This window comes from Solibacillus cecembensis, from assembly GCF_050272495.1.
GTDB classification, from domain to species: domain Bacteria; phylum Bacillota; class Bacilli; order Bacillales_A; family Planococcaceae; genus Solibacillus; species Solibacillus cecembensis.
Genome location: NZ_JBNNMF010000003.1, coordinates 115343 through 316747 on the forward strand (window position 1 = coordinate 115343; position 201405 = coordinate 316747).

Here is a 201405-nt window from a genome sequence, read left to right on the forward strand (position 1 = left end):
AAGTGCTAGTTCTATTTAACTGTTTTTTCTAATTTTAATTTTTTTAACCTAGTTTTAACCTTTATATGTGATATTTAGTTGCGATTGCTCTACATAGCGATCAAAAGAAAGAGGTGCATACTAGATAAGGAAATAATATAGCATAGTTCTAATATTGTTATTCATAAATTTATAAAGGGGAAATACCACAGCCTATGGTGTAGGAAATAGTGAAGGAGTTTTGAAACGGAAACAAATGCTACAGGCGTTACCATTACAAAGTACATTGGAATAACAAAAGATGTAATCATTCCAGCCACAATTAAAGGTAAAGAGGTGAAGAGTATAGAGTGGTGCTATTTTCCACGGATGGTTTAAGGACCAAGTATATACAATTGATTGGGATTTTGCTGTTTCAGCACTTATGACCATTTTAATTCAATAGATATAAAAAAAGGGGAGAGTTTAATATATTATATTTGGTAATTAACAAAAATAATATGTTGTAACAAGTTTTTATTCTAATGATCTTGAATAGGGTTTAGGTTATATTATAAAAAATAAGTAAATGGTTTAAAATGGTAATATATTGCGTGCAAAATGTTACTGAAGGGAATTATTTGACGAGCTTAGAAGTGAATATTCAAACTACTATATTCAGCGAAGAGAGGGAAAGTAATATGAAAAAATTGAAAGTATCATTTATTCTCGTATTTGTAATGATGGTGATAGGAGTTCCTATCACTCAAGCGGCATCAACTACTAATGCTTCTGGAATATCAATTTCCGTTAATGGAAATGAAATTCCTAGTGACATCTCACCTGTAATTTATGGAGGGACAACGTTAGTACCTTTACGAACTCTTCAAGATGCCTTTGATGTATCCTTTGAATGGAATAATTCTACGAAAACACTAACCTTTGTTAAAGGAGATAAATCAGGAACGCTGATTGTCGGTAACCAGACTGCTAGTATTAATGTTGGTGGAAAAAAGAATACGATGACACTTAATCAGCCACCCATGATTATTCAAAACCGGATAATGGCGCCAGTCCGATTTATTGGCGAATTATTAGATGAGAAAATTGTCTGGGATGCTACGAAACAAATGATAAGTGTTACTACCGATTCATCGCCTTCCGATGTGTCAGGTAATTCTAAAGGAGATAAGGGCGAAACAGGAGCAACAGGTTCGCAAGGAGATAAGGGCGAAACAGGAGCAACAGGTTCGCAAGGAGATAAGGGCGAAACAGGAGCAACAGGACCACATGGAGATAAGGGTGACACAGGAGCAACAGGACCAGCAGGCCCACAAGGAGATAAGGGCGAAACAGGAGTAACAGGCCCAGCAGGATCACAAGGAGATAAGGGTGATACAGGAGCAACAGGCCCAGCAGGACCACAAGGACCGCAAGGAGAAAGCGGAGATAATAAATTAGCTTATGGATACGCAGAAAATCCAATTTTTTCAGGTTCTGTGACTGAGGCAGGTGTACCTTTAATATGGGGTAATATGGGTGGTATTGCAGGTAATTTTGATTCTTCGCCGGATGGTATTATTGTATTGAAGGGTGGGACATACTATATAACCTATCATGTTAACTTAAAAGTAGCTAAATCTATAGGGGTGAGATTGTTGATAGATGGTTCACCTTTACTTAAATCTTCAATACCCAAGGGTGATGCAAAATCAAGCTATTCAGGTACTGTTATAGTAAATATACCTCCAGGATCTAAAATATCACTGCAACTTTACGATGCAATTGAATCAGTGGAGTTATTAGAAATGAATCAGGGGCAGGGAGCATCTATGACCATATTAAAAGTTAGCTAAGCATGTAATCAAGAATTGTTTGTGAAACAACCGATTGTCATTAATATTGTAACTTCATTATCATTAAAATTGATGTTTGGTAAACGGCGCACATATTTAGTGATGTTCCCTCAACACATTGGGCAATGGGAGAAATTGAGGCAGTTGCAACAGAATGATTATAAAAAAATATAATCAAAAACTACATCTGTACGGTTGGGAAGGACTCCGCCGTTACATGTGTAGTTTTTACTGTTAAAAATAAGGTTAAAAAACATTGAACAGATGGAAATTAACCGTATTATGAATGAAAATCTATTAGGTGCCATGGTGTTCAAAAATTAAAAGAGAGAATTGCGTTTGGTAACCATTCTTTCCTTAACGTTGTGAATCTGCATAAATTTAACTAGATCCCGTAATTCAACAAGCTGGACTATTTGTTTAATAGTACGGCTATCTTGATTTTTTTTATGTCATTTTACAGTATAAAAAAAGGAATTAATTTTTATTAATGTGTTTTAGGTCTTCTTGTAAATTCCTAATTTCTTCAGTTTGATCAAGAATATTATTATTTACTTTTCGAATGGCATCGTAAATCGCAAAAGTACTGAAAAAAACTAGCGCTCCCAATAGTATACTCATTATTTACCTCTTCCTCTTCAGTATACAAAATTAATGAATTCATTTATGTCGAATGAAATTTAATTTTCAAACCTCATATTTGTATTTGCATTTTGCTACTCACACTTTCCATCCCGAAATGTTCATAAAATTCGATTGCATTTGTATTGAATGCCCAAACATTTAATTCGACCGAGGCAGCGCCCATTTCCTTAGCCCAGTCAGTACAAGCTTCAAATAGTAATTTTCCAACACCTTGCTTTTGCGCATCCTTTTTTACACCAAAATCATGAATGTAGCCATATTTACGTTGTACTAATGATTGGAATGAAGGTGAGGATTCGATACTTATAACAGCAAAACCGATGACAGTTTCATTATTTTTAGCAATGAAAATGGTACTGTTTGTATCTTCGAGTAATTCTTGATAATAAGATTCCGGCATCACTGAATCAACATTTTTAAATATAGTTGGCATATGGAGCGCATGTTCTTCGTGGCCTTCTTTCACTAGAGCATTCACAGCTAAATAATCTTCTTTTGACGCTATACTAATGATTGGCATAGTTTTTCATCTCCTTTAAAAGGGTGTTTTTGAAATTGTACCATAGCTAAAATGTAATTGGAATATTAATGGTAAATGGATATTGGTAGTTCTTTTAACGACCAAAAAGACATTTTGGCAAAGGCGCAAAATGTCTCATTGTTACGAAATATCTTTTAAAATAGGATTAATTCATTCAGGTGTGCGAACGACTAATACATCGCATTTGGCATGGCGAACGATTGCTTCGGTAATGGAGCCGATAAAAAATCGATCGACTGCATTTAATCCAGTTGCTCCACAAATAATTAAATCAACGGGTACAAGATCTGTTAATTTTTTTGACAAAATACTTTTCGGAATACCATGTGTAATGACCGTGTTTACATTGGTAACGCCCGCTTCTGTTGCTAGTGTACGGTAATTTTCCAGTAAAACTTCGCCATGCTTTTTTACAAGTTTATTCATATTTTCAAATAACAAATCGACACTTGTTGAAACACTTGTATCGATGACATGAACAATATGTAAAGTTGAACCGACATTGCGTTTTGCTACGTCAATTGCTTTACGGAATGCGAGTTCTGCTTCTTTTGAGCCGTCTACTGCAACGACGATATTTTGATAATGGTTCGCCATAAGAAATTCCTCCTTTAGATTAGTTTTATTATATCAAATATTATGTGAATTAAAAATGTTGGACCGTTATTAGTTAAAATATTAGGAAATAAAAACAGGTGAGGGACTAATACGAGTCCATCACCTGTTTTTAGTGTGTATTATTTTGTTTAAGTGGAACCGAGTTTAATGTTACTTTTGTTTAATTGGAATGAGTTTCAACGTTTTTTGAATACGGAATGCGAAGAAACCTGCGAAAATCGCTAATATAATATCTTTTGGCATGGGAGGTAACATCCATAACCAAGCCATTTTATAAGTAAAACCTTCTGGAGCGGCTGCCCATAATTTATAAGCATAATACATCCAAGTAGTTCCTAAAACATAGTTGATTGCTGTTGCCGTAAGCGCTGCGGTAACATAGGCAATTCGTGTTTGATAACGCTCTACGATTAAGCCTGCCACATAGGCACTTAAAATAAATGTTACGATAAATCCAAATGTTGGTTTCAAAATATATGAAAAACCGCCCATAAATAGTGAAAACACCGGCGCGCCAGCAAGACCAATCAGCATATAAACAGTGCAAGCAATTGCTCCTTTTCGACTACCTAATACTAAGCCTGCTAAAATAGCAAAAAAGGTTTGAAGTGTAATCGGAACCCCGCCAATTGCTAAAAAGGGAACAATTGTAGTAATATTCGCTCCAATCATAATAAGTGTTGCAAACAATGCACTATAAACGAGGTCAATCGTTTTAAAGTTAGACGTTCTAGATACAGTTTCCATAGTAAGCTCCTTAATGTTAATGTATGAAGAGAATAGGTTAACGTAAATATAAATGGAAATAGAAGGATTGTCAACTGATTTTTTTATTTGGTTAACATAAGAGTTTTGAACGGATAAACGTTAGAATTGACGGATAAATTCTGAAATAGATGGATAAAAGTTAGATAACGACGGATAAATCCAAAATTGAGGCTATAATAAAAGACAAAGCTTGAAAGAAGAAAAGAGGATACGATGAAGAGTCAAACAAACGAAAATTTCGGATTTCATTTTGATAATAGTTACTTACAATTACCGCATGAATTTTATAGCAAAGTGATATTGGATCCAGTTGAAAATCCAGCAATCCTATTATTGAACCGAACTTTGGCTAAGCAGCTTGAATTGGATGTAGATGCGCTATTTAAAGAAGGTGCACCGATTCTTACAGGGAGTCAAATGCCGAAAGAAGCGGCACAAATTGCACAAGCATATGCAGGACATCAGTTTGGCCATTTTAATATGCTTGGAGATGGTCGTGCTTTATTGATTGGGGAGCATGTGACAAAAAATAATACGCGATTTGATATTCAGTTGAAGGGCGCGGGTCGCACACCTTATTCACGTGGTGGAGACGGTCGTGCTGCATTAGGACCGATGTTGCGTGAGTTTTTAATAAGCGAGGCAATGTTTGCATTACATGTCCCAACAACGCGCAGTTTAGCGGTCACGACAACAGGTGAGCCGATTTATCGTGAGCAAGTATATGAAGGGGCAGTGCTAACACGTGTTGCCTCAAGTCATTTACGCGTTGGAACATTTCAATATGCCGCGAGTTTTTGTGACCGTGATTCATTAACGGAATTAGCGGACTATGCGATTATGCGTCACTACCCCGAATTAATGCAGTCTGAAAATCGCTATTTAGCATTTCTTGAGGAAGTGTTAGACCGCCAAGCAGCTCTTATTGCGAATTGGCAACTCATTGGGTTTATTCACGGTGTAATGAATACCGATAATATGACGATTAGTGGGGAAACAATTGATTATGGACCATGTGCGTTTATGGATCAGTACAATCGAGGTACAGTGTTTAGCTCAATTGATACGCAATCGCGCTATGCATACGGCAATCAGCCTCAGATGGCAGGATGGAATATTGCCCGATTTGCAGAAAGTTTATTACCACTCATTCATGATGATGTAGACGAGGCGATACAGCTCGCTCAAAAGACAATTGAACAGTTTTCGTCTATATATGAAGCGTATTATTATAATGGGATGCGTGAAAAGCTGGGCATGTTAACTGTGGAGCCAGAGGACGAGGCGTTAGTGGATGAATTACTTGCTTTAATGGAAGAATTTGAAGCAGATTATACGAATACATTACGTGTCTTATCTGAAAATAAGCAAACGAATGAAGCGATTTTCCAGTCTCCAAAATTTATGGAGTGGGAGCAAAGGTGGCTGACGCGAATTTCGCAACAAGGGACGACCTTAGAAGAAGCGTTGCAAGTAATGCAATCGGTCAATCCGATTGTCATTCCACGAAATCATCAAGTAGAGCAAGCGATTCAAACATTTGTAGAAGGGGACACAGCACCTTTTATGGAGCTATTGCAAGTGCTAACAAATCCATTCCATTTGCAGCCAGAACATCAAAAATACACGCAGCTACCAAATGATGATGCACCGCCATTTGTAAGTTATTGTGGGACGTAAAATAAAAGTGGGAGATGTTGTTTAATCAACATCTCCCACTATTTTTAACTAATTATGACAATCGATTACGATAATCCTCATATTGGAACGAACGAATAACTTTGATCCCTTGCTCATCATTGTATGAGCAAATACTTGGTAAGTTAACCCCGTTGAACATATGCGTTTTGACCATCGTATAATGTGCCATGTCCGTAAAGACAAGCTTGTCACCAGGTTGTAATGGTTCATCGAATGAGTAATCACCGATAATATCCCCAGCAAGACAAGTCATCCCACCTAAGCGGTACGTATATTGCTTTTCATTTGGCATACCTGAACCAATAATCATCGCGCGGTAAGGCATTTCCAATGTATCTGGCATATGGCAAGTTGCAGAAGAATCAATGATTGCGAGTTCCATACCATTGTGGACAATATCAAGTACTGTCGCCACTAAATAGCCGGTATTTAATGCAACCGCTTCACCTGGTTCTAAAATAACTTTTACGCCATAAGTATCTTGAATGCGTTTAATTAAGCTTACTAAAAGCTCCACATCATAGCCTTCACGTGTAATATGATGACCTCCACCAAAGTTAATCCATTTCATTTGATGTAAGTACTTACCATACTTTTCTTCAAAGTGGACAAGAATACGCTCTAGTACGTCCGCGCCTTGCTCACACATCGCATGGAAATGAATGCCCTCTACACCGTCAAGCTCGTCCGGACGGAATGATTCTACCGGAATACCGAGACGTGAATTGATGTAGCAAGGGTCATATAGTGGTGTTTCAACCTCTGAATAACCAGGATTTACACGTAAACCAATTGAAATGTTTTTCTCATGATTTTGCACTTTTTGCTTGTACTTATTTAGCTGATCAAAAGAATTGAACACAATATGGTCTACATACGTTAAATATTCATCGATTTCATGTTCTGCATAAGCAGGGGCATATGCATGGACCTCTTTGCCGAATTCTTCATAGCCTAAACGAGCTTCGAATAGAGAAGATGAAGTAATTCCTACAAGGTAGTTTTTCGCTAACGGAAATGTCGACCACATGGAAAAGCCTTTTAAAGCTAATAAAATTTCGCAGCCTGTACGGTCTTGTACGGACTTTAACAGTTCTAAGTTTTTTGTTAATAAGCGCTCGTCCACGACAAATGCAGGTGAAGGTGCCGCTTGCCAATCAATTCCTGTTGTTTGATCGAGTGCTTCTTCCATAATGGATCGCTTGCGTTCATTTTTCACGCTGCTCATTATGCCTTAACCTTTACTTCAGAAGTGAAATCTAAATCAACTAAATCAGGATTTTCTGTTTCTTGCCATGGAAGACCCCATTTGTTTAATGCATCCATGAATGGATCTGGATTGAAATCTTCTACGTTCCAAACGCCTGGTTTTTGCCATTCGCCCTTCATCACAAGCATAGCACCGATCATTGCAGGTACACCTGTTGTATAAGAAATCGCTTGAGAACCTACTTCGCGGTAGCACTCTTGGTGATCGCAAATGTTATAAACGTAGTAAGTTTTTTCTTTTCCGTCTTTTAACCCTCTTACGATACAACCGATATTCGTTTTACCTTTAGTAAGTGGCCCTAATGTTGCTGGGTCAGGTAATACCGCTTTTAAAAATTGGATTGGCTGAATCATTTGACCTTGGAATTCAATTGGTTCAATTGATGTCATACCAACATTTTCAAGTACGTTTAAGTGTGTTATATATTTATCGCCAAACGTCATCCAGAAGCGGATTTGTTTTAAGCCTTTAATATTTTTTGCTAAAGATTCTAATTCTTCATGGTAAAGAAGGTAGCAATTTTTTTCGCCGATTTCTGGTAAATTGTAAACCATTTTATATTCTAAAGGCTCCGTTTCAACCCATTCGCCTTCTTTCCAAAAACGCCCGTTCGCTGTAATTTCGCGAATGTTGATTTCTGGGTTGAAGTTCGTAGCGAATGGAAGTCCGTGGTCTCCACCGTTTGCATCAACGATATCAATGTAATGAATTTCATCGAAGTGATGCTTTTGTGCATGCGCTGTGAATACGCCTGTTACACCTGGGTCGAAACCAGAACCTAGAAGTGCAGTAATGCCTGCTTCTTCAAAACGCTCCTTATATGCCCATTGCCATTTATATTCGAATTTCGCAGTATCAAGTGGCTCATAATTTGCCGTATCGATATAATGCGTCTTTGTTGCTAAACATGCATCCATAATTGTTAAGTCTTGATATGGTAAAGCTACGTTAATTACCACATCTGGTTTAAATCCATTGATTAGTTCAATTAGTTCGTCCGTATTGTCCGCATCCACCTGTGCAGTATGGATAATCGTTTTACCGCCGTCTAATTTTTCCTTCAAAGCATCGCATTTAGATTTTGTTCGACTTGCGATCATAATCTCCTCGAATACTTCAGAATTTTGTACACATTTGTGTACGACTACGCTAGCTACTCCGCCAGCACCAATAATCAATGCTTTACCCAATTCCTTGTCACGCTCCCAATCTTAATTTAATTTATTTTGTTTCAATTCGAAACAAGATTGATTATATAGAATAGTAGTGCAGTTAGCAATTATCTTTTTATTAAAATATTATTGAAGGGTTATTTTGTTTTTAAAAAAGAAAAAACATGCAAAAATGAGCATTTGCATGTTTAGATATAGTAAAATTTCGAAGGGTTTGTGTGTGTTAGTGATAACTTTTGTCGCTTTACTTCACGTGTGCCTTTTGCAGAAGTGCATCTTTAGTTGTTACGGCATCTACCGCATCATAAATCGTACTTTCAAAATGATTTACTTGTAGAGATGTGACGCCTTGAATTGTTGTACCACCTGGGGAACAAACTTGGTCAATAAGTGCCCACGGATGCGCTTCAGATTGCAATACCATTTGTGCGCTGCCTAAAACAGAGCTTGCGGCAATTTCAAGTGCCATTTGCTTTGGCATGCCTTCACGAACTGCGGCGCGTGCGAGAGAATCGATATATAAATACGTAAACGCGGGAGAAGAGCAACCGATTGATGTAAAAATCGAAAATAGATTTTCCGGTAATTCTACAATTGTTCCGACAGTCGAAAATAATTGTTCTACTAAGTTTTTTTGCTCTACATTAGTAGATTGTGTTGAGTAACAGCTTGTAGAGGCACCAATTGTTGCATTGATGTTCGGCATAACGCGGAAAACAGTCGTTGTTGGCAGGAAGCTTTGTTGTAAATACTCAAGTGATTTTCCTGCTGCTATGGAAATGACAAGATGATTGTCCATTAATTGTTGTTTAATTATTGGCAGTACGTCGGGAAACATTTGAGGTTTGACAGCAATTACGATGACATCTACGTTTTGCATCAGTTCTTCAATAGATGAAGCAGCTTGTATGCCATACATTTGAACAAGTGCATCTGTCTTTTTTTGTGAGCGGTTAATTCCGTAAATGGAAGAGGCTTCAAACTCACCACTTGCTACCATACCTTTAATAATTGCGGAGGCCATATTTCCAAGCCCAATAAAACCGTATTTCATTTCTTATTCCTTCTTTCATATTAAAAAAGCATCATGTATGCCTTTAAATTCGCATGAACACATAGCGACTAGTATACCTCACGTTAAAAGGAATGCAAATAAATAGCTATATGTTAGATACTGATAAGGATAGGAAATGCATAGCGCCAACAAAAGTTGAATGCAAAAAAATCATCGCACTGGACTATGTCAGCAGGATGATTTATATGTGTAGAAATCATAGTTTATTATAAGAAAAATGCGTTTTTAATGCCGATTGGCCAATCCACAACTTGACCATTTTCCGTTTTTACTTCTAACACTAAAATCTCATTTTCAATCGCCTCAAGTAGCCAATCACTATATAAAAGTAACGGTTTTTTTTCTTCTAATAATTCTTTGAGCTCATTATTTGTGATCGATAAAATTTCTGATTCACAAGTTAAATGAACATGCTGCGGAATAATTTGAAGATTTCCGATTTTGATCGTTCCTGGAATCGTGCCATCAATTTCAATTAGGTACGTCGTGATAACTTGCTTCTTATAATCCACAGTTGTTTCCGTAACGAAATCAAATTTCACAGGATATTCTGCATCATTTACAATAGCGGTGCTTCTACTAACAACGCTGATCGGTAAATTTTGTAATGATTTTTCGAAACGATTCTTAAATTTTAATAAAACATCTTCCGACAAGACAACCATTAAAATCACTCCTTTGATTAATAATGTAAAAATACGCATTAAAACAAAAAACTAAGGGAATAATAGAAAAAGATTCATTCTGTTCCTAACTTGCTTTTACAGAAGAATAATTGATAGGCTATTAATTAAGTATATTAGTATTTAGTATAGCCAATTTTAAGATGATGTGAATTGAAAGAAGAGTAAATTTTGTGAACATATTGTCGTTCTACCGATACACATGTAAAATATAAGTAATGGATAAGATATGAAAAATTACATTGACTTAGCATTGATGGAGTGAAGCGCATGAAAAATAAGAAGAATATTAAAAAGCATGGAAATGTCGTTCTTTTCCCAGGTACTACAGAACGTCTATTAGATGAAGCGCGTGAACTTGCTGAAAACAATCACTATGTACAGGCAAATGAATTATTTGACAAGGTATTTAAGTTAACACCGGGTGATGAAACCTCTTTAAGTGTTTATGCGTATTCTTTATATGAAACGAAAAATTTCAATAAGGCGAAAGAAATATGCGAAGAGATATTGACGCTTGGTCCGAGTATGTATTTTGAAGTAATGGAGCTGTATTTAACGATTTGCATGCAACTGAGACAATATAAACAAGTGGAAAAAATCATCGCTTCCTTATTTGAAGAGGATGTTATTCCATTAGATCAGGTCGAAAAATTCCAACGATTAAAAAAGCTGAATGCGGATATTGCAGGAAATCAAAATGCACAGCTAGAAGAATTTGCGGAAGGCACTTCATTTGAAGAAATGTTTGAGTTGGACGGGGCAGCGTTTATGCAAAAGTCCTTTCCGGCACAATTAGTCATCGTCCATGAGCTAGAAGGAAAAAATGTTCGACCAATGCTGGCTGAATTGAAATGGATTATCGAGCATGATGAGATACACCCATTTGTTCAAAGCTTACTATTAATTTTATTAGTGGAGCAAGATGTTAGCGAATCACTTACTATTTCTAAATTGAATCGGACAGAGACGGTTAATCCTTCTCAATTAGAACTGCCGATGGAGATGCCGCAATTTCAAGTAATCTACCAACATATTTTGAATCGTTTGGAGCAGGAGCCCTCTACACTGGATTTAGTGCAATCGCTACTTGCTAAACACGCTATTGTTACGTATCCATTTGAATGGCTCGATTACGATAGTGAAGATGTGGCCATTAGCTATATTGATTTTGTGAAGACCATGTTCGGGGAAATTCAAGAAATGGATTATGAACTGATCGACTTTATTCAAGGTCTAGAAGCATTAGTGAATTTAACTGACATGTGAAAAAAGTTGAAACATTGAGCATATATGTTATACTAAAATGGTTGTCAAATTATATAAATGACGAGTTTGTTAAACAAACAAAAGTTAACTTTGGAGGTAATATAAATGTCAGTACAATGGGAAAAACAAGAAGGTAACCAAGGATTATTAACAGTTACTGTAGCTGCTGTAGAAGTAGATAAAGCAATTGATGGAGCATTTAAAAAAGTAGTAAAACAAATTAACGTACCAGGTTTCCGTAAAGGGAAAATGCCTCGTCCGATGTTTGAAAAAATGTACGGTGTAGAAGCATTATACCAAGATGCATTAGAAATCGTGATTAACTCTTCATACCCAACAGCTCTAGATGAGTCTGGTGTTGAACCAGTTGATTTCCCTGAAATCGCGGGTACTGAAAACTTCGCTAAAGGGACTGACTTCACTTACACTGCAACAGTAACTGTGAAACCAGAACCAAAATTAGGCGAATATAAAGGCTTAGAAGTTACAAAACTTTCAGTTGAAGTAACAGACGAAGAAGTAGAAGCGCAAATCACAGCTCAATTAGCTAAAAAAGCAGAATTAGAAATTAAAGAAGATGAAGCAATCGTTGATGGCGATACAGCTGTAATCGACTTTGATGGTTTTGTAGGCGAAGAAGCTTTCGAAGGCGGTAAAGGTGAAGATTACGCACTTGAAATCGGTTCAGGTTCTTTCATTCCTGGATTTGAAGAGCAATTAGTAGGCGCTAAATCTGGCGAAACAAAAGACGTAATGGTTACTTTCCCAGCAGAATACCACGCTGAAGAGTTAGCTGGTAAAGAAGCGAAGTTTGTAGTAGCTATTAAAGAAGTAAAAACAAAAGTACTTCCTGAGTTAAACGACGCATTCGCTAAAGAAATCGACCCAGAAGTTGAAACGGTTGATGCTTTACGTGCAAAAATTAAAGAAACAACTGCTGCTCAAAAAGAAGCAGAATCAGAAGGTTCTTTACGTGACGAACTAGTAGAAAAAGCTGCTGAAAACGCAGAAGTTGACGTTCCAAAAGGAATGATCAATACAGAAGTAGACCGCATGATCCAAGAATTCGGTCAACGTCTACAATCACAAGGTATGAACCTTGAATTATACTACCAATTCTCAGGTCAAAACGAGCAAGCTTTACGTGAACAAATGGCTACTGATGCAGAAAGCCGCGTACGTGTTTCTTTAGTATTAGAAGCAATCGGTCAAGCTGAAAACATCGCAGTTACTGAAGAAGACATCAACGCTGAAGTTGAAAAAATGTCTGCTCAATTCGGTATGACAAACGAGCAAATTTTAACTGCTTTAGGTGGTACTTCAGTTTTAGAGAACGATATTCGTACTCAAAAAACAGTAGAACTTTTAGTTGAAAACGCTAAAATCTCTAACTAATCATTTTTTTAGTAGTTAGTAAAATAGAACTTTGACAAGGTACGGATTTCCCGTACCTTGTTTTATCAAATATTCACCTTTTGACAAAACATAATATAATTGAACATTATTTGTTGCAAGAGAAGTTTTTCTAATACATAATCAATTTTAATACAATAAAAGCAACAAGATGCAGTCAATTTATTTGATAAAAGTAAAAGAATCTTGTAAGATTGTTGCTTGAATAGGGGTGAGCCAAATTGTTTAAATTTAATGATGAAAAAGGCAATTTAAAATGCTCTTTTTGTGGTAAGCCACAAGAACAAGTTCGTAAATTAGTTGCAGGACCAGGTGTTTATATTTGTGACGAATGTATCGAATTATGTTCAGAGATTGTCGTAGAAGAGTTAGGTATTGAAGAGGAAATCGAATTTAAAGATATCCCGAAACCTAAAGAAATATTAAATATTTTGGGTGACTATGTAATTGGACAAGAGCGTGCGAAAAAAGCGTTAGCTGTTGCCGTATACAATCACTACAAACGAATTAATTCAAATTCTAAAATCGATGATGTTGAATTATCGAAATCAAATATTGTATTAATCGGTCCAACAGGTAGTGGTAAAACATTACTTGCACAAACATTAGCGCGTATTCTAAATGTACCATTTGCGATTGCAGATGCAACAAGCCTTACAGAAGCGGGTTATGTAGGTGAGGACGTTGAAAACATTTTATTAAAACTGATTCAAGCAGCTGATTATGATATCGAACGAGCTGAAAAAGGAATTATTTATATTGACGAGATTGATAAAGTCGCTCGTAAATCAGAAAATCCATCTATTACACGAGATGTATCTGGTGAAGGTGTTCAACAAGCATTATTAAAAATTCTAGAAGGTACTGTTGCGAGTGTTCCTCCACAAGGCGGACGTAAGCATCCACACCAAGAGTTTTTACAAATTGATACATCGAGCATTTTATTCATCGTAGGCGGAGCATTTGATGGCATTGAAACAATCATTAAACGTCGCCAAGGTGAAAAAGTGATTGGTTTTGGTTCAAATCCTAAGCTTGCGGAAGAAGAAGGGACATTAATGTCTCAACTTATTCCAGAAGATCTATTAAAATTTGGATTAATTCCAGAATTTATTGGCCGATTACCAGTACTTGCTACTTTAGAGCAATTAGATGTAGATGCACTTGTACAAATTTTAACAGAGCCAAAAAATGCATTAGCGAAGCAATATCAAAAAATGCTTGAACTAGATAATGTCGAGTTAGAGTTTGAAGATGATGCGCTTGTTGAAATTGCGAAGTTAGCGATTGAACGAAAAACGGGTGCGCGTGGATTACGTTCGATTATCGAAGTAACAATGTTAGATGCAATGTTTGAGTTACCATCACGCGAAGATATTAAAAAATGTATCATTACGGCTGAAACAATTCGCGATAAAGCAGAACCGAAACTTATTTTAGAAGATGGCTCTGTTTTAGTGAAAGATACAGATAACAAAAAAACGTCAGCTTAATTTTAGCGGACCCTTAAAATAAACATGCAGCTGACTTTGGACTTTTTTTAGAAGTCAAAGTCAGCTTTTTTAGCAAATACAACTTACCTATATGTATAAATGAGAACATGATAATTCGCAAAGCCTGTTGTTCGTATGCAAGCGTCTATACATAATTAATTGTATGTAAAATTTTTAAAAGTAACACATACTACTTTTAACTGCGGGTTGTTTTTATGATTTGGATGGAGGTGAATACCCGCGTGAATAAAATAATAAAAAATATGCCAATTTTACCTTTAAGAGGTTTACTCGTCTTCCCATCTATGGTTCTACATATCGATGTAGGAAGAGAACGTTCTGTTGCTGCTTTAGAACATGCGATGTTAAGTGACAGCACCATCTTTTTAACGACTCAAAAAGATTTACGCGTCGAATCACCGGTAAAAGCTGATTTATTTGATGTAGGAACGACTGCTCGTGTAAAACAAATGCTAAAATTACCAAATGGAACGCTGCGTATTTTGGTTGAAGGTGTGAACCGTGCGAAAATGCTCCGTTACAAGGATTCTGGAAATTTTACAGTTGCGGATATAGAAATGTATGAAGATGACTCCTACAAAGACTCTGAAACAGAAGCATTGATGCGTACACTTTTAACTTATTTTGAAAAATATGCAAAATCTTCGAATAAAATTACGACAGAAACAATCGAAATGGTATTGGATATTGAAGAACCAGGCCGATTAGCGGATGTTATCGCGTCACATTTACCGATTAAAGTTATAGAAAAACAAGAAATATTAGCGATTACAACGATAAAAAAACGATTAGATCATTTAATTATTCGTTTGCATGATGAGCAAGAAATATTAAATTTAGAGAAAAAAATCGGCACGAAAGTAAAGCAAGCAATGGAGCGCACGCAAAAAGAATACTATTTACGTGAGCAAATGAAGGCGATTCAAACAGAGCTTGGCGATCGTGACGGAAAAACGGGTGAAGTTTCAGAGCTACGTAAAAAGATTGATCAAGCTGGGATGCCAGCGTCAACATTAGAAATAGCTTTAAAGGAATTAGACCGTTATGAAAAATTACCAGCGGCAAGTGCAGAGAGCGGTGTTATTCGAAATTACTTGGAATGGCTTGTTGCGATTCCTTGGAATGAAAGAACAGAAGACCGCATTGATATTTCTTATGCAGAGGAAATATTAAATCGCGACCATGATGGATTAGAAAAAGTGAAAGAACGTGTGTTAGAGTATCTTTCAGTACGTCAGTTAATGAATTCATTACGCGGTCCGATTCTTTGTTTAGCAGGACCTCCAGGTGTGGGGAAAACAAGTTTAGCGCGTTCGATTGCAGAGAGTTTAGATCGTAAATTTGTTCGTGTATCACTTGGTGGCGTAAGAGACGAATCTGAAATTCGCGGACACCGTCGTACGTATGTCGGCGCAATGCCAGGTCGTATTATTCAAGGGATGAAAAAGGCGGGAACAGTCAATCCGGTATTTTTACTGGATGAAATTGATAAAATGTCAAATGACTTCCGTGGAGACCCTTCTGCTGCGATGCTAGAGGTGCTTGATCCTGAGCAAAACAATGCATTCAGCGATCATTATATTGAAGAACCATACAATCTGCAAGATGTCTTATTTATCGCAACTGCGAATGATTTAAGTACGATCCCGGCGCCATTATTAGATCGTATGGAAGTCATTACGATTGCAGGATATACAGAATTTGAAAAGAATGAAATTACCAAAAATCACTTAGTTCCGAAGCAAATGAAAGAACACGGGTTAAAAAAGGCACAGCTTTTAATTAAAGATGAAGCCATTTTAGATTTAATTCGTTATTATACACGTGAAGCGGGTGTGCGTGGTTTAGAACGACAAGTGGCAACAGTTTGTCGTAAAGCGGCAAAAGTCATTGTTTCTGGTGACAAGAAAAAAGTGACGGTCAGCTCGAAAGTATTAGTTGATATGCTTGGGAAACACCGTTACCGATATGGTCAAGCAGAAACAGAAAATCAAGTAGGTGTCGCGACTGGTCTTGCCTATACAACAGTCGGTGGCGATACGTTACAAATTGAAGTTTCATTAACACCAGGAAAAGGGAAACTTCAATTAACAGGGAAGCTTGGCGATGTGATGAAGGAATCAGCTCATATTGCATTAACTTTTGTACGAACATTGACGCATCAGCTTAATTTAGATGCGGACTATTTCGAGCAACATGATATTCACGTCCATGTTCCAGAAGGCGCTGTTCCAAAAGACGGTCCATCGGCAGGGATTACAATGGCCACTGCGATCGTGTCAGCGATTACTGGAAAAGCGATTAAACGTGAAGTCGGCATGACGGGCGAAATTACGCTACGTGGTCGTGTATTACCAATCGGAGGCTTAAAAGAAAAATCATTAAGTGCACACCGAGCAGGATTAACGACAGTTATTATACCAAAAGATAATGAACGTGATATTGATGATATTCCAGAAACAGTTCGTGAGCAGCTCACATTTAAACTAGTGTCACAGGCAGAAGAAGTTCTTGCTATTGCACTAGACGGAGGTTTTAAGTAGTAATGAAAGTCCATAATGTTGAAATGATCGGTAGTTTTGTCCGACCAGAACAATTTCCAGTAGACGGTTACCCAGAGTTTGCCTTAGCAGGGCGCTCAAATGTTGGGAAATCATCTTTCATTAACCGTATGATTGGTCGTAAAGCGTTGGCGCGAATTTCGTCAAAGCCAGGAAAAACACAGCAATTAAACTTCTATAAAATTGAAGACAAATTTTTCTTTGTTGATGTACCAGGATACGGTTATGCAAAAGTTTCAAAATCAGAGCGTGCAGCATGGGGTAAAATGATTGAACAATACTTCATGGGACGCCAGCAACTAAAAGCAGTCGTTTTAATTGTTGATTTACGCCACCCACCAACAAATGATGACTGCATGATGTATGATTTTTTAAAGCACTATAATATTCCAGTTATCGTTATTTCAACAAAAGCCGATAAAATACCAAAAGGTAAATGGGATAAGCATAAAAAAATTGTACGTGAAACGTTACAAATGGATAAACAGGATCCTTTATTCGTGTTCTCTTCAGAAAAAGGCCTTGGTTTCGACGAAGCATGGGCTGAAATTGAATCGCGCATGGATTGGGAACAGCAATAGTATCCACTAATTTGAAAATCATCCTTTTGGTATATCCAAGAGGGTGATTTTTTTCATAATTAATTTTGATGAAATGCTATTAATTCCTTGATGTCGCGCCTCATTAGCCGATAAACACTTTAGGAGGTGCTACATATGGATATTGCAGCTTTAGCAATGTCGATGAACCAAGCGCAATTAATGCAAAATGTTTCATTGGCTGTCACAAAACAAGCAATGGATTTTCAACAACAAAGTACAGAACAAGTTATTGAACTTCTAGATGCACCACACCCAACATCAGGTCACTCGATTGATGTCTCGGTTTAACTTGGATTCAGCAGAATTCTCCTACTTCTATAAGCGGGGGATGAATGCCAAGTATGCAATTCTATTCAGTGGGGGTTCAAACCCCGGCTGAATCAAGTTAAGCCCCGGCGGATATCACAGATTTTTAAGGGGAGCTTTTCGAGCGAGCTCGAAAAAATCTGGATGCAATTACGCTGAGGCGTAATTGATAAAAAGCGGCACATAAATTTTTATGTGCCACTTCAAACGAACCTTGGGTGATATATAGTGAATAAATGGGCGTACATAAAATGAGTGAAGTTTTGTAATATGGGATTGGGATGTTTAAGAGAAAAGCATCCGTACGATAATAGAAATCACATGAATCATGTTATTAAGTCAAATTATTACATATTAACATTTTTGTCTTATATTTTGATATAATTGCTAGGAGAAAGTAAGAAAAAGGAGGCGGAACAATTGCTAAAAAAAATGGCAACAATTTTAATGGCGATTATTTTTGCTTTAGCAGCACTTCCAATAGGACAACAAGCTGAAGCAGCTACGACATACACATTTGTCAACGTGAAATATGATGAAACAGTCAATAAGAACGGTACGGTTGATCGTACATTAAGTAAGGTGACATTAAAAAATAGCGCTGGAAAAACAGCTACTTTTAATATCGATAAATCAACAAATTTGTACATAAATAATACGTCAACAACGATTGATGGATTTAAAGCTGGCATGGTTGTTACGATAAAAGTAAATTTACGTAAAGTAACGGAAATGCGTGGTACAACAACGATAGAAGAGGGTGCCATTGTTCCGAATAGTAAGCAAGGTGCGGGTGTTGTGACAAAAATCGACCCGAACGGCTTATTTATTACAGTAAAAGTAGATAATGCTGGAACGAAAACGTACTACGTGAAAAATACAACAAAGATTATTAAAGGCAAGTCAACGGTCGATTTAAGTGCCCTTTATGAAGGGGATCGCGTGAAGCTAAAATTTGCTTCTGCGGATACGTCAACGGTATCAGAAATTGATATTATCACTTCTGGTATTATGGTAGAAAATTTATACAAAGCTAAATTAAATACAGTAAACACAAGTAAAAATTCATTTACTGTACAAAATGCACATCCATTTACAAACTGGTTATTCGGTGAAAATGAAAAAGAGGATAAAAATACATTTGATTTTTCAAATAGTACAACGATTTATGCGGGCAATGAAAGAATCTCGGAAAATCAATTGAAAGACTATAAAAATAGCGACATGTATTTTGTAACGACAAAGCAATTTAGTAAAGAGGTCGTTGAAAAAATTGTTGTATTAGCTAGTAATGAGCGCTCGTATTATCAATCATTATCAGAAGTAAATTCGAAATATGGTTACTTTGCGTTATCTAAAGTAGGTCGATTATTTTATCATGATGGCTCTATTTTAGTTCGAAATGGTCGCTTAGTGGAACCTGATACGCTTGCTGCGAATGGGACAGCCTATGTCATTACAGATGGCACGACGAGCGATAAATATGCCCATGTAGTAAATGTGACGAACGATAGCTTCACATCACCAAACTTATCGTCGCATCAACTTTATTTTGGGCGTTTAGACTTAGCTGATTTAGATGCTTACAAAGTTGAACTTTCGGGCATGGAATACTTTAAAAATAATTTCTGGACGAAATTCAATTCTGAATCGGCCTTCTCATTCAGTAATTCAACAGCGGTTACGGAATTAGATGGCAATACGCAATACAAAATTATTCCAGAAACTGAACTATTCTTATATGAAGGACAATATGGTTACTTCTATGTGAAGGATGGTCATATTCAAGCAATTCACTTCATTAAAAACGAGGCACGTACAGTTATTACGGCGACAGGCCGAGTGGACAGTATTGGCACAAATTCAATTGCAGTGAAAGATGTTAGTCAGTGGGTAAGTGGCGGAGAATGGTCTTACTTCGGAGAGACGAAAGTAGAGTTGAATAAAGTAGTCATTATTAAAAACGGTAAAGCGATTAAAGCAAGCGAATTAAAGCCTTCAGATCGCGTCGTATTATTAATGGACGAAAATTTTGTGACACATGTTGTAATGGTAAACGAATAAAAGAGAGGCATGTAGGAATCTTACTCCTACATGCCGTCTCATATTAAGAAATGAAACGGAAAGAGGGATAATCATTGTGGGAATGAAGAAAAATGTACTGTTGTTATTAGCATTTACTGTTTTCTTAAGTATGATCATTAGTTTACCAGCACACACTTCAGCGCAATCCATTGACTTAAATGGTGGTATAAAAAATGAATATACATATGAAGAATATGTGTTCATTACAGGGAAGCCGATTAAATTTATAGGTACAAATAAAAACGTGACAGTATCAGTCAAAGAAAGTAAAGGCAAGCTAACGGAAACGTATAAATTTACATTAGCGGGACCAAATGGCGAAAAACTAGCACGTAATTTTGTATATACATATGATGTGACAAACTATGATCAAATCGGTCAAAGTACAGCGGATGGGGAAGTTACAAAATTTACTGAAACAATAACGGTAGGCAAGGATAAATATACGCTAGTAGATTATCAATTATCGAAAAGTGCTGTGACGGATAAGCGACCAGCATCGGATTACTATACAGGTAATGCGATTGCGAGAAAAACGTACACATATAGCGGCGGTAGCGGACGCAATGAAACGGAAAAAGAAATTACTGTGAATGCAGATAGTCGTCATGTAGGGTATGAAAATTTCTGGGGAGCTACAGAAACTCAAATCACAGAGTTTGAAATGGTTTTCGATGATGGCTCGATTGGTACAGTGGAAAGTCGAGTATCTACAACAAAATCACGCGAGTTAGAATATGATGAAAGTTCAGCATCTTTATCAAGTTTTAATGGTACTTACAAAGCAATTAGTACGGCGGATACACTTTCAGAATATGTTTATGAACTGCCAAAAACAAAAGGTAAAGTCGCATTAGATATTGACTATATGCCAAAAGTTGAAATGTTAAAAATACCAAAATTCCGTGACCTTTCAGCACACTGGGCACGTGGCAGCATTGAAAAATTATATTCTTTAGGCATTTTAGATGATCAATCCAATTTCTTCTCACCAAACACACCGATGTTACGTTATGATTTTGCGATTGCAATCGGTAAAGCCGTTGATTTACGTGTATTAGAAGATACGTCGAAAAAGAAGAAAGCACCTGCTACGAGCACCTTTAAAGATGTAAAACGCACGGCAAAAGATTATAACTATTTATTAGCTTCTGTTAATAAAGGGGTTATTCAAGGGATGACAGCTACAACGTTTGATCCAGATGGCTATTTATCACGCCAACAAGCGGCAACTATTTTAGTGCGTGCATTAGGGCTTGAAGGAAAAGCGCCAGATCCAGGCTATACAACTTCATATGCGGATGATAACAAAATATCAGACTATGCACGAGATTCTGTTTATGTGGCGTCAGAGTTAGGATTGATGAAAGGCAGTGAGGGGAAATTCAACCCGAAAGGCAATTTAACACGTGCAGAAGCTTCATCAATTATTGAACGATATTTAAAATACTTAGAAAATGACTTAAAGCAAAATTATCGTGATGATATTTTGTTCTTTGAATAAGGAGTGAGTTCTTATGACCAATTTTAAGAAGCTAATAGCGGTATTTTTATCTTGTTTGATTGTATTTTCAGGTGTGTTACCTCTATATCCAAAAGATGTAGATGCGGCAACGAATAATGCTTCATTAACGGAAAAAGAAATGCTGAAAATGCTGGCGGAATTAGATGGAGACTACCCATTTGATGTCAATAAACAAGAGATGCTTTACGCGCATTATGGTGAGTTAAATATTCCACTATATGGAGTGGGTAATACTTCGAAACAAAATGCGAATATTTCGAGAGGTCACTTTGCAAAAGTTTTTGCAGCGATGAATGGCTTAGATTTATCGGAAATACAAGCAGTTCAATATTTATACATGAGTGAAATTACGACAGGGGTTACGGGGAAGCGTACGTTTGAAGATTTCAAGACAACAAGCAACCTTAGCCGTAATGATATGACAGCATTTATGTCTCGCTTGAAAAAACAAGGGAAGATCGCATTTGAAGGATTACCAAGTAAAGCATCAGGTAAGGACAATCATAAAATTACTTTACCAGCTAACTTCGTCGAAAACTCAGATGGTTCTGTTCCATTAGAGCCGAAGCCAGGGGAAAATACCGATGATAAAGTAAACCGTCCAAGCGTTTATAAAGCAGTGGAAAGCATTAATGTAGCGTCTGAAAAACTAATTGCAAATGGTGTTGATTCATCATTAATTACAATTCAATTAAAAGATAGCTACGGCAATCCAATCCCGTACGACGAATCATTAGCATTTAAAGTGACATCTGAAGCAGGTGCCACATTCTCAGAAACCAATTCAAGTACAAGTGGTAGTTCAAAAATTATTTATACAGATGGACCGGAGCTAAATGTATTTGTGACGGCACCAGCACTAACAAAATCAATTGTCGATAAAATCCGATTTGAATTAGTAAACAACGATGATCCAAGATTTTATACGTATAAAAATCAAGTAATTGAAGCATCTGTTCGCTATGTGCCAGAAGCAGAATTACGAATTTCATATGAAGTTTATGATCCGGAACAACCAGACTGGACGGGTGGAGATGTTGACCCAGGCGTTAAGCCATTACCTGCTTTACCAGAAGGTGTTATTGACGGTAAAACAGTACCATTTACGGTGAACGGTGTGATCACTGTTACGGATTATGATGAAGATTTAAAACTGTTGACAGGTTCTAAACATGAAACATACACGCACCCAACGACAGGTCAACCAACACAAGGTGAAATTAGTTCTAAAGAAATTCAGTATGGTAATGCAGAACTAAAATTAGAAGGTCAAATTATTTCAGTATGGTTGTTTGAACAAATTTTAGATTATATGATTTATGGCCCTGAAAAGAAACCAGTACCTGACAAGGATAAAAAACCAGGTGACAATGGCTGGGGTGGACTTGGTTCGGCGAAAGTGATGTATACACTTAATAAAGAAGGTCGAGCAACATACGATTTACAAGGCGTTATGAGTGAAGAACATACGGCTCAGTTTAAATCGACATTACATGCAGCGATTATTTATTTAATCAATTTTTTACCAAAAGCAGATGACATTACGTTAGCGCATGAAGAAAGCGTACTCGCGATTAAAGCGCTATATGACCAGCTTGGCCAAATTGATAAAAATATTTTACAAAAAGAATTTGCCCAGGCGATTGGTAAGCTTGAAGGGGCAATGTCGAAAATAGAAATTTTGAAAAAAGGGCAAGAGCTTGAGCAACGTCCTGAAGGAATGGACCGTTATACAAAGGTCATTGTAAACGTGGTGGCACCAAGTGGGGTAGTCATTACAGATTACAAAGGTACGGTTGAAGTAACATTTAATGGTACTTCAAGAAAAGTTTCATTCGATACGAATACAAAAGACTATAATGCAGGGACGGGTTATGCAGGTTCAGCGGTTGTATACTTTGATGATGTCGTTTACGGACAATCAAATGTAACCGCAAAACTTGTCGACAAAGACCCGCGCTATGCAAAAGCATTACAAGGATTGGATAATAAAACGACAACGAAAACAATTTTCGCCAATCCTAAGTTTGAAAAGAATACTTGTAAGGGTAAATCTGAAGTAGCATTTGTCGTGGATCACTCTGGTTCAGTTCGTAAAAATGATCCAAATAACGACACAGCTAAAAAAGTGAAGCAAGTAATTAATCAATTAGCACAAGATACAAACCATGTGTATCACTTTAACAATAAGCCTCATTTTGAAAAATCTGGTGCAGCAAGTGCAGTTGCAAATATTCCTAGCTTGCTAGAGTATAAAAATGATGGAAATTCAACAAATATCGCAGATGCGGTTAAAGTAGCGCTTGATAAATTCACACCTAATCAGCAAACGACAAAGGCACTCGTCCTTGTGACGGATGGTAAAACATCAAAATCCAATATTGCGACCATTACAAAATTAGCACAAGATAAAAATGTGAAAGTGTACACGGTTGCGATTGGAAAATATAATACTATTAATGAAGCCCTTTTAAGAACGCTATCAACAGATACAGGTGGCGCGTACTTTAATTCTGAAACGATTTATAATATCCATGGTTCATTCCAGGCGATTATAAATTCAATTTTATGTAATAAAGAAGTAGTGGATAATAGCTGTGCAGTAGGAGATACGTTATTTAATGAAGCGAGTGTTAACATTTCACGCACCAATGTAATTTTAAATGCCCGCATTAATCAAAACTGTAATAATGTAACGGCTGTTTCAGTAATCTTTACTGCCTCTGGAGGAAGTGTCACATACGATTTACAAGGTCGAGGTGCGTCGATTTATCGATTAACGCGATATGTAAATGAATTTAAGCCATTCAATTTGTATACGGATGTCGAATTCCAAGCGTTTGATCAAGCAGGTCAATTAATTGCTGCGAAAACAGTTAAAATTCAATAAATTATAGTGGAATTGGTTTTCACCGATGAAAAGCGGCGTGTTGGTATGAACCGACACACCGCTTTTTCATTTCTCGTATACAACTAAAAAACTAAGTGCATTGAAATAAAACGGGAACTTTGTTACACTTCCTTTAGAATTATTTTTAATAAATAATACTTTTCATAGCATGTTCACAAAATAAAAGTAATAATTAATATCTTTATGATAAAATAGAAATAATGAATGAAACGTGTGAGGTGTGTAGGTTCATGCATACATTAGTAGTAGGCTTGAATTATAGAACGGCGCCTGTCGAAATTCGCGAAAAGTTATCCTTCATCGAGCAGGATATCCCGAGTGCAATGGCAGCGCTACAACAGGAAAAAAGCGTATTGGAAAATGTAATTGTATCAACGTGTAACCGTACGGAAATTTATGCGGTCGTTGATCAACTGCATACAGGGCGCTATTATGTTAAAAACTTTTTAGCTAATTGGTTCAATATTTCACTGGAGCAATTTGAGGAACACTTATTTATTCGTGAGGAAGATGAGTCGTTCAATCATTTATTCCGAGTAACAGCAGGTATTGACTCAATGGTGTTAGGTGAAACGCAAATTTTAGGACAAGTGAAAAAGAGCTTCCTACAAGGGCAAGAAATGGGTACAACAGGAACAGTGTATAATCAGCTCTTTAAGCAAGCGGTTACATTTGCTAAACGTGCGCATCATGAAACAGCAATTGGAGAAAATGCGGTTTCGGTTTCTTATGCAGCTGTGGAATTAGCAAAGAAAATTTTTGGTTCCTTACAAAACAAGCATGTCGCGATTTTAGGTGCAGGTAAGATGGGGGAACTAGCGATTCAAAACTTGTATGGAAACGGTGTAGGGAAAGTAACGGTCATTAATCGGACATTTGAAAAAGCCCAACATTTAGCGTCGAAGTTTGAAGGTGATGCGAAGTCAATGAGCGAGTTACAGTGCACATTGCTTGAAGCGGATATTTTAATTAGCTCAACAGGTGCGACTAGTTATGTCATTAATCATGAATTGATGAAAGATGTCGCAAAGCTACGTAAAGCAGATCCATTATTTATGGTCGATATTGCGGTTCCTCGTGATTTAGATCCAAAAATTGGGGATATTCCGAACGTTTTCTTATATGATATTGATGATTTACAAGGGATTGTCCAAGCAAACCTAGTGGAGCGTGAACGCGCGGCTTCAGAAATTACAGCGTTGATTCAAGAAGAGCTTGTCCAATTTAAAGAGTGGTTTAATACGCTTGGTGTCGTTCCCGTTATTTCGGCATTGCGTAAAAAGGCTGCTTCTATTCAAGAAGAAACGATGTTAAGTATTGAAAATAAAATGCCTGATCTGACAGATCGTGAGCGCAAAATTTTAAGTAAACATACGAAATCGATTATTAATCAGCTTCTAAAAAATCCAATTTTACAAGTGAAGGAAATGGCGAATTCTACTCAAGCAAATGAGCAACTCGCATTATTCCAACAAATTTTTGGTATTGAAGAAGAAGTACAGCAAGAAGTGCGCGCTCAGCAACAAGAGCCAAGCCATGCACGCAAAAATACAAATGAAACAGTTGTGAATCCAGGCTTATCCTATTAGGCTAGAGACATAAGTGTTCAGAAGCGTTTTCGTATCTATATGGTAAAATTATAGATATAGGAGACGCTTTTTTTTATTATCCAACTATAGAGAAGTTTTTTTAGGAGAAGGTTGCGTATGACGGAAGTAGCGATGGCTAGATTATATGAGCTCATGATTATTCTTTATGCGCTTAGTATCGTGCTTTATTTTATTGATTATTTTTATAAAAATTTAAAAGCAAGAAGGGTGGCTTTTTGGTTTGTATCCATTGTTTGGATTATGCAAACCGTATTCCTTGTCTTGTATATAGTCGACACAAAACGATTCCCGGTATTGTCCTTATTTGAAGGTGTCTATTTTTATGCGTGGCTTCTAACAACATTATCAATCGTGCTGCATTGTATTGCCCGTGTCGATTTACCGGTATTTTTTGTTAATGTTTTAAGTTTCATTTTTGTGACAATCCATTTATTTGCGCCTAATACGGCAACTCAAATTGTCGGAGAATCGCTTGTTTCAGAGATGTTGCTTATACATATTAGCTTTGCCATTGTTTCTTATGCAGCTTTTTCATTATCCTTTGTTTTTTCGATTTTGTATTTAATTTTATATCGTATATTAAAACAGAAGAAGCTGAATCATTTATGGTCGAGGCTACCAAGTCTTCAACAGATGAGTAAGTGGATCAGTTATTCGAATTTAGTCGGTGTGCCCTTGCTCCTTATTAGCCTTATTTTAGGGTTAGAATGGGCTTATATGACATTGGAAGGGCTTTCTGTTTTCGATGTGAAAATTATTAGTTCATTTATTGTATCTGTTGTGTATTTAGTTATTTTATTATTACATCGCAATGGAAAATTGGTTGGTGTAACATTTGCATGGGTGCAAGTGTATTTATTTTTACTCGTTGTTGTTAATTTCTTTCTTGGCAGCAAATTATCGAATTTCCATTTATGGGTCTAATAGAGAGGTCGGAGTATTTTGAGAAAAATTATTGTCGGTTCACGAAAAAGTAAATTAGCTTTAACGCAAACGAAATGGTTTATTAATGAGTTAAAAGCTGCGGGCGTTCCATTTGAATTTGAAATACAAGAAATCGTGACAAAGGGTGACCGTATTTTAGATGTCCAATTGTCAAAAGTTGGCGGTAAAGGGCTTTTTGTTAAAGAAATTGAGCAAGCATTATATGATAAAGAAATCGATTTTGCTGTGCATTCTATGAAAGATATGCCAGCTGTATTGCCAGAAGGTCTTGTCATTGGCTGTATTCCACCACGTGAAGATGCGCGTGATGCTTTTATTTCAAAAGGTCATGTGAAGTTTGCAGATTTGCAACAAGGAGCAGTCGTTGGGACGAGCTCGTTACGCCGTAGTGCACAGCTTTTACAAGTGCGTCCTGACCTAGAAATTAAATGGATTCGTGGAAATGTTGATACGCGTTTAAATAAATTAGAAACAGAAGAATATGATGCGATTATTTTAGCGGCAGCTGGCTTAAAACGTCTTGGCTGGAGTGATGAAGTTGTCACAGAGTATTTAGATATCGATATTTGTCTACCTGCTGTTGCACAAGGTTCACTTGGCATTGAATGCCGCGGGGATGATGCGGAATTATTAGAGCAATTAGCGAAATTGACAGATGCACCGACTTGGCAAGCAGCTCATGCCGAACGTTCGTTTTTAGCAGCGATGGATGGCGGATGCCAAGTGCCGATTGCAGGCTTTGCGACATTGGACGAGGATTCAATTACATTAACAGGTTTAGTTGCAGCACCGGACGCCTCTATTTTCTTTAAGGAGACTGTAACTGGTACTAATGCCGATGCTGTTGGAAAAGAAGTTGCCAGGGTTTTGACGGAGCAAGGAGCATTTGACTTAATTCAAAAAGTAAAGGCTGAGTTGGATGCCGAGTAATTTGCCATTAGCAGGTAAAACGATTATTTTGACTGGTTCGCACAAAATACAAACGATTGCACCTTATATTGAAGCAAATGGTGGGCAAGTGAAAATGTTTCCGCTTATTGAAACGCAAGAAATCGTGTCAGATGAGGATGAAATGCGTCTTACACAATGCAATGACTATGACTGGCTTATTTTTACGAGTCAAAATGCGGTAAGTGCATTTGTTGCGAAATTAAAACGTTTTGGGTTATCGGCATCCACGATTCAGTGTAAAATTGCGGTCGTTGGTGAGCGAACTGCCGAAAGCTTACAACAACACGAATTGGCGTATCATTTTATGCCTACTGTGTATAGTGCCGATGTATTTGTACAACAATTCAAGTGTGAAGGCCGTGCGCTATTTTTACGTGGAAGTCTTGCGAAGTCGACAATTAAGGATGGTATAGGTGCAGATGAATGGACGGTTTATGAAACGGTACCATCTACTAAGCATGTTCAATCACTTCATGAAGCATTAATTGCAGAACCTGAACCGATTGTCATTTTTGCGAGTCCGTCTGCTGTTGAAATGTATGCACAGGAAATTGTCCCGATGATAGATTGGCGATTCATCAAATTTGCAACGATTGGTCATGTAACGACACAAGCTTTAGCGAAATATGACATTACACCAATTGTCCAGCCACAAACTTATACGATGAAGGCTGTTATTGAACAACTTATTTTGGAGGAAACAAAACTATGACTGAACTATTTTTCCAACGTCATCGCCGCCTACGTCAAAGTGCGGGTATGCGTGCATTAGTAAAAGAAACTTACTTACACAAAGAAGATTTAATTTATCCATTATTTATTATTGAAGGCGACAATATTAAAAATGAAGTAAGCTCTATGCCGGGTGTATTTCAGCTTTCTTTAGATAATTTAGCGACAGAAGTTGATGAAATCGTCGCATTAGGCATTCGCGCGGTATTATTATTCGGGATTCCAGCTGAAAAGGATGCTGTTGGTACGGGCGCATTCCATAATCATGGCATTGTACAAGAGGCAACTCGTCTTATTAAGGCGCGTCATCCGGAGCTATTAGTCATTGCGGATACATGCTTATGTGAATTTACTGATCACGGTCACTGTGGTGTCGTAGAAGGCGATCAGATTTTAAATGACCCTTCACTTGATGTGTTAGCACGAACAGCTGTTTCACAAGCACAGGCAGGCGCGGATATTATTGCACCCTCGAACATGATGGACGGTTTCGTGACAGCGATTCGTGCAGGTTTAGACGCAGCAGGCTTTGAGCATATTCCAATTATGTCTTACGCTGTGAAATACGCATCGAGCTATTATGGACCATTCCGTGAAGCTGCGGATGGTGCACCGAAATTTGGTGATCGTAAAACGTATCAAATGGACCCGTCTAATCGTATGGAAGCAATTCGTGAAGCGACTTCCGATATTGACGAGGGGGCTGATTTCTTAATCGTGAAGCCAGCGCTCGCTTATATGGACATTATCCGTGATGTGAAAAATAGCTTCCCAGTCCCAGTTGTTGCTTATAATGTGTCGGGTGAATATTCGATGGTGAAAGCTGCTGCAGGGAATGGTTGGATTAATGAAAAAGCGGTTGTTTTAGAAACATTGCTTGGCATGAAGCGTGCAGGATCCGATTTAATTATTACGTACCACGCAAAAGACGTGTGTCGTTGGTTGGAGGAAAATTAATTATGCGTACTTATGAAAATTCTAAAGCAGCATTTACAGAAGCAGTGGATTTAATGCCGGGTGGCGTAAATTCACCTGTACGAGCATTTAAATCGGTTAACTTAGAGCCAATTTTTATGGAATCTGGTTCAGGCGCTGTTATTAAAGATATTGATGGCAATGAATATATTGACTATGTTTTATCATGGGGACCACTTATTTTAGGACATGCACATCCGGAAGTTGTCGCTGCTATTCAACAGCAAGCGGCAAAAGGTGCTTCATTTGGTGCGCCTACTTTATCTGAAAATAAATTAGCGAAATTAGTATTGGACCGTTTACCATCTGTCGAAATGATTCGTTTTGTTTCATCTGGAACAGAAGCAACGATGTCAGCGCTGCGTTTAGCGCGCGGTTATACAGGACGCGACAAAATTTTAAAATTCGAAGGTTCTTATCATGGACACGGAGATTCATTACTAATTAAAGCAGGTTCAGGTGTTGCTACACTAGGCTTACCAGATTCTCCGGGTGTACCAGCGGATGTTGCCAAAAATACGTTAACGGTTGCGTACAATGATTTAGAATCAGCAAAATTAGTATTTGAAAAATATGGACAAGAATTAGCGGCTGTTATTTTAGAACCCGTTGCAGGAAATATGGGCGTTGTTCCCCCACAACCAGGCTTTTTAGAAGGCTTACGTAAGCTAACAGAAGAAAATGGTACGGTGTTAATTTTTGATGAAGTGATGACTGGTTTCCGTGTTGATTATGGTTGTGCACAAGAATACTTTGGTATTAAACCAGACCTTACTTGCCTTGGGAAAGTAATTGGTGGTGGTTTACCAGTTGGTGCATTTGGCGGGAAACGTGAAATCATGGAAAATATTGCGCCAGCAGGTCCGATTTATCAAGCGGGTACGTTATCAGGAAACCCACTTGCGATGACAGCGGGCTATGAAACATTATCACGTTTAAATGAAGAAACATACACATATTTTCGCAAGTTGGGTGACCAATTAGAAGCTGGTTTCCGTGAAGCGGCATCAAAATACAATATTCCACACACTGTAAATCGTGCAGGGTCGATGATTGGCTTTTTCTTCACGAACGAAGATGTTATTGATTTTGAAACGGCGAAAACTTCGGATTTAGCATTATTTGCGGAATACTTTAAATTAATGGCGGAAGAAGGTATTTTCTTACCACCATCTCAATTTGAAGGGTTATTTATTTCGACAGCACATACAGAAGCGCATATCGCAAAAACGGTACAAGCCTTCCATAAGGTGTTTGAGAAATTAGCACGATAATACGAATTAATAAAATGACATTTCACCTTAGGGGCGAGATGTCATTTTTTCATTTATTATGTACATACGGTTTGGGAAATTCTCTAGTAAAGCACGTAATATGTCGATAGCATAAAGTTCATCATAAATAGAATAGATTGCACATAGAGTTATTCGAGGGGGGATTAGATGAAGGATATTTCCTGGGAAATGGATGAGTACTTCTTTTTTCCAAACAATTTAGGATCTGTAGCAGAAGTACAGTCAGTAAAAATTTCGCCACAATGGGTACCGATTGAACTCGACAATTCGATGCGATTAAATGGTATTTATCATTTTGCTGTAGAAGTGGCTTTTAATGAGGGAGCGGAAGCAGCATCACAAAAAGGAACATATATTGAGGATTTGGATTTTAATAATAACGTGGGCTATTTTGAATATGCCTTACCTTTTAGCATTGATTTACCAGATACAGCGAAACAACTTGATGGTGTGAAAGTCTCAATTGAAGGAGAACAAAGTGCGGTATTTGATGGAGGGTGTCAAGTAAAGTGGAATGTTAGGTGTCAATTTGAAGATTATGTCGTGGAAAAAATCGACACACAAGAAATTGTCGTGAAAAATATTGAACAAAAAGTAGAACTGCCTGCAATTTCAGAAATTCATGAAGTGGCAGCAATTTCGGATACTCAAGAAGTGGTAGCAATTTCAGAAACCGATGAAGTGGCAGTAATCTCGGAAACTCAAGAAGTGGCAGCAATTTCAGAAAACAAAAAAGTAAATGTAATTTCAGAAACCCCTGTAGTGAGTGCAAAAGCGGAAACTCGTGAAGTGAGGGAAACGTTGGTATTGAATGAAATAAATGAAGTGGCGGAATCTCCAAAGCAACTGGAGGGAGAATTGATGTATACGGTACCATCAGATGATTTTTATCGAGACCTTTCTGAGGCGTATAAAGTACATCAAGTTATCACTCCAAAAGCTAGAGATAATCACAAGTGAATAAATAACTAAGCCCGATTAGAATAACGAGTATAATAATATCGAAGGTTGTCGGGAAAAAGATTGTTCGGACAGCTTGAAAAACCGTTATTGGGATGATGCAATTTTTAATAAAAAAACGAGTTTTCCGCAACCAAGGTGGAAGTAAATATGGATTATAACCTTTCCGCATTTTCATCATCTCCTTTTTATTAGTATATGCATGATAAGGCCATGAAGTGAAAAAGTGACGCATTGGATTTAGAAATGGTTTTGAAGGTGCAAGGAAAAAATGATAAAGGCATCAAACAAAATCTTATAGGAGAAAGGACATAGTGAAATAAGCTATGTCCTTTTTAATTCCCAAAGTTTTATACAAAATGCACTGGATTACATAAATGCAACCACAAGTTGACGAAATGCATCCCCAAGATGGTAGAATCGAAAGCAATATTTTTCTAAAGTGAGGGTAGCAATAAAATTTACTATTGGAGGAAAAAATCATGAATAAAATGAAAGTCGCAGTAATTATTTTTATGTTAGGATTATTAGTCTTTTTGAAAATTTACCTGAATTCAATACCAAGAATTAGCGAGCCGATATCAAATATAGTAGTTTTTTTAGGGTTCCTCATTGCTGCTATAATATTTGGTATGTCTAAATTAAAAGAAGATCGGGAGTAACAAATAGGGGGAAGTACGCTGGGGGAATTGCGTGAATTCAATTAACCACTTTAACGCTTAAGGTAACATGGAAGCAGAGGAATTTGGGGCGATTAAATACGTCCCCCCTAAATTATTTGAATATATAGCTTACTTACGTTGTTAATACGTAAAGGAAATTTGTTACAATATATATAAACTTACATTTAAAGGAGTTCGTACAAATGACATTTGGAGAGAAACTTTTTAAATTAAGAAAAGAAAAAGGACTTTCCCAAGAAGCCTTAGCAGAAAAACTAAATACAACAAGACAAGCAATTAGTAAATGGGAAAATGGCCAAGGTTACCCCGAGACAGAAAAGGTTCTTATGATTGGAAATATTTTTGAGGTTTCCATCGACTATTTGTTAAAGGATTCTGTTGAGCCAAGCAATGATAAAAACGCAGGATATTATGTTAACAAGGAAATGGCAGAAGGATATTTATTGTCTGCACATAAGGTTTCAAAATATTTAGCGTTAGGTTATTTCTTAATCGCGTTATCCATTATCCCCTATTTCCTATTTAATCAAGACCCAACAATCTATATTATCCCAACTATCCTATTAGCTACATTCGGTATTGGGATGTTTGTATCAACATCGTTTATTGAAGAAAATCAATATAAAGTATTAAAAACAGAGCCCTTGCTGTTTGATGAAAAATACCTAAAAGAATTGACTGCTAGATACGAAAATTTAAAGAAAAGATATTTCGTTATTAATCTAGTGGGTTCCGGTTTATTTGTTGCTGGAATATTAGCCATAGGAATCGAAAGAAGGTTTATTACTTCTGAATTTTTATTGCCTTATTATCCGATATGTATTGGAATAATTGCAATTGGTATCTACATTTCAATACGAACTTCAAACCAGCTTGACGCATATAAACTATTAGCGAAAAACGATATATATACCAATAGAATTTTCTTTAAATTTCAAAGGAAGATGAGAAAAAAGCTGGATGAATTTTAAAGAAACCGTCCCCTCCCACTGGAAGAGAAGTACCCTATGCAGGGCTCTTAGGAATCCCCAAACTACAAATAGGTGCCCTTGGAAGTGGTGAATTATTGAAGATGGATAGACGCATTGAAAGTTTGAAAGTTATTTGAAACAGCGCAGGAGAATGCTGATATGTGAAGTTATTGTAAAAATAATTATTTTTTTGTAAATATACTTTTGAAAAGGGAAACATTTAGTAAAGTTAAGACTAGTAGAGTTGGAATGTTACTTTTTTAGGAGGAAAAATTTGTACAATTTATGGAGTATTTTTTGGACATCATTAAAATTAGGACTCACTTCGTTTGGGGGGCCGGCTGCACATTTAGGCTATTTTCAGCAAATATATGTGAAACAGAAGAAGTGGCTGACAGATGAAGAGTATTTAGATCTAGTTGCATTAAGTCAGTTTTTACCCGGTCCTGCCTCGAGTCAGGTTGGTATGGGGATTGGGCTTCGAAAAGGTGGGGTAGCTGGTAGTATTGCCGCGTTTATCGGATTTACATTACCATCAGTCCTTATGCTCATCGCATTTGTCTACATAATGGAACGTTTTCAATTTAATATCGGTTGGTTACAAGGGTTGAAAATTGTAGCAGTGGCGATTGTTGCACAAGCTATTTTGGATATGGGGAAGAAAATATTGAAAACCCCTTTGCAGTATGTGCTGTTAATTGTCGCTACGATAATATTACTTTACACTACATCGATTTATTCACAAATTGGCGTTCTTATCGGTAGTGCAATGATTGGTTATTTATTTTTGAAACAGCCAGGTCAATCTATTCCAAGTATTGTTTTCTCCAAAAAATGGGGCGCTGTATTTTTATCCTCATTTTTTGTGCTATTAATCGGGTTACCTATTGCTGCGAAAATTTTAAAATGGGAATGGCTTGTGCTATTTGAAAAGTTTTATTTAGCAGGTTCACTCGTTTTTGGTGGAGGTCATGTTGTTTTACCTTTACTAGAATCGCAATTCGTTGGTACGTACGTGACTGCGGAATCCTTTTTAGCAGGCTATGGCTTAACGCAAGCAGTACCAGGTCCATTGTTTACGTTTGCTAGTTATTTAGGAATGGTCATTGGGGGTATTCCGATTGCTCTACTTGCGACAGTAGCGATCTTTTTACCGGCATTTTTATTAATTGTTGGGGCTTATCCATTTTGGTCAAGCATTAGCAGTCATCAAGCGTTGCGCGGGGCAGTGGCAGGTATGAATGTAGCGGTCATCGGTATTTTAATTGCCGCGTTTATGTCACCAATCCTCACGTCAACGGTTCGAGATGTAATGGATGGATTTTGGGCAATTGTTTTATTTGTTTTATTAGTAAAATTCAAACTAAAGCCGTGGATCATTGTGGTCATTGGTGTTTTAATAGGTTTTACGTTTTATCGTTAAACCTAAACTGTATTTTTTGCAAAGTAAACCAAAGCTCATACTTGAAATTTTGGTGAAAAGAGCGTAAAATTAATTCAATTATATAATTGAAACGTTGAGTAGGAAGAGTACGCTTGAGCGTGATGGTTAGAGAGGAAACGGTAGCTGAAAAGTTTCTACATTGCACGAGCAGAAGGTAGCCTAGGAGTTGACTTAGTGAATGAAGAGTAGCTAATGTCCGGTTAAACACCGTTATCGAATGAAGAGCCTATGGGTGTATTTTTTGCATCCATTGGAATTAAAGGTGGTACCGCGAACTAACTCCCTCGTCCTTTTTTTAGACGACGGGAGTTTTTTGTTTGTTCAAAATCTGGGCGTCATTACGTCGAGATGCAATCGATTATTAAATTGATAGAGGAGAGAGTACAATGACTGAAATTTCAATGCCAACAAAGTATGATCCGCAGTCCACAGAAGCAGGCCGCTATGAATGGTGGTTAAAAGGAAAATTTTTCGAAGCAGATCCAACAAGTGATAAGGAACCATACTCAATTGTCATTCCACCACCAAACGTAACGGGGAAATTACACCTTGGTCACGCATGGGATACAACGTTACAAGATATTTTAACGCGTATGAAGCGCATGCAAGGCTATGATGCACTTTGGTTACCAGGGATGGACCACGCAGGAATTGCCACTCAAGCGAAAGTAGAAGAAAAACTGCGCGGAGAAGGCATCACACGTTATGATCTTGGCCGTGAAAAGTTCCTAGAAAAAACATGGGAATGGAAAGAGGAATATGCCTCACATATCCGTGCCCAATGGTCTAAATTAGGTCTTGGCTTAGATTATTCAAAAGAGCGTTTTACGTTAGACGAGGGCTTAAACGTTGCGGTTAATGAAGTATTCGTAACATTATACGAAAAAGGCTTAATTTACCGCGGTGAGCGTATTATTAACTGGGATCCAGCTGCTAAAACAGCGTTATCTGACATCGAAGTAATTCACAAAGAAGTAGAAGGCGCATTTTACCATATGGAATACCCATTAGCTGATGGTTCTGGCGTATTACGTGTTGCGACGACTCGTCCGGAAACGATGCTTGGTGACTCAGGTATCGCGGTTCACCCGGAAGATGAGCGCTATGCACACTTAGTAGGGAAAACAGTCATCCTACCAATCGTTGGACGTGAAATTCCAATCGTTGCAGATGATTATGTAGATAAAGATTTCGGAACAGGCGTTGTTAAAATGACACCAGCCCATGATCCGAATGACTTTGAAGTAGGTAACCGTCATAACTTAGAGCGAATTTTAGTTATGCATGAAGATGGTACGATGAATGAGCTTGCGGGTAAATATAATGGCATGGATCGTTTTGAATGCCGTAAGCAAATCGTAGCGGATTTACAAGAAGCGGGCGTACTAGTAGAAATCGAAACGCATGTACACCAAGTAGGACACTCTGAGCGTACAAATGCGGTAGTAGAGCCATATTTATCGAAGCAATGGTTCGTGAAGATGGGTCCATTAGCAGAAGATGCGTTAGCGATGCAAGCAAATGAGGACGAAAAAGTAAACTTCGTGCCAAACCGTTTTGAAAATACGTATAACCGTTGGATGGAAAACATTCATGACTGGTGTATTTCTCGTCAATTATGGTGGGGACATCAAATTCCAGCTTGGTATCATAAAGAAACAGGTGAAGTATATGTTGGTAAAGAAGCGCCAGCAGATGCTGAAAATTGGACACAAGATGAAGATGTGCTTGATACATGGTTCTCATCTGCGTTATGGCCGTTTTCAACGATGGATTGGCCGAATGAGGACAGTGCAATGTTCCAACGTTATTATCCAACAAGCACGCTCGTGACAGGTTATGACATCATTTTCTTCTGGGTAAGCCGCATGATTTTCCAAGGGAAGGAATTTACAGGAGAACGTCCATTTAAAGATGTGTTAATTCACGGTTTAGTACGTGATGAAGAAGGACGCAAAATGAGTAAATCCCTTGGTAACGGGGTAGATCCAATGGAAGTAATCGAGCAGTATGGTGCTGACTCTTTACGTTATTTCTTAGCGACAGGTTCTTCTCCAGGGCAAGATTTACGTTATTCTACAGAAAAAGTAGAATCAACATGGAACTTTGTTAATAAAATTTGGAATGCTTCTCGTTTTGCATTAATGAACATGGAAGGCTTAACATTCGAGCAAATTGATTTAACAGGCAATCTTTCAACAGCTGATAAATGGATTTTAACGCGTTTAAATGAAACCATTGAACGTGTTACGGCATTATCGGATAAATATGAGTTCGGTGAAGTAGGTCGTGAGCTTTATAACTTCATTTGGGATGATTTCTGTTCTTGGTATATTGAAATGGCGAAATTACCATTATACGGTGAAGACGAAGCGGCGAAATTAACAACACGTTCAGTATTAGCGTATGTTTTAGACAATACGATGCGTTTATTACACCCATTAATGCCATTCGTAACAGAAGAAATTTGGCAGCACCTTCCACATGAAGGCGAGTCAATTACAGTAGCGGCTTGGCCAACTGTAAACCCTGCTTACAATTTCAAAGATGAAGCAGTGGAAATGCAATTATTAATGGATATTATTCGCGCAGTTCGTAACGTTCGTGCAGAAGTAAATACGCCAATGAGTAAAAAAGTAGCGATGACAATTTCAGCTAAAGATGCATCAATTGCAAGCATTTTAGAGGCGAACAAAGGTTATATCGAAAAATTCTGTAACCCAGATGGCTTAACAATTGGTGCAAGTTTAGAAGCACCTGCTCAAGCAATGTCAGCAGTTGTATCGGGCGCAGAAATTTTCATGCCACTTGCAGGCTTAATTAATATCGACGAAGAAATTGTGCGATTAGAAAAAGAGCTTGATAAATGGGCGAAGGAAGTAAAATTAGTTTCAGGCAAGTTATCAAATGAGCGTTTCGTTTCAAAAGCGCCAGAAGCGTTAGTAGCGGTAGAACGTGAAAAGTTAGCGGACTATGAAGCAAAATTTGCAACAGTTGAAAAACGTATTGCAGAATTAAAAAATATGTAAGTTCTATAAAGAGGTGCCGTTTTTCTTCGGCACCTCTTTACTTGTAGAAGAGAGGGATAAAATTGTTTCAAACAATAAAGCAATGCACGGATTTTATATTTACGCTCAAGGCGAGTCAGTATAAAGGGGAGCCGTTGCAATCTGCTAAAATCATTTTAGAGCAGTTAGAGAATCCAGAGCAAAAAACGAAATTTATTCATTTTGCAGGATCGAATGGCAAAGGTTCGACATTAAATGCAACACGAGAACTGTTAATGGAACATGGTTTAACGGTGGGTGCCTTTATTTCACCCCATTTTGAACGTGCGAATGAGCGTATTACGATTAATAAAAAGCAAATTTCGGATGAAGACTTTTTAAGAATTGCGAATCGTATAACGGCGATTATCGGCGAAAAGTTAAATAGTCAATTTCCAAGCTTTTTTGAATTTATGACATTGATTGCACTTCAATATTTTTCTGAACAGCAGATTGACGTCGCGTTACTAGAAGTTGGTATTGGTGGCAAACTAGACTCTACAAATGTCATTACCCCAGAAATTTCGGTTATTACAACGATTTCACTGGAGCATACGGACATGCTTGGGGATACATATGCACAAATCGCGTCGGAAAAGGCAGGGATTATTAAGTGTGGAAAGCCTGTTGTGATTGGTGTGAAAAATAGTGAAGCTCTAGCAACAATTAAGCAAGTTGCACATGAAAAAAATGCCCCAATATTTGTTTTAGGAGAGCAATTTACTGTTAAAAGTCGCGATTTTGGTCGATTTGATTATAAGGGATCTACTTTAATTGAAAATATAGAGCTTGCTATGGTTGGTGAACACCAGGTGAATAATGCGGCACTTGCGATAACCGCAGCTCAGCTTTTTGTGGACGCGCTAGATGCAGAAAAAATAAAAAAGGCGTTAAAGCAGGCGAAATGGGCAGGGCGATTTGAGCGTGTTGGTACAAATATCATTTTAGACGGTGCGCACAATTCAGAAGGAACGACTTCGCTTATTGAGACACTTACGCAAGTAGAACCGCATAAAAAATACAAATTTATATATGCGGCATTGCAAGATAAAGACCATGAAGTGAGCATTCGGTTAATGGACAATATTGCATCCGCTATGTATTTCACACAAATCGATTTACCGCGCGCAGCAAAAGCACAACAGCTAGCGAACCAAAGTGGGCATGCACAAAAGTTCGCGCATGAAAATTGGTTGCAATTAATCGAACAGCAAATGGATGAGATCAAACAAGATGAATTATTAATTATTACGGGGTCCCTTTATTTTATTGCAGAGGTTCGCGGTGAATTTGTAAAGAAAGGGTTGATTTAATTGATTCCACTTCTTGAGCATTATAAGGAACGGTGGCATGTACAAAGTGAGCGAGTAATAAAGCCGGGTTTAGCTGCGATTGTGCAGGCGCTCGAACGATTAAATAATCCTCAAAATGCCCTTTCAGTTGTCCATTTGGCAGGGACGAACGGAAAAGGTTCTACCCTTACTTTTGTGGAACAAATCGCAAGGCAGCACGGGTTAAAAGTTGGGAAGTTCATGTCGCCGTGTATAGTAGACATGCATGATCAACTTCAAATAAATGGACTTCCCATTGTGAGTGAGCAGTTGGACGAGCTTTTTCAACAATTAGCAAAGGCTGGATTAAGTGGAAAGCTAACCGATTTTGAACTATTAACCGTCATTGCATTTCTCTATTTTCAACAACAAAAGGTCGATGTAGTGTTGTTAGAAGCGGGTATGGGCGGTCGTGAAGATAGTACAAATGTTGTGGAGCCGATTGTTTCGATTATCCCGAGCATTGCACTGGAGCATACGAATTTTTTAGGGACAACATTGACGAGCATTGCCCATCATAAGGCGGGTATTATTAAAAAAAATAAGCCCGTAATTATTGGATTTTTACCAGAAGAAGCAGAGCAGGTGATTGAAGAGGAAGCGTTAAAACAGCAAGCGCCACTCTTAAAATTAGGTCGGGATTTTGAAGTGCATCAAACAGAACGAGGTGAGATGTATGAAAATGTTGCGAAACAAATAGTCATCCCTGCACTAAACCGTCAATTACTTGGTCACCATCAAGCGCAAAATATGGCTTTAGCGATTACTGCCTTTTTTGAAGTTGCAAAAGTTTTGAATGTTACACCTGTGCTAAGTAAGATACAAGCAGGTGTACAAACTACAACGGTTCCTGGACGCTTTGAGCAAGTTTCACCGAATCTTTATTTTGACGGTGCGCATAACCCAGCAAGTATTGGCATGCTGGTCAATACGATTAAACAGCATTTTCCAGGCAAGCGTATTGAATTTGTGCTCGGCATTTTGGCGGATAAAGATGTGGCGGCAATACTGCGCATGTTAGAGGAAGTTGGAGATGCCTTTTATTTTATGGACATTGATAATGAGCGTGCGATGAAAGCCACACAACTTTTGCAAATAAGTCGTGCAAAAGAGAAGGAAATTATAGAAGATGAACAATCGTTCTTAAAAGAGAAAATCCCATCACAAACAGTAAGAATTGTAACGGGTTCTCTTTATTTATTGAGTGATATTCGCCTGAAACTTAATCCGAATAACTAATAATGATGACAATAAAATAGTTATTTGATACTGTATTTATAAAATTACAGGAATTGTTTAGGTGATGAATCGTTAGAAGAGCCAGTTCAGGATGTAATCGCGTCGCTGTATTTCAGGGACAACTGGCAAATTATATCGAATAGTAGCGAAATATTTTTAGGACGAGACGACAATAGTCTTGTCCTTTTTTGTGCTTATTTTGTTAAGGTAAGCAATAAAAAGAGGTGAGCATATGCCGATTATTCGAACACTTAAAAAAAATTCTGTTGCACAAGCTGTATTTTATGGTGTTTTAACTGGGTTATTAGGCGTTATTGCATTTATCATTATATTAAAATTACCGCAAGAGCCAGTAGAACCAGGGGGACAAGGAGAGGTTATTAGTACTTCACAGCAAGAGACTGAAGGAAATGAAAAAGATTTGGTCAAGCAACCGTTTTTTGCGCTGCAGCATGGTGTATTTTCGAGTTTTGAAAGCGCAGATCAATTTGTAGCTTCCTATCCAACGTTAAATAAAGCTGCGATTGTCCGTGTCGGGGATCAATTTTTTGTCTGGTCAAAAATTGATAACGAAAAAGTTGAAGGTGCAACTCAAACAGAGCCAAGTTCATTTTATAAGCCGCTTGTTTTATCAAGCAGCTGTCCAAAACAGGCTGAAAAGCAGTTGCCGATAACGTTAAAGGATGCGAAGACGTTAACGCTCGATCGTGTGACAAGTGAGCAACAAGCTGATTTGCCAGAAGATTGGAGTGTCATATTACCTGAAATTCAAAAGTTATCTGAAAATACAAGTATCATTCGTTTACATGCATTAATAAATTATTATGAGCGCCTAGACTGCGTGAAAATTGATTTTTAACGGTAATATAACCGTCATATTTGATAAATCATAAAAAAGTTACCATTTTTCAAAATTCCATTTGTCATATACTATTGATGATAGGAGGAATGGTTATGAATTTTACTACGAATGAACAATTTGTATTAGCATCGGCATCACCAAGAAGGAAAGAATTATTAGGAATGCTTGGCGTTCCATTTGTTGTCCATACAAGCGATGTTGAAGAAACAAGTGTACAAGCAGATACACCCCAGCGATATGTGGAAGAAGTGGCGCTATTAAAAACGCGAGATGTTGCGGTCAATCATCCTGGGCATTTGATAATAGGTGCAGATACAATTGTTATTTACGAACAGCAAATTTTACACAAGCCGAAATCACATGAAGAAGCGGTCCAACATTTAACGAAATTAGCGGATAATCGACATCAAGTGATGACCGCAGTAGCAATCATCCAGCCTGATGGAACAGAAACGACCTTCGTTGAGGAGACAATCGTTGTATTTAAAAATGTTTCGAAGGCATTGATTGAAGCTTATGTTCAAACAGGTGATTCATTTGACAAAGCTGGTGGCTACGGCATTCAGACAAGCGGTGCGTTACTCGTTGATCGAATTGAAGGAGATTACAATAATGTTGTCGGTTTGCCAATCGCAACATTAGTTCAAACTTTGCTTACTTTACAACTACTAAAAATCTGATTTTTTAGGAGGATGTAAATGACAGTAACACCAATTGTTAATATGAAAATACGAGATGTTCATGAAGCCGATCGACCTCGAGAACGCCTCATTCGCCAAGGGGCAAAAAGTTTATCCAACCAAGAGCTCATTGCAATTTTACTTGGGACAGGTACGAAAAATGAATCGGTGTTAGCAGTAGCGAACCGTGTGTTATTAAATTTTGAAAAGCTGCATAATTTAAAGTATGCCACATTGGAAGAAATGAAAGACATTAAAGGGATTGGTGAGGCAAAAGCGGTGTTATTACTTGCGGCAATCGAGCTAGGGCGTCGTTTAGCTTCAAAAGATTTAGAAGAGCGCTATACTATCCGTTCCCCCGAAGATGCCGCGATGTATTTAATGCAGGATATGACCTCACTGCAACAAGAACATTTTGTCTGCTTATTCCTGAACGTCAAAAATCAAGTGCTACATAAGCAAACGATTTTTGTAGGAAGCCTCAATGCCAGCATCGTCCACCCCCGCGAAATTTTCCGTGAAGCAGTAAAGCGTTCAGCAGCAGCGATTATTTGTTCACATAACCATCCGAGCGGTGTGCCTACGCCAAGTCCTGAAGATATAGATGTGACGAATCGCTTGTATGAGGCGGGGCAAATTATTGGCGTGGATTTACTTGATCATGTCATCATCGGGGATCATCAATTTATTAGTATGAAAGAAAAAGGTTACTTTTAGAAAAAATCGCCATTTTGATAATCAATCAAAATGGTAATTTTTTTGGTGTATAAGCATAATAGATAGAGGCTATATCCTGTAGTTTGAAAGTTTGTGTACGGTTTCAAAAAAATATGCAACCAATACGAATACAATTCGTCAAAAGACATTATTGTTCTATCTGTATTGTTAAATCTTACATAGTAAATTTTATTTGTTTCGTGAGGAAAATAGAAATACAATAGAAAAGTAGAGTTCGACAAAAAACATTCGACAAAAGTCGAGATACAGTGCTTGGAACACTATAATTTTTTGATTCTATCCGTTATAATAAAGGGTATGATTTTAATAATGTCATCGAAGAGATAATTGCCTAAATAGAAAGGGAGTACTTAATTTGTTTGGATTAGGAAATAAGGATGTCGGGATCGATCTTGGCACAGCGAATACACTTGTATTTATTAAAGGAAAAGGGATTGTTTTACGTGAGCCTTCAGTGGTTGCGAAAAATACAAAAACTGGGGACATCGTTGCGGTAGGTAATGATGCGAAAAATATGATCGGACGTACACCAGGTTCGATTGTTGCGATTCGTCCAATGAAAGATGGCGTTATTGCAGATTTCGAGATTACAACAGCGATGATTCAATATTATTTAAAAGAAGCAATGAAAGCTTCTGGTTCAAATTGGAAAAAGCCGAATGTTATGGTTTGTGTACCTTATGGCATTACTTCGGTAGAACAACGTGCGGTAATTGATGCTTCACGTCAAGCGGGTGCAAAAGATGCATTTACAATTGAAGAGCCATTTGCAGCGGCAATTGGTGCGAACTTACCAGTTTGGGAGCCTACTGGTTCAATGGTTGTTGATATCGGTGGTGGTACGACAGAAGTAGCAGTTATTTCACTTGGTGGTATTGTAACGAGTGAATCTGTACGTGTTGGTGGTGACGCAATGGATCACGCGATTATTGCTTACATTCGTAAAACGTATAACTTAACGATTGGTGAACGTACAGCAGAATCAATAAAAGTAGAAATTGGTACAGCACGTTCAGAAGGACCGAACGAAACGATGGATATTCGTGGTCGTGACTTAGTGACAGGCTTACCAAAAACAATCGAAATTACTTCAGAAGAAATTTCAAAATCGTTACACGAAGCTATTGCCGCGATTTTAGACGGTGTGAAAAAGACATTAGAACAAACACCACCAGAATTATCTGCTGACGTAATGGAACGCGGAATTGTTTTAACAGGTGGTGGTGCATTGTTACGTAATTTAGATAAAGTAATTAGTGATGAGACGAACATGCCTGTATTTATCGCAGAAAACCCATTAGATTGTGTGGCAATCGGTACAGGTAAAGCATTAGATAATATCGCTATAATTCGTGCGCAACAACTGAGATAAGGAGGACTGGCAGTGCCACATTTAGCAAATAAAAAATTAATCGTTCTATTAATAAGCGTAATTTTCCTTGTGGCATTGATTGGTTTCTCTCTACGTGATCGTCATAACGCAACATTACCTGAGCAAATTATTAAAGATACAGTTGGCTTTGCGCAATCTATTATTGCAAAGCCAACAAACTACATAACAGGTATTTTTAGCAATATTGAATCGCTGTTAAATACGTATGAAGAAAATAAACGCTTAAAGGTACGTCTAGAGGACTTTGCTGTATTACAAGCAGAGGTAGGTTTATTAAATGCAGAAAATGCTTCATTACGTGAGCTAACAACGATCAAGGAAAGTTTGCGTGATTTCGACCCGATTCAGGCGACGGTCATTGCGAGAAACCCGGATCAATGGGAAGAAAAAATCATTTTAAACAAAGGGACAGCAGATGGCGTTGAAAAAAATATGGCTGTCATGACCGCGCGAGGACTCATTGGAAAAATCGTGATTGCGACACCGTTTACTTCTGAAGTTGAACTTCTTTATACAAATAATGAAAATTATCGTGTATCTGCAATTGTACTCGGAGAAAAAAATGAAGAAATTCATGGTTTAATAGAAGGTTATGATGTAGAACGCAACGAATTATTATTAAAGCGAATTGATTCGAATTTAAAATTAAAAGTGGGCGAAAAAGTACAGTCTTCTGGATTAGGTGGTATTTTCCCGAAAGGTATTTTAATCGGTGAAGTGACAGAAGTAACGACGGACGACTTTGGTTTGACAAAAATGGCGTACGTGGAACCTGCTGCAGATTTCTCTATGCTAGAAAATGTCATCATTGCTAAACGTAAAACCATTGCAATTGATGGCTCAGATGGCAATGCAACGAATGGTGATTTAACAAATGAACCTGTTGCAGAGGAAGCTGAGGAGGAGGAATAATGCTCGTTCGATTTCTAATCCCAACGGTCGCGGTACTGTTATTTTTACTTGAATCCCAATTTGCGATGTTTTCCCCTATTGAAATTAAAGGCGCAACCATTATTTTAGTTCCGCGCTTTTTAATTTTGTATTTGATCTTTTTAGCCATTTATTATAATCGCAAAAAAGCGATGGTTTATGGACTTATTTTTGGGCTATTGTTTGATGTGTTTTACATTAATATTATCGGGCTCTATACATTCTTATATCCCGCAATTTGTTTTCTTGCTGCATGGAGTGTGAAGAGAATCCACCCGCATCTTGCTGTTTCTAGTTTAATTGCCATTGCATTAATGAGTTTGTTAGAGTTTGCGATTTATGAATTTTTCTATGTTATTCAATTTACTTCGATGGCATTACAGCCTTTCCTGTACAATCGACTTGTCCCGACGATTTTGGCAAATTCATTGTTTTTAATGATGCTAGGTTGGGCATTTAAATATTTGATTAGCGCTCGTGTGCTTCAGCGTGCACAGGAGCATTCTTAATACAACGAAGCGTGAGGTGACATGTATAGTTATGAAAAAACAACTTGTCCATATCAAAGGGACAAAAGAAGGGTTAGCACTTCGACTAGACGATCAATGTTCCTACGCGGAGTTAATTGAAGAACTAGGAAATAAAGTTACAGACGGTCACCTTGATGGTAAAATAGATGTGCAATTACATTTGGGGAAACGCTATTGTACACCCGAACAAAAACAGCAATTAATTACAGCAGTAGAGCAACAGCAAAACCTACGTGTATCTAAAGTGCAAAGCGATGTTATGACAATCGAGGAGAGCGAACATTTACTTGAAGCAAATCGCTCCGAACAATATGTGGGCATTGTGCGCTCTGGTCAAATATTACGTACGCCTGGTGATATTATCGTATTAGGCGATGTGAATCCGAATGGACGTATTGAAGCGGGCGGCAGTATTTATGTGATGGGCAAGTTAAAAGGAATTGCACATGCAGGCACTGGGGGCAATGTAGAGGCAATTATTTCGGCAGCTCATTTCGAACCAACACATGTATTAATTGCCAATCAAGTTGAAGTGATGACAAATGAAAGACAGTTTATTTTAGAGCATACAGAACAATTATGCGCTTATATTGGTGCGAACGGTGAAATCTGTTACGATAGAATACAAGAAGTGAGAAATATCCGACCGAGTTTATCGACATATCGAGGAGGAAGCTAAATGAGTGAAGAAGCAATAGCTCAAACTGCAACCTTACATAAGAAAGGGGCCGCTAATGTGGGAGAGGCAATCGTTATAACTTCAGGAAAAGGTGGAGTAGGTAAAACGACTACGACTGCAAATTTAGGTACTGCATTAGCATTACAAGGGAAGAAAGTTTGTTTAGTAGATACAGATATCGGACTGCGTAATTTAGATGTTATTTTAGGGCTGGAAAACCGAATTATTTATGATTTAGTGGACGTCATTGAAGGGCGTTGTAAAACGCATCAAGCGCTTGTGAAAGACAAGCGCGTGGATGATAAATTATTTTTACTTCCAGCAGCACAAAATACCGATAAAAATGCTATAGTACCAGAACAAATGAAATTGTTAGTAGATGAATTGAAGCGTGAATTTGATTATGTATTAATTGATTGTCCTGCTGGGATTGAACAAGGTTATCGTAATGCCATAGCAGGCGCTGACCATGCGATTGTTGTGACAACACCTGAAATTTCAGCTGTTCGTGATGCAGATCGTATTATTGGCCTATTAGAACAAGAACAAATGACACCGCCTAAGCTTATCATTAACCGAATTCGTAAACATTTAATGGATAGTGGCGATGCAATGGATATCACAGACGTGACAACGCATTTATCGATTGATTTACTTGGAATTATTGTAGATAGCGAGGATGTCATTAGCTCTTCAAATAAGGGAGAGCCAATTGTCATGAATCCAAATAATAGGGCATCAGTTGGTTACCGCAACATTGCACGACGTATTTTAGGTGACTCTGTTCCACTCATGACACTGGATGATGAGCAACCAAAAGGGATGTTCGCAAAATTGAAATCCATTTTTAAATAATTATAGAAGCGAAAAAGTTGTCGATGTATTCGACAACTTTTTTTTATTGTATAAAATTTTGCTCGCTGTAGTTATGAGACATAAACCAATCAAACCGTGTGCCAAAGACGTGCTAGTACTTTACTCTTTATGAATCGGAATTTTAGATGAATCATATACTAGACAAAAAGGTGGGGTGAGTACTTGAAAAAGTGGCAATGGTTAATCGCGAGTGTCCTATTTTTTACGATACTGAGCTTTAACACATTCGGTGATATGACAGTGAAACGAACGATCAAGAGGGTCGTATATAGCTCGGAGGACTTATTAATTATGCGCGCGGTGCTGTCGGATATCGCTTTTCCAGAAAACAAACAAGTGACCGTAAATGCGACTCCCGATGAATCGATTGAGCAGCTAGTAGCTTTTGCGATGATTGAACGTTATAACAATGGTTTTTTACTGTCTTATGAAGAACCTCTCTTATTGAAAGCGTTGTATGATGGACTGATTGTTTTTACGGGGCATACAAAATATAATGGGAAAACGATTTCTATTTTATATGAAAATGGCACAACAGTTACATTTGGTTACGTTGATCAGTTTTCGGTATTACCGTACATGACTGTTTCCAAGGGAGAGTTGATTGCGGTCAAAGAAAAGGGGAAGCTTTATATACAAATTGAAAAAGATGGAGAAGTGTATAATATAGAACAAACAACGAAGTGGCTGAAAGAACAACATACATAATATGAAAATCACTATACATCCACTCTTTTTATTGCTACTTCTATTGTTTGTTTTATCGGGAAATATCGCACTTTATAGCATAATCTTAATTTCGTTATTATTTCATGAATTAGGTCACTTCGTCGCGGCTAAATGTGTTGGCGCGCAGATAGAACGTTGTGTCATCCTACCATATGGTGGAGAAATGACATTAAAAAATGAGCATCAACTTTCTTTTAAACAATTAACAATTATTGCGCTCGGAGGACCGATTGCCACTGTTTTCGGAATTGCAGTCGCCTATACATTGCCACCTGTTTTACAAGAAGGATTTATAAATGCTCAAATAATATTGCTTATAATCAATTTCCTGCCGATTTGGCCGTTAGACGGTGGGAGAATCATTTGTTATAGCTTATTGCAATTTTTACCTAAAACGGTCATTTTTGAAACGTATTTATCGCTATCAATTGGTTTACTTACAGTCATTATTTTAGTATCATTATTAATGCTACCAGAATCTATTTCCCTTACAATTGTAAGTCTCTTTTTATGGAGCAAAGTAATAGGTGAATGGCGAACAAGAAAATATCGTTCAGCATTTGAAAAACTTGTAATGAATCGGTTGACTTGAACGATTTGGTATGGTAGTATTTTAATGTTATTGTTTGTAGCACCCGCTACAACCGCGCTGACAGGGTTCCAAAAGTATCGCATGCGATCACCTTGAATGTAGTAACAGGCGAGTCTTAGAATATATGAGGAGGTGCATTGGAATGTACGCAATTATCGAAACTGGTGGTAAACAAATTAAAGTTGAAGCAGGTCAAGAAATCTATGTTGAAAAACTAGGTATGGATGCTGACGAAATCGTAACTTTTGACAAAGTTTTATTCGTAGGTGGAGAAACAGTTAAGGTTGGAGCTCCAACAGTTGCTGGTGCTACTGTAACAGCGAAAGTTGTTAAAGAAGGCAAGCAAAAGAAAATTACTGTTTTCAAAATGAAAGCGAAAAAGAACTACCGTCGTAAGCAAGGTCACCGTCAACCGTACACTAAATTAGTAGTTGAAACAATCAACGCTTAATTTAAGTAAGGTGGCTGGACTATGATTACAGTTACAATTAATAGCGATGAAAATCGTAAATCGTATGGATTTGAAATATCGGGTCATGCATTGTCAGATGTTTACGGACGTGACTTAGTTTGTGCTGGTGCTTCTGCTGTTTCATTCGGAGCAGTAAATGCAATTGCACATCTTACAGGCATTACACCAGACATTGAGCAAAACGCAGAAGGTGGTTACTTAAAGGTAACGTTACCAACAGACCTAGATACTGAAACAGACGACAAACTTCAGGTTATTCTGAACACAATGGTTACGCAGTTTTATACAATGACGGCGAGCTATTCAGAATACATCGAATTGAAATATAAAATAGTCTAGGAGGTGGAACATAATGTTATTATTAACTTTAGATCTACAATTCTTCGCATCAAAAAAGGGTGTAGGTTCTACTAGAAACGGACGTGACTCTGAGTCAAAACGTTTAGGCGCTAAGCGTGCTGACGGTCAATTCGTAACTGGTGGTTCAATTCTTTACCGTCAACGCGGTACAAAAATTTACCCAGGTACAAACGTAGGACGTGGTGGTGACGATACTCTATACGCAACAGTTGATGGCGTTGTAAAATTCGAACGCATGGGCCGCGATAAGAAAAAAGTATCTGTATACCCAACAGCTCAAGAAGCATAATTCCACAAAAAGGGCTGCATTTATTGCAGTCCTTTTTTTAAATGAATAACGTTTAGTATTTGTATAAAAACAAAAATCAATTCGCTCTCGATTTAGAGCGAATTGTGTTGTTTCTAATAAATGAATAATTGAAATTTTCCTAAAGTATTTTGCGTAGAACGAGGACAAAGACATTGTTATTGTTTTTAGGGAAAATGTCGATAATCTTGCTATACTAATAACGAAACTGTAAACGGAGTGAAAACAAGTGACCGTAAAATCTTTAACAGTAAATGAAGCATTGCGTTTTGCAAATCATGATTTTTTAAATCATCTTCATTTAATTCAAATGAATTTAGATTTACAGCGAGTAAATGAAGCGAAAGAAACTATTGCACAATTATCTGAACATTGTAAAATGCTTTCTAACATCAATCAACTCAAGTTACCGAAAACCGTAGAATGGCTTCAAACCGTTAGTTGGCGTTATCCTGCCATACAATTGTGCTTGTCTAGTCAGGTCGCAGCACAAGTTAATAGCAAGTATGATGAAGCAATCGTTCAATACTTGGAAAATACAATTATTCATGTATATGATAGTTTAGATCCGTATGAACAGCAGCAGTTACAACTGCGTATCGAATCAAATGAAAAACAATGTCAGATTACATTTCATTTGACAGGCAAGTGGCAGCAAATGCGATTCCATACAGAACAGAATATTTTAAATGTGAAAACATATGAACAAACGGATACATCGTGGAAATATGTTTTGAGCATATATGAGGAGTGAAATAAATGTTTGTCGATCACGTAAAGGTTTATGTTAGAGGTGGAGACGGCGGAGATGGAATGGTTGCATTCCGACGTGAAAAATATGTACCAAATGGTGGACCAGCTGGTGGAGATGGCGGTCACGGTGGTAACGTAGTATTTGAGGTAGAAGAAGGTTTACGTACATTAATGGACTTCCGATATAAGCGTCACTTTGCGGCAGAACGTGGAGAACACGGCATGAGTAAAGGGATGCATGGACGTAAAGCACAAGATACGATTATTAAAGTGCCACCTGGTACAGTCGTTATGAATGCAGAAACAAAAACGGTCATTGCAGACTTAGTCGAGCATGGTCAACAGGCAGTTATTGCAAAGGCTGGTCGTGGAGGCCGTGGGAATTGCCGTTTTGCGACACCTTCAAACCCTGCACCTGAATTAGCTGAAAAAGGTGAGCCAGGACAAGAGTTAGATGTTATATTAGAATTAAAAGTATTAGCAGACGTTGGTTTAGTTGGCTTCCCATCAGTTGGAAAATCAACATTATTATCTGTTGTTTCATCAGCTAAGCCGAAAATTGGTGCATATCACTTTACTACAATTGTACCGAACTTAGGAATGGTTGAAACAGATGATGGTCGTTCATTTGCAATGGCAGACTTACCAGGATTAATTGAAGGCGCACACCAAGGTATTGGTCTAGGTATGCAATTCCTTCGTCATATTGAACGTACACGTGTTATCGTCCATGTAATTGATATGTCTGGTATGGAAGGGCGCGAACCATATGATGACTATGTTACGATTAATAATGAATTAGAACAATACAACTTACGCTTATTAGAACGTCCACAAATTATTGTGGCAAATAAAATGGACATGCCAAATGCGGAAGAAAACTTAGAAGAGTTTAAGAAAAAAGTTGGGGATGATGTGAAAATCTTCCCAGTATCAGCAGTTTCTCGTCAAGGTTTAAAGCCATTATTATTTGAAGCAGCTGATTTAATTGATGTAACACCAGAATTCTTACTGCATGAAATGGAAGATGAAGAATCAGATGCAACAGTGCTTTATAAGCATGAAGGAGCAGGTGGAGACTTCGACATTACACGTGATGATGACGGAGCATTTGTCCTTTCTGGCTATACAATTGAACGACTATTTAAAATGACTGACTTTAGTCGTGAAGATGGGATTCGTCGATTTGCTCGTCAATTACGTGCGATGGGCGTTGATGACGAGTTACGTAAACGTGGGGCAGAAAACGGCAACACAGTTCGTTTAATGGAATTTGAATTTGACTTTGTCGATTAAGAATTAGGGGGAAAACTATGAAAAACGTTGCCAATCAACGATATTATTTAGTGCGTGAAGACGTATTAACTGACGCAATGCAAAAAACTTTAGAAGCGAAACAGCTGTTGCAAAATGGCTCGGTCGCTTCCATATGGGATGCTGTAAAAGAGGTCGATCTGTCTCGTAGCGCATTTTATAAGTATCGTGATGCCGTTTTTCCTTTTCACTCGATTGTTCAGGAACGAATTTTAACGATTTTTATTCAATTACAAGATCGCAAAGGCGCGCTTGCGAAATTACTTGAAACGGTATCAGAGGCACATTGTAATGTGTTGACGATTCATCAAACAATTCCGATTCAAGGCCGTGCCAATGTCACACTATCATTAGATGTAACGAGTATGTCCTATGATTTAGATGATCTAATGCGCGGGTTAAAGCAGCTTGAATTTATCGAATCTGCTGAAGTAATTAGCTCAGGTGCACTATAACTTGATTCAGTGGGGTTCAAACCCCAGCTGAATCAAGTTAAGCACCGGTGGATGTCACAGATTTTTTAAGGGAAAAGGAAGTCAGCCTAAAGACGTCACATCGTGTGACAACGGCTGACTGACCCACGTCCTGTGGCCCCAAGCTCGAAAAAAATCTGGACGCAATTACGCAGAGGCGTAATTGATTCAATAAGTAAAGGGCGTCATGTTACGCTCTTTCTTATTTAGATAAAATATACTGAAAATTAAATCATTGGAGGGTTCAACATGTCGGAACAAAATTGGGGAAAACGCATTGCTTATTTAGGTCCAGAAGCATCTTTTACCTATTTAGCAACGAAAGGTTTATTCCCAAATGAATGGCATATTCCGTATACATCGATTCCGGAATGTATTGAAGCTGTTAATGAAGGGAAAGTGGATTTAGCGGTTGTGCCAGTGGAAAATGCGCTGGAGGGCTCTGTTCCCTTAACAGTCGACTATTTATATCACGAGGCAAGCTTATATGTAACGGCAGAAGTGATGTCAAAAATCCAGCAGCATTTACTTGTCAATAAAAAATATGCAGATGATTGGGAAGCGCTAGAAGAAATTTATTCGCATCCACATGCACTTGCACAATGCCATAAGTATTTATATTATAATCATGCACGGGTGGATCAAACACCTTCTTCTTCAACAGCGGCAGCAGCGGCGCTTGTTTCGCAAACAGAGGATCATTGTATTGCAGCAATTGCCAATGAATCAGCAGCAGAAAAGTATGGATTACATATTGCACAAAAAAATATACATGATTTTCATTTCAACCATACACGATTTTTTGTTTTATCTAAGGAAAATACGCGACATGCCATTGTTCCATTGCAAGCGCAGCCAAAAACGACATTTATGTTAACATTGCCAACAGATATTTCCGGGGCATTGCATCAAGTATTATCCGTTTTTGCATGGCGCAAATTGAATTTAAGTAAAATTGAATCACGTCCGTTAAAGACAGGTCTCGGGAATTATTTCTTCATCATTGATATACTAGCAGATGAAGAGGAACCGATGATGAAAGGTGCAGTTGAGGAGCTTCAAGCACTCGGTTGCAAGTTGAAATCACTTGGTACATACTTTACTTATGCTACACCAGAATGAGGTGAGGAACGTTGAAAAGTATTGTGCTGTTTGACGGAGAATGCAATGTTTGTGATGCGAGCGTTCAATTTATTTTAAAGCATGACGGGCAAGGTTATTTTCAATTTGCTTCGTTACAAAGTGAAAGCGGGCAAACTTTATTAAAGCAATACGATATACCACCGGCGACTAATAGCTTAGTGCTCATTGATCGAGGCAAAGCGTATACCCAGTCCACTGCGGCTTTAAAAATCGCTAAAAACTTAGATAGCTTATGGAAATGGTGTTATAGTGCCATTTTGATACCACCACCGATTCGTAATTGCGCATATAAAATATTAGCTAATAATCGCTACAAATGGTTTGGGAAAAAAGAAATGTGCTTACTGCCAACGAATGAACAAAGGCAGCGGTTTTTATAAAGTGAAAAGGTTGCATCCCCATTGTTAGGGGGAGCAATCTTTTTTTGTGTGATATGAAAACTAATCCTAAATATGTCTCGTCTAATATGTAAGGAAGGAGGGTGACAATGGACAGCTACCTACTACAAACGACGACAACCCAAACGAATGAAGAAATGATCGATGAATTAATGAAAACATATGGGCAAGATGTTTTACAGCTTGTTGTGCAATACGTACATAATGTGACAATCGCCGAAGATTTAACACAGGAAATTTTTATAAAATGCTATAAAGCACTTCCGACATTTCAGCAGCAATCCTCGATGAAAACATGGTTATGGCGAATTGCAATTAATCATGCAAAAGATTATATGAAAAGCTGGTATTTCAAAAAAGTTGAATTAGTTGAACAAACTTATTTACAGGAACGGCCGAGCTATCAAACAGTGGAATCGATTGTCGTACAACGGGACGAGGATGATGCGCTCGTCCATGCTGTTATGCAATTACCAATCAAGTATCGAGAAGTCATCTATTTATGCTATTACGAGGAGCAAACGATGAAAGAAATTGCTGACGTACTGCAAATTAATGGAAATACCGTTAAAACGAGAATGCGTAAAGGCAAACAATTACTAAAGAAACAGTTGGAGGAGGAGTTCAATGGATGACCGATTAAAAAACTTAAAAAAAGCGATGAATGAATCTGTTTTTTCAAAGGTGGAATTTACTTCGACTCACCAAAAACGTGTTTATCAACAGTTAAATGAATCACAAGTAGTACAACATATTTTGTCGCTGCTCGTGGATAAAAAGACTGGAATAGAATTAGCCCAGCTTTTACATGCAAAAGGTGTACAGGATATTTTTAATAATGAGGGTGTTATTTATACAATTTTACATGAGCAAGAAAATAAGGGACATATCATTTCACAGTGGGATGACGCAGGAGTGAAATGCTATCAACTGACGAAAAGTGGCTTGAAATGGCTACGGTCTCAAAATCGAGAAAAGAAGACCCTCTTTGCAAGGAAGCAACAATTGTTGGAGGTGCGACTGAATGACCATTTCTGATTTTCTAAATGCTGTTACAAGTTTTATTCGTTCAACCGAAGTGAAAACACATGTGCGACAAGAATTAAAGCTGCATATTGAGCATGCTAAAAATGCTTGGCTAGAAAAAGGCTATACGGAGTCAGAAGCAGAACAAAAGGCGATTGCAGAAATGGGCAGTGCAAGCCAGCTTGGAAAAAAACTTAATAAAATCCATAAACCAAAATGGGATTGGCTAATAATTAGTTTAATGGCGCTTATTTTCCTTTTTAGCTTCCTACCGTTATTAGCTTCACCAGACGGACAATATACTAGTTCGATATTAATTGAAAAGAAAATATTTCATATTATAATCGGAATTGTGTTGATTTTTGGTTTTATGTGGATTGATTACAGAAAGCTACTACGCTTCGATCTTTATTTCTTTGCTGGGGGAATGGCTATTTCACTACTCTTTTTACTGTTTCCGAATCGTATCGTAAATGGTCAAGCGTTTTTCGCGATTGGTCCGATCGTTGTACAAGTATGGACGGCTATCCCGTTTCTATTAATCGCATGGGCAGGATTTTTTACGAGAAGGCAGTGGAAATTATGGCAGCTACTCGCGTTATTTTTCATTTCATGTTACCCGATACTAGCCAACCCTGCTTTGGAAGCGGCATTAATTTATAGTGTTGTGGTTGCTGTTTTATTTTTATGTAGCCATTATACGAAGAAGCAAAAAATTGTCCTATTTAGCAGTTTCCTCTTAATGGGAGGAAGTTTACTTGCGATTTTGATTTCTCAAGCAGAGCCGTATCAATTAAGTCGATTATATGGTTTTATCTCACCAGAAAAAGATGCAAGTGGAGCTGGTTACTTGTATTTGTTATTGGAGCAAGCTATAAGTGAAGCGGGATGGTTCGGAGCGAATGAAGTTTTATTAATCCCTGAAAGCCATACTGATTTTGCGTTTGTCCAAATTGTCCATGTTTACGGGCTTGTTGTAGGGCTTCTCGTTGCTAGTGTCTTACTGATAGTCGCAATCCGAAGTATATGGATTGCACGTCTCATACAAGATCCGTTTGGTAAAATGTTGATTATTGGTGGTGTGACATTGTATAGTAGTCAATTCATATATGCAATTTTAATCGTGCTTGGGCTCGTTCCAATCATCGCAATCCCAATTCCTTTTATTAGTTATGGGGGAACGTCCATTATCATAAACGCAATTGTTATCGGCATGATTTTGAGTGTATATAGAAGAAAAAGCTATCCAAAAAGTCAATTCTCCTGACTTTTCGGATAGCTTTTTAATTTTCGACTAATATGCCGAGCGCTCTTAGTTTTGCCTCCGCTAAATTTAAATTTTCCTCAGCGGTAGCGCTTATTACATGTAAGTGAGTACCATCTGTTAAAGCGGACAGGAATTGAGCATTTGTTTCTTGCACCCTCTTAATAAAATGCTCTACCTCTAAACGGTTGGACACGCGGATCGACGCCGTTAATTCTCCGTATACGGGATGTTCCACAACGACGCTTTCGACTGTTACACCGCAATCGACTAACACGAAAAGCTCTTCTTTTGCTTGTTCTGCGGAATGCATGCAAACAATTTTACGCTCAAATCGCGTTTGTTGCATATTGTGCATATAAATATAGCCTTGGCTCGTTGAAACAATTGGTTCATTTCGTGCTTTTAATAAGTTCATATCATTGACGATTACTTGACGTGACACATTAGTATGCTTTGCTAAATCCGTGCCCGTTAATGGTTGTGTAGCATTTTTTAATAAGGCAAGCAGCTCATGACGTCGCTCTTCACCTAACATTTTTTTCATTACATCCACCTCTTCTAAAGACAAACTACTTAATCATAGTGTAACATATAGCGCAAATTGTTGGGGCCTCACTAGGTTTTTGTAAGACAAAAAGGAACAAAGGCTAAAACCGTCACGTCCTGTGACAACGCCTTTGTGACCAACGTCGTGAGGGCCTAAATTTGTACGAATATGTCTTTCCCTTGGTCACGGTTAAAAACCATATTGTGAATGAAAAATTGTGGCAACTGAGCAATTAGCGCATATGCTATTACGAGAAAAGGGGGAAATACGTGCGAGTTCATATTGTTCAAAAAGGTGATACATTATGGAAAATTGCTAAGCAATACTCCATAGGATTTGAGGATTTAAAGCGATTAAATGCGCATTTAGCTAATCCTGATTATATTGTTCCAGGAATGGAAATTATCTTACCTGATGGGGGAACAAAAAGGGAAAAAGAAGTGATGCACCAGGCTGTTGTTAAGGAGCAGGATAAGAAACCGATTGTGAAGGAAAAACCAATTACTCCGACACCGGCTCCACCTCCAAAGCCAACGCCAATACCGACACCACCACCAATCCCAGTACCAGTACCTGTTCCACCAAGACCTATATGGCAAGGGGACTTTTATTACCAACCCCCAGCAATGCCTGTACAAATCCCAAATTGGCAGCAAACACATGTTCATTTCCAACCAACGATTGAAACCCCGATGATGCCGTTACCACAACCATTGCCGCAACCACAGCCAGTTCCACCGCCGCCAACACCAGCTCCACTACCACTACCGACGCCAACATTACCACCACCGACACCAATTATGCCACAACCACCGATTTATATTCAGCCACCAATGCATCATCATTGTATGCCGCAATGTATGCCTCCGATGCCGCATCATTGTATGCCACAATGGATGCCACCAATGCATCATAACTGCATGCCGCCGATGATGCAACCAATGCCAATGCCAATTTGTCCGAATTGTCATGGTATAAGAATGGAAGAGCCACATTCATTTATGCCGATGTATCATGAAGAATCTTCAATGGCCCCGATGGAACATTGTCATGACAGAGATCAGCAAGTTCGCCATTACTATGAAGAAATGCCGATGTCGAATTCATGTGGTTGCCAACAACAGCCGATGCCGATGCCAATGCCAATGCCGATGCCAAATTCATGTGGCTGCCAACATCAGCCGATGCCAATGCCGATGCCGAATTCATGCGGCTGCCAGCAACCACCAATGATGCCCTATCCAATGCCGTACCCAATGCCAATGATGCCACAAATGCATCCACAAATGAATCCAATGCCACAACCACCGAAGTCATGTCATTAGTCATTAAAGAAAATTGTTGGAAGTGGGAGTCAGCTAAGGGCGATTTTTTTATGAAGTATTATGAAGATGTGTATATCGCACAAAAAGTAAAAACGATTCATAAAAAGTTGAAAAGTATTCAATTTCCATACCATTTGAACGTTGAAAAAAATGGGGATACACATATTTTGAAGCAAAGTTGGTATGAAGGTAGAAGTGCAGATTTTAGTAAACTTTCAGATCAACAAAAAACATTGCAAGCGCTACAAGCTTTACATCAAACAAATGAACAAATCCGTTGGCAAGAAATCGACCTATTGCCATATTATGACCTGAGAGAAAAGTGGTATCGTCGCTTTGAACGGTTCATTGAGCATGAGTCAGAATTGAAAGTGTTATTGCGTGATGATTATAAAAAAATAGTGGCAATGGCTTCGGATGCATTAAATCGAATCGATGGAATTAGTACGGAATTAGAGGAACGCACACTCTTGCATGGGGATGTTGTTCATCATAATTTCATGTTTGGAAAAGATGATATAAAGCTTGTGGATTTCGATTTAGCGGCAATGGGCAAAAGGACGGATGAACTCATTTTATGGCTTCATCGTGTATTACCTAATGTCGGATATGATCTAAAAAGTGTCATGCAGGAACATCCCTATTTGCAACATGTCCGTCAAAAATCGCATTTTCTACTGTTTCCGAATGAAATCATGAGAGAGGCTTTATTTTATTTGAAATTATCACCACGTCAAAAACAAGGTACCTATCCATTTATCAAAAAATTTTCAGGCGACGTACTTCGTCATGAAAAAAAACTAACGCAAATGGTGTTGGAATTAGCGTAAATCCCATTGTTAAGAAATGATAAAAGTATATCAGTGTCACTTCATGAATTGATATGCTAAAATAGCGTAGACTGTCTTAATTTTAGGCAGTCTTTCTTCATGTGAAATGCAACGTACGTTCGGTTTTAGCAGGATGGTATGTTATAATAGTTGCATGAATGTGAGGGATAGAATATGTATGATTATTTAAAAGGACAAGTGACGAGAATTACACCAGAATATATTGTACTGGAGCAGCAAGGAATTGGTTGGCGTTTATTTACACCCAATCCTTTTGTATTTAGACAATCAGCGAGTGAGCAGCAAATCTTTGTTTCGATGCAAGTTCGTGAAGATGCCCAGCTATTATATGGTTTTCATAGTTTAGATCAACGTGAATTGTTTAAAAAGTTAATTCAAGTGTCGGGTATTGGTCCAAAGGGTGCGCTGGCGATTTTAGCGAGTGGCAATCCAACACAAGTGATTCAAGCGATTGAAATGGAAGATGAAGCGTTTTTAATTCGTTTCCCTGGTGTTGGAAAGAAAACAGCCCGCCAAATGATTTTGGACTTAAAAGGAAAATTAAGTTCGTTGCTTGATTCATTTGAGTTGCCAAGTACAGATGAGGAACTGCCGCTATTCGGTGTGAATCCAAATCAACACGAGCTGGAAGAAGCGATGCTCGCATTGACGGCTTTAGGCTACTCGGAAAAAGAGTTGGTAAAGATCAAACCGCTGCTTGAGGATGATGAAAACTTGTCTACAACAGATGGCTATATGAAACAAGCGTTGAAATTATTATTGAAAATGAAGTGATAAGGAGTGAGAACCATGTCAGACCGCGTACTTTCAAGTGAAGCATCTGAAGCAGAACAACAACTTGAGCTTTCTTTGCGTCCGCAGCGACTTGTACAATACATAGGGCAGCATAAAGTAAAAGAAAACTTAAAGATATTCATTGAAGCTGCAAAACTTCGTCAGGAAAGTCTTGACCACGTACTCCTTTATGGTCCACCTGGTTTAGGGAAAACAACATTAGCGATTGTGATAGCCAATGAAATGGAAGTTCAAGTAAAAATGACGAGTGGTCCAGCCATTGAACGTCCTGGCGATTTAGCGGCGATTTTAAGTTCGCTGGAGCCAGGAGATGTGCTATTCATTGATGAAATTCATCGTTTACCTCGAGCGATTGAGGAAGTGTTGTATTCTGCGATGGAAGACTTTTGCTTAGATATCGTTGTTGGAAAAGGTCCAGAAGCGCGCTCCATTAGGCTCGATTTACCACCATTTACGTTAATCGGTGCAACAACGCGTGCAGGTGCTTTATCTGCCCCACTGCGAGATCGCTTTGGCGTTCTTACACGTCTAGAGTACTATGATGAGGATGCTTTAGCTGAAATTGTTATTCGATCTGGTACATTATTTGATGTTGAGATTGGCGGGCATGCTGCTGCTGAAATTGCACGGCGTTCTCGAGGGACACCACGTATTGCCAACCGTCTGTTAAAACGAGTGCGTGATTATGCACAAGTATTAGCGGATGGAGTCATTTCCCCGGAGCTTGCGGCCCAGGCGTTAGAATTATTACAGGTGGATCCAAGAGGGCTTGATCATATCGACCATAAATTGATTCAGTCTATGATTGAGCGTTTTGGTGGAGGTCCGGTTGGCTTAGATGCGTTAGCTGCTTCGATTGGGGAGGAACGCATTACAATAGAAGACGTGTATGAACCGTATTTATTGCAAATAGGTTTTATCCAGAGGTCCCCAAGAGGGCGTATTGCAACAGACCTTTGCTATAATCATTTTGGCTATCCGCCAGCACAAAAAGAATAGAAGGAAGTTTTGAATTTGAAAGTAGAAGATTTTGATTTTCAATTACCCGAAGAATTAATTGCCCAAACTCCATTACTTGATCGCACAGCAAGTCGACTAATGGTGGTCAATCCAAACTCATTAGACTTGGAACATCATACATTTGCCAAAATTTTAGATGAATTCCAAGCTGGTGATTGCCTTGTTTTAAATGATACGCGTGTTTTACCAGCGCGTTTAATGGGCGTAAAACCGGATACTGGGGCTAATATTGAAGTATTATTATTAAAGCAAACGAATGATGACGAGTGGGAAACACTCGTGAAGCCTGCGAAACGTGTTAAAGTTGGAACTGTCGTTACGTTTGGAGAAGGTTTACTTACGGCAACATGCACAGGGGAGCTTGAGCATGGTGGTCGTCTATTTAAATTTGACTATGATGGCATCTTTTATGAGATTTTGGAGCAATTAGGTGAGATGCCATTGCCACCATACATTCGTGAAAAATTGGATGACCAAGACCGTTATCAAACCGTTTATGCAAAAGAGCGCGGTTCAGCAGCGGCGCCAACAGCAGGACTTCATTTTACAGAGCCATTGCTTGAAGCGATTCGTGCAAAAGGTGTGGAAGTCGTATTTGTTACACTGCATGTAGGTCTTGGCACATTCCGCCCAGTGAGTGTGGAGTCGATCGAAAATCATGATATGCACTCGGAGTTTTACAGCGTAACCGAGGAAGCAGCTGCTACGATTAATCGCGTAAAAGCAAATGGCGGCAATATTATATCTGTTGGTACGACATCGACGCGTACATTAGAAACAGTTGCTTCAAAAAATGATGGAAAAATCGTCGCGGAACAAGGCTGGACAAGCATCTTTATTTATCCAGGCTATGAATTCAAAGCGATTGATGGGTTAATTACTAACTTCCATCTACCGAAATCGACGCTTGTTATGCTCGTAAGCGCGTTAGCAAGCAAAGAAACGATTATAAATGCATATGAAAAAGCGGTAGAAGAACAATATCGTTTCTTTAGCTTTGGCGATGCGATGTTCATTCGTCCGAAGAAGTAGAATCAAGTCAGCCATATTTGCGCTGAAAAAAACAAAGTACTGTTTATACTTTAGTTAGAGAGAGGAATTAAATTTAAAATGACACAATCACAACCACCAATTCGTTATGAATTAATTAAAACATGTGCACAAACAGGGGCGCGTCTTGGAATCGTCCATACGCCACATGGTTCTTTTGAAACACCAACATTCATGCCAGTAGGAACGCAAGCAACAGTAAAAGCGATGAGCCCTGAGGAATTAAAAGAAATGAATGCAGGCATCATCCTATCAAACACGTATCATTTATGGCTACGTCCAGGAAATGATATTGTGAAAGAAGCAGGCGGATTGCATAAATTCATGAACTGGGATCGTCCAATTTTAACGGATTCAGGCGGCTTCCAAGTATTTTCACTGAGTAAATTCCGTAAAATTGAAGAAGAGGGCGTTCATTTCCGCAACCATTTAAATGGAGACAAGCTATTTTTATCTCCTGAAAAAGCAATGGAAATTCAAAATGACCTTGGTGCGGATATTATGATGGCATTTGATGAATGTCCACCATTCCCAGCGACATATGAATATATGTTAGCATCAGTAGACCGTACGACACGTTGGGCGCAGCGTTGTAAAGATGCTCATCAGCGCTCAGATGAGCAGGGTTTATTCGGGATTATCCAAGGGGGCGAATACGAAGATTTACGTAAACGTTCAGCAGAGGCACTTGTCGAGATGGATTTCCCAGGTTATGCGATTGGTGGTTTATCAGTAGGCGAGCCAAAAGATATTATGAATCGTGTGCTAGACCATACAGCACCACTGATGCCAGCGGACAAGCCACGTTATTTGATGGGCGTAGGTTCTCCAGATTCACTTATTGACGGTGCGATGCGCGGAATTGATATGTTTGACTGTGTATTACCAACACGTATTGCACGTAATGGTACATTAATGACTTCAGAAGGTCGTATGGTTATTAAAAATGCAAAATACGCAAAAGATTTCACACCAATCGATGAGAACTGTGATTGCTACACATGTAAAAACTATACACGTGCCTATGTGCGTCATTTAATGCGTACAGAAGAAACTTTTGGCCTACGTTTAACGTCATATCATAACTTACGCTTCCTCATTAAATTAATGGAAGATGTACGCCAAGCAATTCGTGAAGACCGTTTAGGGGATTTCAAAGAAGAATTTTTCGAAAAATACGGTTATAACAAACCGAATGCTAAAAACTTCTAAATAATTGCCGAAAAACTAAAAACTTCTACTTTTTTAATGAAAATATAGAGTTTTTTTGCGAAAATATAGCAGTTTTATACTATACTAGGTAAGTGAAATAGAGAAGGGGGGAAATGAGACATGGAAGGCATATTACAATTTGCACCAATTATTATTATGTTCGTAGCAATGTGGTTTATTTTAATTCGTCCAGCACAAAAGCGTCAAAAAGCGACGGTAGCAATGCAAAACGATTTGAAGCGCGGTGACCGCGTTGTAACAGTTGGTGGATTACACGGTGAAGTCGATGCAATTGAGGATGCAGTTGTCTATCTAAAAGTAGACGACGGTACACGTTTGAAATTTGAGCGCCAAGCAATTGGTCGCGTTGAAGCTATTTAATCGTATTTAAAAGCTTGCGGAAATTTATTTTCTGCAAGCTTTTTTGTATAGGAAAAGGCAAAATGGCAAACGCTTAACTGTAAAAAGAGGTGTTTTTGGATGAATGATTATGTGCTAATTATAATGAAAACCGTCTCGCTCTATTTTATTTTGCTCGTTGTTTTCCGTTTGATGGGTAAACGAGAAATAGGCGAATTAAGTATTGTGGATTTAGCGATTTTTGTATTAATTGCTGAAGTCGCTGCGCTCGCACTTGCGGATATACATAATCCATTTCTTAAAGACATTTTACCAGTTGGGATCCTATTCGTTATTCAATATGTGAATTCGCTGCTCCTTTTAAAAAATAAACGATTACGAGATTTTATAGAAGGTGACCCATCGATGATTATACGGGATGGCTGGATAATAGAAATCGAAATGAAAAAGCAACGTTATAATTTAGATGATTTACTCCAACAACTTCGAGAGCAAGGGGTTGGGTCGGTTCAAGATGTAGCGTATGCTTTTTTAGAACAATCAGGAAAATTATCAATTTACAAAAAAGACGAACCACCGTTAATTATGCCCTTAGTTCTAGATGGCTACATCGATAAAAGGCATTTGAGACTGATCAATAAGGACGAGGAATGGCTCGTGCATGAATTGATGGTGCTTGGCTATACAAATATGAAGGATATTTTTTATTGTAGCTACGAAAATGAAAAATTGTTTGTTCAATTACGATCGCGAAAAAACTGAGCGAATGTATTTTAAATCCTCTAAGCGAACTTGTCTTGTGAGTAGTAATAATCCGACGATAATCGCAATGGTCATTAAGCTAGATTCTATAAAAGGTAGCCCTTGTGCAAGGAATGGTTGGATGAAACAGGTCAAAATAAATAACACATAAGGCACTAAAAATATTTGAAAACCAATGGCAATTTTCTTATGTTGGCGAATAGAAGCAATGTGTAAAAAAGATGTAATGAGTACGCCAAAACCGATTGCAATAATAGCCCCGCGCTCTTGTATTGTTTGCTGGGAAGCTAAAATAAATAATAGAAAGAGTTTCCCAACTCCACCATAGATCGAGTTCATCATGGCAGCGCGGGCCTCATCTGCCGCTTGTAAAATCGCGTGAAGAGGGCTCTGAATGTAATAAAAATAAAAGATGGGCGCTAAAATTTTCATATATCCTCGGTTTTCTTCGAGGTGGAATAAGCGAACAGCCAATTCATCTCCGTGTAGAAAAAAATACGTCGCTGCAAGACAACCAACGAGTGATGAAAGCCGTAGTGACATCGCGATGCGCGTATTGAGCAACTTCCAATTTTGCTTTGCAAGGGCACCACTAACTGCTGGAATTAATACGATGGCAAGTGCACTTGGAATGAAGGCAGGAAACAACAGTAACGGGATGTGCACGCCTGAAATAATACCGTATAACGTCGTTGCTGCAGAGGCTGTTATACCTGAAACAGTTAATGCTTTCAAGAAAATAATCGGCTCTAAAAACCAAGTGAAAGTACCGAATAATTTACTACCGGCTGAAGGGAGGGCGATTCTGAAAATCGGATTTACCGGATATTTCCGCGTTGATTGTTTTTTCATTTGACGCTTAGACTTCCAATAATAAAAGGCTAAAAATAGGAAGGAAAATACTTCGCCAAGTCCAGTTATGGCCATTGCGACTGCCGCCGTTCTGGCAGGATCTTCAGGTGTCACAAATAATGGAAGTAATAATACGATGAGTGCAATTCGGACACCTTGTTCAAGAAGTTGTGCCCAAGCTGTTGGTGCAATCTTTGTAATGCCTTGTAAATAGGCTTTTATTAAACTTGAAAAAATGACAACAGGAATTGTACAAAGTCCGATATACAGTGTAAAAACAATATCTTCATTATGTAAGAGTGTTTTTGCGATAAAAGGTATGCTAAATGCGACGATTGGGAAGAAAATAAGGATAGAAATAAAAGAAATTTTAATTGCGGTTTTCATAACGGACAAAATATGCTCGTCTTTATTTTTTGCATAATACTCCGCAATGATTTTGGTAACGGCAATCGGAATACCTAATTGGATGAGCGATATAAAGAAGATGAAGGTAGGATAGGAAGTCATATATAAACCGACTGCTTCTTCACCCGCAATTTGCATAAATTGCATTCTGTAAACAAAGCCAAAAAGTTTCGAAATTAAAATAACGAACATTAAAAAGAATGTCCCTTTCATGAATGAGCCCAATTATCTTATCCCTTCTCATTTTAAATTGATTCAGATACAATATCTATATGCATGAACAACGATAGTTAAAACTTTGAAGAGGGAGTGACAATAATGGCGGTTCCGTACGAAAGTTTATTTAAAGAAGTTCAAATTGTTATAAATAATAAAATAGAGGAATTTCAATATTTCGGGTACGATGCCATTACAAAAGAAGATTTATGGACTTATTGTATTGAAAAGAAGTGGCGAAAAAAAGATATTAATGAATTAAGGTTGCATGAAGTAGTAGCCACTATTTTTACAGTTACTTCATCAGAATTAATTAATTATGCACAAGTAAAGGGCTTAAAAGCAAGTGCGTCTCAAATGGAAATTCCAATAGAAGAAATGAAACATTTATTCCATTTAAAACCGCCAAACGATACGGAACAATAAAGAGCATAATAAGAAGAATTATTTCGTGATAATTTGACAGGTAACACATCCTGTTTCATAATGATATTGTTATGCTTTTTGAAGTAATGGAATGACTCTTTTCAAAAAGCAAAGTTTGATACATAGTTTTTGGAAAGGTGCTTTTGCTTTTCCATCGTGCATGAACGTGTGCGAAAATGAGGAGGATTTTTAAATGAAATTAGTAAACCGTATCATTACGTTTGTTCTTGTTGTAGCGTTGCTATTTACTGGAATGGGCACAACGGTAGAAAAAGTTTTAAATGACGTAAAACTCGGCCTTGATTTACAAGGAGGATTCGAAGTCCTTTATGAAGTGGAATCACTTGTAGATGGACAAAAAATAACACAGGAAGTTTTAGCGGATACAACTTCTGCATTAGATCATCGAATCAATGAATTTGGTGTAAGTGAGCCAAGTATCAATGTTGAAGGAGAAGACCGCATTCGTGTGCAGCTTGCAGGTATGGACGATCAAGCTTCAGCACGTGAGCTACTATCGAGCACGGCAAATTTAACTTTCCGTGATGTAGATGACAATCTATTACTTGATGGGACAGAGTTAAAAGAAGGCGGCGCAAAAGGTTCGTTTGACCAACAAAACCAGCCAATCGTTACATTAACATTAAAAGATGCAGCGAAATTTGCTGAAGTGACTGAAAAAGTAAAAAATATGGGTCCAGGGCGCAATCTTTTAGTTGTTTGGTTAGACTTTGAAGAAGGTGTAGACTCGTACGCAGTAGAGTCACAAAAGCCAGCTGTTGATCAAAAATATCAATCAGCAGCATCAGTAACACAAGTATTAAATACAACAGATGTGATGATTTCTGGTAACTTCACAGTGGAAGAAACGAAAAATTTTGCATCGGTCTTAAATGCCGGTTCGTTACCAGTTAAACTAACAGAAATTTACTCAACATCAGTCGGCGCACAATTTGGTGAGGATGCGTTAAATGATACGGTATATGCAGGAATTATCGGTGTATTAATCATCTTTGCCTTTATGCTACTGTATTACCGCTTACCAGGTTTTGTTTCGATTATTACATTATCAGTATTCACATATTTAGTATTAATCGTCTTTAACGGGATTAATGCGGTGCTTACATTACCAGGTATCGCAGCGATCGTATTAGGTATTGGTATGGCCGTTGATGCGAATATTTTAACAGCAGAACGTATTCGTGAAGAACTACGCGTTGGCCATTCGGTGAAGGATGCCTTTAAAGTTGGTTCTAAACAATCATTATCTGCTATTGTTGACGCGCAATTAACAACATTACTAGCAGCTGCTGTATTATTTTTCTATGGTACAAGTTCAGTAAAAGGTTTCGCAACAACATTAATTATCTCAATTTTACTATCATTCGTAACGGCTGTTTGGGGTTCACGTATGTTACAAGGACTACTTGTAAATAGTGGATACTTCAACAATCCGGCATGGTTTGGTATTAAAAAATCACAGCAACATAATATTGAAGATGGCCTAACATCACTTGATTTAACGACGAAATTCGATAAATTAGACTTTGTAGGCAATCGTAAAAAATTCTATGTGCTTTCTACGATTATTTTAGCAGTAGGTATCGGAATTTTAGCTGTTTTCAAGTTAAATTTAGGAATCGATTTCTCAGGTGGTACGCGCGTTGAAATTTTAGCGGATAGTACATTAACACAACAAGAAGTGGTCGAATATTTAGATGAAATTGGTTACGCAAATAATGATGTTGTCATTTCAGGTGACAAGCAAAATATTGCCGTAACACGTTATAAAGAAGACTTCAGTCAAAAAGAAGTGCTTGATTTTAAAGCGCAAGTGATGGAAAAGTATGGTCACGAGCCAAGTTTAAGTACCGTTTCGCATACGGTAGGTACGGAGCTTGCTAAAAATGCAATGAAAGCATTAGCATTAGCGGCATTGGGAATTATTATTTATGTCGCAGTCCGCTTTGAGTGGCGTATGGGACTCGGTGCGATTGTTTCATTACTACATGATGTATTCTTCATCGTAGTCGCTTTTAGTGTGTTACGTTTAGAAGTGGATATTACATTTATCGCAGCGGTATTAACGATTGTCGGTTATTCTATCAATGATACGATTGTAACATTTGACCGTATCCGTGAAAATATCGATCGTCAAGAGAAAATTACTACAAAAGCAGAACTAGCGGATATTGTAAATAAATCGCTTCGTCAAACGATGGGACGTTCTGTAAATACGGTATTAACTGTAATTATCGTTGTTGTAGCGCTGATTTTCTTAGGTGCTCCTTCAATTCAAAACTTCTCGATTGCCTTATTAATCGGTTTAGTAACAGGTATGTACTCTTCAATCTGTATCGCAGCACAAGTGTGGTATACACTAAAAGCACGCGAGATGGATAAAAAAGGTACAGCTGTTGTGAAAAAAGAGAAAAAACAATGGGGTTCAGACGAGCCACAAGTATAATACATGATGAACTAGCAAGAAGTTTAAAACAACTTCTTGCTAGTTTTTTTGTGGGGAAATGATGAGATCTACCTGAGTTATAGGGAGTTTAGCTGCTAGACGGATAGAAATGCAAAACTGATGGATAGAATTCGAAATGTGATGGATAGAGAACTGCAAAAATCTGCAGTTAAACTAAAAAACGGCCATTCGATTTTAATTAAATGACCGTTTTTATCCGTCTGAATAAGTTTTTTTTACCCTGTATACACGAAAATTATTTAATCGATTCATTCATTTGATGATCTCCTGCTACTTCGTTTCCTAAACTTATTTCGGGTTGCTTATTTAAAATTTCTTTTAAACGCGCGATTTCGTTCTTTTTTTCATTGATGATTGTACATGCTTCTTCCAGTTCTTTTTGTACGCTTTTTACTTGATGACGGCTGCTAAAAATACGGAAAAGTGAAAAACAAAGGCTGATGACAACACCTGCGAATACAGAACCGAAAATGACTAAAACGAGCGGCCATCTTGCTTCACCGAAAACATAATTAATGGGTACTTCTGTGACATTGACCGTGGCAAAAATGGCGACAACGATGGCAAAAAGAAGCCCGATTACTAAAACCCACTGCATTTTCATAGCACTCATCCCCTCGAATCCAAATGATAAGCTGATCTATTTAGTTTATTTCCTTTATTGGGTGATTATTAAACCAATGAGGACATTTCTCTTTACAACACAATTCTTTTCAAAACCCCCTCACTTTTCGGTATAATGGACTGCATGAGGAAGTGAAAAAAATGATTCAATCAAAAAAAGTTTGGACAGTGAATGAGCCAGATGAGCAAGCTGTAAAAAAAATGAGTGAAGCATTAACTATTTCAACAATTGCTTCTAAAATTTTATTAGCAAAAGGCTGTGATTCTGTTGAACAAGCCCAGCAATTATTAACGGTAGATGACAGTCAATATCATGATCCATTTTTAATGGCGGGTATGGAAGAAGCTGTTGCACGTATTGAGCAAGCGCTTGATGAAGGTGAGAAAATCGTTATATACGGCGATTACGATGCGGATGGTGTTACAAGTACAACCGTTTTACTCAATGTGCTGCTCGATTTAGGAGCGGATGTTGATTTTATGATTCCAAATCGTTTTATTCATGGCTATGGACCACATGCAGAGCTATTTCGTGAAGCGTATGAAAAAGGCGTTAAGCTCATTATAACGGTCGATAATGGAATTAGTGGTAATGAACCGATTCGTCTCGCAAAAGAGCTTGGGATGGATGTCATTGTCACAGATCACCATGAGCCGGGAGATGAGTTGCCAATAGCTGATGTTATACTACATCCGCGCATTCCAGCAGGACATTATCCATTTGGTGAGCTTGCTGGTGTTGGTGTAGTATTTAAATTAGCGCATGCATTATATAGTGAGTTACCTGACCATTTATTTGAATATGTCGCGATTGGTACGATTGCCGACTTAGTACCACTAGTCGGGGAAAATCGTTATTTAGTTCAACGCGGCTTAAAGGCATTACGTCAATCGCCGAATGCTTGGGTGCCTGCACTTTGTGAAGTGAGTAGTGCTTCACAAAAAGAAATTAATGAAGAAACAGTCGGCTTTTATTTTGGTCCTCGTTTAAATGCAATTGGTCGTTTAGGCGATGCGTCACCAGGTGTTCGATTTTTAATGAGTGAAGCGCGCGAGGAAGCGAATCAAATGGCCAAGCAGTTGAATGATAAAAATACAGAGCGCAAGAAAATCGTGGAAGAGCTAACAGAGCAAGCGATTGCAATGATTGAAACGAATCCAGCGATGAAGGACAATCTTGTATTAGTCGTTGCGCAAGAAGGCTGGAATCCAGGTGTTGTCGGAATTGTAGCATCGCGCTTAGTTGAAAAGTATTACCGCCCTACAATCGTTTTATCAATTGACCACGAAAAAGGAATGGCAAAAGGCTCTGCCCGAAGTATCGAAGGTTTCCATTTATTTAATGAGTTAGCAAAAAATCGTGATATTTTACCGCATTTTGGTGGGCATCCAATGGCAGCGGGGATGACGCTTCCTATAGAGAAATTGGATGAACTAAGAACGCGTTTAAATGCACAAGCGAAAGCCGTATTAACGGATGAACAACTCATTCAAAATTTACACATCGATTTGCCAATTGAACTGAGTGAAATTACAGTAGAGGCAATTGAAGATATTCGCAAACTTGCTCCATTTGGAACAGAATTTACCAAACCACTCTTTGCCATCCGAGATGTGAAGGTAAAATCGATGCGTAAAATTGGCTCTGCTGAAAATCATTTGAAAATGGAATTAGAGGATGCCCATGGGACGCTTGATACAATTGGCTTCGGCAAAGGTCATTTACATGATGAACTATCGTATGGCGTGCCAATTTCATTAGTCGGTGATTTACAAATTAATGAGTGGCAAGGCAATAAAAAGCCGCAATTCATGATTCAAGATGTGAAAGTGAGCGAGTGGCAATTATTTGATATTCGCGGTAAAAGTCAAACTGCGAATTGGTTAGCGAAAATTCCACTTGAAACAACGGATTTTGTTGCCTTTTCCGAACAAACAAAAGCACATTTTGAGCCATTGATTCAGAATCAAATTGTATGGATTACGGATGAAAGCGCATTGCATGAACTGTCACCGAATATTGTTTTACTCGATTTACCGAGCCAGACAACTGTATTAGAAAAACTATTGAAAACCATTGCGATAGAACGAATTTATGTTCATTTATATACAGCAGACTCTCAATATTTTAATGGCATGCCGACGCGCGATCATTTTAAGTGGTATTATGCATTCCTTAAGAAAAGACCGTCATTCGATTTGAAAGCTCATATTCAGCCGTTATCACAGCATATTGGGCTAAATGTCGATGTAATAAAATTTATGACAAAAGTGTTTTTTGAACTAGGATTTGTTACAATAGAGAATGGTCTGACGACTGTGAATGAAAATGCACCGAAAACGGCATTATCTGAAGCGCCGTCCTATAAAATACGATCACAACAAATTGAATTAGAGCAAAAGCTATTATATGCCACGTATAAAGAGTTAAAACAATGGTTTGATGAGCGGCTGAATGCTTGAGGAGGACAATTAACAATGGATTTAAAACAATTTGTGACAACAGTGGAAAACTGGCCAAAAGAAGGTATTAGCTTCAAAGATATTACAACGATTATGGATAACGGTCCAGCATACAAATATGCAACAGATCAAATTGTTGAATATGCAAAAGAAGTAGGCGCTGAAATTATCGTAGGTCCAGAGGCGCGCGGTTTTATTATCGGCTGTCCAGTTGCCTATGCGCTTGAAATCGGATTTGCACCGGTTCGTAAGCCAGGAAAATTACCGCGTGAAGTGATTTCAGCGGAATACGGTTTAGAATATGGTACGGATACATTAACAATGCATCATGATGCTGTAAAGCCAGGTCAAAAAGTATTGATCTGTGATGATTTACTAGCAACGGGTGGTACGGTAGAAGCAACAATCCAACTGATTGAACAATTAGGCGGAGTTGTTGTTGGTTGTGCGTTTTTAATTGAGCTTGAAGAATTAAATGGCCGCGAAAAAATTGCAAAATACCCAATGAAAACATTAATTAAATACTAATATCCCGCCCCGTTTTTAGCAAAAGCTTGAAACGGGGTTTTTAGTATAGAATGCTATTATCCAATTTTAAGCAGTGATACCCCTTTATGTCATTTTATGTTGAATATTTCACATATTTCAAGTTTATCTAAAACTAAATGACCTACTCCCTTTACATAAGCTACCTATATTTAATACAATTGAATTTATATCAAATAAGAAGAAAACGTGAAAATAAATGGAATAAGGTGGACAAAAATGGCGAAAGAACAAATATTGGCGCCCGAAGATGTTTTCGAACTCGCCAAATCCTATATGAATGATGAACATGTTGCCTTTGTCGTAAAAGCGTACGAGGTGGCGAAAGAAGCACATAAAGAACAGTTTCGTAGCTCTGGGGAACCTTATATTATACATCCTGTTCAAGTAGCGGGTATTTTAGCTGAGCTTCAAATGGATCCGGAAACAGTAGCGGCAGGTTTTTTACATGATGTTGTAGAGGACACGGAAGTAACGCGCGCGGATTTAGTGAATGCATTTAGTGAAGAAGTGGCAAAACTTGTTGACGGTGTAACGAAGCTAGGGAAAATTAAGTATTTGTCGAAAGAAGAACAACAGGCAGAAAATCATCGGAAAATGTTTGTTGCAATGGCGCAGGACATCCGCGTAATTTTAATTAAATTAGCGGACCGTATGCACAATATGCGAACGTTAAAACATTTACCAGCTGAAAAACAACGCCGAATTTCGCAGGAAACAATCGAAATCTTCGCACCACTTGCCCATCGTTTAGGAATTTCAAAAGTGAAGTGGGAGCTGGAAGATACGGCATTACGTTATTTAAATCCGCAACAATATTACCGCATTGTCAGCTTAATGAAGAAGAAGCGTGATGAGCGTGAAGCTTATTTAGACAATGTAATGGATGAGATTAATTCACAGCTAAAAGAAGTTGAAATCGATGCGGATGTTTACGGCAGACCAAAGCATTTAAATAGTATTTACCGAAAAATGACGTTGCAAAAAAAGCAGTTCAATGAAATTTATGATTTATTTGCCGTGCGCATATTAGTTGATAGCATTAAAGATTGTTATGCGGTAATCGGCATTATTCATACGTTATGGAAGCCGATGCCTGGCCGATTTAAAGATTATATTGCGATGCCAAAGCAAAATTTATATCAATCATTGCATACGACTGTCATTGGACCATATGGGGATCCGCTTGAAGTGCAAATTCGTACGAAAGAAATGCATAATATTGCAGAATTTGGTATTGCAGCGCACTGGGCTTATAAAGAAGGGAAAACGGTTGATCAAAAAGCAGAAAATATTGATCAAAAGTTAACATGGTTCCGCGAAATTTTAGAATTCCAAAATGAATCGTCGAATGCGGCAGAATTTATGGAGTCGTTAAAATTCGATTTATTTTCAGATATGGTATATGTATTCTCACCAAAAGGGGATGTCATCGAACTACCAGCAGGCTCAGTGCCAATTGATTTTGCTTACCGTGTCCATTCAGAAGTAGGGAATAAAACGATTGGTGCAAAAGTAAATGGCAAGATGGTCCCACTTGATACACCATTGAATACAGGTGACATTATTGAAGTGCTCACATCGAAGCAATCATTCGGTCCGAGTAGAGACTGGATAAAAATTGCGCAAAGTTCTCAAGCGAAAAATAAAATTAAGCAATTCTTTAAAAAGCATGTGCGTGAAGAAAGCGTCGTTAAAGGTAAGGAAATGGTTGAAAGAGAAATTAAAGCACAGGAATTTGATATGAAGGAAGTATTGACGACTGAAAATATCAAACGTGTTATTGAAAAATTAAACTATACCCATGAGGATGACTTGTATGCAGCCGTTGGGGTAGGTGGCATTAGCGCACAGCAAATCGTCAACCGCTTAGCTGAAAAGATGCGTAAGGAACGCGAGCAGGAAGTTGCGCTTGAAAAAATTGTGAAGAGCATGAACAACCCAGCACCTAAAAAACGAACAGAATCGGGCGTTATCGTAAAGGGAATCGAAAACTTACTTATTCGTCTTTCACGTTGCTGTACACCAGTGCCAGGTGACGATATTGTTGGTTTCATTACAAAAGGGCGCGGTGTTTCAGTACACCGAGCAGACTGTCCAAACATTGAAGAAGATGGCATGGAAGAACGTCTCATTGAAGTGGAATGGGAAAATGAAGTGACGCACACACGAAAAGAGTATCCAGTTGATATCGAAATATCGGCATTTGACCGTCCGGGTGTTTTAAACGATGTCATGCAAGCAGTGAGTGAAGCAAAAACTAATATTTTAGCTGTAACTGGGCGAGCTGATCGAGATAAAATTGCTACAATTCACTTAACAATTGCGATTTCCAATATATCGGGGCTTCATAAAGTAGTAGAGAAAATTAAGCAATTACCGGATATTTATTCGGTACAACGCGTTATTAACTAAAAGATTGAGGTTTAATAAAAATGAGAGTCATATTACAACGTTCAAAAGAAGCATCGGTTACAGTTGATGGCACAGTAACAGGTACCATTCTTAAAGGATATGTGTTGCTTGTGGGAATTACGCATACCGATACAGAAGAAGATGTTGCCTACGTAGCAAAAAAAATTGCTGATTTGCGTATTTGGGAAGATGAAGAAGGGAAAATGAACCGTTCGATTTTAGAAGTTGGCGGAGAAATTTTATCTGTTTCTCAATTCACGTTATATGCAGACATCCGCAAAGGAAAGCGCCCGAGCTTTGTGGATGCAGCAAGACCAGAACCTGCTGAAGTGTTATGGCTTGCCTTTAATGAGCAATTAAAAACGTATGGATTACAAGTTGAAACAGGTGTTTTCGGAGCAATGATGGATGTTGCTCTCATTAATGATGGTCCCGTTACGATTATCGTTGAATCAAAATGATTGGCCGAACGAATCACTTCTTGAAAGCATATAGTACACTATGCAGGTCAGTTAGCCGAGGTTTAATTGATAAAGGAGTGATTTTTTGGTTCAACCTGGAAATTTTCCGAATTACTATTTGTTAGACGCGTTACAAAGTTATCTTGGAAAAATGGTCGCTGTTCAGCAAACAGGCAACCATGTTCAGCAGGGGATTTTAACTTCTATTTGTCCAGATTACATTACACTGGCTGTATATGGTGTCCCATTTTTTATCCGTATTGAGCAAGTCGTTTGGGTAAACCCATTAACGAGAACCTAGAACCTCCTATGAATATGCGCCTCTCAGCTGTCATATGCTACATATGACCATCTAGGAGGTGTATTTTTGTTTCATCGTGTAAATCAATTACCTATCGAACTGCCCCTTTTGGAGTATGGAGATGCTAATGCAGCGAGTGCTGTACAAGAATTACTTGGCGGGAAATTTGGCGAAATGTCGACATTAAATAACTATATGTTTCAATCTTTTAATTTTCGAGGGAAAAAGAAATTAAAGCCATTTTATGATTTAGTAGCAAGTATTACATCCGAAGAAATTGGGCATGTGGAACTTGTTGCAAATACGATTAATTTATTGAATAAAAATTCCTCTTTTAGCGCCCCTCCAAATATGACGCCATTACAAAATGGAAAAAATATGCGCAATACACAGAGCTTTATTGCATCCGCTCAAACTTCCTTACCATTTGATTCAATGGGAAAGCCTTGGACTGGGGAAAATGTTTTTTCTAGTGGCAATTTAGTGTTGGATTTATTGCATAATTTCTTTTTAGAATGTGGTGCGAGAACACATAAGATGCGTGTTTTTGAGATGACTGACCATCCTACCGCACGTGAAATGATTGGCTATTTATTAGTGCGAGGTGGGGCGCATGTTGTCGCTTATGCGAAGGCAATCGAAATGGCAACGGGGCTTGATGTGACAAGGATGCTACCGATACCAAGTTTAGATAATCGTATGTTCGATCAGGCAAACAAATATGAGGATCGCGGTTATGGCAATGTGCTGTTCACGTGGAATTACGTTGGTGATTATGAAGACATCAACAAAATTTGGAAAGGTACACACCCGATTACGAATGAGCCACTTATCGTCCAGCAAGGTGCGCCGAAGGGTTATAAAATTCCAGAGTTAGATGAATTACCAGAGGAATTTGCACCGGGTATTGGTCCAGAAGAGTTTCAAATGATTGCAAAGCGGTTAATGGCGAATATTTAAACGATATAAAAAAGAGCATGTTGATTTACAAACAACATGCTCTTTTAATTTGTCATACCTTCATCTTTGACAATACTTCACAACTTCATCATACACTAAATCGCCGCCGAAAATGGACAGTGCACTGCCAATTGTAATATGTAAATTGCCATTCGTTAGCTGTTCGAATTTTTGCAAATCCTCTAGTGAACGAACTCCACCAGCATATGTTGTCGGAATCGTTGTCCAATGCGCTAAATCAAGCACTAAACTTTCCTGCATGCCACTGCGCTTGCCTTCTACATCCACGGCATGGATTAATAACTCATCACAATAGTGTTCAATCTCTTTTATTGATTGCGCATTCACTTCAAAGTCGCTAAATTTCGTCCATTTATCTGTGACGACAAACCATTTCCCGTCACGTGCACGACAACTCAAATCAATGACAATGTGCTCTTTTCCAACGGCATCGATTAATTGCTGTAAGCGTCCCATATCGAGTAAACCATCATGAAAAATAAACGACGTCACGATGACATGGGATGCACCTGCGTCAATATACTTTTGTGCATTGTCTGCCGTGATACCACCGCCAATTTGTAAGCCATTCGGATAGGCAGCGAGCGCGCGGATGGCCGCTTGTTCATTGCCAGGTCCAAGCATAATAACATGACCACCTGTTAATTGGTCTTGCTGAAATAACGTCGCATAATACGTGGAGTCCTGCTGAGACGTAAAATTTTCAATGACCGCTTGATCGGTATGACCGAGCGTACTTCCTACGATTTGTTTCACTTTGCCTTCATGCAAATCAATACAAGGTCTAAATTCCATCTAGTTCACAAGCCTTTCTGTCTGATTCATTACTTCTTCTATCATACCATTGACTGATTAATAATTGTTATAAGAGTCTGACATTTTCGTCGCGTTTTAGAGCTAGAGTTGCTTCAATTACGCGCGTTTACATGAACGGGCATGGATTTGTGATTCAGTAAAGGACAGGGCTATTTCCGTATGGTAAAATAAGCGTACAAATGAGCAAGAAAGTGGGCGTTAAAGTGGCGGGAAATCTCGATTTATTTGAACTAAATAAGCTATTTATTCTTGGGCGTCCCATCGTCTCAATTTTTCATAATCCAACAAATATGTATTCGATTGTTCGCGTGAAAATTCAAGAAACAAATTTGCAATATGAAGAAAAAGAAATTATCGTCGTTGGGTATGTTCCGCAATTAGCAGAAGATGAACTATACCGCTTTACGGGTGTCCTGAAAAGCCATCCTAAATACGGCATGCAATTCCAAATTGAAACATTTGAAAAAGAGGTCCCATCAACCGAGCAGGGGATTGTTCATTATTTATCAAGTGATTTATTTACAGGAATCGGACGAAAAACAGCCGAATCCATTGTAAATAAACTTGGACTTGATGCGCTCACGAAAATTTTAGAAGATCCCAATGCGCTAGATGCAGTGCCGCGATTACCTGCTGAAAAAAAAATCTTGATTCGCCAAACAATTGAAGAAAATTTAGGGTTAGAGCGTGTCATGGTACGGCTAAATGAGTGGGGATTTGGTCCGCAATTAGGTATGAAAATCTATCAAAAATACCGCGAAGATACGATCAATTTATTAATGGCAAACCCGTATCGATTAATTGAGGATATTGAAGGGGTCGGGTTTATTCGCGCGGATGAGCTCGGATCGAAGCTTGGTATGACGGGCAATCACCCTGACCGAATTAAGGCGGCCATTTTTCATGTTTTAACACATGCGGCATTGTCAGAGGGGCATGTTTATCTCGATGCCGAAATGGTTCTTCCTGCTGTTAAAAATATGCTGGAGCAAAGTCAGCGTGTTGAAATTCCGTATGAGGCGATTTCGAAAGCATGTATTGAAATGCGTGAAGAATCGAAAATTTGCGGGGAAGAAACACGCCTTTATTTGCCATCCCTGTATTTTAGTGAAGTTGGAATTGCGAGTAAAATTATTGAATTAAAAAGTAAAAATGAGACGAGTGAACGTTTTTCGCGCGATGAAATTCGGAAAGCGATTGGCGATGTGGAGGAAAGTTATAATGTGACCTATGCACCGACACAAGTTCAAGCGATTGAAACGGCGATGAACTCGGCTGTCATGATATTAACAGGTGGGCCTGGTACGGGGAAAACGACGGTCGTGCGTGGACTTGTTGAAGCATATGCAGAGCTTCATGGTCTTTCCTTGAATCCAAAAACATATGCAGAAAAAGAAGAGTCATTTCCGATTGTGTTAGCGGCTCCAACTGGACGAGCTGCAAAACGCTTAGCTGAATCGACGGGTTTACCGGCGATGACAATTCACCGTTTACTCGGTTTTAACGGACATGAAAAAGACGAGGAAACAGAGCGGGAAGTGACAGGACGTTTAATCATCATTGATGAAATGTCGATGGTCGATACTTGGTTGGCGCATCAATTATTAAAGGCGCTGCACGAAGATGTCCAAGTGATATTCGTAGGGGATCAGGATCAATTACCACCTGTTGGTCCGGGACAAGTATTAAAGGATTTACTCGGATCGAAGCAAGTACCAGTTGTGGAATTAACGGATGTATATCGCCAAGCAGAAGGGTCGACGATTATTGAACTTGCGCATCAAATTAAAAAAGGAATTGTGCCGGATACATTAACGGCGAAAACATCGGATCGTTCGTTTATTCAAGCGGCGGCTCCTCAAGTAACCGGTGTTGTTACGCAAGTTGTAAAAGGTGCGCTTGCAAAAGGACAGGCAATTCGCGACATTCAAGTGTTGGCACCGATGTATAAAGGTCCTGCTGGCATTGATGCATTGAATAAAGAAATTCAACAGCTCGTTAATCCGAATGATGGAACGAGGAAAGAACTCGTGTTTGGCGATACGATTTACCGAATTGGCGATAAAGTGCTCCAACTTGTCAATCAACCCGAAAGCAATGTGTTTAATGGCGATATGGGGGAAGTTATTTCGATTATTCGTGCAAAGGAAACGATTGAAAAGCAAGATTTATTAATTGTTTCTTATGACGGGATTGAAGTGACGTATCAGCGATCAGATTTGAATCAACTGACACTCGCCTATTGTTGCTCTATCCATAAATCACAAGGCTCTGAGTTTCAAACGGTCATTATGCCAGTAGTGCGCGGCTATTCGAAAATGCTGCGTCGAAACTTACTATATACAGGCATTACACGAGCGAAAAACTTTTTAATTTTATGTGGTGAACCGGATGTTTTAGCAAATGGGTTAGCCAAAACAGATGATTTAACACGTTTTACGAGTTTAAAAATGCGTTTAAATCCGTCAGTAGTGGATGAAGCCCAGCAAGTTGAAGATCAAGAGAAAGTGGAAGTCCAGCCAACGCCGCATTCAACTGTAGAAAAAAAACAACGAGAGCCATCTCACGAGCAGTTGGGTTTATTAAATGTATCAGAGTCGCATAAAATTGGGGAAACCTTGTTGAATCATTTAACGACCGAAACAGCACCATACATTCATCCACTCATAGGGATGGACAATGTTTCGCCGTATGATTTTGTGGAAGAATAATTGGAAAGCCATTTTGCTACTTGCGAAATGGCTTTTTTTTAAATGGGGAAACTTTATAGTATTTCTTCACTTAAGGTGAGGAGCTTGTCTTTATTTTGAATAAAATAGCCACGATTGTGTTTAACGAGAATACCGGCTTCACAAAACGCCGCAAATGTATACAATAAATGCCGATAGGAAACGCCTAAAAACTCACAAATTTCGGTATGCTTTTCTTTATAAAAGCCCTGATCCGAACTAAGCAATATAAAGGCAGCTAGCCGGTTTTCTAATGGATACACTTGATTTTGTGTATATTTCGCTGTCACTTTCATTTCCTTATCACTTAAAAGCATACAAAGTTCGCGCAAAAAAATGACGTCGTTTAATAATCGTTTTCTAAATTGTAGAATGGGAATCGCAAGGCATATTGTTTTTGTAACAGCTTGAATTCCTTTTGATACTCTTACACTATCTAATAGCTCCATTTCCCCCATGAAACAAGGCGATGTAATGAAATCAATTAAAGATACTTTGCCATTTTTATGCGTTACATACAGCTTAGCTTTCCCCTCGACCATATAATACAAATATTCTGGATGAGAGCGTTCCTTAAAAATAAATTCCCCCTTTTCAAATTGATGAACGGTCAAATAAGTGATGATATCGAATGAAAAGAACTGGTTAATCGGATATTGTTCAATATAAGAATTACGCAATATATTCGTTAAAACCTTCAAATTACTCACTACCTTTATAAAATATGAGATATCTCACATTATTGTATAAAATAACATGATATCATTCAACGTAATGTATTGGAGGGAATGAATTTTCATGAACAATCAGCGTTGGTTATCGCAAAATTTCTTTACGTTTTTTATTACATGGGGCATCTTTTTACCGTATTGGACAGGTTGGTTAGTAAATGATAAAGGATTAACTGTGTCAGACGCGGGTATCATTATGAGTTTCGGTTTAGTGGCACGCGCCGTGTCAACGATGTTTATCTTTCCTTATGTATCAAAAATTTTAAGCAATAAACAAGTATTATTATTTTTTACTATGATGTCATTAGTCGTAGCGATTTTGTACATACCGATGGACTCATTCGAAGGCTTGTTTATTGTGACGACGCTATTTAGTGCGATGTACCCGGCGTTATTGCCAGCAGTTGAAAGTGGTGCCTCGACCTTGATGCAGCAAGGGGATGTCCATTATGGGAAAGCACGTTCACTTGGTTCGTTTGGCTACGTTTTGTCGGTATTAGTTATCAGTATGTTTACCGGTACATACGGGGAACAAATTATATTATGGTTTATGATCTTAGGGTTAATCGCGTTATTAGCCATTCAGTTATTGCCGGCTCCGAATGTTTTACTTATGCGACCAGAGCATGGAAAAAATGCGAAGTCTTTGTCTATGAAAGGTTTACTCGAAGTGAAAAGCTTTGCAGTCGTGCTACTTGTCGTCATTTTACTGCAAGGGGCACATGCTTCTTATTACAGCTATGGATACATTTACATACAAGATTTGAATGTCAACCCATTTTATATTGGGGTCATTTTGAATGTTGCGGTTGTGTTTGAAATTATTTATTTCTTAAAGGCAGATACGTTTTTATCTAGCTGGCGTCCGTCATCGTTATTAATTTTAGCTGCGGTTGGTTCAAGTGTGCGCTGGATTGCGATTTATTTATTCCCGAGCATACCCGTATTTGTTGTGACGCAAGCGCTTCATGCTTTGTCATTTGGGGTGGCGCACTATGCATTTATTCGCTACATTACGCAAAATTTACCGAAAGAGCAAATTCCAAATGCACAAGGGATTTATTCAGCATTTGCGATGAGTTTAAGTGCCGCTTTATTGACATTGATCGGTGGTGCGCTTTATGAAATCGAACCAGGTCTTGCATTTTTAGGGATGGCCATTTTTACCGTACCAGCGATTTTCCTACTTCTATTGACGCGCAATCGATTTCAATATTGACAGTTAGCATACAATTTTTTATAATGAAAAGTAGAATACATTGAACACGATGATGGAAAAAAAGTATGTTTTACAAACGTGTATAGAAAGAGATTTCAAGGCTGAAAAAATCTCCACAGGCGTAATTCAGAAAGCTACTCCAGAGTGCAGCTAATCCCTGCCGTATGCTCACGTTAAGAGCACTTGAGATATAATGTTTTACGCATTATAAATTAGGGTGGTACCGCGAGATTACAGTCTTCGTCCCTTTACTAGGGATGAGGGCTTTTTTGTGTTTACACTTGATACAGCAGGGGTCAAACCCCGGCTGTATCAGAAGAACAAAGGCTAAACCCGTCACGTCCTGTGACAACGCCTTTGTGATCAACATTGTGTTGACCCAAGCTCCAGCGGATGTCACAGATTTTTTAGGGGAGTTTTTCGAGCGAGCTCGAAAAAAATCTGGACGCAATTACGCTGAGGCGTAATTGATTCATCAATTTTCGTTCACTATTATTAGGAGGAATACAGCATGACATCAAAAACAATGACAGCAACAGAAATTCGTCGTCTATATTTAGAGTTTTTTAAAGAAAAAGGACATCACCATGAACCATCTGCACCACTTGTGCCAATTAATGATCCATCATTATTATGGATTAACTCAGGTGTTGCGACGTTAAAGCCTTATTTTGACGGTCGTATCATTCCAGACAATCCACGTATTACAAATGCGCAAAAATCAATTCGTACAAACGATATTGAAAACGTAGGTAAAACAGCGCGTCACCATACGTTCTTTGAAATGTTAGGAAACTTCTCGATCGGTGATTATTTCAAAAAAGAAGCCATTCATTATGCATGGGAATTCTTAACAGATGCAAAGTGGATGGGCTTTGAAGCGGATAAATTATCGATTACAATCCACCCAGAAGACCAAGAAGCGTACGATGTTTGGCACGATGAAATTGGGATTCCAAAAGAGCGCTTAATTCGTTTAGAAGGTAACTTCTGGGATATTGGGGAAGGTCCATCTGGTCCAAACTCTGAAATATTCTATGACCGTGGGGAAGAATACGGCTTTGGTGCACCTGAAGAGGAAATGTATGCAGGTGGCGAAAATGAGCGTTACTTAGAAATTTGGAACCTTGTTTTCTCACAATTCAACCACAATCCAGATGGCACATATACGCCACTACCAAAGCAAAACATTGATACAGGTATGGGACTGGAGCGTATCGTTTCGGTAATTCAAAATGTGCCAACGAACTTTGATACAGATCTTTTCATGCCAATCATTGAAAACGTAGAAAAATTTGCGAACCGCAACTATATGCGTCCAAATGAAGTAGATTTAAAAGAAATCTTCGGTTCGGCAGAAGATATTAATACACCATTCAAAGTAATTGCAGACCATATTCGTACAGTTGCATTTGCCATTGGTGATGGTGCATTACCATCAAATGAAGGACGCGGATACGTATTACGTCGCTTATTACGTCGTGCAGTGCGCTATGCAAAACAAATCGGTATCGAAAAACCGTTCATGTTTGAATTAGTTCCAACTGTTGGCGCGATTATGGAAGATTTCTATCCACAAGTGAAAGAAAAAGAAGCGTTCATTCAACGTGTTATTAAAAATGAAGAAGTTCGTTTCCATGAAACATTAGATGGCGGTTTAGCGATTTTCAATGATGTTGCGGAAAGCCAAAAAGCAAAAGGTGAAACAATCATTCCAGGCGCGGATGCGTTCCGTTTATATGATACATTCGGTTTCCCAATCGAATTAACAGAAGAATATGCGGAAGAAGTAGGCATGACAGTTGATCATGAAGGCTTCGAAACGGCGATGGAAGAACAACGTAACCGTGCTCGTAATGCGCGTGCAGATGTGGATTCAATGCAAGTGCAAAATGAAGTGTTAGCTAACTTAAAGCAAGAATCAACGTATGTATATAATGTGCTTGAAACTCAAGGGACAGTTGCTGCAATCGTTGTTGACGGTCAAGAAGCGCAAGTGGCGACAGAAGGACAAGAAGCGTTAGTAATCCTTTCTGAAACACCATTCTATACTGAAATGGGTGGACAAATTGCGGATACAGGTGTGATTCAATCGGATAGCTTTAAAGCACTTGTAAAAGATGTTCAAAAAGCGCCAAATGGTCAACCGTTGCATACAGTGTTCATCGAATCAGGTGAAATGAACGTTGGGGATACGATGACAGCAAATGTAGACCGTGAAAAACGTACACTTATTTTGAAAAACCATACAGCAACACACTTAATGCACCGTGCATTAAAAGATGTTTTGGGAGATCACGTTGCACAAGCGGGTTCTTATGTTGGACCAGATCGTCTACGTTTCGACTTCTCACATTTCGGTCAAGCTACGAAAGAAGAATTGGCACAAGTCGAGCGTGCGGTAAACGAAAAGATTTGGGATGATATCGAAGTAGTCGTGCAAGAAATGGCGATTGACGAAGCAAAAGCAATGGGTGCAATGGCGTTATTCGGTGAGAAATACGGTGATGTTGTACGTGTTGTAGCGGTATCGGATTATTCAATTGAACTTTGTGGTGGTCTACACGTTCAACGTTCATCTGAAATTGGTTTCTTCAAAATCGTTTCTGAAGGCGGTATCGGAGCGGGTACACGTCGTATTGAAGCGGTAACAGGGAAAGCAGCTTACTTTGCAGTGAAAGAAGAAGAAGCGATTTTAAATGAAGCAGCAGCATTATTAAAAGCAAACCCAAAAGATGTCGCAACACGTGTCGCATCATTACAAGCGGATTATAAAGAATTACAACGTGAAAATGAATCATTATCTCAAAAAATGGCCAATGCGCAAGCGGGTGCAGTCATTGATGCAGCACAAAAAATTGGTGATGTTACAGTATTAGCAACACGCGTTGATGCAAAAGATAACAATCAATTGCGCCAAATGATGGATGATTTAAAAGAAAAAATGGATGCAGCAATTATTGTCCTAGGTGCAGTATCAGACGATAAAGTAATGCTTTGCGCAGGTGTGACGAAAGATATCGTAGGCGGTCAACACCATGCAGGTAATATCGTGAAAATGGTTGCGGAAGCATGTGACGGTAAAGGTGGCGGTCGTCCTGATATGGCGATGGCTGGTGCGAAAGATGCAACGAAATTAGACGATGCATTAACAGCTGTTTATGACCTTGTAAAAACATTCTAACTTGCGAAAAAAAGGTTATCAAAATATAGTTTATGGGGAAAGTAAATAAGCATATTTGAAGTGCATGGATGAATAGGATATAATAGAGAAAATGGAGATGGTTCTATATTCCATCTCTCTATTGCTGAAAGCGAGGTGCTGGTCTTGAGTTCATTCGATCAAACGATGAAATTTAGTTTTCCTGAAGAGTCAATGGAACAAGAAGTGAAGCAAGTGATGTTGAAGGTGTATTCGTCATTAGAGGAAAAAGGCTATAACCCAACGAACCAAATTGTAGGTTATTTATTATCTGGTGACCCGGCATACATCCCTCGCCACCAGGACGCACGCAATGTAATTCGTAAGCTTGAGCGAGATGAAATTTTAGAAGAACTCGTCAAATTTTATATTAGAAAGAATACCGAGGCGGACAAATGAGAATTATGGGTTTAGACGTCGGCTCTAAAACAGTCGGCGTTGCAATTAGTGATGCGTTTGGCTGGACTGCGCAAGGCATTGAAACGATTAAAATTAATGAAGCAGTCGGCGAATTTGGCATCCCTCGTATTCATGAGCTTGTCAAAGAGCACAGCGTAACGGAATTTGTTGTAGGTTTTCCAAAGAACATGAATAATACAGTGGGACCTCGCGGGGAAGCATCTGAAGCCTATAAAAGGTTATTAGAAGAGACTTTCGGGTTCCCTGTAAAGCTTTGGGATGAACGCTTAACAACAATGGCGGCAGAACGTATGTTAATTGAAGCAGACGTGAGCCGTAAAAAACGCAAACAAGTCATTGATAAAATGGCAGCTGTCATGATTCTACAAGGATATCTCGACAGCAAAAACTAAGTTTGCTTGAAATACAGCAAACGGAACAAGGCTTGGCCTTAATATTATGAAGAGGTGACTTTTAATGTCAGAACAACAAAATCAAATTACAGTAGTAGACGAAAATGGTAACGAGCAACTTTGTGAAATTTTACACACATTCGATTCAGAAGAATTCGGTAAATCGTATGTATTATATTCATTAGTAGGTGCTGAAGAAGACGGTGAAGGTGCTGTAGAAATTTTCGCATCATCATTTGTTCCAGCTGAAAACGGTGAAGATGGCGAGTTAGAGCCAATCGAAACTGAAGCAGAGTGGGATTTAATCGAGAGCGTTTTAAATGCGATTGAAGACGAGCTAGGCGAAGAATAATTTTGGCATAAGTGGATTTTTAAGCGAGTTCACATAATGAAGGACAGGGCCTCATATTAGTGTAGAGGTATCGTCCTGCTAAAACAGAGGAGGCGTTTGCCGACTCTGTTTTGCTATTTAGGAGGAATGTAACGATGGAAGAACAAATTTTTGTATTACAAACAGAAGAGGGCCAAGAGCAGCAATGTCGCGTTGTCTTTACATTTGATTCAGATGACCATTCATACGTGTTATTTTCATTAGTAGGCGATGAAGATGCAGGTGTTTCGGCGTTGCGTTTTGAATTAGATGACAATGGTGAAATGGCGGGCTTTGCAGACCTTGAAACCGATGAAGAATGGGCAATGGTTGAAGAAGTAATGAACACGTTAATTAGTGAGTTCGGTGCAGATCAAACGAATTTCTTTACCATTACAAATGATCAAGATGAAGAAGTTATGTGCCAAATCTTACACCGTTTCGAACGCAACAATAAAGATTATTTATTTTATGCGATTGTAGAAGATGAAGTGCCAAATTTAGATGAAGTGTTCGCTTCGGCTTATATTTCTGGTGAAAATGGTGAAGTAGCAGACTTACTACAAATTGAAACCGATGAAGAATGGGCAATGGTAGAAGAAGTATTAGCATCATTAGCACAGCAATAATTTTGTGAACGTGCAATTTAATTAAAAGAAGAGGTCCTGAACAATCCATTGTTTAGGACCTTTTCGATGTGATAATAATATATATAATTAATTTAAGAACCTATCAATAATAGCCCTCTTTAAAAAGATGGGAGTTGATTTCCATTCCGGTCCGGACGCTTTCCACGGGCACGGCTCCAACTAACTTGTTTCAGGATACATCCCAAAACAAGTGGATTTTCCGCACGTGCTGTTCCCGTAGGAAGCTTTGCTCTGTAGCGAAAGGCGCCAGCCGTCAGCCGTCAGCTACACTCGCCTCCCCTACATTCCAATCAACTCCTTTCTAATCAAGTTTTTACCATTAAAAATCCTAATCTTTTTTAGAATATGAAGTTAGTTTTCGCTACTCAATATTTTTATTAAAGTACGCACTCTATAATAAAATTTGCCCCTACCATGCTATTGAGCCCGCAAAAAGTGTCGTTTGATATCATTTTTGCAACATAGTTTTGTCACTTCAAAGGTTAAACTTTGTACAAGGGTTATATATTTTTTGTTCCTTAGCGGCAAAAGAATTAGGATAGCCCTTGCACAATGGGGAAAATGCATAAAGTTTTAGAAAGGCAAAACTTTATATAGGCTGGCCTTGCACAAAGCACACAGATGAGTCGTACAGATTTGTGCTAACATTGTCAGTGCGCCTCATGTGCTTAGCCAGCCTAAACTAGCAGGTACTTTATGAGAACACTTATATCATTAGAATAGATTCTTTGGTTAAACTTATATATTTTGAACCAAATAAATTAAATTACGTCTGAAATTATGTCGCGAAAACTAGAAAATTGTATTAGTTTCGCCTGTTTGATTGTATCAAGTAGAAATTTTTTGTATCATATGTAAGAGAATAAGGGGGGACACCCGTGATAAATGATGAACAAAAACAAGAAATGTTTAAAAAAATGAAAGATAGAAAGGGAGAAATTAAAATCGTGCGAAAAATTGTATTCGTTGTCGCGCTTATTGCTCTCATTCTACTTGCAATTGGCGGCTATTCAGCCTATAGCTATATATCTTCAGCACTAAAGCCGGTAAATACAGAATCGGATAAAAAAATTGAAATTGAAATTCCGATGGGATCTGGAATTACATTAATCTCAAAAATTTTAGAAGAGCATAAAATCGTACAAGATGCGCGCGTTTTTAAATATTATACAAAATTTAAAAATGAGTCCGAATTTCAGGCTGGTAATTATTCATTAACACAGTCCATGACGCTTGACGAAATTATTGAAAGTCTAAAAACAGGACGAGTATATCGTGAGCCTGTATTTACAGTGACTATCCCAGAAGGCTTAACATTAGAGCAAGTTTCGAAAGTCATCGAAAAAAATACGAAACATAAAGCCGCTGATTTTATGAAGAAAGTGACAGATGAAACTTATATTAAGCAACTAATGGTCGACTATCCAAAGTTGTTAACGGACGCGATATTGGGCGATAATATCCGTTTTGCACTGGAAGGATATTTATATCCAGCGACGTATTCTTTCTTTGAAGAAGATCCAAGCTTGGACGAAATTATTAAAAAGATGTTAAGTACAACAGATTCAATCGTTTCTGAATTTGAAACAATACTAATCGAAAAAGAGATGTCTGTTCATGAAATGCTCACATTTGCTTCTTTATTAGAAGAAGAAGCTACAGCGAAAACGGACCGTGAAACAATCGCAAGTGTTTTCTACAACCGTATGGACATTGATATGATGTTGCAAACGGACCCAACAGTACTTTACGCACTTGGCTCACATAAAGATCGTGTATTATATGAAGATTTAGAAGTAGAGAACGCCTATAATACGTATAAAAACGTAGGCTTGCCGCCAGGACCGATTGCAGGTGCCGGGAAGTCTTCAATCGAGGCAACGTTAAATCCATCACAAACCGACTATTTATTCTTCTTAGCGGATAAAGAAGGCACGAACCATTTTGCCAAAACATATGAAGAACATTTGGTCAATATTGAGAAGTATTTACGTTAAATTGACATCGGTCGGGGGCTAGGGTCAACACGATGTTGTTAAAGGAATCGAGTACTTTACTAATTCCGTCTAAAGTCGGAATTAGTAAAGATAATTCGCATTCCTTTTCTTTTCATGCTATTATAAGTTGTGATTTTTGTCCTAATATATAATTTATTGTAGGCGCAAACAACTAAGTTTCGTCTTTTTTCATGAGATTTCATGCATTGACAAAAGGCAGCACCTACAAACAGCTAAAAGGGGTTTAACAAATGGAGTTATCAGATGCGTATATCGCTTCTTTCATATCGAATCGTGATGAATTGCTGCTTGAAATGGAACGATTTGCACAGGAAAATCATGTGCCTATTATGCAATTAGCTGGTATTGAATCATTAAATCAATTACTGCGCATTCAAAAACCGACAAGCATATTAGAAATCGGTACAGCAATTGGTTATTCCGCAATACGTATGGCACAAGCATTGCCAGAATGTCAGATTGTGACGATTGAGCGAGATGCGGCGCGTGTGCAACATGCAAAAGCGTTTATTGCCAGATCAGCAGAAGCAAATCGCATACAGGTAATTGAAGGTGATGCGTTAGAGGTAGAACTTGAAGAAATTCCATCTACTTTTGATGCCGTTTTTATTGATGCGGCGAAAGGCCAATACTTAAAGTTTTTCGAAAAATATTCACCGCTCGTACCATCGGGTGGCGTATTATATATCGATAATATGTATATGCACGGGCTTTCAGACTTAGATATTAAAGAAGTACCGAGAAGAAAAAGAACAATGATCCGCAACTTAAAAACGTTTTCAGACTGGATTATGGCGCATCCAGATTATACGAGCGCATTTTTCCCAGTTGGCGATGGATTGTTAATTTGTTTGAAGAGGTGACGAAAGGTGAAGAAACCAGAATTATTAGTAACACCACAATCGGTGGAACATGTACAAGCATTACTACAAGCAGGTGCGGATGCATTTGTCATTGGTGAACAAAAATTCGGCCTACGTTTAGCGGGAGAATTTACAGTCGCCCAAGTAGAAGAAGCAACAGCAATTATTCACGCTGCAGGTAAAAAAGTGTATGTCGCAGTGAACGCGATTTTCCATAATGATCGAATTGACGCATTAGATGCCTATGTAGTAGAAATGCAACGTATTGGTGTAGACGCACTATTATTCGGTGATCCAGCGGTTGTTATGTCGGCTCGTGAGCAAGACATTACAATTCCTCTACACTGGAGTCCTGAAACGATTGCGACAAACTGGTTCCAAGTAAACTATTGGGGCGAGCGTGGCAGTAAGCGTGCCGTATTAGCGCGCGAGCTTTCAGTGGATGAAGTGATTGAAATTAAAGAAAATACAACACATGAAATTGAAGTGCAAGTACACGGTATGACATGTATGTTCCAATCAAAACGTTCATTGCTAGGTAACTATTTCTTATATCGCGACGAAGCAATGGAAATTGAAAACCGTAAAGACCAAAAAAATATGTTCTTACATGATAAAGAGCGTAAAAATAAATACCCAATTTATGAGGATTTGAATGGTACACACATCTTCTCTCCGAATGATATGTGCATTATCGAAGAATTAAACGAATTATTCGAAGCGGGTATTGATTCGTTGAAAATCGACGGCGTTCTTCACACATTTGACTATGTCGTAACGGTTACGAATTTATATCGTCAAGCTATTGATGCTTACTTTGATCAAGGTGAAGATGCATACGAAAACATTAAATCTGAGTTATTTGAGCAAATTGAAGCCATTCAGCCAGCTTTACGCCCACTGGACACAGGATTCATCTACAAAGAGACAGTATACTAGGAAGGGGAGCGTAACAGATGCTTGAATTAATTCAAAACGAAAAAATCCGTTCAACAGTAGACGGTAAAATAGTTATCACGAAAAAACCAGAGCTTTTAGCACCTGCGGGAAGCTTAGAAAAATTAAAAGTGGCTGTGCATTACGGAGCAGATGCTGTATTTATCGGTGGACAAGAATTTGGTTTACGATCAAATGCAGGTAACTTCACGATTGAAGAAATGAAAGAAGGCGTTGAATTCGCCGAAAAATATGGTGCGGTTATTTATGTAACGACGAATATTTTTGCGCACAATGAAAACATGGATGGTCTTGAAGAGTACTTACAAGGGATTGAAGGTGCTGGTGTAAAGGGCATCATCGTAGCGGACCCATTGATTATCGAAACATGTAAAAAAGTCGCACCAAAACTAGAAATCCACCTGTCAACACAGCAATCATTGTCAAACTGGAAAGCTGTGAAGTATTGGAAGGATGAAGGTTTGGAGCGTGTCGTACTTGCCCGTGAAGTGGGCGGGGAAGAAATGCTTAAAATGAAAGAAAAAGTAGATGTTGAAATCGAGGCATTCGTACATGGTGCGATGTGTATTGCATACTCAGGCCGCTGTACATTATCGAACCATATGACAGCGCGTGACTCTAACCGTGGCGGTTGTTGCCAATCTTGTCGTTGGGATTATGATTTATATGAAAACAATGACGGGGAAGAAGTGGCATTGTTTAATGAAGGTGAAGCACCATTCGCCATGAGCCCGAAAGATTTAAAATTAATCGAATCCATTCCACATATGATCGAGCTAGGTATTGATTCGTTAAAAGTAGAAGGTCGTATGAAATCGATTCACTACGTAGCAACGGTTATTTCTGTGTATCGTAAAGTCATTGATGCGTACTGTGCGGACCCTGTAAACTTCCAGATTAAAAAGGAATGGTTGGTAGAATTAGCGCGCTGTGCAAACCGTGCTGCTGCTTCATCATTCTTTGAAGGTGAACCGAGCTACAAGCAACAAATGTTTGGTTTCCATTCACATAAAATGAAATGGGACTTTGCTGGTCTTGTGTTAGATTACGATGTGGATACACAAATGGTCACATTAGAGCAACGTAACCACTTCAAAATGGGTGATACGATTGAATTTTTCGGTCCAAATATGGAAACATTTGAACAAACAGTTGGACAACTTTGGGATGAGGACGGCGAAGAGTTAGATGTTGCACGTCACCCATTACAAATTGTGAAATTTAAAGTAGAGTACCCTGTTTCAAAACTTGATATGATGCGAAAGGAGAATAAATAAATGTCAAAGCGCCCAGTTGTTATCGGGATTGCAGGTGGTTCATGCTCGGGGAAAACGAGTGTAACAAAAGCCATTTATGATGTCTACCGTGAGCATTCAGTTGTTGTCATTGAACAAGATTATTATTATAAGGATCAAAGTCATATGACATTTGAGCAGCGTCTTGATACAAATTATGACCATCCTTTAGCCTTTGATACAGATTTATTAATCGAGCATATCCATGCATTACTTGATTACAAAGCGATTGAAAAGCCGGTCTATGATTACGTTAACCATACGCGTTCAGATGAAGTTATTACAATTGAACCACAGGATGTCATCATTATTGAAGGTATTCTCGTATTAGAAGATGAACGCTTACGTAATTTAATGGATATCAAACTTTTCGTTGACACGGATTCAGATTTACGTATTATTCGTCGTATTCAACGTGACATTAAGGAACGCGGACGTACAGCAGATTCTGTCATCGACCAATATTTATCAGCGGTTCGTCCAATGCATAATATGTTCATTGAACCGACAAAACGCTATGCAGATGTCATCATTCCAGAAGGTGGCGGAAACAACGTGGCAATTGATTTAATGGTCACGAAAATAAAAACAATTCTTGAATCTAATCCAATTGTGTAATATGATGGGTTAGTATTTACAATATTTTTCATTTAACTTGACAATATTAAATGTCAATTATATAAGTATTAGCGAAATTCGGGTGCTAGTAATTACTGTGTAAAATGCCTTCTATATTCGGCCATTTGCACATAGTATGAACTAGTAGTCGGGTTTTCTATTATTTATGAATCAAAATTAATACGTGTGTTGACAAGTCGTTTGTGCATTATTTGAAGCACGTGCGCGATTTTATTATTACTATAAAAGAAAACGATTGCAAAAAGATAGAATGCAACGGAAGTTTTCGAGCATTTACTAAGGAGTGGGAATTATGTCAAACGAAAAACAGTACCCTATGACGAACGAGGGGAAACAAAAACTAGAAGCAGAATTAGAAACTTTAAAAACAGTAAAACGTCCAGAAGTAGTGGATCGTATTAAAGTAGCACGTAGCTTTGGAGATTTATCGGAAAACTCTGAGTATGATTCGGCGAAAGAAGAGCAAGGGTTTGTTGAAGGTCGTATCTCTGCAATTGAACATATGTTACGTAATGCGGTTATCATAACAGAAGATGGTACAAGCAATGCGGTTGCATTAGGAAAAACGGTTACTTTTGATGAATTAATTAAAGGCAAGCGCGCAAACTTTGAGGAAAGCTATATTATCGTTGGTTCAGCGGAAGCAGACCCAGTGGAAGGTAAAATTTCAAATGACTCACCAATTGCGAAAGCACTAATGGGTCACCAAGTGGACGATGTTGTAAAACTAGTAACACCAGGTGGCGAAATGGAAGTTGTTATTTTAGAAATTAAATAATTAAAAGGTAGTTAGCAAACTTGGCTAACTACCTTTAATTTTGTTAAAATAGTGAAACAAATATTGGGGGTGATTGGGTGGAACGAAAAAAACGATTTCAAACACGAGCACAATATACAGAAGAAAAAGCGAAATCATCTAAGTTTTACAAAATGGATAAAATGTTGAATTACTTAATTGCCGTTGTAGCGATTTTAATTGTTGTGACGCTCGGCTGGCTTATTTCTGGGGATGATGAGTCCTCTGACCAAGCGGAAGAACAACAGCAGGTAGACAAGCCATCACAAGACGCAGTGGGACAAGGGGAAGACAGCGAAGACCAGTCTACGCCAACTGAAGGACAATCGAACGAAGAGGATGAAGAGCCAGTAGCAGACACTGAGCAAGATGTTGACCAGTCAAACACAGTGGTGACACATTCCGCCGAACCTAATGTCAAAGAAGTGCACACAAATGCAGATTGGCCAGCGTATCCAACTGCGCAAACAGGTGAGCATGTTTCTACCTTTGAAAAAGGGCATATTGATTACGAAGAAAAATTGAAGGCGATTTTTAGCGTTCTTGATATTGAGCAAGAAAATAGTATCGTCTGGAGAGTGGGAAATAACGGCAATGCACAATCAGCAATCGCAGTCGTCCATTCAAAAGATAAAGGAAAAATATACCGTGTCAGCATCGAATGGGGTGACAATGAAGGCTGGAAACCAATCCAGTATGAAGTGTTAAATTCATTAGAAGGAATTTAGTACGAACAGTGAGTGGAAGTTATTTTTGAAAATTAGTTAAAGAAAATGTTCAATATATATAAGTTAAACAAAAGATTCTATCCTTTTGATGTAAGTTTTCTAATATAGCTTCTAATAAAGTATGTGCTAGCTAAGCACATGAGCCGCACATCTTTGTTGTACAAATCTGTACGACTCATCTGTGTGCTTTGTGCAAGGCCAGCCTCAATAAAGTTTTGCCTTCTAAAGCTTTCTGCATTTATTGCGCCGCTACCGTGGGATGCGGCGTTATCCTCAATAAAGTTTGTCCCATTGGAAAAGGTCTAACCTATTTTTTTCCAGTCAGGAGAAAATATTATATAACCTTTGTGTAAAATTAAACCTTTTTAACGGTGGAAACAGGCTGTAAAAGTGGGAATAAACGGCATGTTTGCAGTCTCGACTGATTTTATTGTTGGACTCATTTTTCAATAAAGAGATTGAGTAGCTGAAATTAACTTCATATTAAAAAAATGATTAGAGACTGTAATGGGACAAACTTGAATAGAAGGAGTGGATTGGAATGCAGGGGAGGCGAGTGTAGCTGACGGCTGGCGCCTTTCGCTACAGAGCAAAGCTTCCTGCGGGAACAGTACGTGCGGAAAATCCACTTGTTTCGAGGTGTACCGAGAAGCAAGTTAGTTGGAGCCGTGCCCGCGGAAAGCGTCCGACCCGGAATGGAAATCAACTCCCCCTTTTTAGATAGGATTTTTAATTAATTATTTATAAGCTAGTATTATAGCTTTACCTTGACGAAATATAGAGGATTGCTTATTTTAAGAAGAGTGTTTTATTTAAATTTAGCAGAAAACTCCTACTGAATTTAGATAAACCTTCGGAGAAATTCAAAAATTATCCGAGGTGTGATTGATATAACTGGAGGAATGAAAATTATGAAAATTGCTGTAATCGGTGCTATGGAACAAGAAGTAGAATTATTACGTGGAGCATTGCAAAATGTCGAAACAATCTCTATTGCCAATAGTGAGTATACGACGGGTACTTACGACGGGAAGGACGTTGTATTATTAAAAAGTGGGATTGGTAAAGTAAATGCCGCTATGTCTACAACGATTTTATTACAACAATTCAAACCCGATGTCGTGATTAATACAGGCTCTGCTGGTGGTTTTGATACAGCTTTAGAAGTTGGTGCAATCGTTATTTCAGATGAAGTTCGCCATCATGACGTAGACGTTACTGTATTCGGCTATGAAATTGGCCAAATGGCGGGTATGCCAGCTGCTTATAAATCAGATGCAAAACTAATGGAAGTTGCTAAGCAAGCTGTTACGGAGGTAGGAGAGCATCAATACGGAATAGGCTTAATTTGCTCTGGAGACGTATTTATGAGCAATCCACAACGTGTAGAAGCTGTACGTAAAGATTTCCCGACAATGAAGGCAGTCGAAATGGAAGCAGCTGCAGTTGCACAAGTATGTCATCAGTTTGATACACCATTTGTCGTTATTCGTGCATTATCAGATATCGCTGGTCAAGAATCAAACATTAGTTTTGATGAGTTTTTACCTGTTGCAGCAAAACATTCGACTGAAATTGTATTAAAAGCGATTTCCATTCTATAATTCAAAATTCTTTCATAAATTATAGAGATAACTGTTAAAAAATTCACAGTCAGTTTTTTTATTAAATGTTAGGGTACAAGGAGAGTATACTATCGTTTTTTAAGGAGGCAAATCAGATGGTTTTTTTAATGACAATCGCGGTAGGTATTACAACAGTTGCAGGTTTAATTATGTTCGCTGAAACAAGTGAAGATACAAATTAGTCCGAACATATTGTTTTGACGTATAGCATAAACGAGCGAAAAAAGGTTGCCATTTTATTGGCAACCTTTTTACATGCTCTAATTTGCTAATGCTCCATACGCTCATTATGCTTAAATTGTTGGTACAACTTGATGAGTGCTCTTTTTTCAATGCGTGAAACATAGCTTCTCGAAATATTTAAATGTTTGGCAATTTCCTTTTGCGTGAGCGGTTCAAAATTTTGAAGGCCGTAACGATAGGAAATAATTTCTAACTCACGTGGATCTAGTGTATCTAAATATTGGTAAAGCTGTGCAAAATGTTCTTTTTGTTCGATATGATCAATGGCGGAAGGTTCTTCAAGCTGAAGTAAATCCCGAATTTGGAGCGATTGCCCTTCATTATCGGTGCCGATTGGTTCAAAGAGAGAAACATCTTTTTGTACCTTTTTTTGCGAACGTAAATGCATTAATATTTCATTTTCAATACAGCGTGCTGCATACGTAGCTAGGCGTGTTTTTTTATCCGGTGTATAACTGCTTACTGCTTTCATTAAACCGATTGTACCAATTGAAATATAATCATCAAGGAGCTCGTGGGATGGATGGAATTTTTTCACGACATGGGCAACTAATCGCATGTTCCGTTCAATTAATTCAATTCGTGCTTGGTCATCGCCTTCCATAAACCGGGCAATTGTTATAGCCTCTTCTTCACGTGAAAGGGGCTTATAAAATGCCTGCCCTTTTAAATAACCAAGCAGTGCGGGGATCTCAAGCCAAAGCTGAAGGAAAGAAGTAACTATAGCGCTCAAGCGATACATCCTTTCGTCTTTTCGACAGTATATGACGTAATTCGCGGAGAAATGAAAAAAAGTGTAAGAAGCAATTTGCTCTTACACTTTTTTTAACGTAAATGTACTGACCATTAATAAAGCTAAAACCGGGAATAAAATCATGTAAAACATTGCTGAGAACACATCTGTAAAAAAGAATGAAAATGTCAACAATGTACCTGCTGCTGTAATTGGTAGTCCTATAAAATAGCCTGTTGAATCCATGACGTTAAAGCGTGCTAAGCGCAATGCTCCTGCTGCGATATACATAACAGCCATCATCATACCCGTAACACCGTAATCCGTTAATGCCATCTCATACATTAATAATGCAGGTGCCACACCAAATGAAATAATATCCGCCATGGAATCCAGCTGCTTACCGAGTTCAGATTCTTGATTGAACTTACGCGCGACCTTGCCATCATAACGATCTAAAAATGCAGCGATAAATATTAATAATACACTATAACTATAAGATTCATTTAGTGTAGACATGATCGCAGCGCCACCAAATGACATATTTGTAATCGTAATAATATTGGCAGCATTTGCCTTTAATTTTTTTACTGTTGAATCGACTTTTTGAAGTAGAAACATCGGAACACTCCTTTGCTCAATAACTATTTTTCTATTATACTTGGAAATTTCGAAAAAGGTAAGAGCTTAATAATAATAGGCACTTTTCATTAACGCCTATACATTATATAATTTATCTTTATACCGCAGAGTAGAACATTGGAGGTCTATGGATGAAAGAAAAATTATATCAAAGCTTAATAGAACTTTCTAATGGTAAAACATCTTCGAAAATTTTACAATTAGCAGTTCAGTCTGTTGTAAGTAAAAAGCTTATTCGAAACTATAGTAACTTATACGATATTAACCTAGAAGAAGTTTCAAAATCTACCGAACAATTTTCAAGCTTGCATGATTTTTTTACGCGTCAATTAAAAGAAGATGCGCGACCAATTGATCAGCAACCAAATATTTTTTCGAGTCCGGTCGATGCAAAAATTGAAGCATTCGGTGAAATTGTTGATGGCATGACGTTTACTGTAAAAAATAAACCGTATTCATTAATGGATTTGTTAGGAAATGAAACACAGGCAAAGCGTTATGAAAACGGTCAATATATTGTTTTTTATTTGAGTCCAGCTGATTATCATAGGATTCATAGCCCGATTGATGGGCAAGTAAAGCGACAATACGTACTTGGACGAAAATCATATCCAGTCAATCAAATGGGTTTAACATTCGGAAAAAAACCACTTAGCCATAATTATCGTATGATTAGTGAAATCGAATATAACGGCGAGCAGACGACTGCTTTTATAAAAGTAGGTGCAACATTTGTCAATTCGATTGAATTAACGAATGTGACAAAGACTTGGCAAAAAGGCGAAGAAGTAGGCTATTTTACATTTGGTTCAACGGTTGTCATGCTATTTGAAGAAAATGCTGTGCAATTTAACGAACGAGTTGTACAAGGAACAATGATTAAAATGGGAGAAGCCTTCGCAACTATGCTATAATCAATTACGCATAAAAGTAACTGCGTCCAGATTTCGAATATTTTTTATATAGGCCAACAAAGCACCGAACAGGCCGCTCTTCAAAATCTGTGACATCCGCCGGGGCTAGCTTTTCCTTCGTTCAGTGCATGTTGGAACACTCACTGAACGAAGGAAAAGGAATAAATTTTAGTAAGGGGTCACGACTTTGTATAATTTTTTACTACCAGATGAATATGTCAATAGTGTGTTAGATATTACACCAGAAAAATTACAGCAACAAGGTATTCGTGGGATTATTACGGATTTAGATAATACGTTAGTGGAATGGGACCGTGCCGATGCAACTGATGAATTAGTCAAGTGGTTTGAATCAATGCGTGAGGCAGGGATTCGCATTATTATTGCGTCAAATAATAACGAAGAGCGCGTAAAACACTTTGCAGAGCCACATGGGATTCCATTTATCCACCGTGCAAAAAAACCACTAGGCGGGGCATATTATGCGGCGCTTGTCCAGTTACGTCTTCGTCGACATGAAGTGGTCATGCTTGGAGACCAGCTTTTAACGGATGTAATGGGTGCAAAACGACAAAAATTATATACGATTTTAGTGCGCCCAGTAGCACAATCAGATGGTCTTGTTACGAAATTTAATCGTTTTGTAGAACGACGCGTCTTTAATGATTTAAAGCGAAAAGGAATGAAAACTTGGTAATTCCGTCTGGAAAACCAAGGTGTGCATAAGCTTTGAAAGTTTGAGCAATGCATTATTTTAAGGAGGAACAAGTGAATGAATGAAATGCCACAATGTATTGGCTGTGGAGTAGCTATTCAAACAGAGGACACAAATGCGATCGGTTATGCGCCAGCCTCTTCATTAGAAAAGGAAATGGTCATCTGTCAGCGCTGTTTCCGTTTGAAAAATTACAATGAAATCCAACCAGTTAGTTTAACAGACGATGATTTTTTGCGAATTTTAAATGGTCTTGGAACACAGGAAGGCCTAATTGTAAAAATCGTTGACATTTTTGACTTTAATGGCAGCTGGTTACCTGGGTTACACCGTTTCGTCGGCAATAATCCAGTTTTATTAGTAGCAAATAAGGCAGATTTATTGCCGAAATCTGTAAAAGAAAAGAAAGTAATTAATTGGTTAAAGCGTGAAGCCAAAGCATTAGGCTTACAACCAATTGATGTGAAACTTGTTTCTGCTCATAAAGGACAGGGTATGGCAGAAGTCGTTGAAGCGGTTGAAGAATATCGCCGTGGCAAAGATGTGTATGTTGTAGGTTGTACGAATGTTGGGAAATCGACGTTTATTAACCGCATTATTAAGCAAGCAACAGGTGAAGGAGAAATTATTACAACGTCTCACTTCCCAGGTACGACGCTTGATATGATTGGAATTCCTTTAGACGATGGTGCTTCACTTTTTGATACACCAGGAATTATTAATCATCACCAAATGGCCCATCATATTGACGCAAGTGAATTAAAATACATTATGCCGAAAAAAGAATTAAAGCCAAAAGTGTATCAGCAAAACCCTGGTCAAACATTATTTATCGGTGCATTAGCACGCTTTGATTTTATTCAAGGCGAGCGCGCGGCATTCACAGTGCACGTTGCCAATGATTTACCGATTCACCGAACGAAGCTAGACCGTGCAGATTCGTTATATGTGGAACATAAAGGTGATTTACTAGCACCACCAACCGCGGCACATATTGACAAGTTACCGGAGCTTGTACGCCATGAGTTTTCGATTAAAGAAGCGAAGACAGATGTCGTGTTCTCTGGTTTAGGTTGGATTACTGTACAGCATGCAAATGTTGTTGTGGCAGCCTATGCACCTAGAGGGGTAGAAGTATTTATTCGACCTTCATTAATCTAGTTCTGTAATGTTATGTTATGTGAAAAGGATGCGTTGTTATGAAAAAATGGTTTGCAGTTATAGGGGATCCGATTGCTCAATCCAAGTCTCCAGAAATGCACTTAGCATGGTATGAAGAAGCGAATGTAGATGCCACGTATATTCCTGTCTATGTCAAGCCTGAAAATTTAGCACAAGCCGTAGCATCGCTAAAATTATTAGGTGCGAGTGGTTGGAATGTAACAATTCCACATAAGCAAACAATTATTCCGTTTTTAGATGAATTAGATGAGCTTGCAGAGAAGATGGGGGCAGTCAATACGGTTGTCCGCACAGCAGAAGGTAAGCTTAAAGGTTATAATACAGATGGACCTGGTTTTGTTCGTTCATTGGAAGAAGTGATTGGTGAACAGCAGCGGGAAGAGCCGATATTGTTAATCGGTGCAGGGGGTGCAGCACGCGGTATCGCCTTTGCTTTACAAATGGCTGGCTACCGTCATATTACGATTGCCAATCGTACCGTTGAAAAAGCACAACTCATTATTGACGAACTTGGCTGTGGTCAAGCGTTGACACTGCAAGAAGCAGAAGCGCAACTGAATACGTATAAAATATTTATCCAAACGACACCAGCTGGTATGTCAACAGGTGATTTTGATTTGCCTTTTTCACTAGAAAAATTCCCAAAAGGCGCAATTGCAGCAGATATTGTGTATAATCCATTAATGACGCCATTTTTGCACGCGGCACAAGCAAAAGAGGCGACGATTGTTAATGGCTTAGGAATGTTCGTTCATCAAGGTGCGATTGCCTATCAACATTGGTTGCAATCTTATCCAAATACAAATGTTATGATTGCTCGTTTAACGAAGCAATTAGGAGGAAATTAAATTTTATGTTAACTGGTAAACAAAAACGTTTTTTACGTGCTGAGGCACATCATTTAGCTCCGATTTTCCAAGTTGGGAAAGGCGGCGTAAACGATGCAATGATTAAGCAAATACGCGAAGTTTTAGAAGCACGTGAATTAATTAAAGTACGTATTTTAGATAACTGTGAAGAGGACAAACATGATGTAGCACAGGCACTTGCTACAGGTACTCGTGCAGAATTAGTACAACTAATCGGCTTAACAGTTATTTTATATAAGGAATCTCGTAATAACAAAAAAATCGTATTACCAAAAGTTGTAACGAAGTAAGGTGAATGGGATGAAGAAAGTTGGTATTTTTGGTGGTACATTTAATCCGCCACATATCGGTCATTTAATTATGGCAAATGAAGTGTATGCGGCACTTAAGCTCGATGAAATTCGTTTTATGCCGAATGCGACAGCCCCACATAAAGAAGTTTCTAGCTCAGCTTCCAATGCGCAGCGACTAGAAATGGTGGAACTTGCCATTCAAGGAATTCCGCATTTTTCTGTGGAACGCTTTGAAATGGAGCGCGGCGGTGTTTCGTATACGTATGAAACGATGAAAGCGATGCGTGAACGTGAGCCGGATGCAGAGTTTCATTTTATTATTGGTGGCGATATGATTGATTCATTGGACAGTTGGTACCGCATTGATGACTTATTGGAACTTGTACACTTTGTCGGTGTCAAACGTCCAGGATCGAATGCGCTAACCGACTATAAGGTCCATATGGTAGAAGCGCCAGAAATTAATCTTTCTTCAACATTTATTCGAAATCGATTACAGCACAAAGGTCCTTTACATTTTTTATTGCAACCTAATGTAGAAGCTTTTATTCGAAAGGAAGGTCTTTATGGAGCGACAACAATTGTTAGCGGTCATTAAAGGGCGCATGACGGAAAAGCGTTATATTCATACGATAGGTGTAATGGAAACGGCCATTCAACTAGCACAGCATTATGGCGAAGATCCAAAAATGGCGGAAACTGCAGCCATTTTACATGATATTGCGAAATTTGCGGATGTTAATTGGATGAAGGATGTTGTAAAGGAACAAAAACTGGATGCGCGTTTGCTTGATTGGGATGCGGAAATTTTACATGGTCCAGTTGGCGCTTGGATAGCGGAGACAGAGTTTGGTATCGTGCAAGAGGAAATATTAAATGCTATTCGTTATCACACGACGGGGCGTGTCCATATGACCCCATTTGAAAAAATTATTTATGTAGCAGATATGATTGAACCGAATCGCAAATTTGCTGGCGTCGAACGTTTGCGCCAACTTGCAAAAGTGGATTTACAGGAAGCGTTTATCGCATGTGTAACGCATACTTTAAGTTTTTTAGTAGAGACACACCAGGCAATCTATCCGTTATCAATTGAATGCTTTAATAGCATAGTGAGAGAGGAACAACAAAAATGAATGAAACATTATTAAGTATTACTTACAAGGCAATAGATGATAAACGCGGGGAAGATATCGTCGCTTTAAATATGCATGGAATTTCTTTATTAGCAGATTACTTTGTTATTGCAGAAGGTAGCTCAGAGCGCCAAGTACAAGCAATCGCTCGTGAAGTAAAAGGCCAAGCTGAAGAACAAGGCTACACAGTGAATAAAATGGAAGGTTTCGACGGCGGCCGTTGGGTTTTAGTAGATATGGGCGATGTTGTTGCACATATTTTCCATAAAGATGAGCGCGCATATTACAACTTAGAACGTTTATGGGGAGACGCACCTCAACTGGATGCACCAAATTTAGAAAATGACTAATCATTATGGACGTTTTGCACAAGTATACGATGAGTTGATGACAGATATCGCATATAGTGAATATGTGAATTGGATTTTACAGTATGCCCCTGTGGAAAAATTCCAGCAAGTTTTAGATATCGGTTGCGGAACAGGTGCGATGGCATTATTGCTTAAAGAAGCTGGCTATCAAGTGTCAGGGATTGACCTGTCAGAGGAAATGCTAGCAATTGCTGCTGCTCGTATTGAAACGGCCGGCGCATCCATCCCACTTTTTGCGATGTCGATGGACGAGCTTGAAGGGTTTGAAAATTTAGATGTTGCCACCATTCCGATTGATTCGATTAATTATGTGACGGACGAAGAAAAAGTTGTTGAAACGCTTCAACGAGTTTTTGACAGTCTTCGAGAAGGTGGTCAATTATTTTTTGATGTCCACTCTTTGTTTAAAATGGATGAAATCTTTTTAGATGGACCCTTCACATACGATGATGGAGAAATTACGTATGTTTGGCACACAGAACCAGGTGAATTTGCGCATTCTGTTTATCATCAGATGACGTTTTTTGTACGGTTTGAAAACGACTGTTTCGAACGTTTTGATGAAGAGCATTTCCAGCGTACCTTTGCAATGGAAACCTATAAAAATTGGCTAGAGAAAATTGGTTTTTCACAAGTTGAAATGACCGCAGATTGGAAATCAGAAGCACCGACAGCACAATCTGAAAGAATTTTCTTCCGCGCCGTAAAATAAAAAAGATATCCCTTTGCAAAAATTTGCGAGGGGATATTTTTTTTATAGCCAAAAAAGAACTTTGAGCAGTTTGAGGAAATTTCTCTTTTCAATGGGAATAGAGCTTTGTATAGTGGAAGTAAGCTCCATATTAAAACCTATTAGAAAGGGTGTTTTCTTAATGCAGCCATTTCTAGAAAAGTATGCGAAACAATGGCTCATTCCAGGCGTGCTCCTCGTCGGATGTCTTGTGTATTTTTTATTTTATCAACCTTCTAAATCTGCCTCAATCGAACAAATTTCTCCATTGCCAAACGAAACACAGCAATCTCCATTAACACAACCTGAAGTAAGCCCAACTGACAATAGTACCCCCATTTTACAGTCATTCATCATTGATGTGAAAGGGGCAGTTGCCTATCCGGGTGTCTACACCTTAACAGAAGATAAGCGTATTATTGATGCAATTAAAATGGCAGGTGGTTATACAGAACAGGCAAATCCAACACTTATTAACCATGCGCAAAAGTTGCAAGATGAAATGGTTATTTACATTCCAAAAGTGGGCGAGGAGATGAATGAATCGATTGGACAGCTTATACAGATCACCCAAGCGAGCCCTAATGGCGTATCGGCTTCTCCGAATAGTTCAGGGAATTCAGGGAAGATAAATATTAATCAAGCTACTGAAAGCGAACTGACGACTTTACCAGGGATAGGACCATCGAAAGCAGCCGCCATACTTCAACATCGTACAGAAGTGGGTACATTTCAGAAAATAGAGGATTTAAAAAATGTTTCTGGAATTGGTGAAAAAACATATGATCAGCTGAAAGACTTAATAGAAATTTAACTTGCTTCAGCAAATTCTTTTTGTACCGTAAGCAAAGCGACAGGTACAGAAGTTCTCTACTGGAGGGATGAATGTTAAATATGTAATATAATAACCCAAAGTATCTGCCATTGCGTCGCGACGGTTCAACGTTTAAACTTGAGGAGAAGTGAAAAATTTTGGAGGTTATTATTATGGAGCGTATTACATGGGATCAGTTTTTTATGGCGCAAAGTCATTTGCTAGCTATGAGAAGTACTTGTACAAGATTAGCTGTCGGTTCGACGATTGTGCGAGAAAAACGTATCATTGCAGGGGGCTATAATGGGTCGATTTCAGGGGACGAGCACTGTAGTGAAGAAGGGTGTTATGTTGTGGACAGTCACTGTGTGCGTACAGTACATGCCGAAACGAATGCATTATTACAATGTGCAAAGTACGGAACACCTGCTAACGGAGCAGACCTTTATGTAACACATTTTCCATGTTTACCTTGTACGAAAACGATTATACAAGCTGGGATAAAAAATGTGTATTATGCAAAGGATTACAAAAATAACCCTTATGCAATGGAGCTTTTCAAAAAAGCAAATGTTCAAGTTGCCCATATTCCATTTGATGAAGCAAAAATAGATTTTCTTCAAGATGAGAAATATGCGTTAACATTTGAACTGCTAAAAAAGCTACGTGAACTTGGTGCTAATCAAGAGGAATTGATCCCTCTTGAGGAGAAGATGCATGAATTATTTGGTCAGCTTATACAAACATAATTTGATCTTTTACGCCTTATCGATTTGTATTAGTGCGCTTGCTGCATTGGAATCGGTAAGGCTTTTATTATTACTCGCTTTATTACTTGCATTTGCGCTTTATAAAAAACTGCTAAAGATGCATCTCGTATTGCTTGTGGTCGTTGGATTCGTCTCATTTAGTTATTTTAGCTATACAACGCAAAAATTAGAAAATCCTGTTACGCTACCGGCGGTTATGACATGGACGGATGAATACAAAATCAATGGGACGATGCTGCGCGGATTTATGAAGGACGAGCAACGTGAAAAAATTTATGTCACTTATAAAATAAAAAGTCAACTTGAAAAAGAAAATCTCGCCGAACAACCACTAGCAGGCATGCAATTTTTCGTTGTAGGTGAGCAAGTGGAGCCTTCTTTACCCGCGCATAAATATGGCTTTTCAATGACGCGCTATTTGCACAGTAAAAATGCGCGTGGCATTGTTGAAATTTCCTCATTAACTTATGTAGGAAAAGCGCGTCACGTCCTTCAGCCTATCTATGAGCAACGTTTTCGATTAAAGGAACATATAAGTCGGCAGTTTCCTGAATCACTTGTAGCAGAAGCACAGGCATTATTAATCGGCTTACAAGAAAATGTCGATGAGGAATTAACCCGCGCTTATCAAAAATTAGGAATCACCCATTTGTTTGCGATTTCCGGCTTACATGTAGGACTCGTATCATGGCTGTTTTTTCAGATGATGTTGCGTTTTGGCGTGCGTAGAGAAATGGCGAGTATTATTTTGCTCCTCATCCTTCCTATCTATGCGCTGCTGGCGGGAGGAGCCCCTTCTGTATGGCGTGCGGTGAGCGTTGTCGAGTTCGTCATGCTAGCCCAATATGCACGTTTGAAAATTCCAATCGATGATGCATTATCCTTGAGTTTAATCGTATTTTTATGTATCGAGCCAGGGGCCATCTTCCAAGTAGGATTTCAATTATCTTATTTGGCAACATATAGCCTCGTTTATTCCAGTCGTGTTTTATCCCGTTACTCGAACTGGTGGGTCCAATCATTCTTAATTACGTTTGTTTGCCAATTACTCGTTTATCCCCTGTTATTATTTCACTTTTTTGAAATAAGTTTATCCTCATTCATTGTTAATATTGTTTTTGTCCCACTATTTTCTTTTATCATATTACCCATCAATTTGTTGTTACTTGTGTTAACTTTCTTGCCGGTCCCCATTGCAACATTCATTTTTATGCTGTACGAACCATTGCGAAATGGATTGAACGAACTCATTTTCATTATGCAACAGCCCATTATGCAAATGTGGAATCCTGGAAAACCGTCGTTATTTTGGCTCATTTTATTGTATGCAAGCGTCTTTTTTGCCTTTTATTTGCTTGATTGTCGTGCGAGTTTTATAAAAATCGTAAGCGTAATACTGATACCAGCGAGCCTTTTTCATGTCCAATCATATTTGCACGATGATTTGAAAATCGCATATGTAAATGTCGGGCAAGGGGATAGTATCGTCATTGAATTACCTTATCGAAAAAAGGTGATTGTGATTGATTCAGGAGGGTTGTTACGTTTTGATCAAGAGGCGTGGCAGTCGCGTCAGCAACAATATGAGGTAGGGCGCCAAGTGGTCGTACCTTATTTAAAAGCACGCGGAATTCAAAAAATCGATACGTTTATTTTAACGCATGCTGATGCCGATCATGTCGAAGGGGCGGAGGAAATATTAAAAGAGATTATTGTGAAGGAAGTTCATGTGACACCTAACTCGATTACTAAGCCTGTCATGAATGATTTTATGGAAGAAATGATGCCAAAAAATATGATTTTAAAAGAACAAATGGCTGGGCACTTTTGGGAAGAAGCGGGTGTTCGTTTTCACTATTTATGGCCACAGGAAACGGATTATGAAGGCAATAATGATTCACTTGTATTGCTTGTGCAAAAAGGTGATTTTCGCGCGTTATTTACAGGAGATTTAGAAAAAGAAGGGGAGCAAGCACTAGTCAAACAATATCCGCAAATACTTCAAAATATAACGGTATTAAAGGCGGGACATCACGGTAGTAAAACGTCGAGTATAGAGGAGTTTGTCCAGCTAACAAATCCGCAACTAACTATTTTTATGGCCGGAGAAAATAATCGTTATCGTCATCCGCATCCAGAAGTAGTAGAGCGTTTTGAGGCACGAAAAATACCATATTTGATAACAGGCTATGATGGTACAGTGGAACTCGTCGTTAAACAGGCTGAGATTACCGTAGAAACGTCGAACGCATTGTTTAGGTAAGATTGCACATAAAAAACGGAACGACTCCTGTCCACTTTACTGGTGGTTTTAGGAATGGTTCCGTTTTTTGTGGAAATGCATGTAAAAGTTATGCACGAAATCCACAGAAGAATGACAGCATTTCGCACGTTATAGTACGAGATGTGTCCTTGTTAAAAATTAGCGAGTTGCAAATTCAACAATCATCGCAATAACGAATAATACGATGAAGAAACCGCCGCCGATTGCGAAACCATAACCCGCATCTGGGAAGTCGTTACCTTGCATTGCGCGGCCACGGCCCTCGAACGGGTTTTCAGATACGTAATTTGGATCTTGATGTCCTGCCATAAGTAATCCCTCCTAATCACCCATAATTATAAGACAATCCCTTTTAAAAAGCTATATGAAATCCTAATAATTCCATTCTTGACATCCAACTAAATGACTTAAAGTATTCACATTCGCACTGTTCGAAAAAATGTGTATACTAGAGTTTACATAAAGTAAAGGAGGTTCCCAAAATGTTTACAAAGATTTGGCAAGGTTTTGAAAAGGGGAATTTCGCTCCTGTCTATTTACTTGTTGGAGAAGAATCTTATTTCGTTGACGAAACGATTAAACGATTAAAGGCGGCGCTCAGTAAAGAAGAGGAAACAGAAGTGATGACATTCGACTTAAACGAACAGCCGATTGATTTTGTCATAGATGAAGCTGATACGATTCCTTTTTTCACGGAACGTAAGCTGATTATTGCCAAAAATGCATCCTTTTTAAAAGCGACTGAAAAAGGGAAAGAAAAAATAGAGCATGATATAAAGCGTCTTGAAAATTGGTTAGCGAACCCAACAGACACGGCAATCACCATTTTTATTGCCCCGTATGAAAAGCTGGATGAGCGTAAGAAAGTAACGAAGCTCATGAAAGAAAAAAGTGTTTTATTGTTAGCAGAAACACCGCAAAATAACGATTTAAATGCTTGGATTCGTAGTGAAGTTGCAAAACATGGCAAGGCGATTACCGAAACGGCGATTCAAAAGTTAATTGAAATGGTCGGCCCTAATATGTTACAGCATCAAATGGAAATCGAAAAAATGTCTTTATATTTAGGTGGAGAACCTGAAATTTCGATGGAACTTGTTGAGGATTTAGTAGCAAAAACATTAGAGCAAGATGCATTTAAAATGTTAAATGCCTACTTAAATAATAAGCAAGAGGAAGCGTTAATTATATATCATGATTTACTGCGTCAAAAAGAAGAGCCCATTAAATTAGTCGGGCTGCTGGCAAACAATATTCGGACGATGATTCATGTTTATTATTTGCAGAAAAAAGGATATCATCAGCAACAAATTGCAAAACAGTTAAAAGTGCATCCGTACCGCGTCCAAATGGTATCAAGTCAGCGCAATCGTCCTACAGATCAACGGTTGTTACAAGCGTTATACACACTAGCAAACGTTGATTTACAATTAAAGACAACAGGTGGGAATCGCGAGCGTCACTTAGAATTATTTTTAATGAAACAGCTTTAAAAAGAAAGAAGCATGGAAATCCTTTTAAATACAAAGAGGGTTTTCATGTTTTTTTTTGGGTGTGAAAACATCGAATGGCACGAAGATTGTCGAATAACGCCTATTTGAAAAACGAAAAAAGCCAACTGTCCATAAAGAACAGTTGACTTTAGCTAATTAAAATTAAGCTTTTTTCGCTAAACGTGACTTCTTACGAGAAGCCGCGTTTTTGTGAATAAGACCTTTAGAAGCAGCTTTATCTAATGCTTTAGAAGCAGCTAAAACTAATTCTTGTGCGTTATCAGCACCAGTAGCGATTGCTACCTCAGCTTTTTTCACTGTAGAACGCATTACTGATTTAGCGTGCGTGTTTGCAAGGTTTGCTTTTTCGTTAACTAGTACACGTTTAATAGCAGACTTAATGTTTGGCATATCTTTCACCTCCTAAATTGTAGGTATAAGATTGAGTATCTTCTCACGTTTTATGTGTCAATACAACAAAAATCATTCTACCAAAGGATTGAAGGAATTGCAATACATAAACGCAAAGAATATTTACTTGACAGTTTGAACACACTTCAATTGGAGGTGCTTTAATGAAAAATATCGAATGGAATCGCACGGATTTAATTGATGAGTCAGAAGAAGTCGTTTTACATCAAACCGCACAACAAAAAGAAACGCTTGAGCACAGTCGCGGGATTGAAATTGAAGAGTGGCAAGAAAAGCGTGTGAAAATCACGAAAGTTAATGTCAATGCGCTGGGAGAGGAGCAGATTGGGAAAAAGAAAGGAACGTATATCACTCTTTCAATCCCAACATTATCAACAGAAGATAAAGATGGTTTCGCACAAATGAAGGAAACATTACTTCAATCATTAGGTGAGTTGCATAAAAAACTAAAGCTTACTGCGGAATCAAAAATTTTAGTCATCGGGCTTGGCAATAAGACAATTACACCAGATGCGATTGGTCCGTACACGATTGATTCCATGCATGAAAAACAATCGGAATTGCAAAACCCATCATTTATTTTATATGCACCTGGTGTCACGGGGCAAACGGGATTTGAAACAAGTGATTATGTCAAAGCTTTGACCGAACAAATTAAGCCAGCATTAGTCATTGTCATTGATGCTTTAGCCACGAGTGGAAGTGCAAGGCTATGCAGAACGATTCAGCTGACGAATACGGGAATTCACCCAGGGGCAGGGGTCGGCAATCAACGCAAAGAAATTTCAGAGGAAGAGTTGGGTGTTCCTGTAACGGCGATAGGAATTCCAACGGTTGTGGAAGCACCGATATTAATCGCAGACGCAATTGATGTCGTATTTCGTTCAATTGCCGCGAAAATCTCTGAAAAAGGAAAACCATCTAGTAAATTATCTGTAACCAATTGGACACCATCGAATGAAGAAATAGATTTAAAAGTGATTGAACCTATTTTTGGAGAGTGGGCAACATGGACAACGGAAGATCGTCGTCAGCTTTTCGAAGAGGTGTTTATGACGCATCCTGAACGGTTAGTTGTTACACCAAAAGAAGTCGATTTTTGGTTAATTCAATACGCCTATTTATTAAGTGAAAGTTTGTTTGAATGGGTTTCAAAGATGCCAAGCGGACAAAACTAGCTTGTATTATTTTCAATTCTTAGCCACTAAAAAATACTAGAGAAATGTTCTAATTTTCACCCTATCTCCATATCGTAGTGGAGAAAGGGTGTTGTACATGGAAAAAATGAAACGCTTAAGCTTTTTATTATTATTTTTATTTGTGCTGCCAATTGCTATCGGTCAGCTACCTTTTCCAAATAACAAAGTTGCAACAGCACCAGAAGAACAGAAATACATGGTTTATGCAGCGACACCAAACATTTCGGAATCGGAAGAGGAACTTGTTAATGAAGACCCAGAGCCAGACCAAAGTCCAGACCCAAACCAAAGTCCAGATCCAAACCCGATACAACAGCTTCAACCTAGCACGCCATTCAATGTACTTATGTTGTATACGCACTCTCATGAGTCCTATAAGCAGGTTGTTGCAGAAACAAAGGGTTTAAAGCCAACGTACAATGACTACGACGACCAAACGAATATTTTTGGGATGCAAGAAATGATGAAACAATACTTACAATTAAATGGCATTACACCGAGTGTACTTGATTTTGACGTTATGGCTGAAATGGTTAATAATGGAAAAAAGTTTCATCAGGCGTATAAATTTGTGCGACCCGTTTTAGCTGAACAATTGACGAAACAAAAATACGATTTAGTATTGGATTTGCATCGCGATTCGGTGCCTGCCAAAGCGACAACTTTAGTGCTAGATGGGGAACGTTATGCAAAAGTTGCGTTTGTTATTGGTGCAGAGCATTCAGGTTATAAATCGAATTTAGCATATGCGACAGCGCTTAGTGAGCAACTAAATCAAATGGTACCTGGCATATCCCGCGGTATAATAAAGAAACAAGGGGATGATGTTAATGGGATATATAATCAAGATTTATCCCCGATGATGCTGTTAATTGAATTCGGTGGAATTGACAATAATGAACAGGAATTAGAGCGAACGATGGCGGTACTTGCGCAGGCCATTGCGAAAGCTTTTGTTGAAACGTCGATTTAAGTAATTTTAGGCATATAAAAGCATGTTGGTCGGTTACTTCAGAAAATTTGATTTCATCGGATTGTTGTTGACTGTTGTAGTTTCAGGTCAGTTCATAGTATAATTTAAATGACAAATTGCCTCTAGCGTTCAATTGTACAAATGTGCATGAAAGCTAGAGGCTGTAATTTAGTGGAAAAGGTAAGTAGTTATTCATCTACATACGTAATGACACCATCTCGAACGTAAATGGAGATTAGGTGTTTTTTCTAATTAGGAGAGGACAAATACATGAACCGAGAAGCACGTTTAAAACGCCAAGAGAATATTCGAAATTTCTCGATTATCGCACATATTGACCACGGGAAGTCTACATTAGCAGACCGTCTTTTAGAGTCAACAAAAACCGTAACGCAACGTGAAATGAAGTCACAATTACTAGACTCAATGGATTTAGAGCGTGAACGCGGGATTACGATTAAATTAAATGCCGTACAATTGAAATATAATGCAAAAGACGGAGAGACTTATACATTTCACTTAATCGATACACCTGGACACGTCGATTTCACGTATGAAGTATCACGTTCATTAGCTGCATGTGAAGGGGCTATTCTTGTTGTAGACGCTGCGCAAGGTATCGAAGCTCAGACACTCGCAAACGTTTATTTAGCTTTAGATAATGACCTTGAAATTTTACCGGTTATTAATAAAATTGACTTACCAGCAGCAGACCCAGAGCGTGTCCGTCAAGAAGTGGAAGAAGTTATCGGACTTGATGCATCGGAAGCAGTTTTAGCATCTGCTAAAGCGGGTATTGGTATTGTAGATATTTTAGAGCAAATTGTTGAAAAAGTACCAGCTCCAACAGGTGATCCAGATGCGCCATTACAAGCACTTATTTTTGACTCTGTGTACGATGCATACCGCGGCGTAATCATTTCGATTCGTATCGTTAATGGGACAGTAAAAGCAGGCGATAAGATTAAAATGATGGCAACGGGTGCTGAATTTGAAGTAATTGAAGTAGGTGTTCACACACCAAAAGCCGTGCCACAACAAGAGTTAACAGTTGGGGATGTAGGTTATTTAACAGCTTCTATTAAAAACGTACAAGATACGCGTGTAGGGGATACAGTAACATATGCTGGAACTCGTGCAGCAGAAGCACCATTAGCAGGTTATCGTAGGTTAAATCCAATGGTATATTGCGGTCTTTATCCAATTGATACAGCCAAATATAATGATTTACGCGATGCATTAGAGAAGTTGGAGTTAAATGACTCGGCGCTACAATATGAGGCAGAAACATCTCAAGCATTAGGATTTGGTTTCCGTTGTGGTTTCTTAGGTTTATTACACATGGAAATTATTCAAGAGCGTATCGAGCGTGAGTTTAATATTGATTTAATTACAACAGCACCGTCTGTAATTTATGATGTGCATTTAACAGATGGAACTGCGTTAAAAGTAGATAACCCATCTATGATGCCAGATCCACAAAAAATCGACCGTATTGAAGAGCCGTACGTAAAGGCTACGATTATGGTGCCAAATGATTACGTAGGTCCTGTAATGGAACTGTGCCAAATTAAACGTGGGAATTTCATCGGTATGGACTATATTGATACAACACGCGTTTCGATTCAATATGAAATGCCATTAGCTGAAATTGTCTATGATTTCTTTGATTATTTGAAATCAAATACGAAGGGCTATGCATCATTTGATTATGAATTAATCGGCTATAAACCATCGAAATTAAGTAAAATGGATATTTTATTAAACGGTGAACAAGTCGATGCATTAAGCTTTATCGTGCACAAAGACTTTGCTTATGAGCGCGGGAAAATCATCGTAGAGAAATTAAAAGAATTAATTCCTCGTCAACAATTTGAGGTGCCTGTTCAAGCAGCTATCGGTCAAAAAATCATAGCGCGTTCAACGATTAAATCAATGGGTAAAAACGTACTTGCTAAATGTTACGGTGGTGACATTTCACGTAAACGTAAATTACTTGATAAGCAAAAAGCTGGTAAGAAACGTATGAAGCAAGTTGGATCAGTAGAGGTCCCTCAAGAAGCGTTCATGGCAGTTCTGAAGATGGATGATTCGAAGTAATTTAAAAATCCAGTAATGCCTATGGTTTGGCGGTATATGGTGTGGAATGTTATAACATTCCACACCATATTTTAATCGTCTTAAAAAGCTTTCCCCGCGTTTACTACATATGGCAATTTACTGTTATCGAGTATTTTTTTACATAAAAAGACGAACTGAATGAACAAAACCCTCCTTGTAATAAACATGTGGTATTAAAAATCCACAATTAGTTAATTCTTCTTTGATCAGTTCATAAAATGCATCCAATTTTTAACCTCGCTTTCTTCTATAAGTAAATTGTAATTCCCTTTAGCAACATAATCTAGGCGGAGGTAAAAATATGAAAAAGCAAAATTTAATTAGGACATTTACTATTTTTTATACAGTGCTAACCTTATATTTTATGTTTTTAGGCTTTAATCGACTAGAACATAGAGATGACTATATGGAAGCTGGCTATGAATTTTTGCTCATTCCATCAAGTGTCCCTTTGAATTTCCCAAGCTTTAGCTTTTCTTGGCTGTACGATTTTGGAAATATAGCGGCATTTATCCCATTTGGTATCCTATTTCCTTTATTAACACAAGTACATTTTAAGAAATTTATAGGATGGTTTATTTTCGTCATTCTTGGATTGGAGACGATTCAACCTTTATTGTATCTTGGAACTTTTGATGTAAATGATGTTATATCAAATACGCTAGGTGCGACGATAGGATATATTGTATATAAAGTGGGCTTCACTTCTACATGGACCTTGAGAAAATTCATTGCTTCTTCTTTGACGGCACTTTTATTGTTCGTTTGTGTGATGACTGTTTCGGAAACTATGGAGAAACGGATAAGCTCTGAGCAACCTTTATATGCTATCAAAGAAATTGCAGGAGCAAAGCCAATAACAAATAATTTGCCGTACTTCACTATAGATGGTAATAAAATAGAACCCCAATTCAACCTATATAGTAGTGAGGGAAATGATAGTAAAACCTATACATATATCATAGAGGGGAAAGATGATTTAATCCTGTATTTAAACCTTGGTATTCCTGATGATGAAGAATTCAAAGGAGAGGTGACCATCGTTGCGGATGGAAATGTAAGGTTCCAAACGAATGGAGAAAATTTAAAGGAATCCGAAATAATCGAAACGCCATTAGAGATTCCGCTCTATTATACATACACAAAAATGACCATTACGATCACAGGTAATATAAAGCTTTGGGATGTAAGCTATACAGAACTTAAGCACTGGTGGGAATAGAAAGAAAATATTAACTAGTTATATAATGTTAATTTTTTGGAGTAGTAAGGTGTGGATTGTTATAAAATAAACTAATCCACACCAAATTACCACAAAAATCAGATTATCCTCTATAACATACATATAAGTATTCGGACATGCACGAAAAAATCTAGACAAAAGTAAAAAAATACACTGTTAATGAGGGATGCGTATCATTTTCATCTGTAAGAATTTTAATATCCTTAAAACCAAAAGCTTCTGCTCGTTCAAAAAACATATTAATCAGAACTTCAGATTTTAGGAAGATTGAAATGTATACTGAATCGATAACTAACAATGCAAGGTCACAAGAACTGGTAACAAAATCATCGTAATAGATAATTTTTTGAATATCTCCGTTATGGGGAAAGGCTTTAAAATCTGCAAAGATTATGTAATGCTTATTTGTAGTGATGCGTTCCAAAAATGTATGACCATCTAAAATTGTTTCATTTTCTCGAAATACATCTTTATTAATCTCTCCAACCTCTAATTTATATACCTCACCAGGACCTATCGACCAATTCCAATCAGGGACTATAATCCCAACTAAAATATCAGCTAAAGCAGCTTTTCTATCATCAGTTTTAAACGTAATTCCCCTTTTTATCATTCATACGCTCTCCTTTGTATTTTTGCTATAGTTCCTCAATTTATATAATTTCAAGGTTTCCATATACGACACCTTATAATAATCCTTATTAGTAACACTAAATAAGAGCAATCAGTTTTTTGATGGAAAATAAAATGACCGAACTTGTCCATTAAAAATAATAATATACAAAAAATAAGGCTCATCACCAAATTCCGGAGATGAATATCGTGTGGCCTGAAAATCCACTTGTTTCGAAATACATCTCAAAACAAGTTAGTTAGGTTCGTGCCCATGGAAAGCGTCCATATCGGAATGGAGATTAACCCCAAGTTAATGGGAAGAACCAAAATAAGTAAATCTCATTATAACAAGCCATAAAATCGATATCTTTAATAAAATTAGGATGTAATTATCAAAAAAATAGCGTAACTGTTATTGCAGGATATAAAAAAAGGGTACTTTTCGGCTTATTGATTCTGATTATTCGGAAAATTAAAGCATACGATTTCACTATATGAAATATAATCCATTAAATAGAAATTTAAAATTGCTACTATATTTATAACATAATTGATTAGGAGGTTTGATGTGATGGATATAAAACTTCTCAGACAAACGTTTGGCAAATTTGCAACGGGTGTGACTGTTGTTACTTGGTTCGATGGGGATGATATGAAAGGCATTACTGTGAATTCATTTACATCGGTGTCATTAGAACCAGCACTCGTACTCGTTTCGATTGATAAGAAAGCAAACGCTTTAACTCAAATGCAAAATAAAGCGTTTACAATTAATATTTTAGCGGACGATCAAGAAAAAATAGCGTGGCAGTTTGCAGGTCGTGAACAGCAAGGATTAGAAATTAAATGGGGAAAAGATGGAATTACACCAAAACTTTTGAATACTGCGGCCTTTATCGAATGCAAGCCTTGGAAGCAAGTGGAGGCGGGCGATCATGTCCTATTTATTGGGGAAGTTGAAAACTTTGGGCGTACCGATAAACAGGCGTTAACTTTTTATGAAGGAAAAATGGGTTCAACTGAAAAAAATTGTAAGATTGAATCTTCATACTAGGGGGACTGGGAAAATGGGCATTCGAACAGGTCAACAATATATTGATGCATTGAAATTAAGAAAACCAGAAGTATGGTTAAACGGAAAAATCGTAGAAAATATTTATGATGAACCGTATTTCCATCAACCAATTCAAGAAATCGCGAAGTTATATGATTTACAATCAGACCCAAATTATCAGGATGAATTAACACATATTTGCGAAGAAACAGGCGAGCGTGTAGCCAATTCGTTTTTATTCGCAAAATCATATGAGGACATAATGAAGCGTAGTCGTGCGTTCGAAATTGTGGCAAGACAAACATTTGGCTTGATGGGTCGCACGCCAGATTTCTTAAATACGGTCGTTACTTCACTAGCACAAAACTCGTGGTTCTTAGCGAAGTACAATCAAGATTGGGCAAAAAACATTGAAAATTATTATCGCCATTTACGGGATAATGATTTGTTCCTTACGCATGCCATTGTTAACCCTCAAAATGACCGTAGTAAAACATCACATGAACAGGCAGATCAGTTTACGCACTTAGGTGTTGTCGAAGAAACGGCACAAGGGATTATTGTGCGCGGGGCAAAAATGCTGGCGACATTAGCAGCAGTAACCGATGAAGTTATTATTTATTCATTCCCAGGCTTTGCACCAGGAGATGAGCGCTATGCATTAGCATTTGCGGTGCCAGTTGATGTGGCAGGGTTAAAAATCATTTGTCGTGAGCCACTTCAAGACGGAACGCGTTCAACATTCGATCATCCTTTAGCATCACGGTATGAAGAAATGGACGCGTTATTAATTTTTGAAGATGTTCTCGTACCTTGGGATAAAGTGTTCCTTTATAACAATGTAGAAGCGGCAAATTTACTATATCCAATGACAGGAATTGCTGAGCAGCCAGCGCATCAATCAGGTGTACGTGGCTATGTAAAGCTTGCCTTTGCGGTTGAAGTAGCATGTAAAGTAGCGGACTCAATCGGTGTTGATCAGTTCCTAAATGTACAACGTGATTTAGGTGAACTTGTTCAATCGGTTGTAGTGATTCGCGCATTATTACGTACAGCAGAGCATGAATTTACGATTACCCCACAAGGCGAGGCGCGTTTAAATCCAGAGGCACTTGAAACGATTCGTGGCATGATGCCGGAAATGTATCCACGTGCCATTGAAGTGATGCAAACAATCGGCGCGGGTGGCTTATTAATGATGCCAACTGAAGCAGATTTTGATAATCCTGAATTACGTCCTAGTATAGACAGTCATTATGGTGGGCGAGCTGGAATAGATGCAGAAGAACGCATTAAGATATTCAAGCTTGCATGGGATTTATGCGGAGAAGCGTTTGGTATGCGTGCACTGCAATATGAGCGTTATTACACAGGCGATCCAATTCGTAAGCGGGCCATTTATTATAACAAGTTCAAAAAACAGCATAAATTTGAATTAGTAGAGTCTATTTTATCGAAAGAAAATTGCAAAGCAGTCAAGCAATCAACGTAAAAAATCATAGGGGTGGTGAAGCGAGATTGATCGGGTCTGTTGCAAAGTTAGCGACGATTATTGAGTTATTTACTGATGAAGAGCCTTCGTTGAGCAACAAGGAAATTGCAGATAAATTAAATTCACCACCGAGCTCCACACACCATTTTTTAAAGGCGATGTGCAAAGAAAGAATTCTCATCCAAGGGAGTGACCGCCGTTATCGCTTAGGGTGGAAAATATTAGAGTGGAGCAACAAGGTTATGTATTTTCAAGATATTAATGCAGAAGCAGGACCGATTATTAGTCAATTGTTAACCCGTTTTAAAGGAACTTCTCATATAGGTATGTTTGATGATGGCAAAGTCCGTTTTGTGTTTAAAGCGATGTCACCACATGTGGATGTAGTGCCAACCTTCATTGGAAGAACAAGGTTTCCTGCGCATGCGACGAGCATAGGCAAAGTGCTGCTGGCATACAATAAATCGTTTGTGGAGCCGATGCTGGCGGGAGGTATGCTCAAAGCCACACCAAACACAATTGTTTGTATTAAAACTTTGGAGGAAGAATTGGTGCTTATCCGTGAACGTGGCTATGCGATTAGCGATGCCGAAAATGAAACAAGGACTTATGGTATTGCAGCACCGATTAAGTCATACAACGGACAAGTAGTAGCAGCTTTAAACTTAGTCGGTGAAAAAGCCTATATGGAAAAGGAAAAACTTCACATTACACAAGAAGTTGTGCGTGCGGCCAACTTAATTTCAAGGGAAATCGGCTATATGACAATCAATTATTAACCATTATAAGGGGGAATTTTTTATGGCAAAGGAAACAGTGAGCAAATTACAAGCGAGATCATTAAATTTATGGAAAATTATTGAGGATAATAAGGAGCTATTAAAACCACCTGTAAATAATAAGACGCTATGGGAAGACTCGGAATTTTTAATTATGTTAATTGGCGGTCCAAATGCGCGTCGTGAGTTCCATGTCGACCCTTCTGATGAAATCTTCTACCAAATTAAAGGTTCATGTTATGTAGAAGTTATTAATGATGAAAACAAGCGTGAAGTTGTGGAAGTAAAAGAAGGCGAAATGTTTACGCTTCCTGCAAATGTTCCGCATTCACCGCATCGTGTAGCAGACACTTATGGAATTGTCGTAGAACGTAAGCGTAAAGAGGGAGAGTTAGAGGATTTAGTTTGGCTATGTAGCGAGTGTGACCATGAGCTATACAAGGCACGTATCCAACTGGCGGATATTGGTCGCCAAATTGCAGAAGGTATTTCATTCTTTAATGCTTCAGAACAGTTGCGTACATGTACGAACTGCGGTCATGTGATGCCTGAGACAGTGAGCGAATGGCAATGCGAATAGATTTTCATACGCATATTTATCCAGAAGATTTACCGGATTTAGCAAAAAAATACGGCAATGATCGCTGGCCGATATTAGAAAATAAATGTTCCTGCGGGGCAGACATAATGGTGTCAGGCAAGGTATTCCGAGCAGTGGACGCACCGACTTGGGATGCGGAAAAACGGATTGAAGACATGGACCGAGAGCGTGTGGATATGCAAGTTTTATCACCTGTTCCTGTGACGTTTTCTTATTGGGCACCTGTAGAGCAAGCACTAGAGTTAGCTGTTTATCAAAATGATTTTATCGCGCAGACGGTAAAGCAATATCCGGACCGTTTTATCGGGTTAGGGACAGTGCCGTTACAAGATGCCGAAGTTTCTGTAAAGGAATTAATCCGCTGCAAGGAAATCGGGCTAGCTGGAATTGAAATTGGTACAAATGTAAATGGTCAAAATTTAGATAGCGATTATTTACTGCCATTTTTCAAGGCGGCTGAACAGTATGACATGCCATTGTTCGTACATCCGTGGGAAACCATGGCAAAGGATCGTACACCTGAACATAATTTCATGTACACAGTGGGCATGCCAAGTGAAACGGCATTAGCCGCAGCAAGCTTACTGTGGAGCGGTGTGATGGAAAAATGTCCAAATTTAAAAGTTTGTTTTGCGCATGGTGGAGGGTCATTCCCATATATTTTGCCGCGCCTTGATCAAGGGTGGAAAGTATGGCCGGACATAAGGAAAACAGAGCATCCGCCAAGCTATTACACAAAAAACTTTTACTTTGATTCATTAGTATATGAACCACAAAATCTTCAATATTTAATTGACCGGTTCGGAGTAGATAAAGTCATTATGGGCTCTGATTACCCGTTCCTACTTAGAGAAATTGACCCAGGAAAAGTTATTGATGAATATGGTGCATTGTCAGATGAAGACCGAGCAGCCATCCTTGGAGAAAATGTCCTAAAATTTTTAAATATTGAAAGGAGCAAAATCTATGGTAAATCAGTTGAAAACGCCTGAAGACCGTTTACAAGAATTAGGCATAGAACTCGGTCAACCACGTGCTCTTTCTGGCAATTATGTGACTTGTGTACGTACAGGGAATTTAATTTTTACATCAGGGCAAGGAGTCGATCAATTTCACGGCAAGCTAGGCGCGGAACTAACGGTTGAAGACGGTTACCAAGCGTGTAGGCAGTCGATGATTAACCTTTTAAAAGTGTTAAAGCATGAGTTAGGTGACCTGTCGAAAGTGAAACGCGTTGTGAAAATTTTAGGTATGGTCAACTCAGCACCAGACTTTATACAGCAACCAAAAGTGATGAACGGTGCATCCGATTTACTCGTTGACGTTTTTGGTGAAAAAGGCAAGCATGCCCGTTCAGCAGTTGGGATGGCACAGCTTCCAAATAATACAGCAGTTGAAATTGAAATGATTGTAGAAATAGAAGAGTAGTGCAGGAGCGGCTTTAAGGAAATCGTACACGAGACGGTATTTTCTTAAAGTCGTTCTCACTATCATGGAAGGAGTGACCCGTGTGATGCAACCGATGAAAATTGAAACGAAAAGTATCAATTGCCGCAATTTTATTAATGGTCAATTTGTCGATGTCCAAGATGAAATGAAGTTCGAAAATATCAATCCTGCGACAGAAGAAGTAGTAGGATGGATTGCCGAGGCAACGAAAGAGCAGGTCGACGAAGCGGTTGCTGCTGCAAAGGCGGCATTAAAAGGACCATGGAAAGACTTCACAACGAAAGAACGTTCCCAAATACTTCGCCGTATCGGGGATTTAATTTTGGAAAATGTAGAGGAACTTGCTGTCTTAGAGGCGACCGATACCGGAAAGCCTTATTTATTAGCATTAGAAATGGATATTAAGCGTTCTGCTCATAATTTCCATTTTTTTGCGGATTATTTAACATCTTTAGGTAATGAATCTTATAACCAAGATAATATCGCCTTGCATTATTCCGTTACACGTCCAGTAGGGGTTGTGGCCATGATCAACCCATGGAATTTACCGCTGTTATTATTAACTTGGAAATTAGCACCATGCTTGGCGGCGGGGAGCACATCTATTATGAAGCCGGCCGAGTTAACGCCAATGACAGCAACACGCCTAGTTGAGCTATGTAAAGAGGCGGGCGTGCCGGATGGTGTAGTCAATCTTGTGCACGGTTTTGGTGGCAATTCAACAGGTGCCTTTTTATCGGAGCATCCAGATGTTGACGCAATTACTTTTACAGGTGAAACACGTACAGGTACGACGATTATGAAAGCCGCTGCACCAACGCTTAAAAAGGTTTCATTTGAGCTAGGTGGCAAAAATCCAAATATCATTTTCGCAGATTCGGATTTAGATGAAGTAATTGAAACAACATTAAAATCAAGTTTTATGAACCAAGGACAAGTGTGTTTATGTGGCTCACGTATTTACGTTGAACGTCCGATTTTTGATGCCTTTATCGAAAAATTTGTCGCGCGTACGAATGAGTTAAAAATAGGCAATCCATTTGAAGCAAGCACAAATATCGGTTCAGTTGTCGGGAAAGAGCATTACGAAAAAGTGATGGGCTATATCGATATTGCACGCGAAGAAGGCGGTCAAATCGTAACGGGTGGTGGACGTCCGGCAGGTATCGAAAAAGGCTATTTTATTGAGCCTACGATTATTGTCGGCCTGACTCAAAATTCGCGCTGTGTAAAAGAGGAAATTTTCGGTCCGGTCGTTGCAGTGTTACCTTTTGACACGGAAGAGGAAGTGCTCGGTTATGCAAATGATACGAACTACGGTTTAGGGGCGACGATTTGGACAAATGATTTGCGTCGTGCTCATCGTGTTGCCGGTCAAATCGAATCGGGTATTGTCTGGGTGAATACGTGGTATTTACGCGACTTACGAACGCCATTTGGTGGCATGAAGCATAGCGGTATTGGACGTGAAGGCGGGGCGCATAGCTTCGAATTTTATTGTGAAGTGTCTAATATTACGATCAAATTGTAGGGGGAATTGGGAACATGATTGTTAATTTAATCGAATGGTCAAATAAATTATTATCCGCAGAACAAAATCAAAATGGCATTCAGCCGCTTACGCAATCACTAGAAAATTTAACTGTGAAAGATGCGTATTTAATTCAACTTGAAACGATAAATGAAAAAGTGGCACAAGGGCATCGCATTACAGGTAAAAAAATTGGGCTTACTTCTAAAGCGATGCAAAATTTATTGAACGTAGATGAGCCGGATTATGGGCATTTACTTTCGAATATGGAAATCAAAGATGGTACGACTTTACGTAGTGATTATTTAAAACCACGGGTAGAGGCGGAAGTTGCTTTCTTTTTAAAAGCGCCTTTAAAAGGACCAAATGTAACGGTTGCGCAAGTAATTGAAGCGACGGATTACATAGTTGGGAGCCTTGAAATTGTGGATAGTCGTATTGAAAATTGGAAAATTAAGCTTTTAGATACGATTGCGGACAATGCATCTTCGGCGAAATATGTTTTAGGGGATGTAAAACGCAATGCTGCACAAGTCGATTTACCAGCTATTGAAATGGATTTTTATAAAAATGGTACGAAGGTGAATGCGGGGAAAGGCGAGGATGTATTAGGAAATCCGGCAGCCTGTGTTGCTTGGCTAGTGAATCGCCTTGCTGATTTTAATATCGGGATTGAAGCAGGAGAAGTCGTATTATCCGGCGCTTTATCCGCGGCACTCGATGCGGAAGTTGGCGATGTTTTTGTAGCTGATTTTGGCGAATTATTAGGCAAGGTAAAAGTGGAATTTAAATAAAGGGTGGTACAAAAATGGAAAAAATTAAAGTAGGCATTATCGGTTCAGGGAACATCGGAACAGATTTAATGATGAAAATCCAAAGATCACCGTATTTAGAAATGTCCGTTTTAATTGGAATTGACCCGCAATCAGAAGGGTTGAAACTTGCACAGGAAGCGGGCGTTGAAACCATTTCAACTGGAATTGAAGGTTTTCTTGAAAATCCAGAACGCGCAAAAATTTTGTTTGATGCGACATCAGCAAAGGCGCATCAACACCATGTAAATGTTGTGAAGGGATTGGGCATCCGTATTGTGGATTTAACACCAGCTGCAATTGGTCCATTCGTTGCGCCGACCGTTAATTTAACGGAACATCTCGAAAAAGAGGTTGTCAATATGATTACTTGTGGTGGGCAAGCGACGATTCCAATTGTCCATGCGATTAATTCAGTCCAGCCAGTCGATTATGCAGAAATCATTGCCACAATTGCCTCGAAAAGCGCAGGACCAGGAACGCGTGCTAATATTGACGAATTTACACAAACAACAGCGCGTGCCATTGAGCAAGTCGGCGGTGCGAAAATAGGGAAGGCCATTATTATTTTGAATCCAGCCGAGCCGCCACTACTTATGCGCGATACGATCATGTGTTTATTAAAAGAGGACGGGGATGCGGAAGCCATTTCAGCTGCTGTACGAGACATGGTAAGCAAAGTAAATGACTTTGTACCAGGCTATCGTTTGAAAATTGACCCGCTCATTGAAGGGAAGAAAGTAACGGTATTCCTTGAAGTAGAAGGGCTTGGTGATTATTTGCCAATTTACGCAGGCAATTTAGATATTATGACAGCTGCTGCACTAAAGGTAGCAGAGGAGATTGCGAAATCGATGCTGGAAAGGGCTGAAGTTCAATGAAACCAATATACATTACAGAAGTAGCACTGCGTGATGGTAGCCATGTTGTTGGGCATCAGTTTACTTTCGAGCAAGTACGTAAAGTAACACAAGGACTGAGCAAGGCAAGAGTGCCCTACATTGAAGTCACGCATGGCGATGGGTTAGGTGGATCGTCTTTACAGTACGGATTTTCAAAAGAATACGATGTTGAATTAGTTAAAGAGGCGGCGGAAGTAGCGGGGGATTCGATTGTTACGGTGCTATTAATTCCTGGAATTGGGACGATTGAAGATTTAAAACTGGCGTATGATGCAGGTGCGCGCGCGGTTCGTGTAGCGACACATGTAACAGAGGCTGATGTCTCAAAGCAACATATTGAAACAGCGAAAAATTTAGGGATGGAAGTGTTTGGCTTCCTTATGATGGCTCATTCAGCACCACCGGAGACAGTTTTACAACAAGCATTATTAATGGAGTCTTACGGTGCAGATGGTGTGTACGTAACGGATTCGGCAGGTGCGATGCTGCCATCAGATGTACGGGATCGCATTCGTTTATTGCGCGAAAATTTACAAGTTGAAGTGGGCTTCCATGCACATAATAACTTGAGTTTAGCCGTTGCGAATACGCTTGTAGCAATTGAAGAAGGTGCGACGCGTATTGATGGCAGTATTTGCTGTTTAGGCGCAGGTGCTGGTAATACGCAAACCGAAGTATTAGTGGCGATATTGCAACGTATGGGCATTGAAACGGGGATTGATTTATATCAAATGCTCGATTTAGCCGATTATGTGCGCAACGAAATTTTGCCGCAACCACAAGATATTACGTCGGGTAGCTTGGTAATGGGCTATGCGGGCGTGTATTCGAGCTTTTTACGTCATGCAAATCTCGCGGCGGAAAAAGTAGGAATTGATGCACGTGATATTTTAGTAGAGCTAGGAAAATTAAATGTTGTTGGTGGTCAGGAAGATACCATTATCGAAGTAGCACAAAAACTAGCGAAGGATAAGGTTGGTGGCAAGCGATGACTTTATTTAACTATGCTTCACAAGTTGCGATAGCGCAAAAAACGAAGCAAGCAATCGAAAAAATTACGATTTCAAAGCCCGATTTAACAGTCGAGCAAGCATACGAAATTCAAAAAATTAGTATCGAGCAAACGTTAACGGCAGCCAACCGTTTCATTGGCTGGAAAATGGGGTTAACGAGTGTAGCAAAGCAGCAACAAGTAGGTGTAAATTCACCTATTTATGGTCGTTTAACATCTTCAATGAATTTAACAAAAAATGAACTAACGGCTGCTGAATATATTCATCCACGTGTAGAAGCAGAGGTTGCTTTTGTTTTCAAAAAAGCATTGTTTGGCGCAAACTTAACGCCACTTGATGTATGGGATGCAGTAGAAAGTGTGTATTTAGCACTTGAAGTGATTGATAGCCGTTATCAAAACTTCTCTTTTACGTTGCCAGATGTCATTGCGGATAATGCTTCATCGACGAAAATTTTATTAAGTGCACAAGCATTTTCACCGTATGCACTGGATTGGTCTGCGGTTGAAGTCACACTAAAGCAGAATGGTGAAGACAAGTTATTTGGACAAGGTGCAGCTGTACTTGGGCATCCAATTTATTCGGTCATTGAATTATTGACGATGTTAGCGCGAGAAGGACGTGGAATCTCACCTGGTCAACTTGTACTAACGGGTGGGATTACGGATGCAATTGCCGTGGAAGCGGGCGACGTCATTGAAGCGGATTACGGGGCGTTAGGTAAGCTGACGCTGAATGTGAAATAGAGGTGTAAATTTTCGATGCCTATTGTACAAATCCAACTACTAGAAGGACGTACAGATGAACAAAAGGAAAACATTATTGTGAAAATAACGGAATCTCTTGTCGAAGCCGCGGAAGTGTCACCTGAACAAGTTCGAGTCATCATTACTGAAATTTCACCAAAGCATTGGGGAGTTGCAGGTAAATCCAAAAAATAATGATTTAAGAGGAGAGTCCATTGATGAAAAAATTATCGAAGTTCCTTCAAATCGGTTTATTGTTTTTAATGGTATTGGCATTAGTTGCATGTAGCTCAGATGATACAGATTCGACAGCGGAAAAACCAGATGAAGATGCAGGAGAAAAGGTCGAAACGTCGGTAGCAGGTGATGCCAGTACGGAATTAGATTTACCAACAAAAACATTTAAGCTCGCACATATTACAGCAACCGATCATATGTGGCATTTAGCTGCTGAAAAGTTCAATGAAGAATTACAAGCGCGCTCTGGCGGCAAAATGAAAGTGGAAATTTATCCAGCAAGTCAGTTAGGTACGGAAGCAGATATGGTACAGCAAGTGGAAGCTGGTTCGATTGACTTTGCGTTAATTACAGCAGCGTACTTAAGTGCTCGTACACCTGACTTAGCGGCCTGGTTTACACCTTATGCATTTAATTCATTACAAGATGCGTATGAAATGAGCCAAGGAGAACTTGGGAAGGAAATGTTAAAGCAAATTGAAGGTACGGGGTTAAAATCATTAGATTATTTATTCGCAGGTCAGCGTGTGATGATTACGAAAGACAAAGAAGTGACAAAGCCGAGCGATTTAAAAGGCTTAAAAATGCGTGTAACACCGTCTCCACCGCTGACATTCTTCTATCAATCAACAGGTGCAGCACCGGAAGCGTTACCGTTACCAGAAGTTTATTCTGCATTACAAACAGGGGTTATTGACGGGATGGATATGGACTTAGATGCGACGATTACAAATAAATATTCTGAAGTAGCAAAATATGCGACGGTAACAAATCACATGGTATGGCCATCGATCATTTTAACGAACGAAAAAGCCTTTAATGATTTGTCTGCGGATGCGCAAAAAATCATTACAGAATCATTAGTTGTCGCTTCAAAATATGCAGTAGATACACGTGCTTCACAAGAGGAAGATTTTAAAAAGCAATTGGCAGACCAAGGCATGACAGTGACGGAATTAGGGGCAGATGTATACGCAGAGGAAATTCAAAAATTCGATGCTGAATACAGTGCGAAATCCGATTTAATGAAACGCTTTATCGAAGCTGCACGTAACTAGTTTCTAGGGGGGATTTGAGTGGTACAATTATTGACTAAATTCAGTAATTTACTAACGAAGCTGGAAGAAATAATCATGACGATTTTGATGGGTGCTTTAGCAATATTGATGATTGTCGCGGTTTGTTTTCGTTACTTCCTAAAAGATCCAATCCCTTGGGCCGGTGAAGTTTCTATTTTCTTATTGATTTGGACATCTTTTATTGGTGGGAGCTGGGGCCTGAAATATGGCACCCAGGCTTCTGTTACTTTTCTTTATGATGCGATTTCAGACAATAAGAAAAGGTGGCTACGCAGTGCGCAAGACTTAACGATGATTGTATTTTTAGGGATTTTAATTTATTACGCGATTAATTGGATGATGCTCCCCTCAATGCTTATTCAAAAATCAAGTGCGCTCCAAATTCCGATGTGGATTCCATATAGCGCTGTTCCAATAGGATTGATCTTTGCTTTTGTTCATATTTTGACTCGCTTTATCAACAATCTTGTGAATGGTGAGCCTGAAGTAGTAGAAAAAGTAGAAGGGGGCGTGAGTTAATATTACATTTTTAACAATCGCCATCTTCATTCTACTGTTAATTATGGGGATTCCTATTGCCATGGTTTTAGGTATTATAACGATTATTTATTTCTTATTAAATGGACAAGTGATGTTGCTCGATTCTACGCCACTGCGTATGTATTCGAGTCTTGAGAACTTTGGATTACTCGCGATTCCATTATTCATGTTAATGGGCGAAATTATGAATGAAGGTGGCATTACGACACGTCTCGTCCAATTTGCCCGCGTGCTCATTGGTCACTTTAAAGGTGGGCTTGCGTATGTAACCGTTGTGGCGAACATGTTCCTGGCATCTATTTTAGGTTCAGCCAATGCTCAAGCTGCGATGATGAGTAAAGTAATGGTGCCACAAATGGAAAAAGAGGGCTATAAACGTGAATTTGCAGCGTCGATTACATTAGCTTCTTCCATCATAGCGCCGATTATTCCACCAAGTATGATTTTTATTATTTATGGAACGCTTTCGAGTACGTCCATTGGGGCATTATTTATGGCCGGAATTGTGCCTGGTATTATTTATGGACTTGTATTTATTGGGGTTATTTCTTTTATGGGCTATAAGCAAAACTTTTCAAAAAGTGAACGTGCCACATTAAAAGTCATATTAAAAAGTACGTTTCAAGTACTTCCAGCATTATTAATTCCTATAACGGTTGTTGTGGGAATTTTAAAGGGGATTTTTACAGCGACAGAATCCGCAGCAGTTGCTTGTTTAATTGCAATTATCGTAGGGCTATTTTTCTATCGTGAATTAGATTTGAAGAAAATACCGAAAATGTTAATTAGTACAGTTACGAACACGGCAACTGTTACGTATTTGATTATTATGGCGAATATTTTTGGTTGGATGATTGCATTTGAACGCATTCCACAATTATTAGTAGATAGCATGTTAAGTATTACAGAAAGTCCTTGGGTATTTTTATTGCTTGTAAACATTGCATTACTTGTCGTCGGCATGCTTCTCGACGGCATTGCAGCACTCATTATTTTAGTGCCTGTATTAATGCCACTTGTAGTAGCACTAAATATAGATCCAGTGCACTTCGGGGTAATTATTTGTATTAATTTAACACTCGGATTATTAACACCACCAGTTGGGACGGGGTTATTTATCGTGTCTTCGATGGCGGATGTGAAGTTTGAGACGCTTGTGAAAAGCGTATTTCCATTCATCGTTATATCGTTCATTGTTTTATTATTCCTTACATATATACCGGACTTAGTGCTCTTTGTTCCGAAAATGTTAGGGATGTAGAAAGAGAGGGATTCTTATGAAAAAGTTGCTGCAACAGGGCAAAATAATGGTGCTACTCATACTTGTAGGTCAGTTTTTTACCGCGTTTGTTGGCAGAAGCTTAAGCCCTTTCATGGTGTATATTGGAGAAGATTTAGCGTTAACTAAAGTGCAGTTGGGTTTGTTTCCAACTGCACTTTTTATTGGTCAATTTTTAGCAACACTGCCGATTGGCTATTATGCGGATCGGGTGAATACAAGAAAATTAATGCTTGTGTTGATGAGCGTCGTTGCAAGTAGTTTTTTAGTTTTTGCGTGGATGGATAATTTTTACCTTGCGTTTATTTTTATTTTAATTGCAGGACTTGGTTATGGTGGGATGCATCCGGTAACGAATAAATTGCTTGTGTATGAATTTCCGCCGTCCAAACTGACAGTGCCAATGGGCGTGAAACAAATGTCGATTACACTTGCTTCGGCAGCTATTAGTATTTTACTTCTGCCGTTAGTTGTGTTTATTGGTTGGAGATGGGCGGTTACGTTGGCGGTGTTTGTGCTCGTCATTGTCTGTTTTATTAGCAGTTTTTACTTTAGCCGTTTACCGTGGAAAGAAAAGCCAGTTCAATCAACGGAGCCCCTTTGGACGCAGGTAAAACAATTAACCAAATCTAAAATGTTATTTTTCACAAATAGTTCGGCCTTTATTTTAATGGGAGTTCAAATAACTTTTAACACATATTTAATTTTATTTTTAATAGAAACAAAAGACTGGACGATTTACGTAGCGGGTCTTTGTTTAGCTTTATCGGAGTTATGTGGCGCGGCGGGGAGGGTTTCATGGGGCGTTATTAGCGACCGTCTTTTTGCTGGAAATCGGTGGCTTGTTTTGCTCGGGATTACACTCATTAGCACAGGTAGTTTGATGGGCCTTTACTTTAGTCAATCTACTATTTTAATTATCATTTTCATCGCGTTCGTTGGCTTCGCATTGTCAGGCTTTAATGGCATTTGGATGATGCTTGCAGTGGAAAGTGTCGATCGTTCTTTAAGTGGATTCGCGAGCGGCTATAGTGTAACCGTTGCCTCAATTGGTGTGTTTTTAATTCCGCCATTTTTCGGCTATTTTGTAGAACAGGGGGGCTATTTATTCGCAAGCCTTTTTGTGATGAGCTTATTTTTCCTTTGTGCATGTCTAATGATTTACGCGATGAGGCTTTTTAAAGCGGCATAAGGAGCTTTTCAATGTATACAAGCGCAAACTTTGTTACAGTAGTTAATGATTATGTCATACTCAAAATGGGGAAATGCAATGTCTACTATTATTAATTTTCTTCAATATAAAAATGAACAGCTTGAAAGACAGCTCGAAAAAATATTCCAACGAGGAAACTCTCCGCATGATCAATTAGATGCATTATTACAAAACAAGGACTTGCAGCTAGAGGATCATAAGTTGTTTTTGGCGTTTCTTGCTTATTTAGAAGAAAAGCAGCTGGACGCGCAACTTGTTTTTAAAGATGTGTTAAAGCTACCAAAACATCATTTTGAAGCGAAATACGCAATGAAATGGTCACAAGTAATAAAGTTAAGTGTCACATTTCTTACAATTTTGCGTACAAATGACCCACAAGGCTATAAACAATTCGTCGACTAAGCTTGTCGGAACATAGAGACATTCGCTATAATGGTAAAATGAGTGAACAAGATAGAAAGGGGCTATTTGTCGATGAACGAAGAACAACGACTAGCCAGTCAACAAGTAAAGCAACCACAACAAGAAAAAGACTATAGTAAATATTTCGAGAAAGTGTTTACAGCTCCTTCATTAAAAGATGCTAAAAAACGTGGGAAAGAAGAAGTGAAGTACCACAAAGATTTTGATATTGAAGAGAAGTTTTTACATATGGGAGAAGGGCGTAAATTTTACATCCGCACATATGGCTGTCAAATGAATGAACATGATACAGAAGTAATGGCGGGTATTTTCATGCAGCTTGGCTACACATCTACTGAATTAATCGAAGAAGCGGATGTTGTGCTTTTAAACACATGTGCGATTCGTGAAGGTGCGGAAAATAAAGTATTTGGTGAGCTCGGCTTCTTGCTTAAATATAAACGACAAAATCCAGAAATGTTAATCGGTGTTTGTGGGTGTATGTCACAAGAAGAATCAGTTGTTAATCGCATTTTAAAGCAGTACCAACATGTCGATATGGTTTTCGGTACACATAATATTCACCGTTTACCACATATTTTAAACGAAGCATACATGTCTAAAGAAATGGTCGTAGAAGTTTGGTCAAAAGAAGGCGATGTTATTGAAAACCTTCCGAAAAAACGTCTTGGTTCGATCAAAGCTTGGGTTAACATCATGTACGGCTGTGACAAATTTTGTACATACTGCATTGTGCCGTATACGCGCGGTAAGGAACGTTCTCGTCGACCAGAAGAGATTATTCAAGAAGTGCGTGAACTGGCAGCGCAAGGTTACAAAGAAATTATGTTACTTGGCCAAAACGTAAACGCTTACGGGAAAGATTTTGAAGATATCGAGTATCGTTTAGGCGATTTGATGGATGCGATTCGAACAATCGATATTCCGCGTATTCGTTTTACGACGAGTCACCCGCGCGACTTTGATGATCATTTAATCGAAGTACTCGCTAAAGGTGGCAATTTGGTTGAACATATCCATTTACCTGTTCAATCAGGCTCGAATGAAATTTTGAAAATTATGGCGCGAAAATATACGCGTGAGCATTTCCTACAATTAGTAGACAAAATTAAAACAGCGATACCAGACGTAACTTTAACGACAGATATTATCGTTGGTTACCCAAATGAAACAGAAGAGCAATTCCAAGAAACACTTGATTTGTATCGTGAAGTAGGCTTTGAAATGGCGTTTACGTATATTTATTCGCCACGTGAAGGAACGCCTGCTGCTAAAATGACGGATAATGTACCAGATGAAGTGAAAAAAGAACGTTTACACCGTCTAAATCATGTCGTTGCTGAATTTTCGGCAAAGGCATTAAAACAATTAGAAGGACAAATTGTGGAAGTGCTTGTAGAAGGTAGTAGTAAACGACGTGATGACGTACTTGCAGGCTATACACGCAAAAATCGATTAGTTAACTTCAAAGCAGATCCGAAATACATCGGTCAACGTGTGTTAGTAAAAGTAACAGAAGCAAAAAGTCATTCATTATTAGGTGAATTTGTGGAAGAAGTAAAAGAAAAGGCGGAATTAATCAAATGACAACATTATATTCAAAAGACGATATCGTCGTAAAAGCAAAAGAAATCGCACATATGATTGCCAACACAGAAGAAGTAGAATTTTTCAAAAAGGCAGAAGAGCAAATTAACGAAAACCAATTTGTTCGTGAAAAAATCGCGTCATTAAAAACGCTTCAAAAACAAGTAGTGAACTTCCAGCACTTAGGGAAAGAAAAAGCGGTAAAAATGATTGAAGGTAAAATTGCGGGAATTGAAGAGGAAATTGATGCACTTCCAGTTGTTCAACAATTTAAACAATCACAAACAGATGTGAATGAGTTATTGCAACTTGTGTCAAATGCGATTGCTAATAATGTAACAAATGAAGTGATTGAAAATACAGGCGGAGATCTTTTAAAAGGTGAAACAGGCTCAAAAGTGCGAAACAGTGTACCAGGATCTTGTTCATAATAAAGAACGAAAAAAAACAGCTCTCAAGGGGGCTGTTTTTTTGTTCTTGAATTAGCTTTAATTACTCGATGGAGAGTAAGTGAAATGATTATTTCGAAAAAATGTTAAAAAATGTATACCAATTTATCGTATTTACTTGTAAAATTTGCTATAATTCTTAAATAGTGGAGCCTATTAGGAAGGAATAACGGAAATGTACAAATATTACAATCAAAACTTCGACAAAGATGAGATGTTTTTTTGGTTGTGTCAAATGGCGAGGCAATTTGAGTCAGCTGTAGTAATAATCAATCCAGCTAAAGGCAACGTAATTGAATTTGTGAATCACGTCTTTACACATATGACAGAATACAGCGAGTCAGAATTAATTGGTGAAAAATTAAATATTTTACATGGTCCATTAACAGATATCCTGAATGAAGATGCGATTCAAGAATGTATAGTAAATGGTCAACCGTTTACAACATCGTCTTTCCATTATCGGAAAGATGGTTCTACATTTTGGAATGAAGTGAGTATTTTACCTTTAAAGAATCTCAATGGCGAGTTTCAGTACTGTCTTTTAATGATGAAGGACGTTACCTATGCCACGAAATTAGATTCACTTCTTGAGCTAGAAAGAAATATTTATTTTAAATTAGAAAATGGCTATCCACTAGCAAATGTTTTAGGTGAAATTTGTAATCATGTAGAAAATACTTTTAGAAATCAATGTCACTGTACTATTGTTTTAATTGATGAAAAGAGAAAAGTAACAGGCGTTTATGGAGGGGCTACAAAAACTTTTGAAATTTCAGAGTATCAAGCTTTTTTTATAGACAAGAATAATCGTAATTTTTCATTAAGTTTAGATAGAAACGCGACATTTATTAAAAATATAAAAAAAACGATTTATTATGAACAATATAAAGCTTTAATTGATAAAGAAAATATCGTTTCACTTTGGAGTCAGCCGATTTTCAATAAGGAAGAGGGACTTATTGGTTATTTTTCGATTTATTTTGAGGAAGAGATGGAACCACAGGCAACTGATTATAAATTTATTAATACGAATGTTGCCCCGATTGTTACGCTGGCGGTCAAATATTACAATCAAAAAAGTGCAATTCATTCACTCGCATTCTTTGATTCTGAAACAGGCTTAAGCAATTTTGAAGGATTTAAAAATAAAATGCAAACAGAATGGGAAGCAGATTTGGGAGATAGTTATTTATATATTATTGAGCCGAGTGAATATCAAAAAATTGTCGATTTATATGGTCGGCAAGGTGGCGATAAAATATTATTGAAAATGGCAAAACGCATACAAAATATTTTTGCAGAACATAAATTATTCATTGCGCGCTATACAAACTCTGCAATTATTATTGCTTCGCAGCTTAAAATTAGTGACTTACAATTTACACAAGCTGAAATGGATCATTTATTATTTGAGCCGTATTGCATTAACAATAAAGATGTGTATATTACATTAAAAGTAGGGACGTCAAAAATTTGCCAAGAGACACCAATTAATCAAGCTATTCGCCAAGCGGATACGGCATTGTCTATCGCATTGAAAAGCGTAGGCACGGTTATTAAAAAGTTTGATGCAGAACAAGTAGAATCCGTAGCAAATGAAATGAACGTTTTGGCGAATATTGCAAAAGGGTTGATGAAAGATGAATTTATGCCAATGCTTCAGCCGAAAGTGGATATAAAAACAGGTGAGATTAATAGCTTTGAAGCATTAGCACGTTGGATTTCACCTGAACTTGGTTTTGTTTCGCCAGCGTTATTTATCCCTGTAGCAGAAAATACAGGAAATATTTCTAAAATAGATCGTGCGATTTTTAAGAAGGTTTTACAATGGCAAAAGCATCGAAAAGAAACCAACTTACCAATGTACCAAGTATCTGTAAATATTTCACCAAATCATTTTTATCACCCGGCATTCGTAGAAAATGTTATGGAGTTAATTGAAAAATACGGCGTGGAAACGAAGTATATTAAATTTGAAATTACGGAAAGTATCGAGTTAGATAATGTGATGCGGGCGAAGAAAATTATTAATGATTTGATGAAATATGGCATTGCAACGTCTATTGATGACTTTGGAATAGGTTATTCTTCATTAAGTTATTTGCAGGAGCTTCCATTTGAAGAGATTAAAATCGATAAAAGTTTTGTCGATAATTTAACCGATCCACGTATGCATGCAGTCATTAAAACGATTATTCATCTTTCTAGAAATTTAAATATGCGTTGTGTTGCTGAAGGTATTGAAACGGAAGCGCAGCATAAAGAACTTCTACAACTCGGCTGCAACAGTGGTCAAGGCTATTATTACTTTAAACCAATGCCGCTTCATGAAGTCGATGAGTTATTACAAAAGAATACGCAAACTCAATTTTAAGTAAAAAGCAGCTTTCCTTTTTTGAAAGGAGGCTGCTTTTTGTATGTAAACCTTCTATAGAAACACAGTGATAAAAGAGGAGTCCAGATGATTTTTTTCATTCCAACAGGATTATTTCACCCTTTAGGCAACAGCCGCATACACTATTTCGAGTAGTTAAGAAAGGGGAGATTTTCGGTGAAACGTTTACGTCAAATTGTGACGAAAGCCGTGATTGCCAAAGGGAAGAAGCGTACGGAATGTTGCGAAACGCTCTGCCCACCGAATGCGCCGACAAGTATTCTCGGCTGTTGGGTTATTAATCATCATTATACAGCAAAACGTATTGGGAAGTATGTGGAGGTTTCAGGGAAGTTTGATGTGAATGTTTGGTATGCGTATCATAATCATTCAAAAACGGCCGTATTTACTGAAACAGTTTCATATAAAGATCGTATTAAGTTAACATTCCGTGACAATGATTGTAAAGATTCAGATGAAGTGAAAGTTTGTGTATTACAAGCACCAAACTGTATTGAAGCGGTCATTACAAAGCATGGGGATAAAATTAATGTGAAGATTGAACGTGAATTTTTAGTGGAGATTATTGGAGAGACGACGGTTGTCATTAGCGTCCACCCATTAGATTGTGAAGAAGACTGGACGTATGATGAAAGCTCGAATCAATCATGTTCTTCTAGTTCATCTTCATCGTCATCTTCCTGTTCATCTTCAAGCTCGCCCGATTATCCATGTGAATCGTCCTCGTCATCCTCATCGTCCTGTTAAAAGGATGATTCGAAATGGAATTAGCGCGAACATCTTGCTCAAAGCTTATTATTAGCTTGAGCTTTTTTGTTGTGTGAAGAAGGAAAATTATTTCGCTAGTGGTATAATAACAAATACAAGTTTATCTACGTTCAAGTAGTACTAAATTACGTAATGAACGTAATACTACCGAGGCATAATTGATTAAGTGAGGGAAATTAAGAATGACAACATATACACCAATGATGATCCAATATTTAGATGTAAAAAAGGACTATCAAGATGCCTTCGTATTTTACCGATTAGGCGACTTTTATGAATTATTTTTTGATGATGCGGTAAAAGCATCACAGCTCCTAGAAATTACGTTAACAGCACGCGCAGGCAATACCGACAACCCGATTCCGATGTGTGGGGTGCCTCATCATGCTGCAAAAGGTTATATTGAAACACTTGTAGCAAAAGGATTTAAAGTCGCGATTTGTGAGCAAACGGAAGATCCAAAACACGCAAAAGGTGTTGTCAAACGTGAAGTAGTACAGCTTGTGACACCTGGAACGATTATGGAAGGTAAAGCACTTGATGGCAAAACGAATCATTTTATCGCAGCTGCTGAAAGTCTATCTGACAACGAAATGGCGATTGCTTATTTAGATATTTCAACGGGTGAGGCAAATGTGTCGTTGATTGAAGGGCAAGCGAAAGAATTAATTCAACAGCTTCAAGCTTATGCCATCAAAGAAGTCATTGTTACAGAGCAATTACAACTAAAAATCGCGGATTATGCGATGAATGCGGGTATTGTCGTATCACTTGAAGAGCAGGAAATGGATGAGGGACGTGCCGTGCAATATGTACAAAATATTCCGAGTGCCCTACAAGTGGTCGCGAAACGATTATTGCAGTATGCAGAGCGAACTCAAATGCGTTCTTTGTACCATATTCAAACATTTACTTATATAGAAGAAAAAACAACATTAAAAATTGATACGAATTCAAAACGTAATTTAGAGCTCATTCAATCGATCCGTGGCGGCGATTCGAAAGGGACACTCTTATGGCTTTTAGATGACACCGTAACTGCAATGGGCGGACGTAAATTAAAGCAATGGTTGCACCAGCCACTTGCCAATAAAGTGGCGATTGAAGCAAGACAAGAAGTTGTAACGGAATTACTGGAAGAGTTTTTTGTTCGTGAAGAATTACAGCAACTATTAAAAAATGTCTATGATTTAGAACGTTTAGCGGGGCGTGTTGCATTTGGCTCGGTAGGCGGTCGGGATTTGGCCCAACTGAGAGAATCATTACGCCAAGTGCCAGCCATTCAAGAAAAACTAATACAAAGTGGTCGAGCGCAATTAATTCGATTAGGGGAAAATTTTGATTTATGCGGGGATGTCGAGCAATTATTAACAGATGCCATTACGGATCACCCTCCGATTTCGATTAAAGAAGGGGACGTTATGCGAGATGGTTATAATGAACAGCTCGATCAATACCGTGATGCCTCTCGAAACGGCAAAGACTGGATTGCGCAATTAGAACAAAAAGAACGTGAATTAACCGGCATTAAAAACTTGAAAATCGGTTATAATCGCGTGTTTGGTTACTATATTGAAATAACGAAATCGCATTTAAGCAATACCGATTTAGCACGATTTGAACGCAAACAAACGTTAGCGAATGCGGAGCGTTTTATTACAGAAGAGTTAAAAGAAAAAGAGGCGCTTATTTTAAATGCAGAAGAGCAAAGTTTAGCGTTAGAATATGATTTATTCGTCGCTTTACGCGAACAGTTAAAAACGTATATTCCACGTGTACAAGCTTTAGCAGCACAAATTAGTGAGCTAGATGTGTATATGAGTTTTGCGAACGTAACGGATAAATATCGTTTTACGAAACCAGTATTTCATGATGGGCGTGCACTGAAAATTATCGAAGGGCGCCACCCGGTTGTAGAAAAAATGCTCAATAAACAAAGCTATGTGCCGAATGATTGTTTATTATCCGATGAAAAAAATATGATGCTCATTACGGGACCGAATATGTCGGGTAAAAGTACGTATATGCGCCAAGTAGCACTCATTGTTGTGCTTGCACAAATGGGCTGTTACGTACCGGCACAAGAGGCGGTGTTACCGATTACCGATCAAATCTTTACCCGAATTGGCGCGGCAGATGATTTAGCAGCTGGTCAATCGACGTTTATGGTGGAAATGATTGAATCACAGCATGCCATTACCCATGCAACGAAAAATAGTTTGATGCTTTTTGATGAAATTGGGCGCGGAACATCGACATATGACGGCATGAGTTTAGCGCAAGCGATGATGGAATATATTCATACGGAAATTGGAGCGAATACGTTATTTTCAACGCATTATCATGAGTTAACGGATTTAGAAACACAATTAGACCGTTTGCAAAATGTCCATGTCAGTGCGACGGAACAAGATGGACGCGTTGTATTTTTACACAAAGTGAAGTCGGGTGCAGCAGATAAAAGTTATGGTGTACACGTGGCAGAACTTGCTGAAATGCCGCAGCCGATTTTACAGCGGGCACGTGATTTATTAGCAGAATTTGAGGCGAAGGATGCTAGGCAGGGAGCGGTGAAAATCGAGGAACCGCCTGCATTTAAAGAACCGGTTCCCCAGCCACCTGTGCTTGCACAAATGGTTCAAGAGCCTGTGGAACAGCTAACATTATTCCAAATGACCGATGCCCCAGCGATTTCAGAAGCGGAACAACAAGTGCTCGAAGCCATTTCAAAATTAAATGTCATGGGTACTACACCGATGCAAGCAATGACTGTTTTATATGAGTGGCAACAAAAACTTTTAGAAAATAAATAAGGAGGCGTGCCGGATGGGGAAAATTCACATTATGGATGAATTATTATCCAATAAAATTGCGGCTGGGGAAGTAGTTGAACGCCCATCATCGGTCGTCAAAGAGCTGGTCGAAAATGCGATTGATGCGCATAGTACGTCAATCGAAATTTTCCTCGAAGAAGCGGGATTAAGTACGATTCAAGTCGTAGATAACGGCAGTGGAATGGACGAAGAAGATGCGCTCAAATCCTTTTCCCGTCATGCAACTTCCAAAATTGAGAAGGAACAAGATTTATTCCGCATTCGTACACTCGGGTTCCGCGGAGAGGCATTAGCATCGATTGCTTCTGTTTCGAAATTTACGCTGCGTACTTCGGATGGTGAGGGGGGTGTCCACCTTTATTTAGAAGGGGGGCGCTTGAAAGAACATAAACCTACTTCATTAAGAAAAGGGACAGATATTACAGTTGCGCAATTGTTTTTTAATACACCTGCGCGCTTGAAATATTTAAAAACGATTCAAACGGAGCTCGGGCATACGATTGATTTTATAAATCGTATTGCGCTCGGGTATCCAACTGTGGCGATTAAACTCGTTCATAATGGACAAACGCTATTACAAACAAATGGGCGCGGACAAGTGCAGCAAGTGTTAGCGGCAATTTACGGGACGCACAACGCGAAAAAAATGATTGCTTTTGAAGGGATAAATCAAGATTATAAAATTTATGGTTTTGCTTCCTTACCAGAGGTGACACGTGCTTCTAAAAACTATATGTCGTTATTTGTGAATGGTCGCTGGGTGAAGCATTTCGTTATTCAAAAAGCGATTACCGATGCTTATCATACGTATTTGCCGATTGAACGCTTTCCAATCGTGTTGCTTTATGTAGAAGGAGACCCGCAATTAACGGATGTCAACGTACACCCAGCGAAACATCAAGTACGGTTAAGTAAAGAGCCAGAATTGCTAAAATTAATTGAAGATACATTGCGTCAAACGATTCGCGATGTTATACGTGTGCCTGTTGCTGAGAAAAAAGAAAAACCTGTTCGTGTACCTGGCGAGCAAATGAATTTATGGAATCCATCAAAAACATCCGCCGCTACATTGGATGAAACGAAGATGGACGAATTAGTCGAGCGTTTAACAAATGAGCAACAATCGGTTGTTAAGGAACCATTTGCACCAGCTCCCTATTATGAGCGAGTGGAACAAACAAAACCTTTCGAAGCATTTGAAACGCAGCCAATTATACAGGAGCCTGTTTTACAAGTTGAACCGTTCCAACATGAAAAAATTGAGGAACAGCAGCCAGATTCACCGAAGCAACCGTTCCCGCAGTTAGAAATTGTTGGTCAGATTCATGGGACATATATTGTGGCGCAAATGGAGGACGGGTTTTATTTAATTGATCAACATGCGGCACAAGAACGGATTAAATATGAATATTTTAAAGAAAAGGTTGGAGAAGTGAACGCCAATGAGCGCCAAGCGTTACTCATGCCACTTACTTTCCATTATGCAGCAGACGAGGCGCTCAATTTAAAAGAATCGATGAGTGCGCTTGAAGAAGTCGGTGTGTTTTTAGAAGAGTTTGGGCATGCCTCGTTTGTCATTCGCGAATATCCAACATGGTTCCCGAAAGGTGAGGAACAAGAAGTGATTGAAGAGCTCATCGAACAAGTGTTAAAAACGAGGAAAACGGATATTAAGAAATTACGAGAAGACGCAGCCATAATGATGAGCTGTAAAAAATCGATTAAGGCCAACCATTTCCTTAATAAAGAGCAAATGGAGCGCTTAATAACAGATTTGCGAGCAGTAGAAAATCCATTTACTTGTCCGCATGGGCGACCGGTTTTAGTTCACTTTACAACGTATGAAGTTGAAAAAATGTTTAAACGCGTCATGTAAGCCAAAATGAAAGGGTGAAAAATGTTGGATAAAAATTCTTGTTATTTTCAAATGAGTGATGGGCATCAAGTATTTGTTACAACGTATATACCTGCTAAACAAGTGAGTGGCCATGTGCATATTTTGCACGGGATGGCGGAGCATTCAGCGCGTTATGAACACTTTGCGAAATTTTTGTGTGATGAAGGTTATTCCGTTTCGATGCACGATCATCGTGGACATGGCGCAACGGCGCAACAAAATGGACAATTCGGTTTTTTTGCTGAGAAGGATGGATTCGAGCGTGTTGTAAAGGATGTATTTGAAGTCATTGAATTGTTGCGACAACAGTTGGACATCAAATCGCTCACGTTATTTGGACATAGCATGGGCTCGTTTATTGCACGACGTTTTATTCAACAATATAGTTATTTGCTCGATCACGTCATTTTAAGTGGGACTGGTACAGTCAAACCACTTCATATAGCAGGCAATGTGTTAGCAAAGCAGCTTGTAAAAATGAAGGGTGCGAACGTGGAAAGTCCCTTGTTAGATAAATTAAGTTTTGGTAATTTTAATAACAAAATTCAAAATGCCAAAACGTCCTTTGATTGGCTTTCAACCGATGAGGAGCAAGTTCAAAAGTATATTCAGGATGAAAAATGTGGATTTATTGCCACGACACAGTTTTTCGTGGATTTAACTGATGGCTTATTAATGCTCAATAAAGTCAGTGAAAATTCAAGAATTCGCCCATCCTTACCGATTCTATTAGTAAGTGGAAGTGAGGACCCGGTGGGGGATGCTGGAAAAGGTGTCGTTCAAGTCGGGCAACAGCTTCAAGAGGCAGGAGTAGATCATGTAAAGGTGTATCTCTTTGAAGGGATGCGCCATGAAATTTTAAATGAACGCAACAAAAAATATTCTTATGAAATGATTTTACGGTGGTTAAAAGATGGAAAATAAGTTAGACGTAGTGGCGATTATTGGCCCTACCGCATCAGGAAAGACAGCACTTAGCATCCGTTTGGCTAAGGAAATGAACGGTGAAGTCATTAACGGTGATTCGATGCAAATTTATAAAAAAATGGACATTGGAACAGCAAAAATTACGGAACAGGAAATGGACGGTATCCCACACCATTTATTAAGCTTTAAAGAGCCAACAGACAGCTTTTCTGTGGCGGAATATCAGCAGCTTGTGCGAGAAAAAATGGCGGAAATCAGGTCACGCGGAAAATTGCCAATCATTGTTGGTGGAACGGGTTTATATGTCCAATCGGTGCTCTATGATTTTCAATTTACGAAGCAAGAAGTAAATGAAGAAGCGCGCAGTAAATATTACGAGGAACTAGCTCAGCTTGGTCCGGAAGTGATGCATCAAAAATTAGCACAAGTCGATGCAGCAGCAGCGGCGCAAATTCACCCGAATAATACGAGAAGAGTCATTCGTGCACTTGAAATGGCGGAATTAGCAGGCGTTTCTCGAGCGGAAGAGCAGTTTAATCGCGGAGATGTGCCACTGTACAATCATTTAATTATTGGCATGGATATGGACCGTGAAAAGCTGTATGAACGCATTAATTTACGTGTGGATCTCATGCTTGAAGCAGGTTTAGTAGAGGAAGTACGTGCGCTTTATGACGATGAAATTCGCGACGTTCAATCGATTAAAGCGATTGGTTATAAGGAATTGTATGCTTATTTAGATGGGCTGCTGACGTTAGAAGAAGCGACTGAACAAATTAAGCAAAACTCACGACGCTATGCAAAAAGACAATTAACCTATTTTAGAAATAAAATGGATGTGCAGTGGATTGGCAATGATTGGGACAAAGTGAAAACTTTTTTCTAATTCATGAAGGAAAGTATATTACTCATGCCGAATGTTTATTATGTAATGAATAAATAGAGAAGAGGGGTAATTTCATGAAACCGATTAATTTACAAGATACATTTTTAAATAGTTTACGAAAAAACAATATTTTTGTAACGGTCTTTTTACTGAACGGGTTCCAATTAAAAGGAATCATAAAATCATACGATAATTTTACAGTGTTATTAGATTCAGATGGTAAGCAACAATTGATTTATAAGCACGCTATTTCAACGTTTATCCCTGCAAAACCAGTGGCATTCGGACCCGACGAAGAATAAAAATTCGCAGTTTGTCGTTGTATCAATTATAATGACAGGTGACACTGAAGTATTGGGGGATTTTTTAAAATGAAAACATTAACAACAGATGAGTTATTAAACTTACTAGATGCCAATGAAGATTTACATGTCATTGATGTACGCGAAGATTTTGAAGTGGAAGAAGGCATGATTCCAGGTGCAGTACATATTCCATTAGGCTCAATTCCAGACCGTACAGCAGAATTAGATGCATCAAAATCATATATTGTCGTATGCAAAGGTGGCGTGCGTAGTGCCAATGCATGTGAATATTTAGCAGCTCAAGGATTTGATGTAACGAACCTTGAAGGCGGTATGCTTGCGTATGAAGGCGAGTTAGAATTTAAATAATCGTTGAAAAAAGCACAATGGCGAATGAATGAAATCGCGATTGTGCTTTTTTTGTTAGATTATAAAGATTGAATTTTTCGACGCGGCAAATGCCAGCTGTATGTATAAGATAAAATACGCAATAATGCGATGATAAAAAAGAGTGTGAATAAAAAGAAATCTCCTGACAAAAGTTCAAGCCCGATAAACAGACCAGCACTCGCCGCCCAAACGCCGTATATTTCATGACGAAGAACAATCGGTTTTCTTCCAGCGAGTAAATCTCGAACAATTCCCCCTCCAGCGCCAGTTAAGACAGCTGCAACAATGACTGCACCTATCGGCAGATCGAGTGAAACCGCATGCATAGCCCCTTGAATAGCAAAAGCTGATAAACCAATAGCATCGGTAAAATTCCCCCAACGGTTCCAATGTTTAATTAAACGATTGGGAATAATAAAGAAAATCGTAATGGCGGCGAGCGCAATTTGGAACATCATCTCCTGGCTCCATAAAGTTGAAACGGGTAGCCCGATTAATATATTTCGAATCGCACCCCCACCAAATGCCGTAACAATCCCTAAAATATAAACACCAAAAAGGTCATATTCCTCCTCCATTGCGACAATTGCTCCAGATATGGCAAATGCAACGGTACCGATGACACTAAAAAACTCCCAAGCCAATGTGATCCCCCCATCAACATACTCATACTGAGAATAGCAGTAATTCAATATTCCGTCAAAATACGTGCGCAATCATGTATAATAGAAAGGATATTAAAAGTAAGAATGGAGATAGTTACAATGGCATTTCAACCGAAACTAACAGAGGAAACACTAACTCTTGCTACGCGCATAGAGGAAAAAGTGTTTGATTATCATAAAAAAGTGGACGAACAAGCATTTTTCAATCAGCAAAAGGTACTTTCGGCATTTCGCAATAATCAAGTAAGTGATTTCCACCTACATCCATCTAATGGCTATGGCTATGATGATGAAGGACGCGATAATTTAGAACGTGTATATGCAGAAGTATTTGGCGCGGAAGCTGCAATTGTCCGCCCGCAAATTATTTCAGGTACACATGCGATTACATTAAGTTTATTCGGTGTATTGCGTCCAGGAGATGAGCTTGTTTACATTACTGGCAAACCGTATGATACGCTGCAATCCATTGTTGATGGTGGTGACAAGGATACGGGCTCGCTGAAGGATTATAAAATTGGCTACTGTCATGTCGATTTAATTGATAATAAAGATATTGATTGGCAAGGTGTTCGTCAAGCGATCAATGAAAATACGAAGATGGTTGCGATTCAACGTTCAAAAGGATATGCAAGCCGCCCATCATTTACAATTGAAGCCATTCGCGAAATGGTTGTAAAAATTCGTGAAATTGCACCGCAAGCTATTATTTTTGTGGACAATTGTTACGGTGAATTTGTTGAAACATTGGAACCGACAGAAATCGGTGTAGATTTAATGGCAGGGTCTTTAATTAAAAATCCGGGTGGTGGTTTAGCTAAAATCGGTGGCTATATTGCTGGGCGCGCGGATTTAGTAGAAAAATGTGCATATCGCATGACGTCACCAGGAATTGGGGCAGAGGCAGGCGCGACATTAAATACATTAGCAGACTTTTATCAAGGCTTCTTCATGGCGCCGCATACCGTTGCACAAAGTTTAAAAGGTGCGATTTTTACAGCAGCAATGCTTGAGGAATTAGGCATGACAACGGCTCCACATTTTAGTCAACAGCGTACCGATTTAATTCAGTCTGTATCATTCCAAACAGCGGAGCAAATGGTAGCGTTTTGTCGAGAAATTCAAGCCGCTTCGCCAATTAATGCCCATTTCGCACCGGAACCTGCGTATATGCCAGGCTATGAAGATGATGTTATTATGGCGGCCGGTACATTTGTGCAAGGTTCGAGTATTGAGTTAACAGCTGATGGTCCGATTCGCCCGCCATACACAGCGTTTATTCAAGGTGGCTTAACGTATGAGCATGTAAAATACGCGATTTGTTTAGCTGTTCAAACGTTAAAATAATGTAGAGAAAAAAAGACCGATTTTTGCTAATTATTGCATGAATTTTCTACTTCGAAAAAACTCATGTTAGCTTTCCTTACACAGAATTGACAATGAATTTTCCATGTTTTAATATAAATCGTAAGTAAGGAGGATGAATGTATGTGAGTAGTGAAATACGGCGCACAATGCCGCTATTGTCGATGAGTATTGTGATGCAATTAACCGATTTAACAGCAAGGCAAATTCGCTACTATGAAGAACATCATTTAATTCAGCCTCACCGAACAGCAGGAAATCGACGCATGTTTTCATTAAACGACGTAGATCTATTATTAGAAATTAAAGACATACTTGAGCAAGGTGTGAACATGGCAGAAGTGAAAAGAGTGTTCGCAAAGAAAAATGAATCCGCAACAACTGCTGCCAAAAAGGAAATATCGGATTCAGAGCTTCGGGAAATTATGCGTGAAGAGAGGCGGCAAGCTAATCGCATGCAAAAAACGTCCATCCGTCAAGGGGATTTATCACGTTTCAATCATCGTTCAGCAAGAGATGCTAAACGATAATCAAAGCCCCGGCGGATGTCACAGATTTTAAGGGGAGTTTTTCGAGTAAACTCGAATAAAATCTGGACGCGATTCCGCCAAGGCAGAATTGATTTAGAAATTGATCACGTGTAAATTATAAAACACCGATTTTTCGGGGAAGAAACCAATTTAGGAGTGTGGAACATAGTGGGAAAATATACGAAGGACGATATTAAACGTCTCGTACAACAAGAAGAAGTAAAATTTATTCGTTTACAATTTACGGATATTTTAGGAACAATCAAAAATGTTGAAATTCCAGTAAGCCAATTAGATAAAGCATTAGATAATAAAATGATGTTTGATGGTTCTTCAATTGAAGGTTTCGTTCGTATCGAAGAGTCTGATATGTATTTATACCCTGATTATGATTCGTTTATGGTATTCCCATGGACTGCCGAAAAAGGCAAAGTAGCACGTTTCATCTGTGATATTTATAATCCAAATGGTACGCCTTTCGCAGGTGACCCACGTAACAACTTAAAGCGCGTACTAAAAGAAATGGAAGAAATGGGCTTCACGGATTTCAACTTAGGACCTGAGCCAGAATTCTTCTTATTCAAGTTAGATGCAAAAGGTGAGCCAACTTTAGAAGTAAATGACAACGGTGGTTATTTTGACTTAGCACCAACAGACTTAGGTGAAAACTGCCGTCGTGATATCGTATTAGAGCTTGAGGAAATGGGCTTTGAAATTGAAGCATCTCACCATGAAGTAGCACCAGGGCAACACGAGATTGACTTTAAATACGCAGATGCGATTACAGCATGTGATAACATTCAAACATTCAAGCTAGTTGTAAAAACAATTGCACGTAAACACGGTTTACATGCAACATTTATGCCAAAACCATTATTCGGTGAAGCAGGATCAGGTATGCACTTTAACGTTTCATTATTTAAAGGCAAAGTAAATGCGTTTTATGATGAATCTACAGAGCTTGGCTTATCTGAAAGTGCAATGCAATTCATGGCAGGTATTTTAAAGCACGTACAAGGATTTACAGCAATTACAAATCCAATTGTCAACTCGTATAAACGTTTAGTACCAGGCTATGAAGCACCTTGTTATGTAGCATGGTCAGCGCAAAACCGTTCGCCACTTATTCGTATTCCATCTTCTCGTGGTATATCAACGCGTGTTGAGGTGCGTTCAGTTGACCCGGCTGCAAATCCATATTTAGCGATGGCTGTTATTTTAGAAGCAGGTCTTGAAGGAATTCGTCAACAATTAACACCACCACCAGCAATCAACCGTAACATTTACGTGATGAGCGAAGAAGAGCGTCAAGCAAACGGTATTGATAACTTACCAGCAGCATTAGATGATGCTTTAGCGTTACTTGCAAAAGATAAAGTTGTACAAAAAGCATTAGGTCGTCACATTTATGCGAACTTCAAGGAAGCAAAAGAAATTGAGTTCGACATGTATCGCTCAACTGTTCACCAATGGGAACGCGACCAATATTTGAAGATGTACTAAGAAAAATGCGTTGGGGCGATTTGCTCCAACGTTTTTTTACTATGTAATGCCCACAAACACGGTAGCTTTTGTAAAAAAAATATCGCTTGTTTTAGAAATTGTAAAAAGGTAAGGGAATTACTTGTTTCCTGTCTGCTCGTTGATTACACTTAAAGTAGATAGAAAGAGGAGGTCATTTTGTTGAAAAAAAGTATTGCGATAGATATGGACCAAGTGTTGGCCGATTTTTATAAAAAGCTATGCGCTACATATAATGAAAACTTTGGCACAAGCTTTACAAATGAAGAATTTTTACTGACTACACAGCGTGATTTACCAAAAGAGGACGGCAAAAAATTATTTGAGCTTATAAATGAACCTGATTATTTCCGTGATTTAGAGTTGCTCGATCCAGATGCAATTGAGGTTATTAAAGAACTACAAGAGCATTACGAAATTTATATTGCAACTGCAGCGATGGATGTACCAGGTTCATTTAATGCGAAATATGATTGGTTGATGCAATATTTACCGTTTTTGAAAACGCAAAATATCGTCTTTTGTGGAAACAAGGCAGTTATACATACGGATTATTTAATAGATGATAGCCCAGAGCAATTAGTCGCGTTTAAAGGGACAGGTATTATGTATGCCATGCCTTATAATGCAACAGTTGAGGGTTTTGAGCGAGTGAATAATTGGCAGGATGTTCGATCGTATTTTATCGGGCGTTTGGATAGGTAAAGAAAAACGAGTGCTCGTGAGCGCTCGTTTTTTTGTGACGAGAAAATCTAAAGTGGAAAACTGGAAATTGCCAATTTATTAAGTTATTATTATAAAAACTGGAATTTGATAGTTAAAGAAGAAGTATAAACATATGTAATAGTTAACACTAAAACTGTTTTTATTAATATATTGCTAAGGGGAAAATTGGAGGGTTCGTTCGGTATGACAATTACTTTTACCATTGTTGCAGGTATTTTCGGCTTGGTATTCGGTTCTTTTTTCAATGTAGTCGGTTTGCGTATACCTAAAAAGGAGTCCATCATTTCACCCCCTTCCCATTGCACGAACTGTCAGCGTCAGCTAACAATAATCGACCTCATTCCTGTATTTTCGTATGTATTATTGCGCGGGAAATGTCGGGGCTGTGGCGTGCGTTTTTCGCCAATTTATATGATAACGGAGCTTTTGACAGGAGGGTTATTTGCCTTTGCCTTTTGGGAAATTGGATGGCAACCAGAGTTAGCAGTGGCCCTGTTATTTATATCGTTATTAATGATTATTAATGTTTCAGATATTGCGTATATGATCATTCCAGATAAAGTATTATTATTTTTCCTTCCATTTTTAATACTTGCACGCATTTTTGCATCACTCGAACCTTGGTGGGATAGTTTGTTAGGAGCAATTGTTGGCTTTGGTATTTTATTATTCATCGCGGTCGTGTCAAAAGGGGGCATGGGTGGGGGAGACATTAAATTGTTTTTCGTCATCGGACTTGTTCTCGGAACGGTTCAGACGTTGTTGACGCTATTTTTAGCAGCGGTCATCGGTATGTTTGTGGGAATTGTCATCTTAAAAATTCGTAATAAAGGAAGAAAGACGCCTGTTCCATTTGGCCCTTCTATTTCACTTGCTGCAATCATTGTCTATTTTTACGGCGAGCCCATATTACAGTGGTATGGATCGCTTTTTAATTTTTAAACATTCACACAAATTTGACTATTAATGGTATGCTACTAATATCAAATTTTGGGGAGGAAAATAATGAAACCTGTTATTGGGCTAACGATGCATCCTGTAGAAGGAAAGAAAGAGATTAATAATACATACATTCATGCGATTAAAAGAGCTGGAGGCACGCCTATTTGTTTGCCTGTTATTAACGAGGGAAATGTTGAGCAAATATTAGATATTGTGGACGGTGTTGTATCAATTGGTGGCTATGATGTGAATCCATTAATTTTTGGACAGGAACCCCATTATAAGCTCGGTGTTGTCATTGATGAACGCGATAAAAGCGATATACTCATTATGAAGCGCGCATTTGAACGGGAAATACCGATTTTAGGCATTTGTCGTGGTGAGCAAGTGATGAACGTAGCATTTGGTGGAACCTTATATCAAGATATTGATACGCAAGTGGAAAATGTATTGAAGCATACACAAGTATCCATGCGTCATGAAGTCACGCATACAGTGGAGCTTGAGCAATCGAAGCTACAGCAAATTATCGGGGCCTCCTCGATTTTAACGAATTCCTTCCATCATCAAGCTGTCGATGTAGTAGCTGATGGATTTATTGTCAATGCCCGTGCAAAAGATGGAGTCATTGAAGGGATTGAGCATCCAACGCATCCATATTGTATTGGTGTACAGTGGCATCCAGAAGGTCTTGAAAATGATGCTCCTTCTGAGAAACTATTTAAAAGCTTTATAGATGCATCGATAAAGAAACAATAGAAAAAGCCGCAAACGATTCAAACGTTTGCGGCATACTTGTTTTTAATGCACGTTGCGGTATAATCCAACAACTTTCCCAAGAATCGTTACTTGGTTTACGAGTATCGGATCCATCGAACTATTTTCAGGTTGTAAACGGAAATACGATTTTTCCTTATAGAAGCGCTTTACTGTTGCTTCATCATCTTCTGTCATAGCCACGACAATTTCCCCGTTATTTGCAGCAGAGCATTTTTTAACGATTACGTAATCGCCATTTAAAATACCAGCCTCAATCATAGATTCACCCATAATTTCGAGCATGAACAATTCATCCTCCGAAGAACCATATGTATCGGGTAGTGGAAAGTATTCCTGAATATCTTCAATGGCAGAAATAGGAAGTCCGGCCGTTACTTTGCCAATTAGTGGCACATGGATAACGCCTTGCTTTGGGATGGTTGGGTCTCCTTGCTCAAGAATTTCAATGGCACGTGGTTTTGTCGGATCTCGACGAATGAGCCCTTTACTTTCTAAACGAGCTAGATGTCCATGGACAGTTGAACTTGAAGCTAAACCAACAGCTTCACCGATTTCTCGGACAGAAGGTGGGTAGCCTTTTGTACGAACTTCATCTTTTATAAAAGCTAAAATGGCTTCTTGACGCTTCGAAATTTTTGTCAACACACTCACCTCTTTAATAAGTAGTTTTATTAAATTTAGTATATCAGTATGCGAACAAGAATGCAAACATAGGTTCTAAAAGGGGTTGACAAAAACGTATGTTCCTATTATTATAAGAACATATATTCCGAACGTACATTCTAAAGGGGCGATTTATTATGGGTAAAATGAAGTTAAATGGCTTTACAACAATGTTCTTCTTATTTTCATTTCTGTTTCTTGCATTTATTATAGCGAAAGACGAACAAATTACTTCATACGAACACATTACCATCGAACAAGGAGATACTTTATGGTCGTTAGCTGGGCAATATCGTGGTAAAATGGCAGAGCATGATTGGATTGTCACGGTAAAAAAGGAAAATGCATTGCGTGATGGGAAAATTATAAGTGGGCAGCTGTTATTAGTACCTATCGTAAAAAACTCCAAACATATCGTAGGGTTATCTGAATCACCAGAAATACATACTATTAAAGTAGCGAGTGAAACTAATGAATCAAAATAAAGCAGTCATTTATTGTCGTGTGAGTACCGACAAATCAACACAAGAGACGTCGTTAACACGACAGCAAGAAGAATTGACACAATATGCACGGTCACATGGCTATACAGAATGGCAAGTATTTCTCGATCAACAGAGTGGCTATGAGGTTGACCGAGATGGCTTACTCGACATGCTTGACTACATGAAGGCATTCGATATTAAAGCGCTATTTGTGCAAGACGAGACACGTTTAGGACGTGGCAATGCGCGGATGGCGGTACTACACCTTATTCAAAAACAGGAAGCGATGGTTTATTCGTTAAACGATGCGGGTCTATTAGCATTGAATGAAATGGATACGATGCTGCTTGAAATTTTAGCAGTCGTGGAAGAATACCAGCGCCGTATGCATAACGCTAAAATTCGACGTGGCATGCGCCGTGCCGTTGAAAATGGATATAAACCAGAAAATAATTTGAAAAACAGAGGCAATCAGGAAGGTAGAGAACGTAAAGAAGTACCAATTGAAGAAATTGTGAATTTACGTCAAAAAGGGCTCACTTTTTTAGAAATATCAAATACGTTAACAGGACTTGGTTATCAAGTAAGTAAGGCGACTGTCCATCGACGTTATATTGAACATATTGACAGACTTGAAGAGTAATCACTTGCACTTCGAGTCTTTTTTCATTAGCTAAAAGTAAGAGAATTACTTTAACTGGAATTTCTTGCATGAATATGGCGTAAATGTTGCACAGTAATTGCTAGCATTTATTAATTATGAATCCGACTAGCTGCATATAATTCAGTTAGGGAGGAATGAAGTATGACAAAAAAAATTAAGTTTTCCATTATTATTCCTGCACATAATGAAGAAAAGTATATTGGGAAATGTTTGGATTCAATCGTTGCGGCTTCAAAAGGATATACAAATCAAGTTGAGATTATCGTTGTATTAAATCGATGTACGGATAAAACCGAGGAAATTGCAAACTCATATCATTGTATTACATTGAGAAATGAAGATAAAAACTTGTCTAAAATTCGAAATGCGGGTGCTGCAATTGCAAATGGTGAAATAATAATTACGATAGATGCGGATACCCAAATGTCAGAGGACCTACTAACTAATGTAGAGCAATTATTAGCCTCCGGGAATTACATAGGCGGTGGTGCAAACGGGAAATTTGAAAGAATGTCTCTAGGTATTGTCGTTTCGGCGTTATTGCTCATTGTTCCTTTACTTTTCAAGTATGGAGCCATATCAGTAGGGATTTTTTGGTGCTACAAAAAAGACTTTATAGCAATCAATGGCTTTAATGAAAATATGCTTATGGCCGAAGACGCCGATTTTGCCAAACGGTTAAAAGATTATGGGAAAAGAAGTAGCAAAAAGTGGGGGACTATAAAAAATGGCATGACAACTTCATGTAGAAGGTTTGATACTTACGGAGATTGGGGATTATTGAAAAACCCAAAAGTCATACTAGCCTATTTAAATGGTTCGGATCAAAACTATGCAAATAAAACATATTATGATAACCAAGAAAGATAGAAGGATGATATGAATGGGCCATTTTCAAAATAGGTTAGACTATCTGTTAAACGTAAATAACATCTAGTAAGTAAAGTTTATCTATAAGCCATCTATTGCGAAGTTGAATAACTCAATATTTGTTGTAAAACATCATTCTACAACATTCTAATTTAAAATGTTAGCTAATACTAAGATAATTTACTTGCACTTCAACTCATTTTTTCATACCGTAGTATTATTGTGTATACATGTAAATTTGAAAGGTGAGAATAGAATGTTATCAAAACAAAAATTAGCTCGAATTAACGAATTATCGAAGTTGGCAAAAGAGGGCAAGCTAACAGAGGAGCAGGCGAAAGAACGCACGGCTTTAAGAAAAGAATATTTGGATATTTTCCGCTCAACAATGCGTGATACGATTGAGCATGTGAAAGTGGTAGATGAAGAAGGAAATGACGTAACACCAGAAAAATTAAAGCAAATTAAAGAGCAAAATAAATTCATCAATTAACATCATTTCAATTGATATGACATAATTATCATAAAGTATGACATATTTTATAAAACGTTAGGATAAAGGATTGTTTTCTTGTCCGTTTTTGTCTAAACTAAGTAGGAATAAATAACGCACGAGAAAGAAAGGATGTCACATAATGACACAACATATGGATCAGTTAGCAATTAATGCTATCCGTACACTATCAATCGACGCAATTGAAAAGGCAAACTCAGGTCACCCAGGACTTCCAATGGGCGCTGCACCAATGGCTTACACTTTATGGACAAAGCAATTACGCCATAATCCTTTAAATCCAAAATGGTATAACCGCGACCGTTTCGTATTATCAGCAGGTCATGGTTCAATGTTGTTATACAGCCTTTTACACTTAGGTGGATACGGCTTAGAAATGGAAGAGATTAAAAACTTCCGTCAATGGGGCTCATTAACGCCAGGACATCCTGAATACGGTCATACAATAGGTGTTGAAGCGACGACAGGTCCATTAGGTCAAGGGATTGCGATGACTGTTGGTATGGCAATGGCAGAACGTCATCTTGCAGCAACTTACAATAAACCAGGCCATGAAATTGTTGACCATTATACATTTGCACTTTGTGGCGATGGCGATTTAATGGAAGGTGTAGCTGCAGAGGCAATTTCACTTGCAGGGCACTTACAATTAGATAAATTGATTGTGTTATACGATTCAAATGATATTTCACTAGATGGTGATTTAGAAAAGTCATTCTCTGAAAACATCCAAAAACGATTCGAGTCATATAGCTGGAACTACTTAAAAGTACAAGATGGTACAGATGTAGCAGCACTAAATGCGGCAATCGAACAAGCAAAACAAAACACTGGTGGTCCAACGATTATCGAAGTAAAAACGGTAATTGGTTTTGGTTCTCCAAACAAATCGGGTAAAGCAGATTCACACGGTGCACCACTTGGTACAGACGAAGTGGTATTAACAAAAGCAGCATATGAGTGGGCGCATGAACCATTTGATGTACCTGCAGATGTGTATGACACATTTAATGCAGCAGCGGATGTACAAGGTGCACAACCAGAAGCGGCTTGGAATGAATTATTCGCGAGCTATAAAAATGAATATCCAGAGCTTGCACAACAATTTGTTAATGCAATGGAAAATAATTTACCAGAAGATTTCGCATCAGAATTACCTGTATATGAAGCGGGTAAATCAGTTGCAACACGTTCTTCTTCAGGTGATGCAATTAATGCGATCGCGAAAAACTTACCATCATTCTTCGGTGGTTCAGCTGACTTAGCAGGTTCAAACAAAACAACGATTAAAGGCGCTGGAGATTTCTTCGCAGAAACACCAGAAGGCCGCAATATTTGGTTTGGTGTACGTGAATTTGCAATGGGTGCTGCAATGAATGGTATGGCTTTACACGGTGGGGTCAATGTATTCGGTGGTACGTTCTTCGTATTCTCTGACTATGTACGTCCAGCAATTCGTTTATCTGCGTTAATGGGCTTACCAGTAACGTATGTATTTACACATGACTCAGTAGCAGTAGGAGAAGATGGTCCTACGCATGAGCCAGTTGAGCATTTAGCAGCTTTACGCGCGATGCCAAACTTATCAGTAATGCGTCCAGCAGATGCCAATGAATCGGCTGCAGCATGGAAATTAGCAGTATCAAGCGAATCAACACCAACTGTTTTAGTACTTTCTCGTCAAAACTTACCAGTATTAGATGCGTCATTAGAGACGGTTTATGACGGTGTTGATAAAGGTGCATACATCGTATCACCAGCAACAAAAGCAACAGCAGATGCGATTTTAATTGCAACGGGTTCAGAAGTAGGTTTAGCTGTAGAAGCGCAAAAAGCTCTTTTAGCAGAAGGAATTGATGCATCTGTTGTATCAATGCCAGCAATGGATCGCTTCGAAAAGCAATCAAAAGAATACAAAGAATCGGTTCTACCAAAAGCAATTACAAAACGTTTAGCAATTGAAATGGGTGCTTCATTCGGCTGGCACAAATATGTTGGCTTCGAAGGTGACGTACTTGCAATCGATCAATTCGGCGCATCTGCACCAGGCGAATTAGTAATTGAAAAATACGGATTTACAGTAGAAAATATCGTAGCAAAAGTAAAAGCACTATAATATTCTATCTTGAGCAGGTTGGTAAGATGAACTTGGGTGCAATTATGCCCTTGGAATAAATGATTAGATGCTTTATAAAAATGCCATTCGCATCCTTGCGAGTGGCATTTTTTTGAACGACGAACGTGCTTATATGAATGGACAATGGTACGATAGAACTTGAAAAAGCAACTTGAAGTAAGGAAGTGAATAGTTAAATGACAACAGATCCAATCCAAAAAGAAATTACAACATATATTGAGCAGCAACTTTACATGCTCACAAAAAATGCAGATGTTAAATCGTTCGAACAGGTAATTCAACAAAACGTAAACGACAAACGCCAATCTGCACGATCAACCGTGGATTTTTATGATCGTCTTATGTTAAATATTGCGTACTTTGTGGAAAATAAAGCGGCATGGGGAAAGCTGATTGATGAAACATACGGTGCGGGTCAAGTACCAAAAATCACTACAATTGAAAATGAATTAATGGCGCAGCAGATGCGGATTCGTCAGGATGTCGCTGAAAAAATGGAAGACTATACGAAAGCCTTTCATCAACAATATGAAGCGTTAAATGTGACGGATGAGGATGTCATTTATGATTATGCTTATGCATCGCTTGAGAACACGCTTCGTATCGATTTTATAACGCATATTACCGTGAATAACGCGACGATTTTAACTAACGGGAATATAGAAGAAACTTTAAAAATGATGGATGGCTATATTGCATATTATGCGGATCAATTCGTCAATCAAATGAAACTTACATAAAAAGGAGATAAACATGAACTCACCGTATATTTATAAACATGTAGCACCAAAAATAGAAGGGGACAAGCATCCAGCAATTTTCCTTCTGCACGGTTTAGGAAGCAATGAGCAGGATTTACTCCAATTAGTCGAATCCTTTACAACACAGTGTCATGTATTTAGCTTGCAAGGACCGATTGAACACCGTCCAGGGTATGCATTTTATACGTTTGAAGAAGAAGGAAAGCCAGAGCGTGCCGTATTTGATAAAGTGGTGAAAGTAACGGGAAATTTCATTCAAGAAGCAATCGAAGAATATAATTTAGATGCCAATCAAATTTATGTCGTAGGCTTCAACCAAGGGGCAGCCATTGCACAAGCTTTAGCGGTTGTTATGGGCAATGCAATTAAAGGAACAGCAACTCTTAGCGGTTATTTACCAGAATTTGTTGCACTCGAATATAGTAAAAAAACGATGGATCAATCTAAAATCTTCATTTCACATGGGGAATACGATTATGATTACCCACTTGTATGGGCAGAGCACAGCGCCGCATTTTTCAATGAATACGGCACGAATGTTACGTTTAAAACCTATCCAGTTGGTCATGGTGTAAACGAGCAAAATTTACAAGATTTAATTGCATTTTTAGCGGAAGATTTACCGACGAAATTAAATTAGTATAAAGAAACCATATGGATTAGATATAATGTGGGAAAAAGCTGTCTCAAAAGTCGTAGAAAATGACTTTTGATGACAGCTTTTAATTTTGTCTAAAACTAATAGATCGTTTGTAATTCGGGTAGTTGGTCAATTTTTTCTAAAGGCATCGGCTTGTAAAAATAATAACCTTGCCCGGCAGGACAGCCCATTGCTTTAAGCATGATTAGTTGCTCTTTTGTCTCGATTCCTTCTGCGATGGCGCGCATATAAATATTTTGTGCAAGCTGAATAATCGTTTGTACCACGGCATAAACACCTGGATCTTTCATCGAATTAATGAAGCTACGATCAATTTTAATTTCCGAAAAAGGCAAATGCGGTAAGTAACTCAATGAGGAGAAGCCTACGCCGAAATCATCTATCGAACTTTCAATACCAATTTTTTTTAGTTGCTGTAAAATCTCTTTTGCTTTTGTAAAGTCGCCAAGCTCAATACTTTCTGTCACTTCGAATCGGATGTATTTTGCAGGGACATCGAATTGTTGGAAAATGTGTTCAACTTCTGATAAAAAATGAACATCATAAAAGTAATCCGGTGAAATGTTAATGGCAATGGGATAAATTCTTTTCCCTTCGATGATACGTTTTTGTAACCATGCAAGGACGATTTTAAAGTTTAAAGAATCGATTTCTTTAATTTTCCCAGATTTTTCAGCGATTGGGATAAATATCGCTGGTGAAACATTGCCAAGTACATGCGAGTTCCAGCGTGATAATGCTTCAAATCCTTCAATTTCTAATGTATCAATATTAATTTTTGGTTGTAAATGAACGGTGAATTCTCCGTTTTGAATGCCGTAAACAAGCTGATTGAAAGTTTCCATTTCTTCTGCTAGTTTTTTATTACTATCTTCCTCGAAAAACGCGACATTCGTACCATTTATAGACCGTGCTTTTGTTAAGGCGATGTCTGCCTGATGGATGCAATCTTCCACTACGGATGTATTGTGAAAATAACTAATGCCAGTTTTTAATGTAATATAGTTACGCTTCCCATTATGCGTATAAGGGTCGATAGTTAAGGTTTGGATGCGTGATTGATAGGCATCCAGCTGTTGAAGGGATACTTTTTTAGCAATAATAATCGAATTAGAAAAGCGTGCAATAAATTCCTCGTCAGGAGTCGGATTTTGTTGAAGTCGTTCAACCATTTGGTGTAATAATTTATCCCCAGCTTTGCGCCCATATAAATCAACAAAATTATTAAACTCACTTGGATGGAGTAATGCGATAATCCCTTCATTGCCTGTATCAATCCATTGCTTTAACATAGTTTGAAAGTATTGCATATTAGGGAGATTTGTATCATTATCATAAAAAGCTAGTCTTCGTAATTCTAACTTTTGCTCCGCATAATTGACCGCTAATTGAATGAGTAAAGTTAATCGGTTTAAATAGTCTAAATCATCTTGCTTTAGTTCGGTATTGTCTTCATGTAGTAACGTCAAAACACCAAAAATTTGATATTGAGGTGTTAATATAGGTTTTGTCCATGACGTGTTCACTAAGTTGAGTCGATGTTCTTGAAATTGTTTTGTCACATTTTCAGGAAGGACGAGTTCGTTTATATAAACTGGCTGTGTATCGGAACAAATAGTAGGTGAAATTCTAGGGATTTCGAGTTGCTGAATAATATGTAATGGTAATGAATGGGAACCAACTGATTTTATTTCATTTTGATTTTCAATTAAATGAATCGTGCAATAAACATTTCGAATGTAATAATTTTCTATTTTTTCTGAAATTAACGTCAATATTGATTGTAAATTATCTCCGTTATCAATTTCTGCATACACCTCATGCTCAAGTTTCGATAGCATTTTATTGAGTGCTTGTGTTGTATGATCCTCGCACGTTAAAAGTAAATATTGAATGGTATCCTGTTGATCGCGAATCGGATGTACAATTATGTGGTTCCAAAAAGCAGAGCCATTTTCTTCGTAATGCAAAATAGTAAAATTATTAGATACACCTTTTGTTAAAGAATAAAGTAATTCATTATAAGTATCCAAATTTGTTTTTTGCCCATTAAAAACCGTGATATTTTGTCCAATTAATGCGTCGTTCCTATAGCCAGTAAGTTGAAAAAAATCATTATTTACATGTAGAATGGGTAAACTTTTTTCATGGAAGTCAAGGATTATAGTTCCTTTAGAGAGTTGGTCACTAAAACTTTTTAACCAAATCAATAGGTCATCCTGTGATAGCGGCATCATTGGATTTATTTGCACGAAAGTTCCCCCTTAAAAAATAGGTCGATTTATTAATAACAGTATAACAAATTTCCTATGAAGTTAAAATGTATTTGTGGGAGTTTGAGGGGTGGATGTATTTATTGGTAGTAAAGGACTATAGTTTAGTAAGTTTTATATACAAAAGGATGTCAAAAAAAGCCATCACTCACTTTATTCACATAAATGAGGATGGCTTTATACAGTTGTACTTATACTTGGCTTTGTTCTGTTAAGTATAGCTGGTAGAGTGCATGTAATGCGTCTTTGCCTTGTTGCGCCACAAGTTTTTCCTGAAGTAAATACATGCTAATCACGGTCTTTTCCTCGTTCAACACACCATCATCAAACGATAGAGTCACTTCAATAAGGCCATCTTCACGGAGCTGTTTCTTCATATCCTCATCAAAGTTGTATTCGGCAAAAAGGCCGTTATCTTTCCACGTACCTGTAATTTTTAATTCATTTTGTTCACCTTTTTTTTCATAATGCCACTGCACGTCACGTAGAATACTTTTGAAAAGGTCGTTCATTGTAAATGTTTGATTATCAATTTGCACTTCATAAGCGCGAACGGAATGAACATCTAAAGATATTGATGTCGCTGCTTCATTTGCTTTGGAGTTGATTCCAGCCGCCGCATTTTTTATGTCACCAATCGCTTGCGTACAGCCTGCTAATAATAAAGTGAAAAACAGCAGGCTGCAAATTGTAAGGGAATTTCGCATAACAATCCTCCATCGTTCTTATGTATATATTCATCTTACTAGAATCGATGCGCTGTAACAGGGTGAAATCATGCATGTTTGTGAACGATTTGTAACAGCGCGGCGTAATTGAATTTGTACCAATGGAGCTGTATTAAAAAATTGAATTACGGGTATGTTAGAACTAACAGCGAATCGCATAGAAATGGGCAGCACATCATCATCATTCCTACTAGAAAATGAGAGGGTTGATACAATGAGAATAAATGATGAAATGTTAGATAAACTGGGGACTTATTTTGTCTATCATGAAGTGTATAACCGTTATGGCATTACATTTGAAAGCTTCGTAGATCGTTGGTCAAGAGGAATTATTGATATTTAATACATGGGAAAGTTTGCGTGCAAGAAGATGATTATGGCTTTATCATTGCGCCTATTTTACGATAGCTGACAGGAAAGCGCCTCTATTAAGGGACGCTTTTCTTTTTGAATTGTAAAAGGAATGTGTTATTCATCTGTGAAATGAGCTTTGAGAATCATATATTATCGTAATTTTCATATATAGGAAATAAAGAGTTCTTTCTGTTGATAAACCACAACTGTTGTATACTACTCTAAAAACTTGTTGATGTTATATAACAACGTTGATATAGTGAGAATATTAAAATATATTAATAGGGGTGAGAGAATGATTACATTTTTAGTTTGTATTGTGCTGTTAATTGTTGGTTACTTTACGTATGGTAAGTTTGTAGAGAAAGTGTTTGGGGAGAAGGAGGAAAGACCTACTCCAGCGTATGTCAATGCAGATGGAGTGGATTATGTACCAATGTCTACACCTAAAAACTCGTTAATCCAGCTATTAAACATTGCAGGGACAGGTCCGGTTTTTGGTCCTATTGCAGGGGCGCTTTATGGTCCAGTTGCATTTGTTTGGATTGTGGTAGGCTGTATTTTTGCAGGAGCAGTACATGATTATTTAACAGGAATGATTTCCATTCGTAACAAAGGGGCACATTTACCAGAATTAGCGGCAAAGTTTTTAGGAAAGGTAATGAAGCACGTCGTCAATGTGTTTGCCCTATTATTATTACTTTTAGTCGGAACGGTGTTTGTATCGTCACCTGCTATGCTTATTCATACTTTAATAGATGGAAAGATTGCTTTAGGTATTATCGTAGCGGTTATTTTCATTTATTACATTTTGGCAACGTTATTACCGATTGATAAAATTATTGGTCGTTTATATCCGTTTTTTGGGGCGCTGTTAATTATTTCTGCTATAGGTATTGGGATTATGCTGGTTGTTACAGGTGCACCGATTCCTGAATTAACATTGCAAAATATGCATCCAGGTGCATTACCAGTTTTCCCACTGTTATTCTTTACAATTACATGTGGTGCATTATCTGGTTTCCATGCAACACAAACGCCGATTATTTCACGTACGACACAAAATGAAAAACAAGGTCGTAAAATTTTCTATGGCATGATGATTGCTGAAGGGATTATTGCGATGATTTGGGCAGCGGCATCTATGAGTCTATTTAATGGCTATGGCGGATTAAATGAGATGATGGCAGCAGGAGGTCCAGCATTAGTTGTAAACGAAATTTCATTAACGCTATTAGGTGCTGTTGGAGGAACATTGGCTGTGTTAGGTGTTGTTGTTTTACCTATTACATCGGGTGATACGGCATTCCGCGCGGCACGTATGATCATTGCGGATTACTTTAAGTTCCCGCAGATGAAAATTCTTAGCCGTATTTGGATTGCATTACCGTTATTTGCTCTGTCGTTTGCGTTAACAAAAATTGATTTTAATATTTTATGGCGCTATTTCTCATGGGCGAATGGTGTAACCGCTGCCATAGCTTTATGGGTAGGAGCGATGTATTTATTCTTAAAGCATAAAAATCATTGGATCTCAACAATTCCAGCAATCTTTATGACGAGCATGTGCTTTGTATATATTGTATATGAACCGAATATGGGCTTCGGTCAGTCATTAACGACTTCGTATATTGTCGGAGCGGTGCTTACTTTAATAGTTACAACAATCTTCTTTGTAGCGGCCTTTAAAAAGCGCGGTACAGAATTTGAGCTAGATATTGATGTTTCAAAATACACAGTAAAACAAAATAGTTAGTTCATAAATGAAGGGGCTGCCAGTTATATAGGTAGCTCCTCTTTTTACGAGAGTTTCAAATACATAGATTGAAAATAACAAGGAGTGTTGAATTATTATGAAAGCAAGGCAACATGGGATAAAAATAGGACAGCTAATGACTGGGAATAAAAATTGTATTACTGACGTTGCAGGTGTAAAGATAGGTCATGTCACATTAAATCATCTGATTAATGATAACGGTGATGCGGCTTGTACAGGCGTCACAGCGATTTTGCCACATGGTGGAAACTTATTTCGCCAAAAGGTAACAGCGGCAAGTTATGTATTGAATGGATTTGGAAAGACAACGGGGCTTGTGCAAGTGAATGAGCTTGGTGTAATCGAGTCACCGATTATGTTGACGAATACATTTGGGGTGCCTGCTGTAACACAAGGAACTCTCCAATATTTATTAAGTCAAAATGAAGAAATTGGCTTAACAACAGGTACGGTCAATACAGTTGTAGGGGAATGCAATGATAGTTATTTAAATTCCATTCGCCAGTTCCCTATCACGCCAGAACACGCGATTGAAGCGATAAAAAATGCTACGGAAGAAATGGCAGAAGAAGGAGCGGTTGGTGCAGGAAAAGGAATGATTTGCTTTGGCTATAAAGGGGGAATCGGTTCGTCTTCTCGTGTCGTTTCGCTGGAAGATAACGACCAAACCTATATAGTCGGTTGCCTTGTACTGAGTAATTTTGGAACGAGCAGTGAATTCATGAAAGAACGCTATATCAAAAATTCTACACAAGAAAACTCCACATTAGCACCTACTGATGGGTCGATTATTATCGTACTGGCAACGGATGCACCATTGAGTAGTCGACAGCTAACACGTGTGATAAAACGTTGTGGCATAGGGCTTGGTCGAACAGGAAGTCATTTTTCAAATGGCAGTGGTGATATTATCATTGGCTTTACAACGGCACATGAAATCCCACATCAAACGACCAATCATGTAGAATCTCGTACGCAAATTCGAGAGGATCATCCGATTATGAATCAATTATTTATGGCTGCAGCTGAAGCGACTGAAGATGCGATACTTAATTCATTAGCGCAGGCAACAACAACAGTTGGACGCCACGGTAATCAAGTTGAGCAATATATTTTTGAGTAGTTTAAGAGGCTTCCTTTGTTAAAGATAGTAAAAAGAGTATATTACTACCGAATTAATAATGGATTGAAGAAAAAACTTTCAAAATAATGATAGTTATGATATTTTTAGTTAAATAACTGAAAACTCTAAAACTTCTAAATATTAAACTCTGTATTTGTTTTCATAAGGAACGGGGTGTATAACGATTTTAGAAAAATTATTAAAACCTATTCAACATCGGGGCTCAGCTAATGAAAGACCGGTAATCAAGGAAACACGTGAGCCGCTAGTTGAGTTGAAGCCGATAAAAAGTCGTTTATTTATTCGGTCTAGCTATTATGAACAAAAAATTCCAAATAGTTTACAATCGATTTATTTACGCCAAGGTACTACTGAGCGATTGCATGAAGCATTAGCCAATTTACCAGAATCCTATAGTTTCATTGTGTATGATGGCTATCGACCTTTACAAGTTCAACAGTTTTTATTTGATCAAGTGCAGCAAGAAATTGCCTTGGTCAATCCTAGCTGGAGCGAAGAACAAGTTCAAAAAGAAACATTAAAATATGTGGCTTATCCAAGCATAGAGAAAGGCTACCCAGCACCCCATTTAACAGGAGGGGCTATTGATTTAACATTGGGTGATTCAGAGGGGAATCCACTCGATTTAGGGACAGATTTTGATGAAACGAACGCGAAATCGGCAACGGCTTATTTTGAGGAGCATGCTGATGAAAATCCAGAAGCGGTTAAAAATCGTAGAATGCTGTTTAACTGTATGACTTATGCAGGTTTTGAAAACTATTCAGAAGAATGGTGGCATTATGATTTTGGCAATGTGACGTGGGCAAGGAGAGCGCATGAACCGACAGCGTTTTACGGAGCCATCATTGCGACGATTGAAAAAAACGAATTAAAGGGGTATCGATACAAATGAAAGTATACATTAGTGCAGATATTGAAGGCATTACAGGTACGACCCATTGGAATGAAACCGAGTTAAATCATCCAGAGTATCACTATTTCCAAAAGCAAATGACAAAGGAAGTACTTGCTGCAATTGAAGGTGCAGTTGCAGGGGGAGCGACAGAAATTTTACTAAAAGATGCGCATGATTCAGCACGCAATATTCTTTTGGAGGAGTTACCTGAAAACGTCAAAATTATTCGTGGTTGGACTCAAGACCCGATGTGTATGGTCGCAGGGCTAGATGAAACATTTGATCGTGCCATTTTCATTGGGTATCACAGTGAGGGCGGTAGCGAGCACAATCCATTGGCACATACATTAAGCCTCATTGCGGATGTGAAAATTAATGGCCAATATGCAAGTGAATTTATGATTAATACATATGCGGCTGCGCTTTATAAAGTACCAGTTGCCTTCGTTAGCGGGGATCAGGCATTAACTGAGCATATAGCAAAGATAAACGACCAAATTGTCTCATATGCAACAAAGGTCGGAATTGGTTCGGCTACGATTAATGTGAGTCCACAAAAAGCATTAAAAGAGACAAAGGGCTTAATCGAACAAGCAATGCATGTGGAACGTGAAAAAATTCAAGTAACGCTTCCAGAGAAATTTGAACTGGAGCTTATTTATAAGGATCATATTAAAGCATATCGTAATTCATTTTATCCAGGGGCAAAATTTAAAGCACATAATACCGTTTTGTTTGAAACAACTGATTTTTATGAAGTACTACGCATTCTACAGTTTTTAACTTGATTCAGTGGGTAAAAGTCAGTTTAGTAGAAGTACCTCTCATCACACCATCGCAGTGGTAATCAAAAATATCACGCTGGTCGATTTATATGGGGCGAGTCTTTGTGTTGAAGATCCAGTTGAGGGATGACCGGTTTTTGAAGGGGGAAAACTTCAAATGACGGAGCAGCCAGGATTGGGGTTTTTAATAGAAAATTTGTAATGGTTATCAACTTACCAAGTGTTTTAAAAAGGGGAAATAGGGGGTTTTTGTGTGAGAAAGTATTTATTGTTTTTAACATGTATGTTTGTGCTTGTTTTAGCTGCTTGTAGTGATAAAACAGACTCAAGTACAGCAGGGGATTCAAACAAAGATTCAAAGCCAGTAGAGTATAAAACAGTTTATTCTGGTGAAATCAAAACGCTTAACTATTTAAAAACATCAGAAACAAATGAATTCGCAGTTGCAGCAAACTTAGTAGACGGACTTATCGAATATGATGAGTACGGCATTGTTAAACCAAGTCTTGCAGAAAGCTGGGAATCAAATGCGGATGCGACGGTTTGGACATTTAAACTTCGTGAAGGCGTAAAGTGGATGACACATGATGGTAAAGAATATGCCGATGTTGTCGCTCAAGATTTCGTAGACGGATTAAATTACGTTTTAGATGCAAAAAATGAATCATCTACATCTTGGATTGCCACAGTTGTTAAAAATGGTGATGCTTTTAATACAGGTGCAATAACAGATTTCTCTCAAGTAGGTGTAAAAGCACTAGATGATTACACACTTGAATATACATTAGAGGGGTCAACGCCTTATTTCTTATCTATGTTAAATTATGTATGTTTCTTCCCGGTTAATGGCGCATTTTTAGCTGAAAAAGGGGAAGGTTTTGGTACGACACGTGAAAACTTCCTATACAATGGCGGGTATATTTTAGACAAATTCGAGCCACAAAATGAGCGAGTATTAGTAAAAAATGAAGCGTATTGGGATAAAGATCAAATAAAAATTGACCGCATTCGATATAAGTACAATAAAGAAGCTGCGACTGTAGCACCAGAATTATTTTTACGTGGTGAAACTGATGCAACAAGTGTACCGACTTCAATTTTAGATCAATGGTTAAATGATGAGGACAAGAAAAACTTAGTGCGTCAAAATACAAACAATTTCTATACGTATTTCTATGCATTAAACTTCGACCCACAATATGATGCGGAGTTTGAGCCGGAAAACTGGAAAGTAGCAGTAAATAATAAAGATTTCCGTAAATCAATTTACCATGCGTTAGACCGTGTATCGGCGTTGTTAACGATGGAACCACACAATCCAAAAGATTTAGTATCAAATACAGTAACGCCAAAAAACTTCGTGGATGTTAATGGTGTGGACTATACACAATTAGAGCCATTAAAAGCGATTACAAATAATGATTCATTTAATGCAGATTTATCAGCGGAGTATAAAGAAAAAGCAATGGCAGCATTAGCTGGAAAAGCAACATTCCCAGTTAAAGTAGTTATGCCTTATAACTCAGGTATGCCAGAGTGGGCGAATCGTTCCCAAGTTATTGAGCAACAAGTGGAAAAATTATTAGGTACGGACTATGTAGACGTTGTCATTGAAGCAGGTCCAGCAACAGGCTTCTTAGGTGAAGTACGTCGCCCAGGTAAATTCTCAATCATCGAAGCAAACTGGGGTCCTGACTTTGCAGATCCATCTACTTACACAGATGCATTTACAGAGGGTGGCACATATAACAAGCCAGAGCTAGCGGAAGGTTACCAAGAAGCGAATGGTAAAAACACATACCAAAACTTAGTAGATGCAGCAAAAGTTGAAGTAGAACCTGCAAAACGTTTTGAATTATTTGCAAAAGCAGAAGCGTTTTTAATTGAAGAAGCATTCGTTATCCCATACGCAGTTGGTGGCGGTGGCTATGTTGCCTCTAAATTAAATCCATTCGAATCACAATACTCTCCGTTTGGTGTAACGATGGAGAAATTTAAAGGTCAAACACTCCTAGAAAAGCCAATGAGCAATGAAGAATTTAAATCAGCTAAAGAAGCATGGGAAAAAGAGCGTGCGGAAGCTTTAGCAAATGCTTCAAACTAAACACAATGAATGATTTCATTTCGTTGTAGGGACAGGAGATGACAGAAAAGATTTTTTCTGCATCTCTTTTCTTATTTCAGAGCATAAGTTGTGAAGAGAACCTGCAAAAAAATAGTCACTAGGAGGAGCTTACAATGCTGAAATACATAGGGAAAAGATTAGTGCAATCGATTTTCACACTATTTGTCATTATCACAATTGTTTTCTCTCTATTACGATTAATGCCTGAGGAAGGTTATTTAGGGGCAGCTGCTGAAAAAATGACCGAAGCGCAACAGGAAATTTATTTAACGAATTTAGGGTTAAGAGACCCGCTAATTGTGCAGTTAGGGAATTTTTATCAAGGTTTATTTCAAGGGGATTTAGGAAAGTCCATTACATATCGAACGGATGTGCCAGTAGTGGATATTATTCAAGATAAAATGATGTATTCGATTTTATTTGGATTAGGTGCAGTTGCGCTTTCTTTATTAGTTGGTGTGCCACTCGGTATTTTAATGGCCCAATTTAAAGGGCGCTGGCTGGATCGTTTAGGGACAGGTTACATCGTCTTCGTTGTGGCCGTACCAGCGATGGTGTATTTCCTGATGATTCAAATGTATGTTACGGGCTGGTTCGGCTGGCCGATGCTATTTGATGAGTACAATCCAATTAGTTTTATTTTACCGCTCATTTCTATGGCGCTTGGTCCGATTGCGTCTTATGCGATGTGGATGCGACGCTATATGGTGGATGAGTTAAATAAAGATTATATTAAACTAGCTCGTGCAAAAGGCGTGAAGGAACGTACAATTATGTTCCGTCACGTATTACGAAACGCTTTTATTCCGATGGCTCAATATTTGCCAGCAACTATTTTATTTACGATTACGGGCTCGATTTATATTGAATCACTGTATTCCATTCCAGGTATGGGTGGACTATTAGTAGATGCAATTCAGCGTCAGGATAATCAGGTTGTACAAGGGTTAGTCATCTTCTTTTCTTCACTAGGAATTATTGGCTTAATTTTAGGGGACCTTTTAATGGCTATTGTAGATCCACGAATTAAATTAGGGAAAGGAGACAGTGTACGCTAATGGGCTTATATACAAAAGAAATTCAGAATATTTCGGATAAATCAAATGAATCATTATTTGACTTTGCCGTAGCGGATGATTCAAAAGCAGAAGAAACGGCCTATTCCAATTATTCCTATTGGCGGTCAACATGGCGCTCTTTCCTAAAAAATAGAATAGCGGTCTTCTTATTATTTATGGTTGTCTTTATTATCGGATTTACGCTTATTCAGCCGTATTTACCAAGTCAAAAGTCACCAACTGAAATTTATATTAATCCAGATACAGGCATGCAGGACCGAAATGTAGCGCCGAATGGGGAGTATTGGTTTGGTACGAACTCGATCGGACAGGATTTATGGTCACGTATTTGGGAAGGCACACGAACTTCCTTATATATCGGCTTTGTCGTTGCCATGGTGGAAGTGATTGTCGGATTTACAATTGGTGCGTTATGGGGCTTCTCTCGAAAACTCGAAGTGCCATTCACGCAGCTTTATAACATTGTTGATAATATTCCAACAACAATTGTCCTTATTTTAATGTCGTATATTTTAAGACCAAGTGTTTCGACAATTATTATTGCAATGTGTATTACCGGCTGGGTAGAAATGGCGCGCTTTTTACGAAATCAAATCGTTATTTTACGTGACCGTGAGTATAACTTAGCATCTAAAACATTAGGAACACCTGGCTATCGTATTATTTTGAAAAACTTATTGCCGTATTTAATTTCGGTTATTATGTTACGTATGAGTTTAGCGGTTCCGTTTGCGATTGGGGCAGAAGTATTTTTAACGTATATCGGGCTTGGGCTACCAGTCAGTATCCCGTCATTAGGAAACTTGATTAATGAAGGGCGCGTACTGATGATGTCACCTGATTTACGCTATCAATTAATATTCCCAAGTATTGTCCTAAGTGCTATTACAATTGCCTTTTATATTATCGGTAATTCATTTGCAGATGCTGCAGATCCAAAAAATCACGTGTAAGGGGGATGGCGAACGATGGAGTCTACATTATCAATACAAAATTTAGTCATAAAATTTAAATTGCGCGGTCAAACATTAACGGCCATTCGAGATATTTCACTTGATTTATATAAAGGAGAGAGCCTGGCAATTGTAGGAGAATCCGGTTCAGGTAAATCGGTATTAGTAAAGTCGATTATGGGATTGCTTGATAAAAATGGTTATATTGATTCGGGGAAAATTTTATATAACGGACATGATTTAGCGAAGTTTAAAACGGAAAAGGATTGGCTGAAAATTCGTGGTAAGCAGATTGCGATGGTTACGCAAGATCCGATGACCAGCTTAAATCCATTGAAAACAGTAGGCAAGCAAATTGAAGAAAGTGTCGTGTTACATCAAAATTTAAAGGGCAAAGAAGCGTATGAAAAAACATTGCAGCTATTACGGGATGTCGGCATACATGAGGTTGAACGACGCTATAAACAGTACCCACATGAATTTTCAGGTGGGATGCGTCAACGGATTGTCATTGCGATTGCGGTCGCTTGTAACCCAGATGTATTAATATGCGATGAGCCAACAACAGCACTTGATGTAACGATTCAAGCTCAAATATTGCAGTTATTAACGAACTTACAGCAAAAATATGGGTTATCGACGATTTATATTACGCATGACCTTGGTGTCGTTGCAAAAGTAGCGGACCGCATTGCTGTCATGTACGCAGGAGACATTATTGAAGTGGGGAAAACAGATGAAGTTTTCTTTAATGCGAAACATCCGTACACATGGGCATTAATTTCCTCGCTTCCTCAATTAGGGGAAAAGGGGGAGGAACTTTATTCGATTAAAGGGACACCGCCGAATTTATTTAAAGAAATAAAAGGGGATGCCTTTGCGCCGCGTAATCAGTATGCATTAAAAATTGATTTTGTGGAACGTCCACCATTCTTTAAAGTGTCAGACACTCATTTTGCGAGAACATGGCTTCTTGATTTAAAGGCACCAAAAGTGGAACCTCCGAAAGTGTTACAAGCATTTTTTGAAGAGGGGAGGCGCTATGCCAATGAGTAATCCTAGAAAAGAAAAATTAATCGAAGTAAAAAATATTGATATTATTTTTGGCAGTGGCAAGAAACAGTTTAAAGCAGTAGATGATGTGAGTTTTGATATTTACAAAGGGGAAACGTTTGGATTAGTTGGGGAATCGGGTTCAGGAAAAACTACGATTGGGCGTGCGATTATGCGCATTAATCCCGTTTCCAATGGCGAAATTTTATTTCATGGACAAAAAATAAATGGACGTATTCCAAAAACGTGGGATAAGGAAATTACACAAAAGATTCAAATGATTTTCCAAGATCCGGGCGCTTCACTAAATGAACGAGCGAAAGTGGATTACATTATTTCGGAGGGATTAATTAGCAATAAACGATTTAAATCTGAAGAAGAACGAATTCAAAAAGTGAAAGATGCGCTCCTTGAAGTAGGTTTACTGCCTGAGTTCGCATCGCGCTTCCCGCATGAGTTTTCGGGTGGGCAACGTCAGCGAATTGGTATTGCAAGGTCGCTCGTCATGGAGCCTGAATTTATTGTGGCGGATGAACCGATTTCTGCACTCGATGTTTCGATTCGTGCACAAGTGTTAAATTTACTATCGAATTTACAGGAGCAAAAAAATTTAACGTATTTATTTATTGCCCACGATTTATCGATTGTACGCTTTATTACAGACCGTACAGCTGTTATTTATAAAGGGAAAATAGTGGAGCTCGGCGAAACGGAAAAGCTCTTTAATAATCCGCTTCATCCGTATACGAAAGCATTGATGGCTGCTGTTCCAGAACCGAATCCGTATAAAGAGCGCCAAAAAACGTTGCAAGTGTATGATCCAACACAGCATCGTTATGAGGAAGATCCACCTGAATTTGTGGAAATAGAAGCTGGGCATTTTGTTTTAGCGAATAAGGAAGAACAGCTGACATATCGTCAACAAATCGAAAAGAGGGGGAGTCTTGTATGACAATGGTTATTCCAAAATCATTAAAAAAAGGCGATACAGTTGCGTTAGTTAGTGCTTCTGGAGCGACGCCACCTGATAAATTACAGCCTGCTATTGAAGCTGTAGAAAAATTAGGGTTTAACGTTGTTGTAGGTGAAACATGTCGGGCGCGCCATGGCTATTTAGCAGGTAGCGACGAACTACGGGCAAAGGAACTCAATGCGATGTTTGCCAATCCTGAAATTGATGGGATTTTCAGTATTCGTGGTGGTTACGGGGCAACGAAAATATTACCGAAGCTTGATTTGGAAACGATTAAGCAAAATCCAAAAGTATTTGCTGGATATAGTGATGTAACAGCATTACATATCGTAATGAATCAACAATGTAATTTGGTTACGTACCATACACCGATGCCATCGACCGAATTTATTCGTGAAAAAATGGATGATTACACGTGGGAGTATTTTATTAACAGCGTGACGAATACACAAGGGAGTGACTATCAATTAAAGAATCCACCTGGTGAGGAAATGGTTACAGTTGTTCCAGGTACGGCGACAGGGCAATTAGTTGGTGGGAATTTAACGCTCGTAGTCGCTTCATTAGGTACGCCGTATGAAATTGACTTACAGGGCAAAATTTTATTTTTAGAAGATATTGAGGAAAATGAACAGCGCATTGACCGCATGTTGACACAATTGCAGCTTACTGGAAAGTTAGAAGGACTAGCCGGAATCTTGTTAGGCGGGTGGACGGATTGTGGTCCGCCAGACCCAAAGCATCCAGAAAATAGTTTGCGTTTAGAAACGATTGTAGATGAAATTTTAACCCCTTTAAATATTCCGATTTTAATGAATGTGACGTGTGGGCATGTGTTACCAACAATGTCTTTACCACTAGGGAAAACGGTGAAGGTCGATGCAACGGCAAAAACGATTACGGTCGTGGAATAGTCATGATGAAGAAACAATTGGCGCAACTACTTGATGCCATTCCGTATCGTGTGCATGTCATCATCCAAGATTACCGAACGAATCAGCTATTTATAGAGAAAAATAAAGATGCTGTTTTTTCAAGTGCGAGTGTCATTAAAGTGCCAATTTTGATGGCGATATTACATCATCTTGAAAAAACGAATGGGCAGCTTTCGCAAAAGGTACCAATCACAGATGCCAATATCGTTGATTTTAGTGTACTAACCGAGCAACAGCAAAAGAAGGCTACATTGCATGAGCTACTGCTGTGGATGATTATTACGAGTGATAATACGGCAACAAATATGTGTATCGATTTGATTGGCTTCGAGGCATTAAATGACTATTTTCAGCATATCGGGTTAAAATCGACAGCGGTTCAGCGCAAAATGATGGATTTTGAGCGCCAACAACAAGGTTTAGATAATGTCACAACGGCTCGCGATATGCAGCATTTATTTCAACAAGTTTATGCTGGGACATTGCTAGCACGTGAATGGAATGAGGTTGCGCTCAATATTTTATTGCGTCAAAGAAGTCATGAATCGCTCAAACGATATTTAGTCGATGACGTCAAAATTGCGCATAAAACGGGTGGTTTGGATACCGTTGACCATGATGTTGGCATTGTTTTTACGGAACAAGTGGATTATTTTATTGGTGTGTTCTTAACTGAGGTCACAGACAATGACAAGGCGAGGCAATATATCGGTCAAATTTCAAAAATTGCATATGCATATTTTCAAAAAGGATAGGAGGAATTTATTAAAATGAATGCACTTATAAAGGTAGCCATTGCTAATTTGCATGCAGAACCGAATATACAATCGGAAATAGCAGATGAAGCTTTATATGGAATGCCAGTCGAAATAATCGAACATGTCGATGAGAAATGGGCAAAAATTCGCACGTTTTATCGTTATGAAGGCTATTGCTTAAAGGAAAATATTGATGTCGATGAAGCATTAAAAAATACCTGGATTGAACAAGCAAAACATGTCGTTATTCAAAGTTTTGCAGATGTTTTAGTAAGTCCAATCATTCAAAGTGAAAAAATGATTACTTTACCACGCGGTGCTTTTATTCAAGTGATTGAAGATATTGAAGTCGAAAAGGGCTGGACAAAAGTTCGTTTAGTTACAGGGGAAATTGGTTATGTAAGAAGTATGTGGGTACAGGAACGCACGCATGTGTATACGTTAAATCAAGCGGTATTCCGTGAGAAAGTGGTGGAAACAGCCTTTAGCTATTTAGGAACGCCTTATCGCTGGGGTGGGAAAACGCCAGCTGGGATTGATTGTTCTGGGCTTTGCTCGATGGCGTACATGTTCAATGGCGCGTATATTTACCGAGATGCAAAAATCATCGACGGCTTCCCGCTAAAGGCAATCGACCAAAAAGACATACAGCGCGGTGATTTACTGTTCTTTCCAGAGCACGTGGCTATGTATATTGGCGATGATTGCTATATTCATTCTTCGCTTGGTGGCAATGAAGTGAATGTTAACAGTTTAAATCCTAAGCATGAAAATTATCGTGAAGACTTAGCTACGACGATCACAGGTGTGGGGAGTTTGTTTTAAAAGGTAAAATAGAGGTGTTATGAATATCTCGTTGAAATTCAAATTAAAAAGAAACAACTCAGATTCAAATAACCTGAGTTGTTTCTTTTTTAGTGCGTATTAAAAGTTTTTAGAAATCCATTGATTCGCCTCTAACCAATTGTTTACGCGGATAACATTAGTTGGAACGGATCGCTGGTTATAAGGGGTATTGAATAAAATAACCGGAATGTTCAATTGTTCTGCAATTTCCACAGCGTTGTCATGCTTATCCTCGAAAAAAGCCTCTACTTGATGCTTCTTGGCCATCGAAATTTTATCATGGCTGCCGATTAGTTCAATATGATCGTATGGCACATCGAATGCATGGAACCAGTTTTGCGTAATATCTAGAACGTTTGTCCCGCGAGCTGAAATATAATACAGTTCATACTTCGGCTGCCATAGCTGTAAAATTTGCAAAGCATTTTCAGCTAACTCGCTTGCCTCGTACATTAATGGCTCATTTTTCTTAAACCACGCTTGGAATTCATCACGGTTAACAGGATACGGAAAGCCACTTAAAAAATCATATTCTGTTACATCTGCTAATGTCATATTAATATTATATTGCTTATTAATATGTGGAAGTAATGTAGAAGGACAAGTAACCGTCCCATCAATATCAATGCCGAATCGGTGTTTTAAAGGTGTCATTTCCTCAACTCCTATCTACGCATTTGCTTCAGCTTCGCGTGCTTTAACCATCTCAGCTACTAATTTATCAATTTCTTTTTTCAGTTCGTCTACCATAGTTTCCTCTGGCACTTTTCGAACCGTTTTGCCCTTCATGAATAATAGTCCTTCACCACGAGCACCAGCAATGCCGATATCTGCTTCACGTGCTTCACCTGGTCCGTTTACTGCACAACCAAGTACCGCTACTTTTAAAGGTACATCCAATTTTGAAATATATTCTTCTACTTCATTCGCAATCGAAATTAAATCGATTTCAATACGACCACAAGTTGGACATGAAATTAATGTCGCCATATTCGAAGCTAAAGCAAATGATTTTAATAATTCACGTGCTACTTTAATTTCTTCTACTGGGTCAGCAGAAAGGGAAATACGCAATGTATTACCGATGCCTTTTGATAAAATGGCACCTAAACCAGCTGCGGATTTTACCGTACCGGCAAACAATGTACCAGACTCTGTAATTCCTAAGTGAAGTGGGTAGTCAAAAGCTTTAGCTGCTTTTTCGTACGCTTCAATCGCAAGGTTTACGTCAGAAGCTTTCATCGACACAATAATATCGTGGAAGTCTAAGTCTTCTAGAATTTTAATGTGATGAAGAGCTGATTCGACCATTCCATCTGCAGTTGGGTAGCCATATTTTTCAAGGATATGACGCTCTAATGAACCCGCGTTTACCCCAATACGAATTGGAATTCCTTTTGCTTTAGCTGCGTTAACAACAGCTTCCACTTTTTCGCGACGTCCGATATTACCTGGGTTAATACGAACTTTATCAATGCCGCCTTCAATTGCTTTTAATGCTAATTTGTAGTCAAAGTGAATATCCGCAACAAGGGGGATATTGATTTGTTTTTTTATTTCTGGAATTGCATCTGCTGCGCGTTCATCAGGAACAGCAACACGTACAATTTGGCATCCAGCCTCTTCTAAACGTTTAATTTCAGCGACAGTCGCTTCAACATCATGTGTTTTTGTCGTACACATACTTTGAATTACGACTTCGTTATTGCCACCAATTGTTAAATTACCGACACGCACAGGACGCGTTTTCGTACGGTGAACGATTTCACTCATGAAAATTCTCTCCTTCTCAGGCTTTTGAATGTGTAGTTGAATCGATTCAACTATTCTTTATGTAAGCCGTCACTGTTCCTTATTTTATCAGTGTCTGATTATAAGGACAAGGAAGAAACGCTACGATTTCAATTTGTGCAATTTTTTTTGGCAATTGTTTGCATTGGCATTAAGATTTGTTCACCTGGAACGAGTGATTGTAGTTGTAGGTGTGGGTTCAATTGATAAAATTTCGCAAGGCGATCTGGGTAGGTCATTTTGGTAGGAGATGGGGTTGCTGCAAATAGGCTGTACATCGTATCACCTTCCATTACTTGAACTGTCACATAAGCAAGTTCTTCCTCGTTTTGGCAATCTGTTTTTGGCTGATAAAAGGATGCAAGTGGCAATGTGCCTTCTTGTAAATCGACCTTAATCACAAAGGCAATGGCAACGATAATGATCGAGGCAATTAATATTCGCAAAAAAAATCCCTCCGTCTCTCATTTTCATAGATTAAAAACTACTTTCTAAACTATATGTGAGATAGAGGGATTCATTCATTTTTTTTCAAGTGGATATTTTGTTAACGCGAAAATAATAAACGCCATCGTAATAAAAATGCTGATGAGCGTAATGATTGTTGACGAAATCGGCAATAAACTACCAAACATCGAGAGCAATGTGGCCCAAGTGCTAGCAAAAACAGCTGTACGCCAAACTTGACGGTATTCACCGCGGCGCTTCATTGGCTTCACTAAAAATTGCCCAGCTAGAGCATATAAGCTGACTTTCATAAAATAAATGGCGGTGCTCATCACAAATAAAAAAACAACCGCAATTGGGTAAACAATCCACTTTATGTCCGCTACATATTGTTCGATATCACCATAGTTAAATACAGCATCTGCCCCGGTAGTAACGAATTGACCAAAAGAAAAAGCGGTTAATAATGTAATAAGTAAAAAGGCGTATTGCATCACCTTCCCAATAGATAAAATACGATAAGCCCCTAATTTTTTCGGGCTCATTAAACTATCAATTAATAATTGCATGTGAGAAATTTTCATATGTATTAACTCCTTTGACATGTATTTTAACATGAAAAATTATAGTTTTGTAGGATGGGCTAGAATAGAAAGGCTATCCACATTCACCACCTGAAATAAATGAAACTTTTAACTGATACATATCGTATAATTTTAGAGGACATGAATAGGAGAATCGTAAGGAAGTAAAAAAATAAGTTTCAAAATTGGAAAGGAAGATTTGCTGTTTGGACATTTTAGCATGGACAATTATTATTGCACTATTTGCCATCGCATTTATTGGACTCGTTTATCCGATTATTCCATCGGTTATTTTTATAGTAGGCGGTTTCATTGCGTATGGCTTGTTTTATAGCTTTGCTGATTTACCATGGTGGTTTTGGTTAATCGAAATTTTATTCGTTATTTTACTGTTTGTTGCGGATACAATTTCAAATATAATTGGCGTTAAAAAATTTGGTGGATCAAAAGCGGGTATGTGGGGAAGTACAATTGGTTTGTTAGTCGGCCCATTTGTCATTCCGTTCGCAGGTATTATTGCAGGTCCGTTTTTAGGCGCAATTATTGGAGAGCTCATTGTGGAACGTACATCGATTCAACAAGCGGTAAAAGTAGGCGTCGGATCGGTTATCGGATTTTTAACTTCTGTTGTGACAAAAGGTATCATTCAAGTAATTATGATAATACTATTTATTGTTTCCATTTGAGGAGCGATTATTTGAAAAATTGAGACGCTTTATCGTACACTATATATGGAAAACATTACTAGATTAATGAATAGAAAAGAAAGACAGTGTTTCCGTCAAAAGACTGAAATGTTAAATCTACTATTTTTTTCATTGAATGAAGCACATATATTTGATAACCTAGTAGTGTAATCAACATTAATATTTATTCCAGGGAGGAATTCACAATGGCTTTTGAATTACCACAATTAACTTACGCGTATGACGCATTAGAACCACATATCGATGCAAAAACAATGGAAATTCACCACACAAAACACCATAATACGTACGTTTTAGGTTTAAACGCAGCGGTAGAAGGTACTGAATTTGCAGGCAAAGATCTTATTGAGTTAATCTCAGACATCGATGCACTTCCAGCTGACAAACAAACACCAGTACGTAATCATGGTGGCGGACATGCTAACCACTCATTATTCTGGGAATTAATCGCTCCAGGCGGTTCAACTACTCCAGTAGGCGAAGTGGCAGCTGCAATCGATGCAAAATTCGGTTCATTTGACGCTTTCAAAGAAGAGTTTGCTAAAGCGGCAACAACTCGTTTCGGTTCAGGCTGGGCTTGGTTAATCGTTGATGGTGACTCAGTTGCTGTAACTTCAACTCCAAATCAAGATTCTCCAGTAATGGAAGGCAAAACGCCAATCCTAGGCTTAGACGTTTGGGAGCATGCTTACTACTTAAACTACCAAAACCGTCGTCCAGACTACATTGGTGCTTTCTGGAACATCGTAAACTGGGATGTAGTAGAAGCTAAATTCCAAGCTGCTAAATAATAAAATCATTCAAAGGCATGTTAAGTATAACTTAGCATGCTTTTTTCTATGCCTTTTTTACTGTTATACGATAAAATATGTATTAAATAATCCAAAATGAGGTGGTACCATGTTTGAAGAATTTATCGCTGAAATAGATGAAAAGTGGCATGATGCATTTATTAAATTAATGACAACTGTAGATGAAAATTTACCTGAAGGATTTGAAAAGACACGTGATCGAAATATGATTGCTTATAGTGTACCGCTTACAACTTATCCAAAAGGTTACCATTGTACACCAGGTGAACCCTTACCGTTTTTAAGTATATCACCACAAAAACGCCATTTAGCCCTTTATCACCTCGGTATTTATGCTGAACCAGAGTTACTGCACTGGTTTCAAGAGGCCTACCGAGAAAATGTACCAACGAAATTAAATATGGGGAAAAGTTGTATTCGGTGGACGTCTACCAAACATATCCCATACGAATTAATCGCAGAACTTTGCCAAAAAATGACGATGGAAGATTGGGTTTCGCTTTATGAACATCAACTAGCGAAATAACGATTTTTACAGCGATAGTTTTAAGTCCAATTGAATCAGAGGATTTAAAACTAATTGATAGCTAATCATTTCGCGAGGGGATAAGTAAAGACAATTACTTAAAAAAATTTAATAGCAATTATAGGTTCAAATATAGCAGAACTTGCAAATTATTGTGCTTCTCACAAGTGAGGAGCACGTATTTTTGGAGTCTCAATAACTTAATTGAAAGCCAATCGTAGCAAATAAAATGCCGAACAAAACGGAGCTCATCAAATAAAGGAGAGCTTTTTTCGCTTCTTTTTTTTCGAATAATTGAATAACTTCAAATGAAAATGTAGAAAAGGTTGTAAATGTACCTAAAAAACCAATGACTGCAAAAAGATGAGCTGAGTTTGAATAGCCTTGTCCGATAGCAATTCCGATGAGAAATGAACCGAGACTATTTATAAAAAAAGTAGCAATCGGATAGGCCGTATTAAAAATCGAACGAATGAATAGACTTAATCCGTATCTTGCAATCGCTCCAAAAAAGCCACCAAGTGCAACATATATCAAACATGTTCCCCCCTTTTAGCAAGTCGAAACCCTACATAGCTTGCTAGTACGCAGCCGAGACTACTGCAAACGACATAAATAAAGGCGTATCCATACATGTGCTGCTGCAATAACGACAACGCTTCCAAACTAAATGTGGAAAAGGTCGTAAAGCCGCCTAAAAAGCCCGTCGTAATCCCCAATTTTATGAGGGGATTTTGGATGAATGTTTGCCGTATAAGTAGATAAGCAAGCAAAAAACTACCAAAAAAATTAATGCCTAATGTTACATAAGGAAAGCTAGACGAAACAATGGTCCATTCACTTATTAAATAGCGCAATATTGCACCGAAAGCGCCCCCAATTCCAACTGCTATAAAAGCCATTTTTCCACCTCAAATGAACTATTTTAATATCATTTTGACCGAATCAAACTAAATTGGAAACCTTTATTTTTTTCAAGCCGTCTTAATGTAAACTACGCCCTTTTTTCAAAGCAGTCACAATGTTATACTAAATAGACGTGACAATGTTATAAACTAAAGGGAATCATATAAGGAAAGGGGAGTTTTTATTGCGAAAATTACCACAAAATCGTACATCGAATCCAAAGGCAATGCACCGCGCTAGTTTAACCTTTCGAATGAACGTCCTTTTCTTTTCAATATTTTTGCTGTTTTCTTTATTAATTTTTCGCCTAGGATTTTTACAAATTGTCAACGGTGATGATTATGTTCGTAAATTACAGGAGAAAGAAGAGGTACGTGTAAATACAAGTGTACCGCGCGGCCGAATTTTTGACCGTTATGGGCGAATTTTAATTGATAATCAGCCAGAAAATGCAATTACTTACACGAAAATGCAAACGACGAAACAAGCGGAAATGCTCGAAGTTGCGAATAAGTTAGCTCATTTAATCGAACAGCCAACTGATAAAATTACACAACGTGATCAATTGGACTTCTGGATTCTTCTAAATAATGAAGAAGCAAAGGCGAAAGTAACAAAAAATGAAATGGATGAATTCCGAGACAAAAATGAAGACCTTGAAAAAAAGGAGATCAATGCAGAGTATGATCGACGAATTCGTGAGCGGATAACGGATGAAGAGCTAGCGCAAATGACAGAATTTGAACTGGAAGTGTTAGCGATTTATCGTGAAATGATGACTGGCTATAACTTATCTCCACAAATTATTAAAGGTGAAAATGTAACGGCCGATGAATTTGCACGTGTTTCCGAAAATTTAACGGATTTACCAGGTGTGAATACGACTACGGATTGGAAGCGCGTTCGATTATCTCCATTAGCGGTTTTAGGACGAACGACCGTACCGAGTAAAGGGGTGCCGAAATCTGACTTAAATCACTATTTAGCACGCGATTATTCGCGAAATGATCGTGTAGGGGAAAGTTATTTTGAAGCACAATACGAAGAAATTTTACAAGGCGAAAAATCAATCGTCAAAAACTTAACGAATAAAAAAGGTCAAGTTGTCGAGACGGTTACAACCTATGACGGGGAACCGGGAAAAGATTTAGTTTCTACGATTGATATTGAATTGCAACAAAAAGCGGATGAAATTTTAGAGCGCCAATTGCTAGAACTAAAGTCTAGAGGAGGCTCTGAATTATTAGATCGTGCTTTCATGGTTTCAATGAATCCAAAAACGGGTGAACTACTTTCGATAAGTGGGAAGAAAATCGAAAAGGATAAAGAAACAGGTAAGCCGTATATTGTGGATTATTCTTATGGTACTTTTACGACGGCTTATGAGGCAGGTTCCATAGTTAAGGCTGCAACAGTATTAATGGGGTATAATGAGGGCGTCATTACACCGGGGACAGTTATGCTCGATGCACCAATGCGAATCGGAAATATTACATTAAATACCCTATTCAATAAGCATGGCAGTGTTATGCTAGATGATTTAACGGCATTAGAGCGCTCTTCCAACGTGTATATGTTTAAAATTGCGATGGGTGTCGGTGGACGAACATATTCACCAGGTATGCGATTTAGTTTACCAAAAGGTACATTACAAACGATGCGCAATGAGTATGCACAGTTTGGACTAGGTGTACCGACAGGAATCGATTTACCAGGAGAAGCGATTGGTTACCAGGCGGATCCTGATACAGATGTCAAGTTACTAAACTTAGCAATTGGTCAGTTTGATACGTATACACCAATGCAAATGGTGCAATACATTTCAACGATTGCCAATGGTGGTTATCGCATTCAGCCACGCATGCTGAAAGAAATCCGTAAACCTTCCAAAGATGGTGAAAATTTAGGTCAAGTAGTTGATGAAGTAACGCCAACGATTTTAAATCGTATCGAAAATACGGATGCTGAAATTAAACATGTTCAAGAAGGCTTACGTCGCGTTTATTTTGGCTCTAGGGGTGCGGCGCGTAAACAATTTGAAACAGCAAAATACACAGCTGCTGGTAAAACAGGTACAGCCCAAGTAGTTTATTACGGACCTCAAAAAGAAAAATATGGTACAGATACGATTAATGTCGTTCATGTCGGGTATGCACCATTTGAGGATCCAGAAATTGCTTATGCGATTATTTATCCATGGGCAACGACGAATTTTAGTGATAGTAATTACTTATCACATGGGAATGTAACGGCGAGAGAATTTTTAGATGCGTATTTTGAATTAAAGCAAAAATATGCAGAAGAAGGGTTATCTGCTAGTAAAGTAGAAAAACCAATTATTAAAGATTCGGATGAAAAGCTAGAAGAAACAGATGAAGTAAAAACAGTTACCGAGTAAAATTAAATTCCGTAGTGAAAATGCTACGGAATTTTTATCTTTATTTGAAAAAGTTAATATGTATACGAGGAGTTTGAAAATGAGAAATAAAATTTCGCACGGAATCGTTTTTTTGGGCGCTATTAGTAATGCCATTATTTTAGCATCTATGAATATATCTATATGGATAATCATTGTAACAACAGTTATTTATGTGTTTATTTTTGAATTAATTATCTATTCATTAGGACCGCGTTTAGTACGTGCTGAGCGGGAACGAAATGTGAAAACATATCCTTTTTTACGAGAGCTTGTTAGTGCAAAAAAAGCGACCGTAACATTAAAGGACGGCACGAATATTTACAATGCAAAATTTGAAGGCTATGCAAATGAAAAAGATGCAAAAACGATTTTATTACATATTGCAACGATCAAAACAAAAAAGGAACCATCTAAAATACAGGAACAAGAAATCAAACTAGCTGATATTGCGAGTGTGAAGAAAGTACAATAGAATATTTAGGCAGCTGCTGAAGTCCTAAAACCAAAAATCCATCACCTTGAAAAAAGTGGTGGATTTTTAATATGCAAAAAGCTAACCCACCGAGACCCACTCATACGAAACCCCTCCCCCTTTACAATTCGAACAATCCTTTACATATCCTTTACGAATCAAATATATCCTCTCAACAAATTATCATTATAGTGAGAACTGTAAGAAAAATTCATTTTAAAACAAGCGGAGGAATTACAAATGAAAAAGTGGCAGTACTTAACATCAACAGCATTACTAGGCTCAGCATTACTATTAGGTGCATGTGGTGGAGAAGGCGATTCATCACAACCTGCAAAAACGGGTACAGATCAAGCGCAAGCAGCCGATGCACAATTAGCAGGTACAGTTGCAGGTGATGGTTCATCTACGGTAGCCCCAATTACAGAAGCGTTAGTGGAAGAGTACGCAGGTGTACAAAAAGATGTACGCGTATCTGTTGGTGTATCGGGTACAGGCGGCGGATTCGAAAAATTCATTAATGGTGAAACAGATTTCACAAATGCTTCTCGTCCAATTAAAGAGACAGAAAAGGAAAAATTAGCGGCAGCAGGCATTGATTTCACTGAATTTGAATTAGCCTACGACGGTTTATCAGTAGTAATTCATCCAGAAAATACATGGGCAAAAGAGTTAACAGTTGATCAATTAAAGAAAATTTGGGTTGAAGACGGCACAACTAAAAAATGGTCGGATATCGATCCATCTTGGCCAGCAGAAGAAATCGTATTTTACTCACCAGGTGCTGACTCAGGTACGTATGACTACTTTGATGAAGTTATTTTAGACGGTGAAGATATTGTGAAAAGTGCGACATTATCTGAAGATGACAACGTATTAGTACAAGGCATTACAGCAGATAAAAATGCGATTGGTTACTTTGGCTATGCGTATTACTTAGAAAACCAAAACAAGTTACAAGTTGTTACAATTGATGGCGTAGAGCCGACGAACGAAACAATCGAATCGGGTGAATATTCACCATTATCTCGTCCACTCTTCATTTACTTTAAAAACAGTGCAATTAAAGACAACGAAGCAGCTTATGACTTTATGAAATTCTCTTTAGAACATGCAGGAGAAATGGCTGAAGTTGTTGGGTATGTAGGTCTTCCAGATGAAAAATATGATGAAGGCTTAAAGAAATTAGAAGGTTTAAAATAATAGTGCTAGAAAAGCGTGTGGGGTAGGTATCCTGCCCCGCAATTTCTATTGTTCAAGGAAGGAGTTTTACCCATGACTTCTAAGCAGCAAGAGTCATCACCGGTCCAACAAATGATTGCAAAGTCTCGCAATCGCAAAGGAAAGAAAGTGATCGAAAAAATAATCCCTATCGGTTTATTTTTAGCAGCATCGATTTCGGTACTTACGACTTTTGGGATTGTATTCACATTAATATTTGAGACAGTCGAATTTTTTACACGTGTGTCTATAACCGATTATTTATTCGGTAAGGAATGGCTGCCGTTTTCAGGGAAAGAGCCACTTTACGGAATATTACCGCTCATATTAGGTACATTTAAAGTAACGTTGATTGCTATATTAGTAGCCGTTCCGTTCGGCTTAGGAGCAGCAATTTATTTAAGTGAATACGCATCAGAGCGCGTTCGCAAAACGATTAAACCTGTATTAGAAGTTTTAGCAGGTGTGCCAACTATAGTTTACGGATTCTTTGCATTAACATTTGTGACACCCATTTTACAAGCTATTATTCCTAGTTTAAAAATATTTAATGCAGTGAGTCCGGGGATTGTCGTTGGGATTATGGTATTACCGATGATTGCTTCGATGTCTGAAGATGCGATGAGCTCAGTTCCGAAATCGATTCGTGAAGGGGCACTTGGTTTAGGGGCAACGAAACTAGAGGTATCTCTAAAAGTTGTTTTACCAGCTGCGTTATCGGGTATTATTGCATCGATTGTACTTGCTGTGTCTCGTGCGATTGGCGAAACGATGATCGTATCATTAGCAGGTGGATCGACGCCGAGATTTGACTTTGGTGTGACGGATTCGATTCAAACGATGACGGCCTATATCGTACAAGTAACAACAGGTGATGCTGGGTACGGTACAACGATTTACTACTCGATTTATGCAGTCGGTTTCACATTATTTATCTTTACATTAGTGATGAACTTACTTGCTACTTATATTTCAAAACGATTCAGAGAGGAGTATTAAAATGCGCTATTTACAACAAGAACATGTGATGAAGCGGATGAATAAACGCCTCGTCTGGAATCGGGTTTGGAAAGGTGTATTTATTGCGGCAACAAGTTTTGCATTACTCGCAATAGCCATTTTATTATACCGAATTCTCTCACAAGGAATGGGCTATTTAAACTTTGATTTTCTAACAAACTTTGCATCGCGTATTCCTGAAAATGCAGGGATCAAAGCGGCATTAGTTGGATCTCTTTGTTTAATGGCAGTCGTAGCACCTGTTTCGATTATTTTAGGTGTCAGCACAGCCATTTATTTAGAAGAATATGCAAAGAAAAATAAATTGAATGATTTTATTCGCATGAACATTTCCAATTTAGCAGGTGTTCCGTCGATTGTATTCGGATTACTTGGTTTAACGATATTTGTTCGTATGCTCGGTATGGGAAAAAGTATTTTAGCGGCAGGATTAACGATGAGTTTGCTTATCTTACCTGTCATTATCGTAGCGGCACAAGAGGCCATCCGTGCTGTACCAAAAGATCAGCGGGAAGCTTCGTACGGGATGGGGGCTACAAAATGGCAAACGATTATACGTGTTGTCATACCAGCAGCTATTCCAGGCATTTTGACGGGTAGTATATTAGCGTTATCACGTGCGATTGGGGAAACAGCGCCACTTGTTGTTATCGGGATTCCGGTCATCCTACAGTTTTTACCAACAGGCATGCTCGATACGTTTACCGCATTACCGATGCAAATTTTCGACTGGGCAAAACGTCCACAAGAAGAGTTCCAGTACGTAGCATCTGCGGGGATTATCGTGTTAATGGCGGTACTTATCTTTATGAACTCTATTGCGGTGTTCATTCGAAATAAATTCCAAAAACGTTATTAGGAGATGAAAAGATTGGTTCAAATCTTAGAAAAACAACAAACGAAAAGTCCAATTATTCAGCTAAATGAGCAATCAACTGTCATGGAATCGAAGGGCTTCAATCTTTGGTACGGGGAACATCATGCGCTTAAGGATATCAATTTAGCTATGAATGAGAATGAAGTAACGGCAATTATCGGTCCTTCAGGCTGTGGGAAATCGACGTATATTAAAGCGTTGAATCGGATGGTAGAGCTTGTTCCGATTGTTCGTACAAATGGTGAAGTGAACTACCGTGGACGCAATATTTTCGAAAAAGGTTATGAAGTAGAGGAATTGCGTACAAAAGTAGGGATGGTGTTCCAAAAGCCAAACCCGTTCCCGAAATCGATTTATGACAATATCGCCTATGGACCACGTATTCATGGCATTAAAAACAAGAAAATTTTAGACGAAATTGTTGAAAAGTCATTGCGCGGGGCAGCAATTTGGGATGAAGTAAAGGATCGTCTAAATCAAAATGCATATGGCCTATCAGGCGGTCAGCAGCAGCGTATTTGTATCGCACGTTGTTTAGCGATTGAGCCAGATGTCATCTTAATGGATGAGCCAACAAGTGCGCTTGACCCGATTTCCACATTAAAAGTGGAAGAGCTTGTGCAAGAAATGAAAGAAAATTATTCGATTGTTATCGTTACGCATAATATGCAGCAAGCAGCGCGTATTTCAGATAAGACCGCATTTTTCTTGAACGGTGAAGTGATTGAATTTGACCAAACCGATACAATTTTCTCAACTCCGAGCGATCAGCGTACGGAAGATTATATTTCTGGTCGATTTGGCTAAGGGAAAGGTGAGTGGAAAAAATGGTTCGTGAACGTTTTGAACATGATTTAATTACGGTACAGCAAGATTTAATGGAACTTTGTGATAAAAGTGTCGATGCATTAGAGCTTTCATTTAAAGCATTTTTGAATAAAGATATTGATTTAGCGCTCACTGTTATTGATATGGATTCACAAATTAATCATTTAGAAGAAGCGATTAATGACCGTGTGATTTTATTACTTGCTAAGCAGCAGCCGGTCGCGACGGATTTACGCCGTTTAATTGTTGTCATTAAAGCAGCGTCCGACATGGAGCGAGTTGGTGACTATGCAGTAAATATTGCGAAAGATACGATACGTATTGGGAAAGATCCATTTGTTACAAGTATCGAGCCGATAGAGGAAATGTTCCATAAAACGGTGTCAATGCTACGCCATATTATTGAAGCATTCATTGAAGAAAATACGGTGAAAGCAAAGGAAATTGCCGAGCTAGATGACCAAGTGGATGCACTATACGGCAGTACGATAAGTCATTTAATGAAGCTCAATGTGTCGAATGAACATGTTGCACAAATTACCAATTTATCGTTCATTTGCCGTTATGTAGAACGTTGTGCAGACCATGCAACAAATATCGCTGAGCATTTATTCTACTTAGTGAAAGGCAAGCATTATGAATTAAATAATTAACTTGATTTAGTGAGGTCCCCCCACTGAATCAAGTTAAGCCCCGGCGGATGTCACAGATTTTTTAAGGGTGTTTTTCGAGCGAGCTCGAAAAAAATCTGGACTAAAGTTAGTCAAGGCGTAATTGATTGGACTCAAGTATAAGAGGAATTATCTTCTTATGCTTTTTTGTATTTCATGTAAAATAATAGAAAATACAATATTTTGAAACGTGTGGCCTGTGACAATCGTTTAACAAGTAGGAAGGGGGAGAGGGACTTGGAATTAGAGCAAATTATCGAGGAATACAGCAATCATTTATTACGTCTTGCTTATTTTTATACGAAAAATCAAGCTGCCGCAGAAGATGTCGTACAAGATGTGTTAATCAAGTTTTATCAATCCAATTACGAAGAACGTGGACAAGTAAAAGCTTATTTAACGACAATGACGATTAATAAAAGCAAGGACTACTTAAAAAGCTGGGCATACAAGAAAATCCAATTACAAACAAAATGGTGGATGAAAATCTCGGACCCAGATCATGTTGTACAGCAAGAGGAGCGCTCAAAAATTGGGGCAGCCATTTTAAAGCTGCCATTAAAATATCGTGAGCCAATCATTTTGTATTACTATGAGGAACTGCCAATCCAGCGGGTAGCGGAACTGTTAGAGCTCCCAGAAAACACAGTGAAAACCCAATTACGACGTGCACGCGAGCAGTTAAGACCTACATTAGAAGGGGAATGGGAGGTGCTGAACCATGAATGATTATAAACGCGCTTTAAATGAAGTGGCAGGGGATATGAAAGAGAGTGAGCGACGGTTAAAAAATAAATTATTGCACAACAAATCACCGAAACGAAAAAAGCCTTTTTTCCTTATTCCAGTAAGTATTACAGCTTTATTTATGATGTTAATGGCAAGCTGGTTTATGACAGAGGTTAAAGTTAATACAAAGCAGGCGAGTTCAAGCATTGAGGAAAATGGAATTTTATTTGATTTTTATATCGCGAAGGAGCAGCTACCATTCGGGGAGAGTGGGAATTATAAGGAGGTTGGCTTTAGTAATTATCTACAAGCACTCGGTGTTTTGGAGCTTGCAAAAAAATATGAGCTAACCTATAACGATGAAGAATACAAAGAGCAATTTGATCAATATAGCCAATATTCAGATCCAGAAAATATGGGGCAACAAATATTAGAGAAGGCTAATATTAGTCAAAAGCAATTTGATGAGCAATTATTTCCTATGTTGATTGAAATAAGTATTTATCGGGAAAAATTAAAGGCTGTATGGTTTGAAAAATTCCCTGTGATGAATGATATGAGTGTCGGAGCTTATACGGTTCAACAAGCAGAGCTTTATATGGAACAGCATTTTGCAAGGGAAATCGAACTTTTTCAGCAAAAGCATCAAATAGCACCAAGCGTTATTTATGGAAATATGCCAATAACTGGTGTTGTCGCAGCGGTAAATGATAATGTTTTTTATTTTATTGAAAATATGTCAGCTCAGGAACTTGCGACACTTTCAGAGGAGCAAATATTTAATCAGCCTGAAGATAAGCTAGCTTCTTGGATGATGAATGGTAAAGAAGTACCTGTACAAGTAGGGGACTATATTAAACTGAAATATTATGGTCCGAATATTCTGGATGATAAAAATGAGCAAGCGATTTCGATAAATGAAGATATTAAAGTACTTTTGCCGAATGAGCGAGCGAGTGAAATTCAAGAAGTGACATTTGCGGAGGATGCACGTCAACAAATGGAGGACCTACTTCAAAATAAAGCTTGGGAAGATCGTATTTTTACCTCTATTTATAATAAACCGAAATACATCGTCCATACCAATGACACATCCTATACGATTTGGGAAAATAACCGAAAACAATTCATCGTTATGCCATTTGGACAGTCCAACGTTTGGGTTATGTATCATAGAAGTAGTGAAAAATTGAAAGCATTAATCGAAGAAAATGTCACAAAGTAATTTATTCCATGTTTACTTCCGTGCTACAATGTGAAAGAGTAAAGTAATAACAGTCGGTGAGCAATCATTATCTATAAGCAGAGGAGCAAATTAACATGATGAAAACAGAAGTATTTGAACAATTAAAGCAAGCGATGAGAGATAAAGACGCTTTAGCAAAAGGTGTTTTAACAATAGTGAAATCGGCATTGGATTTGGCGGAAAAAGAAAAGGGTGCGGTGCTTTCTCCAGAAGAAGAAATCGCTATCGTTAACCGTGAAATTAAGCAAACGAATCAATCACTTGAAGGTGCACAAAAAGCAGAGCGTGCAGATTTAATTGAAAAAGAAGAAGCAAAATTAACGATTTTAAAAGCCTTTTTACCGAAGCAATTTTCAGAAGAGGAAATCATTGCTGCGCTACAAGAAGCAGGAGTTGCAGCAGGCATGAATATGGGCGATGCGATGAAAATTGCCAAGCCATTATTAGTAGGAAAAGCAGATGGTGCTGCGATTTCGAAAGCAGTAAAAGCTTTAATATCTTAATCGTAATGAACATTCATACAAGGAGGGGTTCCTTATGAATTTACATGACCAAGTTAAATTATATGAGCCGTATAATGAGCAGGAGCAAAAGGATCGTGAGTTAATATTACGGGCAATGGGTACGTCTGTAGATGTGTTAACGCGCAATAATGAAATTCTCCATTTTACGGCATCTGCGTTTGTATTTAACTGTGCACGTACGCATGCACTCATGGTGTATCATAATATTTATCAATCTTGGAGCTGGGCTGGTGGGCATGCGGATGGCGAACCCGATTTACTGAAAGTTGCCCAACAAGAAGTGATTGAGGAAACTGGTGTTTCAAAGGTCAATGTCTTAACAGAACAAATCATTTCTTTAGATATTTTGCCAGTTATAGGACATGTGAAAAATGGAAGCTATGTAGCACCTCATTTACATTTGAATGCAACGTATGTATTTGAAGTGGCAGATGATGAAAGTTTACACGCAAAGCTTGATGAAAATAGCGCGGTCGGCTGGATTCAAGTGGATGAATTAGCTGAAAAATGTGCTGAACAGCATATGGTACCACTTTATGAAAAAATCATTCAAAAAGTAAAAGAATTAGAACTTTAAACGATAAAAAGGTATTTTGACTTAACATCAAAATACCTTTTTTCGTTTCTTTCAGCAGAAGTTTCATACTGTTATTTAGGCATTTATACCTTCTTCAAAATTCACTTTTCGAATACGCATTTGATCATGAAAGCGTCGTACGTCTCGGTAAGTAAGCGTCCGAGCGGGTGTGCGTAAATCGTCCACATCCATTTGGAAATGCTCAATACGGCCCTTTGGCAAATAAATTAATCGCTGGAAAGGATTAATCGCAAGTGCATTTGAATATTTTCCAAAGGCAGTAAGATTATGTCCTGGATCAAAGTATAAATTAAGTAATGCCCGATTATGAGCGATTGCGTGAGGTGTGTTACAGCTATACCAAATGTCCTTAAAAGTAACGCCAAGCAACACAACGTACTCTAAAGCCTCTTGAACAGGAATTTGAACAGCATTGTCAGCTTTCTCATGAGGGAGCTGATAAACTTTTATATTCGAATCAAAAGCATGCAGCTCATGGTAAATGAGGGGAATTACAGGAATTTTTACTCGATCCTTTAATACTAAGTTTAAAGGTGGTTTTTTAGCAGTTAAAAAGACAAGATTTCTTGAAAAATAAGAAAGGTCTTTTCCAATTACTTGCTGGAATTGTGTATTTTCATTAATCACGGCATAATACATGTCACAAAATTGGACAATGCGAAATTTATTTTTGTCATAAGGGCTCGTTTGGATATAATCGATGCATGATTCTATTGTGTCAAATCCTTCATAGAAATGATAGCTACTATAAATAGATAACAGCCATTCGCGGCACAAGCTATCTTCTGTTTCAAAACCAAGTGTTTCTCCCACAATTGATCTAGAAGTAATTAATTTCCCATCAAAAAGTCGTAAAAAACGAATCTCAATTAAATGTTGAACAAGTCGGATTTCATAGTCCACCTGTGAAATTGTAGGTAACATGTACATCTTCCTTTCAAAACTTTCAATCATCATTATAACATATATAGCAGTTCATACGGTTGAATTGATTCATATTCTATGGTAAAATTATCTCGAATTAAAGATAAGTAGAATCGAGATAAATAGAAGGTAGGGATTGGATTATGGAATTTTCAAAATTAATTGACAAAAGACGTTCGGCAGCTAACTTTATGGAGGGGGTAAAGTTAACAGCAGCAGATTTAAAGCCTGTTTTTGATGAAGTCAAACTCGCGCCTTCAGCATTCAATCTTCAACATACAGAATATGTCGTTGTTTTAGATGAGGACACAAAAGAAAAAATGCGTGAAGCAGCATACGGGCAATATAAAGTACATTCATCTTCTGGTGTCATCATCGTCACGGCGGATCGCTATGCTTATAAACAAACTGCGTGCATCAATCAAGGGATGGTGCATTTAGGTGTTATTAACGAAACACAGTTGGAGCAAACGGTAGATGAAAACACAGCGTTTTATGAATCGCGCGGCGAAGAATTTATGAAAGAAGATGCGATTCGAAATGCGTCACTTTCTGCTATGATGTTCATGTTAGCTGCTAAAAATCGAGGCTTAGATACATGTCCGATGATTGGCTTTGATAAGGAAAAGGTGCGTGAATTATTAAACATTCCAAATACGCATGAAATTGCTTTAATGATTACAATTGGTAAAGAAAAAGAGAGCAGCAGAAATTTACGAGGTTATCGCAAGCCAACAGAAGAATTTGTAAGATTCGTTTAAAATGGATTGCAAATCAATTAGAAATTTAAATAAATTTCACAAAACTTCATATGGCTATGCTAAAATAACTTTGTATAACCAAAAGGGAGGCTGTTTTTAATGGCAAAAAAAGTGAAAGAATATACAATCGCACCTGAGCGTGTGGAAGAAGCATTAAACGTTCGTGATCGTATGGTGATTGAATTATTAGTGCAAGTATTAGACGAGCAATTAGTTATTGAGCGCCCAGTTTTACAAGAGCGTTTACAAAACCTAATTGAATTATCTGGTCACGATCGTGAGTTAAAAGATACATTACACGGCTTAACGAAAAAACTTTAATTTGATTCAGCTGAGGTTAACTCCTGCCGAATCAAATTAGAGCCCCGGCGGATGTCACAGATTTTCAAGAGAATTTTTTCAAGCCAGCTCGAAAAAAATCTGGACGCAATTACGCCGAGGCGTAATTGATTTAATTACATACAGGCAACTTGTATGGAACGGCATCTGATATTATAGATGCCGTTTTTGCGTGCTATCGTCCGTATGTTCATTTGAACCGTATATTTCACACTTTTGATATATTATGTTTATTTTAGCTCACTTTTAGGTTTGAATTGCTATTTTTCGACACATTACTTCGGTATACTAATTTTGCTTCATTAAAAAAATAAGTAGGAGGGTTTCACATGACAAAAGAGTGGAATACACAAATTACCGATGAAATTCTTCATTTTTTATATAGTCATTTTGCGTTTCAAGCTTTACAGGAGCATGAACAGCAACAATTTATTACCCAATTTCAGCACAATGCGCAATTTATAGAAATCGTGGAAATTTCCAGTATGTTGCAGGAATCGATTTTTGAACTTGAAGCAATGATGCCAAAAATTCAGGACAAAGATATTTTATTACCTCCAGAATCGTATCAACAATTGATGAAGGATCAAACCGTTGTTTCGGATAATATTTATTATGTACCGTTTGGACAAAACGAACAACTGTATTCACCGATCGTCATTGCCCTTCAACAATCAGACTCGATGAAAGACATGGAAGCGTTCTGCAAAGGGACAATTTTACCTATTTTTAATTTAAGTGCGCGACAAAAACGTGATTTAGTTATCATTCCATTTGGTCAAACCGTTGGAAAACCACTTTATTTTCATCATGCGCACCTCCAACCATCACTTTTTGCTGATTTTATTGAAGGGAATAAAGCTGGGGAGGCGGAAATTCTACCTGTTTTAAACACAGCACTTGAATTATTGCAGCAAAATCCGATTAAAAACGAAGCAGAGCTCATGATTATTACAGATAATCACTATACAGATTTTGCAGCGTTTTCTAAAAGTGATATCGGGCAAAAACTGAAACAGTTAGGTGTCGAAATATCGGTCATTGCAATGAATGAAAAAGACTTCGACGCCCAGCCAATTCAATTTGCACATAAAGTCTTTTTTGCAGAATATTAATTTATGCGAACCCTCATATATACGTGGGTTCGTTTTTTTTGCGTCAAATGAACAATTATGGTGAGAACATTTCATCGCACAATCAGTACAAATGTCTAAAATTAGCGAAAGGAAAGTGTTGAATAATCAGATAAATTAGTATATAAAATAGTTAAATACTAATTTTTGGAAGGGTGCGGATTATATGTATCAAACGTATTGCAGAACTTTTCAAAGCTCCATGAAAGTAGGGATGAAATTTTTAAATTGGCGCAAACCCGTGTTACTAGAAGGTCCGGATAGCCTATTGAAATTGCCAGAATTAGTGAAGAGCCTCCAATATGAGCGGATTTTAATTGTTACGGATGCAGGTATTTCGAAAATACAGCTAATGGACCCACTATTAGAGGCGTTCAATGCACATGGGATTTACTATTCGGTTTATGATCAAACGGTAGCAAATCCGACGATAGATAATGTAGAAGAAGCGCTCATGCTGTATCATGCCTTGCAATGTGAGGCGATACTTGCGTTTGGTGGAGGTTCCCCCATCGATTGTGCAAAAGCAGTTGCAGCAAGAGTAGCAAGACCAGATAAAGAGCTTTCGCAAATGAAAGGCTTATTTAAAGTTCGTAAAGATACACCGACCTTATTTGCCGTACCAACAACAGCGGGTACTGGGAGTGAGGGAACGGTTGCCGCGGTTATATCCAATAGTGAAACACATGAAAAATACGCTATTAATGATCCTGTGTTAATTCCACATTACGCGGTATTAGACCCGTTATTAACGGTTAATTTACCAAAAAATCTTACGTCTACAACAGGGATGGACGCATTAACACATGCAGTGGAAGCGTATATTGGAAGGAGCAATACGGAAGAAACAAGGAAATTTTCACGGGAAGCAGTAAAAATAATTTTTAAATATTTAGTTAGGGCGTATGAAGATGGCAGTGATTTAATTGCGCGGACACAAATGCAGCGTGCTTCATATTTAGCTGGATTAGCATTTACACGTGCTTATGTAGGGAATGTTCATGCGATTGCCCACACATTGAGTGGCTTTTATAATGTACCGCATGGTTTAGCGAATGCCGTTATTTTACCGCATGTGCTGAAATTTTATGGTGAGTCGGCAACAAAGCCATTAGCTGAGTTAGCCAATTTAGTGGGGATTGGGCAATTTGGTGATAGTGATGAAAAAAGAGCGTCTTTATTTATTGAGGCGATTGAACAATTAAATCAGCGCATGGCTATCCCAACCAAAATTGAAGGGATTGTGAACCGTGATGTCCCTTTAATGGTCGAGCGGGCGTTAGATGAAGCGAATCCGTTATACCCTGTACCGAAAATTATGAATAAAGATGAAATGTTTTATATTTATCAAATCATTCAAGCATAACAAAACAATGCCTCATCTGACTATATATCAGAGGGGGCATTGTTTTTGTAATTAGGGCTTATTTATCTATTTGTGCATCGAAGTAGTTGAGTAAACCTTGATAGATCCCGAGTGTCGCTTGTTCACGATAATAATCGGTCGTAATTGCACGCTCTTCTGTTGGATTACTTAAATAACCTAATTCTAGTAAAATTGCATTTTGGCGGTTTTCTCTTAGCACTAAATAATCACCAAAGCGTGCACCGCGATCTTTTAACGAAACTTTAGAAGCAATTCCACCATGTACATATTCAGCTAATTCTTTTTGATAGCCATTTGTGTAATATGTTGTAAAGCCGTGTACCGAGTTATCTTTAATCGCGTCATAATGAATGCTAATGAAAGCATCGGCTTCTGCTTGATGTGAAACAGCAACACGTTTTCTAAGATCGATAAATACATCGGATTCGCGTGTCATTACAACATCTGCCCCAGCAGCTTGAAGTTTGGACTTCAATAGTTCCGCTGTCAAAATGGTAATATCTTTTTCAGCTGTTCCTCTTGCCCCTGTTGTCCCCCGATCATTCCCACCATGCCCCGCATCGAGGACAATCGTTACACCTTTAAGCGAACCTTTTTTGCGTTCGGCTTTTTCCTTTTCTTTATCGCGAGTTGTTTGAATGACCTCAGTATTTGTTGTAACTACCCAATTCGCAACATACGCTTGTTGTCCATCGTCCAGTTCAATTTTATACCATTCATCCTGCGTTTCTAAAATAGAAAAAGTTTGTCCAGCATCGACACGAGAGACAACATTGGACGCAGTAGAAGCTTCTTCACGTAAATTCGTGCCGTTGTATATAATCGTAATTTTCTCAGCTTTTTTTGTAGGGCTTTCTAAATCTTGCTGTGCATCTTGCTTTGTAAACGTACCATAAAAGCTGTAAACCCAACCTTTTTTCTTTTTCTCATATTCAATCTGCACCCAATTATGGTCGCGGCTAATCACTTTGAATTGCTGCCCCATTTTCGCCGTTCCTAATTTTTTGGCTGTTAAATCCGCATTTTTACGGATATTCACTTCATTGACCGTAATCGTAAACGTATTTGGATCATTTTCCGTAAGTGTTGTCGGTGCTTTGTTCGGTTTTTCTTTTTCTTCCGTTTTTGAAGTAGGCATTTCTAAAACTGTTGCATCCTTGACCGTCACATAATTTGCCGAAACCCAACCCGTATAGTCACCAACTTGAATTTGAATCCAATCAGGCTGCTCTTTTAAAAATTGCGCTTCTGTACCAGATGCTAGCTTTGTTAAAATAGCAGCAGATAGGGAAGGCTCTGCACGTAAATTAAGTGAATCTACTTGTGCAATAATTGTTTTTTGAACGGATGCAGCAGTAGGTTTTTCCAATGATTTCACAAGCCACGAAGCAACCCATCCTTCCTGCTCGCCAACACGTACTTGTAGCCAGTCATCCTGTGTGGAAATGGCCGTTAACTTTTGACCATCTTGTAGCGTTTCAATAATAGGATAAGATAATCCGGGTCCCTCACGTAAATACAAAATCTCAGCATCGACAATGAGATCCTCGTCATCTGCGAATACATTATGTATTGCTTGCGTGCTTGGGAAGAATGTTGTCAGTAAAAGGATAAAGATGAGGCTGATCGCCAATTTTCCTTTACGCATATTTTCCCTCCTTGAATTTTTATCATTAATTTTGCTTATATATACCACTCTATTATAAAATCAAAAGTACTACAAAATATATAGTTTTTTTAAAATAGTTGACATCTGTTGTCGACATCATTAAGATTAACGTTAACTTAACTAATAAAACAATGCCAATGACCAAATAAGTAGCGGCTACCAATGCTGACTAGAGAGGGAAAGACACAGGCTGAAATCTTTCCTACAGTATGTAACATGCGAAAAACACTTGAGAGGCGTTTTCCCGAAATTTCGACACTTGAAATCGTAGGGAAAGACGGAATCGGCCGTTATCCGAATTCGAGAGGATGTAGCAATACATCAATTAGGGTGGAACCGCGGAACTCATATTTTGAGCTTTCGTCCCTTGCAATTTATTTGCAAGGGACGAGAGCTTTTTTATTTTTCTGATAAGTATCTATGTTTCCGCGAATGCGCTGTTCTTAAAAATATGGTCAAAAGAGCTATGAAAGGAGTGCTTTATATGAATTTTAAAGTACCTAAAGGAACACAGGACATTTTACCAGGACAAACGGAAAAATGGCAAAAAGTCGAACAAACAATTCGTGAACTATGTAATGTTTACCGCTATAACGAAATCCGTACGCCAATGTTCGAATCAACAGAGCTATTTCAACGAGGTGTTGGTGATACAACGGATATCGTGCAAAAAGAAATGTACACATTTATTGACAAAGGCAATCGTTCTTTAACATTACGTCCAGAAGGTACAGCATCAGCGGTCCGTGCGTATGTGGAACATAAAATGTTTGGTAATCCAAATCAACCTGTAAAGCTTTATTATACAGGTCCGATGTTCCGTTACGAGCGTCAGCAAGCAGGCCGCTACCGCCAATTCGTGCAATTTGGTGTGGAAGCAATCGGTTCAGCAGATCCAGCCATTGACGCAGAAGTAATGGCACTTGCAATGGATGTGTATACATCACTTGGTTTGAAAGATTTAAAATTAGTCATTAACTCACTTGGAGATAAGGATACACGCGATGCACACCGCACAGCGCTAATTAACCACTTCAATCCAGTAGTTGGTGAACTTTGCGGCGATTGTCAAAGTCGTTTAGAAAAAAATCCTTTACGTATTTTAGATTGCAAAGTAGACGCGAAGCACCCAGCAATGGCAACTGCTCCAGCATTAACAAATTATTTAACGGAATTCTCTTCAGAATACTTCACAAAAGTAAAAGGTTACTTAGATGTATTAGGTATTTCTTATGAAGTAGATCCGAACTTAGTACGTGGTTTAGATTACTATAACCACACTGCATTTGAAATTATGATTACAGGCGATGGTTTTGGATCGATTACAACACTTTGCGGTGGCGGTCGTTATAACGGCTTAGTAGAAGATATTGGTGGACCTGAATCTCCAGGTATCGGTTTTGCGATGTCAATCGAGCGTTTATTATTAGCGCTTGAAGCAAAAGGCATTGAGCTAGAGACAGAAAATGTATTAGACATGTATATTGTCGTAATGGGGGATGAAGCGAAGTTAAAAGCAGTGGAACTACTAAGCTCATTCCGTGCAAAAGGTATTTCAGCTGATATTGACTATGCAGACCGCAAAATGAAGGCGCAAATGAAAGCAGCGGATCGTGCGAATGCAAAATTTGTACTAGTACTAGGTGAGTCGGAGCTAGAAGAGCAAGCAGTAAATGTGAAAGCAATGGCAACAGGGGAGCAGCAAAAAGTAGAGTTTGGTCACCTTGTTCAATATGTTTTAGAAAACAAATAGTAAGTGGAGGAATAAAAAATGGCACAAAGAACACATGCGTGTGGCGAAGTAACGGCTGCACATGAAGGACAAGAAGTAGTATTAAAAGGTTGGGTGCAAAAACGACGTGACCTAGGTGGATTAATTTTCGTTGATATGCGTGACCGTGAAGGGATTGTTCAAATCGTATTTGGCGACCAAGCGAAAGATGCATTAGAAATAGCGAACAAAATTCGTAATGAGTACGTAATCGAAGTGACAGGTAAAGTTATATTACGTGATGCTTCTCAAGTAAACAAAAATATTAAAACAGGTGAGATTGAAATTTCGGCGACATCATTAACGATTATTAATGAAGCGAAAAACCCACCGTTTGCGATTGATAATAATGTGGAAGTGGCGGAAGATTTACGTTTAAAATACCGTTATTTAGACTTACGCCGTCCGGTTATGTATGACACATTTAAAATGCGTTCAGATGTTACGCGTACAATTCGTAACTTCTTACAAAATGAAGGTTTCTTAGAAGTAGAAACACCAATCTTAACGAAATCAACACCTGAAGGCGCGCGCGACTATTTAGTTCCATCACGTGTTCATGATGGCGAATTTTATGCATTGCCACAATCACCACAATTATTTAAACAATTATTAATGGTCGGCGGATTTGAGAAGTACTTCCAAATCGCACGCTGCTTCCGTGATGAAGATTTACGTGCAGACCGTCAACCTGAATTTACACAAGTCGATATCGAAACGTCATTCTTATCAATGGATGAAATTATCGCAATGAATGAGCGTTTACTGAAGCAAGTAATGCAAGATGTAAAAGGTATCGAAGTAGCGACACCATTCCAGCGTATGGGTTACACAGAAGCAATGGACCGTTTTGGATCAGATAAACCAGATGTGCGCTTTGGCTTAGAGTTAAAGCAATTATCGGATATCGTGAAAGACAGTGCATTTGGTGTATTTGCGAATGCAGTTTCAAATGGCGGCGAAGTAAAAGCGATTAACGTAAAAGGTGCTGCGGCGAACTATTCGCGTAAAGATATCGATGCGTTAGGTGAGTTTGCAGCTGTTTATGGAGCAAAAGGTTTAGCTTGGTTAAAAGTAACGGAAGAAGGCTTAAACGGTCCAATCGCGAAATTCTTTGAAGGAGAAGCAGCGACTGCTATTTTAGAAGCAACAGAAGCAACAGCGGGTGACTTACTATTATTCGTAGCCGATAAATCTTCTGTCGTGGCAGATGCATTAGGTGCATTACGTTTAAAACTAGGTAAAGAGTTATCGTTAATCGATGAATCAAAATTCGAATTTATTTGGATTGTAGACTGGCCATTATTCGAATACGACGAAGCAGAAGGACGCTATTATGCAGCGCACCATCCGTTCACTCGTCCATTCGATGAAGACCTTGAACTAATGAATACAAATCCACAAGCAGTACGTGCACAAGCGTATGACATCGTGTTAAATGGTTATGAGCTTGGCGGTGGTTCATTACGTATTTATGAGCCAGATTTACAAGCAAAAATGTTTGAATTACTTGGATTCTCTGAAGAAGAAGCAAAAGCACAATTCGGTTTCTTATTAGAAGCATTTGAATACGGCGTTCCTCCACATGGTGGTTTAGCTATGGGTCTTGACCGCTTAGTAATGTTACTAACAGGACGTACAAATTTACGTGATACAATTGCATTCCCGAAAACAGCGTCTGCAAGCTGCTTATTAACAGCTGCACCATCAACTGTTTCAGATGCACAATTAGAAGAATTAAGCTTAAAAGTTACTGCTGTAAAAGCGGAGAAATAAAGTATAAAAAGCGTAAAATCACTTTGTTGATTTTGCGTTTTTTTCACTTTGTACAAATAGGTATGAGGATCTAGCTTTAAATGTTGTAGATGAAGTCCTTTTTTAACGAGAAATGTGTTTTTTCTAGTAAAATACTAACATTTTAAAAGAGAGTGTATTTTTAGATTGAATTTTCTGAATAAGGGTGATAAGATATGTTTAACACGAATCCTAAGATGTTCGTTTGAAATGTTATTTTACGCTTTTGACCGAACAATTAATCGTTGGGAGCTTCTGATTACCGCTGAAGCAAACATGCCCCATTTATTTTTACCGAGCGGGACGTTTAATGTAGCGACTAGAGCACCCACCTACTAGAATGTGGGTTCAAAACGATGTTGGTAACATACGGCATAGTTGGGATTCGTCCATATCCTTGTCTAAAACCTTTCTAACTATAGGGAGGTTTTTTTGCGTGAACAAACCAATTAGTCTAGTAAAGTAGGGATAAGTTAGTAATGGTCGTAAAAAAATTAAATAGAAAAAGCAGCATCAAAATAAAAATGAAGCTGCCCAGCGGATGTTGTGTGAATTATTTTGTTGTGATAGATACAATTGATAAAGCTTCATCAAATGTAATGTTTGCACTAAGTGACTGACTTACAAAACGCAACGGTACCATTGTTGTACCTTGATAAATTTCAGCGGCTTGATTTAAATCAATACCACTGGTAACACCATTTGCTTCGATATAAGCTTTTTTATTTCCTACGCCAATGACTATTTTTTTATTATCTTTGTAGGCTGTTACTTTTTTCGTTGCATTGTCGTAAGCAAGGGTTGCGCCAAGTGACTCAAAAATTGCTTTCATCGGCACTAAAGTAGTGTTGTTTTTAATATAAGCGCCCGGATTGTAATTTTGCGCTACGTTATTAATATAGACATCGGCCATAATTAACACTGGTTTTGGTGCACTTACATATGTTTGTTTAGGAGCCGTGTATTTTGGAGTGCTTGAAGAGATTGAAGAGCTTGAGCCACTGCCGCCGTTATGATAGTGATACCCTGTGCAAAGACCTTTTGCTATAGATTTATCAGAACAGTTATGACCACCCTTACTATCCGTTCGACCTGAATGTGCATCGGCGATTAATGATGGCGATAATAATAGAGATAACATTGCGATAAATAAAACGAACTTTTTCATATAAATCCTCCTATATATCAAATATGTAAACATTATACTTTAAATAGAGAATAATAACATTGTTTTCCGAAAATAATATTTTAGTCTAAGGGACAGTTGTATTAGCATAATTGTTATTTAGAAATTGGAAAAATCAATATGAAAAAATGAGGAAAACTATTATATGCTATAAAGAATTATTTTTATTAAGATAACTTCAAAATTATTGTAGTTTAGTAAAATCAATAAATTGCCGTTTAACTCATACATAACTCCACACAATCCGTACAAGCTATGTTTGGAGGAGGTGTTTTCGATGAACGAGCCAAATGTCACGAAGGCAGGTACAAATATTGATGCGGTCAAGAAACTAAATGCTATGTCAGGTCTTTCCTATAATGATGTGAAGGCGAGATTGGCACAGGCAGCGCAAGTAGAAACCGCTGATGAAATTCCACTTGAAGAATTAAAAGCAAATGCGGCAGCGGAAAGTAATAATTATAGATTAAATCAAGCGACTGGCAGCATTCATTTAAAAAAAGATGGGTTAACGTAATTTAGGGTCATCCACACACTTTTTGTCATATGTATAGTAAGAAGGAGTGATGTGGATGATTTCGTGGGAAAATATTGAAGTGCAAGGGCGCAAATTTTCGGCGGTTACAGTAAGACTTCCGAAAACAACATTACTGACCATTTCGAATCATGTTGGTTATATTATGTGCGGTGCTTTAGATGTTAACCTGTTAAATGAAAAATTAGCGGATCGTAAAATTATCGCGGGTCGAGCAGTTGGTGTGAAAACAATTGAAGAGCTGCTCGAGGCACCGCTAGAATCTGTTACAACAGAAGCAGAAGCATTTGGAATTGTTGCAGGTATGCGCGGTGTCGAAGCGTTACTTAAAATGAAATAACAATAACCATATTAAAAAGGTCACAGCTCAAATGGGGACTGACCCCAAAAATATAGACAAATAAAAAAAGCATCTTCGATTGAATTCGGGTTTAGATACCTAAAATTCAACTAGGGGGTGTTTTTTTAT

At 38.3% G+C, this 201405-nt stretch carries 201 protein-coding genes, 1 other RNA gene and 4 other annotated features; of the genes, 170 read left to right on the forward strand and 32 right to left on the reverse strand.

The genetic code is table 11. The features are described 5' to 3' along the window. Positions 1-599: 599 nt before the first annotated feature. The gene (locus ACQKIH_RS03825; RefSeq protein ID WP_427763542.1) at positions 600-1814 is read left to right on the forward strand and encodes a stalk domain-containing protein; all 1215 of its coding nucleotides are present in this window, start codon (positions 600-602) and stop codon (positions 1812-1814) included. A 477-nt stretch (positions 1815-2291) separates the two neighbouring features. On the opposite strand, the gene ACQKIH_RS03830 is transcribed toward ACQKIH_RS03825, so the two are convergent. The 4 genes from ACQKIH_RS03830 to ACQKIH_RS03845 all read right to left on the reverse strand — a co-directional run bounded on the left by ACQKIH_RS03830 (position 2292) and on the right by ACQKIH_RS03845 (position 4365). Next, entirely contained in the window at positions 2292-2435 is a 144-nt protein-coding gene (locus ACQKIH_RS03830; protein WP_427763544.1) for a hypothetical protein, read from the reverse strand. Between the two features lie 73 nt (positions 2436-2508). Further along, positions 2509-2979, reverse strand: a complete 471-nt coding sequence (locus ACQKIH_RS03835) for a GNAT family N-acetyltransferase (RefSeq protein WP_427763545.1) — start codon at positions 2977-2979, stop codon at positions 2509-2511. Between the two features lie 171 nt (positions 2980-3150). Next, entirely contained in the window at positions 3151-3597 is a 447-nt protein-coding gene (locus ACQKIH_RS03840) for a universal stress protein (protein ID WP_427763547.1), read from the reverse strand. A 171-nt stretch (positions 3598-3768) separates the two neighbouring features. Then, the gene (locus tag ACQKIH_RS03845; protein WP_057987479.1) at positions 3769-4365 is read right to left on the reverse strand and encodes a biotin transporter BioY; all 597 of its coding nucleotides are present in this window, start codon (positions 4363-4365) and stop codon (positions 3769-3771) included. 234 nt (positions 4366-4599) lie between these two features. Between ACQKIH_RS03845 and ACQKIH_RS03850 the strand changes: the two genes are divergently transcribed. Beyond that, positions 4600-6066: a protein adenylyltransferase SelO gene (locus ACQKIH_RS03850; protein ID WP_427763550.1), complete on the forward strand. Its 1467-nt coding sequence runs from the start codon at positions 4600-4602 to the stop codon at positions 6064-6066. A gap of 52 nt (positions 6067-6118) precedes the next feature. On the opposite strand, the gene nspC is transcribed toward ACQKIH_RS03850, so the two are convergent. The 4 genes from nspC to ACQKIH_RS03870 form a co-directional block, all read right to left on the reverse strand. Further along, on the reverse strand, positions 6119-7279 hold the full coding sequence (gene nspC, locus ACQKIH_RS03855) for a carboxynorspermidine decarboxylase (protein ID WP_427763721.1): 1161 nt from the start codon (positions 7277-7279) through the stop codon (positions 6119-6121). A 35-nt stretch (positions 7280-7314) separates the two neighbouring features. After that, a complete protein-coding gene (locus ACQKIH_RS03860) occupies positions 7315-8547 on the reverse strand; it encodes a saccharopine dehydrogenase family protein (protein ID WP_427763552.1) in 1233 nt (410 codons plus the stop codon). A 226-nt stretch (positions 8548-8773) separates the two neighbouring features. After that, complete coding sequence (gene proC / locus ACQKIH_RS03865) at positions 8774-9583, reverse strand: pyrroline-5-carboxylate reductase (protein ID WP_057987473.1); 810 nt, start codon at positions 9581-9583, stop codon at positions 8774-8776. A gap of 227 nt (positions 9584-9810) precedes the next feature. After that, positions 9811-10269: a hypothetical protein gene (locus tag ACQKIH_RS03870; protein ID WP_057987471.1), complete on the reverse strand. Its 459-nt coding sequence runs from the start codon at positions 10267-10269 to the stop codon at positions 9811-9813. Between the two features lie 288 nt (positions 10270-10557). On the opposite strand from ACQKIH_RS03870, the gene ACQKIH_RS03875 reads away from it, so the two are divergent. The 16 genes from ACQKIH_RS03875 (at position 10558) to ACQKIH_RS03950 (ending at position 31941) form a co-directional block, all read left to right on the forward strand. Then, positions 10558-11556 (forward strand): tetratricopeptide repeat protein, encoded by a 999-nt coding sequence (locus tag ACQKIH_RS03875; RefSeq protein ID WP_057987469.1) that lies wholly within the window; start codon positions 10558-10560, stop codon positions 11554-11556. 105 nt (positions 11557-11661) lie between these two features. Beyond that, the gene (gene tig / locus ACQKIH_RS03880) at positions 11662-12951 is read left to right on the forward strand and encodes a trigger factor (RefSeq protein WP_057987467.1); all 1290 of its coding nucleotides are present in this window, start codon (positions 11662-11664) and stop codon (positions 12949-12951) included. A 239-nt stretch (positions 12952-13190) separates the two neighbouring features. Further along, on the forward strand, positions 13191-14462 hold the full coding sequence (gene clpX, locus ACQKIH_RS03885; protein ID WP_057987464.1) for an ATP-dependent protease ATP-binding subunit ClpX: 1272 nt from the start codon (positions 13191-13193) through the stop codon (positions 14460-14462). 224 nt (positions 14463-14686) lie between these two features. After that, positions 14687-17026, forward strand: coding sequence for an endopeptidase La (gene lon / locus ACQKIH_RS03890; protein WP_169793446.1), 2340 nt, complete (start codon positions 14687-14689; stop codon positions 17024-17026). A 2-nt stretch (positions 17027-17028) separates the two neighbouring features. Then, positions 17029-17625 carry a ribosome biogenesis GTP-binding protein YihA/YsxC gene (gene yihA / locus ACQKIH_RS03895; protein WP_057987460.1) on the forward strand — a complete coding sequence of 199 codons (597 nt, stop codon included), beginning with the start codon at positions 17029-17031 and terminating at the stop codon, positions 17623-17625. Positions 17626-17760: 135 nt separating this feature from the next. Beyond that, positions 17761-17934, forward strand: a complete 174-nt coding sequence (locus ACQKIH_RS03900) for a YjfB family protein (protein WP_083493711.1) — start codon at positions 17761-17763, stop codon at positions 17932-17934. A 438-nt stretch (positions 17935-18372) separates the two neighbouring features. Beyond that, positions 18373-20016 carry a phosphate ABC transporter ATPase gene (locus tag ACQKIH_RS03905; RefSeq protein WP_427763555.1) on the forward strand — a complete coding sequence of 548 codons (1644 nt, stop codon included), beginning with the start codon at positions 18373-18375 and terminating at the stop codon, positions 20014-20016. Positions 20017-20098: 82 nt separating this feature from the next. Then, the gene (locus ACQKIH_RS03910) at positions 20099-21541 is read left to right on the forward strand and encodes an S-layer homology domain-containing protein (RefSeq protein WP_427763557.1); all 1443 of its coding nucleotides are present in this window, start codon (positions 20099-20101) and stop codon (positions 21539-21541) included. A 13-nt stretch (positions 21542-21554) separates the two neighbouring features. Beyond that, entirely contained in the window at positions 21555-24452 is a 2898-nt protein-coding gene (locus tag ACQKIH_RS03915; protein WP_057987456.1) for a VWA domain-containing protein, read from the forward strand. A 251-nt stretch (positions 24453-24703) separates the two neighbouring features. Continuing rightward, complete coding sequence (hemA, locus tag ACQKIH_RS03920) at positions 24704-26062, forward strand: glutamyl-tRNA reductase (protein ID WP_057987454.1); 1359 nt, start codon at positions 24704-24706, stop codon at positions 26060-26062. Positions 26063-26179: 117 nt separating this feature from the next. Further along, complete coding sequence (gene ccsA, locus ACQKIH_RS03925; protein WP_057987452.1) at positions 26180-27007, forward strand: cytochrome c biogenesis protein CcsA; 828 nt, start codon at positions 26180-26182, stop codon at positions 27005-27007. Positions 27008-27025: 18 nt separating this feature from the next. Next, positions 27026-27958 (forward strand): hydroxymethylbilane synthase, encoded by a 933-nt coding sequence (gene hemC, locus ACQKIH_RS03930; protein WP_057987450.1) that lies wholly within the window; start codon positions 27026-27028, stop codon positions 27956-27958. After that, complete coding sequence (locus ACQKIH_RS03935) at positions 27948-28691, forward strand: uroporphyrinogen-III synthase (RefSeq protein ID WP_057987448.1); 744 nt, start codon at positions 27948-27950, stop codon at positions 28689-28691. Before hemC ends, ACQKIH_RS03935 begins: the two co-directional genes overlap by 11 nt. Next, a complete protein-coding gene (hemB, locus tag ACQKIH_RS03940) occupies positions 28688-29668 on the forward strand; it encodes a porphobilinogen synthase (protein WP_057987447.1) in 981 nt (326 codons plus the stop codon). The genes ACQKIH_RS03935 and hemB overlap by 4 nt, the downstream gene beginning before the upstream one ends. A 2-nt stretch (positions 29669-29670) precedes the next feature. After that, entirely contained in the window at positions 29671-30960 is a 1290-nt protein-coding gene (hemL, locus tag ACQKIH_RS03945) for a glutamate-1-semialdehyde 2,1-aminomutase (protein ID WP_057987445.1), read from the forward strand. A gap of 168 nt (positions 30961-31128) precedes the next feature. After that, on the forward strand, positions 31129-31941 hold the full coding sequence (locus ACQKIH_RS03950; RefSeq protein WP_427763560.1) for a hypothetical protein: 813 nt from the start codon (positions 31129-31131) through the stop codon (positions 31939-31941). Here ACQKIH_RS03950 and ACQKIH_RS03955 read toward each other — a convergent pair. Further along, the gene (locus tag ACQKIH_RS03955; RefSeq protein WP_083493710.1) at positions 31922-32113 is read right to left on the reverse strand and encodes a hypothetical protein; all 192 of its coding nucleotides are present in this window, start codon (positions 32111-32113) and stop codon (positions 31922-31924) included. The two genes, ACQKIH_RS03950 and ACQKIH_RS03955, sit on opposite strands and share 20 nt — an antisense overlap. 310 nt (positions 32114-32423) lie before the next feature. On the opposite strand from ACQKIH_RS03955, the gene ACQKIH_RS03960 reads away from it, so the two are divergent. From ACQKIH_RS03960 to ACQKIH_RS04090, 27 genes are all read left to right on the forward strand, one after another. Continuing rightward, positions 32424-32603 (forward strand): hypothetical protein, encoded by a 180-nt coding sequence (locus ACQKIH_RS03960; RefSeq protein ID WP_057987440.1) that lies wholly within the window; start codon positions 32424-32426, stop codon positions 32601-32603. Between the two features lie 203 nt (positions 32604-32806). Then, entirely contained in the window at positions 32807-33595 is a 789-nt protein-coding gene (locus ACQKIH_RS03965) for a helix-turn-helix domain-containing protein (protein WP_057987438.1), read from the forward strand. A gap of 274 nt (positions 33596-33869) precedes the next feature. Further along, entirely contained in the window at positions 33870-35018 is a 1149-nt protein-coding gene (gene chrA / locus ACQKIH_RS03970; RefSeq protein WP_427763561.1) for a chromate efflux transporter, read from the forward strand. Positions 35019-35103: 85 nt separating this feature from the next. After that, positions 35104-35334: a binding site (T-box leader), on the forward strand. A gap of 91 nt (positions 35335-35425) precedes the next feature. After that, positions 35426-38068, forward strand: coding sequence for a valine--tRNA ligase (locus tag ACQKIH_RS03975; RefSeq protein WP_427763563.1), 2643 nt, complete (start codon positions 35426-35428; stop codon positions 38066-38068). A gap of 62 nt (positions 38069-38130) precedes the next feature. Continuing rightward, the gene (locus ACQKIH_RS03980) at positions 38131-39399 is read left to right on the forward strand and encodes a bifunctional folylpolyglutamate synthase/dihydrofolate synthase (RefSeq protein ID WP_427763564.1); all 1269 of its coding nucleotides are present in this window, start codon (positions 38131-38133) and stop codon (positions 39397-39399) included. Continuing rightward, complete coding sequence (locus ACQKIH_RS03985; RefSeq protein WP_427763565.1) at positions 39400-40656, forward strand: bifunctional folylpolyglutamate synthase/dihydrofolate synthase; 1257 nt, start codon at positions 39400-39402, stop codon at positions 40654-40656. A 232-nt stretch (positions 40657-40888) separates the two neighbouring features. Then, positions 40889-41515 carry a hypothetical protein gene (locus ACQKIH_RS03990; RefSeq protein WP_057987428.1) on the forward strand — a complete coding sequence of 209 codons (627 nt, stop codon included), beginning with the start codon at positions 40889-40891 and terminating at the stop codon, positions 41513-41515. 95 nt (positions 41516-41610) lie between these two features. Continuing rightward, positions 41611-42198 carry a Maf family protein gene (locus tag ACQKIH_RS03995; protein WP_057987427.1) on the forward strand — a complete coding sequence of 196 codons (588 nt, stop codon included), beginning with the start codon at positions 41611-41613 and terminating at the stop codon, positions 42196-42198. Between the two features lie 18 nt (positions 42199-42216). Beyond that, positions 42217-42915 (forward strand): RadC family protein, encoded by a 699-nt coding sequence (gene radC, locus ACQKIH_RS04000; RefSeq protein ID WP_427763567.1) that lies wholly within the window; start codon positions 42217-42219, stop codon positions 42913-42915. Positions 42916-43291: 376 nt separating this feature from the next. Beyond that, positions 43292-44308: a rod shape-determining protein gene (locus ACQKIH_RS04005; RefSeq protein WP_057988135.1), complete on the forward strand. Its 1017-nt coding sequence runs from the start codon at positions 43292-43294 to the stop codon at positions 44306-44308. Positions 44309-44320: 12 nt separating this feature from the next. Beyond that, complete coding sequence (mreC, locus tag ACQKIH_RS04010) at positions 44321-45241, forward strand: rod shape-determining protein MreC (protein WP_427763568.1); 921 nt, start codon at positions 44321-44323, stop codon at positions 45239-45241. Then, positions 45241-45768 (forward strand): rod shape-determining protein MreD, encoded by a 528-nt coding sequence (gene mreD, locus ACQKIH_RS04015; RefSeq protein WP_057988139.1) that lies wholly within the window; start codon positions 45241-45243, stop codon positions 45766-45768. The genes mreC and mreD overlap by 1 nt, the downstream gene beginning before the upstream one ends. A gap of 31 nt (positions 45769-45799) precedes the next feature. Next, complete coding sequence (locus ACQKIH_RS04020; protein ID WP_057988141.1) at positions 45800-46468, forward strand: septum site-determining protein MinC; 669 nt, start codon at positions 45800-45802, stop codon at positions 46466-46468. 57 nt (positions 46469-46525) lie between these two features. Then, complete coding sequence (gene minD, locus ACQKIH_RS04025; RefSeq protein WP_427763722.1) at positions 46526-47323, forward strand: septum site-determining protein MinD; 798 nt, start codon at positions 46526-46528, stop codon at positions 47321-47323. A 183-nt stretch (positions 47324-47506) separates the two neighbouring features. After that, on the forward strand, positions 47507-48052 hold the full coding sequence (locus ACQKIH_RS04030; protein WP_427763570.1) for a peptidoglycan DD-metalloendopeptidase family protein: 546 nt from the start codon (positions 47507-47509) through the stop codon (positions 48050-48052). A gap of 43 nt (positions 48053-48095) precedes the next feature. Continuing rightward, positions 48096-48665 (forward strand): site-2 protease family protein, encoded by a 570-nt coding sequence (locus tag ACQKIH_RS04035; RefSeq protein WP_427763571.1) that lies wholly within the window; start codon positions 48096-48098, stop codon positions 48663-48665. Positions 48666-48705: 40 nt separating this feature from the next. Next, positions 48706-48791: a sequence feature (ribosomal protein L21 leader region), on the forward strand. Between the two features lie 16 nt (positions 48792-48807). After that, positions 48808-49116 (forward strand): 50S ribosomal protein L21, encoded by a 309-nt coding sequence (rplU, locus tag ACQKIH_RS04040; protein ID WP_057988149.1) that lies wholly within the window; start codon positions 48808-48810, stop codon positions 49114-49116. Between the two features lie 21 nt (positions 49117-49137). After that, a complete protein-coding gene (locus ACQKIH_RS04045) occupies positions 49138-49476 on the forward strand; it encodes a ribosomal-processing cysteine protease Prp (RefSeq protein ID WP_057988151.1) in 339 nt (112 codons plus the stop codon). 13 nt (positions 49477-49489) lie between these two features. Further along, entirely contained in the window at positions 49490-49786 is a 297-nt protein-coding gene (rpmA, locus tag ACQKIH_RS04050; protein WP_057988153.1) for a 50S ribosomal protein L27, read from the forward strand. Between the two features lie 247 nt (positions 49787-50033). Next, on the forward strand, positions 50034-50558 hold the full coding sequence (locus ACQKIH_RS04055) for a Spo0B domain-containing protein (protein ID WP_427763572.1): 525 nt from the start codon (positions 50034-50036) through the stop codon (positions 50556-50558). Positions 50559-50563: 5 nt separating this feature from the next. Continuing rightward, complete coding sequence (gene obgE / locus ACQKIH_RS04060; protein ID WP_057988157.1) at positions 50564-51853, forward strand: GTPase ObgE; 1290 nt, start codon at positions 50564-50566, stop codon at positions 51851-51853. A 17-nt stretch (positions 51854-51870) separates the two neighbouring features. Continuing rightward, positions 51871-52326, forward strand: coding sequence for an ACT domain-containing protein (locus tag ACQKIH_RS04065; protein ID WP_427763574.1), 456 nt, complete (start codon positions 51871-51873; stop codon positions 52324-52326). Positions 52327-52593: 267 nt separating this feature from the next. Then, the gene (gene pheA / locus ACQKIH_RS04070) at positions 52594-53466 is read left to right on the forward strand and encodes a prephenate dehydratase (protein ID WP_427763576.1); all 873 of its coding nucleotides are present in this window, start codon (positions 52594-52596) and stop codon (positions 53464-53466) included. 11 nt (positions 53467-53477) lie between these two features. Further along, positions 53478-53867, forward strand: coding sequence for a thiol-disulfide oxidoreductase DCC family protein (locus tag ACQKIH_RS04075; RefSeq protein ID WP_057988163.1), 390 nt, complete (start codon positions 53478-53480; stop codon positions 53865-53867). Positions 53868-53974: 107 nt separating this feature from the next. Beyond that, positions 53975-54520: a sigma-70 family RNA polymerase sigma factor gene (locus ACQKIH_RS04080; protein ID WP_427763577.1), complete on the forward strand. Its 546-nt coding sequence runs from the start codon at positions 53975-53977 to the stop codon at positions 54518-54520. After that, positions 54513-54923: a helix-turn-helix transcriptional regulator gene (locus ACQKIH_RS04085; RefSeq protein ID WP_427763578.1), complete on the forward strand. Its 411-nt coding sequence runs from the start codon at positions 54513-54515 to the stop codon at positions 54921-54923. The genes ACQKIH_RS04080 and ACQKIH_RS04085 overlap by 8 nt, the downstream gene beginning before the upstream one ends. Further along, positions 54910-56178, forward strand: a complete 1269-nt coding sequence (locus ACQKIH_RS04090) for an FtsW/RodA/SpoVE family cell cycle protein (RefSeq protein ID WP_427763579.1) — start codon at positions 54910-54912, stop codon at positions 56176-56178. Before ACQKIH_RS04085 ends, ACQKIH_RS04090 begins: the two co-directional genes overlap by 14 nt. A gap of 16 nt (positions 56179-56194) precedes the next feature. Here the strand turns inward: ACQKIH_RS04090 and ACQKIH_RS04095 are convergent, their stop codons facing one another. After that, complete coding sequence (locus tag ACQKIH_RS04095; protein WP_057988171.1) at positions 56195-56722, reverse strand: transcription repressor NadR; 528 nt, start codon at positions 56720-56722, stop codon at positions 56195-56197. 272 nt (positions 56723-56994) lie between these two features. On the opposite strand from ACQKIH_RS04095, the gene ACQKIH_RS04100 reads away from it, so the two are divergent. The 8 genes from ACQKIH_RS04100 to ACQKIH_RS04135 all read left to right on the forward strand — a co-directional run bounded on the left by ACQKIH_RS04100 (position 56995) and on the right by ACQKIH_RS04135 (position 64100). Continuing rightward, complete coding sequence (locus ACQKIH_RS04100; protein ID WP_057988173.1) at positions 56995-58050, forward strand: LysM peptidoglycan-binding domain-containing protein; 1056 nt, start codon at positions 56995-56997, stop codon at positions 58048-58050. A gap of 50 nt (positions 58051-58100) precedes the next feature. Further along, the gene (locus tag ACQKIH_RS04105) at positions 58101-58880 is read left to right on the forward strand and encodes a phosphotransferase (RefSeq protein WP_057988175.1); all 780 of its coding nucleotides are present in this window, start codon (positions 58101-58103) and stop codon (positions 58878-58880) included. A gap of 174 nt (positions 58881-59054) precedes the next feature. Next, positions 59055-59675 carry a Holliday junction branch migration protein RuvA gene (ruvA, locus tag ACQKIH_RS04110; RefSeq protein ID WP_057988177.1) on the forward strand — a complete coding sequence of 207 codons (621 nt, stop codon included), beginning with the start codon at positions 59055-59057 and terminating at the stop codon, positions 59673-59675. Between the two features lie 15 nt (positions 59676-59690). Further along, complete coding sequence (gene ruvB / locus ACQKIH_RS04115) at positions 59691-60695, forward strand: Holliday junction branch migration DNA helicase RuvB (RefSeq protein ID WP_057988179.1); 1005 nt, start codon at positions 59691-59693, stop codon at positions 60693-60695. Positions 60696-60710: 15 nt separating this feature from the next. Further along, complete coding sequence (gene queA, locus ACQKIH_RS04120) at positions 60711-61748, forward strand: tRNA preQ1(34) S-adenosylmethionine ribosyltransferase-isomerase QueA (RefSeq protein WP_057988181.1); 1038 nt, start codon at positions 60711-60713, stop codon at positions 61746-61748. A gap of 78 nt (positions 61749-61826) precedes the next feature. Beyond that, positions 61827-62978: a tRNA guanosine(34) transglycosylase Tgt gene (gene tgt, locus ACQKIH_RS04125; RefSeq protein ID WP_057988183.1), complete on the forward strand. Its 1152-nt coding sequence runs from the start codon at positions 61827-61829 to the stop codon at positions 62976-62978. 120 nt (positions 62979-63098) lie between these two features. Then, positions 63099-63359 (forward strand): preprotein translocase subunit YajC, encoded by a 261-nt coding sequence (gene yajC / locus ACQKIH_RS04130; RefSeq protein WP_057988185.1) that lies wholly within the window; start codon positions 63099-63101, stop codon positions 63357-63359. A gap of 99 nt (positions 63360-63458) precedes the next feature. Further along, the gene (locus ACQKIH_RS04135; RefSeq protein ID WP_427763580.1) at positions 63459-64100 is read left to right on the forward strand and encodes a DUF421 domain-containing protein; all 642 of its coding nucleotides are present in this window, start codon (positions 63459-63461) and stop codon (positions 64098-64100) included. Here ACQKIH_RS04135 and ACQKIH_RS04140 read toward each other — a convergent pair. Continuing rightward, positions 64080-65585 (reverse strand): putative polysaccharide biosynthesis protein, encoded by a 1506-nt coding sequence (locus ACQKIH_RS04140; protein ID WP_057988189.1) that lies wholly within the window; start codon positions 65583-65585, stop codon positions 64080-64082. The genes ACQKIH_RS04135 and ACQKIH_RS04140 overlap by 21 nt on opposite strands. Positions 65586-65678: 93 nt before the next feature. Here ACQKIH_RS04140 and ACQKIH_RS04145 point away from each other — a divergent pair, with 93 nt between their 5' ends. Further along, positions 65679-66002 (forward strand): post-transcriptional regulator, encoded by a 324-nt coding sequence (locus ACQKIH_RS04145; protein WP_427763581.1) that lies wholly within the window; start codon positions 65679-65681, stop codon positions 66000-66002. 193 nt (positions 66003-66195) lie between these two features. After that, positions 66196-68469 (forward strand): protein translocase subunit SecDF, encoded by a 2274-nt coding sequence (secDF, locus tag ACQKIH_RS04150; protein ID WP_427763583.1) that lies wholly within the window; start codon positions 66196-66198, stop codon positions 68467-68469. 256 nt (positions 68470-68725) lie between these two features. Here the strand turns inward: secDF and ACQKIH_RS04155 are convergent, their stop codons facing one another. After that, on the reverse strand, positions 68726-69094 hold the full coding sequence (locus ACQKIH_RS04155; RefSeq protein WP_427763585.1) for a LapA family protein: 369 nt from the start codon (positions 69092-69094) through the stop codon (positions 68726-68728). Positions 69095-69255: 161 nt separating this feature from the next. Between ACQKIH_RS04155 and recJ the strand changes: the two genes are divergently transcribed. The 6 genes from recJ (at position 69256) to ACQKIH_RS04185 (ending at position 76260) form a co-directional block, all read left to right on the forward strand. Beyond that, positions 69256-71577 carry a single-stranded-DNA-specific exonuclease RecJ gene (gene recJ / locus ACQKIH_RS04160; protein WP_427763587.1) on the forward strand — a complete coding sequence of 774 codons (2322 nt, stop codon included), beginning with the start codon at positions 69256-69258 and terminating at the stop codon, positions 71575-71577. Positions 71578-71592: 15 nt separating this feature from the next. Continuing rightward, the gene (locus tag ACQKIH_RS04165; protein ID WP_057988199.1) at positions 71593-72105 is read left to right on the forward strand and encodes an adenine phosphoribosyltransferase; all 513 of its coding nucleotides are present in this window, start codon (positions 71593-71595) and stop codon (positions 72103-72105) included. Positions 72106-72342: 237 nt separating this feature from the next. Continuing rightward, positions 72343-74538: a RelA/SpoT family protein gene (locus tag ACQKIH_RS04170; RefSeq protein ID WP_427763588.1), complete on the forward strand. Its 2196-nt coding sequence runs from the start codon at positions 72343-72345 to the stop codon at positions 74536-74538. Positions 74539-74558: 20 nt separating this feature from the next. Continuing rightward, complete coding sequence (dtd, locus tag ACQKIH_RS04175; RefSeq protein ID WP_427763589.1) at positions 74559-74999, forward strand: D-aminoacyl-tRNA deacylase; 441 nt, start codon at positions 74559-74561, stop codon at positions 74997-74999. Positions 75000-75084: 85 nt separating this feature from the next. Next, positions 75085-75300, forward strand: coding sequence for a DUF2642 domain-containing protein (locus ACQKIH_RS04180; protein WP_427763591.1), 216 nt, complete (start codon positions 75085-75087; stop codon positions 75298-75300). A gap of 66 nt (positions 75301-75366) precedes the next feature. Next, the gene (locus ACQKIH_RS04185) at positions 75367-76260 is read left to right on the forward strand and encodes a manganese catalase family protein (protein ID WP_427763592.1); all 894 of its coding nucleotides are present in this window, start codon (positions 75367-75369) and stop codon (positions 76258-76260) included. Between the two features lie 60 nt (positions 76261-76320). Here ACQKIH_RS04185 and hisA read toward each other — a convergent pair whose 3' ends face one another. Next, the gene (gene hisA / locus ACQKIH_RS04190; protein WP_427763593.1) at positions 76321-77076 is read right to left on the reverse strand and encodes a phosphoribosylformimino-5-aminoimidazole carboxamide ribotide isomerase; all 756 of its coding nucleotides are present in this window, start codon (positions 77074-77076) and stop codon (positions 76321-76323) included. 200 nt (positions 77077-77276) lie between these two features. Here hisA and recD2 point away from each other — a divergent pair, with 200 nt between their 5' ends. Further along, positions 77277-79808, forward strand: a complete 2532-nt coding sequence (gene recD2, locus ACQKIH_RS04195; RefSeq protein ID WP_427763595.1) for an SF1B family DNA helicase RecD2 — start codon at positions 77277-77279, stop codon at positions 79806-79808. A 53-nt stretch (positions 79809-79861) separates the two neighbouring features. On the opposite strand, the gene yeiL is transcribed toward recD2, so the two are convergent. Continuing rightward, positions 79862-80527: a transcriptional regulator YeiL gene (yeiL, locus tag ACQKIH_RS04200; protein WP_427763723.1), complete on the reverse strand. Its 666-nt coding sequence runs from the start codon at positions 80525-80527 to the stop codon at positions 79862-79864. Positions 80528-80624: 97 nt separating this feature from the next. Between yeiL and ACQKIH_RS04205 the strand changes: the two genes are divergently transcribed. The 15 genes from ACQKIH_RS04205 to ACQKIH_RS04275 all read left to right on the forward strand — a co-directional run bounded on the left by ACQKIH_RS04205 (position 80625) and on the right by ACQKIH_RS04275 (position 95913). Then, positions 80625-81776: a 3-phenylpropionate MFS transporter gene (locus ACQKIH_RS04205; RefSeq protein WP_427763596.1), complete on the forward strand. Its 1152-nt coding sequence runs from the start codon at positions 80625-80627 to the stop codon at positions 81774-81776. A gap of 40 nt (positions 81777-81816) precedes the next feature. Continuing rightward, positions 81817-82027: a binding site (T-box leader), on the forward strand. 260 nt (positions 82028-82287) lie between these two features. Then, positions 82288-84960 (forward strand): alanine--tRNA ligase, encoded by a 2673-nt coding sequence (alaS, locus tag ACQKIH_RS04210; RefSeq protein ID WP_057988215.1) that lies wholly within the window; start codon positions 82288-82290, stop codon positions 84958-84960. A 144-nt stretch (positions 84961-85104) separates the two neighbouring features. Then, positions 85105-85377, forward strand: coding sequence for an IreB family regulatory phosphoprotein (locus ACQKIH_RS04215; protein ID WP_057988217.1), 273 nt, complete (start codon positions 85105-85107; stop codon positions 85375-85377). After that, entirely contained in the window at positions 85374-85790 is a 417-nt protein-coding gene (gene ruvX, locus ACQKIH_RS04220; protein ID WP_057988219.1) for a Holliday junction resolvase RuvX, read from the forward strand. Before ACQKIH_RS04215 ends, ruvX begins: the two co-directional genes overlap by 4 nt. A 64-nt stretch (positions 85791-85854) precedes the next feature. After that, positions 85855-86142, forward strand: a complete 288-nt coding sequence (locus ACQKIH_RS04225) for a DUF1292 domain-containing protein (protein ID WP_057988221.1) — start codon at positions 85855-85857, stop codon at positions 86140-86142. A 134-nt stretch (positions 86143-86276) separates the two neighbouring features. Then, positions 86277-86789 carry a DUF1292 domain-containing protein gene (locus ACQKIH_RS04230; RefSeq protein ID WP_057988223.1) on the forward strand — a complete coding sequence of 171 codons (513 nt, stop codon included), beginning with the start codon at positions 86277-86279 and terminating at the stop codon, positions 86787-86789. Positions 86790-87688: 899 nt separating this feature from the next. Next, a complete protein-coding gene (mltG, locus tag ACQKIH_RS04235; RefSeq protein ID WP_427763597.1) occupies positions 87689-88807 on the forward strand; it encodes an endolytic transglycosylase MltG in 1119 nt (372 codons plus the stop codon). A gap of 251 nt (positions 88808-89058) precedes the next feature. Next, the gene (locus tag ACQKIH_RS04240) at positions 89059-89691 is read left to right on the forward strand and encodes an O-methyltransferase (protein WP_057988227.1); all 633 of its coding nucleotides are present in this window, start codon (positions 89059-89061) and stop codon (positions 89689-89691) included. Between the two features lie 6 nt (positions 89692-89697). Then, the gene (locus tag ACQKIH_RS04245; RefSeq protein ID WP_427763599.1) at positions 89698-90630 is read left to right on the forward strand and encodes a peptidase U32 family protein; all 933 of its coding nucleotides are present in this window, start codon (positions 89698-89700) and stop codon (positions 90628-90630) included. A gap of 17 nt (positions 90631-90647) precedes the next feature. Next, entirely contained in the window at positions 90648-91925 is a 1278-nt protein-coding gene (locus ACQKIH_RS04250) for a peptidase U32 family protein (RefSeq protein WP_057988232.1), read from the forward strand. Further along, on the forward strand, positions 91926-92561 hold the full coding sequence (gene udk, locus ACQKIH_RS04255; RefSeq protein WP_427763601.1) for a uridine kinase: 636 nt from the start codon (positions 91926-91928) through the stop codon (positions 92559-92561). It abuts the gene before it with no gap. Between the two features lie 313 nt (positions 92562-92874). Next, positions 92875-93360, forward strand: coding sequence for a transcription elongation factor GreA (gene greA, locus ACQKIH_RS04260; protein ID WP_057988236.1), 486 nt, complete (start codon positions 92875-92877; stop codon positions 93358-93360). Between the two features lie 77 nt (positions 93361-93437). Beyond that, on the forward strand, positions 93438-94106 hold the full coding sequence (locus ACQKIH_RS04265; protein WP_427763602.1) for a YrrS family protein: 669 nt from the start codon (positions 93438-93440) through the stop codon (positions 94104-94106). Positions 94107-95017: 911 nt separating this feature from the next. Beyond that, positions 95018-95710 (forward strand): 5'-methylthioadenosine/S-adenosylhomocysteine nucleosidase, encoded by a 693-nt coding sequence (mtnN, locus tag ACQKIH_RS04270; RefSeq protein ID WP_057988240.1) that lies wholly within the window; start codon positions 95018-95020, stop codon positions 95708-95710. 65 nt (positions 95711-95775) lie between these two features. Further along, positions 95776-95913, forward strand: coding sequence for a hypothetical protein (locus ACQKIH_RS04275; protein WP_427763603.1), 138 nt, complete (start codon positions 95776-95778; stop codon positions 95911-95913). 86 nt (positions 95914-95999) lie between these two features. On the opposite strand, the gene sigK is transcribed toward ACQKIH_RS04275, so the two are convergent. Together sigK and pssA are read right to left on the reverse strand one after the other, a co-directional pair. After that, positions 96000-96707, reverse strand: a complete 708-nt coding sequence (gene sigK / locus ACQKIH_RS04280; RefSeq protein WP_057988242.1) for an RNA polymerase sporulation sigma factor SigK — start codon at positions 96705-96707, stop codon at positions 96000-96002. A gap of 81 nt (positions 96708-96788) precedes the next feature. Continuing rightward, positions 96789-97328 carry a CDP-diacylglycerol--serine O-phosphatidyltransferase gene (gene pssA, locus ACQKIH_RS04285; RefSeq protein WP_057988244.1) on the reverse strand — a complete coding sequence of 180 codons (540 nt, stop codon included), beginning with the start codon at positions 97326-97328 and terminating at the stop codon, positions 96789-96791. A gap of 152 nt (positions 97329-97480) precedes the next feature. Here pssA and ACQKIH_RS04290 point away from each other — a divergent pair, with 152 nt between their 5' ends. The 12 genes from ACQKIH_RS04290 (at position 97481) to ACQKIH_RS04345 (ending at position 107406) form a co-directional block, all read left to right on the forward strand. Further along, entirely contained in the window at positions 97481-98263 is a 783-nt protein-coding gene (locus ACQKIH_RS04290; RefSeq protein WP_057988246.1) for a phosphatidylserine decarboxylase, read from the forward strand. Between the two features lie 187 nt (positions 98264-98450). Next, the gene (locus ACQKIH_RS04295; RefSeq protein ID WP_427763604.1) at positions 98451-98960 is read left to right on the forward strand and encodes a YqeG family HAD IIIA-type phosphatase; all 510 of its coding nucleotides are present in this window, start codon (positions 98451-98453) and stop codon (positions 98958-98960) included. 75 nt (positions 98961-99035) lie between these two features. Further along, positions 99036-100139, forward strand: coding sequence for a ribosome biogenesis GTPase YqeH (gene yqeH / locus ACQKIH_RS04300; RefSeq protein ID WP_057988251.1), 1104 nt, complete (start codon positions 99036-99038; stop codon positions 100137-100139). Between the two features lie 38 nt (positions 100140-100177). Continuing rightward, complete coding sequence (gene aroE, locus ACQKIH_RS04305) at positions 100178-101008, forward strand: shikimate dehydrogenase (RefSeq protein ID WP_427763606.1); 831 nt, start codon at positions 100178-100180, stop codon at positions 101006-101008. 5 nt (positions 101009-101013) lie between these two features. After that, entirely contained in the window at positions 101014-101319 is a 306-nt protein-coding gene (gene yhbY, locus ACQKIH_RS04310) for a ribosome assembly RNA-binding protein YhbY (protein ID WP_057988255.1), read from the forward strand. Between the two features lie 10 nt (positions 101320-101329). Beyond that, complete coding sequence (locus ACQKIH_RS04315) at positions 101330-101920, forward strand: nicotinate-nucleotide adenylyltransferase (protein WP_427763607.1); 591 nt, start codon at positions 101330-101332, stop codon at positions 101918-101920. Next, the gene (yqeK, locus tag ACQKIH_RS04320) at positions 101889-102458 is read left to right on the forward strand and encodes a bis(5'-nucleosyl)-tetraphosphatase (symmetrical) YqeK (RefSeq protein ID WP_427763608.1); all 570 of its coding nucleotides are present in this window, start codon (positions 101889-101891) and stop codon (positions 102456-102458) included. The genes ACQKIH_RS04315 and yqeK overlap by 32 nt, the downstream gene beginning before the upstream one ends. Beyond that, positions 102455-102808: a ribosome silencing factor gene (gene rsfS, locus ACQKIH_RS04325; RefSeq protein ID WP_427763610.1), complete on the forward strand. Its 354-nt coding sequence runs from the start codon at positions 102455-102457 to the stop codon at positions 102806-102808. Before yqeK ends, rsfS begins: the two co-directional genes overlap by 4 nt. After that, positions 102801-103541 (forward strand): class I SAM-dependent DNA methyltransferase, encoded by a 741-nt coding sequence (locus ACQKIH_RS04330; RefSeq protein WP_427763611.1) that lies wholly within the window; start codon positions 102801-102803, stop codon positions 103539-103541. Before rsfS ends, ACQKIH_RS04330 begins: the two co-directional genes overlap by 8 nt. 160 nt (positions 103542-103701) lie before the next feature. After that, positions 103702-104373 (forward strand): helix-hairpin-helix domain-containing protein, encoded by a 672-nt coding sequence (locus tag ACQKIH_RS04335; protein ID WP_427763613.1) that lies wholly within the window; start codon positions 103702-103704, stop codon positions 104371-104373. A 173-nt stretch (positions 104374-104546) separates the two neighbouring features. Beyond that, positions 104547-105122 (forward strand): ComE operon protein 2, encoded by a 576-nt coding sequence (locus ACQKIH_RS04340; RefSeq protein ID WP_057988268.1) that lies wholly within the window; start codon positions 104547-104549, stop codon positions 105120-105122. Continuing rightward, positions 105091-107406, forward strand: a complete 2316-nt coding sequence (locus ACQKIH_RS04345; RefSeq protein ID WP_427763615.1) for a DNA internalization-related competence protein ComEC/Rec2 — start codon at positions 105091-105093, stop codon at positions 107404-107406. Before ACQKIH_RS04340 ends, ACQKIH_RS04345 begins: the two co-directional genes overlap by 32 nt. 159 nt (positions 107407-107565) lie before the next feature. Here the strand turns inward: ACQKIH_RS04345 and ACQKIH_RS04350 are convergent, their stop codons facing one another. Next, positions 107566-107736: a YqzM family protein gene (locus ACQKIH_RS04350; protein ID WP_083493734.1), complete on the reverse strand. Its 171-nt coding sequence runs from the start codon at positions 107734-107736 to the stop codon at positions 107566-107568. A 173-nt stretch (positions 107737-107909) separates the two neighbouring features. On the opposite strand from ACQKIH_RS04350, the gene holA reads away from it, so the two are divergent. Next, entirely contained in the window at positions 107910-108920 is a 1011-nt protein-coding gene (gene holA, locus ACQKIH_RS04355; protein ID WP_427763617.1) for a DNA polymerase III subunit delta, read from the forward strand. 162 nt (positions 108921-109082) lie between these two features. Here the strand turns inward: holA and rpsT are convergent, their stop codons facing one another. Continuing rightward, on the reverse strand, positions 109083-109331 hold the full coding sequence (gene rpsT / locus ACQKIH_RS04360) for a 30S ribosomal protein S20 (protein WP_057988274.1): 249 nt from the start codon (positions 109329-109331) through the stop codon (positions 109083-109085). Positions 109332-109495: 164 nt separating this feature from the next. On the opposite strand from rpsT, the gene gpr reads away from it, so the two are divergent. The 4 genes from gpr (at position 109496) to ACQKIH_RS04380 (ending at position 114867) form a co-directional block, all read left to right on the forward strand. Next, positions 109496-110530 (forward strand): GPR endopeptidase, encoded by a 1035-nt coding sequence (gene gpr / locus ACQKIH_RS04365; protein WP_057988276.1) that lies wholly within the window; start codon positions 109496-109498, stop codon positions 110528-110530. Between the two features lie 97 nt (positions 110531-110627). After that, positions 110628-111524 (forward strand): stage II sporulation protein P, encoded by an 897-nt coding sequence (spoIIP, locus tag ACQKIH_RS04370; protein WP_236706853.1) that lies wholly within the window; start codon positions 110628-110630, stop codon positions 111522-111524. Between the two features lie 270 nt (positions 111525-111794). Beyond that, positions 111795-113624: a translation elongation factor 4 gene (gene lepA, locus ACQKIH_RS04375; protein ID WP_427763620.1), complete on the forward strand. Its 1830-nt coding sequence runs from the start codon at positions 111795-111797 to the stop codon at positions 113622-113624. 322 nt (positions 113625-113946) lie between these two features. Continuing rightward, complete coding sequence (locus ACQKIH_RS04380; RefSeq protein ID WP_427763621.1) at positions 113947-114867, forward strand: VanZ family protein; 921 nt, start codon at positions 113947-113949, stop codon at positions 114865-114867. 151 nt (positions 114868-115018) lie between these two features. On the opposite strand, the gene ACQKIH_RS04385 is transcribed toward ACQKIH_RS04380, so the two are convergent. Then, positions 115019-115501 (reverse strand): DUF2691 family protein, encoded by a 483-nt coding sequence (locus tag ACQKIH_RS04385; protein ID WP_427763623.1) that lies wholly within the window; start codon positions 115499-115501, stop codon positions 115019-115021. A 573-nt stretch (positions 115502-116074) separates the two neighbouring features. On the opposite strand from ACQKIH_RS04385, the gene ACQKIH_RS04390 reads away from it, so the two are divergent. From ACQKIH_RS04390 to ACQKIH_RS04520, 27 genes are all read left to right on the forward strand, one after another. Beyond that, positions 116075-116557: a flavin reductase family protein gene (locus ACQKIH_RS04390; protein WP_427763625.1), complete on the forward strand. Its 483-nt coding sequence runs from the start codon at positions 116075-116077 to the stop codon at positions 116555-116557. Positions 116558-116570: 13 nt separating this feature from the next. Continuing rightward, positions 116571-118049 carry a 4-hydroxyphenylacetate 3-hydroxylase family protein gene (locus ACQKIH_RS04395; RefSeq protein ID WP_427763626.1) on the forward strand — a complete coding sequence of 493 codons (1479 nt, stop codon included), beginning with the start codon at positions 116571-116573 and terminating at the stop codon, positions 118047-118049. Beyond that, the gene (locus tag ACQKIH_RS04400; protein ID WP_427763628.1) at positions 118022-118828 is read left to right on the forward strand and encodes an IclR family transcriptional regulator; all 807 of its coding nucleotides are present in this window, start codon (positions 118022-118024) and stop codon (positions 118826-118828) included. The genes ACQKIH_RS04395 and ACQKIH_RS04400 overlap by 28 nt, the downstream gene beginning before the upstream one ends. A gap of 22 nt (positions 118829-118850) precedes the next feature. Continuing rightward, complete coding sequence (locus tag ACQKIH_RS04405; RefSeq protein WP_057988288.1) at positions 118851-119408, forward strand: 3-hydroxyanthranilate 3,4-dioxygenase; 558 nt, start codon at positions 118851-118853, stop codon at positions 119406-119408. Further along, a complete protein-coding gene (locus ACQKIH_RS04410) occupies positions 119393-120421 on the forward strand; it encodes an amidohydrolase family protein (RefSeq protein WP_427763630.1) in 1029 nt (342 codons plus the stop codon). The genes ACQKIH_RS04405 and ACQKIH_RS04410 overlap by 16 nt, the downstream gene beginning before the upstream one ends. Further along, positions 120396-120857, forward strand: a complete 462-nt coding sequence (locus tag ACQKIH_RS04415) for a RidA family protein (RefSeq protein ID WP_427763632.1) — start codon at positions 120396-120398, stop codon at positions 120855-120857. The genes ACQKIH_RS04410 and ACQKIH_RS04415 overlap by 26 nt, the downstream gene beginning before the upstream one ends. 94 nt (positions 120858-120951) lie before the next feature. Then, complete coding sequence (locus tag ACQKIH_RS04420) at positions 120952-122409, forward strand: aldehyde dehydrogenase (protein WP_427763724.1); 1458 nt, start codon at positions 120952-120954, stop codon at positions 122407-122409. 14 nt (positions 122410-122423) lie between these two features. Further along, positions 122424-123203, forward strand: a complete 780-nt coding sequence (locus ACQKIH_RS04425) for a 2-keto-4-pentenoate hydratase (RefSeq protein WP_427763633.1) — start codon at positions 122424-122426, stop codon at positions 123201-123203. A gap of 14 nt (positions 123204-123217) precedes the next feature. Continuing rightward, a complete protein-coding gene (locus ACQKIH_RS04430; RefSeq protein ID WP_427763635.1) occupies positions 123218-124102 on the forward strand; it encodes an acetaldehyde dehydrogenase (acetylating) in 885 nt (294 codons plus the stop codon). Beyond that, positions 124099-125115 (forward strand): 4-hydroxy-2-oxovalerate aldolase, encoded by a 1017-nt coding sequence (dmpG, locus tag ACQKIH_RS04435; RefSeq protein ID WP_427763636.1) that lies wholly within the window; start codon positions 124099-124101, stop codon positions 125113-125115. The genes ACQKIH_RS04430 and dmpG overlap by 4 nt, the downstream gene beginning before the upstream one ends. Next, positions 125112-125882 carry a 2-keto-4-pentenoate hydratase gene (locus ACQKIH_RS04440; protein WP_427763637.1) on the forward strand — a complete coding sequence of 257 codons (771 nt, stop codon included), beginning with the start codon at positions 125112-125114 and terminating at the stop codon, positions 125880-125882. Before dmpG ends, ACQKIH_RS04440 begins: the two co-directional genes overlap by 4 nt. 15 nt (positions 125883-125897) lie before the next feature. Continuing rightward, positions 125898-126077 carry a 2-hydroxymuconate tautomerase gene (locus tag ACQKIH_RS04445; RefSeq protein ID WP_057988304.1) on the forward strand — a complete coding sequence of 60 codons (180 nt, stop codon included), beginning with the start codon at positions 125898-125900 and terminating at the stop codon, positions 126075-126077. A gap of 23 nt (positions 126078-126100) precedes the next feature. After that, on the forward strand, positions 126101-127177 hold the full coding sequence (locus ACQKIH_RS04450) for a TRAP transporter substrate-binding protein (RefSeq protein ID WP_057988306.1): 1077 nt from the start codon (positions 126101-126103) through the stop codon (positions 127175-127177). Between the two features lie 18 nt (positions 127178-127195). Beyond that, a complete protein-coding gene (locus tag ACQKIH_RS04455) occupies positions 127196-127717 on the forward strand; it encodes a TRAP transporter small permease (RefSeq protein WP_427763638.1) in 522 nt (173 codons plus the stop codon). A 1-nt stretch (position 127718) separates the two neighbouring features. Next, the gene (locus ACQKIH_RS04460) at positions 127719-128999 is read left to right on the forward strand and encodes a TRAP transporter large permease (protein WP_427763725.1); all 1281 of its coding nucleotides are present in this window, start codon (positions 127719-127721) and stop codon (positions 128997-128999) included. Positions 129000-129015: 16 nt separating this feature from the next. After that, complete coding sequence (locus ACQKIH_RS04465; protein WP_427763640.1) at positions 129016-130209, forward strand: MFS transporter; 1194 nt, start codon at positions 129016-129018, stop codon at positions 130207-130209. Positions 130210-130287: 78 nt separating this feature from the next. After that, positions 130288-130632 (forward strand): hypothetical protein, encoded by a 345-nt coding sequence (locus ACQKIH_RS04470; protein WP_083493736.1) that lies wholly within the window; start codon positions 130288-130290, stop codon positions 130630-130632. A gap of 72 nt (positions 130633-130704) precedes the next feature. Next, positions 130705-132240 (forward strand): tRNA (N6-isopentenyl adenosine(37)-C2)-methylthiotransferase MiaB, encoded by a 1536-nt coding sequence (miaB, locus tag ACQKIH_RS04475; RefSeq protein WP_427763641.1) that lies wholly within the window; start codon positions 130705-130707, stop codon positions 132238-132240. Continuing rightward, positions 132237-132671 carry a YlbF/YmcA family competence regulator gene (locus ACQKIH_RS04480; protein WP_057988318.1) on the forward strand — a complete coding sequence of 145 codons (435 nt, stop codon included), beginning with the start codon at positions 132237-132239 and terminating at the stop codon, positions 132669-132671. Before miaB ends, ACQKIH_RS04480 begins: the two co-directional genes overlap by 4 nt. Before the next feature lie 253 nt (positions 132672-132924). Then, positions 132925-135066 (forward strand): sensor domain-containing protein, encoded by a 2142-nt coding sequence (locus ACQKIH_RS04485; RefSeq protein WP_427763643.1) that lies wholly within the window; start codon positions 132925-132927, stop codon positions 135064-135066. A 177-nt stretch (positions 135067-135243) separates the two neighbouring features. Continuing rightward, positions 135244-135834 carry an outer spore coat protein CotE gene (gene cotE / locus ACQKIH_RS04490; protein WP_057988321.1) on the forward strand — a complete coding sequence of 197 codons (591 nt, stop codon included), beginning with the start codon at positions 135244-135246 and terminating at the stop codon, positions 135832-135834. A gap of 203 nt (positions 135835-136037) precedes the next feature. Then, positions 136038-138668, forward strand: a complete 2631-nt coding sequence (mutS, locus tag ACQKIH_RS04495; RefSeq protein WP_427763645.1) for a DNA mismatch repair protein MutS — start codon at positions 136038-136040, stop codon at positions 138666-138668. A 13-nt stretch (positions 138669-138681) separates the two neighbouring features. Continuing rightward, positions 138682-140565 (forward strand): DNA mismatch repair endonuclease MutL, encoded by a 1884-nt coding sequence (mutL, locus tag ACQKIH_RS04500; protein ID WP_427763646.1) that lies wholly within the window; start codon positions 138682-138684, stop codon positions 140563-140565. A 24-nt stretch (positions 140566-140589) separates the two neighbouring features. Beyond that, positions 140590-141510: an alpha/beta fold hydrolase gene (locus ACQKIH_RS04505; protein WP_427763647.1), complete on the forward strand. Its 921-nt coding sequence runs from the start codon at positions 140590-140592 to the stop codon at positions 141508-141510. Then, a complete protein-coding gene (gene miaA, locus ACQKIH_RS04510; RefSeq protein WP_427763648.1) occupies positions 141500-142399 on the forward strand; it encodes a tRNA (adenosine(37)-N6)-dimethylallyltransferase MiaA in 900 nt (299 codons plus the stop codon). Before ACQKIH_RS04505 ends, miaA begins: the two co-directional genes overlap by 11 nt. Before the next feature lie 74 nt (positions 142400-142473). Then, positions 142474-142701, forward strand: a complete 228-nt coding sequence (hfq, locus tag ACQKIH_RS04515; protein ID WP_057988331.1) for an RNA chaperone Hfq — start codon at positions 142474-142476, stop codon at positions 142699-142701. Positions 142702-142770: 69 nt separating this feature from the next. After that, positions 142771-143073, forward strand: a complete 303-nt coding sequence (locus tag ACQKIH_RS04520; RefSeq protein ID WP_427763650.1) for a rhodanese-like domain-containing protein — start codon at positions 142771-142773, stop codon at positions 143071-143073. Between the two features lie 59 nt (positions 143074-143132). Here the strand turns inward: ACQKIH_RS04520 and ACQKIH_RS04525 are convergent, their stop codons facing one another. Continuing rightward, positions 143133-143738: a trimeric intracellular cation channel family protein gene (locus tag ACQKIH_RS04525; protein ID WP_057988335.1), complete on the reverse strand. Its 606-nt coding sequence runs from the start codon at positions 143736-143738 to the stop codon at positions 143133-143135. Positions 143739-143858: 120 nt separating this feature from the next. Here ACQKIH_RS04525 and ACQKIH_RS04530 point away from each other — a divergent pair, with 120 nt between their 5' ends. The 6 genes from ACQKIH_RS04530 to ACQKIH_RS04555 all read left to right on the forward strand — a co-directional run bounded on the left by ACQKIH_RS04530 (position 143859) and on the right by ACQKIH_RS04555 (position 149602). Continuing rightward, entirely contained in the window at positions 143859-145106 is a 1248-nt protein-coding gene (locus ACQKIH_RS04530) for a methionine gamma-lyase family protein (protein WP_427763652.1), read from the forward strand. Between the two features lie 143 nt (positions 145107-145249). Further along, positions 145250-145654 carry a MerR family transcriptional regulator gene (locus ACQKIH_RS04535; protein WP_427763653.1) on the forward strand — a complete coding sequence of 135 codons (405 nt, stop codon included), beginning with the start codon at positions 145250-145252 and terminating at the stop codon, positions 145652-145654. 168 nt (positions 145655-145822) lie between these two features. Next, positions 145823-147157 carry a type I glutamate--ammonia ligase gene (gene glnA / locus ACQKIH_RS04540; protein WP_057988338.1) on the forward strand — a complete coding sequence of 445 codons (1335 nt, stop codon included), beginning with the start codon at positions 145823-145825 and terminating at the stop codon, positions 147155-147157. Between the two features lie 180 nt (positions 147158-147337). Then, positions 147338-147880 carry a 5' nucleotidase, NT5C type gene (locus tag ACQKIH_RS04545; protein ID WP_427763656.1) on the forward strand — a complete coding sequence of 181 codons (543 nt, stop codon included), beginning with the start codon at positions 147338-147340 and terminating at the stop codon, positions 147878-147880. A 204-nt stretch (positions 147881-148084) separates the two neighbouring features. Further along, positions 148085-148843 (forward strand): prepilin peptidase, encoded by a 759-nt coding sequence (locus tag ACQKIH_RS04550; RefSeq protein WP_427763658.1) that lies wholly within the window; start codon positions 148085-148087, stop codon positions 148841-148843. A gap of 63 nt (positions 148844-148906) precedes the next feature. Then, positions 148907-149602, forward strand: a complete 696-nt coding sequence (locus ACQKIH_RS04555) for a gamma-glutamyl-gamma-aminobutyrate hydrolase family protein (protein WP_427763659.1) — start codon at positions 148907-148909, stop codon at positions 149600-149602. A 42-nt stretch (positions 149603-149644) separates the two neighbouring features. Here ACQKIH_RS04555 and lexA read toward each other — a convergent pair whose 3' ends face one another. After that, complete coding sequence (gene lexA, locus ACQKIH_RS04560; protein ID WP_427763660.1) at positions 149645-150265, reverse strand: transcriptional repressor LexA; 621 nt, start codon at positions 150263-150265, stop codon at positions 149645-149647. A 158-nt stretch (positions 150266-150423) separates the two neighbouring features. On the opposite strand from lexA, the gene yneA reads away from it, so the two are divergent. The 7 genes from yneA to ACQKIH_RS04595 all read left to right on the forward strand — a co-directional run bounded on the left by yneA (position 150424) and on the right by ACQKIH_RS04595 (position 156357). After that, the gene (gene yneA, locus ACQKIH_RS04565) at positions 150424-150771 is read left to right on the forward strand and encodes a cell division suppressor protein YneA (RefSeq protein WP_057984135.1); all 348 of its coding nucleotides are present in this window, start codon (positions 150424-150426) and stop codon (positions 150769-150771) included. Next, the gene (locus ACQKIH_RS04570; protein WP_427763662.1) at positions 150758-151414 is read left to right on the forward strand and encodes a YneB family resolvase-like protein; all 657 of its coding nucleotides are present in this window, start codon (positions 150758-150760) and stop codon (positions 151412-151414) included. Before yneA ends, ACQKIH_RS04570 begins: the two co-directional genes overlap by 14 nt. A 162-nt stretch (positions 151415-151576) precedes the next feature. After that, positions 151577-152305: a glycosyltransferase gene (locus tag ACQKIH_RS04575; RefSeq protein WP_427763663.1), complete on the forward strand. Its 729-nt coding sequence runs from the start codon at positions 151577-151579 to the stop codon at positions 152303-152305. Positions 152306-152561: 256 nt separating this feature from the next. Further along, positions 152562-152798, forward strand: a complete 237-nt coding sequence (locus tag ACQKIH_RS04580; protein WP_057984130.1) for a DUF896 domain-containing protein — start codon at positions 152562-152564, stop codon at positions 152796-152798. Between the two features lie 142 nt (positions 152799-152940). After that, positions 152941-154935 carry a transketolase gene (gene tkt, locus ACQKIH_RS04585; RefSeq protein ID WP_057984128.1) on the forward strand — a complete coding sequence of 665 codons (1995 nt, stop codon included), beginning with the start codon at positions 152941-152943 and terminating at the stop codon, positions 154933-154935. Between the two features lie 197 nt (positions 154936-155132). Beyond that, positions 155133-155696: a DNA helicase gene (locus ACQKIH_RS04590; protein WP_427763665.1), complete on the forward strand. Its 564-nt coding sequence runs from the start codon at positions 155133-155135 to the stop codon at positions 155694-155696. 13 nt (positions 155697-155709) lie between these two features. Then, a complete protein-coding gene (locus ACQKIH_RS04595; protein ID WP_427763667.1) occupies positions 155710-156357 on the forward strand; it encodes an alpha/beta hydrolase in 648 nt (215 codons plus the stop codon). A 98-nt stretch (positions 156358-156455) separates the two neighbouring features. On the opposite strand, the gene ACQKIH_RS04600 is transcribed toward ACQKIH_RS04595, so the two are convergent. Both ACQKIH_RS04600 and ACQKIH_RS04605 read right to left on the reverse strand, forming a co-directional pair. Continuing rightward, a complete protein-coding gene (locus tag ACQKIH_RS04600; protein WP_427763668.1) occupies positions 156456-158630 on the reverse strand; it encodes a putative bifunctional diguanylate cyclase/phosphodiesterase in 2175 nt (724 codons plus the stop codon). A 212-nt stretch (positions 158631-158842) separates the two neighbouring features. Beyond that, a complete protein-coding gene (locus ACQKIH_RS04605) occupies positions 158843-159358 on the reverse strand; it encodes a 23S rRNA methyltransferase (RefSeq protein WP_427763670.1) in 516 nt (171 codons plus the stop codon). A 154-nt stretch (positions 159359-159512) separates the two neighbouring features. Between ACQKIH_RS04605 and ACQKIH_RS04610 the strand changes: the two genes are divergently transcribed. The 13 genes from ACQKIH_RS04610 to ACQKIH_RS04670 all read left to right on the forward strand — a co-directional run bounded on the left by ACQKIH_RS04610 (position 159513) and on the right by ACQKIH_RS04670 (position 173038). Continuing rightward, positions 159513-159722 carry a hypothetical protein gene (locus ACQKIH_RS04610; protein WP_427763671.1) on the forward strand — a complete coding sequence of 70 codons (210 nt, stop codon included), beginning with the start codon at positions 159513-159515 and terminating at the stop codon, positions 159720-159722. Between the two features lie 306 nt (positions 159723-160028). Then, positions 160029-161489 carry a carbon starvation CstA family protein gene (locus ACQKIH_RS04615; RefSeq protein ID WP_057984116.1) on the forward strand — a complete coding sequence of 487 codons (1461 nt, stop codon included), beginning with the start codon at positions 160029-160031 and terminating at the stop codon, positions 161487-161489. A 97-nt stretch (positions 161490-161586) separates the two neighbouring features. Further along, positions 161587-162633 carry a DmpA family aminopeptidase gene (locus ACQKIH_RS04620; RefSeq protein WP_427763672.1) on the forward strand — a complete coding sequence of 349 codons (1047 nt, stop codon included), beginning with the start codon at positions 161587-161589 and terminating at the stop codon, positions 162631-162633. Positions 162634-162907: 274 nt separating this feature from the next. Next, the gene (locus tag ACQKIH_RS04625) at positions 162908-163549 is read left to right on the forward strand and encodes a M15 family metallopeptidase (RefSeq protein WP_427763673.1); all 642 of its coding nucleotides are present in this window, start codon (positions 162908-162910) and stop codon (positions 163547-163549) included. Beyond that, positions 163546-164340 (forward strand): M55 family metallopeptidase, encoded by a 795-nt coding sequence (locus ACQKIH_RS04630; protein WP_427763674.1) that lies wholly within the window; start codon positions 163546-163548, stop codon positions 164338-164340. The genes ACQKIH_RS04625 and ACQKIH_RS04630 overlap by 4 nt, the downstream gene beginning before the upstream one ends. Before the next feature lie 250 nt (positions 164341-164590). Continuing rightward, positions 164591-166441 carry a peptide ABC transporter substrate-binding protein gene (locus tag ACQKIH_RS04635; protein WP_427763675.1) on the forward strand — a complete coding sequence of 617 codons (1851 nt, stop codon included), beginning with the start codon at positions 164591-164593 and terminating at the stop codon, positions 166439-166441. 134 nt (positions 166442-166575) lie between these two features. After that, positions 166576-167520 (forward strand): ABC transporter permease, encoded by a 945-nt coding sequence (locus ACQKIH_RS04640; RefSeq protein ID WP_057984110.1) that lies wholly within the window; start codon positions 166576-166578, stop codon positions 167518-167520. Further along, positions 167520-168494 carry an ABC transporter permease gene (locus ACQKIH_RS04645; RefSeq protein ID WP_057984109.1) on the forward strand — a complete coding sequence of 325 codons (975 nt, stop codon included), beginning with the start codon at positions 167520-167522 and terminating at the stop codon, positions 168492-168494. The genes ACQKIH_RS04640 and ACQKIH_RS04645 overlap by 1 nt, the downstream gene beginning before the upstream one ends. A gap of 15 nt (positions 168495-168509) precedes the next feature. Then, positions 168510-169550: an ABC transporter ATP-binding protein gene (locus tag ACQKIH_RS04650; RefSeq protein ID WP_057984108.1), complete on the forward strand. Its 1041-nt coding sequence runs from the start codon at positions 168510-168512 to the stop codon at positions 169548-169550. Further along, the gene (locus ACQKIH_RS04655; protein ID WP_427763678.1) at positions 169543-170499 is read left to right on the forward strand and encodes an oligopeptide/dipeptide ABC transporter ATP-binding protein; all 957 of its coding nucleotides are present in this window, start codon (positions 169543-169545) and stop codon (positions 170497-170499) included. Before ACQKIH_RS04650 ends, ACQKIH_RS04655 begins: the two co-directional genes overlap by 8 nt. After that, positions 170496-171434 (forward strand): S66 peptidase family protein, encoded by a 939-nt coding sequence (locus ACQKIH_RS04660; protein WP_427763679.1) that lies wholly within the window; start codon positions 170496-170498, stop codon positions 171432-171434. Before ACQKIH_RS04655 ends, ACQKIH_RS04660 begins: the two co-directional genes overlap by 4 nt. 5 nt (positions 171435-171439) lie before the next feature. Continuing rightward, positions 171440-172210: a serine hydrolase gene (locus ACQKIH_RS04665; protein WP_427763680.1), complete on the forward strand. Its 771-nt coding sequence runs from the start codon at positions 171440-171442 to the stop codon at positions 172208-172210. Between the two features lie 15 nt (positions 172211-172225). Further along, complete coding sequence (locus ACQKIH_RS04670) at positions 172226-173038, forward strand: C40 family peptidase (protein ID WP_427763682.1); 813 nt, start codon at positions 172226-172228, stop codon at positions 173036-173038. A 99-nt stretch (positions 173039-173137) separates the two neighbouring features. Here the strand turns inward: ACQKIH_RS04670 and ACQKIH_RS04675 are convergent, their stop codons facing one another. The 4 genes from ACQKIH_RS04675 to ACQKIH_RS04690 form a co-directional block, all read right to left on the reverse strand. Next, positions 173138-173713: a 5' nucleotidase, NT5C type gene (locus ACQKIH_RS04675; RefSeq protein ID WP_427763684.1), complete on the reverse strand. Its 576-nt coding sequence runs from the start codon at positions 173711-173713 to the stop codon at positions 173138-173140. Between the two features lie 15 nt (positions 173714-173728). Further along, on the reverse strand, positions 173729-174832 hold the full coding sequence (gene ispG / locus ACQKIH_RS04680) for a flavodoxin-dependent (E)-4-hydroxy-3-methylbut-2-enyl-diphosphate synthase (protein WP_427763685.1): 1104 nt from the start codon (positions 174830-174832) through the stop codon (positions 173729-173731). Positions 174833-174960: 128 nt separating this feature from the next. Further along, positions 174961-175296, reverse strand: coding sequence for a hypothetical protein (locus ACQKIH_RS04685; protein WP_427763687.1), 336 nt, complete (start codon positions 175294-175296; stop codon positions 174961-174963). A 75-nt stretch (positions 175297-175371) separates the two neighbouring features. Continuing rightward, complete coding sequence (locus tag ACQKIH_RS04690) at positions 175372-175881, reverse strand: DUF1189 family protein (protein ID WP_057984099.1); 510 nt, start codon at positions 175879-175881, stop codon at positions 175372-175374. A gap of 206 nt (positions 175882-176087) precedes the next feature. Between ACQKIH_RS04690 and ACQKIH_RS04695 the strand changes: the two genes are divergently transcribed. The 3 genes from ACQKIH_RS04695 (at position 176088) to ACQKIH_RS04705 (ending at position 177926) form a co-directional block, all read left to right on the forward strand. Next, a complete protein-coding gene (locus ACQKIH_RS04695; protein WP_057984097.1) occupies positions 176088-176567 on the forward strand; it encodes a DUF456 domain-containing protein in 480 nt (159 codons plus the stop codon). Positions 176568-176773: 206 nt separating this feature from the next. Next, positions 176774-177379: a superoxide dismutase gene (locus tag ACQKIH_RS04700; RefSeq protein WP_057984095.1), complete on the forward strand. Its 606-nt coding sequence runs from the start codon at positions 176774-176776 to the stop codon at positions 177377-177379. 109 nt (positions 177380-177488) lie between these two features. Continuing rightward, a complete protein-coding gene (locus ACQKIH_RS04705) occupies positions 177489-177926 on the forward strand; it encodes a DUF1801 domain-containing protein (protein ID WP_427763689.1) in 438 nt (145 codons plus the stop codon). Between the two features lie 192 nt (positions 177927-178118). On the opposite strand, the gene crcB (ACQKIH_RS04710) is transcribed toward ACQKIH_RS04705, so the two are convergent. After that, complete coding sequence (crcB, locus tag ACQKIH_RS04710) at positions 178119-178463, reverse strand: fluoride efflux transporter CrcB (RefSeq protein WP_427763691.1); 345 nt, start codon at positions 178461-178463, stop codon at positions 178119-178121. After that, entirely contained in the window at positions 178460-178828 is a 369-nt protein-coding gene (crcB, locus tag ACQKIH_RS04715) for a fluoride efflux transporter CrcB (protein WP_427763692.1), read from the reverse strand. The genes crcB (ACQKIH_RS04710) and crcB (ACQKIH_RS04715) overlap by 4 nt, the downstream gene beginning before the upstream one ends. Before the next feature lie 188 nt (positions 178829-179016). Between crcB (ACQKIH_RS04715) and ACQKIH_RS04720 the strand changes: the two genes are divergently transcribed. The 11 genes from ACQKIH_RS04720 (at position 179017) to ACQKIH_RS04770 (ending at position 189416) form a co-directional block, all read left to right on the forward strand. Continuing rightward, positions 179017-181230 carry a penicillin-binding transpeptidase domain-containing protein gene (locus tag ACQKIH_RS04720; RefSeq protein ID WP_427763694.1) on the forward strand — a complete coding sequence of 738 codons (2214 nt, stop codon included), beginning with the start codon at positions 179017-179019 and terminating at the stop codon, positions 181228-181230. Positions 181231-181309: 79 nt separating this feature from the next. Beyond that, positions 181310-181723, forward strand: a complete 414-nt coding sequence (locus ACQKIH_RS04725; RefSeq protein WP_057984086.1) for a hypothetical protein — start codon at positions 181310-181312, stop codon at positions 181721-181723. A 240-nt stretch (positions 181724-181963) separates the two neighbouring features. Then, positions 181964-182926, forward strand: a complete 963-nt coding sequence (locus tag ACQKIH_RS04730; protein WP_427763695.1) for a PstS family phosphate ABC transporter substrate-binding protein — start codon at positions 181964-181966, stop codon at positions 182924-182926. A 72-nt stretch (positions 182927-182998) separates the two neighbouring features. Continuing rightward, the gene (gene pstC, locus ACQKIH_RS04735; RefSeq protein WP_057984083.1) at positions 182999-183943 is read left to right on the forward strand and encodes a phosphate ABC transporter permease subunit PstC; all 945 of its coding nucleotides are present in this window, start codon (positions 182999-183001) and stop codon (positions 183941-183943) included. A 1-nt stretch (position 183944) separates the two neighbouring features. After that, positions 183945-184823, forward strand: a complete 879-nt coding sequence (gene pstA / locus ACQKIH_RS04740; protein WP_427763697.1) for a phosphate ABC transporter permease PstA — start codon at positions 183945-183947, stop codon at positions 184821-184823. Positions 184824-184904: 81 nt separating this feature from the next. Then, on the forward strand, positions 184905-185648 hold the full coding sequence (gene pstB / locus ACQKIH_RS04745; RefSeq protein ID WP_427763726.1) for a phosphate ABC transporter ATP-binding protein PstB: 744 nt from the start codon (positions 184905-184907) through the stop codon (positions 185646-185648). 20 nt (positions 185649-185668) lie between these two features. Next, positions 185669-186322: a phosphate signaling complex protein PhoU gene (gene phoU, locus ACQKIH_RS04750; protein ID WP_057984076.1), complete on the forward strand. Its 654-nt coding sequence runs from the start codon at positions 185669-185671 to the stop codon at positions 186320-186322. 255 nt (positions 186323-186577) lie between these two features. Further along, on the forward strand, positions 186578-187069 hold the full coding sequence (locus tag ACQKIH_RS04755) for a sigma-70 family RNA polymerase sigma factor (protein WP_427763699.1): 492 nt from the start codon (positions 186578-186580) through the stop codon (positions 187067-187069). Further along, complete coding sequence (locus tag ACQKIH_RS04760; RefSeq protein WP_427763700.1) at positions 187062-188294, forward strand: PH domain-containing protein; 1233 nt, start codon at positions 187062-187064, stop codon at positions 188292-188294. The genes ACQKIH_RS04755 and ACQKIH_RS04760 overlap by 8 nt, the downstream gene beginning before the upstream one ends. 95 nt (positions 188295-188389) lie before the next feature. Beyond that, positions 188390-188818 carry a GatB/YqeY domain-containing protein gene (locus ACQKIH_RS04765; RefSeq protein WP_427763701.1) on the forward strand — a complete coding sequence of 143 codons (429 nt, stop codon included), beginning with the start codon at positions 188390-188392 and terminating at the stop codon, positions 188816-188818. 34 nt (positions 188819-188852) lie between these two features. Further along, entirely contained in the window at positions 188853-189416 is a 564-nt protein-coding gene (locus ACQKIH_RS04770) for an NUDIX hydrolase (RefSeq protein ID WP_427763703.1), read from the forward strand. A 75-nt stretch (positions 189417-189491) separates the two neighbouring features. Here the strand turns inward: ACQKIH_RS04770 and ACQKIH_RS04775 are convergent, their stop codons facing one another. Then, entirely contained in the window at positions 189492-190361 is an 870-nt protein-coding gene (locus ACQKIH_RS04775; protein WP_427763705.1) for a hypothetical protein, read from the reverse strand. 143 nt (positions 190362-190504) lie between these two features. Here ACQKIH_RS04775 and ACQKIH_RS04780 point away from each other — a divergent pair, with 143 nt between their 5' ends. The 4 genes from ACQKIH_RS04780 to ACQKIH_RS04795 all read left to right on the forward strand — a co-directional run bounded on the left by ACQKIH_RS04780 (position 190505) and on the right by ACQKIH_RS04795 (position 193960). Further along, positions 190505-191122 carry a nitroreductase family protein gene (locus tag ACQKIH_RS04780; RefSeq protein ID WP_427763706.1) on the forward strand — a complete coding sequence of 206 codons (618 nt, stop codon included), beginning with the start codon at positions 190505-190507 and terminating at the stop codon, positions 191120-191122. A gap of 99 nt (positions 191123-191221) precedes the next feature. Next, positions 191222-191443 (forward strand): hypothetical protein, encoded by a 222-nt coding sequence (locus ACQKIH_RS04785; protein ID WP_057984067.1) that lies wholly within the window; start codon positions 191222-191224, stop codon positions 191441-191443. Positions 191444-191790: 347 nt separating this feature from the next. Continuing rightward, on the forward strand, positions 191791-192576 hold the full coding sequence (locus ACQKIH_RS04790) for a vWA domain-containing protein (RefSeq protein WP_427763708.1): 786 nt from the start codon (positions 191791-191793) through the stop codon (positions 192574-192576). A gap of 184 nt (positions 192577-192760) precedes the next feature. Further along, entirely contained in the window at positions 192761-193960 is a 1200-nt protein-coding gene (locus ACQKIH_RS04795) for an iron-containing alcohol dehydrogenase (protein ID WP_427763710.1), read from the forward strand. Positions 193961-194018: 58 nt separating this feature from the next. Here the strand turns inward: ACQKIH_RS04795 and ACQKIH_RS04800 are convergent, their stop codons facing one another. Beyond that, positions 194019-195629, reverse strand: coding sequence for an N-acetylmuramoyl-L-alanine amidase family protein (locus ACQKIH_RS04800; protein ID WP_427763712.1), 1611 nt, complete (start codon positions 195627-195629; stop codon positions 194019-194021). Between the two features lie 149 nt (positions 195630-195778). After that, positions 195779-196021, forward strand: a binding site (T-box leader). 113 nt (positions 196022-196134) lie between these two features. Between ACQKIH_RS04800 and hisS the strand changes: the two genes are divergently transcribed. The 3 genes from hisS (at position 196135) to ssrS (ending at position 199604) form a co-directional block, all read left to right on the forward strand. After that, complete coding sequence (gene hisS, locus ACQKIH_RS04805) at positions 196135-197403, forward strand: histidine--tRNA ligase (RefSeq protein ID WP_427763713.1); 1269 nt, start codon at positions 196135-196137, stop codon at positions 197401-197403. Between the two features lie 18 nt (positions 197404-197421). Beyond that, the gene (gene aspS, locus ACQKIH_RS04810; protein ID WP_427763714.1) at positions 197422-199197 is read left to right on the forward strand and encodes an aspartate--tRNA ligase; all 1776 of its coding nucleotides are present in this window, start codon (positions 197422-197424) and stop codon (positions 199195-199197) included. 204 nt (positions 199198-199401) lie between these two features. Next, positions 199402-199604, forward strand: a non-coding RNA gene (ssrS, locus tag ACQKIH_RS04815) — 6S RNA. A 164-nt stretch (positions 199605-199768) separates the two neighbouring features. Here the strand turns inward: ssrS and ACQKIH_RS04820 are convergent. Beyond that, positions 199769-200383: a copper amine oxidase N-terminal domain-containing protein gene (locus tag ACQKIH_RS04820; RefSeq protein ID WP_427763716.1), complete on the reverse strand. Its 615-nt coding sequence runs from the start codon at positions 200381-200383 to the stop codon at positions 199769-199771. A gap of 295 nt (positions 200384-200678) precedes the next feature. On the opposite strand from ACQKIH_RS04820, the gene ACQKIH_RS04825 reads away from it, so the two are divergent. Together ACQKIH_RS04825 and ACQKIH_RS04830 are read left to right on the forward strand one after the other, a co-directional pair. After that, positions 200679-200918, forward strand: coding sequence for a hypothetical protein (locus ACQKIH_RS04825; protein WP_057984052.1), 240 nt, complete (start codon positions 200679-200681; stop codon positions 200916-200918). A 55-nt stretch (positions 200919-200973) separates the two neighbouring features. Further along, the gene (locus ACQKIH_RS04830; RefSeq protein WP_427763717.1) at positions 200974-201276 is read left to right on the forward strand and encodes a YunC family protein; all 303 of its coding nucleotides are present in this window, start codon (positions 200974-200976) and stop codon (positions 201274-201276) included. Positions 201277-201405 lie beyond the last annotated feature (129 nt).

Coding starts and splice junctions, on each gene's coding strand:
- ACQKIH_RS03850 (WP_427763550.1), top strand. CDS start 4,600: ATGAAGAGTCAAACAAACGAAAATTTCGGATTTCATTTTGATAATAGT.
- ACQKIH_RS04090 (WP_427763579.1), top strand. CDS start 54,910: ATGACCATTTCTGATTTTCTAAATGCTGTTACAAGTTTTATTCGTTCA.
- ACQKIH_RS04700 (WP_057984095.1), top strand. CDS start 176,774: ATGGCTTTTGAATTACCACAATTAACTTACGCGTATGACGCATTAGAA.
- lon (WP_169793446.1), top strand. CDS start 14,687: ATGGAGGTGAATACCCGCGTGAATAAAATAATAAAAAATATGCCAATT.
- holA (WP_427763617.1), top strand. CDS start 107,910: ATGTTTACAAAGATTTGGCAAGGTTTTGAAAAGGGGAATTTCGCTCCT.
- obgE (WP_057988157.1), top strand. CDS start 50,564: ATGTTTGTCGATCACGTAAAGGTTTATGTTAGAGGTGGAGACGGCGGA.
- ACQKIH_RS04615 (WP_057984116.1), top strand. CDS start 160,029: ATGATTACATTTTTAGTTTGTATTGTGCTGTTAATTGTTGGTTACTTT.
- ACQKIH_RS04145 (WP_427763581.1), top strand. CDS start 65,679: ATGGCGGTTCCGTACGAAAGTTTATTTAAAGAAGTTCAAATTGTTATA.
- pstA (WP_427763697.1), top strand. CDS start 183,945: ATGCGCTATTTACAACAAGAACATGTGATGAAGCGGATGAATAAACGC.
- ACQKIH_RS04830 (WP_427763717.1), top strand. CDS start 200,974: ATGATTTCGTGGGAAAATATTGAAGTGCAAGGGCGCAAATTTTCGGCG.
- ACQKIH_RS04405 (WP_057988288.1), top strand. CDS start 118,851: ATGGCAAAGGAAACAGTGAGCAAATTACAAGCGAGATCATTAAATTTA.
- ACQKIH_RS04605 (WP_427763670.1), bottom strand. CDS start 159,358: ATGCGAAATTCCCTTACAATTTGCAGCCTGCTGTTTTTCACTTTATTA.
- ACQKIH_RS04315 (WP_427763607.1), top strand. CDS start 101,330: ATGAAGAAAGTTGGTATTTTTGGTGGTACATTTAATCCGCCACATATC.
- hemA (WP_057987454.1), top strand. CDS start 24,704: ATGCATACATTAGTAGTAGGCTTGAATTATAGAACGGCGCCTGTCGAA.
- ACQKIH_RS04790 (WP_427763708.1), top strand. CDS start 191,791: ATGACAAAAGAGTGGAATACACAAATTACCGATGAAATTCTTCATTTT.
- ACQKIH_RS04385 (WP_427763623.1), bottom strand. CDS start 115,501: ATGATAAAAAGGGGAATTACGTTTAAAACTGATGATAGAAAAGCTGCT.
- ACQKIH_RS03975 (WP_427763563.1), top strand. CDS start 35,426: ATGACTGAAATTTCAATGCCAACAAAGTATGATCCGCAGTCCACAGAA.
- ACQKIH_RS04470 (WP_083493736.1), top strand. CDS start 130,288: ATGTCTACTATTATTAATTTTCTTCAATATAAAAATGAACAGCTTGAA.
- yhbY (WP_057988255.1), top strand. CDS start 101,014: ATGTTAACTGGTAAACAAAAACGTTTTTTACGTGCTGAGGCACATCAT.
- ACQKIH_RS04480 (WP_057988318.1), top strand. CDS start 132,237: ATGACAACATTATATTCAAAAGACGATATCGTCGTAAAAGCAAAAGAA.
- alaS (WP_057988215.1), top strand. CDS start 82,288: ATGACATCAAAAACAATGACAGCAACAGAAATTCGTCGTCTATATTTA.
- ACQKIH_RS04440 (WP_427763637.1), top strand. CDS start 125,112: ATGACTTTATTTAACTATGCTTCACAAGTTGCGATAGCGCAAAAAACG.
- ACQKIH_RS03990 (WP_057987428.1), top strand. CDS start 40,889: ATGCCGATTATTCGAACACTTAAAAAAAATTCTGTTGCACAAGCTGTA.
- ACQKIH_RS04630 (WP_427763674.1), top strand. CDS start 163,546: ATGAAAGTATACATTAGTGCAGATATTGAAGGCATTACAGGTACGACC.
- ACQKIH_RS04550 (WP_427763658.1), top strand. CDS start 148,085: ATGACAATTACTTTTACCATTGTTGCAGGTATTTTCGGCTTGGTATTC.
- ACQKIH_RS04165 (WP_057988199.1), top strand. CDS start 71,593: ATGGATTTAAAACAATTTGTGACAACAGTGGAAAACTGGCCAAAAGAA.
- dmpG (WP_427763636.1), top strand. CDS start 124,099: ATGAAACCAATATACATTACAGAAGTAGCACTGCGTGATGGTAGCCAT.
- dtd (WP_427763589.1), top strand. CDS start 74,559: ATGAGAGTCATATTACAACGTTCAAAAGAAGCATCGGTTACAGTTGAT.
- ACQKIH_RS04650 (WP_057984108.1), top strand. CDS start 168,510: ATGGAGTCTACATTATCAATACAAAATTTAGTCATAAAATTTAAATTG.
- ACQKIH_RS04760 (WP_427763700.1), top strand. CDS start 187,062: ATGAATGATTATAAACGCGCTTTAAATGAAGTGGCAGGGGATATGAAA.
- ACQKIH_RS04575 (WP_427763663.1), top strand. CDS start 151,577: ATGACAAAAAAAATTAAGTTTTCCATTATTATTCCTGCACATAATGAA.
- ACQKIH_RS04520 (WP_427763650.1), top strand. CDS start 142,771: ATGAAAACATTAACAACAGATGAGTTATTAAACTTACTAGATGCCAAT.
- tig (WP_057987467.1), top strand. CDS start 11,662: ATGTCAGTACAATGGGAAAAACAAGAAGGTAACCAAGGATTATTAACA.
- ccsA (WP_057987452.1), top strand. CDS start 26,180: ATGACGGAAGTAGCGATGGCTAGATTATATGAGCTCATGATTATTCTT.
- ACQKIH_RS04225 (WP_057988221.1), top strand. CDS start 85,855: ATGTCAGAACAACAAAATCAAATTACAGTAGTAGACGAAAATGGTAAC.
- mutL (WP_427763646.1), top strand. CDS start 138,682: ATGGGGAAAATTCACATTATGGATGAATTATTATCCAATAAAATTGCG.
- pstC (WP_057984083.1), top strand. CDS start 182,999: ATGACTTCTAAGCAGCAAGAGTCATCACCGGTCCAACAAATGATTGCA.
- ACQKIH_RS04205 (WP_427763596.1), top strand. CDS start 80,625: ATGAACAATCAGCGTTGGTTATCGCAAAATTTCTTTACGTTTTTTATT.
- ACQKIH_RS03835 (WP_427763545.1), bottom strand. CDS start 2,979: ATGCCAATCATTAGTATAGCGTCAAAAGAAGATTATTTAGCTGTGAAT.
- ACQKIH_RS03935 (WP_057987448.1), top strand. CDS start 27,948: ATGCCGAGTAATTTGCCATTAGCAGGTAAAACGATTATTTTGACTGGT.
- ACQKIH_RS03950 (WP_427763560.1), top strand. CDS start 31,129: ATGAAGGATATTTCCTGGGAAATGGATGAGTACTTCTTTTTTCCAAAC.
- ACQKIH_RS04330 (WP_427763611.1), top strand. CDS start 102,801: ATGACTAATCATTATGGACGTTTTGCACAAGTATACGATGAGTTGATG.
- ACQKIH_RS04620 (WP_427763672.1), top strand. CDS start 161,587: ATGAAAGCAAGGCAACATGGGATAAAAATAGGACAGCTAATGACTGGG.
- ACQKIH_RS04820 (WP_427763716.1), bottom strand. CDS start 200,383: ATGAAAAAGTTCGTTTTATTTATCGCAATGTTATCTCTATTATTATCG.
- hemB (WP_057987447.1), top strand. CDS start 28,688: ATGACTGAACTATTTTTCCAACGTCATCGCCGCCTACGTCAAAGTGCG.
- ACQKIH_RS04795 (WP_427763710.1), top strand. CDS start 192,761: ATGTATCAAACGTATTGCAGAACTTTTCAAAGCTCCATGAAAGTAGGG.
- ACQKIH_RS04530 (WP_427763652.1), top strand. CDS start 143,859: ATGGCATTTCAACCGAAACTAACAGAGGAAACACTAACTCTTGCTACG.
- ACQKIH_RS04420 (WP_427763724.1), top strand. CDS start 120,952: ATGAAAATTGAAACGAAAAGTATCAATTGCCGCAATTTTATTAATGGT.
- ACQKIH_RS03960 (WP_057987440.1), top strand. CDS start 32,424: ATGAATAAAATGAAAGTCGCAGTAATTATTTTTATGTTAGGATTATTA.
- ACQKIH_RS04775 (WP_427763705.1), bottom strand. CDS start 190,361: ATGTTACCTACAATTTCACAGGTGGACTATGAAATCCGACTTGTTCAA.
- ACQKIH_RS04595 (WP_427763667.1), top strand. CDS start 155,710: ATGAACTCACCGTATATTTATAAACATGTAGCACCAAAAATAGAAGGG.
- ACQKIH_RS04045 (WP_057988151.1), top strand. CDS start 49,138: ATGATTACAGTTACAATTAATAGCGATGAAAATCGTAAATCGTATGGA.
- ACQKIH_RS04095 (WP_057988171.1), bottom strand. CDS start 56,722: ATGAAAAAAATGTTAGGTGAAGAGCGACGTCATGAGCTGCTTGCCTTA.
- ruvX (WP_057988219.1), top strand. CDS start 85,374: ATGAGAATTATGGGTTTAGACGTCGGCTCTAAAACAGTCGGCGTTGCA.
- yihA (WP_057987460.1), top strand. CDS start 17,029: ATGAAAGTCCATAATGTTGAAATGATCGGTAGTTTTGTCCGACCAGAA.
- ACQKIH_RS04665 (WP_427763680.1), top strand. CDS start 171,440: ATGAAGAAACAATTGGCGCAACTACTTGATGCCATTCCGTATCGTGTG.
- yneA (WP_057984135.1), top strand. CDS start 150,424: ATGGGTAAAATGAAGTTAAATGGCTTTACAACAATGTTCTTCTTATTT.
- ACQKIH_RS03870 (WP_057987471.1), bottom strand. CDS start 10,269: ATGGTTGTCTTGTCGGAAGATGTTTTATTAAAATTTAAGAATCGTTTC.
- ACQKIH_RS04335 (WP_427763613.1), top strand. CDS start 103,702: ATGCAGCCATTTCTAGAAAAGTATGCGAAACAATGGCTCATTCCAGGC.
- ACQKIH_RS04825 (WP_057984052.1), top strand. CDS start 200,679: ATGAACGAGCCAAATGTCACGAAGGCAGGTACAAATATTGATGCGGTC.
- ACQKIH_RS04380 (WP_427763621.1), top strand. CDS start 113,947: ATGAAAAAGCAAAATTTAATTAGGACATTTACTATTTTTTATACAGTG.
- ACQKIH_RS04135 (WP_427763580.1), top strand. CDS start 63,459: ATGAATGATTATGTGCTAATTATAATGAAAACCGTCTCGCTCTATTTT.
- mreD (WP_057988139.1), top strand. CDS start 45,241: ATGCTCGTTCGATTTCTAATCCCAACGGTCGCGGTACTGTTATTTTTA.
- ACQKIH_RS04690 (WP_057984099.1), bottom strand. CDS start 175,881: ATGAAAATTTCTCACATGCAATTATTAATTGATAGTTTAATGAGCCCG.
- greA (WP_057988236.1), top strand. CDS start 92,875: ATGTCAAACGAAAAACAGTACCCTATGACGAACGAGGGGAAACAAAAA.
- ACQKIH_RS04155 (WP_427763585.1), bottom strand. CDS start 69,094: ATGAAAATGCAGTGGGTTTTAGTAATCGGGCTTCTTTTTGCCATCGTT.
- pstB (WP_427763726.1), top strand. CDS start 184,905: ATGGAATCGAAGGGCTTCAATCTTTGGTACGGGGAACATCATGCGCTT.
- ACQKIH_RS04085 (WP_427763578.1), top strand. CDS start 54,513: ATGGATGACCGATTAAAAAACTTAAAAAAAGCGATGAATGAATCTGTT.
- ACQKIH_RS04250 (WP_057988232.1), top strand. CDS start 90,648: ATGCTTGAATTAATTCAAAACGAAAAAATCCGTTCAACAGTAGACGGT.
- crcB (WP_427763692.1), bottom strand. CDS start 178,828: ATGGCTTTTATAGCAGTTGGAATTGGGGGCGCTTTCGGTGCAATATTG.
- ispG (WP_427763685.1), bottom strand. CDS start 174,832: ATGAGTGAAATCGTTCACCGTACGAAAACGCGTCCTGTGCGTGTCGGT.
- phoU (WP_057984076.1), top strand. CDS start 185,669: ATGGTTCGTGAACGTTTTGAACATGATTTAATTACGGTACAGCAAGAT.
- ACQKIH_RS04345 (WP_427763615.1), top strand. CDS start 105,091: ATGAATTATTTGGTCAGCTTATACAAACATAATTTGATCTTTTACGCC.
- ACQKIH_RS04590 (WP_427763665.1), top strand. CDS start 155,133: ATGACAACAGATCCAATCCAAAAAGAAATTACAACATATATTGAGCAG.
- yajC (WP_057988185.1), top strand. CDS start 63,099: ATGGAAGGCATATTACAATTTGCACCAATTATTATTATGTTCGTAGCA.
- ACQKIH_RS04170 (WP_427763588.1), top strand. CDS start 72,343: ATGGCGAAAGAACAAATATTGGCGCCCGAAGATGTTTTCGAACTCGCC.
- miaA (WP_427763648.1), top strand. CDS start 141,500: ATGGAAAATAAGTTAGACGTAGTGGCGATTATTGGCCCTACCGCATCA.
- ACQKIH_RS03830 (WP_427763544.1), bottom strand. CDS start 2,435: ATGAGTATACTATTGGGAGCGCTAGTTTTTTTCAGTACTTTTGCGATT.
- udk (WP_427763601.1), top strand. CDS start 91,926: ATGTCAAAGCGCCCAGTTGTTATCGGGATTGCAGGTGGTTCATGCTCG.
- ACQKIH_RS04725 (WP_057984086.1), top strand. CDS start 181,310: ATGAGAAATAAAATTTCGCACGGAATCGTTTTTTTGGGCGCTATTAGT.
- hisS (WP_427763713.1), top strand. CDS start 196,135: ATGAATTTTAAAGTACCTAAAGGAACACAGGACATTTTACCAGGACAA.
- ACQKIH_RS04275 (WP_427763603.1), top strand. CDS start 95,776: ATGTTAGGGTACAAGGAGAGTATACTATCGTTTTTTAAGGAGGCAAAT.
- ACQKIH_RS04350 (WP_083493734.1), bottom strand. CDS start 107,736: ATGGCAGGACATCAAGATCCAAATTACGTATCTGAAAACCCGTTCGAG.
- ACQKIH_RS04430 (WP_427763635.1), top strand. CDS start 123,218: ATGGAAAAAATTAAAGTAGGCATTATCGGTTCAGGGAACATCGGAACA.
- rplU (WP_057988149.1), top strand. CDS start 48,808: ATGTACGCAATTATCGAAACTGGTGGTAAACAAATTAAAGTTGAAGCA.
- ACQKIH_RS03955 (WP_083493710.1), bottom strand. CDS start 32,113: ATGCGGAAAGGTTATAATCCATATTTACTTCCACCTTGGTTGCGGAAA.
- ACQKIH_RS04020 (WP_057988141.1), top strand. CDS start 45,800: ATGAAAAAACAACTTGTCCATATCAAAGGGACAAAAGAAGGGTTAGCA.
- ACQKIH_RS04640 (WP_057984110.1), top strand. CDS start 166,576: ATGCTGAAATACATAGGGAAAAGATTAGTGCAATCGATTTTCACACTA.
- ACQKIH_RS04555 (WP_427763659.1), top strand. CDS start 148,907: ATGAAACCTGTTATTGGGCTAACGATGCATCCTGTAGAAGGAAAGAAA.
- ACQKIH_RS04425 (WP_427763633.1), top strand. CDS start 122,424: ATGATTGTTAATTTAATCGAATGGTCAAATAAATTATTATCCGCAGAA.
- yqeK (WP_427763608.1), top strand. CDS start 101,889: ATGGAGCGACAACAATTGTTAGCGGTCATTAAAGGGCGCATGACGGAA.
- ACQKIH_RS03840 (WP_427763547.1), bottom strand. CDS start 3,597: ATGGCGAACCATTATCAAAATATCGTCGTTGCAGTAGACGGCTCAAAA.
- ACQKIH_RS04395 (WP_427763626.1), top strand. CDS start 116,571: ATGGGCATTCGAACAGGTCAACAATATATTGATGCATTGAAATTAAGA.
- aroE (WP_427763606.1), top strand. CDS start 100,178: ATGAAAAAATGGTTTGCAGTTATAGGGGATCCGATTGCTCAATCCAAG.
- proC (WP_057987473.1), bottom strand. CDS start 9,583: ATGAAATACGGTTTTATTGGGCTTGGAAATATGGCCTCCGCAATTATT.
- nspC (WP_427763721.1), bottom strand. CDS start 7,279: ATGGAAGAAGCACTCGATCAAACAACAGGAATTGATTGGCAAGCGGCA.
- ACQKIH_RS04230 (WP_057988223.1), top strand. CDS start 86,277: ATGGAAGAACAAATTTTTGTATTACAAACAGAAGAGGGCCAAGAGCAG.
- ACQKIH_RS04785 (WP_057984067.1), top strand. CDS start 191,222: ATGGCAAAAAAAGTGAAAGAATATACAATCGCACCTGAGCGTGTGGAA.
- ACQKIH_RS04240 (WP_057988227.1), top strand. CDS start 89,059: ATGGAGTTATCAGATGCGTATATCGCTTCTTTCATATCGAATCGTGAT.
- ACQKIH_RS04080 (WP_427763577.1), top strand. CDS start 53,975: ATGGACAGCTACCTACTACAAACGACGACAACCCAAACGAATGAAGAA.
- hfq (WP_057988331.1), top strand. CDS start 142,474: ATGAAACCGATTAATTTACAAGATACATTTTTAAATAGTTTACGAAAA.
- ACQKIH_RS03845 (WP_057987479.1), bottom strand. CDS start 4,365: ATGGAAACTGTATCTAGAACGTCTAACTTTAAAACGATTGACCTCGTT.
- recD2 (WP_427763595.1), top strand. CDS start 77,277: ATGAGCAAGAAAGTGGGCGTTAAAGTGGCGGGAAATCTCGATTTATTT.
- pssA (WP_057988244.1), bottom strand. CDS start 97,328: ATGTTTCTACTTCAAAAAGTCGATTCAACAGTAAAAAAATTAAAGGCA.
- ACQKIH_RS04410 (WP_427763630.1), top strand. CDS start 119,393: ATGGCAATGCGAATAGATTTTCATACGCATATTTATCCAGAAGATTTA.
- miaB (WP_427763641.1), top strand. CDS start 130,705: ATGAACGAAGAACAACGACTAGCCAGTCAACAAGTAAAGCAACCACAA.
- ACQKIH_RS04415 (WP_427763632.1), top strand. CDS start 120,396: ATGGTAAATCAGTTGAAAACGCCTGAAGACCGTTTACAAGAATTAGGC.
- rpsT (WP_057988274.1), bottom strand. CDS start 109,331: ATGCCAAACATTAAGTCTGCTATTAAACGTGTACTAGTTAACGAAAAA.
- ACQKIH_RS04465 (WP_427763640.1), top strand. CDS start 129,016: ATGAAAAAGTTGCTGCAACAGGGCAAAATAATGGTGCTACTCATACTT.
- ACQKIH_RS04660 (WP_427763679.1), top strand. CDS start 170,496: ATGACAATGGTTATTCCAAAATCATTAAAAAAAGGCGATACAGTTGCG.
- aspS (WP_427763714.1), top strand. CDS start 197,422: ATGGCACAAAGAACACATGCGTGTGGCGAAGTAACGGCTGCACATGAA.
- ACQKIH_RS03915 (WP_057987456.1), top strand. CDS start 21,555: ATGACCAATTTTAAGAAGCTAATAGCGGTATTTTTATCTTGTTTGATT.
- ACQKIH_RS04445 (WP_057988304.1), top strand. CDS start 125,898: ATGCCTATTGTACAAATCCAACTACTAGAAGGACGTACAGATGAACAA.
- ruvB (WP_057988179.1), top strand. CDS start 59,691: ATGTCAGACCGCGTACTTTCAAGTGAAGCATCTGAAGCAGAACAACAA.
- ACQKIH_RS04485 (WP_427763643.1), top strand. CDS start 132,925: ATGGCGAGGCAATTTGAGTCAGCTGTAGTAATAATCAATCCAGCTAAA.
- mtnN (WP_057988240.1), top strand. CDS start 95,018: ATGAAAATTGCTGTAATCGGTGCTATGGAACAAGAAGTAGAATTATTA.
- ACQKIH_RS04645 (WP_057984109.1), top strand. CDS start 167,520: ATGGGCTTATATACAAAAGAAATTCAGAATATTTCGGATAAATCAAAT.
- radC (WP_427763567.1), top strand. CDS start 42,217: ATGACAGTAACACCAATTGTTAATATGAAAATACGAGATGTTCATGAA.
- tkt (WP_057984128.1), top strand. CDS start 152,941: ATGACACAACATATGGATCAGTTAGCAATTAATGCTATCCGTACACTA.
- ACQKIH_RS04340 (WP_057988268.1), top strand. CDS start 104,547: ATGGAGCGTATTACATGGGATCAGTTTTTTATGGCGCAAAGTCATTTG.
- recJ (WP_427763587.1), top strand. CDS start 69,256: ATGATTCAATCAAAAAAAGTTTGGACAGTGAATGAGCCAGATGAGCAA.
- secDF (WP_427763583.1), top strand. CDS start 66,196: ATGAAATTAGTAAACCGTATCATTACGTTTGTTCTTGTTGTAGCGTTG.
- pheA (WP_427763576.1), top strand. CDS start 52,594: ATGTCGGAACAAAATTGGGGAAAACGCATTGCTTATTTAGGTCCAGAA.
- rpmA (WP_057988153.1), top strand. CDS start 49,490: ATGTTATTATTAACTTTAGATCTACAATTCTTCGCATCAAAAAAGGGT.
- lepA (WP_427763620.1), top strand. CDS start 111,795: ATGAACCGAGAAGCACGTTTAAAACGCCAAGAGAATATTCGAAATTTC.
- ACQKIH_RS04290 (WP_057988246.1), top strand. CDS start 97,481: ATGAAAGAAAAATTATATCAAAGCTTAATAGAACTTTCTAATGGTAAA.
- mutS (WP_427763645.1), top strand. CDS start 136,038: ATGACAACATATACACCAATGATGATCCAATATTTAGATGTAAAAAAG.
- hisA (WP_427763593.1), bottom strand. CDS start 77,076: ATGGAATTTAGACCTTGTATTGATTTGCATGAAGGCAAAGTGAAACAA.
- ACQKIH_RS04390 (WP_427763625.1), top strand. CDS start 116,075: ATGGATATAAAACTTCTCAGACAAACGTTTGGCAAATTTGCAACGGGT.
- yqeH (WP_057988251.1), top strand. CDS start 99,036: ATGAATGAAATGCCACAATGTATTGGCTGTGGAGTAGCTATTCAAACA.
- ACQKIH_RS04800 (WP_427763712.1), bottom strand. CDS start 195,629: ATGCGTAAAGGAAAATTGGCGATCAGCCTCATCTTTATCCTTTTACTG.
- ACQKIH_RS04655 (WP_427763678.1), top strand. CDS start 169,543: ATGAGTAATCCTAGAAAAGAAAAATTAATCGAAGTAAAAAATATTGAT.
- ACQKIH_RS04580 (WP_057984130.1), top strand. CDS start 152,562: ATGTTATCAAAACAAAAATTAGCTCGAATTAACGAATTATCGAAGTTG.
- ACQKIH_RS04675 (WP_427763684.1), bottom strand. CDS start 173,713: ATGACACCTTTAAAACACCGATTCGGCATTGATATTGATGGGACGGTT.
- rsfS (WP_427763610.1), top strand. CDS start 102,455: ATGAATGAAACATTATTAAGTATTACTTACAAGGCAATAGATGATAAA.
- hemL (WP_057987445.1), top strand. CDS start 29,671: ATGCGTACTTATGAAAATTCTAAAGCAGCATTTACAGAAGCAGTGGAT.
- ACQKIH_RS04610 (WP_427763671.1), top strand. CDS start 159,513: ATGTTAGAACTAACAGCGAATCGCATAGAAATGGGCAGCACATCATCA.
- ACQKIH_RS04065 (WP_427763574.1), top strand. CDS start 51,871: ATGAAAAACGTTGCCAATCAACGATATTATTTAGTGCGTGAAGACGTA.
- ACQKIH_RS04730 (WP_427763695.1), top strand. CDS start 181,964: ATGAAAAAGTGGCAGTACTTAACATCAACAGCATTACTAGGCTCAGCA.
- tgt (WP_057988183.1), top strand. CDS start 61,827: ATGACACAATCACAACCACCAATTCGTTATGAATTAATTAAAACATGT.
- gpr (WP_057988276.1), top strand. CDS start 109,496: ATGAAAAATATCGAATGGAATCGCACGGATTTAATTGATGAGTCAGAA.
- ACQKIH_RS04570 (WP_427763662.1), top strand. CDS start 150,758: ATGAATCAAAATAAAGCAGTCATTTATTGTCGTGTGAGTACCGACAAA.
- ACQKIH_RS04765 (WP_427763701.1), top strand. CDS start 188,390: ATGATGAAAACAGAAGTATTTGAACAATTAAAGCAAGCGATGAGAGAT.
- ruvA (WP_057988177.1), top strand. CDS start 59,055: ATGTATGATTATTTAAAAGGACAAGTGACGAGAATTACACCAGAATAT.
- ACQKIH_RS04670 (WP_427763682.1), top strand. CDS start 172,226: ATGAATGCACTTATAAAGGTAGCCATTGCTAATTTGCATGCAGAACCG.
- ACQKIH_RS03875 (WP_057987469.1), top strand. CDS start 10,558: ATGAAAAATAAGAAGAATATTAAAAAGCATGGAAATGTCGTTCTTTTC.
- ACQKIH_RS03900 (WP_083493711.1), top strand. CDS start 17,761: ATGGATATTGCAGCTTTAGCAATGTCGATGAACCAAGCGCAATTAATG.
- ACQKIH_RS03910 (WP_427763557.1), top strand. CDS start 20,099: ATGAAGAAAAATGTACTGTTGTTATTAGCATTTACTGTTTTCTTAAGT.
- ACQKIH_RS04705 (WP_427763689.1), top strand. CDS start 177,489: ATGTTTGAAGAATTTATCGCTGAAATAGATGAAAAGTGGCATGATGCA.
- ACQKIH_RS03995 (WP_057987427.1), top strand. CDS start 41,611: ATGAATTTTACTACGAATGAACAATTTGTATTAGCATCGGCATCACCA.
- spoIIP (WP_236706853.1), top strand. CDS start 110,628: ATGGAAAAAATGAAACGCTTAAGCTTTTTATTATTATTTTTATTTGTG.
- ACQKIH_RS04105 (WP_057988175.1), top strand. CDS start 58,101: ATGAAGTATTATGAAGATGTGTATATCGCACAAAAAGTAAAAACGATT.
- ACQKIH_RS04770 (WP_427763703.1), top strand. CDS start 188,853: ATGAATTTACATGACCAAGTTAAATTATATGAGCCGTATAATGAGCAG.
- ACQKIH_RS04450 (WP_057988306.1), top strand. CDS start 126,101: ATGAAAAAATTATCGAAGTTCCTTCAAATCGGTTTATTGTTTTTAATG.
- ACQKIH_RS04780 (WP_427763706.1), top strand. CDS start 190,505: ATGGAATTTTCAAAATTAATTGACAAAAGACGTTCGGCAGCTAACTTT.
- ACQKIH_RS03965 (WP_057987438.1), top strand. CDS start 32,807: ATGACATTTGGAGAGAAACTTTTTAAATTAAGAAAAGAAAAAGGACTT.